The organism is Citrobacter sp. Cf132, assembly GCF_030333885.1.
Lineage (GTDB): Bacteria > Pseudomonadota > Gammaproteobacteria > Enterobacterales > Enterobacteriaceae > Citrobacter > Citrobacter freundii.
Genome location: NZ_JAOWFA010000040.1, coordinates 1 through 168,011, shown reverse-complemented (window position 1 = coordinate 168,011; position 168,011 = coordinate 1). Strand labels below are relative to the sequence as shown.

Below are 168,011 nucleotides of genomic sequence, written 5' to 3'. Positions count from 1 at the left end.
GTAAGCGTACAGCGAGAACCGTATTGACGGGAACGGGTTATTCAGTTGGCAGGGTTATTCGCCAGGGTAACAGTTCGCTGACCTGATTGACCGGCCAGTCAGCTATGACGTTGAGCACATGACAGAGATACCTCTCTGGCTCCACGCCGTTCAGTTTGCACGTCCCGATCAGGCTGTACAGCAGTGCTCCGCGCTCACCACCGTGGTCAGAGCCGAAGAACAAGAAGTTTTTGCGGCCCAGGCTGACCGTCCGCAGCGCATTTTCAGCGATATTGTTATCGGCTTCAGCCCAGCCATCGTCTGCATAGTACGTCAGTGCTGGCCACTGGTTCAGTGCGTACGCGAACGCCTTCGCCAGCTCTGAGTGTCGCGACAGCGTTTTCATCTTTTCACGCAGCCAGCTTTCCAGGGATTTCAGTCGCGGTTTAGCTTTCTGCTGACGCTCACCAAGACGCTGCTCTGCCGGCATTCCCCGTATTTCAGCCTCGATAGCATACAGTTCGCCTATCCGTTTCAGGGCTTCCTCCGTCAGCACTGATGGAGTACGAACGTGCACATCATGGATCTTGCGGCGGGCGTGAGCCCAGCAGGCTGCTTCAGTTATCTGTCCATTGCGGTACAGCTCGTTGAACCCGGCGTACGCATCCGCCTGCAGAACACCGCTGAAGCCCGCAAGATGGCTCTGCGGATGGATGCCTTTTCTGTCCGGGCTGTAAGCGAACCACACGGCCGGCGCCAGCGCTGACCCGGCGTTGCGGTCGTCGCGAACGTACGTCCACAACCGCCCGGTCTTCGTCTTTTTATTACCTGGTAACAGTACCGGGACGGGCGTGTCATCGGCGTGGAGTTTGCCACCCATCAGGACATAGTCCTGAAGCGCCTCTTCCAGCGGCGACAGTAGCCGGCAGCATGCATCCACCCAGCCCGACAGCAGTGAGCGACTCAGTTCCACGCCCTGGCGGCCGTATATTTCAGACTGGCGGTACAGTGGTGTGTGCTCTGCATACTTTGAGGTCAGCACGCGGGCCAGCAACCCCGGGCCGGCGATACCCCGCTCAATGGGCCGTGAAGGCGCCGCTGCCTGCACGATCGCATCGCACTGAGTACAGGCATGTTTTTCACGTACTGTCCGGATAACCCGGAAGGCGCTGCGCATCAGCTCCAGCTGTTCGGCGGCATCTTCACCCAGGTAACTCAGCGAACCACCGCACTCCGGGCAACAGGATTCTGCCGGAAGCATACGCTTTTCATCACGCGGGAGTGATTCGGGGAACGGTCTGCGGGTGCGGGTCTGACGCAGCGAGCGCTGCACTTCCGGGTCATCCACACGACCGGTCAGCGTATCGCTTTCTTTCTGAAGCACCTTCAGGTCAGCTTCCATCTGTGCGATACGACGGGATACTTTTTCGGAACGGCTGCCGAAGTTCATCCGGCGGAGTTTATCCAGCTGCGCCTGCAGGTGGTCTATTTCGCGCTCACGGTCGGCCAGCTTTTCCAGCAGGGCGCGGTTCAGCGCTTCCTGTTCGGCAAGCCGCTGTTTCAGCAGAAGGATTTCGTCAGAAGAGGTGTCGTTCATAAGCCCGTATTTTACCAGGCTTATTCAGCAACAACCAGGATAAAGAGGCCTACAACATGGTCAGAGATGTCAGCAACCGTTTAGGTTGTCGCCAGTCGATGCCTTCCATCAGCATCGCCAGCTGGGCCGGGGTCAGGAACACTTTGCCATCACGGGCAGAGGGCCAGGCGAAGCGACCACGCTCCAGCCGTTTGGTCAGCAGGCACAGCCCGTCGCCGGTGGACCACAGCAGTTTGACCTGGTTGCCGCTGCGACCCCGGAAGATGAAGACGTGGCCGGACATCGGATCGTCTTTCAGCGCCGTCTGTACTTTTGCGGCAAGACCGTTGAAGCCATTTCTCATATCAGTGGTACCGGCAACCAGCCAGATTTTGGTACCTGTTGGTAACGGGATCATCGCTTCAGCTCCTGTATCAGCAGAGCCAGGAACTTTTCGCTGACAGTGCCGTTGAGGCGGAGCGTCCCGTGCCGGAACGTTATCTCACAGCTGATACTGAGGGCTTCCGGGCTCTCAGTGGGCGGCTCTGGCTGTACGTCAGCGGCATCGAGAGTCACAGGAAGTAGCTGCGGGTTCTCTGAAGAAGGTAATAGCAGCTTTCCCTCGCGCCATTGTTGGCGCCATTTGAACAGCAGATTGGCGTTAATGCCATTTTCAAGCGCCAGTTTTGAGATGGATGTTCCTGGTTCGCAGGAGGCAGCAACGAGTTGTTGCTTAAACTCAGGAGAATAATTAGGGCAGCCTTTTCGCCTGCCGGGAGTCACATTTTTCTGCATATCTGACACTTTGGTTCCCACTACTTATTTGGTGGACACCACTTTGTCGGATGCTTCGGATTATGACCAGACGGTTCACGCTGTACGCTTACGTTTAAAGCGCATAGAGCCTCAAAAGTATGGGTAGCCATGATTCATTCAGGGTGATTATGGCTGAACGTATTGTTTTTTTTATATATTTATGTGTAATCCAGAATCCGTAAAAAGCAAAGCCAACGGAACTGAAAAATGGTAAATAAATTTTTTGACTGGATGAAAGAAGTGTAGTGCGCGGTTGAAATTTGGGAGGTAAAAAGAAAACGACCTTTCAAAAATGAGAAAGGTCGCTTGATTTATGCGTGTTACGCGGCTGGACGCGCGATAACGCTGCGGGTTTCCATCCGTACTTCAGCGATAGTTACGTCAATCACATCCGTGACTTTGTAAACAACTTCACCTTTAATTTGCACGGTGCCGCTTTCCTGGCTGCATACCAGTTCATCACGAACGGCGTGCAGGAACGGTGCTGGAATAAATGCAACAGCGCCATTATCAACTAAGCGCACGCGCATGCCACCGCGGCTGACGTCAATGATCTCGGCCGCAAAGCGGGTGTCGGTACCGGCTTTATCACTCAGGAAACGGGCGTATAGCCAGTCACCCACGTCACGCTCAGCCATCCGGTTCAGGCGACGACGTTCTGCCATTTGCACGGTGGTATCATCCTGAGGTCGGGCGATGGTTTCGCCTTTGATGACGGCCTTAAGCAGACGGTGGTTGATCATATCGCCATACTTACGGATTGGGGAAGTCCAGGTGGCATATGCCTCCAGACCCAGCCCAAAGTGTGGACCTGGTTCAATACTTATTTCAGCGTAAGACTGGAAGCGGCGAATTCGGCTGTCGAGGAAGCCGGATGGCTGAGCATCCAGTTCGCGGCGCAGTTTGCAGAAACCTTCCAGAGTCAGGACTTCTTCGGCATCGACGTGCATACCGTGGGTTTTCAGCAGCGCGGCCAGAGCGTCGGCGTTGGCCGGGTCGAATCCCATATGGACGTTATAAATACCGAAACCCAGCTTGTCGCGAAGCACACGAGCGGCGCAAATATTTGCCGCAATCATGGATTCTTCCACGATACGGTTTGCGATGCGGCGTGGCTCAGCGACGATGTCCAGTACTTCACCTTTTTCACCGAGAACGAAACGGTAATCCGGGCGATCTTTAAAGACCAGCGCGTGGTTATGACGCCACTCTCCTCGGCTCAGGCAAATACGATGCAGCAGACGGATCTGTTCCGCAATCGCGTCGTTTTCTGGTTGCCACTCGCCTGTACCTTCCAGCCAGTCGGAAACATTGTCATAGGCCAGCTTCGCTTTTGACTCAATTGTCGCAGCGAAGAAAGTGATGTTGTCTTCAATCGTGCCATCGGCGGTAATGCTCATACGACAAGCTAAAACCGGGCGCACTTCGTTCGCGCGCAGAGAGCAGAGATCGTCAGACAATTCACGTGGCAACATCGGGATATTGAACCCCGGTAAATAATTGGTGAACGCGCGAATTTTTGCCGTTTTATCCAGCTTACTGCCTTCTGCAATCCAGGCTGTTGGGTCGGCAATGGCGACGGTTAATTGTAGCGTGCCGTCAGCTTGTTCTTCAGCATACAGCGCATCGTCCATATCTTCGGTGCTGGCGCTGTCGATGGTGACGAAATTGAGGGCGGTTAAATCTTCACGAATCAGGCCTTCGTCCAGCATTTCGGTTGCTACGCCGTCCGGTGCTTCTTTTTCCAGATTATGGCGTGCCAGTGTGACCCACCACGGGACAAAGTGGTCATCAGCAAAAGTGATAAATTGGGTTAACTCGGCGTAGAAGGTGCGATCGCCTTTCAGCGGATGACGGCGCATTTCTGCAACCGCCCAGTCGCCTTCTTTAAATTCATGTTCAACGCCGCGGGTGGCACGACATGGAATAGCATCTTTCAGTAACGGATGATCCGGCACGATGGACAGACGATCATTTTTGCCCTGAACTTTACCCACGAAGCGCGTCAGGAAGGGTTCGATCAGTTCTTCCGGCTCTGCAGACTCACGATCTTTTTCTGTATGGATAACCGCAACAATGCGGTCGCCATGCATCACTTTTTTCATCTGCGGCGGTGGAATGAAATAGCTTTTTTGTGCATCGACTTCCAGGAAGCCAAAGCCTTTTTCCGTGGCTTTTACCACCCCTTCAGCACGTGGCGTCTGGGAATGTAGTTGCTGTTTAAGCTGCGCTAGCAGCGGGTTGTCCTGAAGCATAATTGTCTATTTTCGTGGCTAAAAGAGCGGCTGACAGTTTTACGCGATTCTGCCAGTGGCAGCAAGCGCTCTTTCAGTAAGTGGATCGGTTAATCAGTGTCGCCCAGCGCGATTTTCAAGCGATTCAACCATCCGCACAATCCACTCCAGGCTAGCAGGTTAATGGCCTGCTCTGAAGAGATTCCCTGATCGAACAAAGACGTTAACAGTGCGGTGCTAAAGCGGTCGGGCGCCCGGGTCAGCCATTGTACCGCCTGTAGGGTAACGCGCTCAACCGGATGTCGTTGTTCCCAACGTTGTAATTCACGTTCATCCAGGCGAAGCAGGGCGATAACGTCGACTAATTCATTTGCTGTATACGCCTGCTCGTTAAAGCAGGCCACGCTGCCGTTAATTCGTGACGTCATCAGCGCTGCCAGTGAAAATGCCTGTACTGATACAGCGCTGCGCCGGGCACTGGAAATCAGCGTCGTGAGTAAATCTAAAATGACCGGTGAATGTATCAATAATGGCACCAACGCTCGCAGTTCATCGGGATATCCTCTGGCAGCGTTCTCATCATGGGGGGGATATTTTTCGATCGGGAATGGTGCAGCATGCCAGGTTGTCTTTGTGGCGTTAAATAACGAAGCGTGAGCAAATTGCTGAATATCCAGCCCCGGTATTCGGCGTACCGGATGACCAGACCAGGCCTGAAACAGGGCCACGGTTCGGGCCTGAAATCCGACGAAGCCGATGATTTGATTCATCAGAATATTATCGCTGGTGGTCAGTCCGACCGCCTCCAGATGCTGACGGTCGCGTTCGCCTATCACGGCAGGAGAGCTGGCAAGTTGGCGAGCATATTGGGTGATTTGTGCCAGTCGATGGTTACTTTCCCGCGAGGAGTCCGGACCGGGAAGCGGTGTTAAACGCGCGGCATAGTGATTACATAATCGCTGCACACCATACACCTGAGCGACGGTCAGGGCTGTACTCATTCGTTCATAGGCACTGAACGTATGCATCTGATTCAGGTTTACATGAGCCGGGAAGAGCGTCTGGGCAAGTTTACGGGCAGGGGTTAACCAGGATTGAAAGGGCGAAAGAGCGTCATCAGGTAATGCCAGATCCAGTAAAAAACTGTCGTCGACATGAGCGGCTTCCGGGACCAGCGGCAGAACATCTTGCGGATACGTGCTGGATTGCGTCTCATGATACCAGTGGCTTTTGCCTTCAATTCGGCGTTGTTCCATGGGCGTTCCTTGGTCTAAAAGTGGCGACCCGGACTCGTCGTCATACTACTACGCCGGATCGTTTGCGCTGCAATATCCTGACGTAAGCAGATGAGGGGATGAAAGATTGTTACGTGATAATAAATATCAGAAAGGCATATGTGGTGGCTGAGAGGAGTGTCATGGGCGGCGCAATACCGCCCATCGAGGTCTTAGGATTATTTAAGTTCCAGCTCGTTCATTGCGGCGATGCTGAAGCCACCGTCAACGTGTACGACTTCACCAGAGATACCGGCAGAGAGATCGGAGCACAGAAATGCTGCGGAGTTACCCACATCTTCAATGGTAACGGTGCGGCGAATCGGTGTAACTGCTTCACAGTGCGCCAGCATTTTACGGAAATCTTTAATGCCTGAAGCGGCGAGTGTACGGATTGGACCTGCGGAAATGGCATTCACACGCACGCCTTCAGGCCCCATCGCATTAGCCATATAACGGACGTTCGCTTCCAGGGAGGCTTTCGCCAGGCCCATCACGTTATAGTTAGGGATTGCACGCTCTGCGCCCAGATAGGACAACGTCAGTAGCGCAGAGCCAGGGTTTAGCATGGAACGACATGCTTTTGCCATCGCAACAAAGCTGTAAGCGCTAATGTCATGCGCAATTTTAAATCCTTCGCGGGTAACTGCGTTCACATAATCGCCATCCAGTTGGTCAGCAGGTGCGAAGCCGATTGAGTGTACGAAACCGTCGAATTTCGGCCAGGTTTTGCTCAGTTCAGCAAACATGGCGTCAATGCTGGCATCTTCAGCCACATCACACTGCAAAACAATGTTGGAGCCTAATTGCGCTGCAAATTCTTCCACACGACCTTTCAGCTTGTCGTTCTGGTAGGTGAACGCCAGTTCAGCACCTTCGCGATGCATCGCCTGAGCGATTCCCCATGCGATAGACAATTTACTGGCAAGGCCTGTCACCAGAATACGCTTACCTGATAAAAAACCCATGGCTTTAATCCTTTTTGTTAACACTTATCTTTTACCAATCAATGAATTATGATTGACGCGTTAAGCTCACTCGAAATTGGTCTGAAATTATATCCCACGCCTTTTCCTTGAGGAATTGTTATCAACCTCACGTGACCTGTCACTTCATTGCATGTGGGGAGTATATCATCCCCCTCCGGTTATGCTTCGTTCAGGCATTTAACGTCGGTGAAGCAGAGAAAATGCAAGGTTTCAAAGGCATTGAAATGGTATTATTTCATTGCTAGCTGATGTTAATAAACATAGCAAGGTAGGAACTTTCTTAAAACAAAAAATATGACAATATTCAGCTTGTTATGATATATTGTTTTTATCGATCAATATAGATACATTGATCGATATTATTGATTGATTGTGATTAGAAGTGCATTATCAGGATGTTATGATCAATTGGAGTGGTCTTATGCACTACCATTTCATCGCGGAAACGATGAGAGACACAACAGATAAATTACTGGGTGTGGAGATGAACGCCCGGTTTACTTCAGATACGGTTCAACCGTTGCATCCAGATTTCATCATTTCAGCGTGGGATAGCGAACAAAAGCGTAATTTCATGCTCGAGCAAATTCGATTAATTGCCGAAAAGCGTGACTGGTTTGAGCGCAACAGCCTTATTTGTACCCTGAAACTCATTGACGAAATGGCGCTGCTGGCGATTGGTGATCCAGCCATCAAGTCGGCCTTACAGGCACTACCATTTATTGCACTGGAACTTTCAGAACGTTTTCTGACGAATACCGTGTGCCTGAATAGTCTGTTGATTAATTCACTTCGCGACGGCCCAAACGCATTGTGGTTAGGCGATCTTGGCTCCGGCAGCGTAGGGGCCAGCCCGCTGGTTTGCGGTCATTTTGACGTTGTTAAACTGGATCGCGGTTTTTTCCTGGAACAGGTAGAAAAACCGATGTTCCCGGTGCTGATCAAAAATATCAGGGAATATTGCGACCGTGTTGTAGTGAAGGGAGTCGAAACAGCACAACTTGTCGACGAGGCCAGTGCTGCAGGTGTCTGGGCAATGCAGGGTGCCCTTTATCCGTCAGTCACGTTTACCGAAGTTGATACGCTGCTCTTACCTACGTTGTGTCACTGATGGCAGAATGCCCCCCCGGTTGAGGGGGCAGTCGTTTGTTAGCGATCTTTCCGCCAGGCGTCGGCGGTAAGCGCTTCGCCGAAATGACCTGCAATCAGGCGACGGGTAAGTTCATGCAACGGGGAGGCCAGAACGTCCGCTGTACTGCCGCGCTCAACAACTTCGCCCTGATGCATGACTAATACCTGGTCGCTGATGTGCTTCATCATGCCAATATGCTGAGTTACATAGATATATGAAATCCCTTGTTTTTCCTGTAATTCCAGCATCAGATTGATGAGCTGCGAACGCATCGACATGTCCAGAGAAGCCAGGGCTTCGTCGGCGATAATGACTTTGGGTCGTAAAATGAGCGCACGGGCAAGGCCCAGACGCTGTTTTTGTCCCGGCGCTAACATATGTGGGTAATAGCTTACGTGATCGGGCAGCAGTCCGACCATGCGCATGGTCTCCACGATCTGTTTACGACGCTGCTCAGGCTCGAGGTCGGTATTCAGTCGTAGCGGAAAATCGAGGATCTGCGAGATACGTTGCCGAGGATTAAGCGATGTTGACGGATCCTGGAAAATCATACGGATCCGCTGACTACGAAATGAATAATCACCATATTTTAACGGATGATCGTCAATCAGCAGCTCACCGCTGGTAGGTTCAATCATACCCGCCAACATTTTTGCCAGCGTAGATTTCCCTGAACCGTTTTCACCAATGACGGCGAGCGTCTGACGTTCGCGCAGGGTGAAACTCAGGGGCTTGACGGCCTCAACGGTCTGGCGGCGAAATAAACCTGTCCGGTAGCGAAAGGTTTTGCTCAGATTACGAACTTCGAGCAGGGTTTCTACCATCTCACTCTCTCTCCATGTTCAGCGGGAAATGACAGGCGTAGAGATGATTCTTTGCTCCGGTCAGTCTTGGGGTTTCAATACATTCGCGTTGTGCATAAGGGCAGCGCGGCCCCAGACGACAGCCGATGGGTAATTGTTCCAGCAATGGAATTGCTCCTGGCATGGTATTCAGGCGGCTTTTGTGCGGCATTGCGCTACCAAAATCAGGAATAGCGCGAATCAACGCTTGAGTATAAGGATGATGCGGAATGGTCACCAAATCTTTACTTGGCGCGGTTTCCACCGTTTGTCCGCAGTACATCACGTTGATTTTGTCAGCCCACTGGCTGAGCATTTGCAGGTCATGGCTTATCAACAAAATGGTGGTATTGCTGTTTTGATTCAGACGGGTTAGCAGACGGAAAATTTGCGCCTGGGTGGTTGGCTCCATCGCGTTCGTCGGTTCATCGGCAATCAGCAAACGCGGCTGATTCGCCAATGCGATAGCGATCATGACCTTCTGGCATTCGCCGTCGGTTAGCTCATACGGGAAGCTGCGCATGGCATCTTTATGGTCTTTTATCCCGACGCGGTGTAAGAGTTCAATCGCACGGCGTTTGCGCCAGCCGATGCGCTGCCACCAGCGGCCCTTGTAAGTCCAGGCTGGAATATTTTGCATTAGCTGCCGTCCGATCCGCTCAGACGGATCGAGACATGACTGTGGCTCCTGAAAGATCATGGAGACGTTATGACCGACCAGTTTGCGTCGTTCACGCGCGGAAAGGCGTAGCAGATCGATATCATCAAAACGCATACGGTCTGCGGTTACGCGCCAGTTATCTTTAGCGACGCCGCAAATGGCCTTAGCGATCAGACTTTTGCCGGAACCCGACTCGCCGACCAGCCCGCGGATTTCACCCTCGTTGAGGGTCATGCTGACGCGATCAACTGCCTTAACCCAGTCGTCACCGGTTCTGAATTCAATCGTCAGGTTGCGGATATCCAGTAATGGCATTATTCCACCCCCGCAATAATTGCGCGGCGCACGCCGTCACCCAGTAGGTTAACCAGCAGCACGCTTATCATAATTGCTGCGCCTGGCAGCATGACCGTCCACGGTGCGACATAAATCAGCTCCAGCGCGTCACCGAGCATGGCCCCCCATTCCGGGGATGGCAGCTGTGCGCCAAGGTCGAGAAAACCCAGCGCGGCGATATCCAGAATCGCCATCGACAGTGCGCGGGTGATTTCAGTAATCAGACCGGCGGTAATATTCGGCAGAACGGCAAACCACAGAATATTCAGTGTGGTTGCACCATCCAGGCGAGCGGCAATGACGTATTCTTTCTCCAGCTCGTCATGCACCATGCTGTAAACGGAGCGCACCATGCGCGGCAGCAACGCCAGCCAGACCGCAAACATGGCGTGTGTCAGATGCGGTCCGGCAAAGGCCACCACAATAATCGCCAGCAGCAGAGAAGGGATCGACAGCAGGGTGTCCAGAATGTGGTTCAGCACTGCGGAGCGCAAGCCGTGCGTCGCACCGGCAACTACGCCCAATACAAGGCCACACAGTGTGGCGGCAAGAGTGACGACAAACGCGCCTCCAACGGTCGGGGCCGCGCCGCTGAGCAGACGACTTAAAACGTCTCGTCCCAGATCGTCAGTTCCGAGGAAGAAAGAGACTTCGCCATAGCGTGACCATGACGGCGGTAAAAGCTGATAGCCGAGAAATTGCTGATCGATGCCGTAAGGGGCAAACCAACCACCAAAAATACACAAAACAGCCAATCCCGCGCAGCCGTACAGGCCGATCATCGCAGTTGCATCACCATAGAAATTGCGCCATGCGGTGCGCAACGTACCTGGCGGGCGTTTTTCGCTATAGACGCTATCGTAAGGCATACCATTCCTTATGTTTCAGAGGGTTAGCCATAGCACCCAAAATATCAGAGATAACGTTGACGATGATAACCAGTGAGCCAATCACCATAACGCCCGCTGAAATCGCCGCGTAATCCTGCTGGCGAATCGCGTTAATCAACCAACGGCCAAGACCAGGCCAGCTAAAGACCATCTCGGTGATCATCGCCAGCGTCAGCATGGTGGAAAACTGTAAGCCCAGGCGTGGGATCACCGGCGGGAGGGCGTTGTGCAGAACGTGACGGCGCAGAATCGTTAAGCGTGACAAACCGCGTGTGGCCGCCGCTTTGACGTAGTTCTGATCAAAGACCTCAATGGTGCTGATACGCATCAGGCGAATGACTTCGGTGGTGGGCGCAACGGAGAGCGTTAGCACCGGGAGCACCATATGACGGATAGCGCTGACCAGCATTTCATCGCGCCAGGGTGAATCGGAGATCCACGCATCAATAATGGCAAAACCGGTAACGGGTTTCACCTCGTAGAGAAGATCAAAACGCCCGGAAACGGGTAACCAGCCGAGGGTCAGTGAGAAGAGCAATGTCAGCAGCAGAGCCAGCCAAAAAACGGGGATAGAAAACCCCATCAGAGCCAATGCGCTGATGCAACGATCCTGCCATTTGTTGCGCGTGATGCCTGCCAGCATACCAACGGGGATCCCGACCATTAGTGCAAAACCAAAGGCAAGAATGCACAGTTCCATTGTGGCCGGGAACACCTCTTTCAGCTGTTCTGAGATCAACTGACCGTTGATACTGGATACGCCGAAATCCCAGTGAATGAGACCATTGAACCAGAATACCCAGGCGTTCCACAACGATGCGCCCTGTAAAGGCGCATGAGGTGTGAAGTAGCTCAGGCTGAATCCAATAAAGGTCAGAAAGAACAGGGTGACCAGCAGCAACAAAAATCGACGCAGGGTGAAGATAATCATGGTTTTTTCACCTCATCTTTCTTTTCCCGGGATACCCCGGCAAAAGAGGAATTGCCGAACGGACTGAGCACCAGCCCTTTGATGTCGTAGCGGTAAGCCTGTAGACGCAGTGAAGAGGCCAGCGGCAGGATCGGTAACTCTTGCGCAAGAATATTTTGCGCTTCGTCATAGGCATCAATTCGCGATGAAAGCTGCTGCGAAGAGAGGGCTTTGCGCAGAATGCTGTCAAACTGCGGATTACACCAGTGGGCAAAGTTGGTCTGTGAATTGATGGCGGCACAGCTGAGCAACGGCCGGAAAAAACTGTCAGGATCGTTACTGTCCGTCGCCCAGCCGGATAACGTCAGATCATGGTTCATATCCATTAATCTTGCCTCCTGAAAACGGCCTTCTACCGGGATGATCTTCACTTTCACACCCACCTGAGCCATATCTGCCTGAATCAGCTCTGCGGTTTTCAGCGGACTGGGGTTCCAGGCCTGAGAGCTGGTAGGGACCCAAAGTTGTAATGTCAGATTCTCCAGCCCCAGCGCTTTTAGCTGCTCGCGCGATTTTGCCGGGTTGTACTCTGTAATTTTAGCTTCGTTATCATAAGCCCACGAGGCGCGAGGCAAAATAGATGCCGCGGTTTCTGCCGTCCCGTAGTAGATAGACTGCATTAACCGTTGGTTGTTGATCGCTAGCGCCAGCGCATGCCGCACGGCAGGGTTATTCAACGGCGGTTTATTGGTGTTGAACGCCAGATAGGCAATGTTCATCCCCGGGCGCAGCGTCAGACGCAGGCGAGGGTCATCACGCAATATGCTGAGCTGGCTGGCGGCAGGCCAGGCTAAAACGTCACATTCGCCGGTCAGTAACTTTGATAACCGTCCGGTTCCGCCAGAACCGAGGTCCACTACCACCTGCGGCATCAGAGGAGTGCCACGCCAGAATTTTTCATGCCGCTGCAACCGAATATATTGGCCGGCACGATTCTCCGAAAGTTGGTACGGTCCTGTGCCGACAGGTTGTCTGTCGAGCAGTTCCTGACGATCCTGTTTTGCCAGGTTAGCCGCATATTCCGCCGACATTACGGAGGCATAGTGTGTGGCAAGATGCCACATAAAGGAGGCATCAGGTTGAGTTAAGCGGAATTCAACGGTGTTGTTGTCCAGTTTGCGCACACTTTGGACGTTATCGGCGAACTGCAGGCTGTCGAAGTAGGGGAAATTGCTGCCGTTCACATTGTGCCACGGATGGTGGCGATCAAAGATGCGCTCGAAGGTAAACACTACATCGTCTGCATTCAGTTTGCGGGTGGGAGTGAACCAGGCGGTCTTTTGAAACTGTACGTCACGACGCAGATGGAAGCGGTAGGTTGCGCCGTTATCCAGCACCTCCCAGCTTTCAGCCAGCTCAGGCACCAGTCGATAGGTGTAGGGATCTACATCAAGCAGTCGGTCATACAATTGGGCCGCTAACGTGTCGACGATGAGACCACTGCTCGTTTTTTGCGGGTTGAACGTATTGACCTGCCCGCTGACGCAATAGACAAACCCACTGTCACGGATATCAGCGTGCGAAGCTTGCTCAGGCGCAGCAGCAGCCTGACCACTCAGAAATCCAGCCATCACGATCAGAGATGATAAAACCAGGCGCATAATTTTAATGGATTATATAAAGAGGCTATCTTACTAATACTTAATGACATTTGCCATTACCGTTTGTTTTAGGGGGCAGCAGGGGGGATAACCACGATTTCAACATCGCGGTATGGTCAAAATTCATACCCGCCATCCACTTTGAATATACTCTGTTAACTATCTTAGCATTTTCATGACCCATCTGACCCGCAATAAACGAGGCGCAGGATGTGAGCCTTGGTGTAATCGGTTATGGTTTCGACGCGATGATAAAATGCGTAAGCGGTTAGCCAATGACAGCGATGCCAAGACGTTCCATGAGCAATGCGGCCTGATAGCTGTCCAATTTGACACCTTGTAAATCGACGCCCCGAATATCTAAATCACCCAGTTCTGAATTGGTCAAATCACAGTGCGTGAAATTTGCCGTCCGCCAGTCGAACGACGAAAACTCGCCACCGGAGAGATCGGAACCACTCAACGTCGCACCCAGCACCTGAGTTCCCATCCAGCGATTTTCCCACAATTCGCACTTTTCAAGCACGGCCTTCGAAAAGTTGGCGTAGCTTAGATTGGTATTAGTGATATATGCGCTGCAAAACCAGGTGCGCGTGGTGATCATATTCATGAAACTTGCGCCGCGAAAATCTGCACCCTGTGCGCGGCAGTGGCGAATTTCTATGCCCAACGCACTGACATTGCGAAAATCCGCCATGGATAAATCACAGCTTTTAAAAATGGCATCTTTCAGTATTGCGCGACTGAAATTGCACCCTTTCTGGCTTTCTCGATCATAGAACTGACAGCCGATAAATTCAGTACCGCTAAGGTCGGCACCCGAAAAATCACAGTTAAAAAAAGTGCTATTTTCAACTTTTTCACCGGTGAAGCGGTTTCTGTCAATTTTTTCGCCAATTAATGCCAGAGCCATAATAATGTGCCTGTTTTTTTATACAGTATTACTGGGATGTTAAGCTGTTTTAACGTTATACGTCAAACCATCCAATATCACGTCGACAAATGTGCATTAAATCTGGTGTTTCTTCAGCAAGGCTCGTAGCTGATGATAAGTCAGACCCAGTAATTCAGCGGCTTTTTTCTGATTAAATTTTGCCTGCTGTAAGCTGGTTTGTAGAAAGTCTTTCTCTTGTTGTTGTTGGAATTCACGCAGATCCAGCGGTAATGCTACAGATGCTGGTTTTGCTTCCTGCACCTGAGATTCCACGACATGGCGGCGGAAGGGGTCAATGATTATCTCATCCAGCGGGTAATCACTGGTCCCATGTCGATAAACGGATCGCTCCACGACGTTTTTCAGTTCACGAATATTGCCCGGCCAACGGTAGTGGAGGAGCGTTTCTCTGGCTTCGGCACTAAACCCTGGAAACAGTGGTAACCCGATCTCGCGGCACATCTGAATAGCAAAATGCTCGGCCATTAACATTATGTCGCTTTGGCGTTCGCGTAACGGTGGGAGTTGCACTACGTCAAAGGCCAGACGATCCAGCAGGTCCGCGCGAAAAGTACCTTCGTTGACCATGCGAGGTAAGTCGGCATTGGTTGCACAAACAAGTCGTACGTTAACCTGCAACGGCTGGCTGCCGCCAACACGTTCCAGCTCTCCATATTCAATAACGCGCAGCAGTTTTTCCTGCACCAGCATTGGGGCGGTTGCCAGTTCATCAAGAAACAGCGTACCGCCGTCGGCGCGTTCGAAACGCCCTGGATGGCGTTTTTGCGCCCCGGTAAAGGCACCTGCTTCGTGACCAAACAGTTCGGAATCAAGCAAGTTCTCGTTGAGTGCTGCGCAGTTAAGCGAAATAAACGGGCCTTGCCAACGGGTGGACAGATAGTGCAGGCGGTTGGCAATAAGCTCTTTCCCAGTACCTCGCTCACCGATAACCAGGACAGGCTTATCCAGCGGTGCCAGATGAGAAACCTGCTCCAGCACTTCAATAAAGCTGTTTGCTTCACCCAGAAGATTGTCTTTGTATCCTGCCATGATGAAATTCACCATTTGTTAGTGTTATTCACCAATTTACCCTAATTCTCTCGCCAGGTAAAATTAGATATAATTATTAAAATCAATGAGATAAAAAGTTGGCACGCCAAGTGCATTACGAAATCAGCAGGGCTTAGCCCGATATCAGAACAGTAAGTGAGGATTACATTATGGGTATTTTTTCTCGTTTTGCCGACATCGTGAACGCCAACATTAATGCGTTGCTGGAAAAGGCTGAAGATCCGCAGAAGCTGGTGCGGTTAATGATCCAGGAAATGGAAGATACGCTGGTTGAGGTGCGTTCAAACTCCGCACGCGCTCTGGCAGAAAAGAAACAATTATCTCGTCGTATCGAACAGGCCAGCGCGCAACAGGCAGAGTGGCAAGAAAAAGCTGAGCTGGCGCTGCGCAAAGAGAAAGAAGATTTGGCGCGTTCTGCGTTAATCGAAAAACAGAAATTGACTGACCTGATTGCTTCTCTGGAGCATGAAGTCACGCTGGTTGACGATACGCTGGCGCGTATGAAAAAAGAGATTGGTGAGCTGGAAAATAAACTCAGTGAAACCCGTGCTCGTCAGCAGGCGCTGATGCTACGTCATCAGGCAGCGAGTTCTTCACGTGATGTTCGTCGTCAACTGGACAGCGGTAAACTTGATGAAGCTATGGCGCGCTTTGAATCTTTCGAGCGTCGTATCGATCAGATGGAAGCTGAGGCTGAAAGCCATAATTTCGGTAAACAGAAGTCCCTGGATCAGCAATTTGCTGACCTGAAAGCAGATGATGAAATCAGCGAGCAGCTGGCGCAACTTAAAGCCAAAATGCAGCAAGACAAGCAATAATAACATCTGGCGGCGCCCGAACGCGCCGCCGCTCATCACCTGTAAGGAGTACTCATGAGCGCGCTATTTCTGGCTATCCCGTTAACCATCTTTGTGCTGTTTGTTTTACCGATTTGGCTCTGGCTGCATTACAGCAACCGTTCCAGTCGTGGCGAACTGTCGCAAAGTGAACAGCAACGTCTGGTCGAACTCAACGACGACGCACAGCGGATGCGTGAGCGCATTCAGGCGCTGGAAGACATCCTTGATGCTGAACATCCAAACTGGAGGGACCGCTAATGGGAGGCGTTAATCTGAACAAAAAACTGTGGCGTATTCCGCAGCAGGGCATGGTGAAGGGGGTTTGTGCGGGTATTGCGCATTATCTCGATGTGCCTGTGAAGCTGGTACGGATCCTGGTGGTGCTGTCAGTCTTTTTTGGTCTGGCCTTTTTCACCTTCGTCGCCTATATCGTGCTGACATTTGTGTTGGACCCTATGCCGGACAATGTGGTTTCCGGCGAGCAGCAGCCATCAAGCGGTGAACTGTTGGATGCTGTCGATCGCGAGCTGGCGGCTAGTGAAAAGCGTTTGCGTGAAATGGAACGTTATGTGACGTCCGATACTTTTTCCTTACGTAGTCGTTTCCGCCAATTGTGAGGTTAGAAATGAACAATCGCTGGCAACGTGCCGGGCAAAGGGTTAAGCCGGGCTTTAAAATAGCAGGTAAGCTGGTGCTTTTAACGGCGCTTCGCTACGGCCCGGCGGGGGTAGCAGGGTGGGCGGTGAAATCCGTCGCCCGACGCCCGCTAAAAATGCTGCTGGCGTTGGTTCTGGAACCGGTGTTGAGTCGGGCAGCGGCAAAATTGTCGAAACGATATTCCGGTAATCGAACCTGATATTTGAATCAGTAAAAGCAAGCAACAATTAATCAACATTCCCTCAGTTAATTTGCGGCAGCTCACAAATACGATTTTTTGGCTGCCAAAATTCTTTTTTTACCCCCCTTCAGACCACCTCAGCTAATTGACAGCTTATTTTACGCAGAGTAGTCTCTTGGTTCATGGGACCGCTACCACGAGAATCGAAGGTGAACCAAAAAATCCAAAAATGCCTGACAGAAGTTTATGGTCATACATTTACTTCATGCCACTATGAAGCGCTGTTTGCACGCTTAGAGAAATCACAGAGATTAATTAAAAAAATCCGTAAAGCGCATTGGGATGAGGGCGATGTGGTGCTTATTACCTACGCCGATCAATTCCACGGGGTTGGTAAAAAACCGTTGCCGACGTTTAATCAGTTTTATAATGAATGGTTTAAGTCGACATTTTCTCATGTGCATCTTCTGCCATTTTATCCGTGGTCATCGGATGATGGTTTTTCCGTGATTAATTACCATCAGGTTGCCGAAGAAACCGGTGACTGGAATGATATTAAGGAATTAGGTGAGTCCAGTCGACTGATGTTTGATTTTGTTTGTAACCATATGTCAGCTAAAAGCGAGTGGTTTAATAATTATTTGCAACAGCTTGACGGTTATGAAAATTTCTTTATTGCAATGGATCCTGATACGGACCTGAGCAACGTCACACGTCCACGCGCATTACCGTTACTGACACCATTTACGCTAAAAGATAACACCGTGCGCCATTTATGGACGACGTTCAGCGATGACCAGATCGATCTCAACTATGCCAACCCGGTGGTATTACTGGCGATGGTCGATGTGCTGCTGAGCTATCTTGAGCAGGGCGCAGATTATGTTCGCCTGGATGCGGTTGGCTTTATGTGGAAAGAGCCTGGAACGAGCTGTATTCATCTGGAAAAAACGCATCAGCTTATCAAACTATTCCGCGCTATTGCGGACTGCGTGGCGCCTGGTACGGCGATTATTACCGAAACCAACGTCCCGCATAAGGATAACGTGTCCTACTACGGTAATGGCCATGATGAAGCGCATATGGTGTACCAGTTCTCGCTGCCGCCGCTGGTGCTGCATGCGGTACAACGCCAGGACACGTCGATATTGTGCCAGTGGGCGCAATCACTGGAGCTGCCGTCTGGTGAGACGACCTGGTTTAATTTTCTCGCATCGCATGATGGCATTGGTCTCAACCCATTACGCGGTTTGTTGCCTGAAGACGAGATCATGCGGCTGGTGACAGAACTACAACAGGAAGGTGCGCTGTTTAACTGGAAAAATAACCCTGATGGCAGTCGCAGCCCGTATGAAATTAACGTGACATATATGGATGCGCTAACCCCTGGTAATTGTAGCGATGCCGAACGGTTTTCTCGCTTTATTCTCGCACATGCCATTTTGCTGAGTTTTCCAGGCGTGCCGGCGGTTTACATTCAAAGCATACTTGGCTCACGCAATGATTATAAAGGTGTTGAGACGTTCGGTTATAACCGCGCGATCAACCGCAAAAAATATCAGGTGAGACAAATAGAAGCGGAGCTGGCAGATGAAACCAGTTTGCGTCACGCTATTTATCATGAGTTATCCCGACTAATTGTAATACGTCGTAATAATAAAGCATTTCATCCTGATAGTGATTTTCAAATTAACAGTATTACACCAGCCGTAATGCAAATTAAACGTACTGCGGAAACAGGTGAGGAAATTACCGGGTTATTTAATGTCAGCGGTCATACTCAAACCATTCGTATTGATATAGAAAATGGAGTTGATTTGATTGGCGGTAAAACTATTTCCGGTAAGGAATTAACGTTGTACGCCTGGCAGGTCATGTGGGTTAAGTAATAAAAAGGAACATTTCATGCTTAAAGCTAAAATTGTGCTGATTTCAGCACTGGTTTCCTGCGCCCTGGTTTCCGGGTGTAAGGATGATAAAAAGTCCTCCGTCGCAATTGAATTTATGCACTCTTCTGTTGAGCAGGAGCGGCAGGCGGTCATTGCAAAACTGATTGAGCGTTTTGAAAAAGAAAACCCGGGCATCAGCGTCAAACAGGTTCCTGTGGAAGAAGATGCTTACAACACCAAGGTCATCACCCTGGCGCGCAGCGGTTCACTGCCTGAAGTCATTGAAACCAGCCATGACTACGCGAAAGTTATGGATAAAGAATCCCTCATTGACCGTAAAGCGGTAGCGCAGGTCATCAACGGCGTAGGTGAGGGTGCTTTTTATGATGGCGTCCTGCGTATTGTGCGCACTGAAGACGGTAGTGCATGGACAGGGGTTCCGGTCAGCGCCTGGATTGGCGGGATCTGGTACCGCAAAGATGTGCTGGCAAAAGCCGGACTGGAAGAGCCAAAAGACTGGCAGCAATTGCTAAACGTGGCGCAGAAGCTCAACAATCCTGGCAGTAAGAAATACGGCATTGCGCTGCCGACGGCAGAAAGCGTTTTGACCGAACAGTCATTCTCCCAGTTTGCGCTCTCTAACCAGGCCAACGTTTTTAATGCGCAGGGAAAGATTACGCTCGACACACCTGAAATGGCGCAGGCGTTGCAGTATTACCGCCAACTTGCCATGAACACTATGCCTGGCTCGAACGACATAATGGAAGTCAAAGATGCTTTCATGAACGGCACGGCGCCAATGGCGATTTATTCCACCTATATCCTCCCGGCGGTGATCAAAGAGGGCGATCCTAAAAATGTTGGCTTTATGGTGCCGACGGAAAAAAATTCCGCTGTTTACGGCATGCTGACGTCGCTGACCATAACCGCAGGTCAAAAAACCGAAGAGACAGAAGCGGCAGAGAAATTTGTCACCTTTATGGAGCAGGCAGACAACATTGCGGACTGGGTCATGATGTCGCCAGGGGCGGCGCTGCCAGTCAACAAAGCGGTGGTGAATACTTCGACGTGGAAAGATAACGCCGTTATCAAAGCGCTGGGTGAATTACCCGATCAACTGATTGCCGAACTGCCAAATATTCAGGTCTTTGGTGCCGTCGGTGATAAGAACTTTACCCGCATGGGCGACGTAACCGGCTCCGGCATCGTGAGTACCATGGTGCACAACGTCACGGTAGGAAAAGCTGACCTTTCATCGACCATCAAGGCAAGCCAGACAAAACTGGATGACCTCGTTGAACAGCGCTAATGGGGAAATGGAAAGCCGTGATGAATAAGTTCTTTTCAGGTCGATCTGATATGCCATTTGCCATGCTGCTGCTGGCGCCCAGCTTGCTGTTATTGGGCGGTTTAGTGGCGTGGCCGATGATATCTAACATCGAAATCAGCTTTATGCGTTTGCCGCTTAATCCGCAAATTGAGTCTACGTTTGTCGGGCTGAGCAACTATATCCGTATCTTATCCGATCCCGGATTCTGGCATTCGCTGTGGATGACGGTCTGGTATACCGCGCTGGTTGTGGCAGGGAGCACGGTGCTGGGGCTGGGAGTGGCGATGTTTTTTAACCGTGAGTTTCGTCTGCGGAAAACGGCGCGCTCACTGGTCATCCTCTCTTACGTAACGCCATCAATCTCGCTGGTGTTTGCCTGGAAATACATGTTCAACAACGGCTACGGCATTGTGAACTACCTCGGCGTGGATCTGTTGCATCTCTACGATCAGGCTCCGCTGTGGTTCGACAATCCCGGTAGCAGCTTCGCGCTGGTCGTGTTGTTCGCCATCTGGCGCTACTTCCCCTATGCCTTTATCTCGTTTCTGGCGATTTTACAGACTATTGATAAATCGTTATATGAGGCGGCAGAAATGGATGGCGCGAACGCCTGGCAACGGTTTCGCATCGTCACGCTGCCAGCGATCATGCCGGTACTGGCGACCGTAGTCACACTGCGTACGATCTGGATGTTTTATATGTTCGCCGATGTTTATCTGCTGACCACTAAAGTCGATATTCTCGGGGTCTATCTCTATAAAACAGCGTTTGCATTTAATGACTTAGGCAAAGCGGCCGCGATCTCTGTCGTCCTCTTCGTCATTATTTTCGCTGTTATCCTGCTGACCAGAAAACGGGTGAACCTCAATGGCAACAAATAAGCGCACGCTTGGCCGCATCGGCTTTTACTGTGGATTAATTGTCTTCCTGGGTATCACGCTATTTCCATTTTTTGTGATGCTGATGACCTCATTTAAAAGCGCAAAAGAGGCGATTTCGCTGCATCCGACGCTGTTACCGCAGCAATGGACGCTGGAACATTACATCGACATCTTCAACCCGATGATTTTCCCGTTTGTTGACTACTTCCGTAATAGCCTGGTGGTATCGGTGACTTCTTCGGTGGTGGCGGTATTTCTGGGCGTGCTCGGGGCGTATGCGCTTTCCCGCCTGCGTTTTAAGGGACGAATGACCATCAATGCCAGTTTTTACACGGTGTATATGTTTTCGGGGATCCTGCTGGTGGTGCCGTTATTCAAGATCATTACGGCACTCGGCATCTACGACACCGAAATGGCGTTGATTATCACTATGGTCACCCAGACGCTGCCGACCGCGGTGTTCATGTTGAAAAGCTATTTCGACACCATTCCGGACGAGATCGAAGAAGCCGCGATGATGGATGGGTTGAACCGTCTGCAGATCATCTTTCGTATTACCGTGCCGTTGGCAATGTCTGGTCTGGTTTCGGTCTTTGTGTACTGCTTTATGGTGGCGTGGAATGACTATCTGTTTGCTTCGATTTTCCTTTCCAGCGCCAGCAATTTTACCTTACCGGTCGGTCTGAACGCGCTGTTCAGTACACCTGACTATATCTGGGGACGCATGATGGCTGCATCGTTAGTCACTGCATTGCCGGTGGTCATTATGTATGCGCTTTCCGAACGTTTTATTAAAAGTGGTTTGACCGCAGGCGGCGTGAAAGGCTAAGCGGCCAGTTTAATTAAGGAGTTGTAAATGAAGAAGTTAGTTGCCACAGAACCGCGCGTTGCAGCGCTGGTGGAATATGAAGACAGAGCGGTATCCGCCAATGAAGTTAAAGTTCGCGTTAAATTTGGCGCGCCGAAACATGGCACAGAAGTGGTCGATTTTCGTGCTGCCAGCCCGTTTATTGACGAAGATTTTAACGGTGAATGGCAAATGTTTATGCCGCGTCCGGAAGGGGCTCCACGCGGAATCGAATTCGGTAAATTCCAGCTTGGCAATATGGTGGTGGGCGATGTTATTGAGTGTGGCAGCGATGTGACCGAATACGCCGTTGGCGATTCAGTTTGCGGATACGGTCCTCTGGCAGAAACGGTTATTTTTAATGCGGTGAACAACTACAAACTACGCAAAATGCCTGAAGGCAGTTCGTGGAAAAATGCCGTGTGCTATGACCCGGCACAGTTCGCCATGAGCGGTGTGCGCGACGCCAATGTGCGCGTCGGTGACTTTGTGGTCGTCGTGGGCTTAGGCGCAATTGGCCAGATTGCCGTGCAACTGGCTAAGAAAGCGGGAGCCTCAGTGGTCATCGGCGTCGATCCTATTGCCCATCGCTGCGATATCGCGCGTCGCCATGGCGCGGATTTCTGTCTGAATCCGATTGGCACCGATGTAGGCATGGAAATTAAGAAGCTGACCGGTAAGCAGGGCGCAGATGTGATCATCGAAACCAGTGGCTATGCAGATGCGCTGCAGTCGGCGTTACGCGGTCTGGCCTATGGTGGAACCATTTCCTATGTCGCTTTCGCGAAACCTTTTGCTGAAGGTTTCAACCTGGGGCGTGAAGCGCACTTCAACAACGCCAAAATTGTCTTCTCTCGCGCCTGCAGTGAACCGAATCCAGATTATCCGCGCTGGAGCCGCAAGCGTATTGAGGAGACCTGCTGGGAACTGTTGATGAACGGTTACCTAAACTGTGAAGAACTGATCGACCCGGTAGTGACTTTCGCCAGCAGCCCGGAAAGCTATATGCAGTATGTCGATCGCCATCCGGAAAAGAGCATCAAAATGGGTGTGACGTTTTAATTAAGGAATGCAGAAGATGAAAATTGGAACACAGAATCAGGCTTTTTTCCCGGAAAATATTCTCGAGAAATTCCGTTACATCAAAGAGATGGGATTCGACGGTTTTGAAATTGACGGTAAGTTGCTGGTCAATAACCTTGATGAAGTAAAAGCGGCGATCAAAGAAACAGGTTTGCCTGTTACCACTGCCTGTGGAGGATATGACGGTTGGATCGGTGATTTTATCGAAGAGCGTCGTTTAAACGGGTTGCGGCAGATTACCCGCATTCTCGAAGCGCTGGCCGAAGTTGGCGGACAAGGCATTATTGTACCTGCTGCATGGGGCATGTTTACCTTCCGCCTACCGCCGATGACCTCTCCGCGTAGCCAGGAAGGCGATCGTAAAGCTATCAGTGATTCATTGATTTATCTTGATAAAGTTGCCGAGCGTACGGGGACGGTGGTGTATCTGGAACCGCTCAACCGCTATCAGGATCATATGATCAACACCCTGGCGGATGCCCGTCGCTATATCGTGGAAAATAATCTAAAGCATGTGCAAATCATTGGTGATTTTTACCATATGAATATCGAAGAAGACGATATGGCACAGGCGCTGCACGACAATCGCGATCTGCTGGGTCACGTCCATATTGCGGATAACCATCGTTATCAGCCGGGAAGCGGTACGCTGGATTTCGCTGCACTGTTTGACCAGTTACGTGAAGATAATTATCAGGGCTACGTTGTGTACGAAGGGCGCGTACGAGCAGAGAATCTGCCGGAAGCGTATCGTCAGTCACTGACCTGGCTGCGTACTTGCTAAGAGGATTTCCGTGAAAAGTGCACTGACAAGCGCTCCGTTACGTGTCGCCATTATTGGCGCCGGGCAGGTGGCGGATAAAGTTCATGCTTCGTACTACTGCACCCGCAACGATCTGGAACTGGTGGCTGTCTGCGACAGCCGCCTGTCACAGGCGCGGCTGTTTGCAGAAAAATACGGTAATCCGCAGGTTTGGGACGATCCGCAAACGATGCTACGCGAAGCTAAGCCAGATATCGTCAGCATCTGCTCGCCCAATCGCTTTCATTATGAACACACCATGTTGGCGTTGAACGCTGGATGCCATGTGATGTGCGAGAAACCTCCGGCAATGACGCCAGACGAGGCGCTGGAGATGTGCAAAACAGCGCGTCGGGTGGGAAAAGTACTGGCTTATGATTTTCATCATCGTTTTGCGCTGGATACGCAACTGCTTCGTGAGCAGGTGATGGCCGGTATTCTGGGTGAAATCTATGTCACCAATGTCCGCGCTTTGCGCCGCTGCGGCGTGCCCGGCTGGGGAGTGTTTACCAACAAAGAACTGCAGGGCGGCGGGCCGCTGATTGATCTCGGTATTCATATGCTTGATGCCGCCATGTATGTGCTGGGGTTCCCGGCGGTAAAGCGTGTTAACGCGCACAGCTATCAACGCATTGGCACGCTTAAAAACAGCGGTCAGTTTGGGAAATGGGATCCCACTACATATACCGTGGAGGATTCTTTGTTCGGCACGATTGAATTTCATAACGGCGGTATCCTGCGCCTGGAAACCTCTTTCGCGCTGAATATTCCTGAACAATCGATTATGAACGTTAATTTCTGCGGCGATTTGGCGGGGGCGACGTTATTCCCGGCCCAGGTTTACACCGACCGTGATGGTGCGCTTGACGTGCTGCTTGCGCGCGAGATGGCTGATGACAACCGTCATTATCGCAGCATGGAAGCCTTCGTTAACCATGTCCAGGGCGAGCCTGTCACTATTGCTGACGCAGAGCAGGGCGTCGTTATTCAACAAACTGGTTGCCGCACTGTACCAATCGGCTGAAACAGGGACCTACGTAGACTTATGACGAAGCCAGTAATGCTAACTGAACCGGCTTTTTGCCCACATAGCCTGAATAAATATGCGTCACTCATGACGACCGGTAACGGGTATATGGGAATTCGCGCCAGCCACGAGGAAGCTTACACCTTACAGACTCGTGGCATGTATCTGGCTGGGTTGTATCACCGTGCGGGTAAAGGCGAAATTAATGAACTGGTTAATCTACCCGATGTAGTCGGAGTGGAGATCACGCTTAATGGCGAGATTTTCTCGCTAACCAGCGGCGTGATTGAAAGCTGGCATCGCGAACTGGATTTTGCCAGCGGGGAATTGCGCCGTGCGTTTATCTGGCATGCACCTGGCGGGGCGCGTTTTGCTATTGAGAGTCGGCGGTTTGTCTCGGCACAGAAGCTGCCGCTGTTTGCTATGGAAGTGGTCGTAACGCCACTGGATGCCGATGCCAGCATTGGTATCTCAACCGGTATTGATGCCACGATCACCAATCATGGCCGTCAGCATCTGGATGAAACACAGATTAGAGTCTTTGGTCAGCATCTTCTGCAGGGCATTTACACAACCCAGGACAATCGCAACGATATCGCGATCACCTCATATTGTGACGTCGACGGCGCAGCGCAGCGCTGCTTCACCGCGAAAGAACGTCGGTTGTTACAACACAACACCGTGCAGGCGCAAGCCGGGCAGCGCGTCACGCTGACGAAAATGAGTTGGGTTGACTGGACGAGCGAACGCAACCTGTCGCTTGAGACCTGGGGACGCCAGTCGCTGCGTAATATTGAAGCATGCTCGCAACAGGGATATGACGCTCTGTTGGCTGAGTCGAGCACCAACTGGCATGCCTGGTGGCAAACTCGTCGCGTTCAGGTTACCAGTTCTGATATTAGCGATCAGCGCGCGCTGGACTATGCCCTCTATCATCTACGTGTGATGACCCCAGACCATGATGAGCGCAGCAGTATTGCGGCCAAAGGTCTGACGGGTGAAGGGTATAAAGGCCACATCTTCTGGGATACTGAGGTCTTTTTGTTACCGTTTCACTTGTTTACCGAACCGAAAACCGCGAGAGGTCTATTGCGTTACCGCTGGCATAATTTGCCGGGCGCGCGTGAGAAAGCCCGCCGTAACGGTTGGCAAGGCGCGCTGTTCCCGTGGGAAAGCGCTCGCAGCGGTGATGAGGAAACGCCTGAATTCGCGGCGATCAACATCCGTACCGGGCTGCGGCAAAAAGTGGCCTCCGCACAGGCTGAACATCACCTCGTGGCGGATGTTGCCTGGGCGGTAATCAATTACTGGCATGTCACAGGGGATCTAAACTTCATGACCCGAGAGGGCATGACGCTGCTGCTGGAAACGGCGAAGTTCTGGATTAGCAGGGCTGTCATGGTCAACGATCGTTTAGAGATCCACGATGTGATTGGCCCGGATGAATACACTGAGCATGTGAACAACAATGCGTTCACCAACTACATGGCCTGGTACAACGTAGAGCAGGCGCTGGGTTTTGCCCGTCGGTTGGGCTGTGGCGATGGCACGTTTATTCATCGCGCAGAGCATTTTTTACAGTATCTCTGGCGACCGGAAGTGCAGCCCGATGGCGTGCTTCCTCAGGATGATACCTTCCTGAACAAACCGGTTATCGATCTGTCGCAGTACAAAGCCAAAGCGGGCAAGCAGACCATTTTGCTCGATTACTCCCGTGCAGAAGTCAATGAGATGCAAATTCTTAAACAGGCTGATGTCGTGATGCTGACCTACATGTTGCCGGAGCAATTTAGCCCGCAAACCTGTCTGGCTAACCTGCGTTATTACGAGCCACGTACGATTCACGACTCCTCTTTGAGTAAGGCGATTCACGGGATTGTGGCTGCGCGTTGTGGTGATTCGGCTCAGGGATATCGGTTTTGGCGCGAAGGTTCGCTAATCGATCTCGGGGATGACCCGCACAGCTGCGATGATGGTATTCATGCGGCGGCAACGGGCGCAATCTGGTTGGGTGCTATCCAGGGATTTGCCGGAGTGAATGTTCGCCATGGGGAGTTACATCTTGCCCCTGCATTACCGGAACATTGGCAAACACTGTCTTTCCCACTGCGCTGGCAGGGTATCGATTTGCAGGTAACCATCAATGCAACTGAAATCCGCATTAACAGCGCCGAGCAGATTACTCTTTGGGTAAAAGGGGAAAAGATCTCTGTTCAGGGGGAGATAGTTATCTGCAATGACGCCATTATTTCGCCCACTTATGGGACCGCTTCCACGGAAGGGGATGATGAATGATCCTCAAACCACAGGCCATCATTTTTGATTTAGATGGCGTGATTACCGACACTGCACATCTGCATTTTCTCGCCTGGCGGCAGGTAGCCGGTGAAATAGGGATTGCGATTGACGAGCCATTTAATGACAGCCTGAAAGGGATTAGTCGCGGCGAATCGCTACAGCGTATTTTGCAATATGGCGGGAAAGCGGGGGAGTTTACACCTGAGGTTTGCGCACAATTGGCCGAGAGAAAAAACAGACTGTATGTCCATTCTTTGCGCCAGTTGACGGTGAACTCGGTATTGCCGGGAATACGTGAGCTGCTGATGACGTTGCGGGAAGAGCGGATTCCGGTGGGGCTGGCCTCTGTGTCGCTCAATGCCCCTGCGATTTTACAAGCGCTTGATCTTAAATCTTATTTTGATTTCTGTGCGGATGCCGCGCTAATTTCTCGCTCGAAACCGGATCCGGAGATTTTTCTGGCAGCCTGTGCGGGCCTTGGCGCTGACCCACAGCAGTGTATTGGCATAGAAGATGCTCAGGCGGGTATTGATGCGATCAACGCCTGCGGCATGCTCTCTGTTGGCATTGGTACGGGGCTGAACGGAGCAAGCTTGCAACTTCCTTCAACCGAATTTCTGACGTGGCCGTGCTTATCGGCTCTCTGGCAACACGACAAGTAAAGGATTCAACATGGCACAGCTTTCGTTGCAACACATTCAAAAAATTTACGACAACCAGGTACACGTCGTTAAAGACTTCAATCTGGAAATTGAAGACAAAGAGTTTATTGTTTTTGTTGGCCCTTCAGGCTGTGGGAAGTCAACGACGTTGCGCATGATCGCCGGTCTGGAGGAGATCAGCGGTGGCGATCTGCTGATTGACGGTAAACGGATGAACGATGTGCCGGCGAAATCGCGCAACATTGCGATGGTCTTTCAGAACTACGCGTTGTACCCGCACATGACAGTCTATGACAACATGGCGTTTGGCCTGAAAATGCAGAAAATTGCCCCTGTCGTGATTGAGGAACGTGTCAACTGGGCGGCGCAAATCCTTGGCCTGCGCGATTATCTGCAACGTAAACCGGGTGCGTTATCCGGTGGTCAGCGTCAACGTGTGGCACTGGGGCGTGCGATTGTTCGTGAGGCAGGGGTCTTCCTGATGGATGAACCCTTATCGAATCTCGATGCCAAACTTCGCGTACAGATGCGGGCAGAAATCAGCAAGCTGCATCAGAAACTCAATACCACCATGATATATGTTACCCACGATCAAACAGAAGCCATGACGATGGCGACGCGTATTGTGATTATGAAGGATGGTATTGTTCAGCAGGTTGGTGCGCCGAAAACAGTTTATAACCACCCAGCAAATATGTTTGTCGCAGGATTTATTGGCTCACCGGCCATGAACTTTATTCGTGGCGCGATTGACGGTGATAAGTTTGTTACTGAAACACTAAAATTAACGATTCCAGAGAATAAATTAGCACAATTAAAAGCACAGGGTTATGAACATCAGGCGGTCACGCTGGGAATTCGCCCTGAAGATATACTTCCGCAGCTTAATAATGAAAATAGTGTACCGGCAAAAATTAGCGTTGCAGAATTAACTGGCGCTGAATTTATGCTTTATACCATTGTTGGGGGGCATGAGTTAGTGGTCCGTGCTGGGGCAGTGAATGATTATCACGCAGGAGAAAACATCACTATTCATTTTGATATGGCGAAATGCCATTTCTTTGATACTGAAACTGAAGTGGCTATTCAATAAAATTCCGGGGGATAATAATCCCCCGCGCCTTGGGGCATTTTTGCGAGTATTTTAACAAGGAATAATAATGAAAACCCTACTGTCCGCGACTGCGCTGATTATGAGCGCGGGAATGGCCTGCGCGCAGGCTGCTGAAAAGAATGACTGGCACTTTAATATCGGTGCTATGTACGAAATAGAAAACGTTGAAGGTCAGGGCGAAGATATGGATGGACTGGCTGAGCCGTCCGTCTATTTTAATGCGTCTAATGGGCCGTGGAAAATATCGCTGGCCTATTACCAGGAAGGACCGGTTGATTACAGCGAGGGCAAGCGCGGTACATGGTTTGACCGCCCTGAACTGGAAGTCCGCTATCAATTCCTTGAAAGCGAAAATGTTAATTTCGGTCTGACCGGTGGCTTCCGTAATTACGGTTATCACTATGTCAATGAACCCGGAAAAGACACTGCTAATATGCAGCGCTGGAAAGTGCAGCCAGATTGGGATGTTAAACTTACTGATGACCTGCGCTTTAGCGGCTGGTTTGCGATGTATCAATTCGTTAATGATTTGAGCACCACCGGCTACTCTGATAGCCGCGTCGAAAGTGAGAGCGGGTTGAATTATACGTTTAACGAAACAGTAGGATTAACGGTCAACTATTACCTTGAACGCGGCTTTAATCTGGCGGACTCGCGTAATAATGGTGAGTTCTCAACCCAGGAAATTCGTGCTTATCTGCCTCTGTCCTTCGGCAATACAACCCTGACGCCGTATACCCGTATCGGGCTTGATCGCTGGTCAAACTGGGACTGGCAGGATGATCCTGAACGCGAAGGCCATGATTTCAATCGCCTCGGTTTACTGTATGCGTATGATTTCCAGAACGGTTTATCAATGTCTCTGGAGTATGCTTATGAGTGGGAAAATCATGACGAAGGTGAAAGCGACAGGTTCCATTATGCTGGTATAGGCGTGAACTACGCATTCTAAAAATGAACAGGGGCATTATTATGCCCCTGTTTTTACACCAGTGAATCGGCCAACGATATTTGCGTGCTCACCGTGATATTCTGTAATCCTTTTTCACCTGCAATCAGATTAAATAATAAATTACAACTTTGTTCACCCAACTGCTGAGTAGGTACATCAATTCCACCAGGAACTGGTGTGAGCATAAAAGAAAGTAGCTCATTACTATAGCCTACAACGGCAAGTTGCTTTGGAATGGAAATGTTTTTCTCGGCCGCTACGCGATATAAACTCATTAACTTCAAGCTGTCTGTCGCAAATACGGCATCGGGTAACGGTTGCTGACTAAGTAATTTTCGAGAAGCAAGTAGGGCGGTTTCATGAGTATACCCCCCGTCAATAACCCACTCATCGCGCATTTTAATGTTATGTGCCTGAAGGCTGGCTTTATAACCGTTAACGCGATCGATAGAAACATGAACGTCAAGCGGTGCATGCAAACAGGCTATATTACGGTGGCCACTCTCAATCAGCGCATTTGTCAGCGTAATACTGTCGCGATAATTATCGGTGTCTACAGAATAGACATTAGTGTAGTCACCTTCAACCTTCCCGATAACCACAACCGGGACGTTGTATTTATCCAACCGAGCAAAAAATGATTCATCGGCAGGAGAGCTCAGCATAATGATCCCTTTGATCAACTTCTGCTTAATTTTGCTCTCACATTTTTGTAAATCATCTTCGGTGCTTCGCGACGTCTGCAATATGACATCAAAACCGACTTCTTCAGCCTTGGCAGTAATTGCATGCAATACTTCAGAGAAAAACGGATTACCGGCAGTTGTCTTTGCAGAACGGGTGGATATCACCATTATTGCATCAAACCCGGAAGAGGTAAGCGCGCGAGCAAGTTTATTCGGCTGATACTGTAACTCATCAATTGCGCGCAGCACCTTTTCAAGCGCCTCCGGCGAGATGTTGGTTTGCTTATTAAGCACGCGCGATACCGTGGATTTTGATACACCAGCGGCTCGTGCAATATCATAAATGGTAGGAGACATAGATCCCAAGCTCCGTCCGAGAGTCAATGGCGGACATATTATGGAGTTAAGTGGCGAATGACAACAATCTCGGAATGCGGGTAGGAAAATCAAAAGGCTAATCGCACTATGTGCGTGCTGAGGAACAATCGTCCACGGGTGCGGACGGTGATAATGCGGTCGCAATATTTTCTTAAGAACTGGCGTATAGTGTAGGGGTTAAATCCAACTATCAGTCAGGAAGATATTATGTTGAAGAAAAGCGTATTAGCGTTGGCACTGCTTATTGGCATGCCGGTTTATGCTGCCGAGCACTGGATTGATGTTCGCGTTCCTGAACAGTACCAACAGCAGCATATTCAGGGGGCTGTCAACATCCCGTTAAAAGAAATCAAGGCACGTATCGTAACTGAAGTTCCAGATAAGAACGATACCGTGAAGCTCTATTGCAACTCCGGGCGTCAATCAGGGCAGGCGAAAGATATGCTGACTGAAATGGGCTACACGCAGGTGACCAACGAAGGTGGCATCAATCAGATAGCGCTTCCTAAAGTAGAGAATAAATAAACCGCCCACATTCATTCTGCTACAGGCGGTAAGAATAATGCCGCCTGATACAGCTCAGGTAGTTGATAAGTAAGAATTGACCCCTATCTTTACTTCCTGTTTGTTATAATTTCTTCGGTTCCTTCAGCAAAACGGGATGGCGATGAAGCGACTTAAAAATGAATTCAATTCGCTGGTTAATCGCGGCGTAGACCGGCATTTACGCCTGGCTGTCACCGGACTTAGCCGGAGCGGTAAAACGGCGTTTATCACCGCAATGGTAAATCAGTTACTCAATATTCATGCCGGTGCGCGTTTGCCGTTGCTCAGTTGCGTGCGCGAAGAGCGTCTGCTTGGCGTTAAACGGGTTCCACAACGCGACTTTGGTATTCCGCGCTTTACCTATGATGAAGGACTGGCGCAGCTGTATGGCTCTCCGCCGACCTGGCCGACACCAACGCGCGGTGTGAGTGAAATTCGTCTGGCGCTGCGTTACAAGTCTAATGACTCATTACTGCGCCACTTTAAAGACACCTCCACGCTGTACCTGGAAATCGTCGATTATCCGGGGGAGTGGCTGCTCGATTTACCGATGCTGGCCCAGGATTATTTGAGCTGGTCGCGGCAAATGACCGGATTATTACAGGGTCAGCGTGGCGAATGGTCGGCAAAATGGCGGCAGTTAAGCCACGGGCTCGATCCACTGGCACCTGCTGACGAAAACCGTCTGGCGGAAATCGCTGCTGCCTGGACGGAGTATCTGCATCAATGCAAGCAGCAGGGACTGCACTTTATTCAGCCGGGCCGTTTTGTTCTGCCAGGAGATATGGCGGGCGCGCCTGCGTTGCAATTCTTCCCGTGGCCGGACGTTGATGCCTGGGGAGAATCGAAGCTGGCGCAGGCAGATAAACACACCAATGCGGGCATGCTGCGCGACAGGTTTAATTACTACTGTGAAAAAGTCGTGAAGGGATTTTATAAGAATCACTTCCTGCGCTTTGATCGTCAGATTGTGCTGGTCGATTGCCTGCAACCGCTCAACAGCGGGCCACAGGCGTTTAACGACATGCGTCTGGCGCTGACCCAACTGATGCAAAGTTTCCATTATGGACAGCGCACGCTGTTTCGTCGGCTGTTTTCTCCGGTGATCGACAAACTGCTGTTTGCCGCCACCAAAGCCGACCACGTCACCGTCGATCAGCACGCCAATATGGTGTCGCTATTGCAGCAGTTAATTCAGGATGCCTGGCAAAACGCTGCGTTCGAAGGTATCAGCATGGATTGTCTGGGGCTGGCATCGGTGCAGGCAACCACCAGCGGCCTGATCGATGTGAAAGGTGAAAAGATCCCCGCGCTGCGTGGTAATCGTCTGAGCGATGGCGAACCGCTAACCGTTTATCCGGGGGAAGTGCCCGCGCGTTTACCTGGACAGGCATTTTGGGACAACCAGGGCTTTCAGTTTGAGGCGTTTCGCCCGCAGGTGATGGATGTCGATAAGCCCTTACCGCATATCCGTCTTGATGCCGCGCTGGAGTTTTTGATAGGAGATAAATTGCGATGAGCGAGCCGTTAAAACCGCGTATCGATTTCTCAGGTCCGCTGGGCGTGGAACAAAATGCGGCGTTTAAAGCGCAGCAGATGTTTAATGAAACGGAGGCGCAGACTTTTTCTCCGGCGACAGTGGATGAACCACTGGAAGACGAAGGTCAGGCAGAAGCCGTTATTGATGCGGCCCTTCGCCCTAAACGCAGTCTGTGGCGTAAGATGGTGATGGGTGGCCTGGCGCTGTTTGGCGTGAGCGTTGTCGCTCAGGGTGTGCAGTGGACTATGAATGCCTGGCAGACTCAGGACTGGGTCGCGCTGGGAGGATGTGCCGCAGGCGCATTGATTATCGGTGCAGGGGTTGGATCGGTGGCGACCGAATGGCGCCGGCTATGGCGATTGCGTCAGCGCGCGCACGAGCGCGATGAAGCGCGAGATCTGCTCCACAGCCATGGAACCGGAAAAGGTCGTGCATTTTGTGAAAAGCTGGCGCAGCAGGCGGGCATCGATCAGTCTCATCCGGCATTGCAGCGCTGGTATGCCTCAATTCATGAAACGCAGAACGATCGTGAAGTGGTTAGCCTGTATGCTCATCTGGTGCAGCCGGTACTGGATGCGCAGGCCCGACGTGAGATTAGTCGTTCAGCGGCAGAGTCCACGCTGATGATTGCCGTCAGCCCGCTGGCGCTGGTGGATATGGCGTTTATCGCCTGGCGCAATCTGCGGCTGATTAATCGTATTGCTTCGCTGTATGGCATTGAGCTGGGTTATTACAGCCGCCTGCGTTTGTTCCGTCTGGTGCTGTTGAATATCGCTTTTGCCGGGGCCAGTGAACTGGTGCGGGAAGTAGGGATGGACTGGATGTCGCAGGATTTAGCCGCCCGCTTATCGACACGTGCAGCTCAGGGCATTGGCGCGGGCTTATTAACGGCGCGTCTGGGTATCAAAGCCATGGAACTATGCCGACCGCTACCGTGGATCGATGATGATAAGCCTCGGCTGGGTGATTTCCGCCGCCAACTGATTGGTCAGGTGAAAGAGACCTTACAAAAGAATAAATCTCCGCGCGAAAGTTAGCTATAAACAGGCGCCGATCGTTTAACTTTACGCCCCGGCGCCCAATTTTCCAGCTAGCTGTCAATATTTGTTGACAGAGTTCTTCCTGCAAACCAAATACTGTCTTATCATTTAACACATAATCCCTTGTCCAGGTGAAGGTTCCTATGCGTTTGGAAGTCTTTTGTGAAGACCGTCTTGGTCTGACCCGCGAACTGCTCGATTTACTGGTGCTGAGAAGCATTGATTTACGCGGTATCGAGATTGACCCCATCGGGCGAATTTACCTTAATTTTGCGGAGCTGGAGTTCACCAACTTCAGCAGTCTGATGGCTGAAATCCGCCGTATTTCAGGGGTTACGGATGTGCGTACCGTACCCTGGATGCCTTCCGAACGTGAACATCTGGCGCTTAGTGCGCTGCTTGAAGCGTTGCCAGAACCGGTCCTTTCTCTGGATATGAAAAGCAAAGTCGAGATGGCGAACCCTGCGAGCTGTCAGCTTTTCGCGCATACTCAGGATCGGATGCGCAATCATACCGCCGCCCAGTTAATAAATGGGTTTAACTTCCAGCGCTGGCTGGAAAGCAATCCGCAGGATTCCCAGAGCGAACATGTCGTGATTAACGGACAGAATTTCCTGATGGAAATTACGCCTGTCCATTTGCAGGGCGAAAATCAGGAGCAGATGCTGACCGGTGCGGTGGTGATGTTGCGCTCCACTATCCGAATGGGACGTCAGCTGCAAAATATGACTACGCAGGATCTCAGCGCGTTTAGCCAGATTATTGCCGTCAGCGCCAAAATGAAACACGTGGTGGAACAGGCGCGCAAGCTGGCGACGTTGAGCGCGCCGCTGCTGATTACCGGTAATACCGGCACCGGCAAAGATCTCTTTGCTCATGCCTGCCACCTGGCAAGTCCGCGTGCGTCAAAACCGTATCTGGCGCTGAACTGCGCGTCAATTCCTGAAGATGCGGTTGAAAGCGAGCTGTTTGGCCATGCGCCGGAAGGTAAAAAAGGCTTCTTTGAGCAGGCGAATGGCGGTTCGGTTCTGTTAGATGAAATTGGCGAAATGTCGCCACGTATGCAGACCAAATTGCTGCGTTTTCTCAATGACGGCACATTCCGTCGTGTGGGAGAAGATCACGAAGTTCATGTTGATGTTCGCGTGATTTGCGCAACGCAAAAGAACCTTGTGGAACTGGTGCAGAAAGGACTTTTCCGTGAAGACCTCTATTATCGTCTTAATGTACTAACGCTAAACCTGCCGCCGCTGCGCGATTGCCCACAAGATATTATGCCGCTTACCGAACTGTTTGTGGCGCGTTTTGCCGACGAGCAGGGCGTGCCGCGTCCGAAACTGTCCGCAGATCTCAGCACGGTACTAACTCGTTATGGTTGGCCGGGCAACGTGCGTCAGCTTAAAAATGCGATCTACCGGGCGCTGACCCAGCTAGAAGGCTATGAGCTGCGACCACAGGATATTTTGCTGCCGGATTACGATGCGGCAACGGTTGCTGTCGGAGAAGAGGTGATGGAAGGGTCGCTGGATGAAATCACCAGCCGCTTTGAACGCTCCGTGTTGACGCAGCTGTATATGAATTATCCCAGCACGCGCAAGCTGGCCAAGCGCCTCGGCGTTTCGCATACTGCGATTGCTAACAAATTGCGTGAGTATGGACTGAGCCAGCAGAAAAAAAGCGAAGAGTAATGCCGTAAATGAAAATGCCTCCATGCGGAGGCATTTTTGTATGCAGACGCAGCTTACGCTTTCAGTACGTCCAGCGCAGCAGTGTAGTCTGGTTCGTTGGTGATTTCATTGACCAGCTGGCTGAAAACAACGTTATCATTTTCATCAATAACGACCACGGCACGTGCGGCCAGGCCTTTCAGCGGGCCTTCAGCGATTTCAACACCGTAGTTTTTCAGGAATTCTGCGTTGCGCAGGGTGGACAGCGTGATAACGTTGCTCAGACCTTCCGCGCCGCAAAAACGAGAGTGGGCGAATGGCAGGTCGGCTGAGATGCACAGTACGACGGTATTGTCGATTTCTGTCGCCAGTTGGTTAAACTTACGTACCGATGCCGCGCAAACGCCGGTATCGATGCTTGGGAAAATATTCAGCACTTTGCGCTTGCCTGCGAACTGGCCCAGCGTAACGTCAGACAGGTCTTTAGCCACAAGGGTAAAAGCCTGAGCTTTGCTTCCAGCCTGAGGAATAGAGCCGGCAACTGCAACCGGGTTGCCCTGGAAATGAACGGTTTGTGACATGGTTATCTTCCTGTTTACATATAGTTAACGTCGAGGCTAGTTTATGCCATCAGCAGTTAACACGGCAAACGCTATTTGCGGATATCCGCTTCAGGGACTGCATTAAGGAAAACAAATGAGAACAGTTAAGGTATATGAGGAAGCCTGGCCGCTGCACACTCCCTTTGTCATTGCCCGTGGGAGCCGGACCGAAGCGCATGTGGTGGTTGTCGAAGTGGAAGAAAACGGCGTCACAGGTATTGGCGAGTGCACACCGTACCCGCGCTACGGTGAAAGCGATGCCTCAGTGCTGGCGCAAATTATGAGCATTACGCCACAACTGGAAAACGGAATGACGCGTGAAGAGCTGCAAAAGCAGCTGCCAGCGGGGGCAGCGCGTAATGCCGTGGATTGCGCGTTGTGGGATCTAAGTTCGCGTCAACAGCAGCAGTCGCTGGCGGAATTAGTGGGAAGTGAACTGGCGGAAGTGGTGACTACGGCGCAAACAGTGGTGATTGGCTCACCGGAACAAATGGCCGCGAGCGCGGCTGCGCTGTGGGAAAATGGCGCGAAATTGCTGAAAGTTAAACTGGATGCTCGCTTGATTAGTGAGCGAATGGTTGCCATCCGTGCGGCTGTTCCTGACGCCACGATTATTGTCGACGCCAACGAATCCTGGCGTGCAGAAGGCCTTGCGGCACGCTGTCAGCTGCTGGCTGATTTAGGGGTTGCGATGCTGGAGCAGCCGCTGCCGGCGCAGGATGATGCCGCGCTGGAGAATTTTGTACATCCGCTACCCATCTGCGCAGATGAAAGCTGCCACACCCGTAGCAGTCTGAAAGCGCTGCACGGACGCTATGAAATGGTCAATATCAAACTGGACAAAACAGGCGGCCTGACGGAAGCGCTCGCGCTGGCAACCGAAGCACGCGAGCAGGGATTTGCGCTGATGCTGGGCTGTATGCTGTGTACCTCCCGGGCGATCGGCGCGGCGTTACCCCTTACGCCACTGGTTAGCTTTGCCGATCTTGATGGCCCAACGTGGCTTGCCACCGATGCGGTGCCAGCCCTGCATTTTACGACCGGGCAGCTCCATCTCTAGGGTGCCAGCGCAGGAGATTGGACATGGCCAGCAGGTATTTTTCGCTCGCTTCATCCGATGAAATGGGCGGAAATTCGGCGGTTATACAGTGTAAGTTTAGGTCTGCGCACCAACTACCAAAAGAGCCGGGCGTTTCATAACCTACACTGGTGACCAGAGGCAATTCAAACGATTGTGCCAGCCACGCGCCCAGCTCGCTGCTTCTGGGATCTTCAATACAGGCCAGTGGATCGTGAAAAGAGACCACCCAGGCGGGATGAATTCGGTGAATAAGCTGACACAATGCCTGGGTTTCTGGTTCCGAGCCCGGATGATCGCCGGTCAACAACACTACATCACGCTCTTCTGCGCTACTGTTCCAGCGATACACCGTTTCGCCTGCTTTCCAGTTTGCGGCGGGAAAGTTACGATTAAGATCGATGCCGTTCGCATTTGCGCGCAGCCCAAGCTGGCAACCGTCAGGGTTTACGGCTAGCACCACATGATGGCGACGCAGGGAAGGGTTAAGCGTACGCAATGCGCAGGAAAGGGTAACGACTGAGGAGTTTTCGTCGCCGTGCGTTCCCGCCAGTATCAGGCCGCTTTCACGATCGGCTGCCAGTGCAGGAAACCAGATTAGCGGTGCGCCTAACAATGAACGTCCGTAATGTTCGGTTCCAGGTGGGAATGCGCCGCGCTCGGCACGGGGACGGGTAACGGTCATAGTCATCTCTGAATGCTTGGATTGTTACTCGCAGTGTTGTGCAAAATGTATGGATAATCAAATCGTTTTCACACACTTATCTTTTCAGGTGTAATATCACTTTCTTGTCGGAAGTTAATTGCATTTCCTGCTGGCGATACAAATAATTACACATCCACTTAGTAGCCGGAATCGAGGGTATCTTATGCAGCATTCTGTTTCAGTAACCTGTTGTGCGTTGTTGGTTAGCAGCATTTCTTTATCCTGGGCTGCTGATGTTCCCAGCGGAACGGTACTGGCAGAGAAACAAGAACTGGTGCGTCATATAAAAGACGAACCGGCGTCGCTTGATCCGGCAAAGGCCGTCGGGCTCCCTGAGATTCAGGTAATTCGTGATTTATTTGAAGGGCTGGTCAACCAGAATGAGAAGGGTGAGATCGTACCTGGCGTCGCTACCCAGTGGAAGAGTAATGATAACCGCATCTGGACGTTTACGCTGCGCGACAATGCGCAATGGGCGGATGGTACGCCCGTAACGGCGCAGGATTTTGTCTACAGCTGGCAGCGTCTGGTTGATCCAAAAACGCTGTCGCCGTTTGCCTGGTTTGCTGCGCTGGCGGGCATTAATAATGCTCAGGCTATTATCGATGGCAAAGCCACGCCTGATAAACTTGGCGTTAGTGCAGTCGATGCACGGACATTGAAAGTTCAACTGGATAAACCGCTGCCCTGGTTTGCCAATCTGACGGCGAGTTTTGCATTTTATCCGGTACAAAAAGCCAACGTTGAGAGCGGCAAAGAGTGGACCAAACCGGGCAACCTGATTGGTAACGGCGCCTATGTGCTAAAAAATCGCGTCGTGAACGAAAAACTGGAAGTTGTCCCGAACACGCATTATTGGGACAACGCCAAAACAGTGCTGCAAAAAGTCACATTCCTGCCAATTAACCAGGAATCGGCAGCGACCAAGCGCTATCTTGCTGGTGATATTGATATCACGGAATCCTTCCCGAAAAATCTGTACCAGAAACTGTTGAAGGATATCCCGGGTCAGGTTTACACCCCGCCGCAGCTTGGTACTTATTATTATGCCTTTAATACCCAGAAGGGACCGACTGCCGATTCACGCGTGCGTCTGGCGCTCAGCATGACTATCGATCGTCGCCTGATGGCGGAGAAGGTGCTGGGTACCGGTGAGAAGCCTGCATGGCATTTTACGCCGGATGTAACGGCAGGATTTGTGCCGGAACCTTCACCGTTTGAGCAAATGAGTCAGGAAGAATTGAATGCGCAGGCGAAAACGCTGCTGCGTGCGGCGGGTTATGGCCCACAGAAACCGCTTAAATTGACGCTGCTGTACAACACCTCAGAAAATCATCAGAAGATTGCTATCGCAGTGGCTTCTATGTGGAAGAAAAACCTCGGTGTTGACGTGAAACTGCAGAACCAGGAATGGAAAACGTATATCGACAGCCGTAATACCGGTAATTTTGATGTGATCCGTGCCTCCTGGGTGGGCGACTACAATGAGCCTTCTACGTTCCTGTCATTATTAACATCGACCCATACGGGCAATATCTCCCGCTTTAATAATCCGGCATACGATAAAGTGTTGACCCAGGCTACTCTGGAGAATACAGAAAAAGCGCGCAATGCTGATTATAACGCTGCGGAGAAGATTCTGATGGAACAGGCACCTATTGCGCCGATCTATCAGTACACTAATGGGCGTTTAATTAAACCATGGCTGAAAGGGTATCCGATTACTAACCCTGAAGATGTGGCCTATAGCCGCACAATGTATATCGTTAAGCACTGACAGAGATAATGGCTGGTGTGATTTTGCATCAGCCATTCTACGTTTCCGGCGGTTGATGCTCACGGCAAATCAGCAATGAATCTTCTTCACTTAATCTCTCTTTCGTCAGATTACAAAATCCCTGACCATCGATTTTTTGGTGGAACCGACAGCTATGGCAAAGACCAAAGCCAGGCACATTGTTGGTCCTCTGGATCCCGCGTAACAGTTCTAACAGCAGCTCTCTGAGTACGCTCGCCCGTTCACCCATTGCCGATTCACCCTCCACTAAAAACGTGGGGGGCAGCAGGGCTTCCAGTAAGGTATTGGCAGACTCACTTAAGTGGAGATGGACGCTACGTTTATCACGGTCATCCGGCTTGCGAACAATCAACCCTTTGTTTTCCAACAGCTTCAGCGATTGCGACACGGTACCTTTGGTGAGACCAAGGTAGTCTGTCACGCCAAGCGGCGTATTGGAATAACGGTTACAACGGGCCAGATACATTAACGCACTAAGTTGTACTGGCTGAAGATCCACCAGTAAAGGATGCTGGCGAAACCACATCCGTGTCAGGCTGGAAAGCCGGTCAAGTACGTCGAAAAGTGACATGTCGGGCATAACAAATCCTCCTCGGCATATAGTATCGATTAAAAACTATATTGACAAAGAATAAAAGCAACGTACTATAAATTATAGTATCGAATCGATACTATAATTTATAGGAGATGTATCATGACTAAAGCTCGTTTCTATCATGCAGGTTGCCCGGTTTGTGTTTCCGCAGAACAAACTCTTCTCCAGCACTTGTCTGCGGATGTTGAAATCGATGTGGTTCATCTGGGAGAGCATCCTGATCGGGTTGCCGAGGCTGAAGTGGCTGGCGTGAAATCTGTTCCGGCGCTGGTGATTGACGGCAATGTGCTGCATATTAATTTTGGCGCTCCCATTGAAGCGTTGAAATAGCTGGATAGTTCGGGAAGTTGCGTTGGTGATTTCCCGAATATACAAGACGTTGGGGAAGGTAACGCGATGAACACGACCGAAGAGTATCACCCGATAGATTGCGATCTTCATGATTATCTGGAAATCGCCTGCATGTACCACTATTGGTTGCGCATTGAACTAACGGATGGCACATGTTTTGATGCTAAAGCGTTGACGACGTGTACCACCGTGGAAAAAGAAGAATTTCTGGTAGTGGGGCAATCTGAAAATCAGCAAAAAATCCGTCTGGATTGTCTGTCAGCTATCACCGCGCTGACGCCAGGAGCCGACGTTTAGCACAGTAAGTTTTCAGAGAGCCTGCCGCGGTTAGACGGTATAAATCCGAATGTCGTGCGCCTGGAATGCTGTGGCGTACTCTTTGCTGATGTTGTCCTCTACAACAATTACATCAATATTGCTGCTTTCGGTAACGACATATCGGGCGATGGCTGGGATTTTTTCAGCGGTTAGCGCGACGATAGTTTCATTACATTGTTTGATCACCGCTTTTTTGAACTCACAATCCGCGTAATCAAACCCCGTTAAGCCGGATTCAGGCGACATCGCACAGCCGCCAATAAATCCCTGATCGAATAAAATGTCCTGCACTTGTGCGATGGCGGAAGCTCCCACACACCCGCCTGAAGATCTCTGTACCGCGCCGCCCAGCATAATGACCTCAAACAGCGGTTTTTTTAGCAAAACGGCGGCAATCTCCGGTGAATTTGTCACCACGGTTAACGCCAGTTCGGCGGGCAGAGCTTCTGCCATCGCCAGATTGGTGCTACCCGTGTCGATAAAAATACAGCTTCCGGATTTGACCAGTCTGGCACATCGCTGCGCGATGTTGCTCTTTTTGGCCACATTAATACCCTTGCGCACGGCAATGTCTTCGGATTCAGGGAGTGCAATTACCGCGCCACCATAGACCTTCTTGCATACGCCATCTTTGCTCAATTCATGCAAGTCACGACGAATTGTATGTTCAGAAACGCCTAATCGGTTCGCGAGTTCAGAACAAATGACTCTGCCGTTTTCTTGCAGGATCTGATAGATAAGCGCCTGGCGCTGTTCCGGAAATGCGGCGTAATCGAGCATAGATACTCCAGGTAAAATAAACATCGAGCAATAAAGTGCATGATCGTGCATTATGATTAACGATGTCAACATCCCTTACAGGGATCGTACTATTCTGGATACAACGGAAAGAGGTTCGCTATGAAGATTGCGCATATGGCGTTATGGACACAGGATCTCGAGCAGCAAGCTCGCTTCTGGGTCTCATTTTTTGACGGTAAGATCAACGAGAAATACTGCAGTAAAACCAACCCTGGGTTTGAATCTTATTTTGTCAGAATGGGTGAAGATATCGCGATTGAGTTAATGACCAAACCGGGTCTTGTCGGGCAGCAACCTGACAATAATCGTTGCGGATGGGTACACCTCGCCATTTCTGTTGGCGGCAATGAAAATGTTGATGCCGTTGCAATGCAAGCGCAGGAACAGGGGATATTAGTCTCAGGTCCGCGCACTACGGGCGATGGTTATTACGAAGCGGTGATACGAGATCCGGACGGTAACCTGATTGAAATTGTGGCGTAGGGCTTAAAGCAAGCGCCATGGGATAAATCGTACGCTTATTATTAATGAACATGATTCATAAGTTTGTCCTTCTTTCCACCTCTAATCACCAGCCTGTCGAGTCTCTATAATTTTATAGTTTTCAGCATCCGGTGGCGCATGCCGCCACCGTTTTGGAGAATCGAAATGCAAAATCAACTGAATACCGCGCCCAGCGCCAGCGCGGAGATTATGAATCAACAATTTGATGGTAACAGCGTCTTTCCGCGAGGCGAGAAAAATGAAGCTTTTGCGAAGTATTTCACTGGTGATAGCTATCTGACCATGCTCTCCATGGAAGGTGTGGTAATTGGCAATGTCGCATTTGAACCGGGTTGTCGTAACTTCTGGCATGTTCATCACGAGGGCGGACAAATATTGCTGGTTACCGGGGGTAGAGGCTGGTATCAGGAATGGAATCAACCGGCGCGCGAGCTGGAAACCGGTGATGTCGTGCATATTCCTGCGGGAATGAAACATTGGCATGGCGCTGCGCGTGATAGTTGGTTTGCCCATATCGCCGTGGAAATCCCGGCCCCTGGCGCGTCGAACGAATGGCTGGAACCGGTTAGCGACGCTGAGTACAACCTGCTGCCCTGAACTATGCTGGTTCTGGTAACACCTAATCCCTGAGGAGATCTCAATGGTCATGAACGTGAAGGGTTATGCTGCTCTGGCAGTGAAAGAAGATTTAGTCCCCCATAGTTTTGTTCGTCGTGACCCGCGTGAAGATGATGTGGTTATCGATATTTTATACAGCGGTGTTTGCCACTCGGATATCCACAACGCCTACAACGATTGGGGCGGTGCTAAATATCCGATGGTACCAGGGCATGAAATCATTGGCCGCGTGGTGCATGTTGGTAAATCGGTAACGAAATTCAACGTGGGCGATCTCGCAGGGGTAGGCTGCATGGTTGATTCATGTCAACACTGTAGCGCCTGTGAACAAGTGCTGGAACAATATTGCGAAGAAGGCAACACGCTAACGTATAACGATATCGACCGTCATGACGGTCTGCCCACTTTCGGCGGCTATTCTGACAAAATTGTCGTTACTGAAAAGTTTGTGGTGAAGGTCCCTGAAGGGATCGATTTACGCGGTGCGGCACCGCTGCTCTGCGCCGGGATCACGACATGGTCGCCTCTGCGCCACTGGCAGGTAGGCGAGGGCAGTAAAGTCGCGGTTGTCGGTCTGGGTGGACTTGGGCATATGGCAATCAAACTTGCAAATGCACTGGGCGCGGAAGTTACGCTGTTTACGCGTTCACCGGGCAAAGAAGCTGATGCCAGACGTTTGGGTGCCAGTCATGTTGTGCTTTCCACTGACAGTGAGCAGATGAAAGCGACAGCGAATCAGTTTGATCTGATTATCGATACTGTGCCCTACGTTCATGACCTGAACCCGTATATCCCAACCCTGGCACTAAGCGGTACGCTGGTGCTGGTTGGTTATCTCGGTGCGTTGGATCCGTTTCTGAATACGGTTCCCCTGATCCTTGGACGTAGGTCTGTGGCGGGTTCAGTTATTGGCGGTATTGCCGAAACGCAAGAGATGCTCGATTTTTGCGGTCAGCATGGTATTACCGCCGATGTTGAAGTGATCAATATTCAGGATATTAATCATGCCTGGCAGCGGATGTTGAAAAGCGATGTGAAATACCGCTTTGTAATTGATATTGCCTCATTGAAATAAGTACAAAAAAGACGCGGACTTCCGCGTCTTTTTTGTTAGTGTGTCGACGGCGATGCTTCAGGATTATCCATATACAGCGTCTGGCTGGGGAACGCAAAGTCGGCGCCATTTGCCTGGACTATCGTGATAATCTTTAAATAAACGTCTTGCTGTACCGCGAGCCATTCCTTCCAGACGGTGGTTTTCGTGAAGCAATACACCATGATATTCAACGATGAATCGGCAAATTCATTAAAATAGACCAACAGAGTTTGTTTCTGGTCTATTCCTGGGTGGTTTTGCAGCATTTCTCTGACCGACTCGACAACAGCACCGACTTTATCGGCATCCTCATATCGTAACCCGATCACCGTTTTAATACGCCGGTTGGTCATGCGCCCTGGATTTTCTACGCTGATGGAGGAGAAAATCGAGTTTGGCACATACAACGGACGATGGTCGAAGGTGTTTATTTTAGTCATTCGCCAGCCAATTTCGGCCACAGTGCCTTCAATATTGCGGTCCGGGGAGCGGATCCAGTCGCCGATGCTAAACGGTCTGTCGAAATAGAGCATAATGCCTGAGAAGAAGTTGCTCAGAATATCTTTCCCCGCCATACCCACAGCGATACCGCCGATGCCGCCAAAGGTTAACAGGCCGGATAAGCTCATACCGAAGTGTTCGCCATACAGTAAAATGATGGCAACCACGATGGTAATCTTGATGATACGCGACAGGATCCTCGCGCTGGTGATATCTCTACCTTTATTAATCTGCGTCTTTTCAAACTGATTAATCACCAGAAAAAGTTTAATGGTCAGGATTAACGCAATCAATGAGGTGCAGATAAAGTCGACCACGCTGGGGGAGATAAATTTCAGGCTGTAACTTTCGATAACGTTATTAGCAATGCTGCCAAACGTCCCAATGATAATGGCATAGACAAAAAATTGTGCGGCATGAAATATGAATCCTTTGCAGCGACGCTCTTCACGATGATACCAGACGCTCATCAGGACCAGCGCGGCACAGCAACTGAGAATTACCGTCAAATTAAACGCATTATTCATAAACAGTTCAGCGATCATGATTCTTCCTGGCAACTCCATGTTATCTAAATATCATCTGACATCTTAATCCCCGGATATTTTACTCAGTTAGGGCGGTCAGATCATTAATCAAAAGGAGAGATAAATAATGCAATCAGCGTTATTTTCAGCGAAATAATGCTGACGTCAACCCTGTATGCGGTTTATGTAGCAGACAGTCAGTTGATGTCATGGTATTGTTAGCGCAAAGTAACAAGGTTTTCATCTGCAAAAGGACAGTACTATGATCATGGCTAAGCTGAAAACAGCGAAGGGACGGAAGTTTCTGTTGTGCCTGCTTGGAGTGTTTATTATCGCAGCGTCGGTCGTGACGCGCGCGACGATCGGCGGCGTTATTGAACAGTATGACATTCCGCTATCCGACTGGACCGCTTCAATGTATGCCATTCAATCTGCAATGATTTGTGTCTACAGCATGGTGTTTACGATTCTGTTGGCTATCCCGCTTGGTATCTATTTCCTCGGCGGCGAGGAGCAACACTAGGCGTTTAAAATGCCGGATGATATCGCCATCCGGCATTTTATTATGTGGTTAATCGTCTTCTTCGTCGTCCAGTTCAACTGGCGTCTGATATTCATCTGGCTTGATGACCAGCAGGTCACAGCGTAGATGATCGATAACCTGTTCCGCGGTATTACCAAGGAACGCGGCAGAAATACCGGTACGTCCGACGGTCCCCAATACCACAATACCTGCCTGTAGGTGCTCGGCTAAATCAGGAATGACCTCTTCAGGTAAGCCTTTTTCAACGTGCGTCACTTTCTCATCAATACTGAATTTCTGGCGTAGCGCCTTCATGGCCAGCAGATGCTGTCCACGGATTGCGTCGTTGTAAACGCTGGGATCAAATTCAGGCAGTTCAATCGCGATGTTGATTGGCGTAACAGGGTAGGCGCCTACCAGATGCACTTCGGTATGGTTAACCTGTTCTGCAAGCTGTAGCGTCTCTTTGACCAGTTTTTCATTGAGCGCGTTGTGATAAGCCTCTTCACTGGCGAGGTTTACTGCAACCAGTGCTTTACCCCCTTCAGGCCATGGCTGGTCTTTCACCATCCATACCGGACTTGGACATTTACGCAATAAATGCCAGTCGGTTGGCGTAAATATTACGGCTTCGAGGCGGTCGTGTTGGTGCGCCATCTTGAGGACCAGGTCATGCTTGGCGCTGATGACTTCCTGGATGATGGCTTCAAAGGGTCGGTTATGCCAGACCACTTTAATCTCCAGAGGGATCCCTGCTTCGATATAGTATTTCGCTTGTTCACGTATCCATGCACTTCGCTGGCTGATAACCCCCTGACGCATTGCCGTACGCTCATCGGGCGACAGCAGGGTAGTCATCTCATAGGAAAAGTCATAGATCGGCAAAAAGGCTTTAATTTTGCCACCAATCCGTTGATGCAAATAAACAGCTCGCCGTAATGCTGGTTGATCGTCCTGGTTCGGGTCGATGACGACCAGCATATTTTTATACATAGCCATACAGGGTCTCCTTACAACTGTCATCGCAGTTTGTAACTAAAAGAGTAACCCAATAATGTGGTTTGAAACAGGGAATAACCTCCTGCCAGATCAATAAATCGGGATAATTTAGCGATTTGACAGAAGGATAACAGAGATGCTTGCGGAAAGATTACGCTACGTTACGCGTATGGCCAGCAAGAACTGCCAGCGCGTCGCTATTCTCAATAGTGATGTATTTGCCTTTCACCGCCAGCATACCGCTTTTCTGGAAACGACCCAGCAGGCGGCTGATGGTTTCAACCGTCAGACCGAGGTAGTTACCGATGTCGCCACGGGTCATGGTCAGGCGGAATTCACGAGGCGAGAATCCACGCTGGGCAAAGCGACGAGACAAATTGTAGATAAAGGCCGCCAGGCGCTCTTCAGCGTTTTTCTTCGACAACAACAGGATCATATCCTGGTCGCCTTTGATTTCGCCACTCATCAGACGCATCATCTGCTGACGCAGATTTGGCATTTTGCCGGACAGGTCATCAAGGGTTTCGAAAGGAATTTCGCATACCATTGAGGTTTCCAGCGCCTGAGCAAAGCTCGGGTGATGTCCGCTGCCAATCGCGTCAAAACCGACCAGATCGCCCGCCAGATGGAAGCCAGTAATCTGCTCATCGCCTTGTTCGGTAATGGTATAGCTTTTAATCGTTCCGGAGCGGATAGCATAGAGTGATTTAAGCTCATCACCTGCTTTAAAGAGCGTCTGCCCCTTTTGGATAGGCTTTTTGCGCTCGATGATGTTATCGAGCTGGTCAAGCTCATGCTCGTTAAGTGTGAACGGGATGCAAAGCTGGCTGATGCTGCAATCCTGGCAATGGATAGCACAACCGCCAGACTGAATGCGCCGTATAATTCGCTTTTCCGGGATCATAGGTCTGCTCAAGCCGTAATTGATATTTGTCAATTTTAACATCTTTTTGGTGAGCACGTAAGCCTGAGCTACTCCCAATAGAGAATAATTCAGGCATAACTGGAGTGAATGTTTGTATCTGCTTGATTAACCACAATTAATTTGTGGTCACATTATGCGGAAGTGTGATGGATAAGGCATTAATTGCCTGGAATCTAGAGTAGCAAATAACCTTCGTGACGCAATAACCACTCTTTTCGTTGTACGCCACCGGCATATCCGGTCATGGTGCCGTTACGTCCAATGACGCGATGGCAGGGGACCACAATGCTTACTGGATTGGAGCCATTAGCTGCGCCGACGGCTCTTGCAGCACCGGGGCGTCCCAACTGTTCGGCCAGTTGACCATAATGCATGACCTGCCCGCAGGGGATAGTGCGTAACGCTTGCCAGACTTCACGCTGGAAAGGCGTCCCAGCGGTTGCTGTTTCCAGCGTGTCAATGATGCTGAGGTTTCCGGCAAAATACTCAGCGAGTTTGTCGCTTAATCCACCTGGGTTTTTGGCGGTAATGCGCTGATAACCTTCTGTGCGGTAATGAATATCCAGCAATTGTTCCATGCGATCGCTGTGCTGATCCCATTCCACTGCGCGCAGGCGAAATTGCTCATCACAAATAACCCACAGCGGGCCCAGCGGCGTGTCGATGGTGTCTTCCAGTAAGTTAAGCATCCGTTTCTCTCATTACAGCATTCAGGCGAGGCTACACATTATCACGCCAGTGACCGTCGCAGCTATACCTCTAAAAATGGATATCAACTTGTCGTGAGTAGATCGGTTCAGCGCGACGGATCCGGTTAATTATTGGAAATAACCGTAAACCGTTACCGGTATAGTTGTCGGTATAATAGTGCGCGGTTATGATAATGCCCGTCGCAATACGCTGGAGGATGAAACATGAACCTTGATGATGCATCGTTGTTTCTTGACGCTATGGGGGATGTTCAACCGCTGAAAAGCCATACCGATGTACACTGGCAGCCCATGCGCAATCTTCGCACTCCGGCGCGTATCGATACGCTTCAACTGGATAATTTTCTCTCGACAGGATTTCTCGATATTGTCCCGTTAAGTGTGCCGCTCGAGTTTCGTCGCGAAGGTTTACAGAACGGTGTGACTGACAAACTGCGAAACGGAAAATACCCGCAGCAGGCGAGTCTTAATCTTATTCGCCAACCTGTTGAAACATGTCGTCAGATGCTCTTTAGCTTTATTATGCAGGCGCAGCAAGAAGGGTTGCGTAACGTGCTGGTGATACACGGCAAGGGACGTGACGATAATTCTCATGCCAATATTATTCGCAGCTACGTAGCGCGCTGGTTGACGGAATTTGACGACGTGCAAGCATACTGCGCCGCACTGCCGCATCACGGCGGCAGCGGGGCATGCTATGTGGCATTGCGTAAAACCGCGCAGGCAAAACAGGATAACTGGGAGCGTCACGCTAAACGTAGTCGCTGAACGACGTAAACATCAGGCGGCCAGCACTCTGTTCCTGCCTTCGTTCTTGGCTTTGTACAACGCGTCGTCAACACGTTTGAATAACTCATCGATACTTTCATTTGTTTCGTGCCGTGCTACACCAATGCTGACGGTAAAGCGGGGAAGGCCAGGGAGAGTCACCTTTGCCACCGTCGCACGGATCACTTCTGCGAGGTTGAGAGCGACATCCAGCGACGTTCGCGGCAGGAGCAGCACAAATTCTTCACCACCCCAGCGAAAAATAAGATCGTCTTTTCGCGCACAGGATTCCAGGGTGCGTGCCAGAGCACAAAGCACTTCGTCGCCTTTTAAATGGCCAAACAGATCGTTAATGCTTTTAAAGCGATCCGTATCGATCAACAACAGGCTGTAGTCCTGCGTCAATGATATCGCATGCGTCTGTTCCGGTTCGGTTACCTGATAAAAATGTCGGCGGTTAAGTAATCCCGTTAAAACATCTCGCAGGGCCGCACGCTCCAGCTCCTGTTCCAGCCGCTTTTGTTCGGTAATGTCATGAATAATGCACAACATCAGTTTATTACCGTAAATTTCGATCGGTCCGGCGTAGGTTTGCACATGACGGGAAGTCCCATCAGCCAGTTTATGGACAAAATGCAAAGGTTTATGGCCGCCGGGCAGATGGGCGATTTCATGCATCACCGGAAGTATATGGCGGCCCAGCATATTGATTTCCCATGTATGTTTCTGACACATCACATCATGAGTGTATCCATAAAAATTGAGCGCACTGAGGTTTGCATCCACGATCAACCCATCGCGTGACGGATCAATAAGTAACATTGGCGCGGAATTAGTCTGGAAGAAGCGTGCATAAAATCCCTGCTTTTTCCGCTGATAGGTTGCTGAACGGCTCGCTTTCAGACCCTGTGCAGTAGGCGTCTCAATGCCTTCGAAAAGGATGACTTCACCCATGCCTGGTAGGGGTTTAATGGAAAGGCGACTTGCCATCGCAATCTCTTCACCGTCGCGGTAAACCGTGAGAATTTCCACTACATGGTGATGATTTCTCAAGTCGCTGAGATACATAGTTAAATCATTTTGAGCATGCGTTGAAAATGTTCCCTTGCGGAGCGGGGAAAAACAGAGACCCTGCATTAGCTCCCGTGCAACGTTATTAGCGAACACCAGCTCTTCGGTATGTGGCAAAACAATCCACACCGGAATGGTTAATAAATCCAGTGAATGCAGCTCGGTTGTGCTCATCGATAATCCCGTTATTTTTATCTGCTGTGTTGCCTGTTAAATGGCGAATATTTTTAGATATTACGTCTCACAATGTTATTGATTGTCGGTGAGACAAGGGGGGTACAACTGGCTTTTGCTTGATGCTGTTTTCTTGTTGTATCAATTCATGAATCTTATGTGCTGGCAGCGGTTTTGCAAACAAGAAACCTTGCAGCATGCTACACCCCATCTGAGTAAGGAGTATTTCCTGTTCCTGGGTTTCTATTCCTTCTGCCACCACACGCATATTCATGGAGTGAGCTATGTCAATAATGGTAGACACAATTTTTGTGTTTTTGCTGTTCTCGCTGATATCTTTGACAAATATCCTGTCAATTTTTAATTCGCGCGCCGGAAGAGACTTCAGCATCAATATATTTGAATAACCTGTACCGAAATCATCAATAGATACGGTGATCCCCAAAGCAGAAAAAGCATTCAGGACTTCCACACTGCGTTTCAAATTTTTAAGGGCGGTGCTTTCAGTGAGTTCCAGCGTGAGGCAGGCAGGTGACAGTTGATACTGCGCCAGGGCATTACAAACAACATCAATAATATCATGCTGTTCAAACTGGGCGGGTGAGAGGTTAACGGCGAGCGTCCATTCTGTATTTCCCTGTAATTTCCATTGATGCAACTGCAGGCATGCCTGCTGGATAACCCATTTCCCAACGGGAATAATCAGGCCCGTATCTTCCAACGCAGAAAGAAATTCGGCTGGCAGCAGCATGCCGCGTTCCGGATGATGCCAGCGTAATAATGCTTCAAAACCGGTCAGGGAATGATCTCCAGCGGTATATTTAGGCTGATACCATAGCTCAAACTGGTTGCGTTCAAGCGCTTGCGACAATTCTTGTAAAAATGTCGGCGGTGTATCCGCGATAGCTTCCATTTCCGGATGATAAATAGCCCAGCCGTTTCTGCCCGCCTGTTTGACATGATACATCGCCATATCGGCCTTCACTTTTAGCTCATGCAGCGTTGAGCCATGCTCAGGGTAAATACTGCTCCCCGCACTTAACGAAACCCGAATGGTATGTTCGAACAAGGTAAAGGGTTCACCGATCACATCGGCAATCCGCGTCAGCAGGGCGGAGATATCCTGCTGGTTGCAGTCTGGAACCAGCAGGATAAATTCATCGCCCCCCAGTCTTGCCAGCGTCATTGAGTCATCAAGGCAAGTGAAGATTCGCTGTGTACTGGCTATCAGTAGCTGATCGCCAATGTGATGTCCCCAGGTATCGTTAACGACTTTAAAACGATCGAGGTCGATAAATACCAACGCGAAATGCTGCTGATGCAGTTTAGAATGCCGCAGGCAGGCCAGTAAGCAGGTGTCTATTTGTGTACGATTAGCGAGACCGGTCAGCGCGTCGAAGTGAACCTGATGCTCAAGCTGGCAGTTCAACTGATGCAGATTGTCAGCCAGTCGGGAGGTACGGAGTTGCGAATCCACCATCGAAACCACCAGCATGATCCCCAAAATAACAAGCGTGACGGCGCAGACCCAGATAGAAAGTTCCAGCGTGCTGAGACCATCGTGCGCAGTGTGTCCAAAATGGGTGAACGTAGCGGCTCCCATACCGGTGTAATGCATAGATGCTATTGCCAGCGCCATAATAAAGGCAGCAATAAGCCGATTTATTAGCGCTCGACGGCTATTTTGGCGTAAGTGAAAGGCCAGCCACAAACCCACGCCAGACGCAGCGACGGCAATAATCACGGAGAGCAGGATCAGCGAGCGATCCCAGGTTATAGCCACATGTTCGATAACGGCATACATACCAACGTAGTGCATTGTAACAACACCGGCACTTAATATGCTGGTAGCAATGAGCAGGCGTTTTGTTGATAGCGTATTACCAGAAATGGCGATATTGATGGCGACTGTCGCAGAAATGAGCGCAATAAAGAACGAAAACGCGGTGAGGGATAAATGGTAATTTATTGGCATACTCATTTTCATGGCCAGCATACCGATAAAATGCATCGACCAGATCCCCATACCCAGCGTAGCGCCGCCAGAGAGTCGCCAGAAGGTAGATTCACGTCTGCTGGAAATTGCCACTTTGCCCGCGCTGTCGAGAGCAATAAAGGAGGCAATAAACGCGACAATAAAGGAAATCCCAATCAATACAGGGTCCCACGACACGTGCAACATCTTACTACCTATCAAAAAAAAGACGTGATGATAAATTTAGCAGGTTTTGTCCAGTTAACCTGATAAAACCTGGGATGTTCTTGTGTTTTTACAATGACTATTAGGGGGAAGGGGCAAACATCGAAAATGATAGACCTTTACTTATACAAATATTCATCAAATTTATAATTCTGTGCATTTTATGTACACGACGTGCTTGCCATCACAATAATCTAACGACAAGCGCCAGCATCATCCTTTGCAGGATAAAGCACCTGGTTAATGTAAATTAATAGTGTGATTGCCTGTCTTAAGTGAAAGGATTGCAGACTCTCATTGAAAGTTCGTCTTTCGTCTCCGCGTTATGGAAATCTGCATTGCAGATGCTATAAGAAATAATATCCACGTTATTTCTTAGCGCACAGGACTAAAATGTTAAATGATATTAGCGTCAGAACCTTTATTATTTTATTTCTGCTCATTACGGCGGTCGCTCTGAATGTTTTTGAAATGATATTTTCTGCTCCCCCGGTAATTATCATTGGAACTAATTTGGTCAGTTTTACTTCTATATTATGTTTGTGGTGGTACATGACGAAATATTTGGTCGTGCCAATTAATACGGTTAAAAGAAGCATTGAGGAGGTAACCTCCGGGAATCTGGCGATTAGTATTCCAGAGTTTGGCAATAACTGTGCGGGGAGATTAATACCGGGCATTAATAGTTTATCAAGTAATATTTCAACACTCGTTAATGAGATCAGAACATCTTCGCAAACGGCGATGGCGCTCTCTGAACAGCTCGCGGAACGCAGCGCTGAGTTATCAGTAAAAACAGAGCAGCAATCCGGAGCATTAATGCAAACGGCTGCCAACATGGATGAAATAGCGGTCAGCACGCGTAACAATGCAGAGAATACGCAAATGGCGAGTGCTAAGGCCAATATTGCAACACTATCTGCCCGGCAGGGCGGTGATTTAATGGTGCAGGTCGCAACCAATATGCAGTCGATCACCGAGTGCGCCCAGCAGATGACAGAAATTATTACCCTTATAGATGGTATAGCATTCCAGACAAATATTCTGGCATTGAATGCCGCCGTAGAAGCGGCGAGAGCGGGAGAACATGGCAAAGGTTTTTCCGTGGTGGCCGGAGAGGTACGAATGCTCGCGCACCGTAGCGCAGATGCCGCTAAGAATATTAAACATCTGATTGCCCAAACTCATGAAAACGTTCAGCAAGGCGCGGCTATTGTGCGTGAAGCTGAAAAAAATATGCAGGATATTGTTGGTGGCGCCGGGCAATTAAACCAACTGATGGGCGAGATATTAACCACTACGCAGGAGCAGGAGAAAGGGATCATCAGTATTACTCATGCGCTCGCGGAACTGGAAAACGTTACCCAGAGTAACGCCATTATGGTGGATGAACTGTCTGACTCTTCGGATATTCTGAAAAATCAAGTGACTGACCTCCAGTCGCGAACGCACAAGTTTCGTTTAAGTCACGCTTTTGAATCTGAGAGACGCCAGCGGGCTTAACAGGGGGCCTCGCAACAAGCGCCACATTTGTCGGCGCTTTTTTTGTTATCAGATACTTTTATGAGTCATTTCAGCACAATGGGACAATGAGATATTGCTTAACATATTCTGACGGCTAGACTAACGAAAAAAGCTGAATGTTTGTGGAGGCGCTGTGGAAGCCATTAAGGGAACGGATGTTAATGTGCCGGATGCCGTGTTTGCCTGGCTGTTGGATGGGCGTGGTGGGGTGAAACCACTGGAAGATAACGATGTTATCGACACTCAGCATCCCTGCTGGCTGCATCTTAATTATACTCATCCTGAAAGTGCGCAATGGCTGGTGACAACGCCCTTACTCCCCAATAACGTGCGTGATGCGCTGGCGGGTGAAAGCACGCGCCCGCGTGTCAGCAGGGTAGGAGAAGGTACGTTAATTACGCTGCGCTGTATCAACGGCAGCACCGACGAGCGGCCTGACCAACTGGTAGCGATGCGTTTATATATGGATGAACGTCTGATTGTCTCAACGCGTCAGCGCAAAGTGCTGGCACTGGATGACGTGGTCAGCGACCTCCAGGAAGGTACAGGGCCGGTTGATTGTGGCGGTTGGCTGGTGGATGTTTGTGATGCGCTGACCGATCATGCCAGCGAATTTATCGAACAGTTGCACGACAAAATTATCGATCTGGAAGATAACCTGCTCGATCAGCAGATCCCGCCGCGTGGCTTCCTGGCATTACTGCGTAAGCAGTTAATTGTGATGCGCCGTTATATGGCGCCACAGCGTGATGTCTATGCCCGCCTGGCGAGCGAACGGTTGTCCTGGATGACTGACGACCATCGGCGACGGATGCAGGATATCGCTGACAGGTTGGGGAGAGGACTGGATGAAATCGATGCCTGTATTGCCAGGACCGGTATCATGGCGGATGAAATTGCGCAGGTGATGCAGGAGTCTCTGGCTCGCCGAACGTATACAATGTCATTGATGGCAATGGTTTTTCTTCCCAGCACATTCTTAACCGGGCTTTTCGGCGTTAATCTCGGCGGTATCCCTGGCGGTGGTTGGCAGTTCGGTTTCTCACTTTTTTGTATTCTGTTAGTGGTCCTGATTGGTGGTGTTACTTTATGGTTGCATCGTAGTAAATGGTTGTAACAACAACGTTTTTTAGTGACTTTTGCGCATGAAAACGTCCTGAATTTTGAGCGAGGTCAATAAACCATCTACCTATTCGGGGCAATATCTCTCTCGCAGGTGAATGCAACGTCAAGCGATGGGCGTTGCGCTCCATATTGTCTTACTTCCTTTTTTGAATTACTGCATAGCACAATTGATTCGTACGACGCCGACTTAGATTAGTCGGCTTTTTTTTGCCTGCAGGAAATCAGCGTCTACCCTAAAAGAGTCAACCTGAATGACTGGAGGAGTATATGACCTGTCTGATTGCAACTGCGCACACGGATTCGCTCCCGACTGACCCGGTTCCCATTCCAGATCCCATTCCTCATCCGCAGCCAATGCCGGATCCGCCGCCGGATGAAGAACCTATTAAATTGTCGCATCGTAGGCGTAGATCTGCGAGGATACGCGCCTGCTGAATGTGAGTTTTTACCGCGAGATTAAATTGTGACCGCTTTTTCAACCCTGAATGTTTTACCTGCTGCTCAACTCGAGAACCTTAACGAGCTGGGTTATCTTGAAATGACGCCTGTTCAGGCTGCTGCATTACCGGCAATCCTGGCGGGTAAAGATGTTCGCGTGCAGGCTAAAACCGGCAGTGGCAAAACGGCTGCTTTTGGTCTTGGGCTATTACAGCATATTGATGCCGCGCTGTTTCAGACGCAGTCTCTGGTGCTGTGCCCAACCCGAGAGCTTGCCGACCAGGTGGCGGGTGAACTGCGTCGTTTAGCGCGCTTTCTGCCAAACACCAAGATCTTAACGCTGTGCGGTGGGCAGCCCTTTGGCGCACAGCGTGACTCTCTGCAGCATGCGCCTCATATTATTGTCGCCACGCCGGGGCGTTTACTCGACCACCTGCAAAAAGGCACCGTTTCTCTGGAAGCCCTGAATACGCTGGTTATGGATGAAGCCGACCGCATGCTGGATATGGGCTTTAGCGATGCAATTGATGATGTCATTCGCTTTGCACCAGCTTCTCGCCAGACCTTGCTGTTTTCTGCGACCTGGCCGGAAGCCATTGCCGCTATCAGTGGACGGGTGCAACAAAATCCATTAACCATTGAAATTGATACGGTCGATGCGTTACCGGCGATTGAACAGCAGTTTTTCGAAACCTCCAGCCACGGAAAAATTCCGCTGCTGCAAAAATTGCTCAGCCAGCATCAGCCTGCTTCATGCGTCGTTTTTTGCAACACCAAAAAAGACTGTCAGGCCGTGTGTGACGCATTGAATGCGGCGGGGCAAAGCGCACTTTCACTGCATGGCGATCTTGAACAGCGCGATCGCGACCAGACGCTGGTGCGTTTTGCCAACGGCAGCGCACGCGTTCTGGTTGCCACCGATGTGGCCGCACGTGGCTTGGATATTAAATCACTCGAACTGGTAGTTAACTTCGAACTGGCGTGGGATCCGGAGGTTCATGTCCATCGTATCGGACGTACCGCGCGAGCCGGTAACAGCGGTCTGGCGATTAGTTTCTGTGCGCCGGAAGAAGCACAGCGTGCCAATATTCTTTCTGAAATGCTGCAATTGAAGCTGAACTGGCTGCCAGCGCCAGCTAACGTGTCAATCCTGCCGCTGGAAGCAGAGATGGCGACATTATGCATTGATGGTGGCAAAAAGGCTAAAATGCGTCCTGGTGATGTTCTGGGGGCTCTGACCGGTGATATTGGCCTGGATGGCGCCGATATCGGCAAAATTGCCGTTCATCCAGCACACGTCTATGTCGCCGTTCGCCAGAACATAGCGCACAAGGCGTGGAAACAATTGCAAAACGGTAAGATTAAAGGCAAGACTTGCCGAGTTCGTTTATTGAAATAAATACCCATTGGAGTGCCTGATGGCGCTCCGCTTATCAGGCCTACAACGGGTATATGCTCGTTGTAGGCCTGATAGGGCGTTTACATAATCGACTTACTTCACTTCCACCACGTTCAGGCGTAACTCATCCAGTTGAGCATCATCTTCTTCTGGCTGCCAGCCCGCAGGCTGTAGCGGGATCTCTTCACGATCGAACGCTAAATCACCGCCGTCCACAACCTCTGAACCGTGCTTAATGCCTTTAAAATCGAACAGATTGATATCGCTCAGATGTGAAGGCACAACGTTCTGCATCGCACTGAACATGGTTTCAATCCGACCTGGATAGCGTTTGTCCCAGTCACGCAGCATGTCAGCAATGACCTGACGCTGCAGGTTAGGCTGTGAGCCGCACAGATTGCACGGAATAATCGGGAAACCTTTCGCTTCGGAGAAGCGCTCGATATCTTTCTCACGGCAGTAAGCTAGCGGGCGGATCACGATGTGCTTACCGTCATCACTCATCAGCTTCGGTGGCATACCTTTCATTTTTCCGCCGTAGAACATGTTTAAAAACAGCGTTTGCAGGATGTCGTCGCGATGGTGGCCGAGCGCAATCTTGGTGGCACCTAACTCGGTTGCCGTACGGTACAGAATACCGCGACGCAGGCGAGAGCAGAGCGAGCAGGTCGTTTTGCCTTCAGGGATTTTGTCTTTGACGATCCCGTAAGTGTTTTCTTCGACAATCTTGTACTCAACGCCCAGCTGTTCCAGATACTCCGGCAGAATGTGTTCTGGGAAGCCGGGTTGTTTTTGATCGAGGTTAACCGCAACCAAGGAAAAACTGATCGGGGCGCTTTGCTGCAAATTACGCAGGATCTCCAGCATGGTATAGCTGTCTTTCCCGCCGGAAAGACACACCATAATGCGATCGCCGTCTTCGATCATATTGAAGTCGGCAATGGCTTCGCCCACGTTACGACGCAGACGTTTTTGCAATTTGTTCAGGTTGTATTGTTCTTTCTTGCTAATATCTTGATTTTGCGACATTTAATGGAGGCTCAATTCATAGTGTGGCATCAGAAGAGTATGCATCACGCCGGATAGTCCGGCAAAAGAAGTCTGATATAAAAACTGTGGCGTGTATGGTACGGATAAGCGGGAAAAATGTCAGCACATTTAGGACAAGAATCGTGGGGTATAAGTGGTAGAAACAAAAAGCCCGCAGCGATGTGCGGGCCTGAAAGCTTAGCGGACTACCAGTACCGAACACTCCGCATGACGCACTACTGCTGCGGCGTTAGAGCCCAGCAGGTAGGTGGTGATGTCAGGTCGGTGTGAGGCAATAATGACCATATCAGCCGGTAATTTTTTGGCGATCTCCAGAATCTTATCTTTCGGCGCACCTTCTGCGACATGAATGTGCACTCTGTCCGTTGGGATATTGAACTTCTTGATAATCTCTTCCAGTTGAGATTTTGCTTCGGCTTTCAGATCGTCCATGGCCGGTAACTCTGCCGAGTAGGCCAGTCCCAGAGAAGCGTAATAGGGCAGTGACGGAATTACGGTCAGAAAATGGACCTGCGCATCGTCAATTTTGGCCTCTGCTTCAACATGGGCAATAACGCGTTGAGTTAATTCTGAGTCTGAAATATCGATGGGTACAAGAATCGTTCTGTTCATAAAACCTCCTGTTTAAGTATCCACCTAAAGCTTACCGCGTAATGGCACTTTATGTACAATGACAAAGATCACATTTTGGCATCACTTTATTTTGATTTCAGGAAACTTTCCTTTTATTACGCCGTCGTAAAATCGACCTTTCGAGACCACGCTCAGGAAATCACGAAAAATACGGGCAGGGACAGGCTGATATTGCAGGGTAGCCAATTGGTGAAAGCGAATTTCCAGCGTGTGAGAGGATTCGTCATAGCCGACGGATGCAATACGGGATGATTTTACAGGATGATGATTCATTGCAGGTATCCTCTACTACAGGTCTTAATGCAAGATATCATCTATCAAAGGCGTGTTTTAATACAATAGATATAATATTTCGATCTGGATAAAACAGATTGGTTATCAAAGAAAGGATAGCCCGCTGTTGCCAGCGGGCTGACGGATTAGAACTGGTAAACCAGACCTAATGCAACTACGTCATCAGTAGAGATGTTGTTACGAGTGTAGAAGCTGTCGTCTTCGTCCAGCAGGTTGATTTTGTAATCAACATAGGTGGACATGTTTTTGTTGAAGTAGTAGGTAGCGCCGATATCAGCATATTTAACCAGGTCTTTGTCACCGTCGGTAGCGTTCAGATCTTTACCTTTAGACATCAGGAAAGACACAGCCGGACGCAGACCGAAGTCGAACTGGTACTGTGCAGTGACTTCGAAGTTCTGAGTTTTGTTCGCCACGCCGCTGTCGCCGTACGGAGTCATGTTACGGGTTTCGGAGTACATGGTTGCCAGGTAGATGTTGTTTGCATCGTATTTCAGGCCGGTAGTCCATGCGTCTGCTTTATCGCCTCCTGCATTATAGGAATTGATCTGCTCGTTTGTACGGTCAGAAGAGGTATAACCAGCACCGAAGCTTACGCCCATGCCCAGATCATAGGTAGAGGAAATACCGAAACCGTCACCATTGTCGTAGCGTGCATCACCACCATTGCGGTTATTAGTACCTACGTTATCATCGTTAAGGCTTTGGTTTTCGTTTTTACCTTGATACTGCAGCGCAAAGTTCAGACCGTTCACCAGACCGAAGAAATCAGTGTTGCGGTAAGTTGCTACGCCGTTAGCACGACCGGTCATGAAATTGTCTGCCTGGGTATAAGAGTCACCACCGAATTCTGGCAGCATATCGGTCCAGCCTTCTACGTCATACAGTACGCCGTAGTTACGACCGTAGTCGAATGAACCGTAGTCGCCGAATTTCAGACCAGCAAACGCCAGACGGGTGAAGCTGTTGCCTTTGTCGCTTTCAGTGCTGTTGGCGTTTACCTGGTATTCCCACTGGCCATAACCAACCAATTGATCGTTGATCTGAGTTTCACCTTTGAAGCCCATACGCATATAGGTCTGATCACCATCTTTAGAAGAGTCATCAGAGAAATAATGCAGGCCGTCTACTTTACCGTAGAGATCTAATTTGTTGCCGTCTTTATTATAAACTTCAGCAGCGTGAGCAGCGCCTGCAGCCAGCAGGGCAGGAATTACGAGAGCCAGTACTTTTCTGTTCATTGAAATAATCCTTTAGTTTTTTTATTAACCTGTGACTACCCATGTAGGGAGTAAAAGCATGCTAAAGGAGAAGTTCCGTAAAGAGATAAATATGAATTGTTACGCCTTAAGTAAAACCTTAAATAAATAATTCTACGGAAATGATGATAATTGCGATGAATGTGTTGCGTGAAAATATATAAAATAAAAATTATACAATTGAATTTTGTTGGGCTATTCTGCGCGTGTTATATGCCTTTATTGTCACGTTTTATTTTTCGTTGGTATATTGATGGTAATTATTAATTCGCCAGCGAATAAATTGACAAGCCCGAACAACTGTTCGGGCTTTTTTTTGGTTCCAGGCAAATACTGAGATAAATGTATTACTCGGCACCGCTCTTTTCTGCTTTACCTGCCAGTTGGGCCAGGAAGTCGTAGCGTTTTTGCAGATCGGCGGCGGCGTCTTTCCACAGCTGCTCAGCAACTTCTGGCTGTTGGGCATTCAGGCGGCGGAAGCGCTGCTCGTTAAGCAATGTTTCGGCCAGCGCGTCTGACGGTGGGCGAGAGTCCAGCGCCAGCGGCAATTTACCTTCATCTGCACGACGCGGATCAAAGCGGTACAGCGGCCAGAATCCGGTCGCCGTCAGCTGGCGCATCTGATCGTGGCTTAGCGCGAGATCGTAACCGTGCTCCTCACATGGGCTATAGGCGATAATCAGCGACGGACCCGGATAGGCTTCTGCTTCCTGAATCGCTTTCACCGTCTGGTTCAACTGTGCGCCTAGAGAGATCTGTGCAACATACACGTGCCCGTACATCATCATACTGACGCCAAGATCTTTACGCGCCTTGCGCTTGCCGTGTTCGCCAAATTTGGTGACAGCCCCGAGCGGCGTGGCTTTCGACGCTTGTCCACCCGTGTTGGAGTAACATTGAGTATCCAGCACCAGAATATTGACGTTCTCGGTCAGGCTCAGGACGTGATCCAGACCGCCAAAACCAATATCGTAAGCCCAGCCGTCGCCGCCAATCAGCCAGATGGATTTCTCGACCAGCGCGTCGGCATCGGTTAACAGCTGCTGTGCGCCTTCGACATCTTTCAGGTGCTGGCGCAGCGCGGCAACTTGTTCACGGCGTACTTCTGGCGTCGCTTCAGCGTGCAGGGCGTCATTCAGTTCAGCCGGAATGTTATCGGCAAACTGTTCCAATAAACGCATAACGCGCACACGGTGCTGATCCACCGTCAGACGGAAGCCCAGCCCGAACTCGGCGTTATCCTCAAACAGTGAGTTTGCCCACGCTGGCCCACGACCGTTGGCGTCGGTGGTATACGGTGTTGAGGGCAGGTTACCGCCATAAATCGATGAACAGCCAGTCGCATTGGCGATCAGCATGCGGTCGCCGTACAGCTGCGTAAGCAGTTTGATATACGGCGTTTCACCACAGCCCGAGCAGGCGCCGGAATATTCAAACAGCGGCGTTATCAACTGCGAGGTACGAATATCAATGCGTTCCAGTTTAGTGCGGTCTATTTCCGGCAGATTGAGGAAGAAGTCATAGTTAACTTTTTCTTCTTCAACATGCTCAAGGCGCGACATCATATTGATGGCCTTGATCTCCGGGTTCTGCCTGTCTTTCGCCGGACACACTTCGACGCACAGATTACAACCGGTGCAATCCTCAGGCGCAACCTGCAGGACATATTTCTGACCGCGCATATCGCGTGATTTCACATCCAGAGAATGCAGGCTGGCAGGGGCGTTTTCCATCGCTTCTGGTGAAACCACTTTGGCGCGGATTGCCGAGTGCGGGCAAGCGGCAACGCAGTGGTTACACTGGGTACACAGCTCTTCCTTCCAGATGGGGATCTCTTCGGCGATATTGCGTTTTTCCCAACGCGTGGTGCCCATTGGCCAGGTGCCGTCTGGCGGCAGCGCGGATACGGGAAGAGCATCACCCAGACCGGCGAGCATTGCCGCGGTAACGGTTTTCACGAAATCCGGCGCGGCATCAGAAACCACCGGTGGGCGGTTAGCGCTGTGCGGGTCAACTGGCTGGAGTGCCACTTCGGCGACGGATTCACGCGCCAGAGCCAGCGCCTGCCAGTTACGTTCAACCAGATCCTGACCTTTACTGCTATAGCTTTTCGCAATCGCACCCTGCAATTCAACCATCGCGCTGTCGCCGGGTAAGATTTGCGTCAAATGGAAGAATGCCATTTGCATAACGGTGTTAATACGCGCTGCCAGACCGCATTCGCGAGCGATTTTGGCCGCATTAATCACGTAGAAACGGGCCTTCTTCTGATTCAGTACTGCCTGAACTTCCTGTGGCAAACGCGCCCAGACTTCATCCACGTTGTAAGGCGTATTAAGCAGGAAGATCCCGCCTGGTTTCAGGCGCTCGGCCATCTGATACTTATCGATAAATTGCAACTGGTGACAGCCAACAAAATCGGCTTGTGAAACCAGATACGCTGATCGAATAGGCTGCTCGCTGACGCGCAGGTGAGAAACCGTCAGACCGCCTGCTTTTTTTGAGTCATACACGAAATAACCCTGCGCATACCACGGTGTCGAGTTACCGATAATCTTGATATTATTTTTGGTGGCCGACACGCTGCCGTCACTGCCCAGACCGTAGAACAGCGCTTCGAGCTTCGCGGTACCGGGCAGGGTGTTTTCCGGTAGCGGTAGTGACAGGTTGGTGACATCATCATAGATACCAACCGTAAAGCGAGGTTTCGGCTTCGCGCTACTCAGCTCAGTAAAGACCGCCATGACGCAGTCCGGGCCAAACTCTTTGGAAGAAAGGCCATAACGCCCGCCAATTACGCGTGGTAGGGTTTCCCGCTCGCCGCAGTTAAAGGCTTCCGCCAGCGCGGTCATTACATCCAGATACAGCGGTTCTGCCTGGGCACCCGGCTCTTTAGTGCGATCCAGAACGGCGATGCTGCGTACGGTTTCCGGCAGGGCGCGCAGTAAATGTTTGGCAGAGAATGGGCGGAATAGCCGAACTTTCAGGACGCCAACTTTCTCTCCACGAGCAAGTAACTCTTCGACGACTTCTTCGCAGGTACCAATTGCAGAACCCATCAAGATAATGACACGTTCCGCCTGTGGATGACCGTAATACTCAAAGGGTTGATACTGGCGGCCCGTCGCCGCGGCGAAGTCGTTCATCGCCTGTTCGACGTTTTCGTAAACCGCGTTGTACCAGGGGTTTGTCGCTTCACGCGACTGGAAGTAGGTATCCGGGTTCGCAGATGTCCCGCGAATAACGGGATGTTCAGGGTTCAGCGCGCGGGCACGATGCGCATCAATTTCAGCTTGCGGCATCAGGCTGAGGATCGTGTCATCGGCCAGCGGCACAATTTTATTGATTTCATGCGATGTGCGGAAACCATCAAAGAAATGAATAAACGGAACCCGACTTTTCAGAGTGGCCATTTGTGAAATGAGCGCAAAGTCCTGTGCTTCCTGCACGCTGCTGGCACACAGCATCGCGCACCCTGTCTGGCGCACTGCCATTACGTCGGAATGGTCACCGAAGATAGACAGCGCATGAGTAGCAATGGTACGCGCGGCAACGTGCAGCACAAATGGCGTCAACTGACCGGCCAGTTTGTACAGCGTTGGGATCATCAGCAACAGGCCCTGCGATGAGGTAAACGACGTAGAGAGCGCACCGGTCTGCAATGCACCGTGAACGGTCGCGATTGCGCCGCCTTCTGACTGCATTTCTACGACGCGAGGGGTATCTCCCCAGACGTTTTTAAGCCCGTTTCCGGCCCAGGCATCTGCCTGTTCAGCCATCGTCGAACTGGGCGTAATTGGGTAGATGGCGATAACTTCGCTGGTACGAAATGCGACTGAAGCAACCGCACCATTACCGTCAATTGTGATCATACTGACACCCTTACATTGCGCAAAAAGAGGGACCCGCGTAACCGCGGCGAATCCTGTAGTTATCTTTCTATTTTAGCAAAAGTGCTAAAGACAGATTTTCGCTTTTGTGTCCTGGGAATAATCAGAATGAATGGTTTGATCAAAGGAGTAGCCAAAAAATTGCCAGAAAATGTAAACAGCACGCATAAATGCGCATTTTGCCTCTCGACGGCAGTGTTTCCGCTGCCTATTATTTATGGCTGTGTCGTTTGGTTAATATTCAGAGGGGAGTAAGATGCGCGCAGCGTTTTGGGTAGGGTGTGCCGCGTTTTTATTATCGGCGTGCAGCAGTGAACCTGTTCAGCAGGCAACCGCCGCTCATGTCGCACCGGGGATGAAGGCCGCAATGTCCAGTTCTGGAGAGGCAAATTGCGCCATGATTGGAGGTTCGCTCTCCGTGGCACGCCAACTGGATGGTTCTGCCATCGGCATGTGTGCATTACCTAACGGCAAACGCTGTAGTGAGCAGTCGCTTGCCGCCGGAAGCTGTGGGAATTATTGAGCCACTGCTTTTACTACATTAAATCTGCCAGTTTAAACGTCAACGTTTGTTCTGCCGTAGCCAGTGTTAGCTGGTCAGCAGTCAGATCAACCTGTGCGCCTTGCTTAAACATCTCGCTGACGATGCCGTCGAGCGCGTTAAGCTGTGGATCGGCGCACATCATGCGCGTCATTGCCATGTCTTTCACTTTTAATTCACCGTCGGACAGCTTGCCCTGACCATGGAACTGATTACACATTTTTCCCGACACTGTCATATTTTCACCGAAACTTAATTCAGGTGGGTTATTGGCGACGGTTACCGGCTTGCCATTGACGCTCTGCAAAACGAAGCGGTGATGCTGCAACTGTTCGCGATTGACGGACACTTTTCCATTGCTCACACAGCCAGCCATCAGCATGCTGAGCGCAATCAACGTGACAACTTTCTTCATTCTATTTCTCTGGGTTTGTGACGGGAATACATTCAATATAATAATGATACTGAGTGTTTTATCATCGGTGATTGTCTGAAAATGCTCCCCTGAATCCAGGGGAGCACGGAAATCAGAAGAGGGCGTTTGGACAGGTTTCGCCTTTGGAGATTTGTGCCAGATTCTGTAGCGTAGTCTCAGAAATGCTGGTTAACGCTTCGGCGGTCAGGAACGCCTGATGCCCGGTAAACAGCACGTTATGACAGGCCGACAGGCGACGGAACACATCATCCTGAATCACGTCATTGGATTTATCTTCAAAGAACAGATCGCGTTCGTTTTCATACACGTCCATACCCAGAGAACCAATTTTCTGGTTTTTCAGCGCATCGATAGCGGCTTGCGAATCGATCAACGCCCCACGACTGGTGTTAATAACCATCACGCCGTTTTTCATTTGCTCAAAGGCTTCGTGATTGAGCAGATGATAATTCTCCGGTGTTAACGGGCAGTGCAGAGAGATGACATCGGACTCGGCAAATAGCGTTTTAAGATCGACATATTCAACGCCTAACTCCAGCGCAGCAGCACTTGGGTAGGGATCAAACGCCAGCAGGCGCATACCAAAACCTTTCAGGATCCGCAGGGCCGCAATACCGATTTTACCGGTACCGATCACCCCAGCCGTTTTGCCATACATGGTAAAGCCGGTCAGCCCTTCAAGAGAGAAGTTGGCATCACGGGTACGCTGATAAGCGCGGTGAATGCGGCGATTCAGCGTCATCATCATGCCAATTGCATGCTCAGCGACGGCTTCCGGTGAATAGGCTGGCACACGTACGACCTGCATACCCAGCTCTTTTGCAGCGTCGAGATCGACGTTGTTGAACCCGGCGCAACGTAGCGCGATATATTTCACGCCATGCTTTTTCAGCTCTTCCAGAACAGGGCGGCTACCATCGTCGTTGACGAAAATGCACACAGCTTCGCAGCCATGGGCGGTTTTGGCTGTTTTTTCCGTCAACAGAAAGTCAAAGAATTCAAGTTCAAAACCAAAAGCCTCGTTAACCTGCTGCAGGTACTTCTTGTCGTACTGTTTTGTACTATAGATGGCGAGTTTCATAAGACTTTCTCCAGTGATTTTGACGTCACATTAATCCAATTCAAATTATTTTACAAAATATAAAAAGTTATTGATAGTCATGGACGTAATGAATAATTCCAACGTATATCTGGTTAGTGTGGGCAGATTACGCGTTTTCAACAACTGGATAATTTTCATTCAGCTCATGCCGGTAAAGACAACGTGGTTAAAAAGCCAGCCGAATCACATCCTGACAGCTACGCTTATACAGGTAGCAAATATCGGGAGGAGTCATGTTAACTCACTCTGAAGCAAAACGATGGGCCACCTTAATGCTGAAGGCGGCATTATGCGATGGTATGAAACCTGATGAGATTTCCCGGCAGGTACATCTGGTCTGCGATCATCATGGTAGGGAGTGCCTCGAAGAACTCATTGAAGAAATTCTGATAGAAGCAGGTCGTATAGGACCTAAACATAGCGATGGACAACTGAGGCCCCATTGAGTCTGAATCTTAATATCCCCGACGGCACGTGTAACAGCGTGCCTATAAAACGGTTATCTATCCTTAATGTGGGCATATCCAGTTAAACATGCCACAATACGGGCCTAAACCGGCTTAAATTTTTGCTAAATCAGGATATTAACTACCCATGAAGGGTAAATATAAAGCCGTTCTGGCACTCCTCTTATTATTGATTCTCGTGCCGCTGACGCTAGTGATGACGCTTGGCCTGTGGGTGCCTACGTTGGTGGGTATCTGGTTACCCGTTGGAACACGCATCGCGCTGGACGAGAGCCCGCGGCTGACACGGCATGGGTTACATATACCTGAACTCCGCTATCTGGTTGAAGATTGTCCGCTAGCGCGCATTACTCAGGCGGATCTGTCTCACCCCAGCCGCTGGTTGCTGAATGTCGGGACCATCGAGCTGGACTCAGCTTGCCTGGCCAAATTGCCGCAGACCGAGCCGTCGCCAGTAGCGCCCAAAACGCTGGCTGAATGGCAGTCAATGCTGCCTAATACCTGGATTAACATCGACAAACTTATTCTCTCTCCATGGCAGGAATGGCAGGGAAAACTGTCACTCTCGCTCACTCCCTCCACTCAACAGCTGCGTTACCAGGGGGAAAAAGTTAAATTCCAGGGGCGTTTGCACGGGCAAAACCTCACAGTAACTGAGCTGGATGTTGCGGCATTTGAAGGCCAGCCGCCGGTAAGACTGGTCGGTGAATTTACTATGCCACTGGTGCCCGATGGACTGCCGGTAAGCGGTCATGCGGTTGCGACGTTAAGTTTGCCGCAAGAACCTACGCTTGTGGACGCCGAACTGGAGTGGCAACAAAACAGCGGACAACTGATCGTCATGGCGCGGGATAATGCCGATCCGCTGCTTGACCTTCCGTGGGAAATAACACGCCAGCAACTGACCATCAGCGACGGACGCTGGAACTGGCCTTATCAGGGATTCCCGTTAAGTGGCCGGCTGGGCATGAAAGTTGAAAACTGGCAGGCAGGACTGGAAAACGCGGTGGTGAGTGGGCGTCTGAATGTTCTGACGCATGGCGACGCCGGTAAAGGAAATGCCGTATTAACGCTGGGGCCGGGTAAGCTTGGCATGGATAGTAGCGAGATGCCGCTACAGTTGACCGGTGAGGCGAAACAGGGCGATCTGATCTTCTACGCGAAATTACCCGCGAGACTCACCGGAAGTCTGAACGATCCGCAATTGGCTTTCGAGCCAGGGGCGCTGCTGCGCTCACGTGGGCGGGTGATTGATTCGCTGGATATTGACGAGATTCGCTGGCCGCTGGCAGGGGTAAAAGTCACGCAACGCGGTGTGGATGGGCGTCTGCAGGCTATTTTACGTGCGCATGAAAACCAGATGGGGGGCTTTGAACTGCATCTGGATGGCCTGGCAAATGATTTTCTTCCTGATGCTGGTCGTTGGCAGTGGCGATATTGGGGTGAAGGCAGCTTTACGCCGATGCATGCCCGTTGGGACGTAGCGGGTAAGGGGGAATGGCATGACAATAGTCTGAAGCTATTTGATCTTTCCACCGGATTTGATCATCTGCAATACGGCACGATGAAGGTGGAAAACCCACGCCTGGTGATGGACGAACCGATAGTCTGGGTGCGGGATGCAACCAAACCGACATTTAGCGGCGCGCTATCGCTGGACGCAGGTAACACCACCTTCACCGGGGGAAGCGTGTTACCACCATCGACGCTGAAGTTTAGCGTCGATGGTAGCGATCCGACAATCTTCCAGTTCAAAGGCCAGCTTCACGCTGGGGCGATTGGGCCCGTACAGTTGAATGGTCGTTGGGACGGTATCCGCCTGCGCGGACAGGCCTGGTGGCCAAAACAATCGCTCACCGTATTCCAACCTCTGATCCCACCTGACTGGAAAATGAAGCTACGAGAAGGTGAGCTGTATGCGCAGGTCGCGTTTTCGGCAGCCCCGGAGCAGGGCTTTGAAGCGGGCGGTCATGGAGTGTTAAAAGGCGGTAGCGCCTGGATGCCCGATAACCAAATCAACGGTGTCGATTTTGTATTGCCTTTCCGGTTTAGTGAAGGTGCATGGCAACTGGGTACGCGTGGACCTATTTCACTGCGTATTGCGGAAGTGGTGAATCAGGTGACGGTGAAAAATATCGCCGCCGATCTGCAGGGGGCGTACCCCTGGAGTGAAAACAACCCGTTACTGTTGAGCGATGTCAGCGCTGATCTGCTGGGGGGTAAAATCATCATGCAGCAACTGCGGATGCCGCAGCACGATCCGGCCTTATTGCGAGTGCAGAATATCTCTTCCAGCGAGCTTATCAGTGCGGTTAACCCCAAACAGTTCGCCATGTCTGGCCCGGTCAGTGGCGCGTTGCCATTATGGCTGGATAACGAAAAATGGATCATCAAAGACGGCTGGTTGACTAATCCGGGGCCGATGACGTTGCGTATTGATAAGGACACCGCGGATGCGGTCGTCAAAGATAACATGGCGGCGGGGGCGGCCATTAACTGGCTGCGTTATATGGAAATAAGCCATTCGTGGACGAAAATAAATCTGGATAACCTCGGTGTCTTAACCATGCAGTCAACCGTGACTGGCAATAGTCGGGTGGATGGCAAAGTAGGTACAGTTAATTTGAATTATACCCACGAGGAAAACGTCTTTACGCTATGGCGCAGCTTGCGTTTTGGCGACAATTTACAGGCATGGCTTGAACAAAATGCAGCGCTGCCGGAAACCCATTGCCCGGAAGGCAAGGAATGTGAGGAACAACAATGAAAACGATAGCTGCCATGCTGGGTCTGCTGGCTTCATCTCTGCTGGTAGGGTGCACTCCCAGAATCGAAGTGGCTGCGCCAAAAGAGCCCATCACCATTAATATGAACGTCAAAATCGAGCATGAGATCCATATCAAAGTTGATAAAGACGTCGAAAGCTTATTGAAATCGCGCAGCGATTTGTTCTGAGGTCATGATGAGAAAACAGTTTGCAGTGGCGCTGGTCGTCCTGAGTTTACTCAGTAGCAATGCGTGGGCATTGACCCTGAATGAAGCCAGAGCTCAGGGTCGAGTAGGAGAAACGCTCAATGGCTATCTGGTTGCATTGCAAACCGATGCCGAAACGCAGGCACTGGTGAGTGAGATTAATAAAGCGCGCAACGCCAGCTATCAGCAACTGGCAGAGAGCAATAATATTCCGCCAGATGAAGTAGCAAAAATGGCCGGGCAAAAGCTGGTTGCTCGCGCTAAACCGGGTGAATACGTCCAGGGTATAAATGGTAAGTGGTTGCGGAAAGAATAAATCTCTTTGTACACAACCCCTGGTCACGACGCTGACTTATTCATCGACATCGCAATAGTTGTCACACGGCATAAAATGGATGCTGATATAGTCCAACACCGATCGCGTTGTGGGGTGAAATCATGTGGCTTCTCAAGTGGTATGTCTGGAATCGTTGGGTATTCAAACTGTTAAGCCGGGATGTCGCGGAGCCTGAACAATTTTTGCTTCATTGCTGGGAAGAGAATCTGGCGAAATGCAGGGATTATGCAACCATTTGGCGTGATATTAATCGCATTCACGGCAAACAGATACGGGTACAGGTAAAGAAGTAAGTGCCGGAGAAACCCTCTCACCGGACGGTGAGAGGGGGAATTATCAGGCAGCGACTACGCTGTCGATAGCGGCTTTCGCGTCGGATTGTGCTTTAGACGCCACTTCCGGGCCGTAAGCAATACCTTCAGCAAAGACGACATTCACGTCGGTGATGCCGATAAAGCCCAGGAATACGTTCAGGTACGGCGTGATCAGGTCGGTTGGTGTATCTTTATGGATACCACCACGGCTGGTCAGCACCACAGCGCGTTTACCCGTCACCAGACCTTCTGGGCCTTTCTCGGTATAACGGAAAGTCACACCAGCGCGGGCAATCAGGTCAAAGTAGTTTTTCAACTGCGTTGGGATGTTGAAGTTGTACATCGGCGCGGCGATAACAATCACATCATGCGCTTTCAGCTCAGCAATCAGCTCATCGGACAGCGCCAGCGCTTCCTGCTGACGCGGCGTCAGCGGTGTATCGCTCGGGCGCATCGCACCCACCAGTTCGCCATCCAGTACCGGTACAGGATTTGCAGCCAGGTCACGGACAGTGATTTCATCAGCAGAGTGCTTTTCACGCCACTGTTCAACAAAATAATCAGACAACTGACCAGACTGAGAGTACCCTGCCAGAATACTGGATTTAAGAACTAATACCTTGCTCATGGGTGTTTCCTTTTATGTGTTTGAAGGGGGAGAGCCCCGTTGCTTGTTGACACTTTATTCACAATCCTGTCGCAGTGATAGCGCAATATATCGAATCCTATGTTCGAAATTATTGAACAACACATGAAAAGCGCCGATGTGGTACTCTATACCCATCATCTAAAAGAGATTTAACCCGGCAGAGCACTGCCTTTTAACGCTATGACAGAACAACAAAAATTAACCTTCAACATGTTGCAGCAACAGCTGGATTCATTGATGCTGCGTGACAGACAGCGTTTTGCCCGCCGCCTGCACGGTGTGAAGAAGGTTAAAAATCCTGATGCACAACAGGCCATTTACCAGGAGATGGCGAAAGAGATTGAGCAGGCAGCCGGTAAAGTTGTGCTGCGTGAAGCGGCGCGTCCGGAAATCAGCTATCCGGAAAACCTGCCCGTCAGCCAGAAAAAACAGGATATTCTGGACGCAATTCGCGATCATCAGGTGGTGATTGTTGCTGGCGAGACCGGCTCGGGGAAAACCACCCAGTTACCCAAAATCTGTATGGAACTGGGGCGCGGGGTAAAAGGGCTGATCGGCCATACCCAGCCGCGTCGTCTGGCGGCGCGCACCGTGGCGAACCGTATTGCGGAAGAGCTGCAGACCGAGCCGGGCGGCTGTATTGGTTATAAAGTTCGTTTCAGCGATCATGTCAGTGATAACACCATGGTCAAGCTGATGACGGATGGTATCCTGCTGGCGGAAATCCAACAGGATCGGCTGCTAATGCAGTACGACACTATCATCATCGATGAAGCGCATGAACGCAGTCTGAATATCGACTTTCTGCTCGGCTATCTGAAAGAACTTCTGCCGCGTCGCCCGGATCTAAAAATTATCATCACTTCGGCGACCATCGATCCTGAACGCTTTTCAAAGCATTTCAATAACGCGCCGATTATCGAAGTCTCCGGCCGAACGTATCCGGTGGAAGTGCGCTATCGCCCGATTGTTGAAGATGCAGATGACACCGAGCGTGACCAACTGCAGGCGATTTTTGATGCCGTAGATGAGTTAGGCCGTGAAAGTCAGGGCGACATTCTGATCTTCATGAGCGGCGAACGTGAAATCCGTGATACCGCCGATGCCCTGAATAAACTGGATTTACGCCACACCGAAGTGTTGCCGCTGTATGCGCGTCTTTCAAACAGTGAGCAGAACCGTGTATTCCAGTCGCACAGTGGTCGCCGTATCGTGCTGGCGACCAACGTGGCAGAAACGTCGCTGACCGTTCCGGGAATCAAATACGTCATTGATCCGGGCACCGCGCGTATCAGTCGCTACAGTTACCGCACCAAAGTTCAGCGCTTGCCGATTGAACCGGTGTCGCAGGCTTCTGCCAACCAGCGTAAAGGCCGCTGCGGTCGTGTTTCGGAAGGGATCTGTATTCGTCTGTATTCCGAAGACGATTTCCTGTCGCGTCCGGAGTTTACCGACCCGGAGATCCTGCGTACCAACCTGGCATCCGTTATTTTGCAGATGACCGCGTTGGGGCTGGGCGATATCGCGGCGTTCCCGTTTGTTGAAGCGCCGGATAAGCGCAATATTCAGGACGGTGTACGCCTGCTCGAAGAGCTGGGGGCGATAACCACCGACGAACAGGCAACCGCTTACAAGTTAACGCCGTTGGGCCGTCAGCTGTCGCAACTGCCGGTGGATCCGCGTCTGGCGCGCATGGTGCTGGAAGCGCAAAAACATGGCTGCGTACGTGAGGCGATGATCATTACCTCGGCACTGTCCATTCAGGATCCGCGCGAGCGTCCAATGGACAAGCAGCAGGCTTCCGACGAGAAGCACCGCCGTTTCCACGACAAAGAGTCTGATTTCCTCGCGTTTGTGAACCTGTGGAACTATCTCGGCGAGCAGCAAAAAGCGTTGTCGTCAAACCAGTTTCGTCGCCAGTGCAAAGTCGACTTTCTGAACTATCTGCGCGTACGAGAGTGGCAGGATATCTACACGCAACTGCGCCAGGTGGTGAAAGAGTTGGGTATTCCGGTTAACAGCGAACCTGCTGAATATCGGGAGATCCACGTCGCGTTGCTGACCGGTTTACTGTCTCATATCGGGATGAAAGATACCGATAAACAGGAGTTTACCGGGGCGCGTAACGCTCGCTTCTCGATCTTCCCGGGGTCAGGTTTATTCAAAAAACCGCCGAAGTGGACGATGGTAGCGGAGTTGGTGGAAACCAGCCGCTTGTGGGGACGCATTGCCGCGCGTATCGATCCTGAATGGGTGGAGCCGGTAGCCCAGCATCTGATCAAACGTTCATACAGTGAGCCGCACTGGGAACGCGCGCAGGGTGCTGTGATGGCGACAGAAAAAGTCACTGTCTACGGCTTACCGATTGTTGCGGCCCGTAAGGTGAATTACAGCCAGATTGACCCTGCGTTATCGCGTGAACTGTTCATTCGTCATGCGCTGGTGGAAGGTGACTGGCAAACGCGCCATGCGTTTTTCCGCGATAACCTGAAACTACGAGCGGAGGTGGAAGAGTTAGAGCACAAATCACGCCGCCGTGACATTCTCGTCGATGACGAAACGATGTTTGAGTTCTACGACCAACGTATCAGCCATGAGGTGGTTTCTGCTCGTCACTTTGATAGCTGGTGGAAAAAGGTCAGCCGTGAAACACCGGATCTGCTCAACTTTGAAAAGAGCATGCTCATCAAAGAGGGCGCGGAGAAAATCAGTAAGCTGGATTATCCGAACTTCTGGCATCAGGGTAATCTTAAGCTGCGCCTGAGCTACCAGTTCGAACCCGGAGCCGATGCGGACGGTGTGACCGTACATATTCCACTCCCGCTGCTCAACCAGATCGACGAGAGCGGTTTTGAATGGCAAATTCCAGGGCTGCGCCGCGAACTGGTGATCGCCCTGATTAAATCGTTACCAAAACCGGTACGACGCAACTTTGTACCCGCACCGAACTATGCGGAAGCGTTTTTAGGCCGAGTGACGCCGCTGGAAATGCCGCTGCTGGACTCGCTGGAGCGTGAACTGCGCCGCATGACCGGCGTCACCGTTGACCGTGAAGACTGGCACTGGGATCAGGTGCCCGATCACCTAAAAATCACCTTCCGGGTGGTGGATGATAAGAACAAGAAGCTGCAGGAAGGGCGTTCGCTACAGGATTTGAAAGATGCGCTGAAGGGCAAAGTTCAGGAAACATTGTCTGCGGTGGCCGATGACGGTATCGAACAGAGTGGATTGCACATCTGGAGCTTCGGCCGACTTCCGGAAAGTTACGAACAAAAACGCGGTAACTATAAGGTAAAAGCGTGGCCGGCGCTGGTCGATGAGCGTGACAGCGTTGCCATCAAACTGTTTGATAATCCGCTGGAACAACAGCAGGCGATGTGGTGCGGTTTACGCCGCCTGTTGCTGCTGAATATTCCTTCGCCAATCAAATATTTGCACGAGAAGCTGCCCAATAAAGCCAAGCTGGGACTGTACTTTAACCCGTACGGTAAAGTTCTGGATTTGATAGACGACTGTATCTCCTGCGGTGTGGATCAGTTAATTGACGCCAACGGTGGTCCAGTGTGGACCGAAGAAGGCTTTGCGGCGTTGCATGAAAAAGTGCGGGCTGAACTGAACGATACGGTGGTGGAGATTGCGAAGCAGGTCGAACAGATCCTGACCGCAGTGTTTAATATCAACAAACGTCTGAAAGGGCGCGTGGATATGACCATGGCGCTGGGGCTTGCGGATATCAAAGCGCAAATGGGCGGACTGGTGTATCGCGGATTTGTTACCGGCAACGGTTTCAAACGTCTGGGCGATACGTTGCGTTATTTGCAGGCGATTGAAAAACGGCTGGAGAAACTGGCCATCGATCCGCACCGCGATCGCGCGCAGATGCTGAAAGTGGACACCGTGCAGCAGTCCTGGCAGCAGTGGTTCAATAAACTGCCGCCCGCGCGCCGCGAAGATGACGATGTCAAAGAGATCCGCTGGATGATAGAAGAGCTGCGCGTCAGCTACTTTGCCCAGCAGCTTGGCACGCCGTATCCGATTTCGGATAAGCGTATCCTGCAGGCAATGGATCAGATTACGGGTTAACGCAGTGCTGGGCCGTAGACCGGATAAGGCGTAGCCGCCATCCGGCATCTGTATCCGGTAAAGAACAAACTCCAGGAGTCATGAACATGAGACAGTTTCCGCCACTTTCCGCCACCACCCTTGCGGCGATTAACACCGTGGGGCAATGGCTGGCGCAAAATGATTTCGCTGAAAATATCACGGTGCAGACAGATTGCGTGATTCTGGCCGGGAACGCAGTGATCCCGACCATCGATGCAGCCTGTCGGGTAGCGAAAGAGCAACAGGTTCCCCTACTGATTAGCGGTGGTATCGGTCACTCAACGACCTTTCTGTATGCTGCCATCGCAGAGCATCCACACTACCACACGATTCGTACCACCGGTCGCGCGGAAGCGGCGATCCTTGCCGATATCGCGCACCAGTTCTGGCACATTCCTGGTGAGAAGATTTGGGTAGAGGATCAGTCCACCAACTGTGGGGAAAACGCCCGGTTTAGCTGTGCGTTACTGCGTCAGGCGACCCAAACCATGGGGACCGTCATTGTGGTGCAAGACCCTACCATGCAGCGCCGCACCATGGCGACATTTGAACGCGTCACGCGTGACGATCCGCAGGCTCCACGCTGGATCAGTTTCCCCGGTTTTGTCCCCGAGTTGACTGAGCAGGGCGACGGCGTGGATTTTACCCCGACCGCCGAAGGTCTGTGGTCGGTGGATCGTTACCTGTCTCTCATTACCGGTGAGCTTCCGCGCCTGCGTGATGATGCAACCGGTTATGGGCCCCGTGGCCGCGATTTTATCGCCCATGTTGATATTCCTCAGGAGGTTGAGCAAGCCTGGCAGCAGCTAAAAAATGATACCGCGCTGACCGACTTACTTGAGAGCCGTTCGCTGTAATCCCTTCTGCCCGTTTGTCGGCGTTTTACGGCAAACGGGCAGAAAGCCCACCCGTTTTTTCTCTTCATCATCACTTTTCCAGACGCTTTTATGAAGCAGTTCACAGAACCGCCACTCCAGCGATAATGCGCCATGCATGATTGATATTAATTAACAATAGTTTTACTTGTTAAAAACAAATCAATCACAGGAGAGCCGCATGTCAGTACCCGTACAACATCCTATGTATATCGATGGGCAGTTTGTGACCTGGCACGATGACGCCTGGATTGATGTCGTCAATCCGGCCACGGAAGAGATTATCTCGCGTATTCCCGATGGGCGTGCCGAAAACGCGCGTAAAGCGATCGATGCCGCGGATCGCGCTCAGCCGCAATGGGAAGCGTTGCCTGCCATTGAACGGGCAAACTGGTTACGCAAAATTTCTGCGGGTATCCGCCAGCGAGCCGATGAAATCAGCGCGTTGATTGTGGCGGAAGGTGGAAAAATTCAACAACTGGCTGACGTTGAAGTCGCGTTTACTGCCGACTATATCGATTACATGGCTGAGTGGGCGCGTCGCTATGAAGGCGAGATCCTGCAAAGCGATCGCCCGGGTGAGAATATCCTGCTGTTTAAGCGTGCACTGGGCGTGACGACGGGTATTCTGCCGTGGAACTTCCCGTTTTTCCTGATTGCCCGCAAACTGGCTCCCGCCTTGCTGACGGGGAATACCATTGTCATTAAGCCGAGTGAATTCACACCGAATAACGCCATCGCCTTTGCCAAAATTGTTGATGACATTGGTTTACCGCGCGGGGTCTTTAATCTGGTGCTGGGACGCGGTGAAACGGTCGGTCAGGAGCTGGCCGGAAACCCGAAGGTGGCGATGGTGAGTATGACCGGCAGCGTCGGCGCGGGCGAAAAAATTATGGCCGCAGCGGCCAAAAACATCACTAAAGTTTGTCTTGAGTTGGGTGGTAAAGCTCCGGCTATCGTGATGGACGATGCTGACCTTGAGCTGGCGGTGAAGGCCATTGTTGACTCGCGGGTGATCAATACCGGACAGGTATGCAACTGTGCTGAGCGCGTATACGTTCAGAAAGGTATCTATGACCAGTTCGTTAATCGTTTGGGTGAGGCGATGAAAGCCGTGCAGTTTGGCAATCCGGCCGAACGCAATGACATTGCGATGGGGCCGCTGATTAACGCCGCTGCGCTGGATCGTGTGGAGCAGAAAGTCGCACGAGCGGTGCAGGAAGGGGCCAGAGTGGTGCTGGGCGGTAAGGCTGTTGTCGGCAAAGGTTATTACTACCCGCCGACGTTACTGTTAGACGTGCGCCAGGAGATGGCGATTATGCACGAGGAGACGTTTGGTCCGGTGCTGCCGGTGGTGGCGTTTGATACGCTGGAACAGGCGTTGACAATGGCCAATGACAGCGACTACGGTCTGACCTCATCGATCTATACGCAGAATCTGAATACGGCAATGAAGGCGATTAAGGGGCTGAAGTTTGGCGAAACCTATATTAATCGTGAAAACTTCGAGGCGATGCAGGGCTTCCACGCTGGCTGGCGTAAGTCCGGGATTGGCGGGGCTGATGGTAAACATGGTCTGAACGAATACCTGCAAACGCAAGTGGTGTATCTGCAGTCCTAAGTTTTTCGCCGGGTGAGTCTGTACGCCACCCGGCGCAATCTTCACACTTTAGTGGCTACCCAGTTCATCATCATTTCCGGCCAGATTGCCAGCGGTAACCCTTGCGCATCACGAATACCAAATCCGTGCTTACCGCGTTCAAACAGATGCATTTCGACCGGAACGCCCTGCTCACGTAGCGCATTAAAGAAGACCAGGCTGTTTTCTACCTTCACCGCCGGATCGTCAATGGCGTGTAGCAGGAATGTCGGCGGCGTTGTGCTATCCACGCGTTCTTCCAGAGAATAGTGGCGCAGATCTTCCTTTTCTGGCTTAGCGCCAACCAGCTCAAGACGAGATCCCGGGTGACCGATGTCTTCGCGCAGAGTGACAACCGGGTACACCAGTGCCATAAACGCAGGGCGCGCAGGTTGCTCGTCTACGTTATCTATCGGCGTATAAACCGTTTCGGCAAACCGGGTTCCCAGACTGGCGGCCACGTGACCACCGGAAGAGAAGCCCAACACACCGATACGATCAGGGTTAATTTTCCATTCATGGGCGTTGGCGCGAATGTAGCGCATGGCGCGCTGGGCATCGGCCAGCGGCGCGTTTGCGCCTTCCTCATGGCCATCACCCGGCATGCGGTAGGTCATCACAAACAGGGTATAACCGCGAGCGTTAAAGAACGGTGCCAGTACGCTGCCTTCTTTATCCATCACCACGCGACGATAAGAGCCGCCTGGCGTGACAAGGATCCCTATGCCGTTAGGTTTTGCGGGGGCATAAACGGTAATTTCCGGGGCGCGAATACCGGTGACCGCACGATCATACTGAGATGTTCCTGTATGTCGGGGTTCAGGCGTAAACACCGCATCGCTGTTTTTTGCTCCGGGGGCTTCACCCTGCGGCCAGAATGAGACGGTGGTGGCCTTAGCAACGGCTTGCTCCATCATGTTTTCTAACGTTTCACGACTCAGTGCTTCCATTACTATGCTCCCTCAGTGGCAAAGGTTAGCTATAGCACAGTCAGTGAATCGAAAACGGGGAGAGACTCACAACGTATTGAATTCGCGGGAAATGAAAGAGGGTGGAGGCGAGCCTCCGCCAGAACATTAGAGCTTGATAAATTTATCCAGTGTACGAATAAGTTGGGTGACAAAACCGTATTCGTTATCGTACCAGGCGACTGTTTTTACCAGTTGCAGATCGCCCACTTCGGTAATTTCGGTTTGTGTCGCATCAAATACCGAACCGAAATGCGAGCCAATGACATCTGACGAGACGATTTCCTCATCGGTATAACCAAATGACTCATTGTCTTGCGTGGCTTTTTTCAGCGCGTTGTTGACCTCTTCAGCAGTGACTTTTTTCCCCAATACCGATACCAGTTCCGTGACGGATCCTGTTTTCACCGGAACACGCTGGGCGTGGCCTTTTAATTTTCCGCTCAATGCCGGAATGACCAGACCAATGGCTTTGGCGGCTCCGGTGGTATGGGGAATGATATTCTCCGCTGCTGCCCGTGAGGCGTGCAGATCTTTCCCGCGAGGTCCATCAACCAGCGACTGCGTTCCCGTGTAGGCGTGGATGGTGGTCATGGTGCCAAGCTGAATACCGAAGCTGTCGTGCAGGGCTTTCGCCATCGGTGCGAGGCAGTTAGTGGTGCACGATGCGACCGAGATAATCCGATCGTTCGCATCCATTGTATCGTCGTTGACGTTAAAGACGATGGTTTTCATATCGCCAGCCGGGGCGGATATCAGCACTTTTTTGGCCCCTGCATCCAGGTGCGCGTTGGCTTTTTCTGTCGAGGTATAAAAACCGGTGCATTCGATGATTATCTCAGCGCCAGTCGTTTTCCACGGAATATTTTTGGCCTCTTTTTCTGCGTAAACCGCGATTTTTTTACCGTCGACAATCAGCGCGTCTTCGGTAAAGTCGATGCTCCAGGGAAACGGGCCGTAGTTTGAATCGTGCTTTAACAGATAGGCGAGAATTTTGGGCGAGGTGAGGTCATTAATGGCCACAACCTCCACGTTGCTTTTGACTTCCAGTAGTCGACGCAATACCAGACGACCGATACGACCAAAACCGTTAATGCCAATTTTACTCATGGTTTTCTCCTGTCAGAATGAGGCGGTACGACATATTTTCCCTACCAGGCTTAGTCCAGACAGGCATCCTCGGCAATAGCGGTTCTTGCGGTTAAGCGTAAGCGACTGAAAATGGGTGAACAAAAGTTAATGAATTTTTAACAAAAGCCCGTTATGTTGACGCATTATTGTTTTTATTCAGGAAGTGTTATGGGGAATAAGTATTCTGGCCTGCAAATCGGTATTCACTGGCTGGTCTTTTTGTTGGTTATTGTGGCGTACAGCGCCATGGAGTTTCGCGGATTTTTCCCGCGCAGCTATCGCCCCTTGTTCAACATGGTGCACGTATCCTGCGGTATCACTATTTTAACGCTGATGGTGGCGCGTCTGCTGGTCAGGCTGAAATACCCGGCTCCGCCGATTGTGCCAAAACCGAAGCCGATGATGACCGGAATGGCGCATCTGGGGCATCTGGTTATCTATCTGTTGTTTATTGTCCTGCCGATTATTGGGCTGGTGATGATTTACAACCGGGGTAACCCGTGGATTGCATTCGGCATCGTTATGCCGCATGCGGCAGAGGCCAACTTTGATTTAGTGGATATGCTGAAGTCTTGGCACGTGACGCTGGCAAACCTGGGTTATTTTGTTATTGCTCTGCATGCTGCTGCTGCCCTGATGCATCACTATTTCTGGAAGGACAATACGTTGTTGCGTATGATGCCGCGAAAACGCTCCTGAGGTAATGCCCCGCAAATGTGGGGCATTTTTTTAGCCGATTATTTTTCCAGACATCATAAAAGCTTATCGACAAGATGGTTAAACAACGCTCAATTCGCCACACTTGTCACTTGATCACTGTCTTCATTAAAACTACTGTATATAAATACAGTTATATGAGAGGCAGATTATTATGTTGTTTTTCCAGCCAGTTGAACACCGCGAAATCAAACACTTCCCGCTATTTAGCGATCTCGTGCCCTGCGGTTTTCCCTCTCCTGCACAGGATTACGTTGAGAAACGTATCGATCTCAACGATCTGTTGGTGCAGCATCCCAGTGCAACCTATTTTGTTAAATCGTCTGGCGACTCCATGATGGGGGCAGGGATCGGTGCTGGCGACTTGCTGGTAGTCGACAGTGCCAGAAAAGCGGCCCACGGAGACATTGTGGTTGCTGCTATTGAAGGCGAATTCACCGTTAAGCGCCTGCAATTGCATCCGGTGGTGATGTTGAGGCCAGAGAACAGCGCCTACGCGCCGATCATGATCGGCAGCGAGGACACGCTGGATATATTTGGCGTAGTGACATTCATCATTAAATCTGCGGGCTGATTATGTTTGCGCTGGTGGATGTTAATTCATTTTATGCCAGCTGTGAGTCGGCATTCCGGCCCGATCTGAAGGGTAAACCCGTTGTCGTTCTTTCAAATAACGATGGCTGTGTCATTGCCTGTAGTGCGGAGGCAAAAGCGCTTGGCGTTAATATGGGCGCACCATATTTCAAACAGAAAGATCTGTTCAGGCGCTATGGCGTGTTCTGTTTTAGTTCGAACTACGAATTGTATGCGGATATGAGCAGCAGGGTGATGTCGATTCTGGAGGAGCTGTCGCCGCGCGTGGAGATGTACAGTATTGATGAAGCCTTTTGCGATTTAACGGGCGTGCGAAACTGCCGGGATCTGACGGATTTTGGTCGGGAAATCAGAGCAACCATTTTACAAAAAACACGCCTCAAGGTTGGGGTCGGTATCGCCCAGACCAAAACCCTGGCCAAGCTGGCTAACCATGCTGCCAAAAAGTGGCAGGAACAGACTGGCGGGGTGGTGGATCTCTCGAATATTGAGCGCCAGCGTAAGCTGATGACTGCGCTCCCGGTTGATGAAGTCTGGGGTGTTGGACGCCGTATCAGTAAAAAACTTGACGCTATGGGCATTAAAACGGTCTGCGACCTGGCAGATACCGATATTCGCTTTATCCGCAAACATTTCAACGTTGTGCTTGAGCGCACTGTGCGGGAATTGCGCGGTGAACCTTGCCTGGAGCTGGAGGAGTTTGCGCCAGTTAAGCAGGAAATTATCTGCTCAAGATCGTTTGGTGAAAAACTCACGGATTACAACGCGATGCGAGAGGCAATTTGTACCTATGCTTCACGTGCTGCGGAAAAGCTGCGCAGAGAGCACCAGTTCTGCCGGTTTATCTCTACGTTTATCAAAACCAGCCCATTTTCCCTGAATGAACCGTATTACGGTAACAGCGCATCGATAAAACTGCTGACACCAACCCAGGATAGTCGGGAAATTATAAGGGCGGCCACATGTAGCCTGGACGCAATATGGCGAGAGGGGCTACGTTATCAAAAAGCAGGGGTCATGCTGGGCGATTTTTTTAGCTCAGGTGTTGCACAGTTGAATCTTTTTGATAACAACGCTCCACGGCATAACAGCGATAAGCTGATGGCCGTTCTGGATACGCTCAATGCTGAAAAGGGTAAAGGAACGCTCTATTTTGCCGGACAAGGTATACAACAACCGTGGGCGATGAAGCGAGATATGCTCTCTCCGCGTTATACCACGAGATACAGTGATTTGCTGCGGGTTGGGTAGGGTTTGTTCATCATTGAATGGAGGGCCTTTTATTCGCCTGATAATCAGGTCTCGCAGCGCCGCAGCATATCACTGGGCCATTGAGAGAATAAGACCGCTGAATAACAGCGGCCTTATTGCTTTTATTTAGATTCTAATTCCGGTGCTTTTTCTTCAGTAAGTTCAACCTCACGGTACCAGCGAGGATGGTGTTTCTTCGCCCAGCGCCGACTCACTTTCCCTTCGATCATACCTTTAATTGAACCTTTTACCCAAAACGCCATGTACATATGGATCAGAATGGCGTGGATCAGCACAATGGCTGCTGTTGCGTGGATTAACAAACTCCAACGAACAATGTTAATTGAGAAATAATGGGCAAAGTAGGGCCTCCAGATAATAACGCCGGTAATCAGTAATACCAGAATTAGACTCATGATGCTCCAGAACATCATTTTCTGCCCTGCGTTGTATTTCCCCACATCAGCGACTTTATGCTCATTGCCTTTAAGTACCTCAACGATCCCTTTAATCCAGGGAAGGTCCTGTTTATCGGGAATGTTGTGGTGTACAAAACGGACGAACATAAACATCAGCACGATGAAAATCATCACCCCGAAAAACGGATGTAGAATTCGCCCCATTTGCGGTGTACCGAAAGTTTCGGTGAGCCATTGCAACGTCGGGAAGAACAGCGCAATACCGGAAAGCGACACCAGGAAGAAGCTTATTACCACCGTCCAGTGACAAGCACGGTCGATGAATTTGGTGCGCAGAATCATTTTGCTTTTACTCATGACCGTTCTCCTCTTCATCATCATCCGTCTCTTTGTTTGGGCCGACTCCCACGTAGTGGTAAATCAGCCCGGCAAAGGTGGCGATAAATCCGGCGGCAGAGAGTGGTTTTAAAATCCCCTTCCAGAGGTTCACTGGTGCGGCGATTTTTGGCTCATCCGGCAGATTGTGGTACAGCGATGGTTGATCCGCGTGATGAAGTACATACATCACGTGGGTACCGCCGACCCCTTGCGGGTTGTAGATGCCCGCATTGGCATAGCCGCGTTTTTTCAACTGCGCCACGCGAGTTTCCGCTACATTGAGCATCTCTTTTTTGGTGCCAAACTGGATAGCGCCGGTCGGACAAGTTTTCACGCAGGCCGGTTCCTGGCCCACGCTGACCCGGTCAACGCACAGCGTACATTTGTAGACCCGGTTATCTTCGGGATTAAGTCGCGGAATATTGAACGGGCAGCCAGCAATGCAGTAGCCACAGCCAATACAGTGCTCGGACTGAAAGTCGACAATCCCGTTGGCATACTGAATGATTGCTCCAGCGGATGGACAGGCTTTCAAACAGCCGGGATCGGCGCAGTGCATGCAGCCGTCTTTGCGGATCAGCCATTCCAGCTTGTCGTTCTGGGTGGTTTCGCTAAAGCGCATCACCGTCCAGGACTTAGCGCTGAGATCGGTCGGGTTGTCGTAGACGCCGTTGCAGTAGCCCACTTCATCGCGAATATCGTTCCACTCTGAGCAGGCGACCTGACAGCCTTTACAGCCAATACAGGTAGTGACATCAATTAATTTTGCCACTTCTGCACGGTAATCCCGCGCCTGGGGCGGTGGCGTGATGCTGTTCGTCGCCGAGCGTTTAATAATATCTTGTGATTGCATAGCCATGAGTTCCCTTCCTTACGCTCGCTCGATGTTGACCAGAAACGCTTTATACTCCGGTGTTTGCGAGTTCGCGTCACCCACCGATGGCGTTAACGTATTGGCGAGGAACCCTTTGCGTGTGGCGCCTTCAAAGCCCCAGTGACAAGGGATACCGATAGTATCGACCGGCTTACCATCGATCGTCAGCGTTTGCAGACGTTTGGTGACCACCGCCTTCGCTTTGATAAAGCCGCGTTTCGACATCACTTTCACCGTATCACCTGCCGCAATGCCTTTTTTGCTCGCCAGCGCCTCACCGATTTCGATGAATTGATCGGGTTGAGCAATGGCGTTGAGCAGCGCATGTTTGGTCCAGTGGCGGAACAGTTCGGTAATGGAGTAAGTTGTGGCGACGTACGGGAAGGCATCCGCTTTACCCATATTGGCGATATCGTCATGGTAGATACGCGCAACCGGGCTGGATACAACATTCGGGTGCAGCGGGTTGGTACCAATAGGCGATTCAATGGGTTCGTAATGTTCCGGGAATGGCCCGTCGTTCATTTTGTCGATGGAGAACAGACGCGCTACGCCTTCCGGATTCATGATAAACGGACCAACGTTGCTGCCCGGTGCGGCCTGGCCGTAGTCGGCTACGTCCATACCGGCCCATTTTTTGCCATTCCAATGCAGCAGGGTTCGTTTGGGATCCCACGGTTTTCCTGATGGATCGGCCGAAGCGCGATTGTAGAGAATACGGCGGTTGGCAGGCCATGACCACGCCCAGCCCGGTGTGCAGCCCAGACCATACGGATCGCTGTTGTCGCGATTGGCCATCTGGTTGCCTTGTTCTGTCCAGCTTCCGCAGTAGACCCAGCAGAAACTGCTGGTCGAGCCGTCATCGCGCAACTGTGCAAAGCTGCTGAGCTGCTGGCCTTTTTTGGCTATAAGCTGGCCTTTGTCATCATAAAGGTCTTCAAGCGCCTGGCCATTTGCTTCACGCGCAATCTCTTCTGGGTGTGGGTCGTATGGATCTTTATAATTCCAGGCAATATTCAACAAGGGTTGCGGATTCGCTCCACCTTCCTGTTGATACAACTCGCGCAGCCGCATAAACAGGCGACCGAGGATCTTCCCGTCATGTAAGGCTTCACCTGGTGGTTCTGCCGCAGCCCAGTGCCATTGCAACCAACGCCCGGAGTTAGCGATTGAACCATTTTCTTCAGCAAAGCAGGAAGAGGGCAGACGGAAAACTTCGGTCTGAATATCTGCCGGGTTTACATCGTTCATCTCGCCATGATTTTGCCAAAAATTGGACGACTCAGTGACCAGCGGATCGATAACCACCATATATTTCAGTTTTGAAAGCGCGCGAGTTGATTTGTTTTTATCCGGAAACGCCGCCAGCGGATTGAAGCCCTGAACGATGTAACCATTAATCTTCCCTTCGAGCATCAATTCAGCTTGGGTCATTACGTCATACAGGCGATCCCATTTAGGTAGCCAGTCGTAGCCCCAGTTATTTTCCACTGTTGCATTGTCGCCCCAGAAACTTTTCATCATGCTAACAAAGAACTTCGGCGTATTTTGCCAGTAATTGACCTCATTCACGCCTAGCGCAGGCGGCGTGATTTGCGAAATATAGGTCTGGTAGTCTGTCTGTTTTTCCGACGGCAGCGGCATATAGCCCGGCAGGTTCGTCGACAACAAGCCAAGATCAGTATAGCCCTGAATATTGGAGTGGCCACGTAAGGCGTTAACGCCACCGCCCGCCATGCCTATATTGCCCAGTAGCAACTGGAGCATAGCGGCGGCGCGGATAATCTGTGCCCCGGCGGAGTGGTGTGTCCAACCCAGCGCATACAGAATAGTCGCGGTGCGGTCAGGCACGCTGGTGCTGGCGAGAATTTCGCAGATACGATTGAAATCTGCCACTGAGGTCCCACACAACCGGTTAACCATTTCTGGCGTATAGCGGTCGACGTGGGCTTTCAGCAAATTCCACACGCAGCGTGGGTGAGACAATGTTTCATCACGTAGGGCATTACCCTGTTCGTCAAGCTGATAGAACCAGCTCGATTTATCGTACTGGCGTTTTTTGTCGTCATAGCCACTGAACAAGCCGTCGTCGAACTGATAGTCATCACGGATAATCAGGCTGGCGTTGGTGTAATGGCGCACATAGTCGTGCTGCACCTGGTTGTTTTCCAGCAGATAACGGATTACACCGAGCAGGAATGCGGTGTCGGAACCAGCGCGTATTGGCGCATAAAGATCGGCGACGGCGGCGCTACGGTTAAAACGCGGGTCGACTACCACCATGGTGGCGTCGTTTTTAGTTTGCGCTTCGACTACCCATTTAAAGCCTACCGGATGCGCCTCAGCGGCATTACCGCCCATAATAAGCACTACGTTGGCATTTTTAATATCGACCCAGTTGTTGGTCATCGCACCACGTCCAAACGTTGGTGCAAGAGCAGCAACGGTGGGGCCATGACATAACCGTGCCTGACAGTCGATAGCGACCATACCTAGTCCGCGAGCAAATTTACCGTCGAGGATCCCGGTTTCATTACTTGCCGCTGAGGAGCATAGCATGCCCGTGGTGGACCATCGGTTGACGGTAACGCCCTGGGCATTTTTCTCTATAAAGTTGGCATCGCGGTCATCTTTCATGAGCCGGGCAATACGATTAATCGCATCATCCCAGCTAATACGCTGCCATTTATCCGAACCCGGTGCACGATATTCGGGATACTGCAGACGGGTTTCACTATGAATATAATCCAGCACGCCAGCGCCTTTAGGGCACAACGATCCACGGCTCACCGGATGATCCGGATCGCCCTCAATATGGTAGATACTTTCTTTGACGTTTTTGGCTGTATCGCCAAGGCTGTACATCAGCATGCCGCAGCCTACTGAGCAGTACGTACAGTTATTACGTGTCTCTTTTGCTTTTAAGAGTTTGTATTGACGGATTTCCGCGTGAACGGAAAAAGATGATAAAAATCCGAGAGATGCAACAGTGGTTCCTGCCATACCGCCCGCGCAGATTCGAAAGAACTGCCTCCGGCTGAGCTCCATTTGTTTCTCCAGCTTAAACTTAAGACATGAAAAAGTATGGTTATTGTAAGGTTAAATTGTTTTATAAACCATTAACTTTTAGTGGTTATTGACGTGAGAGAATATTAATGCTGTAAGCCTGGGTTATGGATTGGTAAAAATTGATCATGTCAGGTTGGTTGCCGATACGTACGGCGAACTGAATCTTTTTGACGACAACCTAACGCCGCGGCGTAACAGCGATAAACTGATGGAGGTATCTGGGAAAAGGGTAAAGGAACGCTCTACTTTGCCGGACAAGGGATACAGCAACCGTGGGCGATGAAGAGAGACATGCTTTCACCACGTTATACAACGATTTGCTACGAGTAGTTTGATAGCCAAACCGAAAACAAGGAGTTCATTCCACTCAACCGAACTTATCCATAGTCTATATTTTGACCTTTACAGACGATCAAACAAAAATTATAGATTCCTGAACATATAGGCATATAAATAACAAGGTTATAAAGGTCGTGATTTCTACAACACAGGACCTCTGGATATGATGGATAAACTATACCAATATGTTTCAACGAAAGAAAACGTGGGAATAAATCTTTGTCGCATTTCTATTGCCATTGTATTTATGTGGATAGGATTGTTGAAGTTCATTCCCTATGAAGCAGATAGCATCGTTCCTTTTGTAGCTAATAGCCCATTTATGTCTTTCTTTTATAACGATCCGAGTAATTATACTCAGTTCATGAACCATGAAGGCGAATTAATAGAGGCTAACCGCGCATGGCATCATGCGAATAATACTTATGGGTACTCTACCGGACTTGGTGTTGTTGAAGTCATTTTTTCATTATTGATTCTTGCTCATTATGTATCACCAAAAATCGGTTTTTGGGGGGCAACACTTGCCTTCTTAACTCCTTTTGTCACTCTGACATTCCTGATATTTACACCAGAAACATGGGTAAGTGGCCAGGATTCTCACACCGGGTTTCCCTATCTTTCTGGCGCCGGGCGACTGGTCTTAAAAGACACGATAATGATGGCTGCGGGTCTTATTGCGATGGTGCATTCTGCCAAATGTATCCTTGCACAGAATCAGCACGAGAGAGATTATACCGGCAAAGTATCCGCTGGTCTTAGATAACTTTCCAGACTATCGTTAAATTAAGGATGTTGTGATGCTTCGGTCTCTAAAAAATATATTTATTACAGCTGCACTGTATCTGCTTATGACGGTAACCAGTCATGCTGCCAACACCGGGAATACCATGATCAAAACGTATAGTACTTATAATTACCAGCAGACCAGAGAGCATCTCATTGCTGCCATTGAGAGTAATAATCTTGTTTTTTTTGGCGAATTTGATCATGCGAAAGAGGCTAAAAATGCTGGACTAACCATGTTACCCACAACCGTCATTATTTTTGGCAATCCTAAAGGTGGTACACCATTAATGCAGGCATATCCTGATATGGCGCTCGACCTTCCCTTTAGAGTATTGATTCGGGAAGAGTCGGATGGACGTGTAGTCGTTGGATATCATCCGGTTGAGATATTACAGACTTATGGACCAGATACTGCGGCAATTCAACCCTTAAAAAATCTGGAAAAATTAGTTCAGAAAGCCATTCAGTGACCTGGCGACCAGGGTTCATCTGACGAGGCCTGGTCGTCACCCCCTCATTAAATAAATGTTAGTTTTTTACAATTACATAAAAATTCTGATAGTATACCCCCCTATAGTATATGGAGGGCGTATGCCGCATTCACCCGAAGATAAAAAACGCATTCTCACCCGTGTACGCCGTATTCGCGGTCAGGTTGATGCGCTTGAGCGCGCACTGGAATCTGGCGAACCATGCCTGGCGATCCTGCAACAAATTGCCGCCGTACGCGGCGCATCCAATGGTCTGATGGGCGAAATGGTTGAGATCCACCTGAAAGATGAACTGGTCAGTGGGGAGACAACACCAGACCAGCGAGCTGTGCGCATGGCTGAGATCGGCCATCTTCTGCGTGCTTATCTAAAATAACACCATCACCTTGCAATAATGGGAAGAGACAAATGAAATCACGTGCAGCAGTTGCATTTGGCCCCGGCCAACCGTTAAAAATTGTTGAAATCGACGTCGCACCACCAAAGAAAGGTGAAGTGCTGGTTAAAATTACCCACACCGGCGTGTGCCATACTGACGCTTTTACGCTCTCAGGCGACGATCCGGAAGGCGTGTTCCCGGCGGTACTGGGCCATGAAGGCGGCGGCATAGTGGTTGAAGTGGGGGAAGGCGTCACCAGCCTGAAACCGGGCGATCATGTGATCCCGCTGTACACCGCAGAGTGCGGCGAGTGCAAGTTCTGTAAATCGGGTAAAACTAACTTGTGTCAGGCCGTGCGGGCGACACAGGGCAAAGGTCTGATGCCTGATGGCACAACGCGCTTCTCGTATAACGGCGAGCCGATTTATCACTATATGGGCACCAGTACCTTCAGCGAATATACCGTTTGCGCAGAGATCTCGCTGGCGAAGGTTAACCCGCAGGCTCCGCTGGATAAAGTGTGTCTGCTGGGATGTGGCGTGACCACCGGTATCGGAGCGGTCCATAACACCGCGAAAGTGAAGGAAGGCGATACCGTAGCCGTATTTGGTCTGGGCGGTATTGGCCTGGCGGTGATTCAGGGCGCAGTGCAGGCAAAAGCCGGGCGTATTCTGGCTGTTGATACCAATCCGGAGAAATTCAAATTGGCTGGTGAAATGGGCGCGACCGATTTCATCAACCCAAACGATTACGATAAGCCGGTGCAGGACGTGATTGTTGAGCTCACCGACGGTGGCGTGGACTTTAGCTTTGAGTGTATCGGCAACGTTAACGTGATGCGTGCGGCGCTGGAGTGTTGCCATAAAGGGTGGGGCGAAAGCATCATCATTGGGGTGGCGGGTGCCGGTCAGGAGATCAAAACACGTCCGTTCCAGTTAGTAACCGGTCGCGTGTGGCGCGGTTCCGCGTTTGGCGGAGTAAAAGGGCGCACTCAGTTGCCGGGTATGGTCGAAGAAGCAATGAGCGGAAAAATTCAGTTAGATCCGTTTATTACGCATCGCCTGCCTCTGGAGCAGATTAACGAAGCGTTCGATTTAATGCATCAGGGTAAATCCATCCGTACTGTTATCCATTTTGGTGATAACTGATTCATTGGCCAGCGGATTTCACCGCTGGCACTTTCCTGAATTTTTTAGAATTATGTTGTGAAAGTGTGACGAATCCGGCGCTTTTCACGGTAAGTAAACTTCCCGGATTGCCGATGACTATCTAACGGGCGTGTTTTCACGCATAAACCCTACAAGAGAGTCGACGGTCATGGACAACACTACATCGATGCAAGCCCTGCATAAACTGGGCTTTCTGCATCAAATCCGGCTGGTTCCGCTGTTTTCCTCCATTCTCGGTGGCATCCTTCTGCTATTCGCCTTAAGTTCCGGGCTGGCAGGTTATTTTCTTATGCAGGCCGATCGCGATCAGCGCGATGTAACCGATGAGATTCAGGTCCGGATGGGGTTATCTAACAGCTCTAACCACTTACGCACCGCGCGTATCAACATGATCCATGCTGGTGCGGCGAGCCGTATTGCTGAAATGGATGACATGAAGGCCAATATTGCCGAGGCAGAAAAACGTATTAAGCAATCGCAGGACGGTTTCAATACTTATATGGCTCGTGCGGTGAAAACTACTGCCGGAGAGGCGTTAGACGCTGAACTGAGCGCCAATTTCAAAGCCTATATCGATGGCTTACAGCCTATGCTCAAGTACGCTAAAAACGGCATGTTCGAGGCGATCATCAACCATGAAAATGAACAGGCCAGACCGCTGGACTCTGCTTACAACAAGGTATTGTTAAAGGCGATCGATATTCGTACCGCCAGGGCGAATCAGTTAAGCGAACAGGCGCACCAACGTACACAGCTTGGCATGGCCTTTATGCTGGGGGCATTCGTTCTTGCGCTGGCACTGACCGTGATGACGTTTATTGTTCTGCGCCGTACCGTTATTCATCCTCTGTTACGTGCGGCCCAGCGCATTGAGCAAATTTCAGAAGGGGACCTGACAATGCCAGAGGAACCAACCGGGCGCAGCGAAATTGGGCGCCTGAGCCGTCATCTGCAGACAATGCAACGGTCGCTGGCGAAAACAGTGGGCACGGTACGTCAGGGCGCGGAAGAAATCTACCGCGGTACCAGTGAGATTTCGGCGGGTAATACCGATCTGTCTTCACGTACCGAACAACAGGCCGCGGCGATTGAACAAACGGCGGCCAGCATGGAAGAGCTGACGGCTACGGTGAAGCAAAACGCCGACAACGCGCATCATGCGAGTACGCTGGCGGAAGATGCATCCGGCAAGGCCAGCCGGGGCGGTCAGATGGTCTCTGGCGTGGTGAAAACCATGGGCAATATCTCAACGAGCTCGAAGAAAATCTCTGAAATTACCGCCGTTATTAACAGCATTGCCTTCCAGACCAATATCCTGGCGCTGAACGCGGCGGTTGAGGCGGCGCGGGCAGGAGAGCAGGGGCGTGGGTTTGCAGTGGTGGCTAGTGAGGTCCGTACGCTGGCAAGCCGCAGCGCTCAGGCGGCAAAAGAGATAGAAGGATTGATCAGCGAATCAGTCCGACTGATTGACCAGGGCTCTGGAGAAGTCGTCGCGGCGGGCAATACGATGACGGATATTGTCGATGCGGTAAAACGCGTGACCGACATTATGCTGGAAATTGCGGCGGCCTCTGATGAACAAAGCCGGGGCATCGTCCAGGTAAGCCAGGCGATTTCAGAGATGGATAAGGTCACGCAGCAAAACGCCTCATTGGTTGAAGAAGCATCGGCTGCTGCGGCCTCTCTTGAAGAGCAGGCCGCACGCTTAACGGAAGCCGTCGGCACATTCCGTTTAACCGGGACAAGCGCAATTAAACGCGTTCCGGTAACCACTACGCCGGGTCATTCACGTCCGCAGGCGGCAACGGCCAGCGGCGATAATTGGGAAACGTTTTAATCATCAATAAAGGGACCATCTGGTCCCTTTATTTTTGGCATCAAAACGGTACGGTTTTGCGTATTGCGGCGATAAGGATCTGCGCGGCCTGAGAGAGTTGCACATCGACACGAGTAAGAATCCCGATGGGTTCACCCGCCCCGTGGGTAGGTATCGGCAACGATACCAGCGTCGCCTGGCGTAAATCCTCTCTAACCGCACCTGAAGGGACAAACCATACATAGTCGTAATCAACCGTCAGTTGGCGGGAGAGCGATGCTGAAAGTGTTTCAATGCAGCCTGGCGGCATTTTACAACCCTGACTTTGCAACAATGCTTCTGCGTGCTGGCGAGGCGCGGTTCCTTTTGGCGAAACCACCACCGGCCACTCCATTACCCGACTTAATGTGATGGTTTCCTGCAACAACGGGTGGTTAGGGCGCACGACCAGTTTAAGTGATTCCAGAAACAACAATTCATAATTCAGACCGACCATTAATTCCGGATCGGCCATGCGACCAATGCCGAGATCAATTTCTCCGGACTTTAAACCCGCCAGGATCATTGGGTTACTCATGGTGGCAACCTGCAGCGTGGTCTCCATTTGCTGCTTGTGGAAAGGACCAATTACCGCAGGCAGAATGCCCAGTGCCGCGGTGGGTAAGGCCCCAATCCGTACGACATCAGTCTGCGATTCTTCGCGCTGATTTAACGCTTGCCCGGCAGTGTTGAGCGCATCCAGCACTCTTACCGCGTGGGTAAGAAACTGCTCTCCCGGCAGCGTTAACTGCGCGCCAAGGCGGCCACGCTCAAAGAGCCGGGTCCCGGTCAGTTGCTCCAGTTCATTTAGCGTTTTGGAGAGAGCCGGTTGACTCAGGTTAAGGGTCTCAGCCGCGCGCCCCAACGTTCCCTGCTGTGCAACGGCGACAAAAGTATGAAGATGGCGCAAGCGAATGCGCTGATTGAACAGAACATTTTTTTCCATAAGCGATGTTAAAAACAGAGCCGTATCGGTGACAAGTAAAGTTGTTTGTTTTTGATAACCTGATAGCAAAATATTATTAACATTTATCATGTTTTACTTACAACTGATTTATTTTGCTTATGTTTTGTACAGCGTTGCTGGGTGGTGGGATCATGGAAGGGAGTATGTTCAGTCGTTATACTTTGGTTATTGTTTACTTTTGAACGATTTCTCTTCACAAGGCACTGATGAATGATACATGTAATAGGGCACCTTAATCCCGATAGCGATGCCATCTGCACCGCCGCAATGACGGCTCGTTGGCTTAGTTTACGTGGCCAGCAGGCGACGGCATGGCGTTTGGGCGAGCCTAACCGCGAAACGCAGTTTATCTTTGAGCATGCGGGGCTGACGATGCCTGAACGGTTGACGTTTGAACTGACCGATCGTGATGTCTGGCTGGTCGATTTCACCGAGCCTGCCCAGGGGCCGGAATCGTTGACAGAAAGTAACGTGGTGGGAATTATCGATCATCACCGACTTGGTGGGTTAGTCACCCGTCTGCCACCGGAAGTGTGGGTGAAGCCCGTCGGCAGTAGCGCAACCCTGCTGTGGCAACTGATGACGGAAGATGAACGCAACCAGTTATCTTCCGCTGAGGCAATTTTACTGCTTGGCGCCGTATTGAGTGACACTGTAACGCTTCGTTCACCAACGACCACCACTGACGATCGCCTGGCGGTTGATGCGCTGGCCCAAAAAACCGGAGTGGATCTTGACGCTTTCAGTCGCGACCTGCTGTCAGCCAAAACAAGCGTGGAAGGGATGAGCGCCCGCGAACTTTTGCAGAAAGACATTAAAACCTTCACCATCCATGGACATTCAGTCTGTGTAGCGCAGCTTGAACTGTATGCGCTGCAACAGGTGGATGCGGTGCTGGACGATCTCCGTCAGGAAATGGCGCGCTATGCAGAGGAAAAGAATGCTGCGTTGGTCGTGCTGATGCTCACCGACATCAATCTGGGTGACACCAGCCTGTGGTTTGCTGGAGCAGAACTTTCAGACATCCCGCAACCCTGCAAGGTAGAAGGTATGCTTAGCCGTAAAAAACAGATGCTCCCCTGGCTGGAAAGTCATTTGAAACCCCGTCAGTAGGTACTGTTCATCGTTTATATGGGTGGGAAGTTTACGCGGGGTCACACTTTGTAAATTCTTCCCACCGGAGTCAGCGGTGTTTTCTACACTCCAGGTAATATTCACTGGAGGCATGACATTATGGCGAACACCATCACGGCAGATGAGATTCGGGAACAATTTTCGCAGGCAATGTCAGCAATGTACCAGCAGGAAGTCCCGCAATACGGCACGTTGCTGGAACTTGTCGCTGATGTGAATCTGGCGGTACTGGAAAATAATCCGACGCTGCATGAAAAACTGGCGAATGCGGATGAACTGGCCCGGCTAAACGTTGAGCGCCATGGCGCTATTCGAGTGGGTACCGCGCAGGAGCTTTCTACGCTGCGCCGAATGTTTGCCGTTATGGGCATGTATCCGGTGAGTTATTACGATCTCTCCCAGGCAGGCGTCCCCGTACATTCCACAGCCTTTCGTCCCATCGACGATGCCTCGCTATCGCGCAACCCGTTTCGGGTATTCACCTCGTTATTACGGCTCGAACTAATCGAAAACGCCGCGCTGCGGCAAAAAGCCGCTGAGATCCTCGCGAAACGCGATATTTTCACTCGCCGTTGTCACGAGCTGCTGGATGAATTTGATGCGCAGGGCAGTTTTACATCTGAACAGGCGCAAGAGTTTGTGCATGAAGCGCTGGAAACATTCCGCTGGCATCAGCACGCCACGGTCGATGAAGAGACCTATCACGCATTGCATAACGAACACCGGCTGATTGCTGATGTAGTGTGTTTCCCCGGTTGCCATATCAACCACCTGACGCCGCGTACGCTGGATATCGACCGGGTGCAGTCGATGATGCCGGAATGTGGCATTGAACCGAAAATACTGATTGAAGGGCCACCACGCCGCGAGGTGCCCATTTTATTACGTCAGACGAGTTTCAAAGCGCTGGAAGAACCGGTGTTGTTTGCCGGTGAAATGCGCGGCACTCACACGGCACGTTTCGGTGAAATCGAACAGCGCGGTGTGGCCCTGACGCCGAAAGGCAGAGCGTTATACGACGAATTGCTGAATAAAGCGGGAACGGGGAAAGACAATCTGACGCACCAGTTACATCTTCAGGAGGTGTTCAAGGCGTTCCCGGACAGTGAGTTTTTGCTGCGCCAGCAGGGACTCGCCTGGTTTCGTTATCGACTGACGCCATCAGGCGAAGCGCATCGCCAGGCAATCCGTCCGGATGACGACCCGCAACCGCTCATTGAGCGAGGGTGGCTGGTTGCGCAACCCATCACTTACGAAGATTTTTTACCGGTGAGCGCCGCAGGGATTTTCCAGTCCAATCTGGGGAATGAAACGCAGGCTCGCAGCCACGGGAATTCCAGCCGCGACGCGTTTGAACAGGCGCTGGGTTGCGCGGTTTATGACGAGTTTGCGCTGTATCAGGAGGCGCAAGAGCGAAGTAAACGTCGGTGTGGTTTACTTTAATGGAATTTACATGGGATTCGGTCTGTTCCCATCGACATAAAATATTTTCGATTTTGTACAGATAATCGGCGACCAACAATTGGATTATTAATGAATTTTGTCTAGAGTGAGCGGTCAGAAATGTGCACTCTCTTGCCGCTGATTTTGACCGGCGCGGGACCATTTACACGACCAGAAGGACTCACTTTCAGGCATGAATCGCAGACGATTTATTAAAGGTTCAATGGCAATGGCCGCCGTGTGCGGAACCAGTGGTATTGCATCACTCTTTTCCCGCGCCGCCTTTGCGGCAGAGTCTGACATTGCAGACGGAAAAACCGTACGTTTTGATTTTTCCGTTCTGCAATCGATGGCCCATGACTTAGCACAGAAACCCTGGGGCGGCGCACCGCGCGCGTTACCGGACACGCTGGCGAAACTGACGCCGCAGGCCTACAACAGCATTCAATATGACGCAGAGCAGTCTCTGTGGAACAACGTTGAAAATCGTCAGCTTGATGCGCAGTTCTTCCACGTGGGAATGGGTTTTCGTCGCCGTGTACGCATGTTCTCGGTTGATGGCAGTACGCATATGGCGCGTGAAATTCACTTCCGTCCGGAACTGTTTAAATATAACGATGCGGGCGTGGATACCAAACAGCTGGAAGGGCAGACTGACCTCGGATTCGCCGGGTTCCGTGTTTTTAAAGCGCCAGAACTGGCCCGCCGCGATGTCGTTTCTTTCCTGGGAGCCAGCTATTTCCGCGCCGTGGATGACACCTATCAGTACGGTTTATCGGCCCGCGGTCTGGCGGTAGATACCTATACCGACAGCAAAGAAGAATTTCCTGATTTCACCTCTTTCTGGTTCGAAACGGTTAAACCGGGCGCAACCTCCTTTACCGTGTATGCACTTCTCGACAGCCCAAGCGTAACTGGTGCATTCAAGTTCGTGATCCACTGCGAGAAAACGCAGGTGATTATGGATGTACATAACCACATCTATGCGCGCAAAGACATCAAGCAGCTCGGCATTGCGCCGATGACCAGCATGTTCAGCTGCGGCAACAATGAGCGTCGGATGTGCGACACTATTCACCCGCAAATTCATGACTCCGATCGTCTGGCGATGTGGCGGGGCAATGGCGAGTGGATATGCCGCCCGCTGAATAACCCGCAAAAGCTGCAGTTCAACGCCTATACCGATAACAACCCGAAAGGGTTTGGCTTGCTGCAACTCGATCGCGACTTCTCCCATTACCAGGACATCATGGGCTGGTATAACAAGCGTCCAAGCCTGTGGGTCGAACCGCGAAACCAGTGGGGCAAGGGGACCATCGGCCTGATGGAGATCCCGACGACCGGCGAAACGCTGGATAACGTTGTCTGCTTCTGGCAGCCTGAGAAGAAGATCAAAGCCGGCGATGAGCTGGAATTCAAATATCGCCTGTACTGGAGCGCTCAGCCGCCGGTGCGTTCACCGCTGGCTCGCGTGATGGCGACCCGGACAGGCATGGGCGGTTTTCCGGAAGGATGGGCACCGGGCGAGCACTACCCGGAAAAATGGGCGCGCCGTTTTGCCGTTGATTTTGTTGGTGGCGATCTAAAAGCTGCTGCGCCGAAAGGCATTGAACCGGTGATTACGCTCTCAAGCGGTGAAGCGAAACAGATTGAGATCCTCTACGTGGAACCAATCGACGGTTATCGCATTCAGTTTGACTGGTATCCGACCTCTGACTCAACCGATCCGGTAGATATGCGTATGTTCCTGCGTTGTCAGGGTGACGCCATCAGCGAAACCTGGCTGTATCAGTACTTCCCACCAGCGCCGGATAAACGTCAGTACGTTGACGACCGCGAGATGCGTTAATCACTCTCTTTACGGCTCTCCTGATGGGGAGCCGTATCTGCATTCATCCTCATAACGACTCTGTACACTATTTACTCGATCCTGTTCGCATTTTTCTGTATGGCAAATGGGTACTCTGTGAGTGTGTATTTCTTATACACGTTCTTGTCCACTAACAGGGAGAAAGTATGTTTCCAGAATACAGAGACCTTATTTCCCGACTGAAATCCGAGAACCCTCGCTTTCTGTCCTTATTCGAAAAACACAACAGCCTTGATCATGAGATCTCCAGACTGGAAGGTTCGGATGGTCGGGGGTATAGCTTGGACATTGTTCGTCTTAAGAAACAGAAACTCCACCTGAAGGAAGATTTGCTCAAAATTTTGCAAAGAGAGAGTGTCAGTGAGAGCTAAGTAGAATGGCGCTTGCTGTGTAAAAGGGCTTCCAGCGAGAAAAGGAAGCCCTTCCTGTTTTAGGTGTTAATCGACCATCACGCGTTTGTTCGTCGCCCCCCAGAGGATCGACATTTCAGTGAACAGCGCGCCGCTAATTTCTTCGACTTCTTCTGCGCTAACCTGCGCATTTCCCTGTTTACCGAACAGCACCACTTCATCGCCAGATGCAACCTGCGGTAAATCGGTCACATCGACGATCACGGTATTCATGGATGTTTTACCCAGGACCGGAACCCGCTGGCCGCGGATCAGCACGTGTCCCGCGTTACTGAATACACGGCGATAACCATCGGCATAACCTGTCGGGATATTGGCCAGAACGGAATCACGTTTAAGGGTATAGGTTCTGTCATATCCGACGGTGTTTCCTTTGGGGTAATGGTTTACCGACGCGATGGCGGATTTAAATGTCATGACGCGTTTGTATTCGGTGCTGGCGATGGTATCGCCATAAAAAATACCGCCAACACGGACCATGTCGAGCCAGGATTCAGGAACGGTCAGGGTGGCGAACGTATTCGCAACATGCAGGGTGACATCTTCGCGTTTAAGCCCGGTAATTTTCAGTACCTGGGCCGATTGTGTATTGAAACGGGCCAGATCGCGTCTAACCACCGCAGCATCTTCTTCCGGGAAATGCGACATGATGCCAACAATTTTCAGGCCGGGTAATGCGGAAATAGCGTGGGCTTCTTCCAGACCTGCGGCGGTACTGACTTCCAGACCGTTACGCGACATACCGCCAGAGTTCAGTGCCAGATGAATACGAATGATTTTACCTTTCTCCTGAGCAATGGCACTCAGACGCTTAGCCATATCCAGATTACCGATCAGCTCTTCGGTATCGAAGTCCGCTGCCTGGCGCATCTCTTTTTCCGTCGCGTTGCGAACGCGCATGAGCTGTGATGTATAGCCTGACTGGCGAACGGTTCTAATCTCCTCATTGCTGGCGATGCCAATACATTGCACGCCGTTTTGCATCATCACCGGTGTTACCAGTGAGAGATCGTGGCCATACGCGTCTCCTTTAAGAATGGCGCACATCCGGGTTTTATCTGCCAGCAGTTGCTGAACTTTATGAATGTTATATTCCAGTGCGCTACGGGAAATTTCCAGCGTGGTATTATCCACGACCTGTTGCTGATTGACTGCAAAGGGAACGGGGCCTGCTTGAGTGGAGGAAACGGGTTGGTGACAGGCGGTAATCAGTAAAAGCGGAATAAGTGCTAAACGACCCAAAGGTGCTGCCATGCTTGCTCCTTAGCAATAAAGTGAAAGTGTTATTGTCATCATTACGGTCTATCCATGAGGGGATACCCGGATCACCAGAGTAACGGGTTCCACGCCAGAGATTCTTTCTAAGTGATTGCTGTTACAGCATAAAAATAAGACCTCCCCGACTCTAAACAGAGTAATATCGGCTACTGCCAGTCAGAAATGCCCCGTTTACGATTGCAAAGGAGATAAACATGTCAGAAATAATAATCGTTAGTGACGCGCTGGAACTGCGTGCCGTCGAAGAACAACACGTCACCCCTCTGCATCAATTGGTGCTTAAAAATAAAGTCTGGCTCCAGCAGTCGCTGAACTGGCCGCAGTTTGTGACTTCTGTGGAGGACACCCGCAAGAATGTGCAGGGCAATATGATGTTGCACCAGCGCGGCTACGCCAAAATGTTCCTTATTTTCGAACAAGGGGAGGTGGCTGGCGTTATCTCGTTTAACCAGATAGAACCGCTGAACAGAGCCGCTTATATTGGTTATTGGCTGGACGAAGATCACCAGGGCAAAGGTATTCTGTCTCAGGCGCTACAGGCATTGATTCAGCATTATGCGCAGCGCCAGGAGATTCGCCGCTTCGTGATTAAATGTCGTGTAGATAACGTCAAGAGCAACCAGGTGGCGTTGCGCAATGGCTTCCAACTGGAAGGATGCTTACGACAAGCGGAGTTCCTCAATGGCGATTACTATGATGTGAATCTCTATGCCCGCATCATTGATGACTCTTCAGAATAAACCGGCGATAGGGGTGCGCGTAATACGTTGTTCGCCGTTGATCACTTTTGGCCCGCGCAGATGGATCGCATCGCCATCAAAGGCTTCAACTTGGGCCTGACCGGTTATCTCAATATGATGCTCGATCAGCACTTCACCCAGAATACAGGCGTGGCCTTCAATCAGGATGTGCCCATCCAGCAGAATTGGGCCGCCGCGTAATTTTGCATGCCCCCCGACCAGCACATGGTGCTTCAGCACACAGTTACCTTCAACCTCCGCGTGTTCCGCCACCTGAGAGCTATAGCGCAGGGTAGGAATGGCGTCTTCATCAGTTCCGGCGATGACACGCGCATGTCCATAGACTTTAGCGCAATCGCAGATCCAGACATTATTCTCTTCGTTACCTTCTACCCGTGCAAAATCAAAAACTTCAGCCCGATGTTCTATAAAGGCATAGTTAATCATCGCATCACCATAGATCTGCACCTGATGCACCACGCGTGAATTGCTGACTGTCGCCCGATCGTAAATTTGCAGGAGCTGGTCGTTTTCACGAGTTAGTCCTTTGGCGGCGATAATTTCAGAGTCACACACAATGCGCGCATCACCGCAGAGAAGGCACTCACCGCGAACAACAGAATCCCGAATGGTGACGTTGTCACGTATTTGCGCGTTATCGCTGATTTCTGCTCGGTCAATCCAGGCGGCATCACCAATCTGCGCGCCATCTCTGACCACGCTTGCCTGTGTAATACGGGCATTTCCGGATATCGTCGCGCCGGAAAACGCGAGCGCATTCTCATCGTAAATCCAGCAATCACCACTTTGCGAAAGCACGCTTTCATCATCAATCCAGCCACCGAGCGTACCGGCTTTAACATCATTAAAATCAATGAGCGCAATTATCTGGCGTAGTAATACGCTCTTTTTATTGCCATTATCCTGGTAACTAAAGGCGCGAGGTTCATCGCCCAGACGATATTTGGTCATAGCTCATTTCCATGTTGCGCACCTTAGTTAAACGTAGCAAAGTTTTCCGTACTGGCTAAATTCGTGGAAATTCCATAAAATGCATTTCAAATATACTTTAAAAAATAAACAAAATGAGTAAGAGCAAGCAAAGTGAGCGAGTCCTCAATCTTCCGGCCGGTTATTTTGGCATGGTACTGGGCATCATCGGGATGGGGTTCGCGTGGCGATATGCCAGCCAGGTATGGCCTGTAAGCCACTGGATTGGCGACGGTTTAGTGATCCTTGCGATGGTCATCTGGGGATTGTTGACGCTGGCCTTTATTAGTCGTTTACTGCGTTTTCCTCATAGCGTACTGGCGGAAATTCGTCATCCGGTGATGAGCAGTTTTGTCAGTCTGTTTCCGGCTACAACGATGCTGGTCGCGATTGGTTTTGTCCCGTGGTATCGACCGCTGGCGATTGTGTTGTTCAGCATTGGCGTTGTGATACAGCTGGCGTATGCGGCCTGGCAAACGGCTGGATTATGGCGTGGCGAGCACCCGGAAGAGGCCACCACTCCGGGTCTGTATCTGCCAACCGTTGCCAATAACTTTATCAGCGCCATGGCCTGTGGTGCGCTTGGCTTCAACGATGCCGGGTTGGTGTTTTTGGGCGCAGGGGTATTTTCCTGGCTCAGCCTCGAACCGGTTATTCTGCAGCGTTTACGAAGCTGCGGCGAGCTGCCGACGGTTTTACGGACTTCACTTGGTATACAACTGGCGCCTGCGCTGGTCGCCTGTAGCGCGTGGCTTAGTGTGAACGGTGGCGAGGGAGATACGTTAGCCAAAATGCTGTTCGGCTATGGTCTGCTGCAACTTCTGTTTATGCTACGCCTGATGCCGTGGTATTTGTCACAGCCGTTTAATGCGTCTTTCTGGAGCTTCTCGTTCGGCGTGTCGGCACTGGCGACTACGGGGCTGCATTTAGGGCACGGCAGCGAGTCAGGTTTTTTTCATACGCTGGCGATCCCGCTGTTTATTTTTACCAATTTTATCATTGCGCTATTACTGATACGTACGTTTGCATTGCTGATGCAGGGAAAACTGCTTATTCGCACCGAACGTGCTGCATTACTGAAATCTGAGGATAAATAATGATCCGTTGTGACGAAAACTACTTTACTGAGAAATATGATTTGACCCGCACGCATTCCGATGTCGTCGACGCGGCAAAAATTGTTGCCCCGGGCAAAACGTTAGATCTGGGCTGCGGGAATGGCCGTAACAGTCTGTACCTGGCGGCCAACGGTTATGACGTTACCGCATGGGACAAGAATCCGATGAGCATCGCCAATCTGGAACGCATTAAAAACGCGGAAGGGCTGACTAATCTGCACGCTGAGGTGGCGGATCTCAATGCGCTAAACTTTGACGGTGAATACGATTTTATTCTTTCTACCGTGGTGATGATGTTCCTGGACGCGAAAACCATCCCGGGCCTGATTGAAAATATGCAGCGCTGCACCAACCCTGGTGGGTATAACCTGATCGTCGCGGCAATGGATACCGATGATTTTCCGTGCACCGTTGGGTTCCCGTTTGCGTTTAAAACAGGGGAGTTACGCCGCTACTACACAGGTTGGGATCTGCTGAAATATAACGAAGACGTAGGTGAACTTCATCGTACGGATGAGCACGGCAACCGAATTAAACTACGCTTTGCAACAATGCTGGCGCGTAAAACGGTCTGACCTGCCCATTTGTGATAACTCTTTCTACGTTCAGCATTTTTTTCGTGCTGAATATTAAGAAAACGTTAAGATAAAATTGTGCGGGCCTTACCATTTTTAGTTCATCCAAAATGATTTCCTTTTGCTATTATTTCAGATGCATATCTGCAAATACTAAGGGATCGTTCCATGCGTGCTCAAACTTTATTTAAAGTTGCAGTGCTTACGGGTTTACTGGCGTTATCAGGCTGTGCTTCAAAAATTACGCAGCCTGATAAATATTCAGGTTTTTTAAAAGATTACTCCGGCCTGAAGGAAACAAAATCTGCAACCGGACAGCCGGTGCTGCGTTGGGTTGATCCCAACTTTAATGAGTCTAAATACGATAACATCGTTTATAACCCGATCACGTATTATCCGGTTCCTAAACCAACCACCCAGGTCGGTCAGCAGGTTCTTGATAAGCTGTTGAGCTATACCAATACCCAAATGAAAACTGCCCTGGCAAAACGTAAACCGCTGGTTACGACGCCAGGCTCGCGCAGTCTGATTTTCCGCGGGGCAATCACCGGTGTTGCTACCAGCAAAGAAGGGCTGCAGTTCTATGAAGTGGTCCCGGTTGCACTGCTCGTTGCGGGTACGCAAATGGCGACGGGGCACCGTACCATGGACACGCACCTCTTTTTCGAAGGTGAGTTGATTGATGCGGCAACCAATAAACCTGTCATTAAAGTTGTACGTCAGGGTGAAGGTAAAGACCTGAACAACGAAAGTACGCCGATGGCGTTCGAAACGTTGAAGAAAGTTGTTGATGACATGGCGACTGATGCTTCCATGTTTGACGTAAATAAAAAACAATAATAACGAAGAACGCACCATCCCTGGATGGTGCGTTTTTTTATGCCGCCCGGCGACGATATACGAGTTTACCCATCAGCGTTTCTGGTCGGGCAAACATCACCAGATTCCCCAGCAAAATCAATACTAATCCCACAATCGCATTAACCTGCCAGACATACCCTTCATACAACGTAGACAGCGTTAGCGCCACCAGTGGAAAAAGCAGTGTACTGTATGCCGCTTTACTGGGACCAATGCGTCCGACCAGCGTGAAATAGGCGCCGAAGGCGATTACCGAACCAAAAATAGCCAGATACAACAGCGCACTGAGATAACTGAAGGTCCACTGTGGCGTGAAGCTGTCGCCGCGCACCAGCGCAATGGTAGCAATCAACACGGTGCCGTACAGCATCGCCCAACTGTTGGTGGTCATCACCTCGAGACCTTTTTTCTGATGACGCAGACTTATCATATTGCCCAGTGAGAAACCAAAAGTGCCGAGGGCGCTTAAACCAATCCCCAGCAGCAGCGAGTGATTCAACCCGCTGTTGACCAAATCCTGCCAGAACAAGGTGACGATACCTGTTAGCCCCAGCCCGGCGGCAACATAAAAGCGTCCTGGTGGTTTTTGACCAAAAAACAGGTAGCTATTAACCGCATTGAACAGGACCGCCATCGAGAAAATGACGGATTCGAGACCAGTATTGATCCACGCAGCGGCAGTGTAAAAACACCAGAAGTTAAAGCAAAAAACGCATCCACCTTGTAACAGACAAAACAGATGATCGCGTCCGGAAAGCTTACGCAATTTCCCGCTGATCAGCAGGATGGCTATCATCACGGTGCTGGCGATGGCAAAGCGCCAGAAGATGGAAACTGGCGCCGCAACCGGGCCTTGTTGCAGGTAAATCGCAATCCATGTCGTTCCCCAAATCACCACCACCAGGCAGTACAACAGTCCGTTCATACAACTCTCTCTTTTTGGTCTTCAGGCGCACACTGTGCCACGTCGGGTAGCAGGGGGCTTTCATCGGCTTGCGGTGGACTTGCAAAATCTTGCGCTTTTTTTAGTGTAAAGGTGAAAAGGAAGCTGTTAACGATATGTAGCTGATATAGACTGAAAGCCTGCTAACTTATTTTGAATGTGATGGTATGTCTCAGCCCTACGGTGCCTTTGAAAACTTACGCAAACACAATGCCGTGCTGCACGAGTCGGTTGCGTTACATTCGGGGATCCAACTGGCTGCCTGGTCAAACAAGCGCGACACCATTACCCAGTATTGCGATCACCACACGCTCAGTTTATACATCGCGGATGGCTACGAGAGTTATCACAAAACGGCGGGAGGCTGGAAGAATGGCGGCGGACCGGATCGTTTTTGCCTGATGCCAAAAGAGAGTGAGTCCAGTTGGGATATTCGCGACGATCTTTCCTTTGTTCATCTCTATTGTACTGACGCTCACCTGCGCGAAGTGGGTGAAAAAGTCTGGGACAAAAGCCCCTATAGCTTCACGCTGGACGAGCATACTTTTGGCAGCGACCCGGGGATCACGGCGGTTTACCGTCAGTTTTTACTTGGTAACGACTGGCTGCAACCCGCTAATCACCTCACGCTTAGCGCGGCATCTTCACTACTGTTAACGCATCTGATCCAGCATTACAGCAACGTTCAATGGCGACTTCCCGTTGTTACCGGAGGGCTTGCACCTGCCACCTTGCGCAACGTGCTGGCCTATATTGAAGCACATCTGGCGTATCCCATAACGTTGAGCGATCTGGCTGGTGAGGCAGCGCTAAGCGAATTCCATTTTGCCAGAATGTTTCGCCAGTCGATGAATATGGCGCCGCATCAGTACGTCATGCAACGCCGTATGGCACTGGCGCAGCAACTGGTCTGTTATTCATCACGCAGCCTGTCGGATATTGCAATGGCCTGCGGATTTAGCTCGGCGAGTCATTTCAGTAACCGGTTTAAACAAGTGACAGGTAAAACACCAACGCAGCTACGCGCGGCGAAATAACGTCAACACTGCGTAGCAAATACCGCCGACAACCAGCCCCCAGAATGCAGACCCAATGCCAAATACCGTCAGACCACTGGCCGTAACCAGAAAAGTTACGATGGCCGCATCGCGTTCAGCTTCATTATGTAAGGCTTGATATAAACTACCGCTAATCGTGCCGAGTAATGCAAGACCAGCAAGCATCTGGATCCAGCTTACGGGCAGGGCTGCCATCAGTCCTGTAACCGAACCGCCAAACACCCCAGCCAGAAGATAGAAGACGCCTGCTGCCGCTGCGGCGAGCCAGCGCCGATTTGCATCCGGATGCGCTTCAGGACTTTGGCAAATTGCGGCGGTTATGGCGGCGATGCAAATGGAATAGACGCCAAAAGGTGAAAATAGCAGCGCCAGTAGACCCGTAAAAACTATCAGAGGGGAAACGGGTAACGAATATCCTGATGCTTTCATGGTCGCAATACCAGGGGCATTTTGCGAAGCCATAGTGACCAGAAATAACGGTAGTGCAATGCTGATACTGTGGGCTAATGAAAAGTGCGGGGTAATAAACGCTGGGATAACCGGTGACAGATTAACATCATTAGTGACAATGTCACCTTTCATCAAGTCGATGGCAATACCCACTAACATCGCAGCGATAACGGCATATCTTGGGGCAATAACTTTTAGCACCAGCCATGCCACCAGCATACTACCGCACAAAATAAGCTCACTGTTCAGGCTATTAAATGCCTGCAAACCAAAACGCAGTAAGATCCCAGCCAACATGGCTGATGCCAGCGAGTGGGGAATGATTTTCATCAGGCGGGCAAACAGTCCGGTTACGCCGCACAGCACAATCAGCGCGTTAGCCACGATAAAAATGCCGATGGCATCCTGAATAGATACCCCGTGCAGGCCCGTCACCAGCAGCGCGGCACCGGGCGTTGACCATGCGGTAAGTACAGGAGCGCGATACCACAATGTCAGCACCAGCGTACTGACCCCCATTGCTAACCCCAGTGCGGTCATCCAACCTGCAATTTGTCCGGTAGTCGCACCTGCGGCGAGTGCCGCTTGCCAGATAATGGCCGCCGAACTGGCATAGCCAACCAGGACCGCCACAAAACCCGATAATACAGTGGGCAGGGGGATGGAGAATGCACGCATATTCACTCCGTGTGCGTTATAACGGTCAATCACTGTAGCACTGTGCGTTATAGCGTACAAGTGCTAAACTGTAGCCCCGAGTAAGGAGAGCGACGAAGGAGAAAATGGACAACTTAACCCACTATCTGGCCACAACGCTCAGGACATTACGTCACCAGCGGGAATGGAGTCTTTCGCGTCTGGCGGAGGAAACTGGCGTCTCAAAAGCGATGCTGGGGCAGATTGAACGTAATGAATCCAGTCCAACGGTGGCGACATTGTGGAAAATCGCCACTGGGCTGAACGTCCCGTTTTCAACGTTTATTTCACCACCAGAGTCAGACGGCACGCTAACATTCGATCCCCAGCAGCAGGCAATGGTCGTCACGCCGTTGTTCCCGTGGGATCCTCAACTGTGCTTCGATCATTTTTCGATACTATTGGCGCCCGGCGCGCTCAGTGAATCTACTCCGCATGAGACCGGCGTAATAGAGCACGTGGTGGTGATTAATGGTCTGCTGGATATGTGTATTGAGGGGCAGTGGCGCACCCTTAAATCTGGTGAGGGTGTCCGTTTCGCCGGAGATATGGCACACAGTTACCGTAACAGCAGCGAACAAACGGTGCACTTTCATTCGCTGATCCATTACCCGCGCAGTTAATCGGGAAAACTATTCCGAAAAGCTGCGCTTGTGACTACAATAGCCGCCATTTTTACCGCTTGTGGATGGTAACAACTGTATGCGCCAGCAGCCTCATCACCTTGAATTGTTAAGCCCGGCTCGGGATACCGCCATTGCGCGCGAAGCCATTTTGCACGGCGCAGACGCCGTTTACATTGGTGGACCGGGTTTTGGCGCGCGCCATAACGCCAGTAATAGCCTGAAAGATATCGCCGAACTGGTGCCTTTCGCCCATCGCTATGGGGCGAAAATCTTTGTGACGCTAAATACTATCTTGCACGATGATGAACTGGAACCCGCGCAGCGGTTAATTACCGATTTGTATCAGACCGGTGTTGATGCTCTGATCGTACAGGATATGGGGATTCTGGAACTGGATATTCCCCCGATTGAACTGCATGCCAGCACCCAATGTGATATTCGCAGCGTTGAGAAGGCGAAATTTCTTGCTGATGTCGGATTCATCCAGATTGTCCTTGCGCGCGAACTGAGCCTTGAGCAAATTAACGCCATCCATCAGGCTACCGATGCGACCATTGAGTTTTTCATTCACGGCGCGCTGTGCGTTGCCTATTCAGGTCAGTGTTATATTTCACATGCGCAAACCGGACGCAGTGCTAACCGTGGCGACTGTTCCCAGGCTTGCCGTCTGCCGTATACCCTGAAAGACGATCAGGGACGCGTGGTGTCCTATGAAAAACACCTGCTGTCGATGAAAGACAACGATCAGACCGCCAACCTCGGCGCATTGATTGACGCAGGTGTGCGTTCCTTCAAAATTGAAGGGCGCTATAAGGACATGAGTTATGTAAAGAATATTACCGCGCATTATCGCCAGATGCTCGATGCCATCATTGAAGAGCGCGGCGACCTGGCCCGTTCATCAGCGGGACGTACCGAACATTTCTTTACCCCATCCACGGAGAAAACCTTCCATCGTGGCAGCACCGATTATTTTGTGAATGCCCGTAAAGGGGATATCGGCGCATTCGACTCACCAAAGTTTATCGGTTTGCCGGTCGGCGAAGTCCTGAAGGTGGCGAAAGATCATCTCGATGTTGAGGTGACAGAACCGCTGGCTAACGGGGATGGCCTGAACGTGTTAATCAAACGTGAGGTTGTTGGATTCCGCGCCAACACCGTGGAAAAAACGGGGAACAATCGTTATCGGGTATGGCCGAATGAAATGCCTGCCGATCTGCACAAAGTGCGTCCGCATCATCCGCTGAATCGCAACCTCGATCATAACTGGCAGCAAGCGTTAACCAAAACCTCCAGCGAACGCCGTGTTGCGATCGATATTGAGCTCGGCGGCTGGCAGGAGCAGTTGATTCTGACGCTCACCAGTGAAGAGGGCGTGAGCATTACCCATACGCTGGATGGCCAGTTTGAGGAAGCGAACAATGCGGAAAAAGCGTTGAGTAACCTACAGGACGGACTGGCAAAACTTGGGCAGACGATGTACTACGCCCGCAATATTCAGGTGAATCTGCCGGGCGCGCTGTTCGTGCCAAACGGTCAACTAAATCAGTTACGACGTGAAGCCGTTGATATGCTGGATGCAGCGCGCCTGCAAAGCTATAAGCGCGGTAGCCGCAAACCAGTATCCCAGCCTGCGCCGGTTTATCCGCAAACGCACTTGAGTTTCCTGGCTAACGTCTACAACCAAAAAGCGCGTGAGTTTTATCACCGTTATGGCGTTCAGTTGATTGATGCAGCCTATGAAGCGCATGAAGAAAAGGGCGAAGTACCGGTGATGATCACCAAACATTGCCTGCGCTTCGCCTTTAACCTGTGTCCGAAACAGGCGAAAGGGAATATCAAGAGCTGGAAAGCGACACCAATGCAACTGGTTAACGGCGATGAAGTCCTGACGCTGAAATTTGATTGCCGACCGTGCGAAATGCACGTGATCGGCAAGATGAAACATCACATTCTGAAGATGCCGTTGCCGGGTAGCGTCGTGGCTTCGGTCAGTCCGGAAGAACTGATGAAGACACTGCCGAAGTGTAAAGGTTAATCGTTAGCTCAGATGCGTATCGGGTTTGCGTGATTTTTGCCAGTGATGGTGTTCACGAAGATCGGCGGCGGATTCTTCCGCCGTCACTCGCAGCTCATCGCTGTCGGCCGTGTGTCGTAGTAAATGATCGGCATCCTGCACCTGAAGATATTCATGTCCCTGATTAGTAGCGAAAAGTTGACCGGAAAAAAGCGCGCTGGCCAGCAATAACACTGTTAACCCTTTCTTAAACATCATGCACCCTCTGGTACGTTAGCTGCGGAATTGGCGATAATTTCGCCTGGTGACTATTCAATATTTTAATCGGGATAATGACAATCTCTGTTTTGTCATTTCGATGTTTTTTACATTTTTGTTTAGTCGATGTTGGGATTTGTAACACCCGGGCAGTGCAGCGCTGCCCGGGTGTTATCACGGAGAGATTCAGGACTTAAATCCGGCGGCCGTCATCAGGAGACGAAAGAACATGCCAACAGCGGCGAGGGCCAGCACGCTGCCGCCCCAGAGGATCACCAGCCACATCAGGCGTTTCCAGATTGTTTGTTGCATCAATGATACCCCTCACCATGTTGAACTTTGCCGCGGAAAACGTAGTAGCTCCAGAAGGTGTACACCAGGATTATCGGGATAATCAGCAGTGCGCCAACCAACATAAAGCCCTGACTTTGTGCCGGAGCCGCCGCTTGCCAGAGCGTAATGGACGGCGGAATGATGTGTGGCCAGATACTGATCCCCAGTCCGCTAAACCCGAGGAAAATCAGCCCCAGTGTCAATACAAAAGGCAGCGTATGGCAGTTATGTTGCCCCAGTGAACGCCACAGCCAGATACTGATAAGCGCAACCAGCAGCGGAACCGGCATCAGGAACCACAGGTTGGGCAGACTAAACCAACGCTCGGCAATCGCGCTATGCGCCAGTGGTGTCCACAGGCTGATAATGGCAATCACAATCAACATTGCCAGCAGCAGTTTTTTGGCCAAGCGACGCATTTTATCCTGCAACGGATTTTCACTTTTCATCACCAGCCATGTCGCCCCCAGCAGGGCATAGGCTACAACCAGGCCAACGCCGCAGAACAACGTGAACGGGGTCAACCAGTCGAAAGGACCGCCGCTGTAGCTGCGTCCGGTAACGGAAAATCCGTTGAGTACGGCACCCACCACCACGCCCTGGGTGAATGTCGCCAGGATTGAACCGCTGAGAAAGGCTTTATCCCAGAATGGTCGATGCGCCGGCGTGGCCTTGAAGCGAAACTCAAACGCGACGCCGCGAAAAATCAGGCCGATTAGCATCAGGGTCAACGGGATCGTCAGCGCATCGACAATCACCGCATAGGCCAGCGGGAACGCGCCAAATAACCCGGCCCCGCCCAGCACCAGCCAGGTTTCATTCCCATCCCATACGGGAGCGACGCTGTTAACCATCACATCGCGGTCATCAGCGTCCTGAATTGCGGGGAATAAAATGCCAATCCCGAGATCAAAACCGTCCATCACGATATACATCAGCGTGGCGAATACGATAATCACAAACCAGATAACTGATAAATCGATACCCATTAGCGATGAGCCTCCGGTTGAGAATCAAGGACGGCAGCCGAAAGCGGCCGGGCAGGCGTGCCGGTTGGCGGAATTGTTGGGTCATCTTCATGTGGCCCCTTGCGGATCAGGCGTATCATGTAGCTGTAACCCACACCAAACACTGAGCTGTACACCGCAAAGAAGGACAGCAGGCTGATGCTCATATGTAAATCACCATGTGCGGAAACCGCATCCGCCGTACGTTGCAGACCGTAAACCACCCACGGTTGACGGCCAACTTCAGTGGTCACCCAACCGGCAAGGATGGCAATCAGACCTGAGGGGCCCATCCACAAGGCAAAGCGCAGGAAAGGGCGCGAGGTGTATAAACGCTGCTTATAGCGCAGCCACAGGGCAAAAGCGCCCAGCAGGATCATCAGCATGCCTAGCCCGGCCATTATGCGAAACGACCAGAACACCATAGTTGAGTTAGGCCTGTCTTCTTTAGGAAACTCTTTTAGTGCCGGGACCTGTTTGTCCAGGCTATGGGTCAGGATCAGACTGCCCAGCGCCGGGATTTCCAGCCCATAGCGGGTGCGTTCCTGCTCCATATCCGGCCAGCCGAAGAGTAGTAGCGGGGTTGGTTCGCCGGGCGGATTTTCCCAGTGCCCTTCAATCGCAGCAATTTTTGCCGGCTGATGCTTCAGCGTATTCAAACCGTGCATATCGCCAATCAAAGCCTGCAGCGGGGCGACGATTAACGTCATCCATAGCGCCATTGAGAACATTGCGCGAATAGCCGGGGTGTTATTCCCGCGCAATAAATGCCATGCACCTGACGCTGCAACAAACAACGCGCTGCTGAGGAAAGCGGCAACGGACATATGCAGTAAACGATAAGGGAATGAAGGATTGAAAATAACGGCGAACCAGTCAACGGGAACGACCTGGCCGTTAACTATTTCATAGCCTTGCGGTGTCTGCATCCAGCTGTTAGAGGCGAGGATCCAGAAGGTTGAAATAATCGTACCCAGTGCGACCATGCAAGTGGCAAAGAAGTGAAGCCCTGGGCCAACCCGGTTCCAGCCAAACAGCATTACCCCGAGAAAACCTGCTTCAAGGAAGAAGGCGGTGAGCACTTCATAGGTCAGAAGCGGCCCGGTGATGCTACCGGCGAACTCGGAAAAACCACTCCAGTTGGTACCGAACTGATAAGCCATCACCAGCCCGGAAACTACACCCATACCAAAGTTTACGGCGAATATTTTCGACCAGAAATGGTATAGCGAACGCCAGGTGGGATTTTTCGTCTTTAGCCATAACCCCTCAAGTACTGCCAGATAACTGGCGAGGCCGATGGTAATGGCCGGAAAGATGATGTGAAAGGATACCGTAAACGCGAACTGGATCCTCGCCAGGTGAAACGCGTCAAGACCGAACATGCTTAACTCCGCAGGCAAAATTGATTTGGCGCAATTCTAAGCCTGAGAAGCAATGCGGGGCAGAAACAGAACAGTTCTTTTTAACCATAACAGTTGCAGTGCTGTTATAGGTTGTACACGCTGATATGAAATCTGGAAGCTGGATTCCTGTTATTAAATAGCGTCCTCCCCACGTTAGTGATTTTGCGATATTAATAGCAAGGTAATTAAAAGGTAATCATAAATGTTTACTTTGTGTGTATAATAGACGACAGGGAGGCGCAGTGAAGCAAAGTGAGTTTAGACGCTGGCTTGAATCTCAGGGAGTTGCTGTTACAAACGGCTCAAATCATCTGAAACTGAGATATCAGGGAAGGCGTAGCGTTATGCCCAGACATCCAGGTGATGAAATAAAAGAAGCCTTGCGAAAAGCGATTATTAAGCAGCTTGACTTACAGTAATCATCATCACTACAAGGTTGATTATATGAGAGATTTTGAAAATTCTATGCGTTATCCTGTTACTCTAACACCGGCAGTGGAAGGTGGGTTTGTGGTTTCTTTCCCGGATATTCCGGAAGCATTAACTCAGGGAAATACTCGCCATGACGCTTTGCAGGCCGCGCAGGCGGCATTGATTACCGCTTTTGAATTCTATTTCGACGACAACGAGGCGATTCCACTCCCTTCGGCGGTTAGCGCTGAAGATGACTACGTAGAAATACCGCTGAGCGTTGCGTCTAAGGTTCTTCTGCTGAATGCCTTCCTTGAATCAAAAATCACCCAGCAGGAGCTGGCGAACAGGATCGGCAGACCTAAGCAGGAGATCACCCGTTTATTTGATTTAAAGCACACGACGAAAATTGATGCCGTGCAGATTGCTGCGCGCGCCTTAGGCAAAGAGCTGGCGTTAACGATGTTGTAAAACTGTTAACTATAACAGTTATAAAAAACACCCTGATTATGTAAACTGATATACACAGTGATTGTCACCGACACCGGTAATCGGGATCAAAAATGAAAAAGTACCAGCGACTGGCAGAGCAAATTCGCGATCAAATTGCGTCTGGCGTATGGCAGCCAGGCGATCGCTTGCCTTCCTTGCGTGAGCAAGTGGTCAGCAGCGGAATGAGTTTTATGACCGTCGGACACGCATACCAGTTGCTGGAAAGCCAGGGGCGGATTATCGCCCGGCCGCAGTCTGGTTATTATGTCGCCGCGCGCCCCGAACGTGAACTGGCAGCGCCGCAGGTGCAGGTCACGCGCGACGAAGCGGTGGATATCAATACCTATATTTTTGATATGTTGCAGGCCAGCCGGGATGCGTCAGTGATGCCCTTTGCCTCCGCATTCCCCGACCCGCGTCTGTTTCCACTTCAACAGTTGAACCGCTCGTTGGCACAGGTGAGTAAAACCGCCACCGCCATGAGTGTGATTGAAAACCTGCCGCCGGGGAATGCTGAGCTGCGTCATGCCATTGCCCGTCGCTATGCTCAACAGGGGATGACGATTTCACCGGACGAAATCGTCATCACCACCGGCGCGCTGGAAGCCCTCAACCTGAGCCTGCAAGCAGTCACTGAACCGGGTGACTGGGTGATTGTCGAAAACCCCTGTTTTTATGGGGCGTTGCAGGCCCTGGAGCGATTACGTCTGAAGGCGCTGTCGGTAGCCACCGACGTTAACGAGGGGATCGATCTTGCCGCGTTGGAGCAGGCGTTGCAGGAATATCCGGTAAAAGCCTGCTGGCTAATGACCAACAGCCAAAATCCGCTGGGTTTTACGCTCAGCGCAGAGAAAAAGGCGCGTCTGGTTGCCTTGCTGGAAAAATACCACGTAATGCTGATTGAAGATGATGTTTACAGCGAGCTGTACTTTGGCCGCGAAAAACCGCTACCAGCCAAAGCCTGGGATCGTGCCGACAGCGTTCTGCATTGTTCGTCTTTCTCGAAGTGTCTGGTGCCAGGATTTCGTATTGGCTGGGTGGCAGCAGGGAAACATGCCCGGCGTATTCAGCGACTCCAGCTAATGAGCACCTTATCTACCAGTTCGCCCATGCAGCTTGCACTTGTTGATTATCTTTCAACCCGGCGCTATGACGCGCATTTGCGACGCTTGCGTCGGCAGTTGGCGGAACGTAAACAACAGGCCTGGCAAACGCTGCTGCGTCATCTTCCGGCGGAAGTCAAAATTCACCACAACGACAGTGGTTATTTTCTGTGGCTGGAGCTGCCGGAACCGCTTGATGCTGGTGTGCTCAGTACCCATGCGCTGGTACACCACATCAGCATTGCGCCGGGGAAAATGTTCTCGACCTCGGGAAGCTGGACACGTTTTTTTCGTTTTAATACTGCATGGCACTGGGGAGAGCGCGAAGAGCAGGCCGTAAAACAGCTTGGCAAATTAATTCGTGAAATGATGAAATAAACCATAACGCGCTATTCAATATAAATGAATAGTGCATTCTTATTTTCGAAATAGTGAATGCTGAACCACGGTATTATTTATATCGGGTGCGGCCATACAAAATATCAATAGTTAATACTATTGCCACCTCTGCGTCTAACTCCTTGTCTATACTCCAGAAGATTACCCCCCAGGTCAGAGTCTGTAGCGTAATGAGCGTTAGCTCACAACCTGATTAAATTTCCTTGCACCAGCAGGAACGCTTACCACACCCCGACTATTTTTAGAAAAGGACATATATTTACGGCAAGGCTGCCGCTCAATATTTTTTCGACAGGAGTAAGACGTTATGAGCAAGCAACTTGCCCTCAGTAGCCTGTGTGCCTTCAGCATGACGCTGATGACTGCGCAGGCAGCCGAACCCCCCACATCATTAGATAAACCGGAAGGCCGCCTGGATATTATTGCCTGGCCGGGTTATATCGAACGTGGGCAAACCGATAAACAATATGACTGGGTCTCGCAGTTTGAGAAAGATACCGGCTGTGCGGTCAATGTAAAAACGGCGGCCACCTCTGATGAGATGGTCAGCCTGATGGCTAAAGGCGGTTACGATCTGGTAACCGCTTCTGGTGATGCCTCACTGCGCCTGATAATGGGAAAACGCGTTCAGCCGATTAATACTGCGCTGATCCCTAACTGGAAAACCCTTGATCCGCGAGTGGTAAAAGGGGAGTGGTTTAACGTTGGCGGTAAAGTTTACGGTTCGCCATACCAGTGGGGACCAAACCTGCTGATGTATAACACCAAAACCTTCCCAACGCCGCCGGACAGCTGGAACGTGGTATTCGTTGAACAAAATCTGCCTGACGGGAAAAGCAATAAAGGTCGCGTTCAGGCTTACGATGGCCCGATCTATATTGCCGACGCCGCATTATTCGTTAAAGCCACCCAGCCGCAGTTGGGTATTACCGACCCCTATCAGCTCACTGAAAAACAGTATCAGGCGGTGATCAAAGTCCTGAGCGATCAGCACGCGTTGATCCATCGCTATTGGCACGATACCACCGTGCAAATGAGCGATTTCAAAAACGAAGGCGTAGTGGCGTCAAGCGCCTGGCCTTATCAGGCTAACGCCTTGAAAGGCGAAGGTCAGCCAATTGCCACGGTCTTCCCAAAAGAGGGGGTTACCGGATGGGCTGATACCACCATGCTGCACAGTGAAGCGAAACACCCGGTTTGCGCTTACAAATGGATGAACTGGTCATTAACTCCGAAAGTACAGGGCGACGTAGCGGCCTGGTTTGGTTCTCTGCCAGTGGTACCTGAAGGTTGTAAAGCCAGCCCGTTACTGGGTGAAAAAGGCTGTGAAACCAACGGCTATAGCTATTTCGACAAAATTGCCTTCTGGAAAACGCCAATTGCCGAAGGTGGAAAATTCGTTCCTTACAGTCGCTGGACGCAGGATTACATCGCCATTATGGGTGGTCGTTAATTCCGCTGGGGGTTTTATGACGTACGCAGTGGAGTTTCATAACGTCTCGCGTTTGTATGGGGATGTTCGTGCAGTGGATGGGGTGAGTATTGCAATTAACGACGGTGAGTTTTTCTCTATGCTGGGGCCATCCGGCTCCGGCAAGACCACCTGTCTGCGCCTGATTGCCGGGTTTGAGCAACTGTCAGGCGGCGCAATCACTATTTTTGGTAAACAGGCCAGCGAATTGCCGCCCTGGGAACGGGACGTCAATACGGTATTTCAGGATTACGCGTTATTCCCGCACATGTCGATCCTCGACAACGTCGCCTATGGGCTGATGGTTAAAGGCATTGATAAAAAACAACGCCACGCGAAAGCACGTGAAGCACTGGATAAGGTCGGACTCGGTTTTGTTTATGAACGTAAACCGTCGCAGCTTTCCGGTGGGCAACGTCAGCGTGTGGCGATTGCCCGGGCGCTGGTCAATGAACCGCGCGTCCTGCTGTTGGATGAACCGCTCGGGGCATTGGATCTCAAACTGCGTGAGCAGATGCAGCTGGAGCTGAAAAAATTACAGCAATCCCTTGGCATCACCTTCATCTTTGTCACCCACGATCAGGGTGAAGCCCTGTCGATGTCCGATCGGGTGGCGGTGTTTAATAACGGTCGCATCGAACAGGTGGATTCTCCGCGTGAACTTTACATGCGTCCGCGGACGCCGTTTGTGGCAAGTTTCGTCGGAACGTCAAATGTCTTTGATGCGACGATGTCGGCGAACGTTTGTGGGCTACAGGGTATGTTCTCCCTACGTCCCGAACACATTCGCTTGAATGATGCCGGAGGAGAAGTCCAGGCCCGGGGTGTTATTCAGGCGGTGCAGTATCAGGGGGCGGCGACGCGGTTTGAGCTGAAACTCGCCGGAGGGGAAAAACTGCTGGTTAGCCAGGCGAACCTGACGGGAGAAATGCTACCGTCAACGTTGTCGCCGGGTCAGCAGGTGATGGCATCGTGGTCCCGCGACGTGATGGTACCGCTGGTTGAGGAGAGGTGAATGGCTATGAACGTCTTACATTCGCCTCCACAGTCGACAAGCCTGAACCGGATCTCAGGTTACTTCTGGCGTAATCCGGGGATGGGGCTGTTTTTGCTGCTCCTTGGACCACTGATGTGGTTTGGCATTGTCTACTTCGGCTCATTACTGACGCTGTTGTGGCAAGGTTTTTATACCTTCGACGATTTCACTATGTCGGTCACGCCGGACCTGACGCTGGCGAATTTGCAGGCGCTGTTTAATCCTGCTAACTACGACATCATTTTGCGTACCCTGACGATGGCGGTGGCGGTCACCATTGTCAGCGCGATTCTGGCGTTTCCGATGGCGTGGTATATGGCGCGCTATACCAGCGGCAAAATGAAAGCCTTTTTTTACATTGCCGTAATGTTGCCAATGTGGGCCAGTTACATCGTTAAAGCCTATGCGTGGACGCTGCTGTTAGCTAAAGACGGTGTGGCGCAGTGGTTTTTAACCCATCTTGGGCTGGAGCCGCTACTGCTTTCGTTCCTGACGCTGCCTGCGGTAGGCGGCAATACGTTGTCGACTTCAGGCTTAGGGCGCTTTCTGGTGTTCGTCTACATCTGGCTGCCGTTTATGATCCTGCCGGTACAGGCCGCGCTGGAGAGACTTCCGCCGTCACTGTTACAGGCCTCCGCTGATTTGGGCGCGCGTCCGCGTCAAACCTTCCGCTATGTGGTCCTTCCGCTGGCAATACCCGGTATCGCTGCGGGATCTATCTTTACCTTCTCTCTGACGTTGGGCGACTTTATCGTGCCACAGCTGGTGGGACCACCAGGCTATTTCATCGGCAACATGGTGTATTCGCAACAAGGGGCGATCGGCAATATGCCGATGGCGGCGGCATTTACTCTGGTGCCGATTGTGTTAATCGCACTGTATCTGGCGTTCGTGAAGCGTCTGGGAGCTTTCGATGCACTCTGAACGCGCGCCCTGGTTACTCAAACTGGCGGCATGGGGTGGGGTTATTTTCCTGCACTTTCCCATCCTCATCATTGCCACCTATGCTTTTAATACTGAGGAGGCTGCTTTTAGTTTTCCACCGCAGGGATTAACGCTGAAGTGGTTTAGCGTTGCGGCGCAGCGTAGCGATATCCTGGAGTCTGTGACGTTGTCACTTAAGATCGCTGCGTTGTCGACCGCTATTGCCCTTGTTCTGGGGACGCTGGCCGCGGCCGCGCTGTGGCGAAGGGACTTTTTTGGCAAAAGTGCAATATCGCTGTTGCTACTGTTGCCGATCGCGCTGCCGGGCATTATTACCGGCCTTGCGCTGTTGACGGCGTTTAAAACCATCAACCTGGAACCGGGTTTTCTCACGATCGTAGTGGGCCATGCGACGTTTTGCGTGGTGGTGGTGTTTAACAACGTTGTGGCGCGTTTTCGCCGTACCTCATGGAGTCTGGTTGAAGCGTCTATGGATCTTGGCGCCAACGGCTGGCAAACCTTTCGTTACGTCGTGCTGCCCAATCTGGCATCGGCACTACTGGCGGGCGGGATGCTGGCGTTTGCCTTGTCGTTTGATGAAATCATCGTGACAACGTTCACCGCCGGACATGAAAGAACACTTCCTCTGTGGCTGCTCAATCAATTGGGCCGTCCACGGGATGTGCCGGTCACCAACGTTGTGGCATTGCTGGTAATGCTGGTGACAACACTGCCAATTTTAGGGGCCTGGTGGCTAACGCGTGAAGGCGACACTCTCGCCGGAAACGGTAAATAAACGACGATATGGGAAATTGCTATGCAACATCAATTACTGATTAATGGCGAGCTGGTCAACGGTGAAGGTGAAAAGCAGCCAGTCTATAACCCTGCCACTGGTGAACTCATTCTGGAGATTGCTGAGGCGTCAGCCATGCAGGTTGATGCCGCGGTGCGTGCGGCAGACACCGCGTTTGCCACCTGGGGGCAAACCACGCCGAAAGTCCGCTCTGAATTGCTGCTGAAACTGGCGGACGCTATTGCCGATAACGCGCAAACCTTCGCTGAGCTGGAATCACTTAACTGCGGTAAGCCACTGCACTGTGTCCTCAACGATGAAATTCCAGCTATTGTCGACGTTTTTCGCTTCTTTGCCGGGGCTGCTCGAACTCTGCAAGGACAGGCGGCCGGAGAGTATTTGGAAGGACATACGTCGATGATTCGCCGTGATCCGCTGGGCGTGGTGGCCTCTATTGCACCGTGGAACTATCCGTTGATGATGGCGGCGTGGAAGCTGGCTCCAGCGTTGGCAGCGGGAAACTGTGTGGTGATTAAACCATCAGAAATTACCCCGCTGACGGCGCTTAAATTGGCCGAATTTGCCAAAGATATTTACCCGGCTGGCGTTATTAACGTCCTGTTTGGTCGCGGTAAAACGGTGGGCGATCCGCTGACCGGCCATGAAAAAGTCCGCATGGTTTCTCTGACTGGCTCCATTGCAACCGGTGAACACATTATTCAGCACACCGCGCCGTCAATTAAGCGCACACATATGGAACTGGGCGGCAAAGCCCCGGTGATCATTTTTGATGATGCCGATCTGGATGCGGTAGTGAGCGGCGTGCGGACCTTTGGTTATTACAATGCCGGGCAAGACTGTACCGCCGCTTGTCGAATCTATGCCCAAAAAGGCATTTATGACGCGTTGGTTGAGAAACTCGGCGCCGCGGTTGCCAGCCTGAAAATTGGTGCGCCGAACGACGAATCGACGGAACTGGGACCGGTAAGTTCGCAGGTACATCTTGATCGCGTGACTAAAGCGGTCGATGAGGCCAAAGCCCTGGGGCATATCAAAGTTATCACCGGCGGCAAGAAAGTGGATGGCGCAGGCTACTACTTTGCCCCAACGCTGCTTGCCGGGGCGAAGCAAGAAGATGCCATCGTGCAGCGGGAAGTTTTCGGCCCGGTGGTCAGCGTGACCGTATTTGATGATGAAGACCAGGTGCTGGCGTGGGCAAATGATTCGAAATACGGACTGGCATCTTCCGTCTGGACCCGGGATGTTGGGCGTGCGCATCGCTTTAGCGCTCGCCTGCAATATGGTTGCACCTGGGTCAATACCCATTTCACGCTGGTTAGCGAGATGCCGCACGGTGGGCAAAAACAGTCTGGGTATGGCAAGGATATGTCGGTTTATGGGCTGGAAGATTACACGATTGTTCGCCATGTCATGATCAAGCATGAGTAATCTTTTAAGCGCGAGCGGTAAATGGGGCACGGATAGCTAAATATCGGCAAACGTGTGTCTATACTATTCGCGCCACTGGCCTCGTCGCCATCGGACGGCGGTAAGTTGGAAATATCCGCGAGGTCAGGCTAATTGATACAACAAAGTCCCGGTTGAATGTCGGGGCTTTGTGCTTTCAGGTATACCGTCCGGTTATTAGCGGCGTAAGCTGCTAAGTCAGGCGAGTAGCGCACAAACGCTCAGAACCAGTCCCAGTTGCTCCGGCGTCAGACCTGTCGTCAATAATCGCCGGTGCAGCAGTTTGTCCAATAGTGAAGCAAATGCCAGTAACAACCCCGTCAAGCCAAAGGATCTGGCGCTCCATCCTAATTTCCATCAGTATACCGACACAACACCAGGCCGTGATTGGGGCAATATAATGCCGCAGAAGGATTAGGGGTATTACATACAAAGGATAATTTACCCGGCAGTGTGAGAATGGGAAAATAGTTTACTAATGGCAGAGAGAAGTCCCTCTCTGCCAACGGACGCTGCAATTAATCAAACAAGAACCACATCAAGCAAACCAGCCGAACCTTGCGGAAATCAGACTGAAAAGTCCTACAGCAGCAAATATATTTATCAGCACCACCGTTTTACTGGAAACATTCATTTGTGCCACCTTTCGTTTTAACCCCTATGGGTATAGTACGGGTTATAACTATCCGCAATAGTACGAATTCTGAACATAATGAAAATGGGTTGTTTTACAGCCGCTTTTCTTAAATTAATTAATAAAACTTGATGTAGGTCATGAAAAAGAGCATATTGCGCGCGATTTCACCTTTCGGCCCGGATGCCTTACATGTCTTTGTACCAAAAAATGTTGGTTTTTTATGCGGTGATGGCCGTTATCACGGCAATCATCACCTGGTTTCTTTCCCGCGATAAAAAGCGAATTCGCTTTCTCAGCGCGGTATTAGTCGGTGCGACCTGGCCGATGAGTTTTCCCGTCGCGTTAATGTTCTCTCTCTTCTGATGACGGAGTAAACGCCGCTTCAGGCGGAAAGCAGGGCATCTAATCGCTTTTTGTCGACTTCGCTGACATCCTGTGGATGCTGATACCCCACGTTCTCATTCGCACGGGTATACAAAGCGACCAGCCAGTCGTATACGTAGCGGCTTGCGCCGTGCGAAGGTTGTTCATCCAACTTCGTCAGGCGTAACATCGGCTGTTGCTTCGGCGCGCTAAAAATAGCCGATCCTTTCTGGATCCTGCTGGCAGGGCGCTGATCCTCAGCAACGTCGGCAAATCCAAGCCAGGTAATAAAATCACCGATATCGGCGTATAGCTGCGCGGCACAGACGTTTTCGCGCTGCATAATGCGCTGTAAGCGCTGCGGCATCTCCAGGCGATAGCTGGTGGTGACGAGGATGTCGGCAACCTGTCTTAACGTACGGGGATCGAGTCGTAAACGGCGGGCATTATTTTCATCGCGACACCACTGGCGCACGTGGTTAATCCACATTTTGTGAGCCTGATATCCGGTCTCCTGGCTTTCCGGTGAGTGCATTGTGTCACGCACCTCGGCAAACAGGTCAATCTCTTCATTAAATAAACCACTTACCTGCTCCTCGCGCGGTTGCTGAATACGCAGCAGCGACTCAAAAATGCGCATCGGCGGGAGCAAACCATCCAGCAGTTCGCCATGCTTTGCCGCCTGAGCCTGTAGCTGGCGGATCACTGACTCATTGCTTGCTGATTCGGTCTCAACGGGATTAATCCAGCCGATTAGGGTTTCGCGTACGCGCTGCTGGTGCTGTTCACGCAGGGAGGTCAGCCTGGCCAGGCGCTGCTGTGGTGAGGTTGCCTGAGTCAACCATTCGACGAGGCGTTGTAAGCTGTGTTTATCCAGCGCCTGCAGCGTGCCCCAGTGCAGTCCGGGTTTGCCCATTAATTGCTGCACGGATTCGTCAAGATTTTGCTGGGTACTAAAACGCGCATCCTGCGGGGTAATGGCCCAGACCACGCCTGGCAATGCGGCGTCGTGGACGGGTTGAGTATCGTTAACCCAGCCCAATAGCTTGCGGGTGATGGCGGGCGTCTGGGCGCGGGTAGAGACAGCGTTGCAGATTAAGAGCACATCCGGTTGCAGGTGCTGGCGATAATGTTCCAGCATCCAGCCTAATTTTGCCTGCCACAGTGGATGCGGATGAGTATCCGGGGCGAGGGGAATATCGAGCAGATCGACATTCTCCAGCACCGCGTCTTCAACCGTCAGGACCAGTTCGCGCGTGAGCAGCGCCAGTGACGACAAAGAAAGGCTGACTGCATTGAGCAACTGATGATTTTCAATCGGATGAACCACCACATCGCTTTGCGCCTCATTATTGCCGGTTAATGCCACCTGGGTTAGGAAACTTTCGGCAGGTAAACCAAAATGATCAACCAGCAGACTCAGCGGGGCCGCTAATTCTTGCGCGTGTCCAGTTTGTTGCAACGTGTGCGCCAGCGTCAGCCACTGCTGCGTCAGCTCTGGTTGTTCTCCCCACAGTAGTGCCCAGGCGTTTGCCCGGGTAGTCAGATCCAGTGCGGGCAGCAACGTGGCAAACTGGTGCCATAGCGCATCGTCAATTTGCTGCTGGTTTGCCGGTACGCAGGAGCGCCAGAAACGACCGATTGCCGCAACATCATGTGCGGTAATGCCCGGCACAGGGTGACGCTGACGCAGCGTTTGCCATTTTTCCAGGCGCGCCTCAATAATCGATTTCTCGACCTGCCGGTTATCCGGGAGCGCGCTGAACTGGGCGATAAATAGCTGTACCAGTTCCGCTTCACTGAGTAACCGCAGACGCAACGGCCATTCGCTATCATGCGGATTTTCATCGCGCGTAAAGCGGATCGCCATATTGGTTGGCGCATGGCCAGGATTAATATGCGAGAAATAATCAAAGCTGCGATCCGGGGTAACAATATTCACTTTGCCAGTGGCATTGCTGCACAATGCCGCAAGCAGATGTGCTTTTGCCGATTGTGAATGTCCGTATAACCCTATACATCCTTGCGATGAAAAGGTTGTCTCTAGCGCAGATTCACTCACTGCGGCTAGCGTAAGCTGTGCCAGCAGGGCATCCGCTTCATCATCAAGACGCGCCGCACGTTGACGGGTATCTACCACCCACTCGATGGCGGCCTGCGCGGTATTTAACATCTTACTCATTTCAGGTACACGCTCCCGCTATCAATCCAGTAATGGCTTCCGCTATGGCGACGGTCTGCCAGCGTATTCAGTTTTAACGTTAAGGCATTGGCGGCAACGGGGGTGCCATCCTGTAACCAGGCATCGCTCAGGACGAAGAATTCTGGGCCACTTTCTTTGCTGCCGCCGCGTAGCTGCAGCCGTACATTCAACACGCCATCTCCGGCGATGGTTTTTGCCAGTTCGGCGGAATTTATGCTGAGCGTATACAGCGGCGTGGCAGGCCAGCGGCTGTTTGCCAGTTGCCGGAATCCTAACGTCACGTTGCCACGTAACGGGAAGTGCAACCGGGCATCCAGCTTCGCACCTGGTTTATCCAGATCAATATCGTGATACCAGATGTTCTCATCGCGCAGTGTATTGACCGTGTTATCCAGTACGCCAAGATAACGTACGGTCGAGTAAGCGCCGATATCGGCAGCTTTAAAGTTAAAACGCGGCAAACGCAAATCCAGCGCCAGGCTACACAGCATGGCGCCGACTGCCGCGGTGGATTTGGGATTACCAATCCGCCCTTGTTGGCTGAACGGATACCACTCATGCACGCGGTAGTTATCCATCCAGATCATACGGTTAACCGGAACAGGTTGCAGATGGCGGATCAACGCCTGCACGCCCGGTAAACAGGCGGGCCTGCCGGTCACTAATAAAATATCGCAGCGATAATGTGAAATAGCCTCACAAACCGCGTGCAGCGGGGAAGTCAGGGTAAATTGCCCCGCTAACAGAGCTTCTTGTAACTGCCTGAACTGTACCTGCAACGGCACGCTCAGAACATCAAACGCTGGCGAACCTGCTGGCAACGCATGGTCGATAGCCTGCTGGATGTAGTTCATCACGTTGCGCGTTGGTCGTTGGCTCAGGAGTTCTCCGAATGTGGCATGCAGACCAGCGACCGGATCGTTAATATCGCTTTGTTCCCAGGCACTGAGTACCGCATGACCGAGCGGCATAAAGAGCTGCAATGCCGTTTGTTGACGCAAAATCGCCTGGGTATCGATGCGACCGGAATCGCCAAACAGCGTGGCCAGTAATGCAGCGGCATCGGTCACGCCAGCTTGTTGTAAGCGGGTTTGCAGCGCAGGCAACACGCAACGCTGAATCACGTCCAGAAGCATGTCATCGCCTGCCACCTTAAAACCCTCACGGAACAGCAAATGCGGAGTAATTTTAACGTTCGCGCCGACGCCGTCATCAAGCTGATAATGGACGACGGCCATATCCGTTGTCCCGCCGCCAATGTCGATCGATGCCACGCGCAGCGCCCGGCCTTTAGTCTCACCGGGTTCCGGCAAACGGTCCGGGCGGGCAAGGGCGTTAAAGAATGATTCGGTGTGGCCATCGTAGTGAGAGATAGCCTCGTTATACAGCCACACCAGTTGCCCGCAGCTGGCTTCATCCCATTCCATCTGAATTTCAGGTACGGGAACCACACTCTTTTCCTGCTGTTTACGGGTAGTGAAGTCTTCATCCTGCGGGTGCCAGCCCATTGCTTTCCAGACCAGGGCAATAGCTTCAAACATGCGCAGGCGGAAAATCTCGCGTTCCTGTTTGGGCATCGCCGACGGTAGGGTCAGGATCAGCGTCCGTAACTGACGAGGAGATGCCGGGAATCCGAGGCGCAAACGCGTCGCTACGCTGTTAATTTGCCCCAGCGCCTGGGCCAGTATTTCGCATAACATATGCGTCATCAGCGTACTGCGGCTGTATTGCGGTGAGAATACCGGCAGACGATCGTCCTGCGGCAGGCTGAACAGCGGTTGCCCGTCATCGTTCATCAGGTTCATCAGTGGGAAGGCGGTAGCCAGCGGTTCGCGCTGGGTTTTTCCATTCATCTGGCTAAAGCGCCAGTCATGTAACACCGGCGTTTCATCCCACAGATAACGGCGCGGGCTGGAGATCCCACTATTGCCCTCGGTGCCCATACGCTGCATTGCCAGCTTACGGGCTTCATCACCCACACGCACAATCGACGGCCAGATAAAGGCGTCATCACGTCCGCTCTCAACGGAAAAATGCTGCTTACCAAAGCGCGCTTCGGAAAACTCCAGCCGACTGGTGAACAGCGGATCGTTGAGGAACTGCGGCTCGCTTAACGAACGGACCTGCAATTCAGCGGTCTGACGCAGCCCGTCATTGGCATCCCCGTGATCTTCAATCAGGACGCCACAGGTATGGGTATTACCGATATCTAAAATAAGATCGACGGGAATAGCGGGTGTGCTAAGGGTATGCGTAACCAGTTTCACTTCCGGGACAGAAAGCTGCTCGCCTAACAGAGTCAGCACATTCAGCCAGTGCGCCTGGTATTCAAAGTTACGCAGCGCCAGCTGGATCTCTTGTTCTGAGCGATTCTCATGTTGGGTGACATGGTGCATAAAAGATTCGCGCAACCAGCCGTCAATCCAGGTCTGGTCAAGGAAATCAGCAATTTCACTGTCATGCCAGGCCAGCGCGAATCGTGTCCCGTTGAGCAGGTCGTTTTCATTAGGCGTTAACGCTGCAGGGGCATTTTCAGTGAGCTGGCTATCCAGCGCCACGGTAACGCGGTGGGTGTTGCCCGCGCTGTCGGGTTGCGCCAGTTTTCGTACCTGCACGCGCGCCCAGTTATCCGGGCCTTCAACAAACGTGCGCGGTGGGTTAAAGCGCAGAAACGGCAGCGGCAGCCAGACACCGTCGAGGACATCCAGCGAATAATGCAGCGTCTGGGTACTTTCCGGCTTCACCACTTCGGGCTGACCGCCAGTGCTGCCAGGCAAGGTATAGCGACCCGTTGCCAGATCGAAATCCAGCCGTAGCAGGGGACCGTTTGCCGTTTTGCGCACAAAGCGGCCATGGTGCGCAGATTCCTGCGGCGTCAGGCCAAAATCCAGGAATTGAACACCGCTATTGGCGATGAGCGTCACGCTCTGCTTGTAATCACACAGATTCACCAACATAGAATCAGGCACCTATCTTTTTGATTGTCAGAGGGATTTCCGCGTGATCGTTATAACGCGCGGTACAGGCGGCGACGTCGTTGGTTCCCGCTTTGCAGGTAATTTCAGGCATCGGATAACGTGACCCGTCTGTACAACGGGCATTGCCGCGACTCTTAATCATTAATTCACCCGACTGGTGCAAACCGGAGAAAATCTCGGCACGACAAACAATATTGTCACCATGAACCACGCGAGCAGTGCCTTTATTGGCCTGGATCTGATAGCGCAGCGACGGCGCTTTGCCGCTCACCGGATCTTTAACATCGACCATGACGCGCCAGTTACCATTGAGGAAGCGCGTCGTTCCTGCCTTCATCTGATTGGCATCCATCACCAGCGCATCTTTTGGAATCGCGGCGATCACCACCGGTCCTTCTACAGGTTTCTCTTTCTTCGCAGCTGGAGTCACTTCAGCACGATGCAGGGGCAATGCAGATGCCAGTGCTGGCAGCGGTGCCATATCAATCTTAGCGACTTCAACAGCGGCGGCTGCGGGTACGGGCTGGGTGGTCTGTTGTTTCCACAGCAGCGGCCCAACGATGGCGGCAATGATGACTGCGGCAACGGGCAGGCTCCACAGCGGCAGGCGGCGCGCAGGTTTCTCTTGTGCCAGCGGCGGTGTAACCTCCGGTTCGTTAACTATAACCGGTGGCTGTGGCTCAGGTTCAGCCGGTTTAGCCAGCTCGACGACTGGCGTTAATAAAGGCGCATCAGCCTCGGCGAAGGTGATTTCCGGGGGGATTTCTTCTTCCTGTTCCGGCTCTGCTACGGTAACGACAGGGGGAATATCGGCAACTCGCAGGCAATCGAGCACATCGTCGCGGGGATTTTCATTCAGATTAACGAAGCCCCAGAACGTAATAACGGGTTTGCCATCAACCAGAAACACGTGGTTTTCACCGGGAAACTGGATGGCTTTTTCGAGCAGAGAGCCAAACAGCTGTAGGGAGGTTTTTCCCGACTGCAGGCTTTTACGGCTCAGAGCCGCCGCATTTTCCAGCGTGCTTCCCAGATAGCGTAGCGCACGAAAACGTGCTTCTTCATCAGCGGCTTTCCACGCCACGGCTTTCCCTTCTATCGGGGAATACCAGTCAACCCGATCGCCGTTGTCGTTAATTTGTGGGATCGCCAAACAATCCACCATCGCCTGCTGTTTACGCAGACGAAGCGTTTCACGAATTTGCAATGCTGAATCAAACACGGCCTGACCACCGCCGCCCACGGCCTGATAGTCATCCAAATTGCCGCTGCGCAAGAGAGTTTTTGCCACGTTGTTACCCCTTAGACTTCTTCACGTATCTACTTTACGTTTTATAAAAACGAGCAAACGGAGAAAGAGAGGCAAAAAGGGGCTAATTTTCATGGCATAGAGTGCCGGGAAAAATCTTGACGTTTTGAAAAAGACTTAAGGGAAATTAATTCGCTTAGGGTGATGAATTATTCAGCGAAATACACCGGATTAGAATAACCTGATAGTGATTTGTTATTGGTCAGTTTTTGTCAGCTATGCTCTGATATCTCGGTTAATAATAAAATAAGAAGGCTTATAACCATGATTGCAAGGAAAACGTTACTCGCGCTGGCTCTCAGCACCGTCATTCCGTCAGGCGTTGCGTTCGCGGCCAATACTGACACCATCATCTATTGTTCTGAAGCATCGCCGGAGTCATTTAACCCGCAAATTGCCAGTTCCGGTCCCTCATTTGTGGCCAGTTCACAAGTGCTCTACAACCGACTCATCAACTTTGATCCGGTAAAGAATACCCCGGTACCATCTCTGGCAACGGACTGGACGATTTCTCCGGACGGAAAGACTTACACCTTTGCCCTGCGTCAAGGCGTGAAATTCAACAGTAATAAATTCTTTAAACCGACCCGCGACTTCAACGCTGACGACGTGATTTTCTCGGTATTACGGCAGAAAGATGCCGATCATCCGTATCACAAGGTTTCTCAGGGAAGCTATGAATACTTTAACGATGTCGGTCTGGATAAACTGATTAAAGAAGTGAAGAAGCTCGATGATTATCACGTTCAGTTTGTCCTGAATGAACCTAACGCTGCGTTTCTTGCCGACTGGGGAATGGATTTTGCCTCGATTCTCTCTGCGGAATATGCCGACGCGATGCTAAAAAAAGGTACACCGGAAAACGTCGACAACTGGCCGATTGGCACCGGGCCTTACGTGCTGCAGCAGTACAAGCAGGACTCGCAAATCCGCTATCTTGCCAACCCTAACTACTGGGATGGCGCCGTTCTAACGAAACACCTGATCTTCTCAATCACGCCAAACGTCCAGACGCGGCTGGCAAAACTGCAAACCAATGAATGCCAGATAATCCCAGCACCTGCGCCCGTACAGTTTGACGAGATTAAAAAGAATAAAGATTTGACGCTGCATTCGGTTGACGCGCTGAACGTCGGGTATCTGGCATTTAATACCGAGAAAAAACCGTTTGATAACGTACTGGTGCGTCAGGCACTAAACTACGCGACCGATAAAAAGGCCATTATTAACGCCGTCTTCTTAGGTTCCGGTACGGTGGCAAAATCGCCGATTCCACCGAATATGATGGGGTTCAATAAAGATCTGCAGGATTACGCTTACGACCCGCAAAAAGCGAAAGACCTGCTGAAGCAGGCTGGGCTGGAAAATGGCTTTGAAGCGACGCTGTGGTCAATGCCGGTCCAGCGCCCATACAACCCGAACTCCCGACGGATTGCCGAGATGATCCAGAGCGACTGGGCAAAGGTGGGCGTGAAGGCGAAAATTGTATCGTACGAGTGGGGTGAATATCTCTCCGGAATGCGTAAAGGTGAGCACGACACCGCGTTGTTTGGTTGGATGTCAGACAACGGCGATCCGGATAACTTCGCCGATGTGCTGCTGGGCTGCGACAGCATAAAAACCGGATCTAACGCCGCGCGCTGGTGCGATAAAGAGTATAATTCGCTGGTTGAAAAGGCGAAACTGGTGAGCAAACCGGAAGAGCGCGCCGCGCTTTACCAGCAGTCACAAGAGATTTTCTACCAGCAGGCTCCTTGGATAGCCCTGGCAAACGGTAAAACGTTCTACGCTACGCGTAGCAACGTCAGCGGATACAGCGTTAGCCTGATGGGCAGTGATTTTTCAAAAGCAAAATTAAATTAATGAGTTAAGGAGAGGTTATGTCGCATCTGGATGAGGTCAGCGCACGTGTTGATGCCGCCATTGAGGAGAGCGTCATTACGCATATGAATGAATTGCTGATTGAGCTCAGCGATGATGTCGCGTTGAGCCGGGAAGACCGCTATACCCAGCAACAGCGTTTGCGTACGGCTATCGCGCATCATGGCCGTCAGCATAAAGAAGATATGGAAGCCCGTCGCGAACAGTTGACCAAAGGTGGCACAATCCTCTGATTTTCCCTTATCAGGCCTACAGGAACGTTCTGTAGGCCTGATAAACGAAGTGCTATCAGGCAATTAAAACGAACGTCTCGCCACCAGCCATGCCCCGACTACCAGCAGTACCGCACCACAGACCGGCCCCACCAGCGCCCGCAGCGGCACGCCGTGACTGCGCAGAATATCCAGCACCAGCCCGCCGATTAACTGGCTGGCGACCAGCACCGCAATCGTCGTGGCAGCGCCTACATTTTGATATCCGCTGATGCTGGCGAAAACAAAGAACGATCCCAACAAGCCGGGGATGAGTGTCCACCAGCGTATGCTGGAAACCAATTCACCAAACCCTGCTAAACCTTGCTTAAACCACAATATGCTGACAAACAGCACGATCCCGACCAGCGAGTTAAGTAACATGGCGATAAGGATCGTCGAGGACGTCTGCGTAATGCGTACCATCAAGGTATTTTGCACCACCAGACCAATACCCGCCGCAATCAGAAAGGAGAGGGTCAGCATCTGGTTCATCTAAGGTCATCCGGTTCACGACGATCGTCTAACTGCAACTGCATGAAGGTCAGATCCAGCCACCGCCCAAATTTGGTTCCAACCTGTGGCATTTGCGCGGTGGTTTTAAAGCCCAGCAAGCTGTGCAGATGCAGTGATGCCTGATTCTGAGACTCAATACCTGCCACCATTACATGCTTGCCGCATGCGCGGGCTTCGTCTATCAGTCTGCTGAGTAGTGCTCGTCCGAGTCCTTTTCCCTGATGTTCTGGATGGACATACACCGAATGTTCAACGGTATGACGGAAGCCATCAAAGTTACGCCAGTCGCCAAAGGAGGCGTATCCCGTAACCACGCCATTCTCTTCACTCACCAGTACCGGATACCCCATCAATTGTCGGGATTCATACCAGGAAATACGGTTTTCGGCATCGACCGTTTGATCATTCCAGATAGCCGCCGTATGCAGTACCGCATGGTTGTAGATTTCTGCAATGGCGGCGCAGTCTTCTTTGCTGGCAAATCGAATTGACATGTTGAACCTCAGGGCTTGTTCACTATAGTATTACAATATGAATACTATTGAAGACAGTATAAATCAACGGATCAGTGCAAGAATTCGCATTGAGCGGGAATCTCGCGGTTGGTCACTCACGGAACTTGCCGAGCGCGCGGGCGTGTCGCGGGCCATGATCCATAAAATAGAACGCGGCGAGAGTAGTCCAACGGCTACGCTGCTGGGTAGACTTTCCGGTGCGTTTGGCATCAGCATGTCTACCCTGATTGCGCGGGCTGAAATGCAGGAGGGCAAGCTGCTGCGCTTCGCTGACCAGCCCGTCTGGCACGATCCGCAAAGCCACTATCTGCGCCGCCATGTTTCACCGCGCAGCGATCTACCTATCGATCTGGTGCAGATTGAATTACCCGCCGGAAGTGATATCCCGATGCCAGCTTCTTCCTATGTGCAGGCCAGACAACTTATCTGGTTACAGCAGGGGGAATTAGTCTTTGTGGAAGGGGACATACGCCATGAAATGCAGGCAGGTGATTGCCTGGAACTTGGCCCGCCGAATGACTGTCGGTTTATCAATGAAACCGCGAAACCCTGCGTTTACCTGGTTGTGCGGTTAAACCACGTCGTCAGCTAAATAGCAGGCGCAGACTGCTACTATTGATGGATTCATGCCAAAAGCAGAGGAGCACATCATGGGTCAACAGACTAATCGTAACCGTCGCTGGGTACTGGCTTCCCGTCCACATGGCGCGCCAGTCCCAGAGAACTTCCGTCTTGAAGAAGATGAGGTGGCATCCCCGGGCGAAGGCCAGGTTTTGCTGCGCACTGTTTATCTTTCCCTCGATCCCTACATGCGTGGCCGCATGAGCGATGAGCCATCTTACTCACCACCAGTAGAGATTGGTGGTGTTATGGTGGGTGGTACCGTAAGTCGCGTGGTGTCATCCCGCCATCCGGACTACCAGCCAGGCGAATGGGTATTGAGCTACAGCGGTTGGCAGGACTATGACATCTCCGACGGTAACGGACTGGTGAAGCTTGGCGCTCATCCCGAACATCCCTCCTGGGCGCTGGGTGTTATGGGTATGCCGGGGTTTACCGCTTATATGGGCCTGCTGGATATCGGTCAGCCGAAAGCGGGAGAAACGCTGGTGGTAGCCGCCGCAACCGGGCCGGTTGGCGCAACGGTTGGGCAGATCGGTAAGCTTAAAGGCTGTCGGGTAATCGGTGTGGCTGGTGGGGCAGAGAAATGCCGACATGCCACAGAGGTGCTGGGCTTTGATGTTTGCCTCGATCACCACGCACAAGATTTTGCGCAACAACTGGCAAAAGCCTGCCCGCAAGGAATTGATATTTATTATGAAAACGTCGGCGGAAAAGTATTTGATGCCGTTCTGCCATTGCTCAATACTTCAGCGCGGATTCCGCTTTGTGGACTGGTCAGTGGTTATAACGCAACGTCGCTTCCGGCCGGACCTGACAGATTACCGCTGTTAATGGCAACGCTGCTGAAAAAGCGTATCCGGATGCAGGGTTTTATCATTGGTCAGGATTATGGTCACCGCATTCAGGAGTTTCAGCGGGAGATGGGGCGCTGGCTTAAAGAGGACAAAATCCACTACCGCGAGCAGGTGACCGACGGTCTGGAAAATGCGCCACAAACCTTTATCGGTCTGCTGACCGGCAAAAACTTCGGCAAGGTAGTTATTCGTCTTGCTGAGGATTGATGCGTAAGGGTGGAAGACGGTGAATGTCTGTAACCAGGCCTGCTTCGTACGAAATGTAGGCCTGGTAAAATGCCAATGACGTTATCTGGATGAAAAGCGATTATTCATGGAGAAAATGAGAAGGTTACAACCCGAAAGCGAATAAATACTCCACATTGAGATAAATAATGATTACTATTCTCATTCTTAAAAAGGCAAAACCATGATTTTGCTCATTGAAGCTATGTGAAGCAGTAACAAACGAATTTATCAAAGGGAGTCGTCATGTCTTTACGTCATCTGTTTTCACCGCGTCTGCGTGGTTCTTTACTGTTAGGTTCACTGCTCGTTGCATCATCTTTTACTACGCAGGCTGCAGAAGAACTGCTGCGCAAAGCCGTCGGTAAAGGCGCTTATGAAATGGCGTACAGCCAACAAGAGAACGCGCTGTGGCTGGCGACCTCACAGAGCCGCAAACTGGATACCGGCGGGGTGGTTTACCGCCTTGACCCGGTCACCCTCGAAGTGACTCAGGTGATTCATAACGATCTCAAACCGTTTGGTGCCACCATCAATAACGCCACGCAAACGCTGTGGTTCGGCAACACGGTAAATAGCGCGGTAACGGCGATGGATGCTAAAACGGGCGCGGTGAAAGGACGTCTGGTGCTGGATGCGCGTAAGCGTTCTGAAGATGTTCGCCCGCTGCAGCCGCGTGAGCTGGCCGCAGATGACGCCACTAACACGGTATACATTAGCGGTATTGGTAAAGAGAGCGTGATTTGGGTGGTGGACGGCGACGCCATTAAACTGAAGGACACCATCCAAAATACCGGCAAAATGAGCACCGCTCTGGCTGTCGACAGCAAGGCTAAGCGCCTGTACACCGCCAATGCGGACGGTGAATTCATTACCATCGATACCACCACCAACAAAATTATCAGCCGCAAAAAACTGCTGGATGATGGGAAAGAGCATTTCTTTATCAACCTGAGCCTGGACACAGCGGGCAACCGTGCATTTGTCACCGACTCTAAAGCGGCGGAAGTGCTGGTAATCGACACCCGTAATGGCAACGTACTGGCAAAAGTCGCCGCGCCGGAATCCCTTGCCGTGCTGTTCAACCCGACGCGTAATGAAGCCTACGTGACTCATCGCCAGGCCGGTAAAGTGAGTGTGATCGACGCGAAAAGCTATAAAGTCGTCAAAACATTCGAGACCCCAACATTCCCGAATAGCCTGGCGCTCTCTGCCGATGGTAAAACCCTGTACGTCAGCGTGAAACAGAAATCTACCCGCGAGCAGGAGGCTACCCAGCCGGACGATGTTATTCGTATTGCGCTGTAAAAAATCAGGAGGGGGAAACCCCTCCTGTCATTTCTCTAAACCCCACGATACGCCTCGTTACACCCCGCCAGTAGCCCGACCCACTTCAGGGACTTACACTACGCCCTCAACGGCTAACTGAATAACACGGGAATACCATGAAAAAGCCATTTATCTGTCTTTGTGCAGGCGTAATGCTGTTTACCCTGGCAGGATGCACCACTGATTACGTCATGACGACCAAAAGCGGACAAACCATTACCACCCAGGGTAAGCCAAAACTGGATAAAGATACGGGAATGACCAGCTATACCGATCAGGATGGAAACGCGCGGGAAATTAACAGCAACGATGTAGCGCAGTTGATTGAAGCGAACTAAAAAAGAGGGCCTGAAGGATTAACCTTTCAGGCCTTCAGCCATTACGGCGCGGTGCGGTGGATTTCCGCGACGCGCTTACGCACGCCGAACCAGCCTGCAACCAGCAGGATGGCAATCAACGGTAATGACGCGATAGTGTAGGTGCCGTTTGGATAGTCAAACGCCATCAACACCAGCACGCTCAGCAGGAACACCAGGGTTAGCCACGAGGTAAACGGAGCGCCCGGCAGTTTAAAGCTAACGTCTGCCGTTTTACCTTCTTTTATGGCCCGGCGCAGACGCATCTGACAGACCATGATAAAACCCCACGACGCAATAATGCCCAACGACGCGAAGTTCAACACGATCTCAAACACCTGCGACGGCACCAGATAGTTAAGAAATACCCCGACGACATAGACGACCAGCGTGGCGAGGATCCCAGCCCAGGGTACCTGTTGGCGGCTCATTTTAGCCATGAATTTCGGCGCCGATCCGCCCATCGACATGGAACGTAAAATACGTCCGGTACAGTACAGCCCAGAGTTAAGGCTGGAAAGCGCCGCGGTGAGCACCACGATATTCATGATACTGCCGATATACGGCACGCCCAGTTTGGAGAAGAAGGTAACAAACGGGCTTTGCCCTGCCTGATAGGCATTCCACGGCAGTAACAGAACCAGCAGCACGACAGAACCCACATAGAACAGACCAATACGCCAGATAACGCTATTGATCGCTTTCGGCACCATGGTTTGTGGATCTTTGCATTCTCCAGCAGCGGTGCCCACCAGTTCAATGGAGGCAAACGCGAAAACCACCCCCTGAACCAGTACCAGCGCCGGCAGCAAGCCATGTGGGAAGAATCCACCGTTGTCGGTGATCAGGTGAAAACCCGTGGCGTTACCATCCAATGGCTTTCCGGTGCCTAAAAAGACGGTACCCACCACCAGGAAAATCACAATCGCCAACACTTTGACCAGTGCAAACCAAAACTCCATCTCCGCGAACCACTTCACGCCGATCATGTTCATGGTGCCGACAATGGCCAGCGCGCCGAGGGCGAATACCCACTGCGGTACATCACCAAATGCGCCCCAGTAATGCATATACAACGCCACCGCGGTGATATCGACAATGCCGGTCATCGCCCAGTTGATAAAGTACATCCAGCCAGCCACATAGGCGGCTTTCTCACCTAAAAATTCACGGGCATAGGAGACAAAGCTGCCGCTGGAAGGGCGATGTAAAACCAGTTCGCCAAGCGCGCGCAGTATAAAGAACGAAAAAATACCGCACACCAGATAAACCAGCGCCAAAGCAGGACCAGCCATCTGCAAGCGCGCGCCAGCCCCTAAAAACAACCCGGTACCAATTGCGCCGCCAATGGCGATCATCTGTACCTGTCGATTTCCCATCGCTTTGTGATACCCCTCTTCGTGGGCATTCAACCAGCGTCGTTTCGCCGCATGTTGCTCCGCGGCTTGCGTGTTGTTTGTGTTCATTACTTTTCCTGTTGACCTGACAAAAATACAAATCCTTTTTGCCGCACCTACTGCGGCGAAAACAGCCTTACCCTTCATTGAGTTACGGGGGAAAACTGCCGGCCGAGCATCCTACATTCAATTGTTCAGTTCCGCAAAGCCCCGATAACAAGAATTCAGCATTTTTGTACAGCCTGCACTGGCGCGGTGTGGCCTCGATTCAGCCAATAAAAGAGAAGGGCGTAAATACCTGGAGAGGAGTGCGCTTATCGAGACATTCACCCGATAAGCGCCGTAAGGTTATGCTGATACGCCAAAGACCTGAACGGCCTGCTGTAAGCGCGATGAACGTTGAGTCAGATCGGCGGTAGCATCGGTGACACGTTCCACCATCTCGGCATTATTGTGTGTCATGGTGCCAACGCGTGAAATCGAATCGTTAATCAGATCCAGCGCCAGGGTTTGCTCACGCGTCGCCAGACTAATATCTTTGATCATCATCGACATCTGCAGGACATCGCCAATCATCCCGGTAAGATGCGTCTCCGTTTGTTCTACCATTTTGACGCCGCTATTCACGTTGGCGACGTTCTTCTCAATCAACTGTTTGATCTCTTTTGCTGCAGACGCTGAGTGCTGTGCCAGATTACGGACCTCTGCCGCCACAACGGCGAAACCGCGTCCTGACTCTCCGGCTCGCGCGGCCTCGACCGCGGCATTGAGCGCCAGAATATTGGTCTGAAAGGCGATACTATCAATGACGCCGATGATGTCGACGATCTGCCCGTTGTCACGCGATATCGCCTGCATCATGGCGATAGTTTGTTTCATGATATCGCCGCCTTCTGCCGCATTGGCGCTGGTTTTATCGGCCATGGTCATAGTATGTGCCGCAGTCTCAGCAGTTTGCTGTACCGCGCTACCAATTTCTTCAATGGCGGCAGCGGTTTGTTGCAGGTCGGCGGAGGTTTCTTCGGAACGCTTATGCAGCGCCGTACCTTCTTTTGATACTCGCTGACTGATAGCGCGAATACCGGATATTTGCGTACTGACATCATCGACCAGTGAATTCAGATTAAGCCCGGACTGATTAACCAGACGCATCAGCATTCCGATTTCATCCACCCGATTTAAATGACAGTTATCAGGTTTTCTCCCGGATACCACTTTCTTCATTTGCGTCAGTAGCGTATTAACTGGCTGACAAATTTGATACTTAAGGTAAATAGCAAGCATCAGAAATAAGAACAGCAACCCTCCCGCCTGAATAAATGGATTAACAGGAGCAAAAAGAAATAGCACAGCGAGCAGGGCGATTACCCCTAAAGAATAATTGACGCGCTGGCTAATGCTCAGCCATTTAAACATTGATGCCCATGACAATATGCCGCGGCGAATGATAATGCCTTTAAAAAGTCGAAACCCTTTAAACTGCTGGCTATTAATTTTTTGATATAAACTTTCGCTTTGAGTTATTTCATCGCGCGAAGGAACGGTACGCACTGAAATGTAGCCAGTGAGTTTTTCATTGTGCCAGACCGGTGTAACGTTGGCGCGAACCCAGTAATGGTCGCCATTCTGCCGACGGTTTTTCACCATTCCCGTCCAGCTGTCTCCCTGCTGTAGCGTGTACCACATATCGGCGAACGCCGCGGGAGGCATATCAGGATGGCGAATAATATTATGCGGTTCGCCCATTAATTGCTGTTCGTTAAATCCGCTGGCATCAATAAATGCGGAGTTGGCGTAGGTAATATGACTTTCTTTATCCGTCGTAGAAAGCAGCGTCGTTTTATCGTTAAGTGCGTGCTCAATTTGTGTAACGGGCATGTTACTTTTCATAGAGGTCCCATGATGCTATGTATAATCCATACAAAAATCCCCGCAATGAAATCGGGGGATATTAGAAATCTGTTTTAAACCGTTTTAATAAGAGACGTTGCATTCTCTACTAATCATCATTTCTGTGGAAGTAGTTAAAATAAAAATTTCCATGTAAATCATTCATCCCACGTCATAAAAGTGAAACAATTAATACAAGCGCATAACGTTACAAGTCGTTTAAACTGACTTAACGTAAATTGCGTTAAAAAACCTTTTCGTAAAAAGAAAACTGGCATGAAATGATTTTGATGTTATTAACGTGATATCAACGACCCTATTATATTTTGTAGGCTATTAATTGCGGGTGTTTTTCAGTTTAGCGGTACTGGGCGATCCAATTTTTAACCCTGGCTGCGGTAGGGTTTGTTATCTACTTTTTAGCTGAGTAAATGTGAATTAAATGTTTCAGTATGGCTATTTGATAAATTAATAATAAAGACATGTTAACAAACATAGGCTCGTAACATGTCATATCGCCTGAGTGTTCTGGATAAAAGCCCCATCGGGGAAGGTGAAACTGCCGCGACTGCGCTTTCCCGGACGTTGCGCCTGGCGCAACTGGCGGAAGAGTGGGGGTACCATCGTTTCTGGATCGCGGAACACCATAATACGCCACAGCTGGCCAGTCCATCGCCGGAACTGGTGATCGCCTGGATCCTCGGGCAAACCCAGCGTATCCGCGTTGGTTCCGGCGGCGTGATGCTGCAACATTACAGCCCGTACAAAGTGGCGGAAAACTTCAATCTTCTGGCATCACTGGCTCCTGGACGTGTCGACCTCGGCGTAGGGAAGGCCCCTGGCGGGTTACCGTTGTCGACTCAGGCGTTACAGCATGGACTGCATCAGGAAGAAAAAGGCAGTTTTGCCGATCAGCTTTCTCAGCTTAACGGCTGGCTGGCGCTGAACGGAACGGAAAGCGGGGAAACGGTATTCCCGACGCCAATCCCACCAATACCGCCAGAAGGATTTGTACTCGGAGCCAGTGTGCAAAGCGCACAGTTAGCAGCGCAATCCGACTGGAATTTTATCTTCGCTGCGCACCTCAACGGTGACAAAGCGTTATTACGTGAGGTTTTGTCCTTCTGGCAGACCCACAGCGACCGCCCGACGATAGTCGCCGTTCAGGTGATTGTGGCTGACAGTCACGATACCGCTGCGCAACTGGCGGAAAACGTGCAAATCTGGGGCGTTGAGCTGGAAAATGGTCAACGCGTTACAGTCGCCAGCGAAGAGCAAGCCCTGGCATTCGCCGTACAGGCGGGTAGTTCGCCACGCAAAATCGCGCGTCGTGAACTGGCGTTGTTACACGGCACCGCTCAAGAGGTGATGGTAAAGCTGAATGCTCTGCATACGCAATTTGGTATTGATGAGTTCATTATCGACACGCCAGTGGCGGAGGGCCACGCGCGTCTGACATCGCTGCGTTTGTTGGCACAAGTCCATAATGCCGTGGAGGTGCTCTGATGACCCTCAGCTCAACGCTTATCAACTGGCGTCGTGAATTACATCAGCACCCGGAGCTTTCCCTGCAGGAGGAAGCAACCACCAGGCGCATTCAGGCCTGGTTGCACGCTGCGGATGTCGACATTCTGCCGTTCAAGCTGAAAACCGGTCTGGTCGCGGAAATCGGCAAGGGAGAAGATGTCATCGCGCTGCGGGCGGATATCGATGCGCTACCGATAGAAGAAAGCGCCGATGTTCCGTTTCGCTCCCTCACACCGGGCGTGATGCATGCCTGCGGGCATGACGTCCATACCAGCGTGATGCTTGGAGCAGCACTGCTGCTTAAACAACAGGAAACAACCTTACCGGGGCGAGTACGTATTTTGTTTCAACCAGCTGAAGAGAGTTTCGGCGGCGCAAAAACGTTGATCCGCGCCGGTGCGCTGCAAAACGTAGCGGCTATTTTTGGTATGCACAATGAGCCCGGTTTGCCGGTGGGCGAATTTGCCACACGCGGCGGTGCGTTCTATGCCAATGTCGATCGCTTCGTGCTGCGCATAAATGGCAAGGGCGCACATGCGGCGCGTCCGCATGAAGGCAAAGATGCCATCCTGCTTGCCAGCCAGTTGGTAACCGTGTTGCAAAGCGTTGCCAGTCGCGACGTTAACACGCTGGATTCGGTGGTACTCAGCGTGACCCGTATTCAGGGAGGAAATACATGGAACGTACTGCCAGAGTCCGTTGAGCTGGAAGGGACGCTCAGAACGCACCGGACTCAGGTACAGCAGCAGGTTAAAGCACGGGTTAATGACATCGCTGCCGGATTTGCCCATGCCTTTGGCGCACAAATAGACGTTATCTGGCATGCGGGGCCGACCGCGTTGGTGAACGATGCGCGTTGGGCCGATATCGCCACCACGGTGGCGAAACAGTCAGGCTACACCACTCACCATGCTGACCTGCATATGGGCGGGGAGGATTTTGCCGTCTACCTGCAAAATACGCCAGGCGCATTTGTCAGTATTGGCAGTGCCAGTGAATACGGATTACATCACCCGGGATTTAATCCAGACGAACGTTTAATTGAACCTGCCGCACATTACTTTGCGCAGTTAGCAAAAACGGCATTCGCACACCTTTAAGTTTACCTGTTGGGTAGGGGTTATTATGGCTGAAAATCGGCAACTACGGCTCGGAACTATTCTGCATGGCGCATCGGGAAATATGTCCGCATGGCGCCACCCGGCGGCTCAGGCCGATGCCAGTATTAATTTTGATTTTGTCAAAGAGACGGCGCTTATTGCGGAAAAAGGGAAGCTGGATTTTATTTTTGTCGCCGATGGTCTGTATATTAATGAAAAATCAATCCCGCACTTTTTAAATCGTTTTGAGCCGCTGACAGTATTATCCGCTTTGGCCAGCATCACCCAGAATCTGGGACTGGTTGGCACAGTGTCCACATCATACAGCGAGCCGTTTACGACCGCACGACAGTTCGCCAGCCTGGACCATCTCAGCAACGGGCGTGCGGGCTGGAACGTGGTTACGTCGCCTCTGGAAGGATCGGCAAAAAACTATTCTCGCGCTCAGCATCCGGAGCATGCCCAGCGTTATCGTATTGCCGATGAATATTTACAGGTAGTGAAAGGACTGTGGGATTCCTGGGAAGACGATGCTTTTACCCGTAATAAAACAAGCGGGGAATTTTTTAATCCGCATAAACTGCACACGCTAAATCATCATGGAGATTATTTCCAGGTCGCCGGGCCGTTAAATATTGGGCGTACGCCACAAGGTCGTCCGATTATATTTCAGGCGGGAGCTTCAGCAGATGGCAAGAAATTAGCGGCGCAGCATGCTGATGCCATTTTTACCCATCAGGAGTCGCTGGCAGAGGCTAAGGCGTTCTATCAGGATGTAAAAAGTCAGCTGGAAATCGCCGGACGACATCCCGATCAACTGCATATATTCCAGGGCGTCAGTATTATTGTTGGCGACAGCGCAGAGGACGTTGAGCAGCAGTATCAGACTACCGCTGCGCTGGTCTCCGTTACCGACGCGCTGAACTATCTTGGCCGCTACTTTGAACATCATGATTTTGCCCAATATCCGCTGGACGCACCGTTCCCGGATCTTGGCTCTCTCGGACAAAACAGCTTTCGCAGTACGACTGATGAGATCAAACGCAACGCGCGCGAGCGTGGCTTAACACTCCGTCAGGTTGCTCTGGAAGCGGCCAGCCCACGTCCGCGTTTCAGCGGCACGCCGGAACAGGTCGCCGACGGCCTGCAGCAGTGGTTCGACGAGAAAGCCGCAGACGGTTTTATTATCCAGGGCGGAACGCCGGATACCTTCCCGCGTTTTGTCGAACAGGTTGTCCCTGTGCTTCAGGCGCGGGGACTGTTCCGCCATGAATATCCCGGTACGACCCTGCGCGCAAGCCTGGGATTAACGACACCTGCAAATCAATTCGCACAATAAGAGAAAAACGCTATGCAGAAAAAATCAGTATTCCTCGCGCTGTCGCTGGCTTTCAGCGCGACTGTCTGGGCAAATGATGTGACGATTAACGGCACGGGCGTAAGTCTGGAAGCCAATAAAACGCCGATCAATACGGCAAAGAATCCGCAGGCGATTGCGCAATTGCCCGCAAACCTGCACCTGGCCGTACCTGGCAAATTCACCGTGGCGATTGCCGGGCTCAGTCAACCGCCGCTGACCGTCTTTGCCGATGACAATAAGACGCTGATCGGCAGCGAGGCGGACATCGCGCGTCTGGTGGCTGACAGTTTGGGGCTGGAACTCAACGTCGTACCTACGTCATGGGAAGACTGGCCGCTGGGCGTCACTTCCGGCAAATACGATGCCGCGATCAGCAATATTACCGTCACCAAAGCACGCAAAGAAAAATTCGATTTCGCGACGTATCGGAAAGACTCTCTTGGCTTTTATGTCAAAACCGGTAGCAAGCTGAAGAAAATCGAGCAGGCGGAAGATATCGCTGGACTGCGCATTATCGTCGGTTCAGGGACGAACCAGGAAGCCATCCTGCTGGCCTGGAACGATGAGAACGTGAAGAAAGGGTTACAGCCGTTTACGCCGGTGTATACCAAAGATGATGCCGCGCAAACCCTGGCCCTACAGTCAGGTCGCGCCGATGCCTACTTCGGTCCTAATGTAATCGGCGCATGGAAAGCTGCACTCAACGGTAAAACGCAATTGGTGGGTAGTGTTGATGGCGGTTGGCCAAAAGCGGCACACATCGCTGTGACGCTGAAAAAGGACAGCGGTCTGGTTCTGCCGGTACAAACCGCCCTCAACGGCGTAATTGGCAACGGCGCCTATGACAAGGTGCTGAGTCGCTGGGGAGAAGGGGTGGAACGCATTCCGCAATCTGAAATCAACCCGGCCGGTTTAGGCGACTAAGGAGGTTATCGTGAGCGATCAATTTCGCGTGGTCTCACCTGAAGCCAGCGAGCTACAGCCCATTTTGAACGGTCTGTTCGGTGAGTATGCTGCCCGCTATGGCGATTATTTTTCTCGCGACGCTGAAGTGGAACTGACCGAATGGTATCTGGCACCGCAGGGACTTTTTGTGGTCCTGGAGCGTGGCGGAGAAATTATCGCCACCGGGGCTTACAAACCTTACGACAAGGACACTGCCGAGATTAAGCGTATCTGGACAAAAAGCAGCCTGCGTCAGCAGGGACTGGCGGCGCGTGTAGTGCAGGAACTGGAACGTCGGGCGCTACTCGCGGGCTACAGCCGGATATATCTGACCACAGGATTTCGCCAGCCGGAGGCGGTCAGACTTTATTTAAGCCAGGGCTACGATCCGCAATTTGATACGACGCGCAATCCCGAAGAGTACAGCCAGCCACCGTTTGATGGACGGCTGCGCTTTACCAAACTGCTGACTATTGCCGGTCAGGCCAGAATCGCCTGAGGAGAGAAGATGAAAACGACAGATAGCATTAAAGTCGTACCGGCGCGTTACCCCATGCGCACCGTTGGCGCGGTCATTGCTTTGTTTGTCCTGGCGGTGATTCTCCAGTCTGTGGCGTTTAATCCGCGCTGGGAATGGAGCGTGTTTGCCCGCTGGTTCTTCGATCCGGTGATTTTGTCTGGTCTTGGACAAACGCTGTTACTGACACTTATCGGGACGCTGTTGAGTATTCTCATCGGCGGTCTGCTGGCGCTGGCGCGGCTTTCATCTTCCTGGCTGTTGAACTGTCTGGCATGGGGGTACATCTGGCTGTTTCGTTCGTTACCGCTGATTGTGGTGCTAATCGTTCTGTACAACTTCTCCTATCTGTACGACACGCTGACGATTGGTATTCCGTTCACTCCCATTCAGTGGGGAAGTTTTGAGACCATCAATGTACTCGGTCAGTTTTCCACTGCGGTGGTTGGCCTGACGCTGGTGCAAAGCGCCTATACCGCTGAGATTATACGTGGTGGATTTTTGGGGGTTGATCACGGTCAGTACGAGGCAGCGGCAGCACTGGGCTTACCAGCAGGGCGACGTACGCTGCGGATTATTCTGCCGCAGGCGCTGCGCACCATTTTGCCTGCTGGCTTCAATGAAATCATCAGTCTGGCGAAAGGGACGGCGATGGTATACGTGCTGGCAATGCCGGAGCTGTTCTACACCATCCAGATGATATACAACCGCACGCAGGAAGTGATCCCGCTGCTGATGGTGGGTGCGGTGTGGTATCTGGTGATCACCAGCATTCTGTCGCTTATTCAGCATCTGGTCGAACGCACGCTGGCACGCAGCGAACGACGTTCAGCGATCAACACAGTCCGGGTGAGCCGTGCAGAAAAACGCAGTCGTCAACGTCCACAGCAGGAGGCCGTCCATGTCCCACTCGCCTGAAGGCCATATTTCTATTACCGGCGTCAGCAAATACTTTGGTCGCCACAAAGCATTGGATAATGTGTCGCTGGAGATCCCTCCCGGAACGGTAACGGTCATTCTCGGGCCGTCCGGTTCAGGGAAATCCACACTCCTGCGTACCATCAACCATCTGGAACGCGTCGATGAGGGTTTTATTCAAATCGATGGCGATTACATTGGCTATCGTCGGCAGGGAGATAAGCTGTATGAGCTGAAAGAGGCGGAAATTTTGCGCCAGCGGGTTAACGTCGGCTATGTGTTCCAGAACTTTAATCTGTTCCCACACTTAACGGTGCTGGAGAACCTGATTGAAGCACCCATTGCGCACGGACTGGCATCGCGTAAAGCCGCCACCGAGCGGGCATTAACGCTGCTTGATGCGGTAGGGTTGCGCAATAAAGCCGATGCCTGGTCGCGTCACTTATCTGGCGGTCAGCAGCAGCGTATCGCTATTGCCCGTGCACTGGCGCTAAATCCGCGCGTCATGCTGTTTGATGAGCCTACATCTGCACTGGATCCTGAACTGGTGGGCGAAGTCCTGGATGTCATTAAAGCGCTGGCGAAGTCGGGAACCACGCTGGTGGTGGTGACGCACGAGATTGGCTTCGCTAGGGAGGTGGCGGATCAGGTGGTGTTTATGGTTGATGGCAAAATCGTCGAGCAGGGCAGCAGCGAGCAGGTACTGAATCATCCACGCCACACGCGCACCCAGCAGTTTTTGTCGAAAGTGCTTTGAGTTACATTGCGGCACAAGGCTGTGCCGCACGGGAGTCACAGGGTAACGACTATTTTACCTACCTGACCGTTGGCTTCCATGTATTGATGTGCTTCGACGATATCATCAAAGGCAAAGGTTTTATCAATCAGCGGCTTGAGTTGGCCGGACTGTAATCCTTCAAAGATAAACCGTTTCGCACGTGACAGTTTTTCCGGGTTCGTGGTGATTTCGAAAATCTCATAGCCGCGGAAGGTCAGATGACGACCGAGTATCTCTATGACCGGGATAGAAAGGTCACGTGAATCAAGCGAGCCATACTGGAAAAAGAGTCCGCCGGCAGGCATCACCTGGGCAATTTTTGCCACGCCAGGGCCACCGACCGGATCGAAGACCACGCGGGTACCTTTGCCGTCAGTGATCCGGTTAATCTCCGCCACCAGATCCTGCTCCTGGCTGGCGATAACCTCTGCCGCACCAAGTTGCAGAAGCTGGGCACGTTTCTCACTGGTGCGCGTCATCGCAATCGGTTTTGCTCCCCGCATGTTAGCAATCTGAATTGCCGCCAGTCCGACGCTGCTGGAAGCAGCATTGATCAGCACGTTATCACCAGGCTTAATATCCGCATATTCAACCAGCGCACCGAAAGCGGTCACATACATCATCCAGCTCGCCGCGGCTTCCTCGAAGCTAAGATTCTCAGGATGTTTGACGACAGCATGGGCTGGAGCATTGACGACTTCACCGTACATACCATACTCATGGAAGCTGAAAGCCGGGATGACGCTGACGCTATCGCCGGGCGCAAACTCACGCACGTTGTCTCCCACGGATTCAACAACGCCAGAAGCCTCATAGCCCAGACGTGCCGGGAATTTGGGTTGGTAAATATACTGGCCGGTACGATACATAATTTCCGCACGGTTAATGCCGATTGCGCGTACGCGTATCTGAACTTCATCCGCACGCGGAGCCGAAACTGGCATATCCTGGATTGTCAGGACGTCAGCGTTGCCTGGTTGATTAAAAACCACGACCTTAGACATAGCAAACCTCTGTAAATTGTTCTGTATTGGGTCTGCACAATTTAACGGCTCAGATGAGGGTGAAAAACCGCCGTTGCGGAACTTCACTATTACTCAGATTATAATAATCCCTGTAGGCGCGATTTTTGCTCGGTAAAAAGCGCACACAGCCAGTCAATAAACACCCGAACGCGGGGGGCAAGATGACGTCTGTCGGGGTAAAGCACAGAAACCGGTTTTGATTCCCCGGCATAATCAGCCAGCACCTCAACGAGCTGGCCCAACTGGATCCAGGGGGCCAGTACCGCGTGCACACCGTGGATGATACCGAGTCCGGATAAACAGCCTGTCAAAAGGATGTCGGAGTTATCAACGCTGATGTGACCTGCGGGGATAAACGACACGGTTTCACCCTCGCGGACGAAGGACCATTCCAGTGCTTCACGATGACGTTCACTGAAAAAGTTAATTGCCTGATGTCGGGATAAATCCTCTGGTGTCTGCGGTACGCCATGTTGTTGCAGATAATCCGGTGACGCGCATGTCACCATTTTTACCTCGCCAAGCCGCCGTGAAATCAGAGAAGAGTCTTGTAACTCGCCAATGCGAATCATGCAGTCGATACCTTCGGCAAGCAGATCGATTCTGCGGTCGGTGGAGGTGAGGACAATCTCAATATCCGGGTAGCGCGACTGGAAATCGTTCAGGGCCGGGACTAATACCGAGTGAGCCAGCGACAGGGGGGCATTCACCCTGAGTTTTCCGCGCGGAGGGCGAGTGGGTGAGAAAGAAGCCATGATGTCATCAACGTCACTGAGCAGGATTTTTGTGCGTTGGTAAAAAGCGTCACCTTCTTCTGTCAGACTCACTTTACGAGTCGTGCGGTTAAGCAACTTTACTCCCAGATCGTCTTCAAGATGTTGGATAGCTTTGGTCACTGCAGGGCGGTGCAGGTGTAACACGTCTGCTGCTCTGGCAAATCCACCTTGCTCAACAACCTGTACAAAAATGTTCATATATTCAAACATACTGGAACGCATTGCTTATTCTCCCCCGGTATTCGACCATTGTTATTATGAAAGTAATAATCACGTCTGCATAGGTTGCCGAATGCTGCTCTACACTTAGGGTTTTAACTTTGGGGATTGCAGCATGATTAAGGTCTATGGGGTACCGGGCTGGGGATCGGCCATCAGTGAAGTGATGCTCACACTGGCGGAGATCCCTTATCATTTTATTAATGTCGACGGTTTTGACAGTGACGGCCCTCAGCGGGAGTTGCTTAAGACTATGAATCCACTATGCCAGGTGCCCACGCTGGTACTGGAAAATGGCAGTGTGATGACGGAAACGGCGGCGATCGCGCTGATGATCCTCGATCGTCGCCCTGAACTTTCACCACCCGTTGGACACGCCGAACGCCAGCAGTTTCAGCGTCTGTTGATATGGCTGGTGGCAAATGTCTATCCCACGTTTACCTATGCCGACTATCCAGAACGCTGGGTACCGGACGCCCCGGCGCAGTTGAAAAAGAACTGCATTGAGTACCGTAAATCCCTCTATATGTGGCTGAACGATCAGCTAAACGACGAGCCGTACGCATTCGGGGATCAGCTAACACTACTGGACGTATATATTGCCGTTATGCGCAGCTGGGGACCTGGGCATGACTGGTTTCAGGACAACACGCCGAATATTAGCGCTATCGCTGATGCAGTTTGTCAGCATCCGAGGCTGCGTACTGTACTGAAAAACAATAAGATTATTTGAATAAAAAAACGCTGTTCCGCAGGAGTGCAAATCCGGAACAGCGGGCGAACTATCGCCATAAGGTTAAATTACGCGACAGAAGGGGTCAGCGTAATACGATCCAATGGACCCACGATAAACAGATAAGAAATCAGGCCAATCAACCCCATCGAACCGACGTAGAGAATGGCGTAATCAAAAGACTGGGTATTCGCCAGAATGACGCCGATCACCAGTGGCGTGATGTTACTGGCCATATTGCCGCACATATTGAAAACGCCGCCTGCAATGCCGAGCACTTCTTTTGGCGAGGTATCGCTGAGAACGCACCATCCCAGATTGCCAAACCCTTTGGCGAAAAATGCCAGACTCATCGCGGCGATCACCACAAATTCTGACGAGGTGTAGTTGGCGATAACGATGACACAGGAAAGCAACATTCCGCAGATAACCGGCAGCTTACGAGCAATCGTCAGGCTGTAACCGCGTTTTAGTAGCCAGTCGGAGAACACGCCGCCTAATAATCCACCGATAAAACCGGCAATGGCAGGGATACTGGCGACAAACCCCACTTTGAGGATGGACATGCCTTTCGCCTGATACAGATAAGTAGGGAACCAGGTCAGGAAGAACCAGGTAATGGATGTCACGCAGAACTGCCCGATATAAACGCCAATCATCATGCGATTGACGCAGACGCTCTTAATTTGCGTAAAGGTAATTTTCTGCGACTCTTTTTTATTGCCCAGCGCCGGTTCGCCACCGCCTTCCCGGATATAGTCAATTTCCTGTTGGTTTACCTTCGGATGGTGCATGGGATCCCTGACTTTGACCAGCCAGAAGATGCCAAGAATAACGCCAATAGCCCCGATATAATAAAACACAAAGTGCCAGCTCAGATTATGCAAAATAATCGTCATGAGCGGCGTAATAATCCCTAACGAGATATATTGTGCGGCCTGATAGACTGAGGTAACAAATCCCCGTTCGTTATTGGGAAACCATTGCACGCTTAATCGACTATTGGCCGGAAAGGCAGGAGCTTCAATCGCACCCATCAGTAATCGTAAGATAATCAATACGACAAGTGGGCTGGCGTACAGATAAATGGTGCCCTGAAACATGGTTACCAGTGACCAGCCAATCAGGGCACAGCCGTATACCAACCGGGAACCGTACCGATCCAGCAACCAGCCGCCGGGCAGTTGCATAATGACATAAGAAATACCGAAGGCAGAAAAGGCCAGTCCCATAGCTTCAGGATCAAAACCTAATTCTTTGCTCATTATCGGCGCGACCACGGATAACGTCGCGCGATCGGCGTAATTAAATACGGTGGCAAGAAACAGAAATATCAGAATGCCGTAACGCACTTTTGTGCGCTTTATTATTGTGTTCATCACCCACTCCTTTCATAAGGTTGAGAGCGTTTTTGTAGGGGAGGAGGGCGGGTATTACTTACCCGCCAAATAAATTAAGGACGTTTACCAAACTCGCAGGTCAATTGCGTCCAGCGGCGCGCCTGCTCGCTGATGCTGAAGCCCAGACCGTGACGTTCGGAAACCCACATCCGGCCATCGCGCAACTCAAGTTGTTCATTAAATAACGGGTTCAGCCATTCGAAATGCTCCAGCCATGGCTCAAGTGGATAAGCGGCGGACAGATGCAGGTGAACTTCCATAGCGAAGTGCGGAGCCAGTTTGCGACCATGTTTAGCCGCCAGGTCCATAATTTTAAGGAACGGTGAAATCCCCCCCACACGCGGTGCATCGGGCTGTACAAAATCGCTGGCGTTGCCAAGGATCAGCTGTTCATGTTCGCGGAAGCTGGTCAGCATTTCACCGGTGGCAATCGGGGTATCCAGCGCGGCGGCCAGTTGGGCATGGCCTTCTACATCGTAGGCGTCGAGCGGCTCTTCAATCCAGATCAGATTGAACTGCTCCATTTTACGTCCCATACGGATGGCGGTTTCCCGATCCCACTGCTGATTGGCATCGACCATTAGCGGGAAGTCATCCCCCAACGCTTCACGTACCGCGGTTAAGCGGCGAATATCCTCGGCACAGTTTGGCTGACCGACCTTGAGTTTGATGCCGCCAATGCCGTTTTCACGGGAAATAACCACGTTTTTAAGCACCTGATCCAGCGGCGTATGCAGGAATCCGCCGGAGGTGTTGTAGCACTGTACGGAGTCACGATGCGCGCCAAGCAGTTTTGCCAGCGGCAATCCTGCACGCTTGGCCTTCATATCCCATAAAGCGATATCGATAGGGGAGATGGCCTGAACCGCCATGCCGCTGCGTCCTACGGAAGCCCCAGCCCACAACAGCTTGGTATAGATCTTGTCAATATCGTTTGGATCTTCACCTAACAGGTTATCGGCAATTTCTTTGGCATGCGCATAGATCCCCTGACCGCCAGCACGCTTGGAGTAACTAAATCCCACGCCTTCAAACCCGTCGCGACTGCGGATCTCGGCGATGATTATGGCGACTTCGGTTAGTGGTTTCTGGCGACCAGTCAGCACTTTGGCATCGCTCACTGGTGTTGCCAGCGGAAGGAAAGCCAGAGACAGTTTTACCCATTCAATACGGTCACCGGTTTCTGCTGCGGTTTTGGCGTTAGCCGATTTGGCATAGGTCACGGCATCGGAATTAGCGCTTAAAGACATATTATTCTCTCCTGGTGGTAATAAATGATTGCGCTATCATTTTTAGTGTTAGCGCAATCATTTCACCAGTGAGTTGATTGTGATTTGAACAATTGCTCACAAATACTGAGATAAAAGGGTAGTAACTTGTAAACGATGTCACATTCCAATATTTTATGGAGAAATGCACAAATCATTGTGATTGCGCTATCATTTTGATTGACGATAATTAACTAAGCTGCTGTTTTCTCAGCGGTATCGCCGGGAGTCGCTGGCAATAGCCGAAATCATGATGAATAATGCCAGGATAAATCAGCGATTTTTGACAAGGGCATCGACAGTGAAAAACGCCAGACCTCCGCGTGCACCCACGCTGGAAGATGTTGCCCGTACTGCTGGATTGTCACCCATGACGGTGAGCAGGGCGCTAAATAGCCCGCAGTTGGTGCGCCCGAAAACCGTGGAAAAAGTGATGCAGGCGGTACGTGCCACGGGATATATCCCCAACGCGCTGGCCGGGGGGCTGGCGTCGCGTCGCAGTAAGCTTATCGCCGTGGTTGTTCCGCAAATTAACAACAATATGTTTGTCGATACCATTCAGTCATTAAGCGATGAACTGGCTGAACGCGGATACCACATCTTGCTCTGCGTATCAGGTTACACGCCGCAAACTGAGGCAGAGCTGGTGGCGACGCTGCTTTCTCGCCGCCCGGATGGCGTCGTGCTCACCGGTATCCATCATACCGCCGAGCTGAAAAAGGTGATTCTTAATGCGGCCATTCCGGTTGTAGAGATCTGGGATTTAACCCCAACGCCCATCGATATGCTGGTCGGTTTTTCGCATGAAAAAGTTGGTCAGGCGGTGGCAGACTATTTGCTGAAAAAAGGTTATCGCCGTCCGGGGTTGTTATGGACCGCCGATCGCCGGGCAGGCCAGCGTAAACAAGGACTGTGCGATGCGCTGAGTCGTCATGGTATTACGGCTGACGCACAGGTGGACGTCCCACTTCCGGCCTCTCTGGCATTGGGACGCACTGGATTGACGCAGCTATTGGCGGATCGCGAGTTTGATGTCATTGTCTGTAGCTCAGATACCTTAGCCCAGGGGGCGATTATGGAAGCCGAAAGCCGTGGTTTACGCGTGCCGCAGGAGCTAGCTGTAATCGGTTTTGGCGATCTTGATTTTGCCGCCAGTAACCGGCCTGCCATCACCACAGTTAGCGTCGACCGACGGGCCATTGGACAACGCGCCGCCTCTCTGCTTGCCGATCGTATCGAACAAATTCCACGTGAAGACGATATTATTGATGTCGGATTTCACCTGGTTGAACGAGAGTCCGCATAAGTTACCTGCATCCCAAAACAATAAGGAACCTGTCATGCCGCACGTTGATATCAAATGTTTTCCTCGCGATTTGAACGAAGAAGAGAAGGCCGCGTTGGCGGCGGATATTACCGAAGTCATTATTCGTCATTTACAAAGCAAAGAGAGTTCAGTGAGCATCGCGCTCAATGAAGTTGAGCCGGATGCCTGGCAGGCGGTATGGGATGTGGAAATTGCGCCACAGATGACGAGGCTGATTAAAAAACCCGGCTACAGCATGTAAGAAAAAATGGGCGGAAAACCCGCCCGTTTTCCGTTGTGCTTACGGCGTAACGATGTTGAACCAGAATTCGAACTTATCCATATAGCCGAGCATGGCATCAAGCTTGGCGCCGTCACCGGTTATCTTCACGTCACCGCTGTCTTGCGCCTGTTTTAGCGTCACTTCCTTGAGGATGATTTTGTTCAGCGTGTCGCGATTCAGCGTGACGGTGGCGTCGGCGTCTTTTGCTTCGGCATTGGCGGTATGGTTCAGTACGCCATTCTCCAGCTCAAGTTTGTATTTACCACCGTCGCTACCAAGGTCGATGTTAAACACCGACTTCGCATCGCCCGCTTTTTGTCCATTGATATGCACCGCCAGATAATCGAAGAACATTTCCGGCGTCATCGCCCGAACGGTATCCGGGCTGGCGGTATTCGGGGTTGGGCCTTTGACTACGCCGTTACGCAGCTCTTGCGCCCCGGTCAGATAGAAGTTACGCCACGGGCCGGATTCAGCCTGATATCCCAATTGCTCCAGCGCATCCGCTTCCAGATTACGTGCAGCCTGGTTATTCGGATCGGCAAACACCACTTTGCTCACCACCTGAGCTACCCAACGGTAGTTACCCTGGTCATAGTCGTTTTTTGCTTTCTGCAAAATAGCGTCAGCGCCGCCCATATAGTCGACAAATTTCTTCGCAGATTCTTCTGGCGGCAGTTCATCCAGCGTTGCCGGGTTGCCGTCAAACCAGCCGAGATAGAGCACATAGGTTGCTTTTACATCATGGCTCACGGAGCCATAGTAACCGCGGTTAGCCCAGGTGTGGGCCAGTGAGTCCGGCAGCTTAAAGTTTGCGGCGATCTCATCGCGGGTCAGACCTTCGTTAGCCATGCGCAACGTCTGGTCGTTGATGTAACGGTACAAATCGCGCTGGCTTTTCAGCAGGCTCACGACTTTATCATTGCCCCAGGTTGGCCAGTGGTGCTGCGCCATCAGGATTTCTGCTTTATCACCCCAGCGGACAATCGCTTCGTTGATGTATTTGGACCACGGCAGCGGTTCACGGATTTTGGCTCCGCGCAGAGAGTAGGTATTGTGCAGGGTGTGGGTGACATCTTCAGCAGATTCAATCAGTTTCTTCTCTTCGATGTACCACAGCATCTCCGAAGGCGCTTCAGAACCCGGAGCCAGCATGAAATCATAGGTCAGGCCGTCAATGACCTCTTTTTGTCCATCTTTCTCAATGATATTCGTTGGCGCAATCAGGGTAACGGTTCCCGCAGAAGTCGTGGTTCCCAGTCCCGCGCCGACCTGACCTTTGGCATCAGGTTTTAGCAGGTTGCCGTACATGTAGCTCGCGCGGCGGCTCATGACGTTACCTGCCATGATATTCTCAGCGACCGCTGCTTCCATAAATCCGGCAGGCGCATAAATTTTCACTTTGCCCGCTTTCACGTCAGTTTCATCAACAACGCCGCGCACGCCGCCGTAATGGTCAACGTGGCTGTGGGTATAAATCACCGCGATAACCGGTTTTTGACCACGGTTTTTAAAGTAAAGATCCATCCCGACTTTAGCCGTTTCTGCCGAAACCAGCGGGTCAACGACGGTGATGCCTTCTTTACCTTCAATAATGGTCATGTTAGACAGATCGAGGTTGCGGATCTGGTATACGCCATCCGTGACTTCAAATAGCCCGCTGATGTTGATCAACTGGGACTGGCGCCACAGGCTCGGGTTTACCGTATCCGGCGCTTTATCGCCTTCTTTGATGAACGCGTATTGCTGCGGATTCCAGATAACATTTCCCTCTTCGCCTTTGATCACTTCCTGCGGGAGTGGAGCGATAAAGCCTTTGTGGGCGTCGGTAAAGTCGGTGTTATCGGAGAATGGTAGTTGATTGTAGAGCGCATTGTTTGCTTGTTGCGTGGCGGCGGTGGCGTCTTTGGGAGCTTCAGCGGCCATAACGGGAACAGAAAACGATGTGAGTAACCCAGCCAGTATAAAACTTTGTGCGATTCTATTAAGTTGCATCGTAAAACCTCTCTGAGACTTCAGGAAGTACAGTGTTTACGGATAGCGTGTTAGGTGAATCTTTGGGTTAGAGCATTTTTAACTATAATTCAGGTGAATTATTCAGCAAGGAAGGCTAAACAGGAGGGGCTGTCATACGGACAGAATCTACTATTTGCCAGCAGTTATACGTTTCCCGCTGGTGACAAACGTTCCGGCGCCAAGATGATGCAGGGTATTGAGTTTATCATCATCAAACTGCCAGCGTCCTTCCACGAAAGCTCGCTCATCAGCGGCAGCCGAGACCACTTCCCCAAACAGGGTGTCATATTTTTCCTGTGCTGCCGTTGCAGGCAGCAGACGACACTCCATCCAGGCCAGACATTTCGCTTCTATTAACGGTAATCCCAGCACCGGACCTTTTACCACCGGAATACCGTAGCAGTTAAATTTATCTTCCACGCGACCGGAAACGCTGCCCACCGCGTAAGTCCAGTTGGTAGCGGCCACGCCCGGAATAACAATACCGAACTTGCCGCTACGCTCAATCAGTTCACGCGACCAGGCAGTCTTATCAACAACAATTGCAATCCGCGGCGGTTCAAATTCCACCGGCATTGACCATGCCGCCGCCATCACATTGCGCCGCTCGGTATGCTCATCCCGGCTGGTGATCAGTATCGTAGGGCCGTGGTTAAGCAGCCGACTGGCATGTTTTAATTCGATTGAACGGAAATGGCTCATGGATGCTCCTGGGCTGAGAGATAACACACCACAATAGATATAGATATTAACGGTATTAGCGATTTTGTCGCCTCGTCTGGAGGAACAACGCACAAAATCGACGGCGTAAAATTAAAAATGCGTTATAAGTACTGCATTAATCGAACAGGAACTCCCTATGACGCCTTTTTTAACCGCTTATTTTGCCCGTATTGGCTGGTCAGATTCGGCCAGCGTCGACATTGAAACTTTAAAAGCGCTGCATTTACTGCACAACGGCGCGATTCCGTTTGAAAACCTGGATGTATTGCTGCCAAGAGAGATGCAGCTTGACGATTTGTCGCTGGAAGAGAAGCTGGTGACGGCGCATCGTGGCGGTTATTGCTTTGAACAGAATGGAGTGTTTGAGCGCGCGTTACGCGAAATCGGTTTTAACGTACGCAGCCTTCTCGGTCGTGTGGTACTGGCAAATCCGTCAAGTCTGCCGCCGCGCACGCATCGTCTGTTGCTGGTTGAATTACAGGGAGAGCAGTGGATCGCCGACGTTGGCTTCGGCGGGCAAACGCTGACGGCGCCGATTCGTCTGCAGGCCGACATTGAGCAGCAAACGCCACACGGCGAATATCGTCTGGTTCAGGAGGGGGACGATTGGATCCTGCAGTTCCGCCATCACGATCACTGGCAATCAATGTACCGTTTTGACCTGGTCGTGCAGCACCAGAGCGATTATCTGATGGGCAATTTCTGGTCCGCGCACTGGCCACAATCGCATTTTCGTCATCATTTGCTGATGTGTCGTCATCTTCCGGACGGCGGCAAGCTGACGTTGACCAATTTTCATTTCACCCGTTATCAGGATGGTCGTGCGGTAGAGCAGATTAATCTGCCCGATGTCGCCAGCCTGTATGCCTTGCTGCAGGAACAGTTTGGACTGGGCGTGGATGACGTGAAGCATGGGTTTACCGAAGATGAGCTGGCGACGGTCATGGCGGCGTTTGATACGCATCCGGAGGCGGGGAAATAGGGGCATCGGAAGTCATGCCGGATGCGGCGTTATCGCCTTATCCGGCCTACGGGAACAATTAAAAATCTACCGCCCATTCGGCGTGAAACAGGATCACTGCCGAACCGGTAATAGTCACTTTTTCCGGCAGGTTTTCACGGATAGCCACCGTCACATCAACAATACCGTCACGCCCGAGCGCGCGGCCCTGATGTCCCTGAACACGTAGCGTTTTCCCGTCATGCGGCATCAACCCATGTTGAACCAGCCACGCGCCCATTGGACCGTTGGCATTGCCGGTAACCGGATCTTCCACAATACCAATAGCAGGCGAGAACATGCGGCCATCGGTGGCGTTTTCGCCCTTGCGAATTTGAAAAGGGAATAAACCGTTACAGCCAATTTGCTTGCTGATAGCGGTCAGGGCAGGCAAATCCGGGGAAAGGGCGTCGAGGTCCACCTCAGGCTTCAGCGCAATCATTACTTTAGAGTGTCCGGTAGTGGCTACCTGAATGGGTAATCCGGGCAGCATATCGTCTTCGCTCAGGTGCAGTGCATCGATTATCGCGGCACGTACAGCACCTTCCAGCGGAGATTCGAATCCAGGTACGCCTTGTTCAAGGCTGATGCGATAGTCATTGTCACTTGCTTCAATATCGACCCGATGACGACCGGCGAGCGAGGTTTGCCAGACGGTGCTGTTGCCCAGACCCAGCACCTTGGCGCGCACATAATGTGCGGCGACGGTAGCGTGTCCACAGATAGGAACTTCGACCGTCGGCGTGAAATAACGAATGCGAACATCGCTGTCGTCACTGGTCAGCAGGAATGCGGTTTCCGAATGACGCAGCTCGCGAGCAATAAGTTGCATCTGTGCTTCGCTCAATCCGTCAGCATGCAACACCACTCCCGCTGAATTGCCGCGAAAGGGTACTGAAGTAAAGGCATCGACGTGATAAACCTGTGGTTTCATTAGCGTTCTCCCTGGGATGGAGAAGCATCATAACGTACAAAAAGCGGGATAGCGATCCAGGCCCGGTAAGCGCTAGCGCTACCGGGCAGCAGAGGAAATTAGCGACGCGAACGCACTATCTGATAACGGCGGGTAAAGTACTCAAACGGCGCACTCCACACGTGGACCAGTCGGGTGAACGGGAACAGCAGGAAAATGGTCATCCCCAGAACCAGATGCACACGGAAAATCCACGCCACGCCATCCAGATGCGCAGACGCACCGCCCTGGAAGGTCACCACCGACTGCGCCCAACCGACCAGTTTTAGCATTTCACTGCCGTCAGGATGCTGTGCAGAGAACGGGATAGTGGTTAAACCGAGAATACATTGAATCAGCAGAACGCAGAGGATCAGAATATCGGCGGTCGAGGAGGTTGCGCGAATGCGCGGGTTAGTCAACCGGCGCACCAGCAGGCCAGCGCCACCCACCAGTGTGAGCACGCCACAAAGTCCGCCGGCAATCATCGCCATCTGCTGTTTTACCGCAATCGGCAGGAACCAGGCATACATCCAGTGCGGCGTTAACATGCCAAACAGGTGCCCGAAAAAGATCCCCAGAATGCCGATGTGGAACAGGTTTGACCACAACACCATGCCGCGTTTGTCCAGCATCTGGCTGGAAGATGCGCGCCAGGTGTATTGTCCGTAGTCGTAGCGTAGCCAACTGCCGAGGATAAACACCGTACCGCACAGGTACGGATAGATATCGTAAAAAAAGACGTTCAGGTACTGTATCATTTCGGGCCTCCCGCGCTGACGTCGACATACTGAGGTGCCACGTCCTGGCTAAAGCGTCGTTGATAGTTTTGTAACGGTGAACTGTCACAGGCGGTGGCATTATCTTCGATAAACTTCACCTGTTCCTCTTCCCAGACTGCATCCAGCGCCTGTCGGGTATCGTCGCGCGTTTCCGCGCCAACCTGCTTAGTGACACTGTCACTCGAAAGAGGACTTCCGGCAAGCTGCAACAGGGCATCAAACAGTTGATACCACGGCGTATCGCGCTGTTTTAAGCGCCCGCCAAGCAACGCCAGAATCGGTGCGACGTTCTGCAGTCCTTCTTTGGCCTCCGCTTCCGGTAACACGCTTAAGTACTCAAGATATAAAGGCAGGTGATCCGGCAGTTCGCGACAGTTTAGCTGCAGCCCGACCTTTTCATACTGCGCCAACAAATCAACCATCGCCTGGCCCCGGTCACGGGACTCGGCGTGCACATGCTCAAACAGCAGCAGAGAGGTGGCCCGACCCCGGTCGAATATTTCGCACCATTCGGCTTGTTTATCCAGTAACGGCGCATTGAGCAGCTCCTGGCTAAAATCACTCAGCATGGGGGCATCGCTGGCCACAAGCGCCAGCGCGTCGTCTTTACACTCCCATAGCAGCTCGTCGGGGTACTCCATCAGCAGGCCGATAACCTTCAGGATTTGCATTATTCACCCTCCGCTTTATCGCGCACTTCGGTGATGTCGATGGCATCAATACGGCTGCTGTTGAACAGGTTGAATTTGGTGTCGGAACCATGACAACCGTCGCCGAAGGTAAAGCCGCAGCCGTTTTTCTCCGGGAAGGCATCACGCGCCATTTCGCGGTGACTGGTCGGGATCACGAAACGGTCTTCATAGTTGGCGATGGCCAGATAACGATACATCTCCTCGACCTGCTCAACGCTCAGACCCACTTCCTCAATCGCGCGGGTGTCCGTGACGCCTTCTACGGTTTGCGCACGCATATAGTGGCGCATGGCCATCATCCGTTTGAGCGCCCTCAGCACCGGACCGGTATCACCCGCACTGAGCATATTGGCGAGGTACTGAACCGGAATTCGCAGCGACTCAACCGCAGGCAAAATGTTGCCATTGTGCGGCAGTCCGCCCGCGTCGGCGACCGACTGTATCGGTGACAATGGCGGCACATACCAGACCATCGGCAGGGTGCGATACTCCGGGTGCAGCGGTAGCGCCAGCTTCCAGTCCATCGCCATTTTGTAAACCGGCGAGCGCTGGGCTGCTTCGATGACGTTGTGTGGAATACCTTGTTTTAGCGCCTCTTCAATCACCGCTGGATCGTTCGGGTTGAGGAACACATCGCACTGACGCTCGTAGAGATCGGTTTCATGCTCGGTGCTCGCTGCTTCCTCGATACGGTCGGCGTCGTACAGCAATACCCCGAGATAACGGATACGCCCAACGCAGGTTTCTGAACACACCGTCGGCTGGCCGGACTCAATACGCGGGTAGCAGAAAATGCACTTCTCTGACTTACCGCTCTTCCAGTTAAAGTAGATTTTTTTGTACGGACAGCCGCTGATGCACAAGCGCCAACCGCGACATTTGTCCTGGTCGATCAGCACAATGCCGTCTTCTTCACGCTTATAGATAGCACCGCTCGGGCAGGTGGCGACACAGCTTGGGTTCAGACAATGCTCGCACAGGCGCGGTAAATACATCATGAAGGTGTTTTCGAACTGACCGTACATCTCCTTTTGCATCTTCTCGAAGTTACGGTCGCGGGCACGTTTTGAAAATTCGCCGCCAAGCAGTTCTTCCCAGTTTGGACCCCAGATAATCTTGTCCATCCGTTTACCATCTATCAGCGAACGCGGACGCGCGGTGGGCTGATTCTTGCTCTCCGGCGCGCTATGCAGATGCTGATAATCGTAGGTAAACGGTTCATAGTAATCATCGATTTGCGGAATCACCGGGTTGGCGAAAATTTTGGTGATTACGCCCATCTTACCGCCCAGACGCGGTCTTATCTTGCCGTTAACATCGCGAACCCAGCCGCCTTGCCACTCTTCCTGATCTTCCCAGTTTTTCGGATAACCAATCCCCGGTTTAGTCTCGACGTTGTTAAACCACGCATATTCCATCCCTTCACGCCCGGTCCAGACGTTTTTACAGGTGACGGAGCAGGTGTGGCAGCCGATGCACTTATCCAGATTAAGAACCATGCCTACCTGTGAGCGTATTTTCATTTTTTCGCCTCCTGTACCTGATCGCGACCTTCATCATCCAGCCAGTTAATGTTTTTCATTTTTCTAATCATGATGAACTCATCGCGGTTAGAGCCGACCGTCCCGTAATAGTTGAAGCTGTATGCCAGTTGCGCATAGCCGCCGATCATGTGCGTGGGTTTCGGGCAGACGCGGGTGACCGAGTTATGGATCCCGCCACGCATCCCGGTGACTTCCGAGCCTGGGATATTCATGATTCGCTCCTGAGCGTGATACATCATGGTCATTCCCGGCGGCACGCGTTGACTCACCACTGCACGCGCGGTGAGCGCACCGTTGGCGTTGAAGGCTTCAATCCAGTCGTTATCCTCAATGCCCAGCTCTTTGGCATCGGTCTCGCTGATCCAGACAATGGGGCCGCCGCGCGAAAGCGTCAGCATCAGCAGGTTTTCACTGTAGGTAGAGTGGATCCCCCATTTCTGGTGCGGCGTCAGGAAGTTGAGGGCTTTTTCCGGGAAGCCGTTAGGCGGAACTTCGCGCATTTCACTGACGCTGCGGGTATCAATAGGCGGACGATACGCCACCAGACTTTCACCGAACGCTCGCATCCACGCGTGATCCTGGTACAGCTGCTGGCGACCGGACAGGGTACGCCATGGGATCAACTCGTGAACGTTGGTATAGCCTGCGTTATAGGAGACATGTTCGCTTTCAAGGCCGGACCAGGTAGGACTGGAGATGATTTTGCGCGGCTGCGCCTGGATATCGCGAAAACGAATCTTTTCGTCTTCTTTGTTCAACGCCAGATGCGTATGGTCGCGTCCGGTCATCGCCCCCAGCGCTTCCCAGGCTTTTACCGCCACCTGACCGTTGGTTTCCGGCGCCAGGGCGAGGATCACCTCAGAGGCATCCAGTGCGGTGTCAATCAGCGGTCGGCCTTTTGCCGGGCCTTCGCGTTTGGTGTAGTTCAGCTTGCCGAGGAAATCGACTTCCGCCTGGGTATTCCACGCAATGCCTTTCCCTCCATTTCCAAGCTTGTCCATAAGCGGACCGAGTGAAGTAAAGCGTTCGTAGGTAGCGGGGTAGTCACGTTCCACAACGGCGATATTCGGTGCCGTTTTCCCCGGGAGGAGATCGCATTCGCCTTTGCGCCAGTCCAGAATGTCAAACGGCTGCGCCAGCTCTGCCGGAGAGTCGTGTTGCAGTGGTTGCAACACCACATCCGTTTCTTGTCCAAGGTGTCCCACACATACCTCGGAGAACACTTTGGCGATGCCTTTATAAATTTCCCAGTCACTCTTCGATTCCCATGCCGGGTCGACCGCCGCGGACAACGGGTGAATAAACGGATGCATATCCGAGGTGTTCATATCGTCTTTTTCATACCAGGTAGCGGTTGGCAAAACGATATCGGAGAACAAACAGGTGCTGGACATACGGAAATCGAGCGTGACCAGCAGATCGAGCTTGCCCTCTATCGCCGCGGACTGCCATTCAACCTCTTCAGGTTTAATACCCTCACTTGAACCGAGCGCTTCCCCCTGGATCCCGCTTTCGGTACCCAGTAAATACTTGAGCATGTATTCATGCCCTTTACCGGAGGAACCGAGCAGGTTAGAGCGCCAGACGAAGAGGTTGCGTGGGTGGTTTTTGCCGCTATCCGGCTGCTCGCAGGCAAAACGAATATCACCCGACTTCAGCGCTTGGGCAGTGTATTGCGCAGGAGATAACCCAGCCTGTTCTGCCTTCGCTTTGACGGTCAATGGGTTAAGGTTAAGCTGCGGCGCAGAGGGCAGCCAGCCCATTCGTTCAGCACGTACGTTAAAGTCAATCAAATGTCCGCTAAACTTCGACGCATCGGCCAGCGGAGAGAGGAGTTCTTGCGCGGTGAGTTTTTCATAACGCCACTGACTGGAGTGGTTGTAGAAAAACGAGGTGCTGTTCATCTGACGCGGTGGGCGGTTCCAGTCCAGGGCAAAGGCCAGCGGCAACCAACCGGTTTGCGGACGCAGTTTCTCCTGACCCACATAGTGCGCCCAGCCGCCGCCGCTTTGTCCCACGCAACCACAGAACACCAGGATGTTAATCATCCCGCGGTAGTTCATGTCCATGTGATACCAGTGGTTCACGCCAGCCCCGAGGATGATCATCGAACGGCCATGCGTTTTGTGCGCGGTATCGGCAAACTCACGGGCGATTTGTTCGATATGACGGCGTGGCACGCCGGTAATTTGCTCACCCCAGGCCGGGGTGTAGGCTTTTACTTCGCTGTAATCTTGTGCGCTATGAACATCATCCAGACCACGGTCGAGGCCGTAATTCGCCAGCACTAGATCATAGACGCTCACCACCGGGCAACGGCTACCGTCAGCGAGGGTAAGATATTTCACCGGTAGTTGACGGACCAGCACCGGTTCTTGTTTTACACTGCGAAAATGTGGGTTTTCGTTGCCGCCAAAATAGGGGAATGCCACGCCGGTCACGTCATCATGCTGACCAAGCAGCGAGAGGGAAAGTTCAGTTTCAGCGCCAGCCGCCAGGGGTTCCAGGTTCCATTTGCCTTTCTCGCCCCAGCGAAAACCGATAGATCCGTTCGGGACAACCAGTTCGCCCTCGCGGTTGAAAGCCACCGTTTTCCACTCTGGATTGTTGCTTTCACCCAGACCATCGACAAGGTCTGAGGCGCGCATCATGCGCCCAGGCACGTAGCTGCCATCTTCGCGGGCATCCAGCAGCACCAGCATCGGCATATCGGTATAGCGACGACAGTAATTGAGGAAATAATCGCTGGGATTGTCGAGATGGAACTCTTTCAGGATGACGTGGCCCATCGCCATTGCCAGCGCGCTGTCTGTCCCTTGTTTCGGTGCCAGCCACTGGTCGCAAAGTTTGGCGACTTCCGAGTAGTCTGGCGTAATGGCAATTGTCTTGGTGCCTTTGTAGCGAACTTCAGTAAAAAAGTGCGCGTCCGGGGTACGGGTCTGCGGCACGTTAGAGCCCCAGGCGATGATATAGCTGGAGTTATACCAGTCGGCGGATTCAGGAACGTCGGTCTGCTCGCCCCAGGTCATCGGTGACGCGGGCGGTAAGTCGCAGTACCAGTCATAGAAGCTCAGACAGGTTCCGCCCAGTAGCGAGAGATAGCGCGTACCTGCGGCATAGGAGACCATCGACATTGCGGGGATGGGAGAGAATCCGGCCACACGATCCGGGCCGTAGGTTTTCACCGTCCAGACGTTGGCAGCAGCAATCAGTTGATTAAGTTCTTTCCAGTTGGAACGGATAAACCCACCGCGCCCGCGTACCTGCTTGTAGCTCTGGCATTTTTGCGGGTCGTTCATAATGGATTCCCAGGCCAGCACCGGATCGGGCTGGCGGGACAGGGCGTCGCGCCACAATTCGATTAAGCGTTTACGCACCAGTGGATATTTCAGGCGGTTAGCGCTGTAGAGATACCACGAGTAACTTGCACCGCGTGGGCAGCCACGGGGCTCATGATTTGGCAGGTCAGGTCGGGTACGCGGGTAGTCGGTTTGCTGAGTTTCCCAGGTTACCAGCCCGTTTTTGACGTAGATTTTCCAGCTGCATGAGCCGGTACAGTTAACGCCGTGGGTAGAACGCACAATTTTATCGAACTGCCAGCGCTGACGATAGCTGTCTTCCCAGTCCCGGTTGGTGTGCATTACTTGCCCATGCCCCTCGGCAAACGTATCGCCCTTTTGTTTAAAGTAGCGAAAGCGGTCTAACAGTTTACTCATGACATAACTCCTGCTTCGAATAACGTTGCCTACACAGGCCAAAAGATGACTATTTTTTTTGTGATTTACGGCCGTAAACCAGCCAGGTCACCAGCACGCAGACGATGTAGAACACAAGGAATATTTTCATGGCGCCTACCGGAGATCCGGTCAGCGCCAGCGATGAACCAAACGCTTTCGGGATGAAGAAGCCCCCGACAGCGCCAATTGCGGAGATAAATCCCAGGGCGGCGGCGGTATCGGTTACCGCCTCACGCTGGGCCTGTTCTTCAGTACCACCGTGCAGCTTCACCCGGTAAATGGTGATTTTGCGAAAGATCACCGCAATCATCTGGAAGGTCGAACCACTGCCCAGACCCGCGGTCAGGAACAAGCCCATAAACACCAGGTAAAACGCGATAAAGCTTCCTTCGCCCGAGCCGGGCAAAGTGAGAAACAGCAGGGCGCTGAACAGTGCCATAAAGATGAAGTTAATTAAGGTGACCCGCACACCACCAAACTTGTCAGAGATAACACCGCCCGCCGATCGCGCAAGCGCACCGATGAAGGGCCCGAAGAACGCCAGTTGCAGAATATTCACGTCAGGGAACTGTGTTTTCGCCAGCATGGCAAAGCCTGCTGAAAAACCGATAAACGAACCGAAGGTGGCGAGATACAGCAGACTTAATAACCACAAATGAAAACGCTTGAGGACCGGTAGTTGGGAGGCAATTGAGGCCTTCGAACTGGCAATGTCGTTCATTCCTATGCCCGCTGCCACGGTCGCTATCAGCAGTAGCGGCACCCAAATCCATGCGGCATTGGCCAGTGACAGTAACGATCCGTCAGCTTGTGGTACGCCCTGCACGCCCAGGAAGGTAAAAATGGGGAGAAAGATCACCAGCGGCGCGATCAACTGCATCACGCTGACACCGAGGTTGCCGAGGCCACCGTTAATGCCTAGTGCGCTGCCTTGCTTCGCTTTGGGGAAGAAAAAACTGATATTGCCCATGCTGGAGGCAAAGTTAGCGCCAGCAAACCCACACATCAGCGCAATGATAATAAATACGCCAAACGGAGTAGCGGTATTTTGCACGGCAAAACCGAGCCAGACGCAGGGAATAACCAGAATGACGGTGCTAAAAATGGTCCAGCGGCGCCCCCCAAATATAGGTACCATAAAGGAGTAGGGAACGCGCAATATTGCACCAGAAAGAGAAGGTAATGCCGTTAATAAAAACAGTTGATCGGTGGTAAAATTAAAACCAATCTTATTCAGATTGACAGCAACAGCGCTGAACAACATCCAGACGCAAAACGCAAGCAGCAAGCAACTCACTGATATCCAGAGGTTTCTTCGGGCAATGTGCTTACCTTTGTTTTCCCAAAAGGCAGGATTTTCGGGTTTCCAGTCAGTTAAAAGATAACGATTATTTTTCTCATTTGATGCTGACATATTATTCTCCATGCACATGCCGTTCATGAAAAAGAAATAAACGCATACAGCGCCGCGCGAGTTCTTTTAGAAACTATTGAAAAGTTTTGGGAATATTGACTGAAAGAATAGATAAAAAAGCGCAATAACGCGGCGTGATGAGGGAATTACACGTTGCTTAAGTGTTACCAATTGTAAATATAAAAGATGTATTATTAATTCATCTATAACATCAATTAACTAACTCTAACGTAATCATACGATCCAGGTGGCGTTCGAATGCAGGATCGGCCATTTCCTCAATGCCTAATACATAGATGCCATCCAGACCGCATACCAACGCAATTAAACGCCAGGCCACATCGGCAGCATCCGGGCGTGAAGAAAACTCACCGGCTTTCTGTCCCTGAGAGATGATAGCGGCGGTTTCTTCGTGCCACATCCGCATGGTCAGCAGGTAAGCGCTTTTGATTTCCGGATCTTTATCCGCCAGAACCTGCGCTTCACGCCATAGTTTTATATAGGGTTCGAACCCGCCATCTTCGCTGCCCAGCATGGCATGCAGCCGTTCACGGAAGCTGGCGTTTGCGCTGACCAGTTCGGCATCCAGAAGAGTACGGATCAGTTGCACAAAAGCGAGGGATTTTAACTCGCCGGCAGACGTAAAGTGATGATGCACCTGGCCGGTTGACACCTGAGCTTCCGTGGCAATACGCCGCACCGTCATGGCGGTAAATCCTTCCTCAAGCGCGACGCGCATTGCCGCCTGCAGAATCACTTCCCGACGTTCATCCCGATTTAGATAGCTCATCGTTCCTCCCATATCCGTTTAGCACGCAGTCTAACAAAAAGTTGGACATACGTTCAAATTTCCGTAGGATCGCCGAACCTGGACGTGTGTCCAGTTTCAGTTTTGAAGGGAGTTTTATGTTTCGTCAGTGGTTAACGTTAGTGATTATTGTGCTGGTCTACATCCCTGTTGCGATTGATGCAACGGTGCTGCACGTTGCCGCGCCCACGCTGAGTATGACGCTGGGCGCCAGTGGCAACGAGCTGCTGTGGATCATTGATATTTATTCCCTGGTAATGGCCGGTATGGTATTGCCAATGGGCGCGCTGGGCGATCGCATCGGCTTTAAACGCCTGCTGCTGTTAGGTGGAGGCTTGTTTGGTCTGGCATCACTGGCGGCCGCTTTTGCTCATAGCGCCAGTTGGCTGATTGTCACCCGGGCCGTGTTGGCTATTGGCGCGGCGATGATTGTGCCGGCAACGCTTGCGGGGATTCGCGCCACGTTCGCTGAGCAACGGCATCGTAATATGGCGCTCGGTGTCTGGGCCGCGGTTGGTTCCGGCGGTGCGGCGTTTGGCCCACTGGTTGGCGGGATGCTACTGGAGCACTTCTACTGGGGATCCGTATTCTTAATTAATGTACCGATTGTCCTGGTGGTAATGGCCTTAACCGCACGCTTAGTGCCGCGTCAGGCTGGACGTCGCGATCAATCGTTAAATTTTGGTCATGCGATAATGCTGATTGTCGCCATTCTGCTGCTGGTTTACAGCGCCAAAACCGCGCTGAAAGGGCATACGGCGACCGTTGCCATCGCCCTGACGCTGTTAACCGGCGCTTTGCTGCTGTGGCAGTTTGTCCGCATCCAGCTTGCGGCAGCCCGCCCGATGATTGATATGCGGTTGTTCACACATCGCATAATCTTAAGTGGCGTAGTGATGGCGATGACCGCGATGATAACGCTGGTGGGTTTCGAGTTACTGATGGCTCAGGAGCTACAGTTTGTCCACGGCTTAACACCGTATCAGGCAGGGTTGTTCATGCTACCGGTGATGCTGGCAAGTGGTTTCAGCGGACCGATTGCCGGTATGTTGGTTTCACGTCTGGGATTACGTTGTGTGGCGACGGCGGGTATGGCGCTGAGCGCTGTTAGCTTTTACGGCCTGGCGATGACGGATTTCAGTAGCCAACAGGTACAAGCCTGGATTTTGATGGCTTTACTCGGCTTCAGCGCCGCCAGTGCGCTTCTGGCTTCAACAGCGGCTATCATGGCAGCAGCACCTGCGGAAAAAGCCGCGGCCGCGGGTGCCATCGAGACAATGGCTTATGAACTGGGAGCCGGACTTGGGATCGCTATCTTTGGTTTGCTGTTGAGCCGTAGCTTTTCTGCATCGATTCTGCCGCCAGCCGGACTTAATCCGCAGGAAATGGAACGTGCCTCATCGTCAATGGGGTGACCTGCTCCCCGTTGATTAGTACACCCCGATGTTAGTAATGTCTTCATAAGCCACATGAGGACATCCCCATGAAGAAGCGTTTTTCCGACGAACAGATCATCAGTATTCTCCGCGAAGCCGAAGCTGGGGTACCCGCCCGTGAACTCTGCCGCAAGCATGCCATTTCCGATGCCACGTTTTACACCTGGCGTAAGAAGTATGGCGGTATGGAGGTGCCTGAAGTTAAGCGCCTGAAGTCGCTTGAGGAAGAGAACACCAGACTCAAGAAGCTGCTTGCCGAAGCCATGCTGGATAAAGAGGCGCTTCAGGTGGCTCTTGGGCGAAAGTACTGACGACAGACCAGAAGCGGGAAGCCGTGATGTTGATGTGTGATGCGACCGGTCTGTCGCAACGTCGTGCCTGCAGGCTTACAGGTTTATCCCTGTCGACCTGCCGCTATGAGGCTCACCGTCCGGCTGCTGATGCGCATTTATCAGGGCGCATCACTGAGCTGGCACTGGAGCGCAGGCGTTTTGGCTACCGTCGTATTTGGCAGTTGCTGCGCCGTGAAGGGCTTCATGTTAATCATAAGCGCGTGTACCGGCTTTATCACCTCAGTGGCCTGGGCGTAAAACGCAGAAGACGTCGTAAAGGGCTGGCAACAGAACGTCTGCCGCTGCTCCGTCCGGCGGCGCCCAATCTGACCTGGTCGATGGATTTCGTCATGGACGCACTTTCCACCGGTCGCAGGATCAAGTGTCTTACCTGCGTCGATGATTTCACAAAGGAATGCCTGACGGTCACTGTTGCCTTTGGGATTTCAGGCGTTCAGGTCACGCGTATTCTGGACAGCATTGCACTGTTTCGAGGCTATCCGGCGACGATAAGAACTGACCAGGGGCCGGAGTTCACTTGCCGTGCACTGGATCAATGGGCCTTTGAGCATGGTGTTGAGTTGCGCTTAATCCAGCCGGGCAAGCCAACGCAGAACGGATTTATTGAGAGCTTTAACGGACGATTTCGCGATGAATGTTTGAATGAGCACTGGTTCAGCGATATCGTTCATGCCAGGAAAATTATTAATGACTGGCGGCAGGATTATAACGAATGCCGCCCGCACTCCACG

At 51.5% G+C, this 168,011-nt stretch carries 154 protein-coding genes and 3 pseudogenes; 89 read left to right on the top strand and 68 right to left on the bottom strand.

The window, feature by feature from the left end:
• Nucleotides 1-37: 37 nt before the first annotated feature.
• From tnpC to fabI, 6 genes are all read right to left on the bottom strand, one after another.
• Nucleotides 38-1,576 carry an IS66 family transposase gene (gene tnpC, locus OGV85_RS05675; RefSeq protein ID WP_003843773.1) on the bottom strand — a complete coding sequence of 513 codons (1,539 nt, stop codon included), beginning with the start codon at nucleotides 1,574-1,576 and terminating at the stop codon, nucleotides 38-40.
• Between the two features lie 49 nt (nucleotides 1,577-1,625).
• Complete coding sequence (gene tnpB, locus OGV85_RS05670) at nucleotides 1,626-1,973, bottom strand: IS66 family insertion sequence element accessory protein TnpB (RefSeq protein WP_003843771.1); 348 nt, start codon at nucleotides 1,971-1,973, stop codon at nucleotides 1,626-1,628.
• Nucleotides 1,970-2,350: an IS66-like element accessory protein TnpA gene (gene tnpA / locus OGV85_RS05665; protein ID WP_032939119.1), complete on the bottom strand. Its 381-nt coding sequence runs from the start codon at nucleotides 2,348-2,350 to the stop codon at nucleotides 1,970-1,972. The genes tnpB and tnpA overlap by 4 nt, the downstream gene beginning before the upstream one ends.
• A gap of 341 nt (nucleotides 2,351-2,691) precedes the next feature.
• On the bottom strand, nucleotides 2,692-4,626 hold the full coding sequence (locus OGV85_RS05660; RefSeq protein ID WP_061547989.1) for an exoribonuclease II: 1,935 nt from the start codon (nucleotides 4,624-4,626) through the stop codon (nucleotides 2,692-2,694).
• An 89-nt stretch (nucleotides 4,627-4,715) separates the two neighbouring features.
• Nucleotides 4,716-5,861 (bottom strand): carboxymuconolactone decarboxylase family protein, encoded by a 1,146-nt coding sequence (locus OGV85_RS05655; RefSeq protein ID WP_003843980.1) that lies wholly within the window; start codon nucleotides 5,859-5,861, stop codon nucleotides 4,716-4,718.
• A gap of 197 nt (nucleotides 5,862-6,058) precedes the next feature.
• Nucleotides 6,059-6,847 carry an enoyl-ACP reductase FabI gene (gene fabI / locus OGV85_RS05650; protein WP_003020565.1) on the bottom strand — a complete coding sequence of 263 codons (789 nt, stop codon included), beginning with the start codon at nucleotides 6,845-6,847 and terminating at the stop codon, nucleotides 6,059-6,061.
• 442 nt (nucleotides 6,848-7,289) lie between these two features.
• Here fabI and OGV85_RS05645 point away from each other — a divergent pair, with 442 nt between their 5' ends.
• Nucleotides 7,290-7,979 carry an EAL domain-containing protein gene (locus OGV85_RS05645; protein WP_008322387.1) on the top strand — a complete coding sequence of 230 codons (690 nt, stop codon included), beginning with the start codon at nucleotides 7,290-7,292 and terminating at the stop codon, nucleotides 7,977-7,979.
• 38 nt (nucleotides 7,980-8,017) lie between these two features.
• Here OGV85_RS05645 and sapF read toward each other — a convergent pair whose 3' ends face one another.
• The 7 genes from sapF to pspF form a co-directional block, all read right to left on the bottom strand.
• Nucleotides 8,018-8,824, bottom strand: a complete 807-nt coding sequence (sapF, locus tag OGV85_RS05640) for a peptide ABC transporter ATP-binding protein SapF (protein ID WP_003020558.1) — start codon at nucleotides 8,822-8,824, stop codon at nucleotides 8,018-8,020.
• A gap of 1 nt (nucleotide 8,825) precedes the next feature.
• The gene (gene sapD / locus OGV85_RS05635) at nucleotides 8,826-9,818 is read right to left on the bottom strand and encodes a peptide ABC transporter ATP-binding protein SapD (protein ID WP_003020556.1); all 993 of its coding nucleotides are present in this window, start codon (nucleotides 9,816-9,818) and stop codon (nucleotides 8,826-8,828) included.
• Nucleotides 9,818-10,708: a peptide ABC transporter permease SapC gene (sapC, locus tag OGV85_RS05630; RefSeq protein WP_003020550.1), complete on the bottom strand. Its 891-nt coding sequence runs from the start codon at nucleotides 10,706-10,708 to the stop codon at nucleotides 9,818-9,820. The genes sapD and sapC overlap by 1 nt, the downstream gene beginning before the upstream one ends.
• A complete protein-coding gene (gene sapB / locus OGV85_RS05625; protein ID WP_003020545.1) occupies nucleotides 10,695-11,660 on the bottom strand; it encodes a peptide ABC transporter permease SapB in 966 nt (321 codons plus the stop codon). Before sapB ends, sapC begins: the two co-directional genes overlap by 14 nt.
• The gene (gene sapA, locus OGV85_RS05620) at nucleotides 11,657-13,300 is read right to left on the bottom strand and encodes an ABC transporter substrate-binding protein SapA (RefSeq protein WP_003840735.1); all 1,644 of its coding nucleotides are present in this window, start codon (nucleotides 13,298-13,300) and stop codon (nucleotides 11,657-11,659) included. The genes sapB and sapA overlap by 4 nt, the downstream gene beginning before the upstream one ends.
• A 268-nt stretch (nucleotides 13,301-13,568) precedes the next feature.
• Nucleotides 13,569-14,213, bottom strand: a complete 645-nt coding sequence (locus tag OGV85_RS05615) for a quinolone resistance pentapeptide repeat protein QnrB38 (RefSeq protein WP_003020537.1) — start codon at nucleotides 14,211-14,213, stop codon at nucleotides 13,569-13,571.
• A gap of 96 nt (nucleotides 14,214-14,309) precedes the next feature.
• A complete protein-coding gene (gene pspF / locus OGV85_RS05610; protein WP_161958342.1) occupies nucleotides 14,310-15,299 on the bottom strand; it encodes a phage shock protein operon transcriptional activator in 990 nt (329 codons plus the stop codon).
• Nucleotides 15,300-15,454: 155 nt separating this feature from the next.
• On the opposite strand from pspF, the gene pspA reads away from it, so the two are divergent.
• The 15 genes and pseudogenes from pspA (at nucleotide 15,455) to OGV85_RS05535 (ending at nucleotide 29,867) form a co-directional block, all read left to right on the top strand.
• Nucleotides 15,455-16,123 (top strand): phage shock protein PspA, encoded by a 669-nt coding sequence (pspA, locus tag OGV85_RS05605; RefSeq protein WP_003020532.1) that lies wholly within the window; start codon nucleotides 15,455-15,457, stop codon nucleotides 16,121-16,123.
• A gap of 54 nt (nucleotides 16,124-16,177) precedes the next feature.
• Nucleotides 16,178-16,402 (top strand): envelope stress response membrane protein PspB, encoded by a 225-nt coding sequence (pspB, locus tag OGV85_RS05600; protein ID WP_003020509.1) that lies wholly within the window; start codon nucleotides 16,178-16,180, stop codon nucleotides 16,400-16,402.
• On the top strand, nucleotides 16,402-16,761 hold the full coding sequence (gene pspC, locus OGV85_RS05595) for an envelope stress response membrane protein PspC (protein ID WP_003020497.1): 360 nt from the start codon (nucleotides 16,402-16,404) through the stop codon (nucleotides 16,759-16,761). The genes pspB and pspC overlap by 1 nt, the downstream gene beginning before the upstream one ends.
• Nucleotides 16,762-16,769: 8 nt before the next feature.
• A complete protein-coding gene (gene pspD, locus OGV85_RS05590) occupies nucleotides 16,770-17,000 on the top strand; it encodes a phage shock protein PspD (protein ID WP_003020493.1) in 231 nt (76 codons plus the stop codon).
• Between the two features lie 164 nt (nucleotides 17,001-17,164).
• Nucleotides 17,165-18,871, top strand: a complete 1,707-nt coding sequence (locus OGV85_RS05585) for a sugar phosphorylase (RefSeq protein WP_286553227.1) — start codon at nucleotides 17,165-17,167, stop codon at nucleotides 18,869-18,871.
• A 16-nt stretch (nucleotides 18,872-18,887) separates the two neighbouring features.
• The gene (locus tag OGV85_RS05580; protein WP_061547967.1) at nucleotides 18,888-20,180 is read left to right on the top strand and encodes an ABC transporter substrate-binding protein; all 1,293 of its coding nucleotides are present in this window, start codon (nucleotides 18,888-18,890) and stop codon (nucleotides 20,178-20,180) included.
• A 20-nt stretch (nucleotides 20,181-20,200) separates the two neighbouring features.
• Complete coding sequence (locus tag OGV85_RS05575) at nucleotides 20,201-21,082, top strand: carbohydrate ABC transporter permease (RefSeq protein ID WP_003840754.1); 882 nt, start codon at nucleotides 20,201-20,203, stop codon at nucleotides 21,080-21,082.
• Nucleotides 21,069-21,911 carry a carbohydrate ABC transporter permease gene (locus OGV85_RS05570; protein ID WP_003020474.1) on the top strand — a complete coding sequence of 281 codons (843 nt, stop codon included), beginning with the start codon at nucleotides 21,069-21,071 and terminating at the stop codon, nucleotides 21,909-21,911. Before OGV85_RS05575 ends, OGV85_RS05570 begins: the two co-directional genes overlap by 14 nt.
• Before the next feature lie 27 nt (nucleotides 21,912-21,938).
• Nucleotides 21,939-22,991, top strand: coding sequence for a D-guloside 3-dehydrogenase (gene ycjQ, locus OGV85_RS05565; RefSeq protein ID WP_044710891.1), 1,053 nt, complete (start codon nucleotides 21,939-21,941; stop codon nucleotides 22,989-22,991).
• Between the two features lie 16 nt (nucleotides 22,992-23,007).
• A complete protein-coding gene (gene ycjR, locus OGV85_RS05560; protein ID WP_061547968.1) occupies nucleotides 23,008-23,796 on the top strand; it encodes a 3-dehydro-D-guloside 4-epimerase in 789 nt (262 codons plus the stop codon).
• Between the two features lie 10 nt (nucleotides 23,797-23,806).
• Nucleotides 23,807-24,863, top strand: a pseudogene (ycjS, locus tag OGV85_RS05555) (D-glucoside 3-dehydrogenase).
• Nucleotides 24,860-27,136, top strand: coding sequence for a glycoside hydrolase family 65 protein (locus OGV85_RS05550; RefSeq protein WP_156485348.1), 2,277 nt, complete (start codon nucleotides 24,860-24,862; stop codon nucleotides 27,134-27,136). The pseudogene ycjS and the gene OGV85_RS05550 overlap by 4 nt, the downstream one beginning before the upstream one ends.
• On the top strand, nucleotides 27,133-27,801 hold the full coding sequence (pgmB, locus tag OGV85_RS05545; protein ID WP_061547969.1) for a beta-phosphoglucomutase: 669 nt from the start codon (nucleotides 27,133-27,135) through the stop codon (nucleotides 27,799-27,801). Before OGV85_RS05550 ends, pgmB begins: the two co-directional genes overlap by 4 nt.
• A gap of 10 nt (nucleotides 27,802-27,811) precedes the next feature.
• Nucleotides 27,812-28,894, top strand: coding sequence for an ABC transporter ATP-binding protein (locus OGV85_RS05540; protein WP_003840768.1), 1,083 nt, complete (start codon nucleotides 27,812-27,814; stop codon nucleotides 28,892-28,894).
• A 67-nt stretch (nucleotides 28,895-28,961) separates the two neighbouring features.
• Nucleotides 28,962-29,867 (top strand): OmpG family monomeric porin, encoded by a 906-nt coding sequence (locus OGV85_RS05535; RefSeq protein ID WP_061547971.1) that lies wholly within the window; start codon nucleotides 28,962-28,964, stop codon nucleotides 29,865-29,867.
• Nucleotides 29,868-29,899: 32 nt separating this feature from the next.
• On the opposite strand, the gene OGV85_RS05530 is transcribed toward OGV85_RS05535, so the two are convergent.
• The gene (locus OGV85_RS05530; protein WP_003843961.1) at nucleotides 29,900-30,910 is read right to left on the bottom strand and encodes a LacI family DNA-binding transcriptional regulator; all 1,011 of its coding nucleotides are present in this window, start codon (nucleotides 30,908-30,910) and stop codon (nucleotides 29,900-29,902) included.
• A 228-nt stretch (nucleotides 30,911-31,138) separates the two neighbouring features.
• Here OGV85_RS05530 and pspE point away from each other — a divergent pair, with 228 nt between their 5' ends.
• The 4 genes from pspE (at nucleotide 31,139) to tyrR (ending at nucleotide 35,745) form a co-directional block, all read left to right on the top strand.
• On the top strand, nucleotides 31,139-31,456 hold the full coding sequence (gene pspE / locus OGV85_RS05525) for a thiosulfate sulfurtransferase PspE (protein WP_032949398.1): 318 nt from the start codon (nucleotides 31,139-31,141) through the stop codon (nucleotides 31,454-31,456).
• A 142-nt stretch (nucleotides 31,457-31,598) separates the two neighbouring features.
• A complete protein-coding gene (locus OGV85_RS05520) occupies nucleotides 31,599-32,996 on the top strand; it encodes a YcjX family GTP-binding protein (protein WP_003020444.1) in 1,398 nt (465 codons plus the stop codon).
• Nucleotides 32,993-34,054, top strand: coding sequence for a YcjF family protein (locus tag OGV85_RS05515; RefSeq protein WP_061547972.1), 1,062 nt, complete (start codon nucleotides 32,993-32,995; stop codon nucleotides 34,052-34,054). The genes OGV85_RS05520 and OGV85_RS05515 overlap by 4 nt, the downstream gene beginning before the upstream one ends.
• 146 nt (nucleotides 34,055-34,200) lie before the next feature.
• Nucleotides 34,201-35,745: a transcriptional regulator TyrR gene (gene tyrR, locus OGV85_RS05510; RefSeq protein WP_003020438.1), complete on the top strand. Its 1,545-nt coding sequence runs from the start codon at nucleotides 34,201-34,203 to the stop codon at nucleotides 35,743-35,745.
• Between the two features lie 53 nt (nucleotides 35,746-35,798).
• On the opposite strand, the gene tpx is transcribed toward tyrR, so the two are convergent.
• Complete coding sequence (tpx, locus tag OGV85_RS05505; RefSeq protein ID WP_003020437.1) at nucleotides 35,799-36,305, bottom strand: thiol peroxidase; 507 nt, start codon at nucleotides 36,303-36,305, stop codon at nucleotides 35,799-35,801.
• Nucleotides 36,306-36,420: 115 nt separating this feature from the next.
• Here tpx and ycjG point away from each other — a divergent pair, with 115 nt between their 5' ends.
• Complete coding sequence (gene ycjG / locus OGV85_RS05500) at nucleotides 36,421-37,386, top strand: L-Ala-D/L-Glu epimerase (RefSeq protein WP_061547973.1); 966 nt, start codon at nucleotides 36,421-36,423, stop codon at nucleotides 37,384-37,386.
• Here ycjG and mpaA read toward each other — a convergent pair.
• Complete coding sequence (gene mpaA, locus OGV85_RS05495) at nucleotides 37,361-38,089, bottom strand: murein tripeptide amidase MpaA (RefSeq protein ID WP_003840786.1); 729 nt, start codon at nucleotides 38,087-38,089, stop codon at nucleotides 37,361-37,363. The two genes, ycjG and mpaA, sit on opposite strands and share 26 nt — an antisense overlap.
• Before the next feature lie 184 nt (nucleotides 38,090-38,273).
• Here mpaA and mppA point away from each other — a divergent pair, with 184 nt between their 5' ends.
• Nucleotides 38,274-39,887 carry a murein tripeptide ABC transporter substrate-binding protein MppA gene (gene mppA / locus OGV85_RS05490; RefSeq protein WP_044710876.1) on the top strand — a complete coding sequence of 538 codons (1,614 nt, stop codon included), beginning with the start codon at nucleotides 38,274-38,276 and terminating at the stop codon, nucleotides 39,885-39,887.
• 37 nt (nucleotides 39,888-39,924) lie between these two features.
• Here mppA and OGV85_RS05485 read toward each other — a convergent pair whose 3' ends face one another.
• Nucleotides 39,925-40,488: a MarR family winged helix-turn-helix transcriptional regulator gene (locus tag OGV85_RS05485; RefSeq protein ID WP_044700109.1), complete on the bottom strand. Its 564-nt coding sequence runs from the start codon at nucleotides 40,486-40,488 to the stop codon at nucleotides 39,925-39,927.
• 114 nt (nucleotides 40,489-40,602) lie between these two features.
• Here OGV85_RS05485 and OGV85_RS05480 point away from each other — a divergent pair, with 114 nt between their 5' ends.
• Both OGV85_RS05480 and OGV85_RS05475 read left to right on the top strand, forming a co-directional pair.
• Nucleotides 40,603-40,833 (top strand): glutaredoxin family protein, encoded by a 231-nt coding sequence (locus OGV85_RS05480; protein WP_003020425.1) that lies wholly within the window; start codon nucleotides 40,603-40,605, stop codon nucleotides 40,831-40,833.
• A 66-nt stretch (nucleotides 40,834-40,899) separates the two neighbouring features.
• Nucleotides 40,900-41,151, top strand: coding sequence for a Rho-binding antiterminator (locus OGV85_RS05475; protein WP_061547974.1), 252 nt, complete (start codon nucleotides 40,900-40,902; stop codon nucleotides 41,149-41,151).
• Between the two features lie 30 nt (nucleotides 41,152-41,181).
• Here the strand turns inward: OGV85_RS05475 and OGV85_RS05470 are convergent, their stop codons facing one another.
• Nucleotides 41,182-41,952: a DeoR/GlpR family DNA-binding transcription regulator gene (locus OGV85_RS05470; protein WP_048217816.1), complete on the bottom strand. Its 771-nt coding sequence runs from the start codon at nucleotides 41,950-41,952 to the stop codon at nucleotides 41,182-41,184.
• Between the two features lie 120 nt (nucleotides 41,953-42,072).
• Between OGV85_RS05470 and OGV85_RS05465 the strand changes: the two genes are divergently transcribed.
• From OGV85_RS05465 to OGV85_RS05455, 3 genes are all read left to right on the top strand, one after another.
• Nucleotides 42,073-42,456, top strand: coding sequence for a VOC family protein (locus tag OGV85_RS05465; RefSeq protein ID WP_061547975.1), 384 nt, complete (start codon nucleotides 42,073-42,075; stop codon nucleotides 42,454-42,456).
• A gap of 210 nt (nucleotides 42,457-42,666) precedes the next feature.
• Complete coding sequence (locus OGV85_RS05460) at nucleotides 42,667-43,074, top strand: cupin domain-containing protein (RefSeq protein ID WP_177712978.1); 408 nt, start codon at nucleotides 42,667-42,669, stop codon at nucleotides 43,072-43,074.
• 43 nt (nucleotides 43,075-43,117) lie between these two features.
• A complete protein-coding gene (locus OGV85_RS05455) occupies nucleotides 43,118-44,170 on the top strand; it encodes an NAD(P)-dependent alcohol dehydrogenase (protein ID WP_061547977.1) in 1,053 nt (350 codons plus the stop codon).
• A gap of 35 nt (nucleotides 44,171-44,205) precedes the next feature.
• On the opposite strand, the gene OGV85_RS05450 is transcribed toward OGV85_RS05455, so the two are convergent.
• A complete protein-coding gene (locus OGV85_RS05450; RefSeq protein WP_003020406.1) occupies nucleotides 44,206-45,237 on the bottom strand; it encodes a mechanosensitive ion channel family protein in 1,032 nt (343 codons plus the stop codon).
• Nucleotides 45,238-45,481: 244 nt separating this feature from the next.
• Here OGV85_RS05450 and OGV85_RS05445 point away from each other — a divergent pair, with 244 nt between their 5' ends.
• Complete coding sequence (locus OGV85_RS05445; protein WP_003020403.1) at nucleotides 45,482-45,742, top strand: DUF2534 family protein; 261 nt, start codon at nucleotides 45,482-45,484, stop codon at nucleotides 45,740-45,742.
• Nucleotides 45,743-45,790: 48 nt separating this feature from the next.
• On the opposite strand, the gene uspE is transcribed toward OGV85_RS05445, so the two are convergent.
• The 3 genes from uspE to ogt form a co-directional block, all read right to left on the bottom strand.
• Complete coding sequence (gene uspE / locus OGV85_RS05440; protein ID WP_003020400.1) at nucleotides 45,791-46,741, bottom strand: universal stress protein UspE; 951 nt, start codon at nucleotides 46,739-46,741, stop codon at nucleotides 45,791-45,793.
• A gap of 151 nt (nucleotides 46,742-46,892) precedes the next feature.
• Nucleotides 46,893-47,645 (bottom strand): fumarate/nitrate reduction transcriptional regulator Fnr, encoded by a 753-nt coding sequence (fnr, locus tag OGV85_RS05435; protein ID WP_003020397.1) that lies wholly within the window; start codon nucleotides 47,643-47,645, stop codon nucleotides 46,893-46,895.
• Between the two features lie 194 nt (nucleotides 47,646-47,839).
• Nucleotides 47,840-48,355 carry a methylated-DNA--[protein]-cysteine S-methyltransferase gene (gene ogt / locus OGV85_RS05430; protein ID WP_003020394.1) on the bottom strand — a complete coding sequence of 172 codons (516 nt, stop codon included), beginning with the start codon at nucleotides 48,353-48,355 and terminating at the stop codon, nucleotides 47,840-47,842.
• Between the two features lie 225 nt (nucleotides 48,356-48,580).
• Here ogt and smrA point away from each other — a divergent pair, with 225 nt between their 5' ends.
• On the top strand, nucleotides 48,581-49,144 hold the full coding sequence (gene smrA / locus OGV85_RS05425) for a DNA endonuclease SmrA (protein WP_003020390.1): 564 nt from the start codon (nucleotides 48,581-48,583) through the stop codon (nucleotides 49,142-49,144).
• A gap of 12 nt (nucleotides 49,145-49,156) precedes the next feature.
• On the opposite strand, the gene OGV85_RS05420 is transcribed toward smrA, so the two are convergent.
• Complete coding sequence (locus OGV85_RS05420) at nucleotides 49,157-50,389, bottom strand: sensor domain-containing diguanylate cyclase (protein ID WP_003020387.1); 1,233 nt, start codon at nucleotides 50,387-50,389, stop codon at nucleotides 49,157-49,159.
• A 67-nt stretch (nucleotides 50,390-50,456) separates the two neighbouring features.
• Complete coding sequence (locus OGV85_RS05415) at nucleotides 50,457-52,571, bottom strand: putative bifunctional diguanylate cyclase/phosphodiesterase (protein ID WP_003840816.1); 2,115 nt, start codon at nucleotides 52,569-52,571, stop codon at nucleotides 50,457-50,459.
• A 411-nt stretch (nucleotides 52,572-52,982) separates the two neighbouring features.
• Here OGV85_RS05415 and OGV85_RS05410 point away from each other — a divergent pair, with 411 nt between their 5' ends.
• The 4 genes from OGV85_RS05410 (at nucleotide 52,983) to dbpA (ending at nucleotide 57,075) form a co-directional block, all read left to right on the top strand.
• Nucleotides 52,983-54,092 (top strand): methyl-accepting chemotaxis protein, encoded by a 1,110-nt coding sequence (locus tag OGV85_RS05410; RefSeq protein WP_003840818.1) that lies wholly within the window; start codon nucleotides 52,983-52,985, stop codon nucleotides 54,090-54,092.
• A 154-nt stretch (nucleotides 54,093-54,246) separates the two neighbouring features.
• Nucleotides 54,247-55,230, top strand: coding sequence for a zinc transporter ZntB (gene zntB, locus OGV85_RS05405; protein WP_032949381.1), 984 nt, complete (start codon nucleotides 54,247-54,249; stop codon nucleotides 55,228-55,230).
• Between the two features lie 275 nt (nucleotides 55,231-55,505).
• Nucleotides 55,506-55,673: a proline-rich small protein YnaL gene (gene ynaL / locus OGV85_RS05400; RefSeq protein ID WP_100280126.1), complete on the top strand. Its 168-nt coding sequence runs from the start codon at nucleotides 55,506-55,508 to the stop codon at nucleotides 55,671-55,673.
• A 28-nt stretch (nucleotides 55,674-55,701) separates the two neighbouring features.
• Nucleotides 55,702-57,075 carry an ATP-dependent RNA helicase DbpA gene (gene dbpA / locus OGV85_RS05395; RefSeq protein ID WP_003843930.1) on the top strand — a complete coding sequence of 458 codons (1,374 nt, stop codon included), beginning with the start codon at nucleotides 55,702-55,704 and terminating at the stop codon, nucleotides 57,073-57,075.
• Between the two features lie 93 nt (nucleotides 57,076-57,168).
• Here the strand turns inward: dbpA and ttcA are convergent, their stop codons facing one another.
• The 5 genes from ttcA to nifJ form a co-directional block, all read right to left on the bottom strand.
• A complete protein-coding gene (gene ttcA, locus OGV85_RS05390) occupies nucleotides 57,169-58,104 on the bottom strand; it encodes a tRNA 2-thiocytidine(32) synthetase TtcA (protein WP_003833209.1) in 936 nt (311 codons plus the stop codon).
• Between the two features lie 198 nt (nucleotides 58,105-58,302).
• Nucleotides 58,303-58,737: a universal stress protein UspF gene (gene uspF, locus OGV85_RS05385; RefSeq protein WP_003020369.1), complete on the bottom strand. Its 435-nt coding sequence runs from the start codon at nucleotides 58,735-58,737 to the stop codon at nucleotides 58,303-58,305.
• An 81-nt stretch (nucleotides 58,738-58,818) separates the two neighbouring features.
• Nucleotides 58,819-59,031: a KTSC domain-containing protein gene (locus tag OGV85_RS05380; RefSeq protein WP_003020366.1), complete on the bottom strand. Its 213-nt coding sequence runs from the start codon at nucleotides 59,029-59,031 to the stop codon at nucleotides 58,819-58,821.
• Nucleotides 59,032-59,177: 146 nt separating this feature from the next.
• Entirely contained in the window at nucleotides 59,178-60,293 is a 1,116-nt protein-coding gene (gene ompC / locus OGV85_RS05375; protein WP_061547978.1) for a porin OmpC, read from the bottom strand.
• Nucleotides 60,294-60,658: 365 nt separating this feature from the next.
• Nucleotides 60,659-64,183 (bottom strand): pyruvate:ferredoxin (flavodoxin) oxidoreductase, encoded by a 3,525-nt coding sequence (gene nifJ, locus OGV85_RS05370; protein ID WP_048217803.1) that lies wholly within the window; start codon nucleotides 64,181-64,183, stop codon nucleotides 60,659-60,661.
• A gap of 274 nt (nucleotides 64,184-64,457) precedes the next feature.
• Here nifJ and OGV85_RS05365 point away from each other — a divergent pair, with 274 nt between their 5' ends.
• Entirely contained in the window at nucleotides 64,458-64,724 is a 267-nt protein-coding gene (locus OGV85_RS05365) for a putative hemolysin (RefSeq protein ID WP_032949375.1), read from the top strand.
• A 13-nt stretch (nucleotides 64,725-64,737) separates the two neighbouring features.
• Here the strand turns inward: OGV85_RS05365 and hslJ are convergent, their stop codons facing one another.
• Entirely contained in the window at nucleotides 64,738-65,157 is a 420-nt protein-coding gene (hslJ, locus tag OGV85_RS05360) for a heat shock protein HslJ (RefSeq protein WP_003840829.1), read from the bottom strand.
• 112 nt (nucleotides 65,158-65,269) lie between these two features.
• Nucleotides 65,270-66,259, bottom strand: a complete 990-nt coding sequence (locus OGV85_RS05355) for a 2-hydroxyacid dehydrogenase (RefSeq protein WP_003020354.1) — start codon at nucleotides 66,257-66,259, stop codon at nucleotides 65,270-65,272.
• 615 nt (nucleotides 66,260-66,874) lie between these two features.
• Between OGV85_RS05355 and OGV85_RS05350 the strand changes: the two genes are divergently transcribed.
• The 4 genes from OGV85_RS05350 to OGV85_RS24395 all read left to right on the top strand — a co-directional run bounded on the left by OGV85_RS05350 (nucleotide 66,875) and on the right by OGV85_RS24395 (nucleotide 70,350).
• Entirely contained in the window at nucleotides 66,875-69,514 is a 2,640-nt protein-coding gene (locus tag OGV85_RS05350; protein WP_286553217.1) for a YdbH family protein, read from the top strand.
• Entirely contained in the window at nucleotides 69,511-69,702 is a 192-nt protein-coding gene (locus tag OGV85_RS05345; protein WP_003020350.1) for a YnbE family lipoprotein, read from the top strand. Before OGV85_RS05350 ends, OGV85_RS05345 begins: the two co-directional genes overlap by 4 nt.
• Before the next feature lie 7 nt (nucleotides 69,703-69,709).
• Nucleotides 69,710-70,036, top strand: a complete 327-nt coding sequence (locus OGV85_RS05340) for a YdbL family probable chaperone protein (protein WP_003840834.1) — start codon at nucleotides 69,710-69,712, stop codon at nucleotides 70,034-70,036.
• Between the two features lie 122 nt (nucleotides 70,037-70,158).
• Nucleotides 70,159-70,350, top strand: coding sequence for a hypothetical protein (locus OGV85_RS24395; protein ID WP_003020344.1), 192 nt, complete (start codon nucleotides 70,159-70,161; stop codon nucleotides 70,348-70,350).
• 43 nt (nucleotides 70,351-70,393) lie between these two features.
• Here OGV85_RS24395 and azoR read toward each other — a convergent pair whose 3' ends face one another.
• Nucleotides 70,394-70,999 carry an FMN-dependent NADH-azoreductase gene (gene azoR / locus OGV85_RS05335; RefSeq protein ID WP_003020341.1) on the bottom strand — a complete coding sequence of 202 codons (606 nt, stop codon included), beginning with the start codon at nucleotides 70,997-70,999 and terminating at the stop codon, nucleotides 70,394-70,396.
• A gap of 201 nt (nucleotides 71,000-71,200) precedes the next feature.
• On the opposite strand from azoR, the gene hrpA reads away from it, so the two are divergent.
• The 3 genes from hrpA (at nucleotide 71,201) to aldA (ending at nucleotide 77,620) form a co-directional block, all read left to right on the top strand.
• Nucleotides 71,201-75,103: an ATP-dependent RNA helicase HrpA gene (gene hrpA, locus OGV85_RS05330; protein WP_061547979.1), complete on the top strand. Its 3,903-nt coding sequence runs from the start codon at nucleotides 71,201-71,203 to the stop codon at nucleotides 75,101-75,103.
• Nucleotides 75,104-75,183: 80 nt separating this feature from the next.
• The gene (locus tag OGV85_RS05325; RefSeq protein ID WP_181522802.1) at nucleotides 75,184-75,981 is read left to right on the top strand and encodes a YdcF family protein; all 798 of its coding nucleotides are present in this window, start codon (nucleotides 75,184-75,186) and stop codon (nucleotides 75,979-75,981) included.
• 199 nt (nucleotides 75,982-76,180) lie between these two features.
• Complete coding sequence (gene aldA / locus OGV85_RS05320; RefSeq protein ID WP_061547981.1) at nucleotides 76,181-77,620, top strand: aldehyde dehydrogenase; 1,440 nt, start codon at nucleotides 76,181-76,183, stop codon at nucleotides 77,618-77,620.
• Nucleotides 77,621-77,661: 41 nt separating this feature from the next.
• Here the strand turns inward: aldA and OGV85_RS05315 are convergent, their stop codons facing one another.
• Nucleotides 77,662-78,588, bottom strand: a complete 927-nt coding sequence (locus tag OGV85_RS05315; RefSeq protein WP_003840844.1) for an alpha/beta hydrolase — start codon at nucleotides 78,586-78,588, stop codon at nucleotides 77,662-77,664.
• 126 nt (nucleotides 78,589-78,714) lie between these two features.
• Entirely contained in the window at nucleotides 78,715-79,716 is a 1,002-nt protein-coding gene (gene gap, locus OGV85_RS05310; RefSeq protein WP_061547982.1) for a type I glyceraldehyde-3-phosphate dehydrogenase, read from the bottom strand.
• A 189-nt stretch (nucleotides 79,717-79,905) separates the two neighbouring features.
• On the opposite strand from gap, the gene cybB reads away from it, so the two are divergent.
• From cybB to OGV85_RS05295, 3 genes are all read left to right on the top strand, one after another.
• On the top strand, nucleotides 79,906-80,436 hold the full coding sequence (cybB, locus tag OGV85_RS05305) for a cytochrome b561 (RefSeq protein WP_061547983.1): 531 nt from the start codon (nucleotides 79,906-79,908) through the stop codon (nucleotides 80,434-80,436).
• Nucleotides 80,437-80,608: 172 nt separating this feature from the next.
• Entirely contained in the window at nucleotides 80,609-81,028 is a 420-nt protein-coding gene (locus OGV85_RS05300) for a translesion error-prone DNA polymerase V autoproteolytic subunit (RefSeq protein ID WP_016150296.1), read from the top strand.
• A gap of 2 nt (nucleotides 81,029-81,030) precedes the next feature.
• The gene (locus OGV85_RS05295) at nucleotides 81,031-82,299 is read left to right on the top strand and encodes a Y-family DNA polymerase (protein ID WP_061547984.1); all 1,269 of its coding nucleotides are present in this window, start codon (nucleotides 81,031-81,033) and stop codon (nucleotides 82,297-82,299) included.
• Nucleotides 82,300-82,421: 122 nt separating this feature from the next.
• Here OGV85_RS05295 and fdnI read toward each other — a convergent pair whose 3' ends face one another.
• Genes fdnI through fdnG form a run of 3 tightly spaced genes read right to left on the bottom strand, consistent with a single transcriptional unit; the run spans nucleotide 82,422 to nucleotide 87,018 of the window.
• A complete protein-coding gene (gene fdnI, locus OGV85_RS05290; RefSeq protein ID WP_003020312.1) occupies nucleotides 82,422-83,075 on the bottom strand; it encodes a formate dehydrogenase-N subunit gamma in 654 nt (217 codons plus the stop codon).
• Nucleotides 83,068-83,955 carry a formate dehydrogenase subunit beta gene (gene fdxH, locus OGV85_RS05285; protein WP_003020306.1) on the bottom strand — a complete coding sequence of 296 codons (888 nt, stop codon included), beginning with the start codon at nucleotides 83,953-83,955 and terminating at the stop codon, nucleotides 83,068-83,070. Before fdxH ends, fdnI begins: the two co-directional genes overlap by 8 nt.
• Before the next feature lie 12 nt (nucleotides 83,956-83,967).
• Nucleotides 83,968-87,018, bottom strand: coding sequence for a formate dehydrogenase-N subunit alpha (fdnG, locus tag OGV85_RS05280; RefSeq protein WP_181522803.1), 3,051 nt, complete (start codon nucleotides 87,016-87,018; stop codon nucleotides 83,968-83,970).
• A 175-nt stretch (nucleotides 87,019-87,193) separates the two neighbouring features.
• Between fdnG and OGV85_RS05275 the strand changes: the two are divergent.
• The 6 genes and pseudogenes from OGV85_RS05275 to OGV85_RS05250 all read left to right on the top strand — a co-directional run.
• Nucleotides 87,194-87,369: pseudogene (locus tag OGV85_RS05275) on the top strand (DUF4113 domain-containing protein); the annotation flags it as partial.
• A 175-nt stretch (nucleotides 87,370-87,544) separates the two neighbouring features.
• Entirely contained in the window at nucleotides 87,545-88,144 is a 600-nt protein-coding gene (rclC, locus tag OGV85_RS05270; protein WP_032932627.1) for a reactive chlorine resistance membrane protein RclC, read from the top strand.
• Between the two features lie 34 nt (nucleotides 88,145-88,178).
• Entirely contained in the window at nucleotides 88,179-88,637 is a 459-nt protein-coding gene (locus OGV85_RS05265) for a DUF302 domain-containing protein (protein WP_170932148.1), read from the top strand.
• 121 nt (nucleotides 88,638-88,758) lie between these two features.
• Nucleotides 88,759-89,034, top strand: a complete 276-nt coding sequence (locus OGV85_RS05260; RefSeq protein ID WP_003833178.1) for a metal/formaldehyde-sensitive transcriptional repressor — start codon at nucleotides 88,759-88,761, stop codon at nucleotides 89,032-89,034.
• 32 nt (nucleotides 89,035-89,066) lie between these two features.
• A complete protein-coding gene (locus tag OGV85_RS05255) occupies nucleotides 89,067-90,185 on the top strand; it encodes an S-(hydroxymethyl)glutathione dehydrogenase/class III alcohol dehydrogenase (RefSeq protein WP_003020293.1) in 1,119 nt (372 codons plus the stop codon).
• 169 nt (nucleotides 90,186-90,354) lie between these two features.
• Entirely contained in the window at nucleotides 90,355-92,043 is a 1,689-nt protein-coding gene (locus OGV85_RS05250; RefSeq protein WP_032949364.1) for a methyl-accepting chemotaxis protein, read from the top strand.
• A 40-nt stretch (nucleotides 92,044-92,083) separates the two neighbouring features.
• On the opposite strand, the gene pcaQ is transcribed toward OGV85_RS05250, so the two are convergent.
• Nucleotides 92,084-93,007, bottom strand: coding sequence for a pca operon transcription factor PcaQ (gene pcaQ / locus OGV85_RS05245; RefSeq protein ID WP_003020288.1), 924 nt, complete (start codon nucleotides 93,005-93,007; stop codon nucleotides 92,084-92,086).
• A 231-nt stretch (nucleotides 93,008-93,238) separates the two neighbouring features.
• On the opposite strand from pcaQ, the gene OGV85_RS05240 reads away from it, so the two are divergent.
• The 4 genes from OGV85_RS05240 (at nucleotide 93,239) to OGV85_RS05225 (ending at nucleotide 97,846) form a co-directional block, all read left to right on the top strand.
• Nucleotides 93,239-94,141, top strand: a complete 903-nt coding sequence (locus OGV85_RS05240) for a manganese-dependent inorganic pyrophosphatase (RefSeq protein ID WP_003020285.1) — start codon at nucleotides 93,239-93,241, stop codon at nucleotides 94,139-94,141.
• 120 nt (nucleotides 94,142-94,261) lie between these two features.
• Nucleotides 94,262-95,605: a 2-oxoadipate dioxygenase/decarboxylase HglS gene (gene hglS / locus OGV85_RS05235; protein ID WP_003020282.1), complete on the top strand. Its 1,344-nt coding sequence runs from the start codon at nucleotides 94,262-94,264 to the stop codon at nucleotides 95,603-95,605.
• 193 nt (nucleotides 95,606-95,798) lie between these two features.
• Nucleotides 95,799-97,454 carry a glucan biosynthesis protein D gene (locus tag OGV85_RS05230; protein WP_061548301.1) on the top strand — a complete coding sequence of 552 codons (1,656 nt, stop codon included), beginning with the start codon at nucleotides 95,799-95,801 and terminating at the stop codon, nucleotides 97,452-97,454.
• A 167-nt stretch (nucleotides 97,455-97,621) separates the two neighbouring features.
• On the top strand, nucleotides 97,622-97,846 hold the full coding sequence (locus OGV85_RS05225; protein ID WP_003020276.1) for an HP1242/YdcH family protein: 225 nt from the start codon (nucleotides 97,622-97,624) through the stop codon (nucleotides 97,844-97,846).
• A 66-nt stretch (nucleotides 97,847-97,912) separates the two neighbouring features.
• Here the strand turns inward: OGV85_RS05225 and alr are convergent, their stop codons facing one another.
• Nucleotides 97,913-99,139, bottom strand: coding sequence for an alanine racemase (alr, locus tag OGV85_RS05220; RefSeq protein WP_058842666.1), 1,227 nt, complete (start codon nucleotides 99,137-99,139; stop codon nucleotides 97,913-97,915).
• Nucleotides 99,140-99,357: 218 nt separating this feature from the next.
• Here alr and rimL point away from each other — a divergent pair, with 218 nt between their 5' ends.
• Entirely contained in the window at nucleotides 99,358-99,903 is a 546-nt protein-coding gene (rimL, locus tag OGV85_RS05215) for a 50S ribosomal protein L7/L12-serine acetyltransferase (protein ID WP_003836113.1), read from the top strand.
• On the opposite strand, the gene ydcK is transcribed toward rimL, so the two are convergent.
• Nucleotides 99,895-100,875 carry a YdcK family protein gene (gene ydcK, locus OGV85_RS05210; RefSeq protein ID WP_032949359.1) on the bottom strand — a complete coding sequence of 327 codons (981 nt, stop codon included), beginning with the start codon at nucleotides 100,873-100,875 and terminating at the stop codon, nucleotides 99,895-99,897. The genes rimL and ydcK overlap by 9 nt on opposite strands.
• 113 nt (nucleotides 100,876-100,988) lie before the next feature.
• Between ydcK and tehA the strand changes: the two genes are divergently transcribed.
• From tehA to OGV85_RS05195, 3 genes are all read left to right on the top strand, one after another.
• Entirely contained in the window at nucleotides 100,989-101,990 is a 1,002-nt protein-coding gene (gene tehA, locus OGV85_RS05205; protein ID WP_003020259.1) for a dicarboxylate transporter/tellurite-resistance protein TehA, read from the top strand.
• On the top strand, nucleotides 101,990-102,586 hold the full coding sequence (tehB, locus tag OGV85_RS05200; protein WP_003836119.1) for a tellurite resistance methyltransferase TehB: 597 nt from the start codon (nucleotides 101,990-101,992) through the stop codon (nucleotides 102,584-102,586). The genes tehA and tehB overlap by 1 nt, the downstream gene beginning before the upstream one ends.
• Nucleotides 102,587-102,754: 168 nt before the next feature.
• Nucleotides 102,755-103,426: a DUF3313 domain-containing protein gene (locus OGV85_RS05195; protein WP_003020253.1), complete on the top strand. Its 672-nt coding sequence runs from the start codon at nucleotides 102,755-102,757 to the stop codon at nucleotides 103,424-103,426.
• Nucleotides 103,427-103,463: 37 nt separating this feature from the next.
• Here the strand turns inward: OGV85_RS05195 and OGV85_RS05190 are convergent, their stop codons facing one another.
• Nucleotides 103,464-104,372 carry a DMT family transporter gene (locus tag OGV85_RS05190; RefSeq protein WP_003020250.1) on the bottom strand — a complete coding sequence of 303 codons (909 nt, stop codon included), beginning with the start codon at nucleotides 104,370-104,372 and terminating at the stop codon, nucleotides 103,464-103,466.
• Nucleotides 104,373-104,557: 185 nt separating this feature from the next.
• On the opposite strand from OGV85_RS05190, the gene OGV85_RS05185 reads away from it, so the two are divergent.
• Nucleotides 104,558-105,427, top strand: a complete 870-nt coding sequence (locus OGV85_RS05185) for an AraC family transcriptional regulator (protein WP_003836123.1) — start codon at nucleotides 104,558-104,560, stop codon at nucleotides 105,425-105,427.
• On the opposite strand, the gene OGV85_RS05180 is transcribed toward OGV85_RS05185, so the two are convergent.
• Nucleotides 105,410-106,576: a benzoate/H(+) symporter BenE family transporter gene (locus OGV85_RS05180; RefSeq protein ID WP_286553211.1), complete on the bottom strand. Its 1,167-nt coding sequence runs from the start codon at nucleotides 106,574-106,576 to the stop codon at nucleotides 105,410-105,412. The genes OGV85_RS05185 and OGV85_RS05180 overlap by 18 nt on opposite strands.
• Nucleotides 106,577-106,680: 104 nt before the next feature.
• Here OGV85_RS05180 and OGV85_RS05175 point away from each other — a divergent pair, with 104 nt between their 5' ends.
• Together OGV85_RS05175 and OGV85_RS05170 are read left to right on the top strand one after the other, a co-directional pair.
• Nucleotides 106,681-107,217: a helix-turn-helix domain-containing protein gene (locus tag OGV85_RS05175; protein ID WP_003836127.1), complete on the top strand. Its 537-nt coding sequence runs from the start codon at nucleotides 106,681-106,683 to the stop codon at nucleotides 107,215-107,217.
• 79 nt (nucleotides 107,218-107,296) lie between these two features.
• Complete coding sequence (locus OGV85_RS05170; protein WP_061548298.1) at nucleotides 107,297-109,258, top strand: peptidase U32 family protein; 1,962 nt, start codon at nucleotides 107,297-107,299, stop codon at nucleotides 109,256-109,258.
• A gap of 3 nt (nucleotides 109,259-109,261) precedes the next feature.
• Here the strand turns inward: OGV85_RS05170 and OGV85_RS05165 are convergent, their stop codons facing one another.
• The 4 genes from OGV85_RS05165 to OGV85_RS05150 all read right to left on the bottom strand — a co-directional run bounded on the left by OGV85_RS05165 (nucleotide 109,262) and on the right by OGV85_RS05150 (nucleotide 112,220).
• The gene (locus OGV85_RS05165) at nucleotides 109,262-109,492 is read right to left on the bottom strand and encodes a DUF2554 family protein (protein WP_003020233.1); all 231 of its coding nucleotides are present in this window, start codon (nucleotides 109,490-109,492) and stop codon (nucleotides 109,262-109,264) included.
• A gap of 189 nt (nucleotides 109,493-109,681) precedes the next feature.
• Entirely contained in the window at nucleotides 109,682-109,807 is a 126-nt protein-coding gene (locus tag OGV85_RS05160) for a DUF2474 domain-containing protein (RefSeq protein ID WP_003020230.1), read from the bottom strand.
• The gene (cydB, locus tag OGV85_RS05155; RefSeq protein ID WP_032935681.1) at nucleotides 109,807-110,817 is read right to left on the bottom strand and encodes a cytochrome d ubiquinol oxidase subunit II; all 1,011 of its coding nucleotides are present in this window, start codon (nucleotides 110,815-110,817) and stop codon (nucleotides 109,807-109,809) included. Before cydB ends, OGV85_RS05160 begins: the two co-directional genes overlap by 1 nt.
• Nucleotides 110,817-112,220: a cytochrome ubiquinol oxidase subunit I gene (locus OGV85_RS05150; protein ID WP_061548297.1), complete on the bottom strand. Its 1,404-nt coding sequence runs from the start codon at nucleotides 112,218-112,220 to the stop codon at nucleotides 110,817-110,819. The genes cydB and OGV85_RS05150 overlap by 1 nt, the downstream gene beginning before the upstream one ends.
• Before the next feature lie 263 nt (nucleotides 112,221-112,483).
• On the opposite strand from OGV85_RS05150, the gene OGV85_RS05145 reads away from it, so the two are divergent.
• The 8 genes from OGV85_RS05145 to patD all read left to right on the top strand — a co-directional run bounded on the left by OGV85_RS05145 (nucleotide 112,484) and on the right by patD (nucleotide 120,322).
• Nucleotides 112,484-112,660 (top strand): type II toxin-antitoxin system HicA family toxin, encoded by a 177-nt coding sequence (locus OGV85_RS05145; protein WP_003020221.1) that lies wholly within the window; start codon nucleotides 112,484-112,486, stop codon nucleotides 112,658-112,660.
• Nucleotides 112,661-112,706: 46 nt separating this feature from the next.
• Nucleotides 112,707-113,123, top strand: a complete 417-nt coding sequence (locus OGV85_RS05140) for a type II toxin-antitoxin system HicB family antitoxin (RefSeq protein ID WP_123924900.1) — start codon at nucleotides 112,707-112,709, stop codon at nucleotides 113,121-113,123.
• Between the two features lie 92 nt (nucleotides 113,124-113,215).
• The gene (locus tag OGV85_RS05135; protein WP_061548296.1) at nucleotides 113,216-114,625 is read left to right on the top strand and encodes an aminotransferase-like domain-containing protein; all 1,410 of its coding nucleotides are present in this window, start codon (nucleotides 113,216-113,218) and stop codon (nucleotides 114,623-114,625) included.
• 328 nt (nucleotides 114,626-114,953) lie between these two features.
• Nucleotides 114,954-116,099 carry a putative ABC transporter substrate-binding protein YdcS gene (ydcS, locus tag OGV85_RS05130; RefSeq protein WP_061548295.1) on the top strand — a complete coding sequence of 382 codons (1,146 nt, stop codon included), beginning with the start codon at nucleotides 114,954-114,956 and terminating at the stop codon, nucleotides 116,097-116,099.
• A gap of 16 nt (nucleotides 116,100-116,115) precedes the next feature.
• The gene (locus tag OGV85_RS05125) at nucleotides 116,116-117,132 is read left to right on the top strand and encodes an ABC transporter ATP-binding protein (protein ID WP_061548294.1); all 1,017 of its coding nucleotides are present in this window, start codon (nucleotides 116,116-116,118) and stop codon (nucleotides 117,130-117,132) included.
• Nucleotides 117,133-118,077, top strand: a complete 945-nt coding sequence (locus tag OGV85_RS05120; RefSeq protein ID WP_061548293.1) for an ABC transporter permease — start codon at nucleotides 117,133-117,135, stop codon at nucleotides 118,075-118,077. It begins immediately after the preceding gene.
• A complete protein-coding gene (locus OGV85_RS05115) occupies nucleotides 118,067-118,873 on the top strand; it encodes an ABC transporter permease (RefSeq protein ID WP_003020204.1) in 807 nt (268 codons plus the stop codon). The genes OGV85_RS05120 and OGV85_RS05115 overlap by 11 nt, the downstream gene beginning before the upstream one ends.
• Before the next feature lie 21 nt (nucleotides 118,874-118,894).
• Nucleotides 118,895-120,322 (top strand): aminobutyraldehyde dehydrogenase, encoded by a 1,428-nt coding sequence (patD, locus tag OGV85_RS05110; protein WP_061548292.1) that lies wholly within the window; start codon nucleotides 118,895-118,897, stop codon nucleotides 120,320-120,322.
• A 216-nt stretch (nucleotides 120,323-120,538) separates the two neighbouring features.
• On the opposite strand, the gene OGV85_RS05105 is transcribed toward patD, so the two are convergent.
• Both OGV85_RS05105 and yncL read right to left on the bottom strand, forming a co-directional pair.
• The gene (locus OGV85_RS05105) at nucleotides 120,539-120,664 is read right to left on the bottom strand and encodes a hypothetical protein (protein WP_269446843.1); all 126 of its coding nucleotides are present in this window, start codon (nucleotides 120,662-120,664) and stop codon (nucleotides 120,539-120,541) included.
• Between the two features lie 214 nt (nucleotides 120,665-120,878).
• Nucleotides 120,879-120,974: a stress response membrane protein YncL gene (gene yncL / locus OGV85_RS05100; RefSeq protein WP_071524268.1), complete on the bottom strand. Its 96-nt coding sequence runs from the start codon at nucleotides 120,972-120,974 to the stop codon at nucleotides 120,879-120,881.
• Between the two features lie 192 nt (nucleotides 120,975-121,166).
• Between yncL and OGV85_RS05095 the strand changes: the two genes are divergently transcribed.
• Nucleotides 121,167-121,340, top strand: coding sequence for a GhoT/OrtT family toxin (locus OGV85_RS05095; RefSeq protein WP_003020198.1), 174 nt, complete (start codon nucleotides 121,167-121,169; stop codon nucleotides 121,338-121,340).
• 19 nt (nucleotides 121,341-121,359) lie between these two features.
• Here the strand turns inward: OGV85_RS05095 and OGV85_RS05090 are convergent, their stop codons facing one another.
• Genes OGV85_RS05090 through OGV85_RS05080 form a run of 3 tightly spaced genes read right to left on the bottom strand, consistent with a single transcriptional unit; the run spans nucleotide 121,360 to nucleotide 127,812 of the window.
• A complete protein-coding gene (locus OGV85_RS05090) occupies nucleotides 121,360-123,522 on the bottom strand; it encodes a virulence factor SrfC family protein (protein WP_061548291.1) in 2,163 nt (720 codons plus the stop codon).
• The gene (locus tag OGV85_RS05085; protein ID WP_061548290.1) at nucleotides 123,519-126,500 is read right to left on the bottom strand and encodes a virulence factor SrfB; all 2,982 of its coding nucleotides are present in this window, start codon (nucleotides 126,498-126,500) and stop codon (nucleotides 123,519-123,521) included. Before OGV85_RS05085 ends, OGV85_RS05090 begins: the two co-directional genes overlap by 4 nt.
• 4 nt (nucleotides 126,501-126,504) lie before the next feature.
• Nucleotides 126,505-127,812: an SrfA family protein gene (locus OGV85_RS05080; protein ID WP_061548289.1), complete on the bottom strand. Its 1,308-nt coding sequence runs from the start codon at nucleotides 127,810-127,812 to the stop codon at nucleotides 126,505-126,507.
• Between the two features lie 282 nt (nucleotides 127,813-128,094).
• On the opposite strand from OGV85_RS05080, the gene OGV85_RS05075 reads away from it, so the two are divergent.
• Together OGV85_RS05075 and OGV85_RS05070 are read left to right on the top strand one after the other, a co-directional pair.
• Nucleotides 128,095-129,693: an ABC transporter substrate-binding protein gene (locus tag OGV85_RS05075; RefSeq protein WP_061548288.1), complete on the top strand. Its 1,599-nt coding sequence runs from the start codon at nucleotides 128,095-128,097 to the stop codon at nucleotides 129,691-129,693.
• Nucleotides 129,694-129,710: 17 nt separating this feature from the next.
• On the top strand, nucleotides 129,711-129,944 hold the full coding sequence (locus OGV85_RS05070; RefSeq protein ID WP_003020183.1) for a YdcY family protein: 234 nt from the start codon (nucleotides 129,711-129,713) through the stop codon (nucleotides 129,942-129,944).
• Between the two features lie 63 nt (nucleotides 129,945-130,007).
• On the opposite strand, the gene OGV85_RS05065 is transcribed toward OGV85_RS05070, so the two are convergent.
• Both OGV85_RS05065 and OGV85_RS05060 read right to left on the bottom strand, forming a co-directional pair.
• Nucleotides 130,008-130,457, bottom strand: coding sequence for a DMT family transporter (locus tag OGV85_RS05065; RefSeq protein ID WP_061548287.1), 450 nt, complete (start codon nucleotides 130,455-130,457; stop codon nucleotides 130,008-130,010).
• Nucleotides 130,454-130,972, bottom strand: coding sequence for a GNAT family N-acetyltransferase (locus tag OGV85_RS05060; RefSeq protein WP_044702337.1), 519 nt, complete (start codon nucleotides 130,970-130,972; stop codon nucleotides 130,454-130,456). Before OGV85_RS05060 ends, OGV85_RS05065 begins: the two co-directional genes overlap by 4 nt.
• A gap of 37 nt (nucleotides 130,973-131,009) precedes the next feature.
• Here OGV85_RS05060 and OGV85_RS05055 point away from each other — a divergent pair, with 37 nt between their 5' ends.
• The 4 genes from OGV85_RS05055 (at nucleotide 131,010) to OGV85_RS05040 (ending at nucleotide 134,363) form a co-directional block, all read left to right on the top strand.
• Nucleotides 131,010-131,585, top strand: a complete 576-nt coding sequence (locus OGV85_RS05055; protein ID WP_003020168.1) for a helix-turn-helix domain-containing protein — start codon at nucleotides 131,010-131,012, stop codon at nucleotides 131,583-131,585.
• 58 nt (nucleotides 131,586-131,643) lie between these two features.
• The gene (curA, locus tag OGV85_RS05050) at nucleotides 131,644-132,678 is read left to right on the top strand and encodes an NADPH-dependent curcumin/dihydrocurcumin reductase (RefSeq protein WP_049015567.1); all 1,035 of its coding nucleotides are present in this window, start codon (nucleotides 131,644-131,646) and stop codon (nucleotides 132,676-132,678) included.
• 264 nt (nucleotides 132,679-132,942) lie between these two features.
• The gene (gene yncE / locus OGV85_RS05045; RefSeq protein WP_003843717.1) at nucleotides 132,943-134,004 is read left to right on the top strand and encodes a 7-bladed beta-propeller protein YncE; all 1,062 of its coding nucleotides are present in this window, start codon (nucleotides 132,943-132,945) and stop codon (nucleotides 134,002-134,004) included.
• Between the two features lie 137 nt (nucleotides 134,005-134,141).
• Nucleotides 134,142-134,363, top strand: a complete 222-nt coding sequence (locus OGV85_RS05040) for a YgdI/YgdR family lipoprotein (protein ID WP_003020157.1) — start codon at nucleotides 134,142-134,144, stop codon at nucleotides 134,361-134,363.
• Nucleotides 134,364-134,404: 41 nt separating this feature from the next.
• On the opposite strand, the gene ansP is transcribed toward OGV85_RS05040, so the two are convergent.
• Together ansP and OGV85_RS05030 are read right to left on the bottom strand one after the other, a co-directional pair.
• Nucleotides 134,405-135,847 (bottom strand): L-asparagine permease, encoded by a 1,443-nt coding sequence (gene ansP / locus OGV85_RS05035; RefSeq protein ID WP_003843715.1) that lies wholly within the window; start codon nucleotides 135,845-135,847, stop codon nucleotides 134,405-134,407.
• Between the two features lie 279 nt (nucleotides 135,848-136,126).
• Nucleotides 136,127-137,668, bottom strand: coding sequence for a methyl-accepting chemotaxis protein (locus OGV85_RS05030; protein WP_032949338.1), 1,542 nt, complete (start codon nucleotides 137,666-137,668; stop codon nucleotides 136,127-136,129).
• Nucleotides 137,669-138,175: 507 nt separating this feature from the next.
• Between OGV85_RS05030 and OGV85_RS05025 the strand changes: the two genes are divergently transcribed.
• From OGV85_RS05025 to OGV85_RS05000, 7 genes are read left to right on the top strand one after another with little or no spacing between them, the layout of a single operon-like run.
• On the top strand, nucleotides 138,176-139,174 hold the full coding sequence (locus OGV85_RS05025) for an MsnO8 family LLM class oxidoreductase (RefSeq protein ID WP_032949336.1): 999 nt from the start codon (nucleotides 138,176-138,178) through the stop codon (nucleotides 139,172-139,174).
• Entirely contained in the window at nucleotides 139,174-140,295 is a 1,122-nt protein-coding gene (locus OGV85_RS05020) for an amidohydrolase (RefSeq protein ID WP_032949334.1), read from the top strand. Before OGV85_RS05025 ends, OGV85_RS05020 begins: the two co-directional genes overlap by 1 nt.
• 25 nt (nucleotides 140,296-140,320) lie before the next feature.
• Entirely contained in the window at nucleotides 140,321-141,634 is a 1,314-nt protein-coding gene (locus OGV85_RS24525) for an LLM class flavin-dependent oxidoreductase (protein WP_061548285.1), read from the top strand.
• Between the two features lie 12 nt (nucleotides 141,635-141,646).
• A complete protein-coding gene (locus tag OGV85_RS24520; RefSeq protein ID WP_046670707.1) occupies nucleotides 141,647-142,579 on the top strand; it encodes an ABC transporter substrate-binding protein in 933 nt (310 codons plus the stop codon).
• Between the two features lie 10 nt (nucleotides 142,580-142,589).
• Entirely contained in the window at nucleotides 142,590-143,099 is a 510-nt protein-coding gene (locus OGV85_RS05010) for a GNAT family N-acetyltransferase (protein ID WP_048217555.1), read from the top strand.
• 9 nt (nucleotides 143,100-143,108) lie between these two features.
• Entirely contained in the window at nucleotides 143,109-144,035 is a 927-nt protein-coding gene (locus OGV85_RS05005) for an amino acid ABC transporter permease (protein WP_061548284.1), read from the top strand.
• On the top strand, nucleotides 144,019-144,792 hold the full coding sequence (locus OGV85_RS05000) for an amino acid ABC transporter ATP-binding protein (protein ID WP_003836184.1): 774 nt from the start codon (nucleotides 144,019-144,021) through the stop codon (nucleotides 144,790-144,792). The genes OGV85_RS05005 and OGV85_RS05000 overlap by 17 nt, the downstream gene beginning before the upstream one ends.
• Before the next feature lie 35 nt (nucleotides 144,793-144,827).
• Here OGV85_RS05000 and OGV85_RS04995 read toward each other — a convergent pair whose 3' ends face one another.
• Together OGV85_RS04995 and OGV85_RS04990 are read right to left on the bottom strand one after the other, a co-directional pair.
• Nucleotides 144,828-145,817: a zinc-dependent alcohol dehydrogenase family protein gene (locus tag OGV85_RS04995; RefSeq protein ID WP_061548282.1), complete on the bottom strand. Its 990-nt coding sequence runs from the start codon at nucleotides 145,815-145,817 to the stop codon at nucleotides 144,828-144,830.
• A gap of 98 nt (nucleotides 145,818-145,915) precedes the next feature.
• Complete coding sequence (locus tag OGV85_RS04990; protein ID WP_061548281.1) at nucleotides 145,916-146,836, bottom strand: LysR family transcriptional regulator; 921 nt, start codon at nucleotides 146,834-146,836, stop codon at nucleotides 145,916-145,918.
• 112 nt (nucleotides 146,837-146,948) lie between these two features.
• Between OGV85_RS04990 and OGV85_RS04985 the strand changes: the two genes are divergently transcribed.
• Nucleotides 146,949-147,566 (top strand): glutathione S-transferase family protein, encoded by a 618-nt coding sequence (locus OGV85_RS04985; protein WP_061548280.1) that lies wholly within the window; start codon nucleotides 146,949-146,951, stop codon nucleotides 147,564-147,566.
• A gap of 68 nt (nucleotides 147,567-147,634) precedes the next feature.
• On the opposite strand, the gene OGV85_RS04980 is transcribed toward OGV85_RS04985, so the two are convergent.
• Together OGV85_RS04980 and OGV85_RS04975 are read right to left on the bottom strand one after the other, a co-directional pair.
• Nucleotides 147,635-148,945 (bottom strand): MFS transporter, encoded by a 1,311-nt coding sequence (locus OGV85_RS04980; RefSeq protein WP_061548279.1) that lies wholly within the window; start codon nucleotides 148,943-148,945, stop codon nucleotides 147,635-147,637.
• A 74-nt stretch (nucleotides 148,946-149,019) separates the two neighbouring features.
• Nucleotides 149,020-150,216: an L-talarate/galactarate dehydratase gene (locus OGV85_RS04975; protein ID WP_003020125.1), complete on the bottom strand. Its 1,197-nt coding sequence runs from the start codon at nucleotides 150,214-150,216 to the stop codon at nucleotides 149,020-149,022.
• A gap of 271 nt (nucleotides 150,217-150,487) precedes the next feature.
• On the opposite strand from OGV85_RS04975, the gene OGV85_RS04970 reads away from it, so the two are divergent.
• Together OGV85_RS04970 and pptA are read left to right on the top strand one after the other, a co-directional pair.
• The gene (locus OGV85_RS04970; RefSeq protein WP_369707176.1) at nucleotides 150,488-151,540 is read left to right on the top strand and encodes a LacI family DNA-binding transcriptional regulator; all 1,053 of its coding nucleotides are present in this window, start codon (nucleotides 150,488-150,490) and stop codon (nucleotides 151,538-151,540) included.
• Nucleotides 151,541-151,574: 34 nt separating this feature from the next.
• Nucleotides 151,575-151,802, top strand: coding sequence for a tautomerase PptA (gene pptA / locus OGV85_RS04965; protein ID WP_032949321.1), 228 nt, complete (start codon nucleotides 151,575-151,577; stop codon nucleotides 151,800-151,802).
• A 39-nt stretch (nucleotides 151,803-151,841) separates the two neighbouring features.
• Here pptA and OGV85_RS04960 read toward each other — a convergent pair whose 3' ends face one another.
• Complete coding sequence (locus tag OGV85_RS04960) at nucleotides 151,842-153,818, bottom strand: alkyl/aryl-sulfatase (protein ID WP_061548278.1); 1,977 nt, start codon at nucleotides 153,816-153,818, stop codon at nucleotides 151,842-151,844.
• Nucleotides 153,819-153,968: 150 nt separating this feature from the next.
• Entirely contained in the window at nucleotides 153,969-154,541 is a 573-nt protein-coding gene (locus tag OGV85_RS04955) for a flavin reductase family protein (protein WP_032949318.1), read from the bottom strand.
• Nucleotides 154,542-154,698: 157 nt separating this feature from the next.
• Here OGV85_RS04955 and nhoA point away from each other — a divergent pair, with 157 nt between their 5' ends.
• Nucleotides 154,699-155,544, top strand: coding sequence for an N-hydroxyarylamine O-acetyltransferase (gene nhoA / locus OGV85_RS04950; RefSeq protein WP_061548277.1), 846 nt, complete (start codon nucleotides 154,699-154,701; stop codon nucleotides 155,542-155,544).
• Between the two features lie 58 nt (nucleotides 155,545-155,602).
• Here nhoA and OGV85_RS04945 read toward each other — a convergent pair whose 3' ends face one another.
• The 7 genes from OGV85_RS04945 to OGV85_RS04915 form a co-directional block, all read right to left on the bottom strand.
• Nucleotides 155,603-156,496, bottom strand: coding sequence for a PhzF family isomerase (locus OGV85_RS04945; RefSeq protein ID WP_061548276.1), 894 nt, complete (start codon nucleotides 156,494-156,496; stop codon nucleotides 155,603-155,605).
• Between the two features lie 98 nt (nucleotides 156,497-156,594).
• Nucleotides 156,595-157,275 carry a respiratory nitrate reductase subunit gamma gene (gene narI / locus OGV85_RS04940; protein WP_003020109.1) on the bottom strand — a complete coding sequence of 227 codons (681 nt, stop codon included), beginning with the start codon at nucleotides 157,273-157,275 and terminating at the stop codon, nucleotides 156,595-156,597.
• Nucleotides 157,272-157,967 carry a nitrate reductase molybdenum cofactor assembly chaperone gene (gene narW, locus OGV85_RS04935; protein ID WP_003836210.1) on the bottom strand — a complete coding sequence of 232 codons (696 nt, stop codon included), beginning with the start codon at nucleotides 157,965-157,967 and terminating at the stop codon, nucleotides 157,272-157,274. Before narW ends, narI begins: the two co-directional genes overlap by 4 nt.
• Nucleotides 157,967-159,511, bottom strand: a complete 1,545-nt coding sequence (gene narH, locus OGV85_RS04930) for a nitrate reductase subunit beta (protein WP_003020103.1) — start codon at nucleotides 159,509-159,511, stop codon at nucleotides 157,967-157,969. Before narH ends, narW begins: the two co-directional genes overlap by 1 nt.
• Nucleotides 159,508-163,248 (bottom strand): nitrate reductase subunit alpha, encoded by a 3,741-nt coding sequence (locus OGV85_RS04925; RefSeq protein WP_003843700.1) that lies wholly within the window; start codon nucleotides 163,246-163,248, stop codon nucleotides 159,508-159,510. Before OGV85_RS04925 ends, narH begins: the two co-directional genes overlap by 4 nt.
• Nucleotides 163,249-163,297: 49 nt before the next feature.
• Nucleotides 163,298-164,683, bottom strand: coding sequence for a NarK family nitrate/nitrite MFS transporter (locus tag OGV85_RS04920; RefSeq protein ID WP_003020098.1), 1,386 nt, complete (start codon nucleotides 164,681-164,683; stop codon nucleotides 163,298-163,300).
• Nucleotides 164,684-164,894: 211 nt separating this feature from the next.
• Nucleotides 164,895-165,473 (bottom strand): TetR family transcriptional regulator, encoded by a 579-nt coding sequence (locus OGV85_RS04915; RefSeq protein ID WP_003020094.1) that lies wholly within the window; start codon nucleotides 165,471-165,473, stop codon nucleotides 164,895-164,897.
• Between the two features lie 116 nt (nucleotides 165,474-165,589).
• Between OGV85_RS04915 and OGV85_RS04910 the strand changes: the two are divergent.
• Nucleotides 165,590-166,903: pseudogene (locus tag OGV85_RS04910) on the top strand (SmvA family efflux MFS transporter); the annotation flags it as partial.
• A 71-nt stretch (nucleotides 166,904-166,974) separates the two neighbouring features.
• Nucleotides 166,975-168,011 (top strand): IS3-like element ISSen4 family transposase gene (locus OGV85_RS04905; protein ID WP_286553126.1). Its coding sequence is split into 2 segments (ribosomal slippage), with 1,038 coding nucleotides annotated over them: nucleotides 166,975-167,233 and nucleotides 167,233-168,011; the frame shifts between segments, so codons are not numbered across the junction. This gene is flagged as partial in the annotation.

What these genes read in the sequence shown, in the direction of transcription:
- pcaQ (WP_003020288.1), bottom strand. Translation starts at nt 93,007, where the DNA reads ATGGAAAAAAATGTTCTGTTCAATCAGCGCATTCGCTTGCGCCATCTT.
- OGV85_RS05125 (WP_061548294.1), top strand. Translation starts at nt 116,116, where the DNA reads ATGACGTACGCAGTGGAGTTTCATAACGTCTCGCGTTTGTATGGGGAT.
- narI (WP_003020109.1), bottom strand. Translation starts at nt 157,275, where the DNA reads ATGATACAGTACCTGAACGTCTTTTTTTACGATATCTATCCGTACCTG.
- ogt (WP_003020394.1), bottom strand. Translation starts at nt 48,355, where the DNA reads ATGCTTAACTTACTGGAAGACACCATCGACACGCCGCTGGGCCCGCTG.
- OGV85_RS05120 (WP_061548293.1), top strand. Translation starts at nt 117,133, where the DNA reads ATGGCTATGAACGTCTTACATTCGCCTCCACAGTCGACAAGCCTGAAC.
- OGV85_RS04970 (WP_369707176.1), top strand. Translation starts at nt 150,488, where the DNA reads ATGAATAATGCCAGGATAAATCAGCGATTTTTGACAAGGGCATCGACA.
- OGV85_RS05645 (WP_008322387.1), top strand. Translation starts at nt 7,290, where the DNA reads ATGCACTACCATTTCATCGCGGAAACGATGAGAGACACAACAGATAAA.
- gap (WP_061547982.1), bottom strand. Translation starts at nt 79,716, where the DNA reads ATGAGTAAAATTGGCATTAACGGTTTTGGTCGTATCGGTCGTCTGGTA.
- pspD (WP_003020493.1), top strand. Translation starts at nt 16,770, where the DNA reads ATGAACAATCGCTGGCAACGTGCCGGGCAAAGGGTTAAGCCGGGCTTT.
- OGV85_RS05225 (WP_003020276.1), top strand. Translation starts at nt 97,622, where the DNA reads ATGTTTCCAGAATACAGAGACCTTATTTCCCGACTGAAATCCGAGAAC.
- OGV85_RS05040 (WP_003020157.1), top strand. Translation starts at nt 134,142, where the DNA reads ATGAAAAAGCCATTTATCTGTCTTTGTGCAGGCGTAATGCTGTTTACC.
- hrpA (WP_061547979.1), top strand. Translation starts at nt 71,201, where the DNA reads ATGACAGAACAACAAAAATTAACCTTCAACATGTTGCAGCAACAGCTG.
- hglS (WP_003020282.1), top strand. Translation starts at nt 94,262, where the DNA reads ATGGCGAACACCATCACGGCAGATGAGATTCGGGAACAATTTTCGCAG.
- OGV85_RS05615 (WP_003020537.1), bottom strand. Translation starts at nt 14,213, where the DNA reads ATGGCTCTGGCATTAATTGGCGAAAAAATTGACAGAAACCGCTTCACC.
- OGV85_RS05090 (WP_061548291.1), bottom strand. Translation starts at nt 123,522, where the DNA reads ATGAGTAAGATGTTAAATACCGCGCAGGCCGCCATCGAGTGGGTGGTA.
- OGV85_RS05075 (WP_061548288.1), top strand. Translation starts at nt 128,095, where the DNA reads ATGATTGCAAGGAAAACGTTACTCGCGCTGGCTCTCAGCACCGTCATT.
- OGV85_RS05550 (WP_156485348.1), top strand. Translation starts at nt 24,860, where the DNA reads ATGACGAAGCCAGTAATGCTAACTGAACCGGCTTTTTGCCCACATAGC.
- narW (WP_003836210.1), bottom strand. Translation starts at nt 157,967, where the DNA reads ATGCAAATCCTGAAGGTTATCGGCCTGCTGATGGAGTACCCCGACGAG.
- OGV85_RS05170 (WP_061548298.1), top strand. Translation starts at nt 107,297, where the DNA reads ATGCGCCAGCAGCCTCATCACCTTGAATTGTTAAGCCCGGCTCGGGAT.
- OGV85_RS05325 (WP_181522802.1), top strand. Translation starts at nt 75,184, where the DNA reads ATGAACATGAGACAGTTTCCGCCACTTTCCGCCACCACCCTTGCGGCG.
- OGV85_RS05175 (WP_003836127.1), top strand. Translation starts at nt 106,681, where the DNA reads ATGGACAACTTAACCCACTATCTGGCCACAACGCTCAGGACATTACGT.
- OGV85_RS05345 (WP_003020350.1), top strand. Translation starts at nt 69,511, where the DNA reads ATGAAAACGATAGCTGCCATGCTGGGTCTGCTGGCTTCATCTCTGCTG.
- ynaL (WP_100280126.1), top strand. Translation starts at nt 55,506, where the DNA reads ATGACCTGTCTGATTGCAACTGCGCACACGGATTCGCTCCCGACTGAC.
- ydcS (WP_061548295.1), top strand. Translation starts at nt 114,954, where the DNA reads ATGAGCAAGCAACTTGCCCTCAGTAGCCTGTGTGCCTTCAGCATGACG.
- OGV85_RS05485 (WP_044700109.1), bottom strand. Translation starts at nt 40,488, where the DNA reads ATGCCCGACATGTCACTTTTCGACGTACTTGACCGGCTTTCCAGCCTG.
- OGV85_RS05160 (WP_003020230.1), bottom strand. Translation starts at nt 109,807, where the DNA reads ATGCAACAAACAATCTGGAAACGCCTGATGTGGCTGGTGATCCTCTGG.
- OGV85_RS05340 (WP_003840834.1), top strand. Translation starts at nt 69,710, where the DNA reads ATGAGAAAACAGTTTGCAGTGGCGCTGGTCGTCCTGAGTTTACTCAGT.
- tnpC (WP_003843773.1), bottom strand. Translation starts at nt 1,576, where the DNA reads ATGAACGACACCTCTTCTGACGAAATCCTTCTGCTGAAACAGCGGCTT.
- aldA (WP_061547981.1), top strand. Translation starts at nt 76,181, where the DNA reads ATGTCAGTACCCGTACAACATCCTATGTATATCGATGGGCAGTTTGTG.
- yncL (WP_071524268.1), bottom strand. Translation starts at nt 120,974, where the DNA reads ATGAATGTTTCCAGTAAAACGGTGGTGCTGATAAATATATTTGCTGCT.
- OGV85_RS05530 (WP_003843961.1), bottom strand. Translation starts at nt 30,910, where the DNA reads ATGTCTCCTACCATTTATGATATTGCACGAGCCGCTGGTGTATCAAAA.
- OGV85_RS05465 (WP_061547975.1), top strand. Translation starts at nt 42,073, where the DNA reads ATGAAGATTGCGCATATGGCGTTATGGACACAGGATCTCGAGCAGCAA.
- OGV85_RS04915 (WP_003020094.1), bottom strand. Translation starts at nt 165,473, where the DNA reads ATGAGCTATCTAAATCGGGATGAACGTCGGGAAGTGATTCTGCAGGCG.
- OGV85_RS04960 (WP_061548278.1), bottom strand. Translation starts at nt 153,818, where the DNA reads ATGCAACTTAATAGAATCGCACAAAGTTTTATACTGGCTGGGTTACTC.
- OGV85_RS04990 (WP_061548281.1), bottom strand. Translation starts at nt 146,836, where the DNA reads ATGCGTTCCAGTATGTTTGAATATATGAACATTTTTGTACAGGTTGTT.
- OGV85_RS04975 (WP_003020125.1), bottom strand. Translation starts at nt 150,216, where the DNA reads ATGTCTTTAAGCGCTAATTCCGATGCCGTGACCTATGCCAAATCGGCT.
- OGV85_RS05085 (WP_061548290.1), bottom strand. Translation starts at nt 126,500, where the DNA reads ATGTTGGTGAATCTGTGTGATTACAAGCAGAGCGTGACGCTCATCGCC.
- OGV85_RS05575 (WP_003840754.1), top strand. Translation starts at nt 20,201, where the DNA reads ATGAATAAGTTCTTTTCAGGTCGATCTGATATGCCATTTGCCATGCTG.
- OGV85_RS05540 (WP_003840768.1), top strand. Translation starts at nt 27,812, where the DNA reads ATGGCACAGCTTTCGTTGCAACACATTCAAAAAATTTACGACAACCAG.
- OGV85_RS05070 (WP_003020183.1), top strand. Translation starts at nt 129,711, where the DNA reads ATGTCGCATCTGGATGAGGTCAGCGCACGTGTTGATGCCGCCATTGAG.
- yncE (WP_003843717.1), top strand. Translation starts at nt 132,943, where the DNA reads ATGTCTTTACGTCATCTGTTTTCACCGCGTCTGCGTGGTTCTTTACTG.
- OGV85_RS05000 (WP_003836184.1), top strand. Translation starts at nt 144,019, where the DNA reads ATGTCCCACTCGCCTGAAGGCCATATTTCTATTACCGGCGTCAGCAAA.
- nhoA (WP_061548277.1), top strand. Translation starts at nt 154,699, where the DNA reads ATGACGCCTTTTTTAACCGCTTATTTTGCCCGTATTGGCTGGTCAGAT.
- OGV85_RS24520 (WP_046670707.1), top strand. Translation starts at nt 141,647, where the DNA reads ATGCAGAAAAAATCAGTATTCCTCGCGCTGTCGCTGGCTTTCAGCGCG.
- rimL (WP_003836113.1), top strand. Translation starts at nt 99,358, where the DNA reads ATGTCAGAAATAATAATCGTTAGTGACGCGCTGGAACTGCGTGCCGTC.
- OGV85_RS05190 (WP_003020250.1), bottom strand. Translation starts at nt 104,372, where the DNA reads ATGAACGGACTGTTGTACTGCCTGGTGGTGGTGATTTGGGGAACGACA.
- sapB (WP_003020545.1), bottom strand. Translation starts at nt 11,660, where the DNA reads ATGATTATCTTCACCCTGCGTCGATTTTTGTTGCTGCTGGTCACCCTG.
- pspC (WP_003020497.1), top strand. Translation starts at nt 16,402, where the DNA reads ATGGGAGGCGTTAATCTGAACAAAAAACTGTGGCGTATTCCGCAGCAG.
- OGV85_RS05185 (WP_003836123.1), top strand. Translation starts at nt 104,558, where the DNA reads ATGTCTCAGCCCTACGGTGCCTTTGAAAACTTACGCAAACACAATGCC.
- OGV85_RS05295 (WP_061547984.1), top strand. Translation starts at nt 81,031, where the DNA reads ATGTTTGCGCTGGTGGATGTTAATTCATTTTATGCCAGCTGTGAGTCG.
- narH (WP_003020103.1), bottom strand. Translation starts at nt 159,511, where the DNA reads ATGAAAATACGCTCACAGGTAGGCATGGTTCTTAATCTGGATAAGTGC.
- OGV85_RS05020 (WP_032949334.1), top strand. Translation starts at nt 139,174, where the DNA reads ATGACCCTCAGCTCAACGCTTATCAACTGGCGTCGTGAATTACATCAG.
- OGV85_RS05420 (WP_003020387.1), bottom strand. Translation starts at nt 50,389, where the DNA reads ATGAGCACAACCGAGCTGCATTCACTGGATTTATTAACCATTCCGGTG.
- curA (WP_049015567.1), top strand. Translation starts at nt 131,644, where the DNA reads ATGGGTCAACAGACTAATCGTAACCGTCGCTGGGTACTGGCTTCCCGT.
- tyrR (WP_003020438.1), top strand. Translation starts at nt 34,201, where the DNA reads ATGCGTTTGGAAGTCTTTTGTGAAGACCGTCTTGGTCTGACCCGCGAA.
- OGV85_RS05450 (WP_003020406.1), bottom strand. Translation starts at nt 45,237, where the DNA reads ATGATCGCTGAACTGTTTATGAATAATGCGTTTAATTTGACGGTAATT.
- uspE (WP_003020400.1), bottom strand. Translation starts at nt 46,741, where the DNA reads ATGGCTATGTATAAAAATATGCTGGTCGTCATCGACCCGAACCAGGAC.
- azoR (WP_003020341.1), bottom strand. Translation starts at nt 70,999, where the DNA reads ATGAGCAAGGTATTAGTTCTTAAATCCAGTATTCTGGCAGGGTACTCT.
- OGV85_RS05535 (WP_061547971.1), top strand. Translation starts at nt 28,962, where the DNA reads ATGAAAACCCTACTGTCCGCGACTGCGCTGATTATGAGCGCGGGAATG.
- fdxH (WP_003020306.1), bottom strand. Translation starts at nt 83,955, where the DNA reads ATGGCTATGCAATCACAAGATATTATTAAACGCTCGGCGACGAACAGC.
- pspA (WP_003020532.1), top strand. Translation starts at nt 15,455, where the DNA reads ATGGGTATTTTTTCTCGTTTTGCCGACATCGTGAACGCCAACATTAAT.
- OGV85_RS05230 (WP_061548301.1), top strand. Translation starts at nt 95,799, where the DNA reads ATGAATCGCAGACGATTTATTAAAGGTTCAATGGCAATGGCCGCCGTG.
- OGV85_RS05060 (WP_044702337.1), bottom strand. Translation starts at nt 130,972, where the DNA reads ATGTCAATTCGATTTGCCAGCAAAGAAGACTGCGCCGCCATTGCAGAA.
- pspB (WP_003020509.1), top strand. Translation starts at nt 16,178, where the DNA reads ATGAGCGCGCTATTTCTGGCTATCCCGTTAACCATCTTTGTGCTGTTT.
- OGV85_RS04955 (WP_032949318.1), bottom strand. Translation starts at nt 154,541, where the DNA reads ATGAGCCATTTCCGTTCAATCGAATTAAAACATGCCAGTCGGCTGCTT.
- rclC (WP_032932627.1), top strand. Translation starts at nt 87,545, where the DNA reads ATGGATAAACTATACCAATATGTTTCAACGAAAGAAAACGTGGGAATA.
- OGV85_RS05250 (WP_032949364.1), top strand. Translation starts at nt 90,355, where the DNA reads ATGGACAACACTACATCGATGCAAGCCCTGCATAAACTGGGCTTTCTG.
- OGV85_RS05415 (WP_003840816.1), bottom strand. Translation starts at nt 52,571, where the DNA reads ATGTTGCACGTGTCGTGGGACCCTGTATTGATTGGGATTTCCTTTATT.
- mppA (WP_044710876.1), top strand. Translation starts at nt 38,274, where the DNA reads ATGCAGCATTCTGTTTCAGTAACCTGTTGTGCGTTGTTGGTTAGCAGC.
- sapF (WP_003020558.1), bottom strand. Translation starts at nt 8,824, where the DNA reads ATGGTAGAAACCCTGCTCGAAGTTCGTAATCTGAGCAAAACCTTTCGC.
- OGV85_RS05140 (WP_123924900.1), top strand. Translation starts at nt 112,707, where the DNA reads ATGCGTTATCCTGTTACTCTAACACCGGCAGTGGAAGGTGGGTTTGTG.
- OGV85_RS04945 (WP_061548276.1), bottom strand. Translation starts at nt 156,496, where the DNA reads ATGAAACCACAGGTTTATCACGTCGATGCCTTTACTTCAGTACCCTTT.
- OGV85_RS05520 (WP_003020444.1), top strand. Translation starts at nt 31,599, where the DNA reads ATGAAGCGACTTAAAAATGAATTCAATTCGCTGGTTAATCGCGGCGTA.
- tpx (WP_003020437.1), bottom strand. Translation starts at nt 36,305, where the DNA reads ATGTCACAAACCGTTCATTTCCAGGGCAACCCGGTTGCAGTTGCCGGC.
- OGV85_RS05180 (WP_286553211.1), bottom strand. Translation starts at nt 106,576, where the DNA reads ATGCGTGCATTCTCCATCCCCCTGCCCACTGTATTATCGGGTTTTGTG.
- cydB (WP_032935681.1), bottom strand. Translation starts at nt 110,817, where the DNA reads ATGGGTATCGATTTATCAGTTATCTGGTTTGTGATTATCGTATTCGCC.
- OGV85_RS24525 (WP_061548285.1), top strand. Translation starts at nt 140,321, where the DNA reads ATGGCTGAAAATCGGCAACTACGGCTCGGAACTATTCTGCATGGCGCA.
- OGV85_RS05475 (WP_061547974.1), top strand. Translation starts at nt 40,900, where the DNA reads ATGAACACGACCGAAGAGTATCACCCGATAGATTGCGATCTTCATGAT.
- ycjR (WP_061547968.1), top strand. Translation starts at nt 23,008, where the DNA reads ATGAAAATTGGAACACAGAATCAGGCTTTTTTCCCGGAAAATATTCTC.
- ttcA (WP_003833209.1), bottom strand. Translation starts at nt 58,104, where the DNA reads ATGTCGCAAAATCAAGATATTAGCAAGAAAGAACAATACAACCTGAAC.
- fdnG (WP_181522803.1), bottom strand. Translation starts at nt 87,018, where the DNA reads ATGGAGCTCAGCCGGAGGCAGTTCTTTCGAATCTGCGCGGGCGGTATG.
- ydcK (WP_032949359.1), bottom strand. Translation starts at nt 100,875, where the DNA reads ATGACCAAATATCGTCTGGGCGATGAACCTCGCGCCTTTAGTTACCAG.
- OGV85_RS05025 (WP_032949336.1), top strand. Translation starts at nt 138,176, where the DNA reads ATGTCATATCGCCTGAGTGTTCTGGATAAAAGCCCCATCGGGGAAGGT.
- tnpA (WP_032939119.1), bottom strand. Translation starts at nt 2,350, where the DNA reads ATGCAGAAAAATGTGACTCCCGGCAGGCGAAAAGGCTGCCCTAATTAT.
- OGV85_RS05030 (WP_032949338.1), bottom strand. Translation starts at nt 137,668, where the DNA reads ATGAAAAGTAACATGCCCGTTACACAAATTGAGCACGCACTTAACGAT.
- OGV85_RS05115 (WP_003020204.1), top strand. Translation starts at nt 118,067, where the DNA reads ATGCACTCTGAACGCGCGCCCTGGTTACTCAAACTGGCGGCATGGGGT.
- OGV85_RS05365 (WP_032949375.1), top strand. Translation starts at nt 64,458, where the DNA reads ATGCGCGCAGCGTTTTGGGTAGGGTGTGCCGCGTTTTTATTATCGGCG.
- OGV85_RS05660 (WP_061547989.1), bottom strand. Translation starts at nt 4,626, where the DNA reads ATGCTTCAGGACAACCCGCTGCTAGCGCAGCTTAAACAGCAACTACAT.
- pptA (WP_032949321.1), top strand. Translation starts at nt 151,575, where the DNA reads ATGCCGCACGTTGATATCAAATGTTTTCCTCGCGATTTGAACGAAGAA.
- cybB (WP_061547983.1), top strand. Translation starts at nt 79,906, where the DNA reads ATGGGGAATAAGTATTCTGGCCTGCAAATCGGTATTCACTGGCTGGTC.
- OGV85_RS05165 (WP_003020233.1), bottom strand. Translation starts at nt 109,492, where the DNA reads ATGTTTAAGAAAGGGTTAACAGTGTTATTGCTGGCCAGCGCGCTTTTT.
- OGV85_RS05655 (WP_003843980.1), bottom strand. Translation starts at nt 5,861, where the DNA reads ATGGAACAACGCCGAATTGAAGGCAAAAGCCACTGGTATCATGAGACG.
- tehA (WP_003020259.1), top strand. Translation starts at nt 100,989, where the DNA reads ATGAGTAAGAGCAAGCAAAGTGAGCGAGTCCTCAATCTTCCGGCCGGT.
- OGV85_RS05055 (WP_003020168.1), top strand. Translation starts at nt 131,010, where the DNA reads ATGAATACTATTGAAGACAGTATAAATCAACGGATCAGTGCAAGAATT.
- smrA (WP_003020390.1), top strand. Translation starts at nt 48,581, where the DNA reads ATGAACCTTGATGATGCATCGTTGTTTCTTGACGCTATGGGGGATGTT.
- nifJ (WP_048217803.1), bottom strand. Translation starts at nt 64,183, where the DNA reads ATGATCACAATTGACGGTAATGGTGCGGTTGCTTCAGTCGCATTTCGT.
- OGV85_RS05350 (WP_286553217.1), top strand. Translation starts at nt 66,875, where the DNA reads ATGAAGGGTAAATATAAAGCCGTTCTGGCACTCCTCTTATTATTGATT.
- OGV85_RS05480 (WP_003020425.1), top strand. Translation starts at nt 40,603, where the DNA reads ATGACTAAAGCTCGTTTCTATCATGCAGGTTGCCCGGTTTGTGTTTCC.
- ompC (WP_061547978.1), bottom strand. Translation starts at nt 60,293, where the DNA reads ATGAACAGAAAAGTACTGGCTCTCGTAATTCCTGCCCTGCTGGCTGCA.
- OGV85_RS05470 (WP_048217816.1), bottom strand. Translation starts at nt 41,952, where the DNA reads ATGCTCGATTACGCCGCATTTCCGGAACAGCGCCAGGCGCTTATCTAT.
- OGV85_RS05355 (WP_003020354.1), bottom strand. Translation starts at nt 66,259, where the DNA reads ATGAAACTCGCCATCTATAGTACAAAACAGTACGACAAGAAGTACCTG.
- pspF (WP_161958342.1), bottom strand. Translation starts at nt 15,299, where the DNA reads ATGGTGAATTTCATCATGGCAGGATACAAAGACAATCTTCTGGGTGAA.
- OGV85_RS05135 (WP_061548296.1), top strand. Translation starts at nt 113,216, where the DNA reads ATGAAAAAGTACCAGCGACTGGCAGAGCAAATTCGCGATCAAATTGCG.
- fabI (WP_003020565.1), bottom strand. Translation starts at nt 6,847, where the DNA reads ATGGGTTTTTTATCAGGTAAGCGTATTCTGGTGACAGGCCTTGCCAGT.
- pspE (WP_032949398.1), top strand. Translation starts at nt 31,139, where the DNA reads ATGTTGAAGAAAAGCGTATTAGCGTTGGCACTGCTTATTGGCATGCCG.
- OGV85_RS04980 (WP_061548279.1), bottom strand. Translation starts at nt 148,945, where the DNA reads ATGAACACAATAATAAAGCGCACAAAAGTGCGTTACGGCATTCTGATA.
- OGV85_RS05065 (WP_061548287.1), bottom strand. Translation starts at nt 130,457, where the DNA reads ATGAACCAGATGCTGACCCTCTCCTTTCTGATTGCGGCGGGTATTGGT.
- OGV85_RS04995 (WP_061548282.1), bottom strand. Translation starts at nt 145,817, where the DNA reads ATGTCTAAGGTCGTGGTTTTTAATCAACCAGGCAACGCTGACGTCCTG.
- OGV85_RS05445 (WP_003020403.1), top strand. Translation starts at nt 45,482, where the DNA reads ATGATCATGGCTAAGCTGAAAACAGCGAAGGGACGGAAGTTTCTGTTG.
- OGV85_RS04920 (WP_003020098.1), bottom strand. Translation starts at nt 164,683, where the DNA reads ATGTCAGCATCAAATGAGAAAAATAATCGTTATCTTTTAACTGACTGG.
- patD (WP_061548292.1), top strand. Translation starts at nt 118,895, where the DNA reads ATGCAACATCAATTACTGATTAATGGCGAGCTGGTCAACGGTGAAGGT.
- OGV85_RS05095 (WP_003020198.1), top strand. Translation starts at nt 121,167, where the DNA reads ATGTCTTTGTACCAAAAAATGTTGGTTTTTTATGCGGTGATGGCCGTT.
- OGV85_RS05005 (WP_061548284.1), top strand. Translation starts at nt 143,109, where the DNA reads ATGAAAACGACAGATAGCATTAAAGTCGTACCGGCGCGTTACCCCATG.
- fnr (WP_003020397.1), bottom strand. Translation starts at nt 47,645, where the DNA reads ATGATCCCGGAAAAGCGAATTATACGGCGCATTCAGTCTGGCGGTTGT.
- OGV85_RS05515 (WP_061547972.1), top strand. Translation starts at nt 32,993, where the DNA reads ATGAGCGAGCCGTTAAAACCGCGTATCGATTTCTCAGGTCCGCTGGGC.
- ycjQ (WP_044710891.1), top strand. Translation starts at nt 21,939, where the DNA reads ATGAAGAAGTTAGTTGCCACAGAACCGCGCGTTGCAGCGCTGGTGGAA.
- pgmB (WP_061547969.1), top strand. Translation starts at nt 27,133, where the DNA reads ATGATCCTCAAACCACAGGCCATCATTTTTGATTTAGATGGCGTGATT.
- tnpB (WP_003843771.1), bottom strand. Translation starts at nt 1,973, where the DNA reads ATGATCCCGTTACCAACAGGTACCAAAATCTGGCTGGTTGCCGGTACC.
- uspF (WP_003020369.1), bottom strand. Translation starts at nt 58,737, where the DNA reads ATGAACAGAACGATTCTTGTACCCATCGATATTTCAGACTCAGAATTA.
- OGV85_RS05315 (WP_003840844.1), bottom strand. Translation starts at nt 78,588, where the DNA reads ATGGAAGCACTGAGTCGTGAAACGTTAGAAAACATGATGGAGCAAGCC.
- ansP (WP_003843715.1), bottom strand. Translation starts at nt 135,847, where the DNA reads ATGAACACAAACAACACGCAAGCCGCGGAGCAACATGCGGCGAAACGA.
- mpaA (WP_003840786.1), bottom strand. Translation starts at nt 38,089, where the DNA reads ATGACCGTTACCCGTCCCCGTGCCGAGCGCGGCGCATTCCCACCTGGA.
- sapA (WP_003840735.1), bottom strand. Translation starts at nt 13,300, where the DNA reads ATGCGCCTGGTTTTATCATCTCTGATCGTGATGGCTGGATTTCTGAGT.
- OGV85_RS04925 (WP_003843700.1), bottom strand. Translation starts at nt 163,248, where the DNA reads ATGAGTAAACTGTTAGACCGCTTTCGCTACTTTAAACAAAAGGGCGAT.
- OGV85_RS05255 (WP_003020293.1), top strand. Translation starts at nt 89,067, where the DNA reads ATGAAATCACGTGCAGCAGTTGCATTTGGCCCCGGCCAACCGTTAAAA.
- ycjG (WP_061547973.1), top strand. Translation starts at nt 36,421, where the DNA reads ATGAGAACAGTTAAGGTATATGAGGAAGCCTGGCCGCTGCACACTCCC.
- fdnI (WP_003020312.1), bottom strand. Translation starts at nt 83,075, where the DNA reads ATGAGTAAAAGCAAAATGATTCTGCGCACCAAATTCATCGACCGTGCT.
- OGV85_RS05570 (WP_003020474.1), top strand. Translation starts at nt 21,069, where the DNA reads ATGGCAACAAATAAGCGCACGCTTGGCCGCATCGGCTTTTACTGTGGA.
- OGV85_RS05380 (WP_003020366.1), bottom strand. Translation starts at nt 59,031, where the DNA reads ATGAATCATCATCCTGTAAAATCATCCCGTATTGCATCCGTCGGCTAT.
- OGV85_RS05460 (WP_177712978.1), top strand. Translation starts at nt 42,667, where the DNA reads ATGAATCAACAATTTGATGGTAACAGCGTCTTTCCGCGAGGCGAGAAA.
- sapC (WP_003020550.1), bottom strand. Translation starts at nt 10,708, where the DNA reads ATGCCTTACGATAGCGTCTATAGCGAAAAACGCCCGCCAGGTACGTTG.
- OGV85_RS05195 (WP_003020253.1), top strand. Translation starts at nt 102,755, where the DNA reads ATGCGTGCTCAAACTTTATTTAAAGTTGCAGTGCTTACGGGTTTACTG.
- OGV85_RS05300 (WP_016150296.1), top strand. Translation starts at nt 80,609, where the DNA reads ATGTTGTTTTTCCAGCCAGTTGAACACCGCGAAATCAAACACTTCCCG.
- OGV85_RS05580 (WP_061547967.1), top strand. Translation starts at nt 18,888, where the DNA reads ATGCTTAAAGCTAAAATTGTGCTGATTTCAGCACTGGTTTCCTGCGCC.
- sapD (WP_003020556.1), bottom strand. Translation starts at nt 9,818, where the DNA reads ATGCCATTACTGGATATCCGCAACCTGACGATTGAATTCAGAACCGGT.
- OGV85_RS05150 (WP_061548297.1), bottom strand. Translation starts at nt 112,220, where the DNA reads ATGTTCGGTCTTGACGCGTTTCACCTGGCGAGGATCCAGTTCGCGTTT.
- OGV85_RS04985 (WP_061548280.1), top strand. Translation starts at nt 146,949, where the DNA reads ATGATTAAGGTCTATGGGGTACCGGGCTGGGGATCGGCCATCAGTGAA.
- OGV85_RS24395 (WP_003020344.1), top strand. Translation starts at nt 70,159, where the DNA reads ATGTGGCTTCTCAAGTGGTATGTCTGGAATCGTTGGGTATTCAAACTG.
- OGV85_RS05260 (WP_003833178.1), top strand. Translation starts at nt 88,759, where the DNA reads ATGCCGCATTCACCCGAAGATAAAAAACGCATTCTCACCCGTGTACGC.
- OGV85_RS05410 (WP_003840818.1), top strand. Translation starts at nt 52,983, where the DNA reads ATGTTAAATGATATTAGCGTCAGAACCTTTATTATTTTATTTCTGCTC.
- OGV85_RS05240 (WP_003020285.1), top strand. Translation starts at nt 93,239, where the DNA reads ATGATACATGTAATAGGGCACCTTAATCCCGATAGCGATGCCATCTGC.
- OGV85_RS05265 (WP_170932148.1), top strand. Translation starts at nt 88,179, where the DNA reads ATGCTTCGGTCTCTAAAAAATATATTTATTACAGCTGCACTGTATCTG.
- alr (WP_058842666.1), bottom strand. Translation starts at nt 99,139, where the DNA reads ATGGCAGCACCTTTGGGTCGTTTAGCACTTATTCCGCTTTTACTGATT.
- tehB (WP_003836119.1), top strand. Translation starts at nt 101,990, where the DNA reads ATGATCCGTTGTGACGAAAACTACTTTACTGAGAAATATGATTTGACC.
- OGV85_RS05585 (WP_286553227.1), top strand. Translation starts at nt 17,165, where the DNA reads ATGGGACCGCTACCACGAGAATCGAAGGTGAACCAAAAAATCCAAAAA.
- OGV85_RS05455 (WP_061547977.1), top strand. Translation starts at nt 43,118, where the DNA reads ATGGTCATGAACGTGAAGGGTTATGCTGCTCTGGCAGTGAAAGAAGAT.
- hslJ (WP_003840829.1), bottom strand. Translation starts at nt 65,157, where the DNA reads ATGAAGAAAGTTGTCACGTTGATTGCGCTCAGCATGCTGATGGCTGGC.